At 73.0% G+C, this 230,686-nt stretch carries 200 protein-coding genes, 1 tRNA gene and 3 pseudogenes (2 of these 204 cut by a window edge); 124 read left to right on the top strand and 80 right to left on the bottom strand.

All coding sequences use genetic code 11. The features are described 5' to 3' along the window. Positions 1-376, bottom strand: partial view of a diacylglycerol kinase family protein gene (locus O7600_RS13700; protein ID WP_281593936.1) — the beginning only. 575 nt of this gene lie to the left of the window's left edge; only the first 376 of its 951 coding nucleotides appear in the window; the start codon lies at positions 374-376; its stop codon lies off the left edge, out of view. Positions 377-419: 43 nt separating this feature from the next. Between O7600_RS13700 and O7600_RS13695 the strand changes: the two genes are divergently transcribed. Continuing rightward, complete coding sequence (locus tag O7600_RS13695) at positions 420-821, top strand: hypothetical protein (protein ID WP_281593935.1); 402 nt, start codon at positions 420-422, stop codon at positions 819-821. A 29-nt stretch (positions 822-850) separates the two neighbouring features. Here the strand turns inward: O7600_RS13695 and O7600_RS13690 are convergent, their stop codons facing one another. Genes O7600_RS13690 through sodN form a run of 3 tightly spaced genes read right to left on the bottom strand, consistent with a single transcriptional unit; the run spans position 851 to position 2,216 of the window. Beyond that, positions 851-1,258, bottom strand: a complete 408-nt coding sequence (locus O7600_RS13690) for an ATP-binding protein (protein WP_091570942.1) — start codon at positions 1,256-1,258, stop codon at positions 851-853. Positions 1,259-1,290: 32 nt separating this feature from the next. After that, positions 1,291-1,815 carry a GNAT family N-acetyltransferase gene (locus O7600_RS13685; RefSeq protein WP_281593934.1) on the bottom strand — a complete coding sequence of 175 codons (525 nt, stop codon included), beginning with the start codon at positions 1,813-1,815 and terminating at the stop codon, positions 1,291-1,293. Then, positions 1,812-2,216 carry a superoxide dismutase, Ni gene (gene sodN / locus O7600_RS13680; RefSeq protein ID WP_089155059.1) on the bottom strand — a complete coding sequence of 135 codons (405 nt, stop codon included), beginning with the start codon at positions 2,214-2,216 and terminating at the stop codon, positions 1,812-1,814. The genes O7600_RS13685 and sodN overlap by 4 nt, the downstream gene beginning before the upstream one ends. An 84-nt stretch (positions 2,217-2,300) precedes the next feature. Here sodN and O7600_RS13675 point away from each other — a divergent pair, with 84 nt between their 5' ends. The 3 genes from O7600_RS13675 to O7600_RS13665 all read left to right on the top strand — a co-directional run bounded on the left by O7600_RS13675 (position 2,301) and on the right by O7600_RS13665 (position 5,019). Then, the gene (locus O7600_RS13675) at positions 2,301-2,651 is read left to right on the top strand and encodes a S26 family signal peptidase (protein ID WP_253866177.1); all 351 of its coding nucleotides are present in this window, start codon (positions 2,301-2,303) and stop codon (positions 2,649-2,651) included. 152 nt (positions 2,652-2,803) lie between these two features. Continuing rightward, positions 2,804-3,979, top strand: a complete 1,176-nt coding sequence (locus O7600_RS13670; protein WP_281593933.1) for an NADP-dependent malic enzyme — start codon at positions 2,804-2,806, stop codon at positions 3,977-3,979. A gap of 77 nt (positions 3,980-4,056) precedes the next feature. Then, positions 4,057-5,019 (top strand): zinc-binding dehydrogenase, encoded by a 963-nt coding sequence (locus O7600_RS13665; RefSeq protein WP_281593932.1) that lies wholly within the window; start codon positions 4,057-4,059, stop codon positions 5,017-5,019. Positions 5,020-5,103: 84 nt separating this feature from the next. Here the strand turns inward: O7600_RS13665 and O7600_RS13660 are convergent, their stop codons facing one another. The 3 genes from O7600_RS13660 to O7600_RS13650 form a co-directional block, all read right to left on the bottom strand. After that, positions 5,104-6,069: a chlorophyllase gene (locus O7600_RS13660; protein ID WP_281593931.1), complete on the bottom strand. Its 966-nt coding sequence runs from the start codon at positions 6,067-6,069 to the stop codon at positions 5,104-5,106. A gap of 41 nt (positions 6,070-6,110) precedes the next feature. After that, positions 6,111-6,644: an aminoglycoside adenylyltransferase gene (locus O7600_RS13655; protein ID WP_281593930.1), complete on the bottom strand. Its 534-nt coding sequence runs from the start codon at positions 6,642-6,644 to the stop codon at positions 6,111-6,113. 93 nt (positions 6,645-6,737) lie between these two features. Continuing rightward, positions 6,738-7,676, bottom strand: a complete 939-nt coding sequence (locus O7600_RS13650) for an alpha/beta hydrolase (protein ID WP_281593929.1) — start codon at positions 7,674-7,676, stop codon at positions 6,738-6,740. A gap of 181 nt (positions 7,677-7,857) precedes the next feature. Between O7600_RS13650 and O7600_RS13645 the strand changes: the two genes are divergently transcribed. After that, the gene (locus tag O7600_RS13645) at positions 7,858-8,031 is read left to right on the top strand and encodes a hypothetical protein (RefSeq protein WP_281593928.1); all 174 of its coding nucleotides are present in this window, start codon (positions 7,858-7,860) and stop codon (positions 8,029-8,031) included. Between the two features lie 36 nt (positions 8,032-8,067). Here the strand turns inward: O7600_RS13645 and O7600_RS13640 are convergent, their stop codons facing one another. The 7 genes from O7600_RS13640 to O7600_RS13610 all read right to left on the bottom strand — a co-directional run bounded on the left by O7600_RS13640 (position 8,068) and on the right by O7600_RS13610 (position 18,206). Further along, complete coding sequence (locus tag O7600_RS13640) at positions 8,068-9,180, bottom strand: acetate kinase (RefSeq protein WP_281593927.1); 1,113 nt, start codon at positions 9,178-9,180, stop codon at positions 8,068-8,070. Continuing rightward, a complete protein-coding gene (pta, locus tag O7600_RS13635; protein WP_281593926.1) occupies positions 9,177-11,243 on the bottom strand; it encodes a phosphate acetyltransferase in 2,067 nt (688 codons plus the stop codon). Before pta ends, O7600_RS13640 begins: the two co-directional genes overlap by 4 nt. Before the next feature lie 160 nt (positions 11,244-11,403). Continuing rightward, positions 11,404-11,583: a DUF6104 family protein gene (locus O7600_RS13630; RefSeq protein ID WP_181570103.1), complete on the bottom strand. Its 180-nt coding sequence runs from the start codon at positions 11,581-11,583 to the stop codon at positions 11,404-11,406. Between the two features lie 64 nt (positions 11,584-11,647). After that, positions 11,648-15,391, bottom strand: a complete 3,744-nt coding sequence (locus O7600_RS13625) for a multifunctional oxoglutarate decarboxylase/oxoglutarate dehydrogenase thiamine pyrophosphate-binding subunit/dihydrolipoyllysine-residue succinyltransferase subunit (protein ID WP_281593925.1) — start codon at positions 15,389-15,391, stop codon at positions 11,648-11,650. A gap of 258 nt (positions 15,392-15,649) precedes the next feature. Continuing rightward, positions 15,650-16,474 carry an ABC transporter permease gene (locus O7600_RS13620; protein ID WP_099163808.1) on the bottom strand — a complete coding sequence of 275 codons (825 nt, stop codon included), beginning with the start codon at positions 16,472-16,474 and terminating at the stop codon, positions 15,650-15,652. Continuing rightward, entirely contained in the window at positions 16,471-17,409 is a 939-nt protein-coding gene (locus O7600_RS13615) for an ABC transporter ATP-binding protein (RefSeq protein WP_281594152.1), read from the bottom strand. The genes O7600_RS13620 and O7600_RS13615 overlap by 4 nt, the downstream gene beginning before the upstream one ends. Positions 17,410-17,549: 140 nt before the next feature. Further along, a complete protein-coding gene (locus O7600_RS13610) occupies positions 17,550-18,206 on the bottom strand; it encodes a hypothetical protein (protein WP_281594151.1) in 657 nt (218 codons plus the stop codon). Between the two features lie 163 nt (positions 18,207-18,369). On the opposite strand from O7600_RS13610, the gene O7600_RS13605 reads away from it, so the two are divergent. The 9 genes from O7600_RS13605 to O7600_RS13565 all read left to right on the top strand — a co-directional run bounded on the left by O7600_RS13605 (position 18,370) and on the right by O7600_RS13565 (position 27,907). Further along, complete coding sequence (locus tag O7600_RS13605) at positions 18,370-19,149, top strand: GNAT family N-acyltransferase (protein ID WP_281593924.1); 780 nt, start codon at positions 18,370-18,372, stop codon at positions 19,147-19,149. Further along, positions 19,146-20,123, top strand: coding sequence for a lysophospholipid acyltransferase family protein (locus O7600_RS13600; protein WP_281593923.1), 978 nt, complete (start codon positions 19,146-19,148; stop codon positions 20,121-20,123). The genes O7600_RS13605 and O7600_RS13600 overlap by 4 nt, the downstream gene beginning before the upstream one ends. 317 nt (positions 20,124-20,440) lie before the next feature. Next, a complete protein-coding gene (locus O7600_RS13595; protein ID WP_281593922.1) occupies positions 20,441-21,280 on the top strand; it encodes a DUF4097 family beta strand repeat-containing protein in 840 nt (279 codons plus the stop codon). Continuing rightward, positions 21,277-21,900 (top strand): PadR family transcriptional regulator, encoded by a 624-nt coding sequence (locus O7600_RS13590; RefSeq protein WP_281593921.1) that lies wholly within the window; start codon positions 21,277-21,279, stop codon positions 21,898-21,900. Before O7600_RS13595 ends, O7600_RS13590 begins: the two co-directional genes overlap by 4 nt. Positions 21,901-21,964: 64 nt before the next feature. Next, a complete protein-coding gene (locus O7600_RS13585; protein WP_088646020.1) occupies positions 21,965-22,666 on the top strand; it encodes a response regulator transcription factor in 702 nt (233 codons plus the stop codon). Continuing rightward, the gene (locus O7600_RS13580) at positions 22,663-24,207 is read left to right on the top strand and encodes a HAMP domain-containing sensor histidine kinase (RefSeq protein ID WP_281593920.1); all 1,545 of its coding nucleotides are present in this window, start codon (positions 22,663-22,665) and stop codon (positions 24,205-24,207) included. Before O7600_RS13585 ends, O7600_RS13580 begins: the two co-directional genes overlap by 4 nt. Positions 24,208-24,269: 62 nt before the next feature. Then, a complete protein-coding gene (locus O7600_RS13575) occupies positions 24,270-25,871 on the top strand; it encodes a trypsin-like peptidase domain-containing protein (RefSeq protein ID WP_281593919.1) in 1,602 nt (533 codons plus the stop codon). A 136-nt stretch (positions 25,872-26,007) separates the two neighbouring features. Further along, positions 26,008-26,679 carry a BON domain-containing protein gene (locus O7600_RS13570; protein WP_281593918.1) on the top strand — a complete coding sequence of 224 codons (672 nt, stop codon included), beginning with the start codon at positions 26,008-26,010 and terminating at the stop codon, positions 26,677-26,679. A gap of 115 nt (positions 26,680-26,794) precedes the next feature. Continuing rightward, positions 26,795-27,907, top strand: a complete 1,113-nt coding sequence (locus O7600_RS13565; RefSeq protein ID WP_281593917.1) for a glycosyltransferase family 4 protein — start codon at positions 26,795-26,797, stop codon at positions 27,905-27,907. A gap of 4 nt (positions 27,908-27,911) precedes the next feature. Here the strand turns inward: O7600_RS13565 and O7600_RS13560 are convergent, their stop codons facing one another. After that, positions 27,912-29,339, bottom strand: coding sequence for a serine/threonine protein kinase (locus tag O7600_RS13560; protein ID WP_281593916.1), 1,428 nt, complete (start codon positions 29,337-29,339; stop codon positions 27,912-27,914). Positions 29,340-29,519: 180 nt separating this feature from the next. Here O7600_RS13560 and O7600_RS13555 point away from each other — a divergent pair, with 180 nt between their 5' ends. The 6 genes from O7600_RS13555 to O7600_RS13530 all read left to right on the top strand — a co-directional run bounded on the left by O7600_RS13555 (position 29,520) and on the right by O7600_RS13530 (position 37,837). After that, positions 29,520-30,353, top strand: coding sequence for a patatin-like phospholipase family protein (locus tag O7600_RS13555; protein ID WP_281593915.1), 834 nt, complete (start codon positions 29,520-29,522; stop codon positions 30,351-30,353). Then, on the top strand, positions 30,353-31,375 hold the full coding sequence (locus O7600_RS13550) for a 1-acyl-sn-glycerol-3-phosphate acyltransferase (protein ID WP_281593914.1): 1,023 nt from the start codon (positions 30,353-30,355) through the stop codon (positions 31,373-31,375). The genes O7600_RS13555 and O7600_RS13550 overlap by 1 nt, the downstream gene beginning before the upstream one ends. Positions 31,376-31,430: 55 nt before the next feature. Then, positions 31,431-31,751, top strand: coding sequence for a divalent-cation tolerance protein CutA (gene cutA / locus O7600_RS13545; protein ID WP_281593913.1), 321 nt, complete (start codon positions 31,431-31,433; stop codon positions 31,749-31,751). Positions 31,752-31,798: 47 nt separating this feature from the next. Next, the gene (locus O7600_RS13540) at positions 31,799-35,215 is read left to right on the top strand and encodes a hypothetical protein (RefSeq protein WP_281593912.1); all 3,417 of its coding nucleotides are present in this window, start codon (positions 31,799-31,801) and stop codon (positions 35,213-35,215) included. A gap of 212 nt (positions 35,216-35,427) precedes the next feature. After that, positions 35,428-36,480, top strand: a complete 1,053-nt coding sequence (locus tag O7600_RS13535) for an acyl-CoA desaturase (RefSeq protein WP_281593911.1) — start codon at positions 35,428-35,430, stop codon at positions 36,478-36,480. Between the two features lie 205 nt (positions 36,481-36,685). Beyond that, the gene (locus tag O7600_RS13530) at positions 36,686-37,837 is read left to right on the top strand and encodes an FHA domain-containing protein (RefSeq protein ID WP_281593910.1); all 1,152 of its coding nucleotides are present in this window, start codon (positions 36,686-36,688) and stop codon (positions 37,835-37,837) included. Between the two features lie 58 nt (positions 37,838-37,895). Here the strand turns inward: O7600_RS13530 and rocD are convergent, their stop codons facing one another. From rocD to O7600_RS13510, 4 genes are all read right to left on the bottom strand, one after another. Further along, positions 37,896-39,110: an ornithine--oxo-acid transaminase gene (rocD, locus tag O7600_RS13525; protein ID WP_281594150.1), complete on the bottom strand. Its 1,215-nt coding sequence runs from the start codon at positions 39,108-39,110 to the stop codon at positions 37,896-37,898. Further along, positions 39,110-39,925, bottom strand: coding sequence for a dimethylargininase (gene ddaH / locus O7600_RS13520; protein WP_281594149.1), 816 nt, complete (start codon positions 39,923-39,925; stop codon positions 39,110-39,112). The genes rocD and ddaH overlap by 1 nt, the downstream gene beginning before the upstream one ends. 471 nt (positions 39,926-40,396) lie before the next feature. Then, on the bottom strand, positions 40,397-41,194 hold the full coding sequence (locus O7600_RS13515) for a DMT family transporter (protein WP_281593909.1): 798 nt from the start codon (positions 41,192-41,194) through the stop codon (positions 40,397-40,399). Between the two features lie 146 nt (positions 41,195-41,340). Then, positions 41,341-42,072, bottom strand: a complete 732-nt coding sequence (locus tag O7600_RS13510) for a cellulose binding domain-containing protein (protein ID WP_281593908.1) — start codon at positions 42,070-42,072, stop codon at positions 41,341-41,343. Positions 42,073-42,365: 293 nt separating this feature from the next. Here O7600_RS13510 and O7600_RS13505 point away from each other — a divergent pair, with 293 nt between their 5' ends. Next, complete coding sequence (locus tag O7600_RS13505; RefSeq protein ID WP_281593907.1) at positions 42,366-43,175, top strand: DNA-formamidopyrimidine glycosylase family protein; 810 nt, start codon at positions 42,366-42,368, stop codon at positions 43,173-43,175. A 1-nt stretch (position 43,176) separates the two neighbouring features. On the opposite strand, the gene O7600_RS13500 is transcribed toward O7600_RS13505, so the two are convergent. From O7600_RS13500 to O7600_RS13490, 3 genes are all read right to left on the bottom strand, one after another. After that, complete coding sequence (locus O7600_RS13500; protein ID WP_281593906.1) at positions 43,177-44,049, bottom strand: aminoglycoside phosphotransferase family protein; 873 nt, start codon at positions 44,047-44,049, stop codon at positions 43,177-43,179. A 122-nt stretch (positions 44,050-44,171) separates the two neighbouring features. Beyond that, positions 44,172-45,551 (bottom strand): FAD-dependent oxidoreductase, encoded by a 1,380-nt coding sequence (locus O7600_RS13495; protein WP_281594148.1) that lies wholly within the window; start codon positions 45,549-45,551, stop codon positions 44,172-44,174. Positions 45,552-45,592: 41 nt separating this feature from the next. Continuing rightward, complete coding sequence (locus O7600_RS13490; RefSeq protein WP_281593905.1) at positions 45,593-46,741, bottom strand: glutamate--cysteine ligase; 1,149 nt, start codon at positions 46,739-46,741, stop codon at positions 45,593-45,595. A gap of 351 nt (positions 46,742-47,092) precedes the next feature. Here O7600_RS13490 and O7600_RS13485 point away from each other — a divergent pair, with 351 nt between their 5' ends. The 3 genes from O7600_RS13485 to O7600_RS13475 all read left to right on the top strand — a co-directional run bounded on the left by O7600_RS13485 (position 47,093) and on the right by O7600_RS13475 (position 49,833). Next, positions 47,093-47,368 (top strand): DUF6412 domain-containing protein, encoded by a 276-nt coding sequence (locus O7600_RS13485; protein WP_281594147.1) that lies wholly within the window; start codon positions 47,093-47,095, stop codon positions 47,366-47,368. A gap of 219 nt (positions 47,369-47,587) precedes the next feature. Beyond that, positions 47,588-48,331: a membrane protein insertase YidC gene (gene yidC / locus O7600_RS13480; protein ID WP_281593904.1), complete on the top strand. Its 744-nt coding sequence runs from the start codon at positions 47,588-47,590 to the stop codon at positions 48,329-48,331. 77 nt (positions 48,332-48,408) lie between these two features. Then, on the top strand, positions 48,409-49,833 hold the full coding sequence (locus O7600_RS13475) for a carbohydrate-binding protein (RefSeq protein ID WP_281593903.1): 1,425 nt from the start codon (positions 48,409-48,411) through the stop codon (positions 49,831-49,833). 9 nt (positions 49,834-49,842) lie between these two features. On the opposite strand, the gene O7600_RS13470 is transcribed toward O7600_RS13475, so the two are convergent. Then, a complete protein-coding gene (locus tag O7600_RS13470; RefSeq protein ID WP_281593902.1) occupies positions 49,843-50,508 on the bottom strand; it encodes a DedA family protein in 666 nt (221 codons plus the stop codon). A gap of 70 nt (positions 50,509-50,578) precedes the next feature. After that, complete coding sequence (locus tag O7600_RS13465; protein WP_281593901.1) at positions 50,579-51,172, bottom strand: DUF1349 domain-containing protein; 594 nt, start codon at positions 51,170-51,172, stop codon at positions 50,579-50,581. 53 nt (positions 51,173-51,225) lie between these two features. Between O7600_RS13465 and O7600_RS13460 the strand changes: the two genes are divergently transcribed. Together O7600_RS13460 and fabG are read left to right on the top strand one after the other, a co-directional pair. Further along, positions 51,226-52,878 carry an alpha-amylase family protein gene (locus tag O7600_RS13460; RefSeq protein WP_281593900.1) on the top strand — a complete coding sequence of 551 codons (1,653 nt, stop codon included), beginning with the start codon at positions 51,226-51,228 and terminating at the stop codon, positions 52,876-52,878. Positions 52,879-52,938: 60 nt separating this feature from the next. After that, entirely contained in the window at positions 52,939-53,697 is a 759-nt protein-coding gene (gene fabG / locus O7600_RS13455; RefSeq protein ID WP_281593899.1) for a 3-oxoacyl-ACP reductase FabG, read from the top strand. 22 nt (positions 53,698-53,719) lie between these two features. Here the strand turns inward: fabG and O7600_RS13450 are convergent, their stop codons facing one another. Continuing rightward, a complete protein-coding gene (locus O7600_RS13450) occupies positions 53,720-54,136 on the bottom strand; it encodes a hypothetical protein (protein ID WP_281593898.1) in 417 nt (138 codons plus the stop codon). After that, positions 54,129-54,524 carry a hypothetical protein gene (locus tag O7600_RS13445; RefSeq protein WP_281594146.1) on the bottom strand — a complete coding sequence of 132 codons (396 nt, stop codon included), beginning with the start codon at positions 54,522-54,524 and terminating at the stop codon, positions 54,129-54,131. The genes O7600_RS13450 and O7600_RS13445 overlap by 8 nt, the downstream gene beginning before the upstream one ends. 150 nt (positions 54,525-54,674) lie before the next feature. Between O7600_RS13445 and O7600_RS13440 the strand changes: the two genes are divergently transcribed. The 7 genes and pseudogenes from O7600_RS13440 (at position 54,675) to O7600_RS13410 (ending at position 60,738) form a co-directional block, all read left to right on the top strand. Next, complete coding sequence (locus tag O7600_RS13440; protein ID WP_281593897.1) at positions 54,675-55,571, top strand: Gfo/Idh/MocA family oxidoreductase; 897 nt, start codon at positions 54,675-54,677, stop codon at positions 55,569-55,571. A gap of 44 nt (positions 55,572-55,615) precedes the next feature. Continuing rightward, on the top strand, positions 55,616-55,738 hold the full coding sequence (locus O7600_RS13435) for a hypothetical protein (protein ID WP_281593896.1): 123 nt from the start codon (positions 55,616-55,618) through the stop codon (positions 55,736-55,738). Between the two features lie 357 nt (positions 55,739-56,095). Next, positions 56,096-56,881 (top strand): annotated as a pseudogene (gene erm, locus O7600_RS13430) (ErmE/ErmH/ErmO/ErmR family 23S rRNA (adenine(2058)-N(6))-methyltransferase); the annotation flags it as partial. 100 nt (positions 56,882-56,981) lie between these two features. Next, positions 56,982-57,611 carry an ECF RNA polymerase sigma factor SigK gene (sigK, locus tag O7600_RS13425; protein ID WP_281593895.1) on the top strand — a complete coding sequence of 210 codons (630 nt, stop codon included), beginning with the start codon at positions 56,982-56,984 and terminating at the stop codon, positions 57,609-57,611. Next, complete coding sequence (locus O7600_RS13420; RefSeq protein ID WP_281593894.1) at positions 57,608-58,345, top strand: anti-sigma factor; 738 nt, start codon at positions 57,608-57,610, stop codon at positions 58,343-58,345. The genes sigK and O7600_RS13420 overlap by 4 nt, the downstream gene beginning before the upstream one ends. 87 nt (positions 58,346-58,432) lie before the next feature. Next, a complete protein-coding gene (locus O7600_RS13415) occupies positions 58,433-59,068 on the top strand; it encodes a fasciclin domain-containing protein (protein WP_281593893.1) in 636 nt (211 codons plus the stop codon). Between the two features lie 29 nt (positions 59,069-59,097). Next, positions 59,098-60,738: a molybdopterin-dependent oxidoreductase gene (locus O7600_RS13410; protein WP_281593892.1), complete on the top strand. Its 1,641-nt coding sequence runs from the start codon at positions 59,098-59,100 to the stop codon at positions 60,736-60,738. Positions 60,739-60,753: 15 nt separating this feature from the next. On the opposite strand, the gene O7600_RS13405 is transcribed toward O7600_RS13410, so the two are convergent. Continuing rightward, entirely contained in the window at positions 60,754-60,948 is a 195-nt protein-coding gene (locus O7600_RS13405; RefSeq protein WP_091571113.1) for a DUF2795 domain-containing protein, read from the bottom strand. A 79-nt stretch (positions 60,949-61,027) separates the two neighbouring features. Here O7600_RS13405 and O7600_RS13400 point away from each other — a divergent pair, with 79 nt between their 5' ends. Continuing rightward, complete coding sequence (locus tag O7600_RS13400) at positions 61,028-62,284, top strand: erythromycin esterase family protein (RefSeq protein ID WP_281593891.1); 1,257 nt, start codon at positions 61,028-61,030, stop codon at positions 62,282-62,284. A gap of 75 nt (positions 62,285-62,359) precedes the next feature. On the opposite strand, the gene O7600_RS13395 is transcribed toward O7600_RS13400, so the two are convergent. From O7600_RS13395 to O7600_RS13385, 3 genes are all read right to left on the bottom strand, one after another. Continuing rightward, on the bottom strand, positions 62,360-64,543 hold the full coding sequence (locus O7600_RS13395; RefSeq protein ID WP_281593890.1) for an MMPL family transporter: 2,184 nt from the start codon (positions 64,541-64,543) through the stop codon (positions 62,360-62,362). Positions 64,544-64,577: 34 nt separating this feature from the next. Next, the gene (locus tag O7600_RS13390; protein ID WP_281593889.1) at positions 64,578-65,123 is read right to left on the bottom strand and encodes a TetR/AcrR family transcriptional regulator; all 546 of its coding nucleotides are present in this window, start codon (positions 65,121-65,123) and stop codon (positions 64,578-64,580) included. Positions 65,124-65,214: 91 nt separating this feature from the next. Further along, positions 65,215-65,808: a PadR family transcriptional regulator gene (locus O7600_RS13385; protein ID WP_281593888.1), complete on the bottom strand. Its 594-nt coding sequence runs from the start codon at positions 65,806-65,808 to the stop codon at positions 65,215-65,217. A gap of 55 nt (positions 65,809-65,863) precedes the next feature. Between O7600_RS13385 and O7600_RS13380 the strand changes: the two genes are divergently transcribed. Continuing rightward, the gene (locus tag O7600_RS13380) at positions 65,864-67,042 is read left to right on the top strand and encodes an NAD(P)/FAD-dependent oxidoreductase (RefSeq protein ID WP_281593887.1); all 1,179 of its coding nucleotides are present in this window, start codon (positions 65,864-65,866) and stop codon (positions 67,040-67,042) included. Between the two features lies 1 nt (position 67,043). On the opposite strand, the gene O7600_RS13375 is transcribed toward O7600_RS13380, so the two are convergent. Beyond that, positions 67,044-67,439: a helix-turn-helix domain-containing protein gene (locus tag O7600_RS13375; RefSeq protein WP_281593886.1), complete on the bottom strand. Its 396-nt coding sequence runs from the start codon at positions 67,437-67,439 to the stop codon at positions 67,044-67,046. Positions 67,440-67,545: 106 nt separating this feature from the next. Here O7600_RS13375 and O7600_RS13370 point away from each other — a divergent pair, with 106 nt between their 5' ends. Both O7600_RS13370 and ligD read left to right on the top strand, forming a co-directional pair. Continuing rightward, on the top strand, positions 67,546-68,025 hold the full coding sequence (locus O7600_RS13370; protein WP_281593885.1) for a cupin domain-containing protein: 480 nt from the start codon (positions 67,546-67,548) through the stop codon (positions 68,023-68,025). A 56-nt stretch (positions 68,026-68,081) separates the two neighbouring features. Further along, on the top strand, positions 68,082-69,041 hold the full coding sequence (gene ligD / locus O7600_RS13365) for a non-homologous end-joining DNA ligase (protein WP_281593884.1): 960 nt from the start codon (positions 68,082-68,084) through the stop codon (positions 69,039-69,041). 156 nt (positions 69,042-69,197) lie between these two features. Here ligD and O7600_RS13360 read toward each other — a convergent pair whose 3' ends face one another. Further along, complete coding sequence (locus O7600_RS13360) at positions 69,198-72,557, bottom strand: LamG domain-containing protein (protein ID WP_281593883.1); 3,360 nt, start codon at positions 72,555-72,557, stop codon at positions 69,198-69,200. Between the two features lie 936 nt (positions 72,558-73,493). On the opposite strand from O7600_RS13360, the gene O7600_RS13355 reads away from it, so the two are divergent. The 5 genes from O7600_RS13355 (at position 73,494) to O7600_RS13335 (ending at position 84,225) form a co-directional block, all read left to right on the top strand. Continuing rightward, complete coding sequence (locus O7600_RS13355; RefSeq protein ID WP_281593882.1) at positions 73,494-79,925, top strand: RHS repeat-associated core domain-containing protein; 6,432 nt, start codon at positions 73,494-73,496, stop codon at positions 79,923-79,925. 79 nt (positions 79,926-80,004) lie between these two features. Then, positions 80,005-80,337 (top strand): hypothetical protein, encoded by a 333-nt coding sequence (locus tag O7600_RS13350; RefSeq protein WP_281593881.1) that lies wholly within the window; start codon positions 80,005-80,007, stop codon positions 80,335-80,337. Between the two features lie 227 nt (positions 80,338-80,564). Beyond that, positions 80,565-81,344: a hypothetical protein gene (locus O7600_RS13345; protein ID WP_281593880.1), complete on the top strand. Its 780-nt coding sequence runs from the start codon at positions 80,565-80,567 to the stop codon at positions 81,342-81,344. A 435-nt stretch (positions 81,345-81,779) separates the two neighbouring features. Then, positions 81,780-82,832 (top strand): hypothetical protein, encoded by a 1,053-nt coding sequence (locus O7600_RS13340; RefSeq protein ID WP_281593879.1) that lies wholly within the window; start codon positions 81,780-81,782, stop codon positions 82,830-82,832. A gap of 184 nt (positions 82,833-83,016) precedes the next feature. Continuing rightward, positions 83,017-84,225, top strand: coding sequence for a pentapeptide repeat-containing protein (locus O7600_RS13335; protein WP_281593878.1), 1,209 nt, complete (start codon positions 83,017-83,019; stop codon positions 84,223-84,225). A gap of 70 nt (positions 84,226-84,295) precedes the next feature. Here the strand turns inward: O7600_RS13335 and O7600_RS13330 are convergent, their stop codons facing one another. From O7600_RS13330 to O7600_RS13320, 3 genes are all read right to left on the bottom strand, one after another. Further along, positions 84,296-85,237, bottom strand: coding sequence for an SDR family NAD(P)-dependent oxidoreductase (locus tag O7600_RS13330; RefSeq protein WP_281593877.1), 942 nt, complete (start codon positions 85,235-85,237; stop codon positions 84,296-84,298). A gap of 1 nt (position 85,238) precedes the next feature. Continuing rightward, positions 85,239-86,726 (bottom strand): helix-turn-helix transcriptional regulator, encoded by a 1,488-nt coding sequence (locus O7600_RS13325; protein ID WP_281593876.1) that lies wholly within the window; start codon positions 86,724-86,726, stop codon positions 85,239-85,241. A gap of 76 nt (positions 86,727-86,802) precedes the next feature. Then, positions 86,803-87,216 (bottom strand): helix-turn-helix transcriptional regulator, encoded by a 414-nt coding sequence (locus tag O7600_RS13320; RefSeq protein ID WP_281593875.1) that lies wholly within the window; start codon positions 87,214-87,216, stop codon positions 86,803-86,805. A 409-nt stretch (positions 87,217-87,625) separates the two neighbouring features. On the opposite strand from O7600_RS13320, the gene O7600_RS13315 reads away from it, so the two are divergent. The 10 genes from O7600_RS13315 (at position 87,626) to O7600_RS13270 (ending at position 97,600) form a co-directional block, all read left to right on the top strand. Next, positions 87,626-87,871 carry a DUF6284 family protein gene (locus O7600_RS13315; RefSeq protein WP_281593874.1) on the top strand — a complete coding sequence of 82 codons (246 nt, stop codon included), beginning with the start codon at positions 87,626-87,628 and terminating at the stop codon, positions 87,869-87,871. Further along, on the top strand, positions 87,871-88,245 hold the full coding sequence (locus O7600_RS13310; RefSeq protein ID WP_281593873.1) for an RRQRL motif-containing zinc-binding protein: 375 nt from the start codon (positions 87,871-87,873) through the stop codon (positions 88,243-88,245). The genes O7600_RS13315 and O7600_RS13310 overlap by 1 nt, the downstream gene beginning before the upstream one ends. Next, positions 88,242-89,033 (top strand): ABC transporter permease, encoded by a 792-nt coding sequence (locus O7600_RS13305; RefSeq protein WP_281593872.1) that lies wholly within the window; start codon positions 88,242-88,244, stop codon positions 89,031-89,033. Before O7600_RS13310 ends, O7600_RS13305 begins: the two co-directional genes overlap by 4 nt. A gap of 91 nt (positions 89,034-89,124) precedes the next feature. Next, positions 89,125-91,335: a cell division protein FtsK gene (locus O7600_RS13300; protein ID WP_281593871.1), complete on the top strand. Its 2,211-nt coding sequence runs from the start codon at positions 89,125-89,127 to the stop codon at positions 91,333-91,335. Positions 91,336-91,722: 387 nt separating this feature from the next. Continuing rightward, on the top strand, positions 91,723-92,007 hold the full coding sequence (locus tag O7600_RS13295; protein ID WP_281593870.1) for a hypothetical protein: 285 nt from the start codon (positions 91,723-91,725) through the stop codon (positions 92,005-92,007). 4 nt (positions 92,008-92,011) lie between these two features. After that, positions 92,012-93,172: a bifunctional DNA primase/polymerase gene (locus O7600_RS13290; RefSeq protein WP_281593869.1), complete on the top strand. Its 1,161-nt coding sequence runs from the start codon at positions 92,012-92,014 to the stop codon at positions 93,170-93,172. Continuing rightward, positions 93,169-93,879, top strand: a complete 711-nt coding sequence (locus O7600_RS13285) for a DNA cytosine methyltransferase (RefSeq protein ID WP_281593868.1) — start codon at positions 93,169-93,171, stop codon at positions 93,877-93,879. Before O7600_RS13290 ends, O7600_RS13285 begins: the two co-directional genes overlap by 4 nt. A gap of 4 nt (positions 93,880-93,883) precedes the next feature. Continuing rightward, positions 93,884-95,482 (top strand): YfjI family protein, encoded by a 1,599-nt coding sequence (locus O7600_RS13280; protein ID WP_281593867.1) that lies wholly within the window; start codon positions 93,884-93,886, stop codon positions 95,480-95,482. A 532-nt stretch (positions 95,483-96,014) separates the two neighbouring features. Then, positions 96,015-96,236, top strand: a complete 222-nt coding sequence (locus O7600_RS13275; protein ID WP_281593866.1) for a helix-turn-helix domain-containing protein — start codon at positions 96,015-96,017, stop codon at positions 96,234-96,236. Beyond that, positions 96,233-97,600, top strand: coding sequence for an integrase (locus O7600_RS13270; protein WP_281593865.1), 1,368 nt, complete (start codon positions 96,233-96,235; stop codon positions 97,598-97,600). The genes O7600_RS13275 and O7600_RS13270 overlap by 4 nt, the downstream gene beginning before the upstream one ends. A gap of 151 nt (positions 97,601-97,751) precedes the next feature. Here O7600_RS13270 and O7600_RS13265 read toward each other — a convergent pair. Next, positions 97,752-97,823 (bottom strand) — tRNA-Arg (locus O7600_RS13265). Positions 97,824-97,897: 74 nt separating this feature from the next. Continuing rightward, complete coding sequence (locus O7600_RS13260; protein ID WP_281594145.1) at positions 97,898-98,593, bottom strand: winged helix-turn-helix domain-containing protein; 696 nt, start codon at positions 98,591-98,593, stop codon at positions 97,898-97,900. Positions 98,594-99,366: 773 nt separating this feature from the next. On the opposite strand from O7600_RS13260, the gene O7600_RS13255 reads away from it, so the two are divergent. Then, positions 99,367-99,921, top strand: a complete 555-nt coding sequence (locus tag O7600_RS13255; protein WP_281593864.1) for a hypothetical protein — start codon at positions 99,367-99,369, stop codon at positions 99,919-99,921. Between the two features lie 53 nt (positions 99,922-99,974). On the opposite strand, the gene O7600_RS13250 is transcribed toward O7600_RS13255, so the two are convergent. Together O7600_RS13250 and O7600_RS13245 are read right to left on the bottom strand one after the other, a co-directional pair. Further along, on the bottom strand, positions 99,975-100,649 hold the full coding sequence (locus O7600_RS13250; protein WP_281593863.1) for a DUF305 domain-containing protein: 675 nt from the start codon (positions 100,647-100,649) through the stop codon (positions 99,975-99,977). Positions 100,650-100,659: 10 nt separating this feature from the next. Continuing rightward, positions 100,660-101,496 carry a DUF3105 domain-containing protein gene (locus O7600_RS13245; protein WP_281593862.1) on the bottom strand — a complete coding sequence of 279 codons (837 nt, stop codon included), beginning with the start codon at positions 101,494-101,496 and terminating at the stop codon, positions 100,660-100,662. A 99-nt stretch (positions 101,497-101,595) separates the two neighbouring features. On the opposite strand from O7600_RS13245, the gene argS reads away from it, so the two are divergent. The 12 genes from argS (at position 101,596) to prfA (ending at position 121,509) form a co-directional block, all read left to right on the top strand. After that, complete coding sequence (gene argS / locus O7600_RS13240; protein ID WP_281593861.1) at positions 101,596-103,260, top strand: arginine--tRNA ligase; 1,665 nt, start codon at positions 101,596-101,598, stop codon at positions 103,258-103,260. 6 nt (positions 103,261-103,266) lie between these two features. After that, positions 103,267-104,652 (top strand): diaminopimelate decarboxylase, encoded by a 1,386-nt coding sequence (gene lysA, locus O7600_RS13235; protein WP_281593860.1) that lies wholly within the window; start codon positions 103,267-103,269, stop codon positions 104,650-104,652. Continuing rightward, positions 104,649-105,953 carry a homoserine dehydrogenase gene (locus O7600_RS13230; RefSeq protein WP_281593859.1) on the top strand — a complete coding sequence of 435 codons (1,305 nt, stop codon included), beginning with the start codon at positions 104,649-104,651 and terminating at the stop codon, positions 105,951-105,953. The genes lysA and O7600_RS13230 overlap by 4 nt, the downstream gene beginning before the upstream one ends. A gap of 115 nt (positions 105,954-106,068) precedes the next feature. After that, on the top strand, positions 106,069-107,118 hold the full coding sequence (thrC, locus tag O7600_RS13225; RefSeq protein ID WP_281593858.1) for a threonine synthase: 1,050 nt from the start codon (positions 106,069-106,071) through the stop codon (positions 107,116-107,118). Positions 107,119-107,283: 165 nt separating this feature from the next. Then, positions 107,284-110,544, top strand: coding sequence for an efflux RND transporter permease subunit (locus O7600_RS13220; protein WP_281593857.1), 3,261 nt, complete (start codon positions 107,284-107,286; stop codon positions 110,542-110,544). A gap of 136 nt (positions 110,545-110,680) precedes the next feature. Further along, entirely contained in the window at positions 110,681-111,502 is an 822-nt protein-coding gene (locus O7600_RS13215; RefSeq protein ID WP_281594144.1) for a polysaccharide deacetylase family protein, read from the top strand. 9 nt (positions 111,503-111,511) lie between these two features. After that, positions 111,512-112,756 (top strand): MFS transporter, encoded by a 1,245-nt coding sequence (locus O7600_RS13210; protein WP_281593856.1) that lies wholly within the window; start codon positions 111,512-111,514, stop codon positions 112,754-112,756. Positions 112,757-112,819: 63 nt separating this feature from the next. After that, on the top strand, positions 112,820-113,722 hold the full coding sequence (gene thrB, locus O7600_RS13205) for a homoserine kinase (RefSeq protein WP_281593855.1): 903 nt from the start codon (positions 112,820-112,822) through the stop codon (positions 113,720-113,722). A gap of 340 nt (positions 113,723-114,062) precedes the next feature. Further along, complete coding sequence (gene rho, locus O7600_RS13200; RefSeq protein ID WP_281593854.1) at positions 114,063-116,186, top strand: transcription termination factor Rho; 2,124 nt, start codon at positions 114,063-114,065, stop codon at positions 116,184-116,186. Between the two features lie 140 nt (positions 116,187-116,326). After that, positions 116,327-119,764, top strand: coding sequence for a phosphodiester glycosidase family protein (locus O7600_RS13195; RefSeq protein WP_281593853.1), 3,438 nt, complete (start codon positions 116,327-116,329; stop codon positions 119,762-119,764). 341 nt (positions 119,765-120,105) lie between these two features. Further along, positions 120,106-120,330 (top strand): 50S ribosomal protein L31, encoded by a 225-nt coding sequence (rpmE, locus tag O7600_RS13190; protein ID WP_013288272.1) that lies wholly within the window; start codon positions 120,106-120,108, stop codon positions 120,328-120,330. Positions 120,331-120,420: 90 nt separating this feature from the next. Then, on the top strand, positions 120,421-121,509 hold the full coding sequence (prfA, locus tag O7600_RS13185) for a peptide chain release factor 1 (protein ID WP_281593852.1): 1,089 nt from the start codon (positions 120,421-120,423) through the stop codon (positions 121,507-121,509). Positions 121,510-121,576: 67 nt separating this feature from the next. Here the strand turns inward: prfA and O7600_RS13180 are convergent, their stop codons facing one another. Beyond that, positions 121,577-123,130, bottom strand: a complete 1,554-nt coding sequence (locus O7600_RS13180) for a GGDEF domain-containing protein (protein WP_281593851.1) — start codon at positions 123,128-123,130, stop codon at positions 121,577-121,579. A 73-nt stretch (positions 123,131-123,203) separates the two neighbouring features. Here O7600_RS13180 and prmC point away from each other — a divergent pair, with 73 nt between their 5' ends. The 4 genes and pseudogenes from prmC (at position 123,204) to O7600_RS13160 (ending at position 127,631) form a co-directional block, all read left to right on the top strand. After that, the gene (gene prmC, locus O7600_RS13175; RefSeq protein ID WP_281593850.1) at positions 123,204-124,151 is read left to right on the top strand and encodes a peptide chain release factor N(5)-glutamine methyltransferase; all 948 of its coding nucleotides are present in this window, start codon (positions 123,204-123,206) and stop codon (positions 124,149-124,151) included. Further along, a pseudogene (locus tag O7600_RS13170) lies at positions 124,142-124,795 on the top strand (L-threonylcarbamoyladenylate synthase); the annotation flags it as partial. The gene prmC and the pseudogene O7600_RS13170, both read left to right, overlap by 10 nt. Continuing rightward, positions 124,796-125,407 (top strand): phosphotyrosine protein phosphatase, encoded by a 612-nt coding sequence (locus O7600_RS13165; RefSeq protein ID WP_281593849.1) that lies wholly within the window; start codon positions 124,796-124,798, stop codon positions 125,405-125,407. A gap of 112 nt (positions 125,408-125,519) precedes the next feature. Next, a complete protein-coding gene (locus O7600_RS13160) occupies positions 125,520-127,631 on the top strand; it encodes a transglycosylase domain-containing protein (RefSeq protein WP_281593848.1) in 2,112 nt (703 codons plus the stop codon). Between the two features lie 105 nt (positions 127,632-127,736). Here O7600_RS13160 and O7600_RS13155 read toward each other — a convergent pair whose 3' ends face one another. Next, complete coding sequence (locus tag O7600_RS13155; RefSeq protein WP_281593847.1) at positions 127,737-129,203, bottom strand: SDR family oxidoreductase; 1,467 nt, start codon at positions 129,201-129,203, stop codon at positions 127,737-127,739. A gap of 35 nt (positions 129,204-129,238) precedes the next feature. Between O7600_RS13155 and glyA the strand changes: the two genes are divergently transcribed. The 14 genes from glyA to O7600_RS13085 all read left to right on the top strand — a co-directional run bounded on the left by glyA (position 129,239) and on the right by O7600_RS13085 (position 141,638). Beyond that, positions 129,239-130,528 (top strand): serine hydroxymethyltransferase, encoded by a 1,290-nt coding sequence (gene glyA, locus O7600_RS13150; RefSeq protein ID WP_281593846.1) that lies wholly within the window; start codon positions 129,239-129,241, stop codon positions 130,526-130,528. After that, a complete protein-coding gene (locus tag O7600_RS13145) occupies positions 130,521-130,952 on the top strand; it encodes a hypothetical protein (protein ID WP_281593845.1) in 432 nt (143 codons plus the stop codon). The genes glyA and O7600_RS13145 overlap by 8 nt, the downstream gene beginning before the upstream one ends. Positions 130,953-131,126: 174 nt before the next feature. After that, entirely contained in the window at positions 131,127-131,363 is a 237-nt protein-coding gene (locus tag O7600_RS13140; protein ID WP_089154997.1) for an AtpZ/AtpI family protein, read from the top strand. Between the two features lie 11 nt (positions 131,364-131,374). Next, positions 131,375-132,172 (top strand): F0F1 ATP synthase subunit A, encoded by a 798-nt coding sequence (gene atpB / locus O7600_RS13135; RefSeq protein WP_091571229.1) that lies wholly within the window; start codon positions 131,375-131,377, stop codon positions 132,170-132,172. Positions 132,173-132,242: 70 nt separating this feature from the next. Further along, on the top strand, positions 132,243-132,476 hold the full coding sequence (locus O7600_RS13130; RefSeq protein WP_091571232.1) for an ATP synthase F0 subunit C: 234 nt from the start codon (positions 132,243-132,245) through the stop codon (positions 132,474-132,476). A gap of 30 nt (positions 132,477-132,506) precedes the next feature. Then, the gene (locus O7600_RS13125; protein WP_281593844.1) at positions 132,507-133,046 is read left to right on the top strand and encodes a F0F1 ATP synthase subunit B; all 540 of its coding nucleotides are present in this window, start codon (positions 132,507-132,509) and stop codon (positions 133,044-133,046) included. Next, the gene (locus O7600_RS13120; protein ID WP_281593843.1) at positions 133,046-133,867 is read left to right on the top strand and encodes a F0F1 ATP synthase subunit delta; all 822 of its coding nucleotides are present in this window, start codon (positions 133,046-133,048) and stop codon (positions 133,865-133,867) included. Before O7600_RS13125 ends, O7600_RS13120 begins: the two co-directional genes overlap by 1 nt. Positions 133,868-133,952: 85 nt before the next feature. Beyond that, entirely contained in the window at positions 133,953-135,605 is a 1,653-nt protein-coding gene (gene atpA / locus O7600_RS13115; protein WP_281593842.1) for a F0F1 ATP synthase subunit alpha, read from the top strand. Between the two features lie 4 nt (positions 135,606-135,609). Further along, positions 135,610-136,539: a F0F1 ATP synthase subunit gamma gene (locus tag O7600_RS13110; RefSeq protein ID WP_091571246.1), complete on the top strand. Its 930-nt coding sequence runs from the start codon at positions 135,610-135,612 to the stop codon at positions 136,537-136,539. Then, positions 136,539-137,984: a F0F1 ATP synthase subunit beta gene (gene atpD, locus O7600_RS13105; RefSeq protein WP_281593841.1), complete on the top strand. Its 1,446-nt coding sequence runs from the start codon at positions 136,539-136,541 to the stop codon at positions 137,982-137,984. The genes O7600_RS13110 and atpD overlap by 1 nt, the downstream gene beginning before the upstream one ends. 213 nt (positions 137,985-138,197) lie before the next feature. Then, complete coding sequence (locus O7600_RS13100) at positions 138,198-139,340, top strand: LCP family protein (protein WP_281593840.1); 1,143 nt, start codon at positions 138,198-138,200, stop codon at positions 139,338-139,340. Between the two features lie 109 nt (positions 139,341-139,449). Further along, on the top strand, positions 139,450-139,728 hold the full coding sequence (locus O7600_RS13095; protein ID WP_047893558.1) for a F0F1 ATP synthase subunit epsilon: 279 nt from the start codon (positions 139,450-139,452) through the stop codon (positions 139,726-139,728). A 12-nt stretch (positions 139,729-139,740) separates the two neighbouring features. Beyond that, a complete protein-coding gene (locus tag O7600_RS13090) occupies positions 139,741-140,196 on the top strand; it encodes a DUF2550 domain-containing protein (protein ID WP_091571258.1) in 456 nt (151 codons plus the stop codon). An 890-nt stretch (positions 140,197-141,086) separates the two neighbouring features. Then, complete coding sequence (locus O7600_RS13085) at positions 141,087-141,638, top strand: hypothetical protein (RefSeq protein ID WP_281593839.1); 552 nt, start codon at positions 141,087-141,089, stop codon at positions 141,636-141,638. 46 nt (positions 141,639-141,684) lie between these two features. Here the strand turns inward: O7600_RS13085 and O7600_RS13080 are convergent, their stop codons facing one another. Beyond that, entirely contained in the window at positions 141,685-142,278 is a 594-nt protein-coding gene (locus O7600_RS13080; protein ID WP_281593838.1) for a methyltransferase domain-containing protein, read from the bottom strand. A gap of 129 nt (positions 142,279-142,407) precedes the next feature. Here O7600_RS13080 and O7600_RS13075 point away from each other — a divergent pair, with 129 nt between their 5' ends. The 3 genes from O7600_RS13075 (at position 142,408) to O7600_RS13065 (ending at position 145,082) form a co-directional block, all read left to right on the top strand. Beyond that, complete coding sequence (locus tag O7600_RS13075) at positions 142,408-143,583, top strand: histidine kinase (RefSeq protein ID WP_281593837.1); 1,176 nt, start codon at positions 142,408-142,410, stop codon at positions 143,581-143,583. Then, complete coding sequence (locus O7600_RS13070; protein ID WP_281593836.1) at positions 143,580-144,272, top strand: response regulator transcription factor; 693 nt, start codon at positions 143,580-143,582, stop codon at positions 144,270-144,272. Before O7600_RS13075 ends, O7600_RS13070 begins: the two co-directional genes overlap by 4 nt. Before the next feature lie 81 nt (positions 144,273-144,353). Next, entirely contained in the window at positions 144,354-145,082 is a 729-nt protein-coding gene (locus O7600_RS13065; protein ID WP_281593835.1) for a VTT domain-containing protein, read from the top strand. A gap of 46 nt (positions 145,083-145,128) precedes the next feature. On the opposite strand, the gene O7600_RS13060 is transcribed toward O7600_RS13065, so the two are convergent. Together O7600_RS13060 and O7600_RS13055 are read right to left on the bottom strand one after the other, a co-directional pair. Then, entirely contained in the window at positions 145,129-145,341 is a 213-nt protein-coding gene (locus tag O7600_RS13060; RefSeq protein ID WP_281593834.1) for a VOC family protein, read from the bottom strand. Further along, positions 145,317-145,889, bottom strand: a complete 573-nt coding sequence (locus tag O7600_RS13055; protein ID WP_047893386.1) for a cob(I)yrinic acid a,c-diamide adenosyltransferase — start codon at positions 145,887-145,889, stop codon at positions 145,317-145,319. Before O7600_RS13055 ends, O7600_RS13060 begins: the two co-directional genes overlap by 25 nt. On the opposite strand from O7600_RS13055, the gene murA reads away from it, so the two are divergent. Together murA and O7600_RS13045 are read left to right on the top strand one after the other, a co-directional pair. Further along, positions 145,888-147,318: a UDP-N-acetylglucosamine 1-carboxyvinyltransferase gene (murA, locus tag O7600_RS13050; RefSeq protein WP_281593833.1), complete on the top strand. Its 1,431-nt coding sequence runs from the start codon at positions 145,888-145,890 to the stop codon at positions 147,316-147,318. The genes O7600_RS13055 and murA overlap by 2 nt on opposite strands. A gap of 65 nt (positions 147,319-147,383) precedes the next feature. Further along, the gene (locus O7600_RS13045) at positions 147,384-148,232 is read left to right on the top strand and encodes a 3-hydroxyacyl-CoA dehydrogenase family protein (protein ID WP_174530777.1); all 849 of its coding nucleotides are present in this window, start codon (positions 147,384-147,386) and stop codon (positions 148,230-148,232) included. 28 nt (positions 148,233-148,260) lie between these two features. Here O7600_RS13045 and O7600_RS13040 read toward each other — a convergent pair whose 3' ends face one another. The 3 genes from O7600_RS13040 to O7600_RS13030 form a co-directional block, all read right to left on the bottom strand. After that, entirely contained in the window at positions 148,261-149,070 is an 810-nt protein-coding gene (locus tag O7600_RS13040) for an alpha/beta hydrolase-fold protein (protein WP_281593832.1), read from the bottom strand. A gap of 105 nt (positions 149,071-149,175) precedes the next feature. Then, a complete protein-coding gene (locus O7600_RS13035) occupies positions 149,176-150,021 on the bottom strand; it encodes an ABC transporter permease (RefSeq protein ID WP_281593831.1) in 846 nt (281 codons plus the stop codon). Next, the gene (locus O7600_RS13030) at positions 150,018-150,866 is read right to left on the bottom strand and encodes an ABC transporter ATP-binding protein (RefSeq protein WP_281593830.1); all 849 of its coding nucleotides are present in this window, start codon (positions 150,864-150,866) and stop codon (positions 150,018-150,020) included. The genes O7600_RS13035 and O7600_RS13030 overlap by 4 nt, the downstream gene beginning before the upstream one ends. A 151-nt stretch (positions 150,867-151,017) precedes the next feature. Between O7600_RS13030 and O7600_RS13025 the strand changes: the two genes are divergently transcribed. Both O7600_RS13025 and O7600_RS13020 read left to right on the top strand, forming a co-directional pair. Beyond that, positions 151,018-153,021 carry a protein meaA gene (locus O7600_RS13025; protein WP_281593829.1) on the top strand — a complete coding sequence of 668 codons (2,004 nt, stop codon included), beginning with the start codon at positions 151,018-151,020 and terminating at the stop codon, positions 153,019-153,021. Between the two features lie 57 nt (positions 153,022-153,078). Further along, on the top strand, positions 153,079-153,375 hold the full coding sequence (locus O7600_RS13020; RefSeq protein ID WP_281593828.1) for a DUF1540 domain-containing protein: 297 nt from the start codon (positions 153,079-153,081) through the stop codon (positions 153,373-153,375). A 4-nt stretch (positions 153,376-153,379) separates the two neighbouring features. Here O7600_RS13020 and O7600_RS13015 read toward each other — a convergent pair whose 3' ends face one another. Continuing rightward, on the bottom strand, positions 153,380-153,997 hold the full coding sequence (locus tag O7600_RS13015) for a DUF4126 domain-containing protein (protein ID WP_281593827.1): 618 nt from the start codon (positions 153,995-153,997) through the stop codon (positions 153,380-153,382). 71 nt (positions 153,998-154,068) lie between these two features. On the opposite strand from O7600_RS13015, the gene nucS reads away from it, so the two are divergent. Beyond that, positions 154,069-154,728, top strand: coding sequence for an endonuclease NucS (nucS, locus tag O7600_RS13010; RefSeq protein ID WP_091577023.1), 660 nt, complete (start codon positions 154,069-154,071; stop codon positions 154,726-154,728). 3 nt (positions 154,729-154,731) lie between these two features. On the opposite strand, the gene O7600_RS13005 is transcribed toward nucS, so the two are convergent. Then, the gene (locus O7600_RS13005; protein WP_281593826.1) at positions 154,732-156,234 is read right to left on the bottom strand and encodes an aldehyde dehydrogenase family protein; all 1,503 of its coding nucleotides are present in this window, start codon (positions 156,232-156,234) and stop codon (positions 154,732-154,734) included. Between the two features lie 240 nt (positions 156,235-156,474). Between O7600_RS13005 and O7600_RS13000 the strand changes: the two genes are divergently transcribed. The 7 genes from O7600_RS13000 to O7600_RS12970 all read left to right on the top strand — a co-directional run bounded on the left by O7600_RS13000 (position 156,475) and on the right by O7600_RS12970 (position 162,862). Beyond that, positions 156,475-156,921, top strand: coding sequence for an FHA domain-containing protein (locus O7600_RS13000; RefSeq protein WP_281593825.1), 447 nt, complete (start codon positions 156,475-156,477; stop codon positions 156,919-156,921). 86 nt (positions 156,922-157,007) lie between these two features. Continuing rightward, complete coding sequence (locus O7600_RS12995) at positions 157,008-158,072, top strand: alpha/beta hydrolase (RefSeq protein ID WP_281593824.1); 1,065 nt, start codon at positions 157,008-157,010, stop codon at positions 158,070-158,072. Positions 158,073-158,195: 123 nt separating this feature from the next. Further along, entirely contained in the window at positions 158,196-159,986 is a 1,791-nt protein-coding gene (locus O7600_RS12990) for a 3-hydroxybutyryl-CoA dehydrogenase (RefSeq protein WP_281593823.1), read from the top strand. Between the two features lie 41 nt (positions 159,987-160,027). Beyond that, positions 160,028-160,522, top strand: a complete 495-nt coding sequence (locus O7600_RS12985; RefSeq protein ID WP_281593822.1) for a SigE family RNA polymerase sigma factor — start codon at positions 160,028-160,030, stop codon at positions 160,520-160,522. After that, complete coding sequence (locus O7600_RS12980) at positions 160,519-161,595, top strand: hypothetical protein (protein ID WP_281593821.1); 1,077 nt, start codon at positions 160,519-160,521, stop codon at positions 161,593-161,595. Before O7600_RS12985 ends, O7600_RS12980 begins: the two co-directional genes overlap by 4 nt. A gap of 57 nt (positions 161,596-161,652) precedes the next feature. After that, on the top strand, positions 161,653-161,985 hold the full coding sequence (locus tag O7600_RS12975; protein WP_281593820.1) for a hypothetical protein: 333 nt from the start codon (positions 161,653-161,655) through the stop codon (positions 161,983-161,985). Between the two features lie 67 nt (positions 161,986-162,052). Beyond that, positions 162,053-162,862 (top strand): alpha/beta hydrolase, encoded by an 810-nt coding sequence (locus O7600_RS12970; RefSeq protein WP_281593819.1) that lies wholly within the window; start codon positions 162,053-162,055, stop codon positions 162,860-162,862. Between the two features lie 4 nt (positions 162,863-162,866). On the opposite strand, the gene O7600_RS12965 is transcribed toward O7600_RS12970, so the two are convergent. The 5 genes from O7600_RS12965 to mce form a co-directional block, all read right to left on the bottom strand. Continuing rightward, positions 162,867-164,045 (bottom strand): AI-2E family transporter, encoded by a 1,179-nt coding sequence (locus O7600_RS12965; protein ID WP_281593818.1) that lies wholly within the window; start codon positions 164,043-164,045, stop codon positions 162,867-162,869. A 658-nt stretch (positions 164,046-164,703) separates the two neighbouring features. Beyond that, positions 164,704-166,809: a hypothetical protein gene (locus tag O7600_RS12960; RefSeq protein ID WP_281593817.1), complete on the bottom strand. Its 2,106-nt coding sequence runs from the start codon at positions 166,807-166,809 to the stop codon at positions 164,704-164,706. A gap of 169 nt (positions 166,810-166,978) precedes the next feature. Next, entirely contained in the window at positions 166,979-168,235 is a 1,257-nt protein-coding gene (locus O7600_RS12955; RefSeq protein WP_281593816.1) for a DivIVA domain-containing protein, read from the bottom strand. 253 nt (positions 168,236-168,488) lie between these two features. Continuing rightward, positions 168,489-169,844: a crotonyl-CoA carboxylase/reductase gene (ccrA, locus tag O7600_RS12950; RefSeq protein WP_281593815.1), complete on the bottom strand. Its 1,356-nt coding sequence runs from the start codon at positions 169,842-169,844 to the stop codon at positions 168,489-168,491. 305 nt (positions 169,845-170,149) lie between these two features. Then, positions 170,150-170,614 (bottom strand): methylmalonyl-CoA epimerase, encoded by a 465-nt coding sequence (gene mce / locus O7600_RS12945; RefSeq protein ID WP_091571352.1) that lies wholly within the window; start codon positions 170,612-170,614, stop codon positions 170,150-170,152. Positions 170,615-170,677: 63 nt separating this feature from the next. Here mce and O7600_RS12940 point away from each other — a divergent pair, with 63 nt between their 5' ends. The 6 genes from O7600_RS12940 to O7600_RS12915 all read left to right on the top strand — a co-directional run bounded on the left by O7600_RS12940 (position 170,678) and on the right by O7600_RS12915 (position 177,490). Next, positions 170,678-171,877, top strand: coding sequence for an acetyl-CoA C-acetyltransferase (locus O7600_RS12940; RefSeq protein WP_281593814.1), 1,200 nt, complete (start codon positions 170,678-170,680; stop codon positions 171,875-171,877). Beyond that, entirely contained in the window at positions 171,874-172,866 is a 993-nt protein-coding gene (gene meaB, locus O7600_RS12935) for a methylmalonyl Co-A mutase-associated GTPase MeaB (RefSeq protein ID WP_281593813.1), read from the top strand. The genes O7600_RS12940 and meaB overlap by 4 nt, the downstream gene beginning before the upstream one ends. A gap of 93 nt (positions 172,867-172,959) precedes the next feature. Next, the gene (locus O7600_RS12930) at positions 172,960-173,373 is read left to right on the top strand and encodes an Asp23/Gls24 family envelope stress response protein (protein WP_281594142.1); all 414 of its coding nucleotides are present in this window, start codon (positions 172,960-172,962) and stop codon (positions 173,371-173,373) included. Positions 173,374-173,470: 97 nt separating this feature from the next. After that, complete coding sequence (locus O7600_RS12925; RefSeq protein ID WP_091571372.1) at positions 173,471-175,159, top strand: methylmalonyl-CoA mutase family protein; 1,689 nt, start codon at positions 173,471-173,473, stop codon at positions 175,157-175,159. Between the two features lie 137 nt (positions 175,160-175,296). Further along, entirely contained in the window at positions 175,297-176,214 is a 918-nt protein-coding gene (locus tag O7600_RS12920) for a tetratricopeptide repeat protein (RefSeq protein ID WP_281593812.1), read from the top strand. Between the two features lie 64 nt (positions 176,215-176,278). Further along, positions 176,279-177,490 carry an arginase family protein gene (locus O7600_RS12915; protein ID WP_281593811.1) on the top strand — a complete coding sequence of 404 codons (1,212 nt, stop codon included), beginning with the start codon at positions 176,279-176,281 and terminating at the stop codon, positions 177,488-177,490. 17 nt (positions 177,491-177,507) lie between these two features. Here O7600_RS12915 and O7600_RS12910 read toward each other — a convergent pair whose 3' ends face one another. Next, positions 177,508-179,472: a penicillin-binding transpeptidase domain-containing protein gene (locus O7600_RS12910; RefSeq protein WP_281593810.1), complete on the bottom strand. Its 1,965-nt coding sequence runs from the start codon at positions 179,470-179,472 to the stop codon at positions 177,508-177,510. A gap of 288 nt (positions 179,473-179,760) precedes the next feature. Here O7600_RS12910 and O7600_RS12905 point away from each other — a divergent pair, with 288 nt between their 5' ends. Beyond that, positions 179,761-184,830, top strand: coding sequence for an NAD-glutamate dehydrogenase (locus O7600_RS12905; protein ID WP_281593809.1), 5,070 nt, complete (start codon positions 179,761-179,763; stop codon positions 184,828-184,830). 64 nt (positions 184,831-184,894) lie between these two features. Here the strand turns inward: O7600_RS12905 and O7600_RS12900 are convergent, their stop codons facing one another. Further along, on the bottom strand, positions 184,895-185,716 hold the full coding sequence (locus O7600_RS12900) for a class F sortase (RefSeq protein ID WP_281593808.1): 822 nt from the start codon (positions 185,714-185,716) through the stop codon (positions 184,895-184,897). Next, the gene (locus tag O7600_RS12895) at positions 185,703-186,872 is read right to left on the bottom strand and encodes a hypothetical protein (protein ID WP_281593807.1); all 1,170 of its coding nucleotides are present in this window, start codon (positions 186,870-186,872) and stop codon (positions 185,703-185,705) included. The genes O7600_RS12900 and O7600_RS12895 overlap by 14 nt, the downstream gene beginning before the upstream one ends. A 723-nt stretch (positions 186,873-187,595) precedes the next feature. On the opposite strand from O7600_RS12895, the gene O7600_RS12890 reads away from it, so the two are divergent. After that, positions 187,596-189,398 (top strand): glycoside hydrolase family 6 protein, encoded by a 1,803-nt coding sequence (locus tag O7600_RS12890; RefSeq protein ID WP_281593806.1) that lies wholly within the window; start codon positions 187,596-187,598, stop codon positions 189,396-189,398. Positions 189,399-189,504: 106 nt separating this feature from the next. On the opposite strand, the gene O7600_RS12885 is transcribed toward O7600_RS12890, so the two are convergent. The 5 genes from O7600_RS12885 to O7600_RS12865 form a co-directional block, all read right to left on the bottom strand. After that, a complete protein-coding gene (locus O7600_RS12885) occupies positions 189,505-189,888 on the bottom strand; it encodes a hypothetical protein (RefSeq protein ID WP_281593805.1) in 384 nt (127 codons plus the stop codon). 86 nt (positions 189,889-189,974) lie between these two features. Next, positions 189,975-190,298 carry a hypothetical protein gene (locus O7600_RS12880; protein WP_281593804.1) on the bottom strand — a complete coding sequence of 108 codons (324 nt, stop codon included), beginning with the start codon at positions 190,296-190,298 and terminating at the stop codon, positions 189,975-189,977. 16 nt (positions 190,299-190,314) lie between these two features. Further along, positions 190,315-191,970 (bottom strand): sodium:solute symporter family protein, encoded by a 1,656-nt coding sequence (locus tag O7600_RS12875; protein ID WP_281593803.1) that lies wholly within the window; start codon positions 191,968-191,970, stop codon positions 190,315-190,317. A gap of 138 nt (positions 191,971-192,108) precedes the next feature. Next, positions 192,109-193,140 carry a hypothetical protein gene (locus tag O7600_RS12870; RefSeq protein ID WP_281593802.1) on the bottom strand — a complete coding sequence of 344 codons (1,032 nt, stop codon included), beginning with the start codon at positions 193,138-193,140 and terminating at the stop codon, positions 192,109-192,111. A 73-nt stretch (positions 193,141-193,213) separates the two neighbouring features. Continuing rightward, positions 193,214-193,807: a hypothetical protein gene (locus O7600_RS12865; RefSeq protein WP_281593801.1), complete on the bottom strand. Its 594-nt coding sequence runs from the start codon at positions 193,805-193,807 to the stop codon at positions 193,214-193,216. Positions 193,808-194,110: 303 nt separating this feature from the next. On the opposite strand from O7600_RS12865, the gene O7600_RS12860 reads away from it, so the two are divergent. The 7 genes from O7600_RS12860 to O7600_RS12830 all read left to right on the top strand — a co-directional run bounded on the left by O7600_RS12860 (position 194,111) and on the right by O7600_RS12830 (position 202,622). Beyond that, entirely contained in the window at positions 194,111-196,474 is a 2,364-nt protein-coding gene (locus O7600_RS12860) for a nitrate- and nitrite sensing domain-containing protein (protein ID WP_281593800.1), read from the top strand. Continuing rightward, positions 196,474-196,896 carry a roadblock/LC7 domain-containing protein gene (locus O7600_RS12855; RefSeq protein WP_281593799.1) on the top strand — a complete coding sequence of 141 codons (423 nt, stop codon included), beginning with the start codon at positions 196,474-196,476 and terminating at the stop codon, positions 196,894-196,896. The genes O7600_RS12860 and O7600_RS12855 overlap by 1 nt, the downstream gene beginning before the upstream one ends. Further along, on the top strand, positions 196,886-197,275 hold the full coding sequence (locus O7600_RS12850) for a DUF742 domain-containing protein (RefSeq protein ID WP_281593798.1): 390 nt from the start codon (positions 196,886-196,888) through the stop codon (positions 197,273-197,275). Before O7600_RS12855 ends, O7600_RS12850 begins: the two co-directional genes overlap by 11 nt. After that, complete coding sequence (locus tag O7600_RS12845; protein WP_091571424.1) at positions 197,256-197,858, top strand: ATP/GTP-binding protein; 603 nt, start codon at positions 197,256-197,258, stop codon at positions 197,856-197,858. Before O7600_RS12850 ends, O7600_RS12845 begins: the two co-directional genes overlap by 20 nt. 103 nt (positions 197,859-197,961) lie before the next feature. Beyond that, entirely contained in the window at positions 197,962-198,996 is a 1,035-nt protein-coding gene (locus O7600_RS12840; protein ID WP_281593797.1) for a lactonase family protein, read from the top strand. 178 nt (positions 198,997-199,174) lie between these two features. Then, positions 199,175-200,929 (top strand): substrate-binding domain-containing protein, encoded by a 1,755-nt coding sequence (locus tag O7600_RS12835; protein ID WP_281593796.1) that lies wholly within the window; start codon positions 199,175-199,177, stop codon positions 200,927-200,929. Between the two features lie 211 nt (positions 200,930-201,140). Beyond that, the gene (locus O7600_RS12830) at positions 201,141-202,622 is read left to right on the top strand and encodes a sugar transferase (protein ID WP_281593795.1); all 1,482 of its coding nucleotides are present in this window, start codon (positions 201,141-201,143) and stop codon (positions 202,620-202,622) included. Positions 202,623-202,631: 9 nt separating this feature from the next. Here O7600_RS12830 and O7600_RS12825 read toward each other — a convergent pair whose 3' ends face one another. Next, positions 202,632-203,762, bottom strand: a complete 1,131-nt coding sequence (locus O7600_RS12825) for a PP2C family protein-serine/threonine phosphatase (RefSeq protein WP_281593794.1) — start codon at positions 203,760-203,762, stop codon at positions 202,632-202,634. Between the two features lie 95 nt (positions 203,763-203,857). Here O7600_RS12825 and O7600_RS12820 point away from each other — a divergent pair, with 95 nt between their 5' ends. Continuing rightward, positions 203,858-204,436, top strand: coding sequence for a MarR family transcriptional regulator (locus O7600_RS12820; protein WP_281593793.1), 579 nt, complete (start codon positions 203,858-203,860; stop codon positions 204,434-204,436). Positions 204,437-204,466: 30 nt separating this feature from the next. Here the strand turns inward: O7600_RS12820 and O7600_RS12815 are convergent, their stop codons facing one another. The 3 genes from O7600_RS12815 to O7600_RS12805 all read right to left on the bottom strand — a co-directional run bounded on the left by O7600_RS12815 (position 204,467) and on the right by O7600_RS12805 (position 208,524). After that, positions 204,467-205,462: a cobalamin-dependent protein gene (locus tag O7600_RS12815; protein ID WP_281593792.1), complete on the bottom strand. Its 996-nt coding sequence runs from the start codon at positions 205,460-205,462 to the stop codon at positions 204,467-204,469. Continuing rightward, a complete protein-coding gene (locus tag O7600_RS12810; protein WP_281593791.1) occupies positions 205,459-207,132 on the bottom strand; it encodes a PP2C family protein-serine/threonine phosphatase in 1,674 nt (557 codons plus the stop codon). The genes O7600_RS12815 and O7600_RS12810 overlap by 4 nt, the downstream gene beginning before the upstream one ends. A 132-nt stretch (positions 207,133-207,264) precedes the next feature. Beyond that, positions 207,265-208,524, bottom strand: coding sequence for an ROK family protein (locus tag O7600_RS12805; RefSeq protein WP_281593790.1), 1,260 nt, complete (start codon positions 208,522-208,524; stop codon positions 207,265-207,267). A 52-nt stretch (positions 208,525-208,576) separates the two neighbouring features. On the opposite strand from O7600_RS12805, the gene xylA reads away from it, so the two are divergent. The 3 genes from xylA (at position 208,577) to O7600_RS12790 (ending at position 212,774) form a co-directional block, all read left to right on the top strand. Further along, on the top strand, positions 208,577-209,764 hold the full coding sequence (gene xylA / locus O7600_RS12800) for a xylose isomerase (RefSeq protein WP_091571451.1): 1,188 nt from the start codon (positions 208,577-208,579) through the stop codon (positions 209,762-209,764). Between the two features lie 11 nt (positions 209,765-209,775). After that, entirely contained in the window at positions 209,776-211,233 is a 1,458-nt protein-coding gene (xylB, locus tag O7600_RS12795; protein WP_281593789.1) for a xylulokinase, read from the top strand. A 110-nt stretch (positions 211,234-211,343) separates the two neighbouring features. Next, positions 211,344-212,774 (top strand): MFS transporter, encoded by a 1,431-nt coding sequence (locus O7600_RS12790; RefSeq protein WP_281593788.1) that lies wholly within the window; start codon positions 211,344-211,346, stop codon positions 212,772-212,774. A 59-nt stretch (positions 212,775-212,833) separates the two neighbouring features. Here the strand turns inward: O7600_RS12790 and O7600_RS12785 are convergent, their stop codons facing one another. From O7600_RS12785 to O7600_RS12765, 5 genes are all read right to left on the bottom strand, one after another. Beyond that, a complete protein-coding gene (locus O7600_RS12785; protein WP_281594141.1) occupies positions 212,834-214,474 on the bottom strand; it encodes an alpha-amylase family glycosyl hydrolase in 1,641 nt (546 codons plus the stop codon). A gap of 40 nt (positions 214,475-214,514) precedes the next feature. Beyond that, positions 214,515-215,585, bottom strand: coding sequence for a LacI family DNA-binding transcriptional regulator (locus O7600_RS12780; protein ID WP_281593787.1), 1,071 nt, complete (start codon positions 215,583-215,585; stop codon positions 214,515-214,517). Between the two features lie 65 nt (positions 215,586-215,650). Continuing rightward, the gene (locus O7600_RS12775) at positions 215,651-216,610 is read right to left on the bottom strand and encodes a carbohydrate ABC transporter permease (RefSeq protein WP_281593786.1); all 960 of its coding nucleotides are present in this window, start codon (positions 216,608-216,610) and stop codon (positions 215,651-215,653) included. 1 nt (position 216,611) lies between these two features. Next, on the bottom strand, positions 216,612-217,661 hold the full coding sequence (locus tag O7600_RS12770; protein WP_281593785.1) for a sugar ABC transporter permease: 1,050 nt from the start codon (positions 217,659-217,661) through the stop codon (positions 216,612-216,614). Positions 217,662-217,734: 73 nt separating this feature from the next. Continuing rightward, positions 217,735-219,075: an ABC transporter substrate-binding protein gene (locus tag O7600_RS12765; protein ID WP_281593784.1), complete on the bottom strand. Its 1,341-nt coding sequence runs from the start codon at positions 219,073-219,075 to the stop codon at positions 217,735-217,737. Between the two features lie 239 nt (positions 219,076-219,314). On the opposite strand from O7600_RS12765, the gene O7600_RS12760 reads away from it, so the two are divergent. Further along, entirely contained in the window at positions 219,315-220,094 is a 780-nt protein-coding gene (locus tag O7600_RS12760; protein WP_281593783.1) for a peptidoglycan DD-metalloendopeptidase family protein, read from the top strand. Positions 220,095-220,137: 43 nt separating this feature from the next. On the opposite strand, the gene O7600_RS12755 is transcribed toward O7600_RS12760, so the two are convergent. The 5 genes and pseudogenes from O7600_RS12755 to O7600_RS12735 form a co-directional block, all read right to left on the bottom strand. Then, positions 220,138-220,635 carry a TspO/MBR family protein gene (locus tag O7600_RS12755; protein WP_281593782.1) on the bottom strand — a complete coding sequence of 166 codons (498 nt, stop codon included), beginning with the start codon at positions 220,633-220,635 and terminating at the stop codon, positions 220,138-220,140. A gap of 146 nt (positions 220,636-220,781) precedes the next feature. After that, positions 220,782-220,925 carry a GPGG-motif small membrane protein gene (locus O7600_RS12750; protein ID WP_007464364.1) on the bottom strand — a complete coding sequence of 48 codons (144 nt, stop codon included), beginning with the start codon at positions 220,923-220,925 and terminating at the stop codon, positions 220,782-220,784. Continuing rightward, positions 220,916-221,693: pseudogene (locus O7600_RS12745) on the bottom strand (metallophosphoesterase). The gene O7600_RS12750 and the pseudogene O7600_RS12745 overlap by 10 nt, the downstream one beginning before the upstream one ends. A 10-nt stretch (positions 221,694-221,703) precedes the next feature. Further along, complete coding sequence (locus O7600_RS12740) at positions 221,704-221,913, bottom strand: hypothetical protein (protein ID WP_245666557.1); 210 nt, start codon at positions 221,911-221,913, stop codon at positions 221,704-221,706. A 56-nt stretch (positions 221,914-221,969) separates the two neighbouring features. Continuing rightward, entirely contained in the window at positions 221,970-222,551 is a 582-nt protein-coding gene (locus O7600_RS12735) for a nucleotidyltransferase (protein ID WP_091571492.1), read from the bottom strand. 149 nt (positions 222,552-222,700) lie between these two features. Between O7600_RS12735 and O7600_RS12730 the strand changes: the two genes are divergently transcribed. After that, positions 222,701-223,432, top strand: a complete 732-nt coding sequence (locus O7600_RS12730; protein WP_099163916.1) for a dTMP kinase — start codon at positions 222,701-222,703, stop codon at positions 223,430-223,432. On the opposite strand, the gene O7600_RS12725 is transcribed toward O7600_RS12730, so the two are convergent. Continuing rightward, positions 223,417-224,094 carry an SDR family NAD(P)-dependent oxidoreductase gene (locus O7600_RS12725; protein ID WP_281593781.1) on the bottom strand — a complete coding sequence of 226 codons (678 nt, stop codon included), beginning with the start codon at positions 224,092-224,094 and terminating at the stop codon, positions 223,417-223,419. The two genes, O7600_RS12730 and O7600_RS12725, sit on opposite strands and share 16 nt — an antisense overlap. A 246-nt stretch (positions 224,095-224,340) precedes the next feature. On the opposite strand from O7600_RS12725, the gene O7600_RS12720 reads away from it, so the two are divergent. From O7600_RS12720 to O7600_RS12710, 3 genes are all read left to right on the top strand, one after another. Continuing rightward, entirely contained in the window at positions 224,341-225,255 is a 915-nt protein-coding gene (locus O7600_RS12720; protein WP_099163918.1) for a MurR/RpiR family transcriptional regulator, read from the top strand. Further along, positions 225,252-226,199 (top strand): N-acetylmuramic acid 6-phosphate etherase, encoded by a 948-nt coding sequence (locus O7600_RS12715; protein ID WP_091571499.1) that lies wholly within the window; start codon positions 225,252-225,254, stop codon positions 226,197-226,199. The genes O7600_RS12720 and O7600_RS12715 overlap by 4 nt, the downstream gene beginning before the upstream one ends. A gap of 456 nt (positions 226,200-226,655) precedes the next feature. Beyond that, positions 226,656-227,645, top strand: coding sequence for a sigma-70 family RNA polymerase sigma factor (locus O7600_RS12710; protein ID WP_172968072.1), 990 nt, complete (start codon positions 226,656-226,658; stop codon positions 227,643-227,645). Positions 227,646-227,714: 69 nt separating this feature from the next. On the opposite strand, the gene O7600_RS12705 is transcribed toward O7600_RS12710, so the two are convergent. Further along, on the bottom strand, positions 227,715-228,680 hold the full coding sequence (locus tag O7600_RS12705; RefSeq protein ID WP_281593780.1) for a C40 family peptidase: 966 nt from the start codon (positions 228,678-228,680) through the stop codon (positions 227,715-227,717). 465 nt (positions 228,681-229,145) lie between these two features. Between O7600_RS12705 and O7600_RS12700 the strand changes: the two genes are divergently transcribed. Further along, positions 229,146-229,667 (top strand): DUF6232 family protein, encoded by a 522-nt coding sequence (locus O7600_RS12700; RefSeq protein ID WP_281593779.1) that lies wholly within the window; start codon positions 229,146-229,148, stop codon positions 229,665-229,667. Positions 229,668-229,685: 18 nt separating this feature from the next. On the opposite strand, the gene O7600_RS12695 is transcribed toward O7600_RS12700, so the two are convergent. Then, a complete protein-coding gene (locus tag O7600_RS12695) occupies positions 229,686-230,015 on the bottom strand; it encodes a DUF3817 domain-containing protein (protein ID WP_281593778.1) in 330 nt (109 codons plus the stop codon). Positions 230,016-230,040: 25 nt separating this feature from the next. Further along, positions 230,041-230,460, bottom strand: coding sequence for a hypothetical protein (locus tag O7600_RS12690; protein ID WP_281593777.1), 420 nt, complete (start codon positions 230,458-230,460; stop codon positions 230,041-230,043). A gap of 122 nt (positions 230,461-230,582) precedes the next feature. Between O7600_RS12690 and O7600_RS12685 the strand changes: the two genes are divergently transcribed. Then, a protein-coding gene (locus O7600_RS12685; protein ID WP_098747077.1) for a DUF6158 family protein crosses the window boundary here: on the top strand, positions 230,583-230,686 show its beginning. Its footprint extends 199 nt past the window's final position; only the first 104 of its 303 coding nucleotides appear in the window; it begins with the start codon at positions 230,583-230,585; the stop codon falls past the right edge of the window.

Here is a 230,686-nt window from a genome sequence, read left to right as displayed (position 1 = left end):
CCTCCAGGATCATGCTGGTGCCGTCCGGCCACTCGCGGGGCAGGCCGAGGGCGCGGGCGAAGACGTTGGTCGAGCCGCCGGGCACGGTCGCCAGGGCCGGCAACCGCTCGGCCGAGGTCTGCCCGGTGCGGAACGTCGGCGGCTCGGCCGCCATCAGCCCGTTGACCACCTCGTTGACCGTGCCGTCGCCACCGAGCGTGACCACCAGGTCGACGCCCTCCTGGGCGGCCTCCCGGGCCAGATTCATGGCGTGGCCCCGTCGGCGGGTGTACCGCACCGACAGGTCGACTTCACTGCGCAGCGCCCGGACGAGCACGTCCCGGCTGCGTTCGCTGGTGGTGGTGGCCTTCGGATTGACCACCAGGACGGCCCGCATGGGCGGCACTGTACCGCGACTACCCACCGGTATCGTGGCGCCCGTGACGATCGACTCCGACCCGGTCCCCGGCCCGCTCCGCGCGGCGGTGCTCCTGCTGCGCGCCGAGGCGGTGGCGCTCGGACTGGTCGCGGCGTGGCTGATCTGGTCCGACCTCACCGCGCCGACCACCGATCTGGCCTCGGCGCTGCTGGTGACCGCGTTCGCCGTCGGCGGCGCGGTCGCGCTCTGGGCGCTCGGCGGCGCGCTGTCCCGTCGGCGGGCCGGCGCCCGCGCGCCGGCCATCGTGCTCCAGCTCATGCTGCTGCCGGTCGGCTGGTTCATGATCGAGGGCGGCCTGGGCTGGCTCGGGCTGCCGCTGATCGCGCTCGGGATCGGCATGGTGGGCCTGCTGGTCAGCGGCCCGACCAACCGGGCGCTCGGCTTCGGCGACCCGACCCCCTGACGGCCGCCCCTGCGGCCGCCCGCGGTGGGTCAGTAGCCGCGGGCGCGTCGGGTCAGCAGCGAGATGGTGGCGCGGCCGTCGGCCGCGTGGGCACCGGCCGAGGTGGTCAGCGCGGTGAGCACCTTCCAGGCGAAGGACGACTCGGACGGGAGCGTGGCCCCCCGCACGGTCGGCACGGTCACCTCGACGGTGAGCGCGTCCTCGGTGACCGCGAAGCGGCACTCCAGCTCGGCGTCGCGGGTCGCGATGGCGAGCAGCATGGCGCACGCCTCGTCGACCGCGATGCGCAGGTCCTCGATCTCGTCGAGGGCGAACTGGAGCCGGGCCGCGAGGCCGGCCGTGGCGGTGCGGAGCACGCCGAGGTAACCACCGTCGGCGGGCACGGTGAGGTGCACGACGTCGTCGTCCGTCGTCGGCTGCCCGGTCAGTTGAGTCACGCCTCATCCCCCCGGTGCGGGACTCTACCCGGTCAGGCGGTCGGACGGGTGGGCGCGGGCGTCGTCCGCGCGGCGAGGTCGCGCAACGCGGCCCCGGTGAGCCGGTACGGGGTCCACTCGTCCATCGGCGTGGCCCCGATCGAGGCGTAGAAGCGGGCCGCCGGGTTCCAGTGCAGCATCCACCAGTCGAGGCGCTCGTAGCCGCGCTCGACGCAGATCGCGGCGAGGGTGGCCAGCAGCATCCGGCCCGCGCCGGTGCCCCGGGCCGCCGGCCGGACGTAGAGGTCCTCCAGGTAGATGCCGTGCACGCCGGCCCAGGTGGAGAAGTTGAGGAACCAGAGGGCGAAGCCGACCGGCTCGTCGGCCGCGTCCACCGCGACGTGGCCGAAGAGCGCCGGAGCGGCCGGGAAGAGCGCCGCGTGGAGCTGTTCGGCGGTCAGGTGGCACTGCTCCGGGGCGCGCTCGTACTCGGCGAGTTCGTGCACCATGGCGACGACGGCCGGTACGTCCTCGGGACGTACCGGCCGGATCGTCGGTGCCGCGACGGGCGACGTCACGCCTGCTTGGTCTCCCAGAAGATCTTCGAGATCTCGTCGATCTTCGAGAGCAGCTCGTCGGCCTTGGCCGGGTCGGTGCCGCCCTTGGCGCCGGCCGCGCCGGCCAGCTTGGTGGCCTCGTTGAAGAGCTGGTGCAGGTGCGGGTACTTCTCGAAGTGCTGCGGCTTGAAGTAGTCGGTCCAGAGCACCCACAGGTGGTGCTTGACCAGGTCCGCCCGCTGCTCCTTGATCAGGATGGCGCGGGTGCGGAACTCCGGGTCGGTGTTGGCCTGGTACTTCTCGCAGATCATTTTGACCGACTCGGCCTCGATCCGGGCCTGCGCCGGGTCGTAGACGCCGCACGGCAGGTCACAGTGGGCACTGGCGGTCACACGGGGCGTGAGGATGCGGGGAAGGCGCATCAGGGTCCTCCATGGGATGTTTGCGATGATCCAAGACGACACTACTCCTGGAGATGCTTTCCAGCGGGCGGGAGGTGAAACCCGGTGCCAGGTGTGGACGAACACGCCGTGCCCGCGCTGCGCGGCCCGCTGGTGCCGGTCCTGGTCACCGGCCCGTCCATGTCGCCCACGCTGCGCCACGGCGACGCGGTGCTGGTCCGCACCGGTGGCCGGCCGGTCCGCCCCGGCGACGTGGTGGTCGCCGTCTTCCGCACCCGCCCCGACCTGCTGGTGGTCAAGCGCGCGGTCGAACCGCGCGCCGGCGGCTGGTGGCTGCGCGGCGACAACGACCTGGTCGCCGACGACTCCCGGGCCTACGGCGTGGCCGACGTCCGCGGCCGGGTGGTGGCCCGCTGGTGGCCGCGTCCGGCCCGGATCAGGGGCCGGCAGGGGTAGCGGCGGATATGACCCCGCTCACATCCTGGGAGCCGGTGCGTGACTATGCTCGGAAAGTGCCCGGGTGACCCCCGCACCGCCGCCCCGCCGGTCGCTGACCACCGCTGACCACGCCGGCCGGTCCGTCTGCATCGACAGATCCTGGAGTCACCATGTCTTCGTCCACCCCGGACCCCGCTGATCCCGTCTTCCGGCTGCACGTCGGCGGCAAGATGGCCGTCACCTCGACGGTGCCGCTGACCAGTCGGGAGGACCTCTCCCTCGCGTACACCCCGGGTGTGGCCCGGGTGTGCGAGGCGATCGCCGCCGACCCCGACCTCGCCGACACCTACACCTGGGTGTCGCACACCGTCGCGGTGGTCACCGACGGCTCCGCCGTGCTCGGTCTGGGCAACATCGGCCCGCGCGCCGCGCTGCCCGTGATGGAGGGCAAGGCGGTGCTGTTCAAGCAGTTCGGCGGCGTGGACGCGGTGCCGGTCTGCCTGGACACCCAGGACGTCGACGAGATCGTCGCGGCGGTCCGGGCGATCGCGCCCTCGTTCGGCGGGATCAACCTGGAGGACATCAGCGCCCCCCGTTGCTTCGAGGTGGAGCGCCGGCTGGACGAGGCGCTGGACATCCCCGTCTTCCACGACGACCAGCACGGCACCGCGATCGTCGTGCTGGCCGCGCTGCGCAACGCGGCGACGCTGCTCAACCGCAAGCTCGGCGACCTGCGGGTCGCGGTCAGCGGCGCCGGGGCGGCGGGGGTGGCGGTGACGAAGATGCTGATCGCCGGCGGCGTCGACCCGGCGCGGGTGGTGGTCTGCGACTCCCGGGGCATCATCGGCCGGCACCGCGAGCTGACCGGCACCAAGGCCGAGCTGGCCGAACTCACCAACGCCGAGGGCCGCCAGGGTGACGTCACCGAGGCGCTGCGCGGCGCGGACGTGCTGGTCGGCGTCTCCGGCGGCCAGATCCCCGAGGCGGCGGTGGCCGGCATGGCCCCCGGCGGCATCGTCTTCGCGCTGGCCAACCCCACCCCGGAGGTCCACCCCGAGGTGGCCGCCCGGCACGTGGCGGTGGTCGCCACCGGGCGCAGCGACTACCCGAACCAGATCAACAACGTGCTCGCCTTCCCGGGCGTGTTCCGGGGCGCGCTGGACGCCGGCGCCACCCGGATCACCGACGCGATGAAGGTGGCCGCCGCCGACGCCATCGCGGGCGTGGTGGCCGAGTCGCTGACCGCGGACGCGATCGTGCCGTCCCCGCTCGACCCGCGGGTCGCCCCGGCGGTCGCGGACGCGGTCGCCGAGGCCGCCCGCCGCGACGGCGTCGCCCGCCGCTGAGGGTGTAAGGAGGGGCACCTTCTTAACGCCTCCGGTAGAGGAAGGGCCCCTTCTTAACGGCCGCTCAGCTTGTTACCGTGCCGATCATGCGTGCCGCCTATGCCTCGGCCTTCGACGCCGACAACCCGCTCGCCGCGCTCACCGTCGGCGACCGTCCCGAGCCGACCCACCCGCAGGACGACTGGGTCACCGTGCGGGTGCGGGCCAGCTCGCTCAACCACCACGACCTCTGGTCGCTGCGCGGCGTCGGGCTGACCGCCGACCAGCTCCCGATGATCCTCGGCTGTGACGCGGTCGGCACCGACCCGGACGGCAACGAGGTGGTCATCTACCCGGTGGTGCCCACCCCGGGCGACCCGCGCGGGGTCTCCATCCTCTCCGAGCACTACCAGGGCACGTTCGCCGAGCTGGTCGCCGTACCCCGGATGAACCTGCTGCCGCTGCCCGACGGCCTGTCGGCGACCGACGCGGCGTGCCTGCCCACGGCCTGGCTCACCGCCTGGCGGATGCTCACCACCAAGGGCCGGATCGCCGACGGCGAGTCGGTGCTGGTCCAGGGCGCCGGCGGTGGCGTGGCCACCGCGGCGGTCGCGCTCGGCGTCGCGCTCGGCAAGCGGGTGTACGCGACCAGCCGCGACGCCGCCAAGCGGGAGCGCATCACCGGGCTGGGGGCGACCGCGCTGGAGCCCGGCGCCCGCCTGCCCGAGCGGGTCGACGTGGTGATCGAGACGGTCGGCGCGGCCACCTTCGACCACTCGCTGAAGTCGGCCGCCCCGATGGCCCGGATCGTGGTGTCCGGCGCGACCGCCGGGCACGAACCCAAGGTCAACCTGCGTCGGGTGTTCGCCATGCAGCTGGAGATCCTCGGCACCTCCATGGGCACCCCGGACGAGCTGGCCGAACTGCTCGCGTTCTGCGCGGAGCACGAGGTCCGCCCGGTGGTGGACCGGGTGGTGCCGTTCAGCGGGATCGCCGAGGCGTTCGCCCGGCTGCACTCCGGCGACGTCTTCGGCAAGGTCGTCATCGACCACACCGCCTGACCCGCACGGCGCGCGCCGGCCGCGCGGACGGCATGTTAAGAAGGGGCCCCTTCTCTACCGGAGGCGTTAAGAAGGGGCCCTTCCTTACAAGCGGTCGTCGAGGGTGGCCAGGCCGCCCCTGGCGGCGTCGGCGGGCAGACGCTTCTTCGCCGCCGGGTCGCCGTAGAGCGTCCAGCGCAGGAACTCGACGGTGGTGTCGGCGACCACGCCCAGCGCCCTGCCGTCACCCAGCAACGCCCGACCGTGGTCACCCTTCGGCAGGCTGAGCATCGCCTTGGGCCACGGCACCGCGTCGTAGACGGCGCGGCCGGCCGCGTACGACACCACCTCGTCCGCCTCGCCGTGCACGAACAGCTGCGGCGCGGCGGCCCCGGCGAACGCGGTGCCGACGCCGAGCCCCGTGCCGGCGAAGACGATGCCGGCGTCGAGCCGCTCGTCCCGCCCCGCGGTGAACAGCCCGATGGTGGTCACCCCGCCGGCGCTGTGCCCGGTCGCCGCGACCCGCTCCGGATCCAGCCGGCCGCGCAGCGGGTCGCCCGCCTTCTCGCCGAGGGCGAGCACCCGGGTCAGCACGTACGACACGTCGGCCGGCTGGTTGAGCACGTCCAGCGGGTTGCCGTCGCCACCCCGGCCGGTGTGCGGGAAGCGCGGCGCGGCGACCACGAAACCGGCCGCCGCCCAGCGCGTGAGCAGCACCTGGTAGTCCTCCGGCCGGGCGCCGAGGCCGTGACTGAACAGCACCACCGGGAACCGCCCGTCCGCCGCCGGCGCGGACCGCTCGGCCGCGCCACCGGCCGCGCCCTCCGCCGGGTACCAGAGCGTCACCGGCAACGGCCGGTCGCCGTCGCGGTTCAGCTTCACCTGGCGTACGCCGACCGCGAAGCTCTCCGTGGGCGCCTTCCCGGCGGGTACGCGCGGCGTGGGCGCCGTGGTCGTCGGCGGGGTGTCGGGTGCGGGCCGCCCGGTCGGGGCGGTCGGCTCGGAACAGCCGGTCAGGCCGGCGCCGAACAGGGCGGCGGCGGTGGCCAGGGCGACGGGACGACGGCGCATGAACTCGATTGTGCCTCGCGATCGGGAGCGACCCGGTCGGGTCAGCGCAGCGGGTGGCCGCCGGTGGACGCCCGGAGACGGGCCAGGTCGGCGGCGTCCTTGGCGCGGCGCGGCCGGTCGGGCATCCAGACCGGGAACATCTCCTTGAACTCGATCTGCGCGGCCACGCTGATCACCGGCGCGGTGAGCGGGCCGATCCGGCCGGACGGACCGTTCAGCATCCCCTCCGGCAGGGGAGTGCCCGCCCACGGGCCGGCCCCGACCACCACCCGTCCGGCCTCGTCCCGGTCCAGGTACGCGAAGCTCAGCTCGACGTCGCCCCGGAGCACGTCGAGCTGCGTCGCCGCCGGCATCCGCGGGTCGGGCCGCCAGCCGAGCGCGGCCAGCCGGGCGGACAGTCCCTCGGCGTCGCGGCGCCAGCAGTACCAGTCGACGTCGACGTGCGGGCGGCTCACCGCGCCGAGATGGAAGTCCATCGCCCAGCCACCCCGCAGCCACACCTCGACCCCGGCCACCCCGGCCACCTCGACGACCTCCCGAATCGCGCCAAGTTGCCGCCCGGCCAGCCCGTCCACGCCCGCACCCTAACCGTCGATCATGAAGTTGGCGGGGTTCGGTGTCCGGTTTGTCGCCGTCAACTTCATGATCGACGAGGCGGGAACCGGGGGTCAGGAGGGGAAGGAGCGGGTGGTGAAGGCGGTCAGGGCGGGGGCGGTGGCGTCGGCGGGGAGGCGGCGCAGCGCGGCCCGGTCGGCGTAGAGCGTCCAGCGCAGGAAGTCCGTGGTGGTGGCGAGCACCTGGGGGAAGCCGGGCCGGCCGGGGTTCAGGTACTCGCCGTGGCCCTGACCGGGCAGGCTCAGGAACGCGGCCGGCCCGAGACAGCGGGCGTACGCGGCCCGGCCGATCGACTCCGGCACGACGCGGTCGGCGCCGCCGTGCACGAACAGCATCGGCGCGAGCGGCCGGGCGACGCCGGCGACCGGCCGGCCACCGGCGATCACGATCCCGGCCCGTACCGGGAACGGCTGTCCGGCGGCGAACATGCCGAGCGTGGTGTGACCGCCGGCGGAGTGCCCGGCGGCGGCGAACCGGTCCACGGCCAGGTGTGCGCCGAGCGGGTCACCGGGGCGGGCGCCCAGGCGGACCAGGTGTCGGACCAGCCGCCAGGCGTCGGCCGGCTGGTTGCGGACGTCGTCGCGGGTGAAGCTCCGGGCGCGCAGGTTGGTGCGGGGGTAGGTGGGCGCGGCCACCACGAAACCCGCGGCGGCCCAGCGGGTGGTCAGCTGCGCGTGCAGCCCGGGCAGGCTGCGCAGGCCGTGGCTGAACACGACCACCGGGAAGCGCCCGACGGCCACCCGGGCCCTCGCCCGGACACCCGGCGCGGCGGGAGGGGCGGTGACCGGGCCGGGGGAGGGGGACGGCTCCACCGGGTACCAGACGGTGACCGGCAGGGGGCGGATGCCGTCCGGGTCGACGGTGAACTGTCGCATCCCCACCGCGTACGGGCGCTCCGGCGCGGCCGGGACCGGACCGGTGGTGGCGACGGCCGACCCGCAGCCGGCCAGCAGCGCGGTCATCAGCACGGCCACCAGCCGCTGCCCCGTCATGCCTGCACGGTAGGCAGCCGAGCGGCCTGGCCGCGCCCGCCGTCCGGGCCGGCTGCCTCCGCCACCCGGCCGGGCCGTGCCTCCACCGCCCGGGCGGGTTTGCGCGCGCCGGCCGCCCGGGTCCGTCGACGCCGGCACGGCGGGGCACGCGGGGACGGCGGGCTTCGCTAGGGTCACCCGCATGGCTGAGAACTACACCGACCCGAGCGGCAACACCGCGCAGTTCCGCGCCTTCGTGGACGCGCCCGAGCCGGCCGCGGCCGCGGCCGCGCCGTCCCGGTTGCCGCTGATCGCCGGCCTCGCCGTCGCCGCCGTGGTGGTCGTCGGCCTCATCGCGTGGATCGCCCTGGGCTGAACCACGTCGTCGGCGAGGTGGGGTCGATCAGGGTGGTCAGGCGGCCAGCACCTCGCGGGTCTCGCGGGCGATCTCCCGCTCCTCGTCGGTGCCGACCACGAGCACGGTGACCTCGGCGCCGGCCGGGGAGATCACCCGGTCGCCGGTGCCGTCGTTGCGGCGCGGGTCCACGGCGACGCCGAGCCGGTCCAGCGCGGCCAGCGACGCCGCCCGGACCGGCGCGGCGTGCTCACCGACGCCGGCGGTGAACGCGATCGCGTCGACCCGCCCGAGCAACGCGTAGTACGCCCCCACGTAGCCGGTGATCCGGCGGCAGTAGACGTCGAACGCCAGCGCCGCGTGCGGGTCGCCGGCGTCCCGGCGGGCCAGCACCTCCCGCATGTCGTTGACGCCGGTCAGCCCGAGCAGGCCGCTGCGGTGGTTGAGCAGGTCGTCGATCTCGTCCACGCCCATCCCGCCCTCGCGGCGCAGGTGGAAGATGACGGTCGGGTCGAGGTCACCGCTGCGGGTGCCCATCACCAGGCCCTCCAGCGGCGACATGCCCATCGACGTGGCCACGCTCCGGCCGCCCCGCACCGCGCACGCGCTCGCCCCGTTGCCCAGGTGCAGCGTGATCGTGTTCAGCTCGGCGTACGGCCGGTCGAGCAGTTCCGCCGCCCGCCGCGAGACGTACGCGTGCGAGGTGCCGTGGAAGCCGTAGCGGCGCACGCCGTACCGCTCGGCGGTCTCCCGGTCGATCGCGTACGTGGCGGCGGCCTCCGGCAGCGTGTGGTGGAACGCGGTGTCGAAGACGGCGACCTGCGGGGTGTCCGGCAGCGCCTCCCGGGCCACCCGGATGCCGGCCAGGTTGGCCGGGTTGTGTAGCGGGGCGAGCGGGACCAGCTCCTCGATCCCGGTGACCACCGCCTCGTCGATCAGCACCGGAGCGCTGAACCGCCGTCCGCCGTGCACCACCCGGTGCCCGACGCCCGCCAGGCCGGTCAGGTCGAGCCGTTCGATGATCTCCCGGACCGCGCTCTCGTGGTCGGCCGGCCCGCCGCCGGGTTCGCCGATCCGCTCCACGGTGCCCTTGTCGCGCACCTCGTCGCCGTCGTACAGCCGGTACTTGACCGACGAGGAGCCGCTGTTGAGGACCAGGATGCGGCTCATTCCGACGCCTCCGCGGCGGCCTGGATGGCGGTGATCGCCACCGTGTTGACGATGTCGGACACGGTGGCGCCCCGGGACAGGTCGTTGACCGGCCGGCGCAGGCCCTGCATGACCGGGCCGACCGCGACCGCGCCGGCGGAGCGCTGCACCGCCTTGTACGTGTTGTTGCCGGTGTTCAGGTCCGGGAAGATGAACACCGTGGCGCGTCCCGCCACCGGGCTGTCCGGCAGCTTGGTCGCGGCGACCTGCGGGTCGATCGCCGCGTCGTACTGGATCGGGCCGTCGACCAGCAGTTCCGGCCGCCGCTCGCGGACCAGCTCGGTGGCCGCCGCGACCTTCTCCACGTCCGCGCCGGCGCCGGAGCTGCCGGTGGAGTACGACAGCATCGCCACCCGTGGCTCGATGCCGAACCGGGCCGCGGTGTCGGCGGAGGAGATGGCGATGTCGGCGAGTTGGGCGGCGTCCGGGTCCGGGTTGACCGCGCAGTCGCCGTAGACCAGCACCCGGTCGGCGAGCAGCATGAAGAACACGCTGGAGGCGACCGAGACGCCGGGCACGGTCCGAATGATCTCGAACGCCGGCCGGATGGTCGCGGCCGTGGTGTGCGTGGCCCCGGAGACCATCCCGTCGGCGTGGCCGGTCTGCACCATCATCGTGCCGAAGTAGTTGGGCTGCGCCACGATGTCGTGCGCCAGCTCCGGCGTCACGCCCCGGTGCGCGCGCAGCTTCGCGTACGTGGCGGCGAACTCGTCCCGCCACTCGCTGGTCGCCGGGTCGACGATCTGCGCGTCGCCGACGTCGACGCCCAGTTCCCGGGTCCGCCGGGCGATCTCGTCCGGGCGGCCGAGCAGGGTCAGCTCGGCGACGCCCCGGCGCAGCAGCACCTCCGCCGCGCGCAGGATCCGCTCCTCGGCGCCCTCGGGCAGCACCAGCCGGCGACGGCGGGCCCGGGCCCGGTCGATCAGGTCGTTCTCGAACATCAGCGGGGTGACCCGGGCGGAGCGGGTGACCCGCAGCCGCCGGGCCAGGTCGTCGGTGTCCACGCAGCGCTCGAACGCGCCCAGCGCCGCGTCGACCTTGCGCGGGTTGGCCGTGCTGGGGCGGCCCTCGATCCGGCTGGACGCCTCGACCGTGTCGTAGCTGTCGGTGGGCACCGACAGCACGGCCAGCCCGGTGTTCATCCGCTCGACCAGCCGCATCGCCCGGGGGTCGGGCTGCTCACCGAGCGTGAGCACCAGCCCGGCCAGCGACACCTGCCCCGCCACGTGCGCGGCGCCGGCCGCCACCAGCAGGTCGGCGCGGTCGCCCGGGGTGATCACCAGCGCGCCGTCGGTCAGGTGGTCCAGCAGCGTCGGCACGTGTGCGGCGCCCACGACGTAGTCGAGCACGTCGCGGTCCAGCGCGGCCTGGTCGCCGGCGAGCAGGGTGGCGCCGAGCGCCGCCGCCACCTCGGCCACCGTCGGCGCCGACACGGTCGGCACCTCCGGGATCGCGTACGCGGGGACCGGCAGCTCGGGCAGCGTCATCGGCCCGGGCACGCGGTTGGCGACCACCGCGACCACCGTCGCGCCGAGGTCGGCCAGATCGTGGTACGCGCCGCGCAGCGCCGCCGCGATCGCCTCGGGCGGCTGCCCGAAGCCGTCCACCACGGGCACCACGACGCTGCCGAACTCGGTCGCCAGCCGGGCGTTGAAGGCCAGCTCGCGCGGGCCGGCGCCGTCCCCGTCGGCGAAGTCGCTGCCCACCACCACGACGGCGGGGCAGCGTCGTTCCACGTCCCGGTAGCGGGCCACGATCGCCGAGATCAGCTCCTCCCGGCGGCCGTTCGCGACCAGCTCGGTGGCCTCGGCATAGGTGGCGCCGTGCAGCTCGCCGACCGGCAGCTCGACCCGGTAGCGCTCGGTGAGCAGGGCCAGGATCGGGTCGGCGCCGTCGCCGGCGACCAGCGGCCGGAACGCGCCGATCCGCCCGACCTGTCGGGACAGCAGCTCGGCCAGCCCGAGCGCCACCGTCGACTTGCCCCCGCCCGACCCCACACTGGTCAGGTACACGCTGCGCGCCACGACCTCACGCTACAAGATCGCGCGAACCCGCGCCCAGGTCCTTCGCCCCGTCCCGTCCCGCCCCGCCCCGCCCCGGCGATCTTGCACTTCCGGTCCACGAGATGCCCGATTCGTGGCCTTCGCCGGGGCCGTAACCGCAAGATCGCGAGAGGCGAGGGCGTTACTCGTCGTCGGGGTCGTCGAGGCGGGCCAGCCAGGTGGCGAAGCGTTCGATCGGGGTCTCGAACTCGGGGTTCAGGTCGACGAAGTCCCGCAGGCGCTCGCCGAGCCACTCCAGGCTGACCTGCTCGTCGCCCCGGCGCTCGACCAGCTCCTCGATGCCACGGTCGGTGAAGTACACGGTGTTCCTCTCGTCGTACGGCAGCGGCCCGCCCCGATGTCGGGGCGGGCCGCTGCGGGTGATGTCACGGGCGGGGGAGAGCCGCCTCGATCAGCGCGTTCTGCTCGACCTCGTGCATCTTCGCCGAGCCGACCGCCGGGGCGGCGGCGGACGGGCGGGAGATGCGGCGCAGCCGGACCTCGGGCAGGTGCTCCAGCAGGTTGAGCGCGACGAACGACCAGCCGCCCTGGTTGGCCGGCTCCTCCTGGACCCAGGCGAAGTCCTCGGCGTTCGGGTACTGCGCCAGCGCGGCCCGGACCTCCTCGACGGGCAGCGGGTAGAGCTGCTCCATCCGGAGGATCGCGGTGTCGGTGACGCCCCGCTCCTGCCGGGCCTGGAACAGGTCGTAGTAGACCTTGCCCGAGCAGAGCAGCACCCGCTTCACCTGCTCCGGTGCCGGAGCGGCGGTGTCGGCCAGCACCGGCTGGAACGTGCCGGTGGTGAAGTCCTCCACCGGCGACACGCAGAGCTTGTGCCGCAGCAGCGACTTCGGCGTGAACACCACCAGCGGCTTGCGCTTGGGCGACAGGGCCTGGCGACGCAGCAGGTGGAAGTAGTTCGCCGGGGTGGTCGGGATGGCCACCCGCATGTTGTCCTCGGCGCAGAGCTGGAGGAAGCGCTCCGGACGGCCGGAGGTGTGGTCCGGTCCCTGCCCCTCGTGGCCGTGCGGCAGCAGCAGGGTGACCGCCGAGCGCTGGCCCCACTTCACCTCGCCGGAGGAGATGAACTCGTCGATCACCGACTGGGCGCCGTTGACGAAGTCACCGAACTGGGCCTCCCAGGCCACCAGCGCGTTGACGTTCTCCACCGAGTAGCCGTACTCGAAGCCCATGGCGGCGTATTCGGAGAGCAGCGAGTCGTGGACGAAGAAGCGGGACCGCTCGCCGTCGGCGGTGAGCGACTTCAACGGCAGGTAGTCGTCGCCGGTCTTCGAGTCGACCACCGAGGCGTGCCGCTGGACGAACGTGCCCCGGCGCGAGTCCTGCCCGGCCAGCCGGACCGTCACGCCGTCGTGCAGCAGCGAGCCGAACGCGATGATCTCGCCGAAGCCCCAGTCGATGCCGCCCTCGACGGACATCTTCCGCCGCCGCTCCAGCAGCTGCTGGATCCGCTTGTGCGGGGTGAAGCCCTCCGGCAGGTTGACGTGCGCCTCGCCGATCGCCTTGACCACGGCGGCGTCGGTGGCGGTGTCGACCTGCGGCTCCGGCTCGTCCTCCCGCTTCGGGCGGCTGAGCTGGCGCGGGCTGGTGGCGGCGTCCCGGGTGGCCTTGAAGACCCGCTCCAACTGCCCCTGGTAGTCGCGCAGCAGCTCCTCGGCGTCCTCCACGGTGATGTCACCGCGCCCGATCAGCTCCTCGGTGTAGAGCTTCCGGACCGACCGCTTCGAGTCGATGATCTTGTACATCTCCGGGTTGGACATCGACGGGTCGTCGCCCTCGTTGTGCCCGCGCCGGCGGTAGCAGACCATGTCGATCACGACGTCCTTGTTGAACGCCTGCCGGTACTCGAAGGCGAGCCGGGCCACCCGGACCACGGCCTCCGGGTCGTCGCCGTTCACGTGGAAGATGGGCGCCTGGATCATCCGGGCCACGTCGGTGCTGTAGAGGCTGGACCGGCTGTACTCCGGGGCGGTGGTGAAACCGACCTGGTTGTTGACCACCACGTGCACGGTGCCGCCGGTGCGGTAGCCGCGCAGCTGGGACAGGTTGAGGGTCTCGGCGACCACGCCCTGGCCGGCGAAGGCGGCGTCGCCGTGCACCGCCAGCGGCAGCACGGTGTAGCCCTCCAGCTTGAGGTCGATCCGGTCCTGCTTGGCCCGGACGATGCCCTCCAGCACCGGGTCGACGGCCTCCAGGTGCGACGGGTTCGCCACCACCGAGACCTTGACCGCGTGCTCGCCGTCCGGGGTGGTGAACTTGCCGTTCTGGCCGAGGTGGTACTTCACGTCGCCCGAGCCCTGCGTGGAGCGCGGGTCGAGGTGCCCCTCGAACTCGGAGAAGATCTTCTCGTACGGCTTGCCGACGATGTTGGCCAGCACGTTGAGCCGGCCCCGGTGGGCCATGCCGATGACGACCTCGTCCAGCCCCGCCTCGGCGGAGGACTCCAGCACCTCGCCGAGCAGCGGGATCAGCGACTCGCCGCCCTCCAGCGAGAAGCGCTTCTGGCCGACGTACTTGGTCTGCAGGAAGGTCTCGAACGCCTCGGCGGCGTTGAGCCGGTTGAGCACGTGCTTCTGCTCGTCGGAGCTGGGCTTCTCGTACTTGCGCTCGACCCGCTCCTGGATCCAGCGGCGCTCCTCCGGGTCCTGGATGTGCATGTACTCGATGCCCACCCGGCGGCAGTAGGAGTCACGCAGCACGCCGAGGATCGAGCGCAGCTTCATCCGCTGCTGGCCGGCGAAGCCGTTGACCGGGAAGACCCGGTCGAGGTCCCACAGCGTCAGCCCGTGCTGGAGCACGTCCAGGTCGGGGTGCTTACGGATCTTGAACTCGAGCGGGTCGGTGTCGGCCATCAGGTGACCGCGCACCCGGTACGCGTGGATCAGCTCGTGCACCCGCGCGGTCTTGTTGATCTGGCCCTCGCTGTCGACGGCCACGTCGCGCATCCAGCGCACCGGCTCGTACGGGATCCGCAGCGAGGTGAAGATCTCGTCGTAGAAGCCGCGCTCGCCGAGCATCAGCTCGTGCATCACCTTGAGGAACTCGCCGGACTGCGCGCCCTGGATGATCCGGTGGTCGTAGGTGCTGGTCAGCGTGATGACCTTGCTGACCGCGTTCTCGGCCAGGGTGGCCTCGCTCATGCCCTGGTAGGGCGCCGGGTATTCCATCGCGCCGACGCCGATGATGGCGCTCTGGCCCTGCATCAGGCGCGGGATCGAGTGCACCGTGCCGATGCCGCCCGGGTTGGTCAGCGAGATGGTGGTGCCGGAGTAGTCCTCCATGGTCAGCTCGTTGCGGCGGGCGCGCCGGACCACGTCCTCGTACGCCTGCCAGAACTGCCGGAAGTCCATCTGCTCGCAGCCCTTGATGGACGGCACGACCAGGTTGCGGGAGCCGTCCGGCTTGACCAGGTCGATGGCGATGCCCAGGTTGACGTGCTCCGGGCGGACCATCGCCGGCTTGCCGTCGACCTCGGCGAAGGAGTTGTTCATCTCCGGGTGCTCGACGACCGCGCGGACGAGCGCGTACCCGATCAGGTGGGTGAAGCTGACCTTGCCACCCCGGCCGCGGGCCAGGTGGTTGTTGATCACGATGCGGTTGTCGACGAGCAGCTTGGCCGGGACCGCGCGCACGCTGGTGGCGGTGGGGACGGCGAGCGACGCGTCCATGTTCTGGACGATCTTGGCGGCCACGCCGCGCAGCGTGGTGGTGCCGGCGGCGCTCGCGGTCGGCGCCTTCGCGGCCGGCTTGGCCGGGGCGGCCTTCTTCGCCGGGGCCGGCTCGGGCGCCTTCGCCGCCGGCTTGGCGGCGGGCTTGGCGGTCGGCTTGGCCGGGGCGGGGGCGGCCTTGGCGGGGGCGGGCTGCTCGGTGACCGTGGCCACGGCCTCCTGCTGCTCCGCGGGCTCGGGCTTGGCGGCCGGCTTGGCCGGCGCCTCCGCACGCGGTGTGGCGGCGCCCGGCGCCGGCCGGTAGTCGGCGAAGAAGTCGTGCCAGGCCGAATCGACGCTCGAGGGGTCGGCGAGGTAGCGCTGGTACATCTCCTCGACGATCCACTCGTTCGGGCCGAAACCCGCCAGTGGGTTCTCCTGCGATGTCTGCTGGGTCGACACGGCCGCTAATCGCCTCTTTCACGCGGTTGTGAATGTCACGCGGTGGCTCCCGTGCCCGCTTCGCCGGGGCACGGAAGACGGATCCCAGGCTACGCCGTGCGATTGCCGCAGGCATTCTCGCCTCCGGCTGGTGGCCCGTTTCACAGAAGATGCCAGAAGTTCGGCAAACGCTGCGTGATCCGGCGACTCCTGCTAGACGACCGCGGCCCCGGCCGGTGACACGGGGTCACCGGCCGGGGCCACTCGTTGCGCGGCGACTCAGGAGATGTCGCGCCGGCGGATCGTCAGCACGCCGATCGCGCCGGTCACCACCGCGTACCCGATGAGCACCGCGGCGCCCGCCCACCGGGGCGGGTTGCCGGGGATCTCGGCGCCGCTGACCATCAGACCCGAGGCCAGCGACGGCACCAGCAGCTGGAGCTGGTTGATCCAGTCGCCGAACCGCTGCGCCAGCAGGCCGATGGCGATGGCCGCGCCGATGGTGCCACCCAGGTAGAGCAGGATGCCGGTCACGGTGGCGCCGATCTGGCTGCGGATCAGCACGCCGAGCCCGACGCCGAGCACCGACCAGAGCAGGTAGGCCAGCCCGTTGAGGGCCACCGCGCGCCAGACCGCCCCGCTGCCGAACTGCGCGCCGACGTCCGTGGCGTTCAGGATCAGCGGCGCGAAGATCAGGTTGAGCACCGTGGTGCCGATCCAGAACAGCAGCGCCAGCACGCCGGCGGCGGCCAGCTTGGCCAGCATCACCGCGGTGCGGTGCGGCGCGGTGAGGAACGTGGTGGTCACCGTCTGGTGGAAGAACTCGCTGGTCACCACCACGATGCCGAGCAGCATCACGATGAGCAGCCCGAAGAACTGCCCGTTGGTGTAAAGGTTGGCCGCGATGCTGTCGGCGCTGGAGACCGCCTGCACCTGGTCGGCCTGGTCGGCCGGCACGTCGCCGACGTTGCCGCTGGCCAGCGCGTCGGTCTGCAGCCAGTTGAAGAGCAGCGCGAGCCCCCACAGGGGAACGCTGATCAGCGCGAAGATCCACCAGGTGCTGGTGGTGCGGATCTTGAGCAGTTCGGATCGGACCAGCGTCATCGGATCTCCGCCTTTCCGGCCGTCAGCTCCAGGAAGACCCCTTCGAGGTCGGGTCGCTCGGTGGTCAGCTCGTGCAGCTCCACCTTGGCCGCCAGCGCGACGCGGCCCACGGTCGGCGCGTCCACGCCACCCACCAGGAGCGCGCCGTGCGGGTCGGCGTCGACCGTGGCGGACTGCTCGCGCAGCGCCGCGGCCAGCTCGTCCGCCTGCGGGGTACGCACCCGCACCCGGGCGCCGTGCGTCATCGAGCCCATCACCTGCTCGACCGGACCCTGCCGGACCAACTTGCCGGCGGCGATGATCACCACGTCGTCGGCGAGCAGCTGCATCTCGGAGAGCAGGTGGCTGGAGACCAGCACGGTACGACCCTCGGCGGCCAGCCCCTTGAGGAAGCCGCGCATCCAGCGGATGCCCTCCGGGTCCAGGCCGTTGGCCGGCTCGTCCAGGATCAGCACCTGCGGGTTGCCGAGCATCGCGGCGGCGATCCCGAGCCGCTGCTTCATGCCCAGCGAGTAGCCCTTGAACTTGCGCTTCGCCGCCGGGGAGAGCCCGACCAGGGCGAGCGCCTCGTCCGCCCGCTCCTTCGGCAGCCCGGCCGCCGCGCAGATCACCCGCAGGTGGTTGATGCCGGTGCGGCCCTTGTGCGCGCTGGACGCCTCCAGCACCGCGCCCACCGTGCGCAGCGGGTCGGTCAGGTCGGCGTACCGGTGGCCGCCGATGGTGGCCGTGCCGGCGGTCGGCGTGACCAGGTTGAGCAACATGCGCAGGGTGGTCGTCTTACCCGCGCCGTTCGGGCCGAGGAAGCCGGTGACCCGGCCCGGCTCGACGGTGAACGACAGGTTGTCGACCGCCCGGACGTTCTTGTATTGCTTGCTCAGGCCGGACACGATGATCTGGCCGGTCGCGGCACTGGGGCGTGGCTGCCCGTCGGACATCATTCTCCTCTCCTGCCCCGGCGCGCTGGACGCACGCCGGTGGGGGCGCCGTTGCGGGGGCGCCCCGCACAGCCTTCCAACCCGGCGCAAGGGGGTCAATCAGGCGGGATGCGTACGCGCCGTCCTCCTCAGGGAGGAGATCAGCTCGCCGGCACCGCGACCCAGGTGGCACGGGCCCGGCCGAGCAGGGTGCCGTCCGGCCCGTACAGGCTGGTGTGCACCTCCGCCTTCCGCCCCTCGCCGCCCACCGCGAGGCCGGTCACCACGCACTCGTCGCCGGGCCGCGGCAGCGCGGTGACCTGCGCGGCGATCCGGCCCAACACGTACGGGCGGCCGGGGGAGAGCACCGCCCAGCCGCCCGGGCAGTCCAGCGCCGCCCAGACCGTCGCCGGCACCACCTCGGCCGGCGCGCGGAACGGCGCGGCGGTCCGCCCGTCGGGCAACCGGCCGGGGAAGATCCGCAGCCCGTCCGGGCGTGTCGGCCCGCAGACGTAGCAGCCGGGGAACGGGTGGTCCACCAGACCGGGGTACGCCCGCGCGGCCTGCTCGGCCGTCGCCCGGTCCACCGGCGGCACGACCGCGTCGACCGGCTCGACCCGGCGTACCTCGGCGACCAGCCGGCCCTCCGGGTCGCGCACCTCGCCGTCGCCGCCGGTCAGCGGGGTGTCCAGCGGCGGCGGCCGGCGCAGCGTGACCTCCACCGGCCCCCGGTCGTCGAGCAGCGCGGCGAAGATCCCGGCGCTCCAGCCGCCGTTGCCGGAGCCGTCCGGTCCGTGGAAGCGGGCCTCGACGAGCATGTGCACCTCCGGGTCCGTGCGCCGCCGGCGCCGTCGTCGGCGGTCGCCCGGCAGCCTCGCACACCCGCCGGCACCGGTTCGCGCACGCCGCCGCCGACGGGCGTTCACCGGATCGACACCCCTCACCCCGGGGGCGGCAACCCGGGGCCCTTACACAGGACCCATGGCCGTTCTGCACGCCGCTGGCGCACCGCTCACGACCAGCGGTTACACCCTGCTGATCGCCGACGACCCGACCCTGGTCGCGGCCGCGCAACGCCTGCGCCACGAGGTGTTCGCCAGCGAACTCGGCGCCACCCTGCCGCCGGGGTCCGCCGGGCTCGACGCCGACGAGTTCGACGCCCACTGCGACCACCTGGTGGTGCTCCGCGAGGGCACCGAGGAGGTGGTCGGCACCTACCGGCTGCTGCCGCCCGGACGCACCGACCGGCGGTACGCCGACGGCGAGTTCGACCTGGCCCCGCTGGCCCCGCTCCGCGACGACCTGGTCGAGGCGGGGCGCTCCTGCGTGCACCCGGACCACCGCACCGGGGCGGTGATCAACCTGATGTGGGCCGGGATCTGCCGCTACCTGCACCTGCGTGGCTCGCGCTGGCTCGGCGGCTGCGCCTCGGTGCCGGTCGCCGACGGCGGGACCGCCGCCGCCGAGGTGTGGGCGCAGGTGCGGGCGCGGCATCTCGCTCCGCCGCCGCTGCGGGTCACCCCGCGCCGGCCCTGGCTCGCCGAGGCGCCGGCCGCCGTCGACCCCGTCACGCTGACCGCCGCCGAACGCCGGGCGCTCGTCCCGCCGCTGCTCCGCGGCTACCTGCGGCTCGGCGCGTGGGTCGGTGGCGAGCCCGCGTACGACCCGGACTTCGGCTGCGCCGACTTCTACGTGCTCTTCTCGCTGGACCGGATGAACCCGCGCTACCTGAAGCACTTCCTCGGCGAGGTCGGCTCGTGACCGCCGAGGGGCTCTGGCGGCCCGCCTCGGGCTGCGGGCCGGACTGCCTGCCGCCGCCCGCCGCGCCGGACGTGTCGTGGGCGCGACGGGCCGGGCGGCTGCTCGGCGTACTCGCGATGGTGTTGGCCGGGGTCGGCCTGGCCGCGGTGCTGCCGCTGCTGCCGGCGCCCGACCGGCGGGCGGCGCTGCGCCGCTGGGCCCGGGGGACGCTGCGCGCCCTCGGCGTCCGGCTGACGGTCCGGGGCCGGCCGCCGCGCCGCCGCGCGCTGCTGGTCGCCAACCACGTCTCCTGGTTGGACGTCCTCGCGGTGCTCGCCGTCACGCCGGCCCGGATGCTGGCCAAGCGCGAGGTCCGGGGCTGGCCGGTGGTCGGCGCGCTGGCCGCCGCGGCCGGCACGGTCTTCGTGGACCGCGCCCGACCGCACGAGCTGCCCGCCACGGTCGGCCGGGTGGCCGACGCGTTGCGTGCCGGGCACCCGGTGGCGGTGTTCCCGGAGGGCACCACCTGGTGCGGCGCGGTGACGGACTGCCGCCCCGCCCGGGGCTTCCGACCGGCGATGTTCGAGGCCGCGGTCGTCGCCGGGGCGCCAGTGGTACCGCTCGGCCTCGCCTACCGGCACGCCGGCGACCCGAGCACGCTGCCCGCGTTCCTCGGCGAGGAGACGCTCTGGGCGTCGGTGCGCCGGGTGCTGGCGGCCCGGGACCTGACCGTGGCGGTCACCGTGGCGGCCGCCCTGCACCCGGCCGACGGGGCGGACCGGCGGCTGCTGGCCCGAGCCGCCGAGTCCGCCGTCCACCCGGCGCCGCCCGCCCGGACCCGGGTGACCCGTTCCGTCCCGGTGCTCGGTGACCCGACCGGGTATCCGCTCGCGCCGGCACCCCGGTCCCGCTCCCGGAGCGCCCCGGCCGTGGCAGATGCGCCGCCGATCACCGGTACCCCTTCCCGCGGGCCGGATCTCGACCTGGCCGCCTGACCACTCCATCGCCCAGTCACCGCGCCCCACCCCTCAGGACGCCCACAGATCTTGGTACGAAGCGGCCCTCAGGGCGGGCCTCCACGTACCAAGATCTCGGGCGTTCATGAGGTGAGCGCAGGGACGCGCACTCGACTCGTCGATCAAGGAGTTTGCGTCGGCGGTCGGCCCGGAACTCGACGCGAACTCCTTGATCAACAAGCGGGAAGGCGACGCGATACGGTCGCGATAGCGACTTGTTCAGTCGCGATGTATCGCGTTATGGTTCTCTCGTCATCGGGCGTGCCCCTGGGCGGCGCGCGACGAGGGGAGAAACCATGGCCAGCTGGACGGTCGACAGCCCGCGGCGGCTCACCCTGGACGAGCCGGTCACCCGGCTGGAGGTCCGGCTGGTCAGCGGCCGGCTCAACGTGGTGGCCACCGACGGCCCGGCCCGGGTCGACGTCACCCGGATCAGCCGCCGGCCACTCGTGGTCGAGCTGCGCGACGGCCAATTGACCGTCCGGCACGAGCGGACCACCCGTTGGCCGGGCGTGCTCTGGTGGCTGGGTCAGCTCCGCCGCCGCTACCGCGCCGAGGTGTCCGTGGCCGTGCCGGCCGAGGCGCTGGCCGACCTGCACCTGGTCGACGGCGCGCTGGTCGCCTCCGGGCTGCGGCGCGACACCCGGGTCGACGTCACCTCCGGCCAGGTCACCCTGATGGGGCTGCGTGGCCGCACCACCGCCAAGGTCGTCTCCGGCCCCGTCGAGGCGCTCGGCATCGGCGGCGACCTCGACCTGGAGACCGTCTCCGGCGAGCTGATCCTGGCCGACAGCGCACCCGAGCGGGTCCGCGCCCACGCCGTGTCCGGCTCGATCACCTGCGACCTGGACAACCCGCGCGGCAGCGAGATCCGGCTCAGCGCCATCTCCGGCAGCATTACCGTGCGGGTCCGCGAGGACAGCGACCTCAGCGTGCACCTGCACACCACCTCCGGCCGGATCACCAGCGGCTTCCCGCAGATCTGCGGCGGCCAGCACGGCTTCGGCGCGGTCAAGGACAGTCACGGGGTGCTCGGCGGGGGCGCCGGTAAGCTCTGGGCGTCCGCGACGTCCGGCAGCATCGCGCTGCTGGCCCGCCCGGTCGCGGACGCCGACGACGTGGAGGACCTGCCGTGACCGCCGTGTTCAGTCACGGGCGGCTCCGGCTCTACCTGCTCAAGCTCCTCGACGACGGGCCCAAGCACGGCTACGAGCTGATCCGCCTGCTGGAGGAGCGCTTCCTCGGCCTCTACGCGCCCAGCGCCGGCACCATCTATCCCCGGCTCCAGCGGCTGGAGGTGGAGGGTCTGGTGACCCACACCGCCGTGGGCGGGCGCAAGGTCTACGAGATCACCGACGCCGGCCGGGCCGAGCTGCGGCAGCGGGCCGACGAGCTGGCCACCCTGGAGGCCGACATCAGCGCCTCCGTCGAGGACCTCGCGGCGCTCGCCGGCGAGATCCGCACCGAGGTACGCGGTTCGGTGCGCGACCTGAAGCGGGAGCTGCGCGAGGTGGCCCGGCAGACCCGGCAGGGCCGCTGGACGCCGCCGACCCCGCCGCCGCGGCCGGCCGGCAACGGCGGCCCGCCCGGCCCGGCCGAGTCGCCGTTGCTCGCCGAGTTCGACCAGCGGCTGGCCGCGTTCACGGTCGAGGTGGGCGCCCTGGTCCGGGCCGGGCGGCTCAGCGACAACCAGCTCCGCACCGCGATCCGGGTGCTCGACGGCGCGCTCGACGGGCTGCGGCGACTGCTCCGCTGAGCTCACAGGTTGTTTCCAGGTGGCGCCCAGCGCGACCGCAGCCGGAGCACGGATGATGGGAGCCATGGCGGCTACCCAGACCGAGGCCCGACTGCTCGTCGTCGAGGACGATCCCAACATCCTCGAACTGCTCTCCGCGAGCCTGCGCTTCGCCGGTTTCGACGTGGCGACGGCGACCAGCGGCAGCGCCGCGCTGCACGCCGCCAAGGACCACCGGCCCGACCTCGTCGTGCTCGATGTGATGCTGCCCGACCTGGACGGTTTCGAGGTCATCCGGATGCTCCGCGAGGGTGGCACGCGTACCCCGGTGGTGTTCCTGACCGCGCGGGACGCCACCGACGACAAGATCCGTGGGCTGACCCTGGGCGGCGACGACTACGTCACCAAGCCGTTCAGCCTGGAGGAGCTGACCGCCCGGATCCGGGCCGTGCTGCGGCGCACCGCGACCGGCGAGCACGCGCCGTCCCGGCTCACCTTCGCCGACCTGGAGCTGGACGAGGAGACGCACGAGGTGCACCGGGCCGGCCAGCGGGTGCAGCTGTCGCCGACCGAGTTCAAGCTGCTGCGCTACCTGATGCTCAACGCCAACCGGGTGCTCAGCAAGGCGCAGATCCTCGACCACGTCTGGAACTACGACTTCCGCGGTGACGACAACATCGTCGAGTCCTACATCTCCTACCTGCGGCGCAAGGTCGACAACACCCAGCCCCGGCTGATCCACACCCTGCGCGGGGTGGGCTACGTGCTCCGCAAGCCGGCGGCGTGAGCGCCGTCCACGACGCGAAGGGCTGGCTGCGCGGGGTCCCGCTGCGGCTCAAGCTGGTCACCGCCGTGTTGGCGCTGGTCGGCGGGGCCCTGCTGGTTATCAGCGTCTCCACCGCCTACTTCCTGCACAACTATCTGGTGGGGCGGATAGACGGCGAGCTGAACGACCAGCTCGACCGGGGCGTGACCGTCAGTCAGGAGAATCTGAGCACGCTGCCGACCGACTACCTGGTCGCGCAGTGGAACAGCACCGTCCGGCAGGGCAAGGTGGCACGCGACCGCGCGCTCAACGACCAGGACCTGCCAGCGGGCATCGGCAAGCAGAGCTGGTACGACGAGCACGCCAACGGGGAGGCGTTCACCGACGACGGCGCGGACAAGCGGGTGCGGTGGCGGTTGATGGTGCGGCAGGACGGCGAGGACTCGTACCGGGTCGTCGGGCAGAACCTGGACGACGTCGATCTCTCCGTCCGGCAGCTGCTCTGGATAGACCTCCTGGTCGGCGGTGCGGTGCTGATCATCCTGGCGTCGGTGGGCGCGGGCATCGTGCGTACCAGCCTCAAGCCCCTGGTGGAGATCGAGCGGACCGCGGCGGCCATCGCCGGCGGCGACCTGACCCGGCGGGTGCCCGACCCGGAGGAGGGGCGGGCCTGCCCGACCTCCGAGCTGGGCCGGCTCTCCCGGGCGCTGAACGCGATGCTGGCCCAGATCGAGGCCGCGTTCACCGCGCGGGCCGCTTCCGAGGCGGCGGCGCGCAGCGCCGAGATGGGCGCCCGGGACGCGGCCGCGTACGCGCAGGCGTCGGAGGCGCGGGCCCGCCGCTCGGAGGAGCGGATGCGGCAGTTCATCGCGGACGCCTCGCACGAGCTGCGTACCCCGCTGACCACCATCCGGGGCTTCGCCGAGCTGTACCGGCAGGGCGCGGCGCGGGCGCCGGAGCAGACCGCGGACCTGCTGCGCCGGATCGAGGACGAGGCGTCCCGGATGGGGCTGCTGGTCGAGGACCTGCTGCTGCTGGCCCGGATGGACCGGGAGCGGCCGATCGCGCTGGCCCCGGTGGAGCTGCCGGTGCTGGCCTCGGACGCGGTGGAGGCGGCCCGGGTGGTGGACCCGGATCGGCGGATCGAGCTGGAGCGGGAGCCGGGTTCCGGCCCGCTGGTGGTGCTCGGCGACGACGCCCGGCTGCGCCAGGTCATCGGCAACCTGATGACCAACGCGCTCACCCACACGCCGTCGGACGCCGCGGTGACGCTGCGGCTGCGGGCGGAGACCGGCAACGTCGCCGTGGTGGAGGTCGCGGACACCGGGCCCGGCCTGACCCCGGAGCAGGCCGAACGGGTCTTCGAGCGGTTCTACCGGGTGGACGCCGCCCGGACCCGGCGGGCCGGCGGGCCGACCAGCACCGGGCTCGGCCTGGCCATCGTGGCCGCGCTGGTGGCGGCGCACCACGGCACGGTCGAGGCGGCCGAGACGCCGGGCGGGGGCGCCACGTTCCGGGTGAAGCTGCCGCTGCTGCCGGAGTCGCCGGAGCCGGGCGAGTGACTTACAGAAAACATTCAGGCGGATTCCAGGCTGGTGACAGTGCCACGGGGAAAGCTGGTGTCATGACCGAGCACGAGACCGATCCGCAGCGGTCGCCGGCCCCCGCCGACGCCGAGCCGTCGCACCACACCGCCGAGCTGCCCCGCGTCGAGAGCGGGACGTCGGACTCCACCACCAACCCGGCCGCCGCGCCGGTTCCGGCCGACTCCCCGGCCGCCGGAACCGCCGCCCACGCCGGCTCTTCCCACACGCCGACTCCGTCGGGGTGGGCGACCCGGCCCGGCCCGGACGCGCCGGTCGCCTCAGGCGCCCAGGCCGACCCGTCCGCCCACGGCGGCCAGAGCACCCCCGCCGGCTCGCCGGGCAACCCGTACGGGCCGCCCGCCGCGACGCCGTCCGCCCCGCCCTACCCGGTCTCCGGGCCGTCGCAGCAGCCCTACCCGTGGTACGGGGGACAGCACCAGGGTGGTTGGGCGCAGCAGGGCGGCGCCGGCTACCCGTCGTCGCCGCACTCCGGTGGCCCGGTGCCGACCTACCAGGCCCAGCCGCACCAGCAGTACCCGCACCAGGCCGGGCAACCGGTCCCGCCGTGGGGCCCGCAGCAGCCGGCGCGGCCGAGCCGGGCCGGCAAGTTCGTCGGCGCGGGCGCGCTGGCGCTGGCCCTGATGCTCGGTTCGGGCGTGGCCGGCGGCGCGCTGGCCCTCGCACTCGACGACGGCGGCGGCGTCACCCGCACCTACTCCGCCGCCCCGGTGATCAACAGCGCCGACCTGCCCAAGATCGCGGCTGCGGTCCAGGACAGCATCGTCACGATCATGACGAGCAGCGGTGAGGGCTCCGGGGTGATCCTCAGCGCCGACGGGTACGTGCTGACCAACAACCACGTGGTCGCCTCCGCCGGCGGGGACACCGTCAAGGTGGTCTTCGCCGACGGCAAGACCGCCACGGCGAAGATCGTCGGGACCGACCCGAAGACCGACCTCGCGGTGGTCCAGGCCAGCGGCGTGAGCGGCCTGAAGGCGGCGAAGTTCGGCGACAGCGACGCCATGCAGGTCGGCGACCAGGTGCTCGCCCTGGGCAGCCCGCTCGGCCTCCAGGGCTCGGTGACCGCCGGCATCCTGAGCGCCCGCGACCGCACCATCGCCGCCGGCGAGGGCGGCCAGCAGCAGAACCCGCAGCAGGGCGCCAGCTCGATCTCCGGGCTGCTGCAGACCGACGCGCCGATCAACCCGGGCAACTCCGGCGGTGCGCTGGTCAACACCCGGGGCGAGGTGATCGGGATCAACACCGCGATCGCCACCGCCGGGCAGGGCAGCAACGGCAACATCGGTGTCGGCTTCGCCATCCCGAGCAACAAGGCCAAGGACGTGGCCGAGAAGCTCCAGCGGGGCGAGAAGGTCAGCCACCCGTCGCTCGGGGTCAGCGTGAACGCCGCCGAGGACGGCGGCGCCCTGGTCGCCGCCGTCACGCCGGGCAGCGCCGCCGAGAAGGCCGGGCTCCAGCGGGGCGACGTGATCACCAAGTTCGGCGACACGGTGATCAACGACTCCAACGATCTGGTCGGCGCCGTGCAGGCCGGCAAGGTCGGCGACCGGGTCGAGGTCCAGTACAAGCGAAACGGATCGGCCGAGACGGCAACCGTGACGCTCGCCGAGACGTCATAGTCCGCGAGACCTGCCTCCCTCCCGGGCGGCGGGTGACGGAGCCAAGGGGGTTGGCTCCGTCACCCGCCGCCCTTTTTCCGCGCCTCACCCGGTGGGGGTGAGCCGGGCTCACCCCCACCGGCGGCACCCTCGGGGCATGACCACCACCGTCGCCGCGCGCACCGACCAGGAGATCCAGCGGGACGTCCTCGCCGAGCTGGACTGGGACGCGCAGACCCGGCCCACCGAGATCGGCGTGACCGTCGCCGAGGGCGTGGTCACGCTCACCGGTCAGGTCGACAGCTACGCCCGGCGGTGGGCGGCCGAGCGCTGCGCGCACCGGGTACGCGGGGTGCGTGCCGTCGCCAGCGAACTCGACGTCGACCTGCCCGCCACCGACCGGCGTACCGACGCCGACATCGCGATCGCGGCCAGCCGGGCGCTGGAGTGGGACAGCTTCGTGCCGGCCGAGCGGCTGGACGTGACCGTCGCCGACGGCTGGGTCATGCTCCGCGGCGAGGTGGAGTACGGCTTCCAGCGTCGGACCGCCGAACGCGAGCTGCGCCGACTGCGGGGCGTACGCGGGGTGACCAACCTGGTCGAGGTGCGCCCGCCGACTCCGCCCAGCGACGAGCAGAACCGCCGTGACCTGCGCCGCCTGCTCATCCGGCGGACCGGGACCAAACGTGTCGACGCCCGGGTCGAGGGCGACACCGTGGTGCTCGCCGGCGTGGTGCGCGCCTGGTGGCAGCGGGAGGAGGCGGAACGGGCGGCCTGGGCCCTGCCCGGCGTACGGGAGGTGCACGTCGGGATCGTGGTGACCGACTGAGCGTCGACCGCCCGTCGTCGACGTCGGCCGATGGCCGGCGGCGCCGCCGTTTACCGCCGGTCGGGTCGGGAACCCGCCGCCGATCGGGTACGCCGGGGACCAACGGGGAGGGCTCGTGGCCGTGGACCAGCCGGACCGCGCGTGGACCGGACCTCTCCGGATCGCGATGGTGGTGCCGCCGTGGCTCTCGGTGCCGCCACCCGGGTACGGCGGGCTGGAGACGCTGGTGGCCGGGCTGGTCGACGCGCTGATCGACCGGGGGCACGCGGTGACGTTGTTCGGCGCGGGCACGGAGCACGGCACGAACGCCCGTTTCGTCTCCACCTGCGCGGAGTTGCAGTACGACCGGCTCGGCGAGTCACTGCCCGAGCTGGCCCACCTGGCCCACGTCGACCGCCTGGTGGACCCGGCCGACTTCGACCTGGTGCACGACCACACCACCATCGGCCCGATGGTGGCCGGCCGCCGCCGCGTCCCCACCGTGGCCACGGTGCACGGCAACCCCGTCGGCGAGTACGGCACGGTGCTCAGCAACACCGACCGGGGCGTGGGCCTGATCGCGATCTCGCACGCCCAGCGCCGGGCCAACCCGGGCCTGCCGTGGGTCGGCACGGTGCACAACGCGATGCCGCTGCGGGACGTCCCGCGCAAGCGGTCGCCCGGGGCCGGGCCGGTGCTCTGGCTCGCCCGGTTCAGCCCGGACAAGGGCCCGGACGTGGCGATCCGGGCCTGCCGCGCGGCCGGGCTGCCGCTCACCCTGGCCGGCAAGTGCCACGAGCCGGCCGAGCGCCGCTACCTGGAACAGGTGGTCGAGCCGATGCTGGACTCCGACGTCACGCTGGTGGTGAACGCGGACCGCGAGGCCACGCTCCGGCTGTTGCTCGACGCGCGCTGCCTGATCATGCCGATCCAGTGGGCGGAGCCGTTCGGCATGGTGATGGTGGAGGCGATGGCGACCGGTACGCCGGTGGTCGCGCTGGGCCGGGGCGCGGTGCCGGAACTGGTCCGACCGGGCGTCACCGGGCTGGTCTGCGACCACGCCGACGAGCTGCCGGCGGCCCTGCGGGCGGCGGCCGGCCTGGACCCGGCCGACTGCATCGCGCACGTCGCGGAGAACTTCTCGGTGGAACGGATGGCCGCCGACCACGAGGCGGTGTACCGGGGCTTCCTGGCCGCCCGGGCCACCACCGAACGCCCGCGCGCGGTCACCCCGGTCGTCGCCGGCTGACCGGTCAGGTCGGCCCGGCCAGCAGCCGCGCGGCGGCGGCGTCGAGCTGCCGCGCGTACCCGGGGCTGATGCTGCCCTCGCGCCGGCGCTCGGCGATCTTGCCGCGGAGCCGGTCCACGGCGGCGGTCACCTCGCCCTCGTCGGCGGCGACCGCGTTGCGCAGCAGGTTGCGTAGGTCGACGCCGACGTCGTCGCGGATCTGCCCCTCCGCCAACCCGGCCGCGATCAGCCCGTCGACCCGCTCGGCCGCGTCGGCCGGGTCGCCGGCCGGAGCGGTCGGCCCGACGGTGGCGGCCGGCGGCGCCGGCTCGGTGGACGGGGTTCCGGCCGCCTCCTGCGGCGCGCTGGACGGCACCCGCACCGGCGCGGTGGTCGGCAGCACCTCGGGGTGGCTCGGCCGGTCCGGCGTCAGCGCGGGCACCAGCAGCGCGGCGGCGGCGACCACCGCCACGCCGGCCCCCGCCCACGCGAGCGCCCGCCGCCGGTGCGGCGCGGGTCCTGTCGGCGCCGCAGCCACGGTCGCCGTCGTCGCGTGCGGGGGAGCGGGCACCGCGGGCAGGGTCATCGTCGGCGCCAGCATGGTGGCGGCCTGCGGGTCGGCGGGCAGCAGCTGGTCGCGGAGCACGGCCGCCACCCGGTGCGCGGTCGGCCGGCGGCGCGGGTCCCGGTCCAGGCAGCGCAGGCAGATCTCCGCGACCGGCCGGGGCAGCCCGGGTACGCCGTCCAACGTGGGCGGCGGGCTGTCCGCCAGCGCGGCGCTCAGCTGCTCCCAGGTGTCCGCCGGGTACGGCGGCTGGCCGGTCAGCGTCTCGAACAGCAGCACGCCCAGCGAGTAGACGTCGGTGGCCGGCTGGGCCGGGGCGCCGTCCAGCCGTTCCGGCGCCACGTACGCCGGGGTGCCGAACGTGCCGCCGTCCTCGTCCTCGTCCGGCGCGCCGATCCGGGTGGCGATGCCGAAGTCGAGCACCTTGGCGCCGTTGCCGGTCATCATCACGTTGGCCGGGGTCACGTCCCGGTGCACGATGCCGAGCCGGTGCGCCGCGGCGAGCGCCTCGGCCACCTGGGCGCCCGTCTCCACCGCCGCCGGCCAGGGCAACGGCCCCTCGGTCAGCCGGTGCTCCAGCTCCTCGCCGCTGAGCAGCTCCATCACCACGAACGAGGTGATCGAGCCGTCCGGGGCCACCGTCTCGCCGTAGTCGTGCACGGCGGTGACGTGCGGGTGGTCGAGCTGGGCGGCGGAGCGGGCCTCCTCGCGCACCATGTCCCGGAACCGGGCGTCCGCGGCGAGCGAGGGGGCGAGGACCTTGACCGCGACCACCCGGTCGAGCACCTCGTCACGGGCGCGCCAGATCACCGACATGCCGCCGGCGCCGATCCGGTCGATGAGCCGGTACCGCCGGGCCAGCAGACGGCCGGCCTGCAGTGTCGCCATCACCTCGCACCTGCCTGGGCTCGGGAGCGCTACCAGGTTGCGGGAATGTGTCCGACCTGTCAACGGCCGTCCGATCCCGGATCGCGCCCCGCGCGCCCCCGCTGACCGTCCGTGACGGCCGTGGTCGGCCCCGCCGCCACCGACGGGCCGGGCTGTGGGCCGCGTGCCAGGATGAACGGCATGGCAGGTGGTCCGGTGGCGTTCGTGCTCGGCGGCGGGGGAGTGCTCGGCGCCGTCGAGGTGGGCATGCTGCGGGCCCTGTTCCGCCACCGGATCCGACCCGACCTGGTGCTCGGCACGTCGATCGGCGCGGTCAACGGCGCGCTGGTGGCCGCCGACCCGACCGAGGCGGTCACCGACCGGCTGGTCCGCCTCTGGGCCTCCCCGGAGGCCAGCGAGGTGTACGGCGACTCGGTCGCCCGGCAGCTGCGCCGCTTCGCCGCGCGTACCCACCTGCACTCGCCCCGCCCGCTGCGGCGCCTGCTGGAGAGCGAGCTGGGCGAGGGCACCACGTTCGCCGACCTGGCCGTGCCGTTCCGCTGCTGCGCCGCGAACATCGAGCGCGCCGCCGAGCACTGGTTCAGTGAGGGCCCGCTGGTGCCGGCCGTGCTCGCGTCCGCCTCGGTGCCGGGGCTGCTGCCACCCACCCAGATCGCCGGGCAGCACTACATCGACGGCGGGGTGGTCAACTCGATCCCGGTCGGCGAGGCGGTGGCCGCCGGCGCGACGCAGATCTTCGTGCTCCAGGTGGGCCGGATCGAACGCGAGCTGAGCCCACCGCGCCGGCCCTGGGAGATCGCCCAGGTCGCGTTCGAGATCGCCCGCCGGCACCGGTTCGCCCGGGAGATGGCGGCGCTGCCGGACGGCGTCGCGGTGCACGTGCTGCCGACCGGCGGTCTGGACCCGCGCGACGACAGCCCGTGGGCGTACCGGGACATGGCGGCCGTGGGGCGGCGGATCAGCCGGGCGTACACCGCCTCGCGCCGCTACCTGGACACCGCGCTGGAGCGCTGATGCCGCTGCCACCCCGCTGGCTACGCCGCTTGCTGCTCGCGCCCGGCGTGGTGCTGCTCGCCGTCGCCGTGGTGACCACGCTCCCGGTCTGGGCGTTGCTGGCGCTGGCCGCGTCGCCCCTGGTGCCGGGGCGGTTGCGCCCGCTGCGTCTGCTCTGGATCGGCGCCGTCTACCTGGTCTGGGACGCCGCCGCGCTGCTCGCCCTCTTCCTGCTCTGGGTGGCCTCCGGCTTCGGCGCGTACAAGCGGTCGCCGGCGTTCCAGCGGGCCCACTACGTGGTCGCCGGCCGGTTCCTGCGGGTGCTGTTCTGGCAGGCCCGGTGGACGCTGCGGCTGAGCATCGACGTGGTCGGCACCGACCCGGACACCGCGCTGCCCGGCCGGCCCGAGCTGGTGCTCTGCCGGCACGCCGGGCCCGGCGACTCGTTCATCCTGATCCACGCGCTGGTGAACTGGTTCCACCGGGAGCCCCGGATCGTGCTCAAGGAGAGCCTCCAGTGGGATCCGGCCATCGACGTGCTGCTCAACCGGCTGCCCAACCGGTTCATCGCGCCCGGCGCGGACGGCCGGGACTCGGCGGTCCGGCAGATCGGCCACCTGGCCACCGGCCTGGACGACGACGACGCCTTTGTGATCTTCCCCGAGGGCGGCAACTTCACCCCGGCGCGCCGGCTGCGCGCCATCGCCCGGCTGCGGTCGCTCGGCCTGGAGCGGATGGCACTGCGCGCCGAGCGCATGCAGCACGTGCTCGCCCCGCAGCCGGGCGGGCTGCTCGCCGCGCTCGACGCCGCGCCGGACGCCGGGGTGATCTTCGTGGCGCACACCGGGCTCGACCAGATGCTCACCGTCGCGGACGTGTGGCGTGAGCTGCCGATGGACAAGCGGATCGTGATGCGGTTCTGGTCCGTCCCACCGGAGGAGATCCCGGCCGGCAAGCAGGAACGCGTCGACTGGCTGTTCGACTGGTGGGGCCGCATCGACAGGTGGGTCGCGGCCAACCGGGACGGCACAACCGACGCCTGACCGGATTACCGCGCGGTGCGCGGCGGCGGCGCGGTCGTCCGCGTAGGGTGCGCTGGTGGAGCAGATCTGCGTGGTGACGACCGTGGTGGACGCCCGCGGGGTGGCGGACGTCCTGGCGGCTGCCGCCGTCGCCGGCCGACTGGCGGCGTGTGCCCAGGTCGGCGGGCCGGTGGACAGCACCTACTGGTGGCAGTCGGCGATCCAGACCACCGCCGAGTGGTCGGTGCGGTTCAAGACCGCGCCGGACCGGGTGGACGCGCTCGTCGACCAGCTCCGCGTCAACCACCCGTACGAGGTGCCGGAGATCCTGGTCAGCCGCGAGGACAGCGGCAACCCCGACTACACCGCCTGGGTACGCGAGCACACCCGGCCCTAGGTACGCCTACTCTGTCGGCCCGCCCCGGGGGCGACGACGCTGGCGGGGTGGAGAACACCGGCTACCCCTGCCCCGGTTGCGGCGCCCCGGCCGACCTCGTCGCCGGATGCCGCGGCTGCGGCCGCCCGCCGTACCCGCCCGCCGCCGAGGTGGTCCGGCTGGACCGGGAGATCGCCGCGCTGACCCCGCGGGTCGAGGCGGCCCGGTCCGCGTACCAGGATCTCGCCGGCCGGCTCTCCACGGTCCGGCAGGCCCGGGCGGCGCTGGCCGCCCGGATCCGCCTGGAGATCCCCGCGCCGCGTCCGGTCGCCGCGCCGGCGCCGGCCGTCGCCGGGCCGCCGGCGGTACGGCCGCTGCCGCCCGTCGCGCCGGCCCGGCCCGGCGGCGCGGAGACCTCCACCCGGGCCGTGCAGGGCCTGCTCTTCGTCCTGGGTGGACTGTTGCTCGGCACCGCCGCGGTGGTCTTCACCGCGGTCGCGTGGGCCGCGTTCGGGGTGGCCGGTCGGGCGTTGATCCTGCTCGCGGTCACCGTGGTCGCCCTCGCCGCGCCGCTGGTGGCCCGGGCGCGCGGGCTGCGCGGCACCGCCGAGACGATCGCCGCGGTGGGTCTGCTCCTGGTGATCCTGGACGGGTACGCCGCCTGGTCGGTGAACCTGTTCGGGGTGGCCGGCTGGCCGGGCAGCCGGTACGCCGCGCTGGTGGCGGCGGCCGCCGCGCTGGTGGCCGCCGGGTACGGACGGCTCAGCCGCCTCACCGGGCCGTGGTTCGCGGCGTGGCTGGCCGCGCAGCCGGTGCTGCCGCTGGCCGTGGCGGCGGCCCGGCCGGGCCCGGCGGGTTGGGCGCTGGTCCTGACCGCGCTGGCGCTGGGCGACCTCGTGGTGGTGGTCGCCCTGCGTCGCCGGGCCCGCGCCGGTGGGGGGTCGGCCGCCGGGGCGGTGCTGGCCGGCGAGGTGCTCGGTTGGGTCGGGCACGGCGCGGCGCTGGCCCTGGCGGCCGGCTGCGCGCTGGTGCCGCTGGCGCTCGGCCGGGCCGCCGGCACGCCGCTGCTGGCCGGCGGCCCGCTGCTGGTGGTCGCGCTGGCCCTGGTCGCCGGCGCGGTCGCGGCCGGCGGGCGGCTCTGGCGGGCGGTGACCGCCGGCCTGCTGGCGCCGGTGCTCGCGGTCGCGCTGCTGCGGCCGGTGGCCGAGATGCGTCCCGGGCTGCTGCTGCTCGCGGCCGGGCTCACGGTGGCGGTGCTGGCCGGGGCGGTCCGGGCGGTGCCGGCGGGGCTGCGGACCGGCCCCCAGGTGGGCGCCCTCGCGGTGGCCGCCGGGCTGGGGCAGGTCACCGTCGTGCTCACCGGGCTGGTGGCGGCCGCGAGCGCGGCCGTCGCCTTCCCGGCCTGGCAGGGCGGCCGGACCGCGCCGGGCCCGTCCTGGGGCTGGCAGCTGCCGCCGGCGTTGCTGCTCACCGCCGGCGCGGTCGCGCTGCTGACGCCCCGGGCCGCCCGGCCGCTGGTGGGAGCGGTCGCCGCCGGGCTGACCGGCCTCGCCCTGCCGGCGACGGCCGCGACGCCGTGGCCGCTGGTGCTGGTCGTCGACCTGGTCGTGGCCGCCGCGCTGCTGCTGGCCGCCGTGGCCCGCCCGCGCCCGGGCCGGGTCGTCGTTCCGGTCGCCGCGTCGACCGGCGCGGTGCTGCTCGGGCACGCGCTGCTGGTGGGCTGCGCCGCGCCGGCCGGGGCGGGCACCGTGCTCGCCGTGTCGGCCGCGCTGGGCGTGACGGTGGCCGCGCTCGGTCGGCGCGGCCGGGGCGCGCAGCCGGTGGTCGGCGGCGTCGCGTTGGCCGTGGCGCTGGTCGCCGTACCGGCCGGGGTGGCGGTCGCGCTGCTCGGCCTGGGCGCGCCGCCCTGGTGGCAGTTGCGGGGCGCGACCGCCGCCGTCGTGGTGCCGGTGGTCGCCGTCCTGGTGGTCCGCCGCACCTGGCCCGACCTGAGCGGGTACGCCTCGGCGGGGCTGGCCGTCACGCTCGCCGGCGTCGGTCTCGGGCCGCTGGTCGGGCCGGGCGCGGAACCGGTGGGGCTCTACGCCGTGACGGGTGTGCTGCTGGCGCTGGCCGCCGGTGGCGGGGCCCGACCGGCACCCGCCCCGCGCGCGGTCGGCTTCGCGCTGGCCGGGCTCGCGCTGCTGGTCGCCCTGCCGGTGGCGCTGGCCGTGCTGGTGGACCTGCCGGTCCGGCCCTGGTCCGGGGTGCCCGCCGGTCCGGCGGCGCCGGGGGAGGCGGCCCGGGCCGGGCTGGTGCTGCTGCTCCTGGGCGTCGCCGCTGCGGCGTACACCCGGGTCGCTTCGCCGGGCGGGAGCCGGCGGCTGCCGGTGCTGGCCGCGTCGCCGTTCGCCGCGACGGCCCTGCCGGTGCTGCTGGCGGCGGCCGGCGCGCCCTGGCCGGTGGTGCCGGCGCTGGCGTTCGGGACCGGGCTCGTGGCGTTGCTGGCCGCCGCGTCGGCCGGCCCGCGTCCGGCGCTGCCGGCCGTGCTGACGCCACTGGGGACGGTCCTGGTGGTGACCGGTCTCGGTGGCCTGCTGGCCACCCGCGCCGGGACGCTCGCCGGGCTGGGCGCGCTCGTGGTGTCCGGTGCCGTGGCCGGGGTGACGGGCCGCCCGGCCGCGGTCCGGCTCGCCGGCTGGCTGGGTGCGGTGGCCTCGGCCACCGGCTTCGCGCTCACCGCGTCGCTGGCGGCCGGGCTGCCGCTGCGTACCGCCGGGTTCGCGGTTCTGGCCGTGGCGGCGGTGACCCTGCACGCGGTGCCGGCGCTGCGCGGCGGAGCGTTCGGGGTGCCGGCGCTGGAGGCGGCGGCCCAGGCGGTGGCGCTGCTCGCGCTGTTGCTCACCGTCGACTCGCTGCGCCACGCGGCGGCGGTGTGCGTGCTGTGGGGGGCGGCCGTCGCGCTGCGGGTGCTGCGTCGGGGCGAGACGCCGGCCGGGCGGCGGGCACTGGCGGGCGGCGCGGCGGCAAGTGAACTGTTCGGCGGCTGGCTGCTGCTCGGCGCCGGCGGGGTGACGGTGCTGGAGGCGTACACGGTGCCGGCGGCCGTGCTCGCGCTCGCCGCCGGTCTGGTGGCGCTGCGGCACCGGCCGGGGCTGACCAGTTGGCTGGCGCTCGGCCCGGGGCTCGGCGCGGCGTTGCTGCCCAGCCTCGTCTCGGTGCTGGCGTCCGGGGAGCCGCAGCCGTGGCGTCGCCTGGCGCTCGGGCTGGTGGCGCTCGGGGTGGTGCTCGGCGGGGCGGTCCGGCGCTGGCAGGCCCCGGTGGTGCTGGGCGCGGCCACGCTGGTGCCGTTGGCGCTGCACGAACTGGCCCGGGGCTGGGACCTGCTGCCCCGTTGGATCTTCCTCGGGCTGGGCGGCGTGCTGCTGATCGCCCTGGCCGCCACCTACGAGCGCCGCCGCCGCGACCTGGCCCGCCTGCGCACCCTGGTCGGCCGCCTGACCTGACCCCTCCGTCGATCTTGCACTTGTGGCCCAGGCCAAAGGGGTACTCCCGACTTAAGGCGGGCCGGAAGTGCAAGATCGACGGGACGGGTGGGGGTAGCACCACCGGGGATCGGGGGGTGTGCGGGATTAACTCCGGGTGGTCGGGTCGGGAGGATCGGTCACGGAGAGTCGCGCGGCGTGCGCGGCTCGCGGCACCGGGGGGCGACACACGCATGAGCACTTCGACGGTGGCGGGACCGGGGACGCGGCGGGGCAGCGACTACGCGCGCCTGTCCCGCCGGGTCGCCGAGGCGGGTCTGTTACACCGGCGGCCCGGCCGGTACGCCGTCCGCATCGTCCTCACCCTGGGCGCCTTCCTGGCCGGCTGGGCGCTGGTGGCGGCGGTCGGTGACTCCTGGTGGCAGCCGGCGCTGGCGGTCGGAATGGCGGTGGCCACCACCCAGGTGGCGTTCCTCGGCCACGACGCGGGGCACCGGCAGATGTTCCGCCGGCGCGGGCCGAGCGAGGTGGCCGGCCTGGTCGCCGGCAACCTGGCGGTCGGGCTCAGCTACGGCTGGTGGGTGGACAAGCACAACCGGCACCACGCCAACCCGAACCACACCGACGAGGATCCGGACGTCGGCGCCGGCGCGCTGGTCTGGACGCACGAGCAGGCGCGGGCCACCCGGGGCCTGAGCCGGTGGATGGCCCGCCGACAGGCATGGCTGTTCTTCCCGCTGCTGCTGCTGGAGGGGTTGGCGCTGCACGTGGCGAGCGTCCGGGCGCTGACCGGCCGGGAGCCGGACGGCCGGTGGCGCGTCCCGGTGCGGCACCGGGCGGTGGAGGGGCTGCTGCTGGCGGCGCACGGCGTCGGCTACGTCGGCCTGCTCCTGGCGGTGATGTCCCCGGGCAAGGCGCTGGTCTTCGCCGCCGTGCACCAGGGACTGTGGGGCCTCTACATGGGGTGCGCGTTCGCCCCCAACCACAAGGGCATGCCGATGCCGACCGCCGAGGACGACCTCGACTACCTGCGCAAGCAGGTGCTCACCTCACGCAACGTGCGCGGCGGCCGCGTCGTCGACCTGGCGCTGGGCGGCCTGAACTACCAGATCGAGCACCACCTGTTCCCGAACATGCCCCGCGCCAACCTGCGCCGGGCCCGGCCGCTCGTCCGGGCGTACTGCGCCGAACAGGGCGTCCCGTACGCGGAGACCGGGCTGGTCGAGTCGTACCGGCAGGCGTTGGCGCACCTGCACGACGCGGGCCGCCCGCTGCGGGCGGGCTGAGTCGGGGGGAGACACGGCAGGGGGCGTCGGGGGGACGTCCCCTGCCGTGGCGCGCGCCCCTTCCGGGCGGGCGGCACCGGGCCGCCGTCGGGAGCGGCCGGTAGGGTCGTCGCATGGTGGGACGACGCGCCACGGTGGTGGCGCGCGGCCCGGCGGGGCGGATCGCCCCGGGCGGGTCAGGCGACGACATCGTGCGGAGCGCGGCATGAGATTCGAGATCAGCAAGGTGCTGGACGCCATCGAGGGGCGGGTCTGCACCGACCCCTCGCTGGCCCGGGCCGTGGTCGACCTGGCCGAGGTCATCCGCTGGCAGAACCTGGACGGTGGCCGGCCGGCCAGCCTGCTGCGGCTCGGCATGGTGATCGACGCCCTGTCCCGGCAGATCGGCGAGGACAGCGTTCCGGTCTACGCGATCGTGCACCGGGCGCTGCTGTCCGACGCGGACCTGACCTCCAACGAGCGGATGGTGGTCCGCCGCTGGGCCGACGACGGCCTGGTGGAGGTGCTCGACCAGCCCGGTGACCGGATGTTGGAGGTGGCCGACCTGCTCGGTCTGCCGGTGCTCACCCGGGCCCGGTTGGACGGGCTCGTCGGCCGCTACCCGTGGCTCGGCCAGGCCGGACGGGTGCTCGCCCCGGTGCCCGGCGCCGGTGGTCCGGTCTTCATCGCGCACGTCGGCGGCGGGCAGGACCCGACCACGGGCAGCCGCTCGCCGGCCGGGGTCAAGGTCCTCTCCCGGCAGTGGCGCTGCCCCGAGCCGGGGTGCGCCCTGTTCGGCGGTGGCGGGGGCGGTGGCGCGTTCGCCGACCTGGCCGCGGTGGACCGTGCCCCGGCCGAGCAGCCGCCGCCCACGCTGCGCACCGGTGTGCCCACGTGTCCCCGGCACGGCGCCCGGCTCTCCGACGGCGGGCCGCGTCCGCGCAGCGAGGTGCTGGCGGTGCGGATCGGCGGGCTGGTGCGGCGGCGATTCGCGCTCACCGAGACCGAGCCGGTGGCGGTCGGGCGGGCACCGGACGGGCCGGGCGGGGTGACGCTCGGCCAGTGGCTCAACGACGAGGCCCGGCGCTGGATCAGCCGCAGCCACGTCCAGTTCACGCTGGGTCGGGGCGGCGAGGTGGTGGTCACCGACACCAGCACGAACGGCTCCGGCGTGCGGCCGGGCGGGTCCATGGTCGAGACGGAGCGGATCCCGCTGCCGCCACAGCAGTCCCGGGTGCTGAGCGAGGGCGACCTGATCGAGCTGTATCCGGGCGTGCAGGTCGGCCGCGCCGGCGAGATGGCCAGCGACGCGACCTACACCCCGAACTCGGTGATGGCCGAGGCGCCGACCATGGCGATGCGGCTGCCGCGCCCCTGACCGGCGCACGCGAGGGCGCCGGGACCGTCGTGGTCCCGGCGCCCTGTCGCGTACGGAATCAGCCGGCCAGCACGGCGGCGAGCTGCGCCACCGCGTGGTCGATCTCGTCCTCGGTGATCACCAGCGGCGGGGCGAGGCGGATGGTCGAGCCGTGGGTGTCCTTGGCCAGCACCCCCCGTTCCATCAGCCGCTCGCAGGCCTCCCGGCCGCTCATCAGCGCCGGGTCGATGTCGACGCCCGCCCAGAGGCCGCGGACGCGGACGGCGACGAGGCCCTTGCCGAGCAGCGCCTCCAGCCCGGTCCGCAGCCGCTCACCCAGCTCGGCCGAGCGGCGCTGGAACTCGCCGGTGGCGAGCAGCCGGACCACCTCGGTGGCGACGGCGCAGGCCAGCGGGTTGCCGCCGAAGGTCGAGCCGTGCTGGCCGGGCTTGAGCACGCCGAGCACGTCGGTGTTCGCGGCCACCGCGGAGACCGGCACGATGCCGCCGCCGAGGGCCTTGCCCAGCAGGTACATGTCCGGGACGACGCCCTCGTGGTCGCAGGCGAAGGTGTGGCCGGTGCGGCCCAGGCCGGACTGGATCTCGTCGGCGATGAAGAGCACGTTCCGGTCGGTGCAGAGCCGGCGCACGCCGGGCAGGTAACCCTCCGGCGGCACCACGACGCCCTGCTCGCCCTGGATCGGCTCCAGCAGCACGGCCACCGTGTTCTCGTCGATCGCCGCGGTGAGCGCGTCCAGGTCGCCGTAGGGGACCACGGTGAAGCCCGGCGTGTACGGCCCGAAGTCGGCCCGCGCGTCCTCGTCGGTGGAGAAGCTGACGATCGTCGTGGTGCGGCCGTGGAAGTTGCCCTCCGCCACCACGATGTTGGCCTGGCCCGGGGTCACACCCTTGACCTGGTAGCCCCACTTGCGGGCGACCTTGATGCCGGTCTCCACCGCCTCGGCGCCGGTGTTCATCGGCAGCACCAGCTCCTTGCCGCAGAGCGCGGCGAGTTCCCGGCAGAAGTCGGCGAACTGGTCGTGGATGAACGCCCGGCTGGTCAGCGTGAGCCGGTCGAGCTGCGCGTGCGCGGCCTCGATCAGCTTCGGGTGCCGGTGGCCGAAGTTCAGCGCGGAGTAGCCGGCCAGGCAGTCCAGGTAGCGGCGGCCGTCCACGTCGGTCAGCCAGGCACCCTCGGCCGACGAGATCACCACGGGCAGCGGGTGGTAGTTGTGCGCCGTGTGACGCTCCGCGTCCCGGACCGCGGACGGAGTCCGCAGCATGTCGTCGATGATCACTTGCTCGCCTTTCCCTGACGGAGTCGCAACGTGCAGCACTTCGGTCCGCCGCCGGCCTTGCGCAGCTCGGACAGGTCGATGCCGATGGTCTCGTAACCCCGGTCGCGCAGCTTCGCGGCCAGGTCGGTGGCCTGCGCGGGCAGCACCACGTGCCGACCGTCGCTGACCGCGTTCAGGCCCAGCACCTCGGCGTCGGCCATGGTGGCGTGGATCGCGTCCGGGAAGAGGCGGCGCAGCACCGCCCGGCTGCCCGGGGAGAACGCCTCCGGCAGGTACGCCACGGTCCGCTCGTCGAGCACGGTGAGCGCGGTGTCCAGGTGGTAGAAGCGCGGGTCCACCAGCTGCATGGTGACCACCGGGTAGCCGAAGACCTCCTGGAGCTGCGCGTGCGAGGCGTGCGCGGTGCGGAACCCGGTGCCGGCGAGCAGGTGGTCGCCGACCAGCAGGACGTCGCCTTCGCCCTCGTTGACGTGCTTCGGGTCGTGCATCTCGAAGCCGGCGGCCTCGAACCAGGCCCGGTAGGCGGGCGCCTCGTCGGCGCGCTGCGGGTCGCGGAACTGCACCGCCATCGCCTTGTCGTCGATCACGGTGCCGCCGTTGGCGGCGAAGACCATGTCCGGCAGCCCGGCGACCGGGTCGATCAGCTCGACCTCGTGCCCCAGGTCGAGGTACGTCCGGCGGAGCTGCTCCCACTGCCGGATCGCCAGGTCGGCGTCGACCGGGGCGGTGGGGTCCATCCACGGGTTGATCGCGTAGTCGACGGCGAAGTACGTCGGCCGGCACATGAGGAAGCGCTGGCGGGTGGCGTCCATCGTCATGTCGTGCTCCCAGGGTCGGGCGCGCCCGGCCACGGTCGGCCCACGGGCTGGCGCCGTGGTCCAACGTTATGCGCCCCGGTACGACGACATCCACCGTGAAAACGTGCGTGCGGCGTCGGATCGTTGCGTTGAACGGGTCGCTGACGAAAGATCGTTGCGCTGACGCTGAGTGGCGGTGCGGGGTGTGCCCGCGGGAGGCGGCGGGATCTCGTCCTGGCCCGCCGCGTGACTGTCCGTGACAGCGTGCTGGGACTACATGGCTCAGCAGGCATATACCGCTCGGTCATGATTATGACTCACCGGTATGTCGCTCTCAGGTGACCACCTGTCCGAGGCCCGCGAGGGCGGCCCAGGACACAACTTCGGGGGCGGCGAACCGCCGCCCCCGAAAGAGGTTGTGCCCGGCCGGTGAACCACCGGAGCTGGTCGGGCCGCCGGCGCCGCCGGCGATCGGAAATGTGCCCGTCAGAACCGATCGGCAAACTGTGAGTCGAGCCACTCGCGCAGCCGGCCCACCCACTCGCCGTCGGTGGTCGGCCAGTCGAACTGGCCGGTCATCGCCACGACGCCGAGCACCACGGCGGCGATGCCGACCGCCACGCCGATCAGCGCGTCGGTCTTCCCGGCCACGTGCCGGCGCCGGGTGGCGATCAGCCCCAGGACGGCCAGCACCGCGCCGACCGCGCCCAGCCCGATGCCGTAACCGGCCAGCGTGCCGGAGAGCACGAACAGCGCGCCGACCACGGAGACGATCAGGCCGAGCGTGGCGAGGAGACTGGCCCGCGGCTTCTTCGTCAGCGCCGGGTCGGGCTCGCGGTCGGGACGGCCGTCGCCGTCGGTGTCCACCGGACGGTCGGGACGGCCGTCGCCGTCGGCGTCGACGGGGCGAGCCGTGTGGCCGGCCACGGTCGGGTCGACGGGGCGGTCGGCACGCCCGTCGCCGTCCAGGTCGACGGTGCGCTCCTCGGCCGGGTGCGGGTCGACCGGCGTCGCGGTCGGGCCCGACGGGCGTCGGGTCACCGCGCGCGCCGCGGCGGCCCGCTGCGCCGCCCGCCGCTCCGGCTCGCCGGTCCGCTCCGCGACCTCGACCCGGTCGGCGTCCGTGACCCGGTCGGCCTCGGCGGCCCGCTCCGCCTCGGTGGCGGTCGCGCCGCTGCGGTACGTGGTTTGCGTGGCGTCCCGGTCGGTCACCACCGGCCGGTCGGCCGGCGCGTCCGCGGCGGTGTTCCCGTCGCGGGCGTCCACCACCCCGTCGCCGTTCACATCGGTATTCGACGCCGGAGGGTTCCGGCGGGACAGGATCTTCACGATGGCACCTCCTGATCCAGGCGCGGAGGCCGCGCATGACAGGTAAGAGGTACCCAGGCGCGCGGAAATCGACACCCGTCGCCCGCTCCGCGCGCCCCGGGTCACCCGCGGCAGTCCGGCGCGATGGTGCCGGGCGCCGCGCCGGTCGCCACGAGCAGGCCGAACGTCGTCGAGCCACCCGGCGCCAGCGTGCCGTTCCACGGCGCGTTGCGGACCGTGACGTCCTGACCGGCCGTCTCCGCGACCCCGCCCCAGACCGACTGGACGCGTTCGTCACCGGACCACCGCCAGGAGGTGAGCCAGCCCGACATCGGCGCGGTCCCGTTGTTGCGCACGGTGACCGTGGCGACGAAGCCGCCGCCCCAGCTGCTGTCGATCGTGGCCGTCGCGGCGCAGAACGACAGCGTCCACGCCGGCCCGCCGATCACGTACGGATCCCGGACGCCCTTGGTGTCGCCGAACCGGAACCAGTAGGCGGTGCCCGGCGTCAACCCGCCGACGGTCACCGACCCGGAACGGTCCGGGCCCGTGACGGCCTCGGCCACCGGATCGCGCCACTGCGTGGCGTCCTCCCGGCTGGCGAAGAGGCTGACGACCAGCGGGGGGTCGTAGCCGCAGGGTGGGCTGAGCACCATCCAGTAGGTGATGGTGAGACTGCTGGTGGTGGCCCCGGTGACCTGCCCGCTGACCGGCAGCGCGGGCGGGCAGGTCAGCGTCGGGGCGGGCGTGGGCGTCGCCGCCGTGGGGGCGGGTGAGCGGAGGGCGCCGGCCGGAGCGGCCGGGCCGGTCAGGGCGAGTGCGGCGGCCAGGGCCGCGCCGAACGTACGAACCATGGGGTTCTCCTGGGACTGCGGGCGCCGGGCCGGGCCGGCGCCGGACGGGAGACGGTCACGGCCCCGCCGCGCGACCTCCTCGGCGCGGCCCTGCGCCGTGGCGCGACCAGCGGGACGGCGTGGGGGAGAAGCTGCCCGGCGCCGGGTGGGCCCACCACCCCGCGCGTCCCTCCCCGGATCGAGCGGCTCGCACCGGCTCCCGGGCGCGAACGCGACCAGTCTGACATTCGACGGGCGTCGATTCAATGACGTCCCGTGGCGGGGCCCGACCCGGCTGGCTAACCTTGGCGGTCGTGCCAGAGGGACACACCATCCACCGCCTCGCCACCCGGCACGCCGAGCTGTTCGCCGGCGACAAGGTGCACGCCGACAGCCCGCAGGGGCGCTTCGCCGAGGGTGCCGCCCGCCTCAGCGGCACCGTCCTCGACGGCACCGAGGCGTACGGCAAGCACCTGCTGCACCACTACGCCGGCGAGCTGACGCTGCACGTGCACCTCGGGCTGTACGGGAAGTTCGCCGACGGGGCGGGGGAGCCACCGCCGCCGGTCGGGCAGGTGCGGCTGCGGCTGCGCAGCGACCGGCACTGGCTGGAACTGCGCGGACCCACCGCCTGCGAGCTGCTCACCCCGCCCGAGGTGGCGGCGCTGCGCGGGCGGCTCGGCCCCGATCCGCTGCGCGCCGACGCCGACCCGGACCGGGCGTACGCGCGGATCCGGCGCAGCCCCACCCCGCTGGCCGCGCTGCTGCTGGACCAGTCCGTGGTGGCCGGCACCGGCCTGATCTTCGTGACCGAGGCGCTGTTCCGCGCCGGGCTGCCTCCGCTGCTGCCCGGCCGGGACCTGACGCCGGCCGGGTGGGCGGACCTCTGGGTGGACCTGGTGACCCTGATGACCCGCGCGGTCGAGCGGGGCCGGATCGACACCGTGCGCGACGCGCACCTGCCGGAGGCGACGGGCCGGGCGCCCCGGGTCGACCGGCACGGTGGCGAGGTCTACGTCTACCGCCGTCCCGGCGCGCCCTGCCACGTCTGCGGCGCCGAGGTGCGCCGGGGCACGCTGGCGGGTCGCAACCTCTACTGGTGCCCCACCTGCCAGGCGGGCTGAGTCACCCGTCGTCCAGCAGCCAGCGGACCGTCTCGACCTGGCCGGGGAAGACCTGGTCGCCGCCGATGCTCCAGGCCAGCGTCTGGCCGACCGCCCACCCGCGCACCCGCTCCCGGTCCAGGCCCAGCTCGGCGCTGAGCCGGTCGAGCCGGTGCCGCACCAGCGCCGGGGAGTGACCCAGCTCGGCGCCGCGCACCAGCGGCACCACCGCGAACTCCCGCTCGCCGACCAGCGGCTTCGGGTCGATGACCAGCCACGGCTCACGACCGGCGGCCAGCACGTTGCCGGCGTGCAGGTCCTGGTTGACCAGCACCTGCTCACCCTGGTCCGGCGCCAGCTCGGCCAACAGCCCGAGCGCGGCGTCCAGCAGTCGTCGCTCGTACGGGCGGTTGGCCCGCCGCCAGTTCCCCGGCATCCGCTCCGCCCAGCCGGCCGCCTCCTCGGCGAGCGAGGTGAACGGCGGCCCGGCCGGCACCCCGAGCCGGGGCAGCAGGCCGACCGCGACGTCGAGCGCGGCGTCGACGGGCAGCGCGTGCAGCGGGGTGCCCGGGTCGCACCGCTCGACCAGCAGCGCCCGGTGCCGGGCGTCGTGGGCGAGCAGCCTGATCGCACCGTGCCCGGCCCAGTGTGCCAGCGCGGTGGCCTCGTGGACGCTGTCGTCGTCCGGGTACTGGAGCTTCAGCACCGCCCGCGTCCCGTCCGGCAGTTCGGCCGGCAGGGCCAGCGACGCGAACGCGTACGCGAACGGCGGGCCGAGCGTCAGCTCCCACCGTGCGACGCAGTCCGCCAGCCGACCCGGCAGCTCCGACAGCCAGGCCCGACCGACCTCGGTCCGTTCGACCCAGCGCAGCCCGTCCGGGATCTCCCACCGCATCCGGCCATCCTGATCGTGTCCGCCGTCGCGGACAACCCGGGCGACCGCCGTGCCGCCTGGAACATCGAATGTGGGCAGCTCGACCTGCCCGACGGTCAGATCCGGACGGGGCGGTGGCCCACCTACCGGCCGGTGCCGGCCAGGGCGTCGACGGCCTTGCGGGCGGCGATCAGCACCGGGTCCCAGACCGGGGCGTACGGCGGGGCGTAGCCCAGGTCGAGCGCGGTCATCTCGTCCACCGTCATGCCGTTCCAGAGCGCCACGGCGAGCGCGTCGATCCGCTTGGCCGCCTCGGAGCGGCCGACGATCTGCGCCCCGAGCAGCCGTCCGCTGGGTCGCTCGGCGATCAGCTTCACGGTCATCTTCTGCGCGCCCGGGTAGTAGCCGGCCCGGTTCGTCGACTCGGCCAGCACGGTGACGAACTCGAAGCCGGCCTTGGTCGCGTCCTGCTCGCGCAGCCCGGTGCGCCCGACCTCCAGGTCGCACACCTTCGTCACGGCGGTGCCGATCACGCCGGGGAAGGTGGCGTATCCGCCGCCGATGTTGATCCCGACCACCCGGCCCTGCTTGTTGGCGTGGGTGCCGAGGGGGACGTGCACCGGCATGCCGCTGACCCGGTGCAGGCTCTCCACGCAGTCGCCGGCCGCCCAGACGCCGGGCACGCCGGGCACCCGCATCCGGCGGTCCACCCGGATCCCGCCGGACGGACCGAGCGGCAGGCCGGCGGCCTCGGCGAGCGCGGTGTTCGGGCGTACGCCCAGACCCAGCACCACGACGTCGGCCGGGATCGGTCCCTCGGTGGTGACCACCGCGGCGATCCGCCCGTCCCGCTCCTGCAGGCCGGTGACCGCCAGCCCGGTGCGGATGCCGATGCCGGTGCCCCGCATCGCCTCGGCCACCAGCTCGCCCATGTCCGGGTCGACCGTCGACATCGGCTGCGGGGCCTGCTCGACCAGCTGCACGGAGAGCCCGCGCTGCACCAGCGCCTCGGCCATCTCCACGCCGACGTAGCCGCCGCCGACCACCACCGCGTGCCGGGGCCGGGGCTCGCGTTCGAGCCAGTCGAGCAGCGCGGCGCCGTCGTCGAGCGTCTGCACGCCGAACACCCCGGCCACGTCGTCGCGCGCCCACTCCGGCTGCACTGGTCGGGCGCCGGTGGCGTATACCAGGGTGTCGAAACCGACGCGGACCTCGCGGTCGCCGTCCAGGTCGCGCGCGACCACCTCGCGACGGTCGAGGTCGATGGCGGTGACCTCGTGCCGCATCCGGACGTCGATGTCGAAGTCGTCGCGGAAGGCCTCCGGGGCGCGGGCCACGAGCTGGTCGCGTTCCGGCACCAGGCCGCTGATCCAGTAGGGGATGCCGCAGGCCGAGTAGGACGTGAAGTGACCCCGCTCGAAGGCGACGATCTCCAGGTCCGTGCGGTCACGACGGCGGCGCGCCTGGGAGGCCGCCGACATGCCGGCGGCGTCCCCGCCGACGACGATCATCCGCTCCGCCACGCCGCTCATCCTGTCACGCCGGGCCCCGGCCGGCGGGCAGCTCAGCCACGGGTCTGCCGGGCCACGTCCGCGACCACGTCGACCAACCGGCCGGTACGCGCGAACACCGCCCGCTGCCGCGCCGCGCCGCTGCCGTGCCGGCGCAGCCCGCCGAGCAGGTCGGTCACCCGGTCGAGGTCGCCGTGCCGCTCCAGTTCCGGGCGGAGCCGGTCGACCAGCCGGTCCAGCAGCTCCCAGGCGGGGCGCAGCTCGCCGTCGGTGAGGTCGACGCCCTCGCCCTCCAGCCCGTCGTGGGCGGCCCGCCAGTGCGCCGCGACCAGCAGGTGGTGGTCGGTGTTGACCGCCGGGCGGCCGGCCGCGATGTCGGTCAGCGCGGTCGCCACGAGCCCTCGGACCAGCGCCGCGACCAGCACCGCGTCGTCCACGGAGGGGCAGACGTCGCCGATCCTGATCTCCACGGTCGGGTACTTCGCCGAGAGCCGGGCATACCAGTAGAGCATCCCCTCGTCCAGCATCACGCCGCTGGCGATGAGCTGGCGGATCAGGCGCTCGTAGTGCTCGTGCGACTCCAGGAAGGGGGTGGGCGCCACCGACGGCCAGCGTTCCCACTCGACCGAGCGCCAGCTCGCGTAGCCGGTGTCCTCGCCCCGGGAGAACGGGGAGTTGGCGGTTACCGCGTGCAGGATCGGCAGCCAGGGGCGGACGTGGTTGAGCACGTGGACACCGGTGTCCGGGTCCGGGATGCCGACGTGCACGTGCATGCCGTTGTTGCCGGGGCCGGGCACCAGCAGCCGGAACCGTTCGATCATCCGGTCGAAGCGGGGCTTGTCCACCACCGGCGGCACCGGGCCGTCGACCGGACCGGTGCCGATGGCGAGCAGGCGTACGCCGGCCCGCTCGGCGGCGTCGGCCAGCTCGGTGCGGAGCATCCCCAGCGAGTGCCGGATCGAGGACAGCTCCAGCCCGGGCGGGCTGCCGATCTCGATCTGGCTGGTCTGGAACTCGCGCTCCACCTGGCCCCGCAGCTCGGCCGGCACCTGCTCCATCACCAGGTCGACGGCGGGTACGGCGGCGCCGGTGTGCGGGTCGGCGAGCAGGAACTCCTCCTCGACACCGACCGTCAGCAGGTCCGTTCCGCCCGGCGCGGCGTTCCGTTCCCGCTCCGCCACTGAGCCGCTCATCGTCACCACCGCTTTCTCCCGACCCGCCACGGCACCGTGCCGCGTGGTCGAGGCCCTGTTACCCACCGTGTCGTCGCCCGGAAACGCCCCGGGCGGCGTGTCGGCCCTGGTTCCCCCGTTCGAGCCCCCGTGATCCCTCCAGGTCCGGGAGGTGGCGGTGTCGGGCCGGCTCTGGTGGAGGACCCCGCACCAGTTCGGGGAGGTGGGGGGATCAGGCGGGCTTCGACACGGCCACCTCGCCGTAGTGGCGGGTGCGGGCTGCGCGGGTCGGGCGGGAGGGGATTGCGCCAGCTCGGCGAGGTGGTGCGAACGGGCACTTCGGACGTGACACGGGAGGCTACGGTGGTGTTCGTGGCGGGGATGCTGGGGGTGCTGACGGGGCTCTGGGCCTATGGCCTCGCCCTGTCCGCGGACCGGCCGGTCGGGCTGCTCGCCGGTGCGGCGGTCGCCGCCGCGCTGTTGCTGGCCACCCTGCTCGCGCTGCGGGTGCGTGCGCTGCCCGCGCCGCCCGGCACGCGCTACGCCGCCGCCCTGCGGGCCCGCGCCCGCCGCCGCGGAGTGCCTCGGCAGGTCGACCCGGACGCGCCGGGCCGTCCGCGTCCGCGCGCACCCGGGCTCCGCCCCTCGGCCGCGTAGCCGGACCCGACGAGCACGTCACCGACGCCGGTCACCCCGCCGAGCAGCCGCCCGCACGAGGCGCCGCCCGGACGGGTGGCGCCGCCGCAGGGGCAGCCACTCGCGTGACGTCCGCCCGCTCCTCCGTCTCGGCTTTCGCGGCCGATTCCGTCGTCATCCGTCCCGCCGCGGCACGTCGCCGCCCCGGGACACCCGGAATCGCCACCGAGGGGTCTTCCCATGCTCGCCTTCGCACCGTTGCACTCCGCGGCCTCGGCCGCCGCGGTCGTCGTCACCTGGCTCGCCGACACGCTCACTCCGCTCGCCGGCGGCGCCGCGACGGCCGCCGCCATCGTCCTGTTCACTGCCGGGATCCGGCTGCTGATCTCACCGCTCACCGTGGCCCAGGTCCGTGGGGAGCGGCGCCGCGCGGTGCTCGCGCCCGAGGTCCGCGATCTCCAGCGCCGGTACGCCGACGACCCCACCCGCCTGCAGAGCGAGCTGTTCGCGCTCTACCGGCGGGCCGGCGCCAGCCCGGTCGCCGGTTGCCTGCCGGCGCTGTTGCAGGCGCCGTTCTTCCTGGTCATGTACCGCCTCTTCGCCACCGGTGACGGCGCGCCGGAGCTGCTGGGGGAGCGGTTGGCCGGCGTACCGCTGGGGTGGCACCTCGGCGACGGGCTGGCCGGGCCGGTGCCGGTCGTGTTCGGGGTGCTGCTGGCGGTCCTGCTGGCGTTGGCCTGGTGGTCCTCCCGGCGGGCGCGTCGGGCGGCCGCCGCCACCGGCACGGTGGCCGGCGCCCCGGCCGAGGGTCCCGGCGCGGCGGTGCTCGGCCGGCTGGTGCCGCTGCTGCCGTTCGGGACCGTGCTGGTGGCGCTGGTGGTGCCGCTCGCGGCCGTGCTCTACCTGGTCACCACCACCGCGTGGACCGCGGTGGAGCAGGTGGTGCTGCGCCGCCCGGTTCCGGAACCCATCGACAAGCGTTGACAAATGCGGGGACGGGCGCGTAGAAATCGCTCTCAGAGAGCGCTCTCCGCCCCGTCCCCGCAGAGAGGCACCCCGACATGGACCCGATCCCGGCGGCCCCGGCCGCCCCCACCACCGTGCCCCGGCCACGCCGCCGGCTCGCCCTGGCCGCCGCCGTGCTCGCCGCCACCACCGCGCTCGCCGGCGTCTCGATGACCGCGCAGGCGGCCGTGCCCGCCCCGCCCTCCGGGTGGAGCCTGGTCTGGAGCGACGACTTCACCGGCGCCGCCAACACGCTGCCCTCGTCCGCCAACTGGATCGTCGACACCGGCACCAGCTATCCGGGCGGGCCGGCCAACTGGGGCACCGGCGAGATCCAGACCTACACCTCCAGCACCGCCAACCTGGCCCACGACGGCTCGGGCAACCTGCGCATCACGCCGCTGCGGGACGCCGCCGGCCGCTGGACCTCGGCCCGGATCGAGACGGTACGGGCCAACTTCAAGCCGCCGTCCGGCGGCGTGCTGGCCCTGGAGGGCCGGATCCAGATGCCCAACGTCACCGGCGCGGCGGCGGCCGGCTACTGGCCGGCGTTCTGGGCGCTCGGTTTCCCCTACCGGGGCAACTACCAGAACTGGCCGGGCATCGGCGAGTTCGACGTGATGGAGAACGTCAACGGGATCAACTCGGTCTGGGGCGTGCTGCACTGCGGGATCGCGCCCGGCGGCCCGTGCGGCGAGTTCAACGGCATCGGCGCGTCCCGGGCCTGCCCCGGCAGCACCTGCCAGTCGGCGTTCCACACCTACCGGTTCGAGTGGGACGCCTCGGTGAGCCCGCAGCAACTGCGCTGGTACGTCGACGGCCAGCTCTTCCACACCGTCGGGCAGAACCAGGTCGGCGAGCCCTACTGGGGGCAGATGACCAACCACGCCGGCTACTTCCTGCTGCTCAACGTGGCCATGGGCGGCGGCTTCCCGGACGGGGTGGCCGGCTCGGCCACACCGACCGCGGCCACCGTGTCCGGCCGGTCCATGCTCGTCGACTACGTGGCGGTCTACACCCGCGGCGGCGGGGGCAACCCGTCGCCCACCCCGACCACACCGCCGCCCGGCGGGGTGCGGGACGCCTACGCCACCATCCAGGCCGAGTCGTTCAACGCGCAGAACGGCGTGCAGGTGGAGACGTGCGCCGAGGGCGGCCAGGACATCGGCTGGCTGGCCAACGGTGACTGGGCCCGCTACGACAACGTCGACTTCGGCTCGACCCCACCGCGCGACTTCGTGGCCCGGGTCGCGTCCGGCGCGGCGGCCGGGGTGAGCGGACTGGTCGAGGTCCGGGTGGACAGCCCGACCGCGCCGCCGATCGGCAGCTTCGCGGTCGGCAACACCGGTGGCTGGCAGAGTTGGCGCTCGGTGCCCGGCAACGTGGGCGCGGTGACCGGGCGGCACACGGTCTACCTGACGTTCAGCAGCGGCCAGCCGTCCGACTTCGTCAACGTCAACTGGTTCACGTTCCGCCGCTGAGGCGGGCGGTCAGCGCCCGGCGGTCACCGACTGCCGCCGGGCGCGCCGCCGGCGTACCTTCTTCACCGCCCAGCTGACGATCATGACGCCGAACACGGCGAAGATCGCGTAGTTGAACCACTGGCTGTACCGGTCGACGTCCTTCCACCGCGACCCGAGAGTGAAGCCGGCGCCGACGATCAACGCGTTCCACACCCCGCTGCCCAGCGTGGTGAGAAGGACGAACTCGCCCAACGGCATGCGGTTGGCGCCGGCCGGGATCGAGACCAGGCTGCGGACCACCGGCACCACCCGGCCGATCAGCACCGCCCAGCGGCCGTGTCGCTCGAACCACCGGTCGGCCTTCTCCAGGTCCTCCAGGTCGACCAGCGGGATGTGGTCCAGCCACCGCTTCAGGCGGTCCTCGCCGAGCGCCGCGCCGAGCCAGTAGAGCACCAGCGCGCCGAGCAGCGAACCGACCGTCGCGGCGAACACGATCAGCAGGACGTTGAACCGGCCCTCGGCGGAGAGATAGCCGGCCATCGCCAGCACGATCTCGCTCGGGATCGGCGGGATGATGCTCTCCAACGCCACCAGCAGGGCCACGCCGACCGCGCCGAACGAGTCGATCACGCTGGCCACCCAGCCGGTCAGCCCGGTGAACTGGTTCGGGTCGACGTCTTGGGCCAGGGCCATGGTGGTCCTTCCACAGGGTTGCCGGAGATCCGGGGGTAGTACCCGGCCCGGCCCCACCCACACCTGTGGCTCAGCTCTCCGGATGCAGCCCCGAGTCCGCCGGCCCCCGCCGCCACCCGGTGAAGCGGACCACCAGGCCGCCGCGGCTGGGGGAACAGCAGTACGGCCCGGCCGACGCCTCGGCAGCCGGGTCGAGCGGCGCGACCCGGACCAGTCGCCACGGCTCCTCGTCCACCCGGGCGCGCACGGTCAGCGCGTCCCCGGCCCGGCTCACCCGCACCGTCACGTCCCGCCCCGACCAGTCCGGCACCGGCGCCACCGACCAGTCGGAGAACTCGTCCGTCACCACCGCGCCGACCTGCGGGGCGCCGTCGCTCACCTCGACGCCGGCCTTGGTCCACCGCCGCTCGTCCACCCGGACCAGCACGCCGGCCTGGTCGAACTGCGCGCCGTAGTCCAGCCGGAAGGAGACCTCGACGGCGCTGTCCACCGGGAACGGCGCGAGCAGCGCCGAGCCGTCGTCGTGCACGAAGCCGTAGCTGGTGCGCCGCCAGAAGTCGCTGCCGCCACGCGGCTCCACCAACAGGCCACCGTCGGCCGGCTCGGCGCGCTCCGGCGGGTTCAGCCAGACACCGGCGGACCAGTCCGAGCCATCCTCGCTCATGGGGGCACCGTACCGGGTTTGCCGGATCGGCCGTTCGGAGAAGTAGTTGACGCATGGGTGACAGGTGGTATCAGGAGGCGGTCGTCTACTGCCTCGACGTGGACACGTACGCGGACTCCGACGGCGACGGGGTGGGTGACTTCCAGGGCCTGATCGGGCGACTGGACTACCTGGCCAGGCTGGGAGTGACCTGCCTCTGGCTGAACCCGATCCACCCCTCGCCGAACAAGGACGACGGGTACGACGCGACCGACTTCTACAACGTCGATCCGCGCCTCGGCACCCTGGGTGACTTCGCCGAGCTGCTGCACCAGGCGCAGAACCGCGGCATCCGGGTGATCATCGACCTGGTGGTCAACCACACCTCGGACCAGCACCCCTGGTTCCAGTCCGCCCGGTCCTCGCCGGACTCGCCCTACCGCGACTGGTACGTCTGGGCCGACCACGAGCCGGACGACCGGCACCAGGGCATGGTGTTCCCGGGCGAGCAGCACGAGACGTGGAGCTACGACCGCACCGCCAAGGCCTGGTACTACCACCGCTTCTACAAGTTCCAGCCGGACCTCAACATCGAGAACCCGAAGGTCCGCGCGGAGATCAAGAAGATCACCTCGTTCTGGCTCCAGCTCGGCGTCTCCGGCTTCCGGATGGACGCCGTGCCGTTCATCATCGAGCGGACCGAGCCGGGCAACCCGAACTCGCCCAAGGACTTCGACTTCCTCACCGACCTGCGCCAGCACGTGCAGTGGCGCCGGGGTGACGCGGCCCTGCTGGCCGAGGCGAACGTCGAGCCGGACCAGCTGCCGGTCTACTTCGGCGACGGCAGCGGCTCGGGCAACCGGATCCACATGCTCTTCGACTTCATGCTCAACGGCCGGCTGATGCTCGCCCTCGCCCGGGAGGACCCGGAGGCGATCATCGACGCGCTGCGCGACACCCCGAAGCTGCCCACCGGCGGCCAGTGGGCGACGTTCCTGCGCAACCACGACGAGATCGACCTGTCCCGCCTCACCGCCGACCAGCGCAAGGACGTGCTGGCCAGGTTCGGGCCGGACGAGAACATGCAGCTCTACGGCCGGGGCATCCGCCGCCGCCTCGCCCCGATGCTCGGCAACGACCGTCGGCACATCGAACTGGCGTACGCGCTCCAGTTCTCGCTGCGCGGCACGCCGGTGCTGCGCTACGGCGAGGAGATCGGGATGGGGGAGGACCTGGCGCTGGACGGCCGGGACGCGATCCGCACCCCGATGCAGTGGTCGTACAAGGAGAACGCCGGCTTCTCCACCGCCGAGCCGGAGAAGCTGGTCCGCCCGGTGATCGACAAGGGGGACTTCGGCTACCAGCAGGTCAACGTCACCGCCCAGCGCAAGGACCCGCGTTCGCTGCTGGGCTGGTTCGAGCGGATGATCCGCACGCTGCGGGAGGCGCCGGAGATCGGCTCCGGCAGCACCACCCACATCGACGTGCCGATGCCGCCCGGCGTGCTCGCGCACCGCGCCGACGGGCGTACCGGGACGATGGTCTTCCTGCACAACCTCGGCACCGAGGACGTGGAGGTCGACCTGAGCACGCTGGCCCCGGAGGCGGACCTGCCGATCGACGTGCTGACCGACCGCAACTACGAGGACGTCGGCAAGCTCGACCGGCTCAAGCTCGCCGGCCACGGCTACCGCTGGATCCGGCTCTGTCGGGGCCAGGGCCTCTGACGACGGCGGCGTGCGCGGGTTAGGCTCCTTCGATCGACCCCAAGTTACCGGGAGGTAATCATGTCGGAGGAGCCCCGCGTCGCCATCGTGACCGGAGCCGCGCGCGGCATCGGCGCGGCCACCGCCCGCCGGCTGGCGGCCGACGGCATGGCCGTCGCCGTGGTCGACATCGACGAGTCCGCCACCAAGGAGACCGTGGACGCCATCGGCTCGGCCGGTGGCCGGGCTCTCGGCGTCGGCGCCGACGTCTCCGACCGGGCCCAGGTCGAGGCCGCCGTGGAACGGATCGCCGCCGAACTGGGCGCCCCGACCGTGCTCGTCAACAACGCCGGCGTGCTCCGGGACAACCTGCTGTTCAAGATGACCGACGCCGACTGGGACACGGTCATGGGCGTGCACCTGCGCGGCGCCTTCCTGTTCAGCCAGGCCGCGCAGAAGCACATGGTCGAGCGCAAGTGGGGCCGGATCGTCAACCTCTCCAGCACCTCGGCGCTGGGCAACCGAGGGCAGGCGAACTACTCGGCCGCCAAGGCCGGCCTCCAGGGCTTCACCAAGACGCTGGCGATTGAGCTGGGCCCGTTCGGGGTGACCGTCAACGCGGTCGCGCCGGGCTTCATCGTCACCGACATGACCGCGGCGACGGCGGCGCGGATGAAGGTCGACTTCGAGGCGCTCCAGCAGCACGCCGCCGCCGAGATCCCGGTACGCCGTCCCGGCCGTCCGGAGGACGTCGCGCACACCATCTCGTTCCTGGCCAGCGAGGGCGCGTCGTTCGTCTCCGGCCAGGTCATCTACGTCGCCGGCGGCCCGAAGGACTGACCGCTCTCCGGCGCGGCCCCGCTCACGCGGGGTCGCGCCGGGTGCGCCAGAGCCAGAACAGGCCGAGCGCCGGCAGCACCAGCGGGATGTAGCCGTAGCCGCTGCCGAAGTCCGACCACACCGTCTCGTCCGGGAACAGCTCGGGGTCGGCGATGCTCAGCACGCCGACCGCGAGGACCCCGACCAGCTCGACCGAGCAGCAGGCCAACGCCACCCGGCGGCCGGCGTGCCCGGCGCGGGCCAGCCCGACCGCCGCCACGATGTAGATCAGCGCGGCCAGCGCGGAGAGCAGGTACGCCACCGGCGCCTCGTCGAACTTCGTGGCGATCTGCAGCCCGGCCCGCGAGGTCGCGGCGATGGCGAACAGGATGTAGACCGCGATCAACAGCCGGCCCGGCCCCCGGTTGGTGGCGCGTTCCGGCGTCCGGGTCTCAGCCACCGACGACCTCCCAGGTCTGCTGCAGCCGGACCACGACGACCGGCGTCACCAGGCAGATCGCGCAGACGATCGCGGAGCCCCACCGGGTCGGCTCCATCCGGGCCAGCACCCAGGCCAGCGGCGGCAGGCAGACCAGCGTCACCAGATAGCCGAAGAACGCACCCGGTTCGCCCGGCCGGTCGCCCCCGCCGAGCGCGACGAGCGCCACCACGGTGAGCGCGAGCAGCGCCACCTCCAGCACGGCCAGGCCGACGAACTGGATCCGGTCCGGCGGCTGCCGGCGCACGGCGGCCACCAGGGCCCAGACCGCGACCACCAGCGAGAGCACGATCGGGATCGTGGCGAGGATCCCGTCCACCGGCGAGGCGGAGGCCGCGGCGCTGGTCATCGACGCTGTGTCGTTCACCGGCCCAGTCTACTAATCCGTGTAGTAGCGGCTCTCCCGCCGGGTCGGGGCGCGCCGGACGGGTCGGGCGACTAGCGTGGATCACGGCCCCGGGCGTACGCCGGCGGCCGACGACGACGGCAGGGGGTCGGGGTGCGGTTCGGGTTGTTCGGCACCGGTCACTGGGCGGCGGAGACGCACGCCTCGGCCATCGACGCGCATCCGCGGGCGCGACTGGCCGGCGTGTGGGGGCGGAACCCGGCGAAGGCGGAGGAGCTGGCCACCCGGCACGGCGTGCCGGCCTTCACCGAGGTCGACGCGTTGCTCGACGCGTGCGACGCGGTCGCCGTGGCGCTCCCGCCCGACGTGCAGGCCGACATCGCCGTCCGGGCCGCCACCGCCGGGCGGCACCTGCTGCTGGACAAGCCGCTCGCGCTCGGCCTGGCCGACGCCGACCGCGTGGTCGCCGCCGCCCAGGGGGCCGGGGTGGCCTCGGTGGTCTTCTTCACCCAGCGCTTCCACCCGAACGTCACCGGCTTCCTCGCCTCGACCGCCGCCGCCGGCGGCTGGCAGCACGCGCGGGCCACCATGTTCGCCTCGATCTACCAGCCCGGGAACCCGTACGGCGACTCGCAGTGGCGGCGGGACCGGGGTGCGCTCTGGGACATCGGCCCGCACGCGCTGTCGCTGATCCTGCCGGTGCTCGGCCGGGTCACCCGGGTCGCCGCGATGGACGGGCCGAGTGGTCTGGTGCACCTCCTGCTCACCCACGACGGCGGCGCGACCAGCTCGCTCTCGCTCACCCTGGACGCGCCGGCCGAGGCGGTCGCCCGGGACTTCGTGTTCTTCGGCGAGAACGGCACCGAGAGCGTCCCGCCCGGCGACGGCAGCGTGCTCCAGGCGTTCGGCACCGCGCTGGACCAGCTGCTGGAGGAGGTCGACGCGGGCACCCGGGACCACCGCTGCGACGTGCGCTTCGGCCGCGAGGTGGTGGCGGTGCTCGACGCGGCGGAGACCGCCCGGGCCCAGGGCCGCACGGTCGAGCTGTAGAAATCCCGTCGCGGGTGCGACGGCCCGCCGCTAGCCTGGCCGGCATGTTCACGCATGCCCTGATCGATGTGGCCGCCGCGCCGGCCGCGCGCGGGCTCCTCCTGGTCGCCCGCCCGCGGGTCCGGCGCCCGGCCCTGGCCGGCCGGGACGCCCACCGCCGCGCCTGACCCGACCACCGGCCGCCGAGCCTCCCCGGCTCGGCCCCTGCCGGTCCGCCACCTCCCGGAGGTGGTGTCCTCGGGTCGGGCCCCGCCATCTCCCCGAGGTGGCGGCATCCGGCCTCCACCAACCACGCCACCTCGCCGAGGTGGCGGCGTCTGGCGCGGTGGTCCGGCCGGTCCGCGTCCCGACCGACTCTCCAGGGCCGTCCGAGTCCCGATCCGCTCGGACCGCCCGACCGATCCACGCCGGCTCGACCTAAGCCGTCGGCCTCCGGCATGCCCCGCGGGGCCCGCCGGCTCCGGTGTGGACACCCGCGCAGCGGTCCGTACCCGTCGCCGTCCGGCGACAGACAGGACGAACCCGTGGCGCCCCGCCGACCCACCGCACGCGACCGGTCCCGTCGCGTACTGTCCCAGAACTTCCTCGCCGACCCGGCCGCCGTCGCGCGGCTGGTCCGGGCGGTCCGGCCCGGACCGGACGACCTGCTGCTGGAGGTGGGCGCCGGGCGTGGACAGCTGACCCGGCCCCTCGCCGCGCGCTGCGGCCGGCTGGTCGCCTACGAGGTCGACCCGACCGTGCTGCCGGAACTGGCGGCGACCTGCGCGCCGCTGCCGCACGTCGAGATCCGGGCGGCCGACTTCCTGGCCGCGTCCCCGCCCGACGAACCGTTCTCGGTGGTCGGCAACATCCCCTGGTCGCTGACCGCGGCGGTGGTCCGGTGGTGTCTCGCCGCGCCCGGACTGCGCGCCGCGACGCTGCTCACCCAGCTCGACTACGCCCGCAAGCGCGCCGGTGACCACGGCCGGTGGAGCCGGCTGACGGTGTCCACCTGGCCGGAGCACCACTGGCGGCTGGTCGGGCGGGTGCGTCGGGACGCGTTCCGGCCGGTGCCGGCCGTGGACGGTGGCATCCTGCGGCTGGAGCGCCGCACCGTGCCGCTGCTCGCGCCGGACGCGCTGCCCGCGTACCGACGGATGGTGGAGCTGGGGTTCGGCGGCGTCGGCGGCTCGCTCGCGGCGTCGCTGCGCACCGCTCATCCCGGCCGTCGGGTGGACGGCGCGCTGCGCGCCGCCCGGGTCGCCCCGGACGCCCCGGTCGGGCTGGTCTGGCCCGAGCAGTGGCTGGTGCTGTTCCGGCTGCTGCACGCGAGTGACAGCGGCCGGAGCGGGAAACGGCGGCCATCCGGGACGGCCCCGGCTCCGAATGCCTACCGTGCTGGCAGACGGAGCGGACGGAAGGCGGGACCGGATGACCCACGGCGACAGCGCCGGTGACGTGCCGGGGCGGTCGAGGCTGCACGCGCTGTCCCCGGCCGCCCCGGACCCGGGGGTCGAGGCCGACGACCTGTTGCGGGCGGTGGCGCGCGGCGACGAGGCCGCGTTCGAACGGCTCTACGGCATCGTCTCGCCCCGGGTCTACGGCCTGGCCCGGCGGGTGCTGCGGGATCCGGCCCAGGCCGAGGAGGTGGCCCAGGAGGTGCTGGTGGAGGTGTGGCGCACCGCCGCGCGCTTCGACCCGGCCCGGGGCTCGGCGACCGCCTGGGTCTTCACCATCGCCCACCGCCGCGCGGTGGACCGGGTCCGGTCGGAACAGGCGGGCGCCGAACGCGCCCGTCGGGTCGCCGCCGGTTCCCGGGAGACGCCGTACGACGAGGTGGCCGAGGAGGCGGCGGCGCGGCTGGAGCGGCAGCAGGTGCGGCGCTGCCTGGACGTGCTGACCGAGGTGCAGCGCGAGGCGATCACGCTGGCCTACTACGGCGGACACAGCTACCGCGAGGTGGCCGGCCTGCTGGACGCCGCGCTGCCGACCGTCAAGACCCGCATGCGGGACGGGCTGATCCGTCTGCGCGACTGCCTGGGAGTGGAGCTGAGCCGATGACCGACATCCACGCGCTCGCCGGGGCGTACGTGCTCGACGCGGTGGACGACGTCGAGCGGGCCGCGTTCACCCGGCACCTGGACCACTGCGAGAGCTGCGCCCGGGAACTGGCCGAACTGCGCGAGACGGTCGCGCGGCTGGCCGACCCGACCTGGTCGGTGCCGCCGCCCGCGTTGCGCGCGGCGGTGCTCGCGGAGATCCGGCGCACCCCGCAGGAGCGGCCCGGCCGGGCGGGTCGCGCCGAGTCACCCCGAGCCGGGACCTGGCGGCGCCGGGTGGCTGTCGCGGCCGCCGCCGTGGTGCTGGCCGGCGGTGCGGGCGCGGCCACCTGGGTGGCCCAGGAGCAGCGGGTACGCGACGCGCGCACCGAGGCCGGCGCGGCCCGGGACGAGGTGGGCCGGATCCGGGCGGTGCTGGCCGCCCCGGACGCGGTCGTCCGCGGTGCCACCGCGCCGGCCGGTGGCCGGGTGACAGTGGTCGCGTCGGCGAGCCGGGACGAGGGGGTGGCGCTGCTGGAAGGACTGGCCGCGCCGGGGCCGGGGCGGGCCTACCAGCTCTGGCTGATCGAGGGCGGCACCGCCACCTCGGCCGGGGTGCTGCCGTCCGGGCAGGGTGCCGGCACCCGGCTGCTGGTGGGCGTACGCGGCAAGGGGTCCTTCGGGGTGACCGAGGAGCCGGCGGGCGGGTCGACGCGGCCGAGCACGACGCCGCTGGTGGCGGTCGCGCTCACCTGATCTTTTCCCGGGCCGGACCCATCCGCGCGGCGATCCGCGCCGAATCCCTTCCAGACCGACAGTTCACCACTTGAAGGGATTCACCCGATGCGCCCTGTGAAGCTCACCGCCGTCGCCCTCGCCGCCACGCTCAGCCTAGGACTCGCCGCCTGCGGCGGGGACGGCGAGGACAACGGCGCCGCCGCGCCGGCCGCCAGCGCCCCGATGAGTTCCGCGCCGGCCAGCAGCGCCCCGGCGATGGCCGACGGTCAGTTCGGACCCGGCTGTGCCGCGGTGCCGACCGACGCGTCGAACCCCGGCAGCTTCGCGGCCATGGCCAAGGTGCCGGTGGCGACCGCGGCGTCCGGCAACCCGGTGCTGAGCACGCTGGTCACCGCCGTCAAGCAGGCCGGACTGGTCGACTCGCTGAACAGCGCCCCCGGGGTGACGGTCTTCGCGCCGAGCAACGACGCCTTCGGCAAGCTGCCCAAGGCCGATCTGGACAAGGTCCTCGCCGACAAGAAGATGCTCACCGACGTGCTGACCTACCACGTGGTGGAGGGGCGACTCACCCCGGACCAGCTCGCCGGCACGCACAAGACCCTCCAGGGCGGCGAGGTGACGGTTGCCGGCAGCGGTACCGAGTTCACCGTGAACGGTTCCTCGACGGTCGTCTGCGGCAACGTGCAGACCGCCAACGCCACCGTCTACATCGTCGACTCCGTGCTGATGCCGAAGTCCTGACCCGGACCGGCCGGTGAGGGGAGGAACCGATGATCCGCCGTATCCCGGCGGCCGCCGGGACGGGGCTGCTCGCGGCGGCCGCCGGGGTGGCGGTCGCGGAACTGCTCGCCACCGCCGTCCGGCCACCGGCGGCACCCCTGGTCGCGGTCGGCGGCGCCGTCGTGGACGGCGCGCCGACCCCGGTCAAGGAGTGGGCGGTACGCACCTTCGGCACCTACGACAAGCCGCTGCTCCTGGGCGGGATCGCGGTGGCGGTGCTCGTGCTGGCCGCGCTGACCGGCGTCGCCGCCCGCCGTCGCCCGGCGCTGGGCCTGCTCGGTCCGGCGGTGCTCGGGGTCGCCGGCGCCGCCGCCGCCCTGAGCCGCCCCGACGCCCGCCCGGCCGACGCCCTGCCGGCCCTGGCCGGCGCCGCCGTGGCCGCCGCCCTCCTGCGCTGGCTGCCGCTGCCCGGCCGGTCCACCGCTCCGGACGCCGCCCCCGACCCGGTGGGGGTGGGCCGGGCGGCGTCCGGGGCCGACGCGGCCGGTCCGGGCGCAGCCGGTTCGGCCCCGGGCGGTGCGGGCGCAGCACGTTCGGACCCGACCGGTTTCGGCGCGGCCCGTTCCCGCCGTCCGGCGGCGACGCGGCGGGCGGTGCTGCGCAACGCCGCGCTGGTGGCGGTCGGGACCGCCCTGGCCGGGGCCGGCACGGTCGCGCTGCGCCGGCTGAACCTGGCCGACGCCACCCGCGCCCGGGACGCCGTCCGGCTGCCCGCCCCGGCCTCGCCGGCCCGTCCGCTGCCCGCCGGGGTGGGGCCCGGGTTCCGCACCCCGACCGCTGACTTCTACCGGGTGGACACCGCGCTGACCGTGCCGCGGCTGGACGTGGACGCCTGGCGGCTGCGGCTGCACGGGATGGTGGAGCGGCCGGTCGAGCTGACCTTCGCCGACCTGCTCGACCGAGGGCTGATCGAACGCGACGTCACGCTGAGCTGTGTGTCCAACGAGGTCGGTGGCCCGTACGTGGGGACCACTCGGTGGCTCGGCGCGCCGCTGGCCCCGCTGCTGCGCGCCGCCGGCATCCGGGCCGGCGCCGACCAGCTGGTGGCCCGCTCCGACGAGGGGATGACCATCGGCACGCCGATCGCCACCCTCCTCGACGGACGGGACGCCATGCTCGCGGTGGGCATGGACGGCGCCCCGCTGCCGTTCACGCACGGCTTCCCGGTCCGGATGCTCACCCCCGGCCTGTACGGCTACGCCGGGGCGTGCAAATGGGTCACCGAGCTGGAGGTGACCACCTTCGACGCGTTCGACGCGTACTGGGTGCGGCGGGGGTGGGCCCGGGAGGCGCCGGTGAAGACGGCGTCGCGGATCGACCGGCCCGCGCCGTTCGCCCGACTTCCCGCCGGTCCGGTGACCGTGGCCGGAGTGGCGTGGGCCCAGCACCGGGGCATCGCGGCGGTGGAGGTCTCGGTGGACGACGGCCCGTGGCGGACGGCGGAGCTGCTACCCACCGCCTCCGCCGACACCTGGGTCCAGTGGCGGTTCGCCTGGTCCGCCCCGGCCGGCCCGCACCGCCTGCGGGTACGCGCCACCGACGGCACCGGCGCGCCGCAGCCCGAGGACCGCCGCCCACCGTTCCCCGACGGCGCGACCGGCCACCACACCGTCGCGGTCACGGTGGGGTGAGCGGCGGGGCCTCGCTCAACGGGTCACGACGACGAGCGCCTCGCCCAGCTCCGCCGGGGTGCCGAACTCCTCGGCCGGCAGCGTCCGCAGCGTCTGGAGCGTCTCGGTGCTGGCACCGTTCTCCTGGGCCCACCGGACCAGGTCCTCCCGGGAGACCGGGTAGTCGAGCCCGGCCAGGAACTCCTGCAACTGCGCGCCGCTGACGGTCATGCCGCGCGGCTACCCGCTGGGCGGGGCGGCATGCCCCGCGGCGCCGGTTTGTCCCGACCGGTCCCGGGTAGCCGCGGGCATGCTGGTACAGCGGCTCGGCGCGCCGAGCGACTTCGACCCGTTGCTGGAACGCGTCCGGGACGCCCGCATCGTCATGATCGGCGAGGCGACGCACGGCACCTACGACTACTACCGGCTGCGGGAGCAGGTGACCCGGCGCCTCATCGCCGAGCAGGGGTTCGACTTCGTGGCGGTGGAGGGGGACTGGCCGGACTGCGACCGGGTGCACCGGTCCGTGGTGGGTGCGCCGGGCGGACCGGCCGACCCGCTGGTCGCGCTGGAACGGTTCGAACGCTGGCCCACCTGGATGTGGGCGAACGCCGAGGTGGCCCGCTTCTGCCGCTGGCTGCGCGCCTGGAACCTGGAGCGGTCGGAGGGGGAGCGGGCGGGATTCCACGGCCTCGACGTCTACTCCCTCTGGGAGTCGATGCAGGCCATCTTCGACTACCTGGGCGAGGAGGACCCGGCGTCGCTGGAGGCGGCCCAGGAGGCGTACCGCTGCTTCGAGCCGTACGGCAAGCGGGTCGAGGAGTACGGGATGGCCAGCCGGTTCGTCTCCGCCCGGTGCGAGGAGGAGGTGGTCCGGCTGCTCGCGCGTACCCGGGAACAGGCCGCCGCGGACGGCCCGGACCGCTTCTCGGCCTGGCAGAACGCGGAGGTGGTGGCCGGCGCGGAGCGCTACTACCGGGCCATGGTCGGCGGCGGGCCGGAGTCGTGGAACGTCCGGGACATCCACATGGCGGACACGCTGGACCGGCTGCTCGACCGCTACGGGCCGGACGCGCGCGGCATCGTCTGGGCCCACAACACGCACGTCGGGGACGCCCGGGCCACCGAGATGGCGGCGGACGGCATGGTCAACATCGGCCAGCTCGCCCGGGAACGGCACGGCCGGGACGCGGTGGCGCTGATCGGCTTCGGCAGCTACCGGGGCACCGTGGTCGCCGCCCCGCGCTGGGGCTCGCCGGCCGAGACGATGGTGGTGCCGCCGGCCCGCGAGGGGTCGGTCGAGCACCGGCTGCACGAGCTGATGCCGGACCGGGCGGTGCTGGTCTTCGGCGGGGAGGACCAGCCGGAGTGGGTGACCGGCGAGGCCGACCACCGGGCCATCGGTGTGGTGTACGACCCGAGCTTCGAGTCCTGGGGCAACTACGTGCCGACCCGGCTCGGTGAGCGGTACGACGCGTTCGTCTGGTGCGACGAGTCGACCGCGCTGCACCCGCTGCCGGCGCTGGTGACGCCCGGCGAGATGGAGACGTACCCGGCCGGTGTGTGAGGCGGGGCGTTAAGAGGGGCCCCCTGTTATGCGCCAGGCGTTAACAGGGGGCCCCTCCTTTCACCTCACCTCACCTCACCTCACCTCGGCGGGCTCGCGCTCGGCGAGGTGGGCGCGCAGGCCCTCGCCCTCGACGTCCACGTTGGGCAGGATCCGGTTCAGCCAGCGCGGCAGCCACCAGGCGGCGTTGTTCAGCAGCGACATCACCGCCGGAACGATGGTCATCCGGACCACGAACGCGTCGATGGCGACGCCGATCGCGAGCGCGAAGCCCATCGACTTGATGATCGGGTCCTCCAGGAAGACGAAGCCGCCGAACACCGAGATCATGATGAGCGCGGCGGCGGTGACCACCCGGGCGCCGTGCCCCATCCCGTTGATGGTGGCCTGGCGCGCGGTGTCGCCGTGCACGTAGTCCTCGCGCATCCGCGAGACCAGGAAGACCTCGTAGTCCATGGCCAGGCCGAACAGGATGCCGATGAGCAGGATCGGCAGGAAGCTGACCAGCGGGGCCGGGGTGTCCAGACCGACCAGGTCGGCCAGGTGGCCCTGCTGGAACACCGCGACCGTGATGCCGAACGTGGCCGCCACGGTGAGCAGGAAGCCCAGCGCCGCCTTCACCGGCACCAGGATCGACCGGAACACCAGCATCAGCAGCAGCACGGACAGGCCCACCACCAGCAGCAGATAGACCGGCAGCGCGTCGGAGAGCTTCTCCGACACGTCGATGCCGATCGCGGTCACGCCGGTGAGCAGCACCTCCGCGTTCTGGATGCCGCCGACCTGCTCGCGGATGTCGTGCACCACCGTCTCGGTCGCCTCGTCGGTCGGCCCGGTCTTCGGGATCACGCCCAGCAGCGCGGTACGGCCGGACGGGTCGAGCTGCGGCGGGGCCACCGCCAGCACCCCGTCGGTCTTCTGGATCAGCGCGGTGACCTGCGGCACCGCCGCCTGGGTGGCCTGCGGGGAGTCGGCCGTCACGACGACCGCGAGCCGGCCGGTGAAGCCGGGGCCGAAGCCCTCCTGGATCAGGTCGTTGCTGACCCGGGCCGGGGTGCCCTCGGCGGCGGCGGACGCGTCCGGCAGGGCCAGGCGCATGTCCTGGGCGGGGATCGCGAGCAGCCCGAGGCCGAGCAGGCCGACCAGGATCACCGGGACGCGGAACCGGGTCACCCAGTGCGCCCAGCGGAACCCGAAACCGGAACGGTCCTCCGAGCCGGTGCCCGGGTCCGCGACCGCCTCCCGGTTGCGCAGCTTGCGCGGCAGCGCCTTGCGGCCGGCGAAGCCGAGCAGCGCCGGGGCCAGGGTGATCGCCACCAGCACGGCCACGGTGACGGTGCCGGCGGCGGCCAGGCCCATCACGGTGAGGAACGGGATGCCCACCACGGCCAGGCCGGCCAGGGCCACCACGACGGTCGCGCCGGCGAAGACCACGGCGGAGCCGGCGGTGCCGACCGCCCGGCCGACGGCCTCCTCGGGGGAGAGCCCGTCGAGCAGGTTCTGCCGGTGCCGGGAGGTGATGAAGAGCGAGTAGTCGATGCCCACCGCGAGGCCGAGCATCAACGCCAGGATCGGAGCGGTGCTGGTCAGCTCGACCGCGCCGCTGAGCGCGAACAGGCCGGCCATGCCGACGCCGACGCCGATCAGCGCGTTCAGCATGGTCATCCCGGCCGCGACCAGCGAGCCGAACGTGATGATCAGGACGATCGCCGCGACCAGCACGCCGATGGCCTCGGTCGAGCCGACCTCCGGCTCGGCGTTGAGCACCTCGCCGCCGGGGGCGACCTGCCAGCCCTGCGCCTCGGCCTGTGCGCCGACCTTCTCGTACGCGTCGCGTTGCTCGGTCGTGACGTCGTCCGCCCGGCCGGCGAACTGCACCTGGATCAGCGCGTACCGGCCGTCGGGTGTGAGCGCCCGGGCCTGGTACGGGTCGACCACGCCGACCACGCCGGGCAGCGTGGCCGCCTCCTGGGTGAGCTGTCCGACCACCGCCTGGCCGGCCGGGGTGGTGAGCGCGCCGTCCTGGGGCGCCTTGACCGCGATGGTGCCGGTCGCGCCGCTCGCCGCCGGGAAGCGGTCGGCGAGCAGGTCGATCGCCTTCTGCGACTCGGTGCCCGGCATGGTGAAGTTGCTCGCCGTCGGGCCCTTCAGCGTGGCCGCGGCCAGGCCGAGACCGACGAGTACGACGAGCCAGACGACGGCGACGAGTCGCCGTCGGCGTAGGGATGCCCGGCCGAGCCGGTACAGCAGGGTCGCCATGGACCTTCCTTCGTCCTCGGGTTGGACAGTGCGATCAGGTGGTGGGTTCGAGCGCGCGGTGTGCCACGGCGAGCAGCGCGGGTCGCAGCTCCTCGTCGGGGATGTCCAGGAACTCCCCGCAGGTCTCGGCGATGCCGGCGAGGACGACCAGCGCGGCGACGCGGGCCGCCGGCCGGTCGGAGAAGCCGGCGAAGGCGGCGACCAGCCGTTCGGAGATCTGCTGGATGTGCGCGAACGCCGGCTGCTGCAGCAGGTCCGGGAACTCGCCCCGGAGCAGCGCGATCTCCCGGCGGAAGCGGACCGCCAGGTCGACGAAGCCCTCCGCGGCGACCCGCTGGGCGTCCGCCCCGGTGCGTCCGGCGAGGCGGGTGTCGAGTTCCTCCAGCATCGCGATGGCCGGGGCCATCAGCTCGCAGAGCAGGGCGTCCTTGCTGGCGAAGTGGTAGAGCACGGTGGCCTTGGAGCAGCCCACCTCGCGGGCGATGTCCTGCAACGAGGTGCCCTTGTAGCCGGTGACGGCGAACCGACGGGCCGCCGCGGTGAGCAGCTCGTCATGGGTGGCCGGGGTCGCGCGTGCCATGTCCTCCAGCATGCCTGACCGATCGGTCAGCACCTGACCGATCGGTCAGACGGAAGACGTGGTCTTCGCCACAGCGCCGCGTCGCCGCAGCTCAGGTGGCCGGCGCTCCGGTCCAGTCGGCGAGCCAGTCGCCCGACCAGGTGAGCGCGCCCGACCGCAGGTCGGCCACCAGGCCGCGGACCCAGTCCAGTTCGGTGCGGAGCAGGGCGAGCTGGTACTCGTCCTCGACCAGGAAGAGTCGGGGCAGGTCAAACGCGTCCAGCGCCGCCTCGCGTTCGCGCAGCCGCGCCTCGATCGCGTCGGCCCGCTGGTCGAGCCGCCGGGCCGCCTCCTCCGGCGGCAGGATGGGCAGGAAGGACAGTGCGGCGGGGAACTCGGGGAACTCGCGCGCGGGGGTGGCGAGCGCCTCGGTGAGCCAGGCGTCGAGGGCACGGCGACCGGCCGGGGTGAGCGCGTAGACGGTGCGTTCCGGTCGGCCCTGGGCGCGCGTCGTCTCCGCGACCTGGATCAGCTCGTCCCGGCGCAGCCGCTCGATGGCCTGGTAGATGCTGTTGCGCTGCGCGACGTTGACCACGTCCTGCTTCTCCCGCTCCCGGACGAGCTGCTGCATCCGGTACGCGTGCATCGGCTCCTCGACCAGGAGGGCCAGCACCATCATCGCCAGCGGCGAGCGACGAGCCGTCATGTGCCCACCCTAGGTGACCCTGTTGTCTTTTAGTCATTCTATGTATAGTCATCACATGACTAAAACTCTCGTCGTCGGTGCGGGACTGGCCGGTCCGGTCGCCGCCATGGCACTCCTCCGCGCGGGGATCGACGCGGTCGTCCACGAGGCGTACGAGCGCGACGCCGTCGGGGTGGGCGCGTTCCTCACGCTCTCGGTCAACGGGCTGGACGCGCTGCGCGCCGTCGGGCTCGACGACCTGGTCGCCGGGCTCGGGCATCCCACGCCGCGGATGGTCATGCACAACCACCGGGGGCGCCGGCTCGCCGAGTTCGACGCCGCGGGCAGCCGCACGGTCGGCCGCTCCGACCTCTACCGCGCGCTGCGGGACGAGGCGCTGAGCCGGGGCGTCGAGTTCGTCCACGGTTCCCGGCTGACCGACGCCACGCCGACGCAGGGCGGGGTGACCGCCCGGTTCGCCGACGGTCGCACCGACCACGGTGACCTGCTGGTCGGCGCCGACGGACTGCGGTCCCGGGTCCGCACGCTCATCGACCCGGCCGCCCCCGCGCCGCGCCGGGTGCCACTGCTCAACGCCGGCGGGTTCGCCCGCGGGCTACGCCTGCCCGACGAGCGCGGCACCATGCAGATGATGTTCGGTCGACGATGCTTCTTCTGCTGGATCGTGGTGGGGGAGGACGAGGTGTGGTGGTTCGCCAACCCGCCGCAGCCGGTCGAGCAGAGCCGCGAGCAGCTCGCCGCGGTCGGCCCGGTGGAGGCCCGGGCCCGGCTGCACGCGCTGCTCGCCGACGATCCCGGCCCGGCGGCGGCGATCCTCGACCACACCCCGCGGATCGAGTACGGCTGGCCCACGTACGACCTGCCCGCGGTGCCGGTCTGGCACCGGGACCGCATGGTCGTGATCGGCGACGCCGCGCACACCGCCGCGCCCTCCTCGGGGCAGGGCGCGGCGATGGCCTTCGAGGACGCCGTCCAGCTCGCCCGCTGCCTGCGCGACCTGCCGGACGTGCCGGCCGCGTTCTCGGCCTACGAGCGGCTGCGCCGCGATCGGGTGGAGCGGGTGGTCGCGCAGGGGCGGCGGACCAGCACCGCCAAGGTGGCCGGCCCGGTCGGACGCCTGGTCCGGGACCTGGGCATGCCGGTGTTCGCCCGCCTCCTGGCGCGCAACGGGGGCGCCGCGCAGGCCTGGCTCTTCGACCACCACATCGAGTGGGCCGAGCGGGTCCGGGCCTGACTCAGCCCGCCGACGTGCCGTGCTCCCGGTCGTACGCCGTCCGGGCCGCGCTGATCGCCTCCCGGTGCCGCTCGGCCCAGCGGGTGAGGGCGACCAGCGACTCGTACAGCTCCCGGGCCATCGGGGTGGCGGTGTACTCGACCCGCGGCGGCACGGTGGGGTGCGCGTGCCGGACGAGCAGGCCGTCGCGCTCCAGATTTCGCAGGGTCAGCGTGAGCATCCGCCGGCTGATGCCCTCCACCCGCCGCTCCAGCTCGGTGAAGCGGACCGGACCGGTCGAGGCGGCGATCAGGATGCCGATGCTCCACTTGCCGCCGACCCGGTCCAACGCCTCCCGCACGGTGCAGGCCCGGGCCGCCGCGCCGGGCCCACACCGGTTCGCCTGTTCCTCACGCACGCCCTCATCGTCACAGGCCGGGGGCCCGGTGACAAAGCGCGCGGACGGGGCGGCGGCCCGGGGGAAACGGACGTACGGTCGGGATTCCACCAGCAGAGGAGGGACCGTGACGTATCCACCGCCGCGCTACACCGGGGACCGGGGCGAGACGACCGCGACGTTCCGATCGGCCGGGCACCCGCCGGAACTGGTCCACACCGGCGGCGGCTCGGCCGGCTACCTCGCCACCGGGGCGACCACCAACGGCCAGTTCGGGCTCTACCGCTGGGAGATGGGTCCGCAACCGTCGGGCCCGGCCCCGCACTTCCACCGGTCCATCTCGGAGTCCTTCTTCATCCTCGCCGGCACCGTGTGCATCTACGACGGCCGCCGCTGGATCGACGCCGAGCCCGGCGACTTCGTGCACGTCCCCGAGGGCGGGGTGCACGCGTTCCGCAACGAGTCCGGCGAGCCCGCGTCGATGCTGCTGCACTTCGCCCCCGGCGCACCCCGGGAGGGCTACTTCGAGGGGCTGCGCGACCTCGCCGACCGCAGCGAGGAGGAGCGGGCCGAGTTCTTCCTGCGACACGACACGTTCTGGGTCTGACCGCCGGCGACCGTGTCGGGGTTGCCGAGACGGGGCCGGCCCGGGAAGGTGGGCGGATGGCCGCCGCTGACGAGACCCGGGCCGGGGTGTCGCTGACCAACCTGGACCAGCCGCTGTTCGACGGGGCGGGCGCGACCAAGCGGGACCTGGTCGACTACCTCGACGCGGTGCACGGGCGGATCCTGCCGGAGCTGCGGGACCGGCCGCTGTCGGTGCTGCGGGTGCGGCCGGGCCAGGAGCCGTTCATGCAGAAGAACCTGCCGAAGTACACGCCGGACTGGGTGCGCCGCACCGACGTTTGGGCGGAGGCGTCGCACCGGCGCATCGCGTACGCCCTCTGCGACGATCGGCGGACGCTGCTCTGGTTCGCCAACCAGCGGGCGGTGGAATACCACCCCACACTGGCCCACGCCGGGCAGCCCGAGCACCCCACCCATCTGGTGCTCGACCTGGACCCGCCGGAGGGCGACTCCTACCCGGCGGCGGTCCGGGTCGCGCTGCTGGTGCGGCAGGCGCTCGCCGACGCCGGGCTGGCGGGGGCGGTGAAGACCAGCGGAGCCAAGGGCCTGCACGTGATCGTGCCGGTGGAGCCGGCCACCACGGCCGAGGAGGCCGCCGCGGCGACCCGGGCGCTCGCCGCCCGCACCGAACGGCTCGACCCGGCGCTGGCCACCACCGCGTTCATCGTGGCCGACCGCGGCGGCCGCGTCTTCGTCGACTCCACCCGGGCGTACGGGGCGACGGTGGTCGCCGCCTACAGCCCCCGGATCCGGCCCGGTGCGCCGGTGTCGTACCCGGTCGGTTGGGCCGACCTGGAGTCGGCGACGCCGGCCGACTTCACCGTGCGGACCGTGCCCGGACTGTTGGGGGAGCGGGACCCGTGGGCGGAGGCGCTGCCCGACCCGCAGCGGCTGCCGGCCGACCTGGTCGCCGAGGGGCGCACCATCCCGGTGGCCCGGGTCCAGGCGATGCACGAGGGCAAGCGGCGGGCGAAGGCGCGGCGCGAGGCGGGCTGACCACACGCGGAGCCCGGGCACTTCGGCCCGGGCTTCGGAGGCTTGGTGGAGGGACGTGCGGAAACGCCCCGGCAACCGCCGGGGCGTTCCGCGAGAGTTCTACCGATGTCACCTCAACTGGCTCGGCGTACCGAGGTCAGCGGTGGACGGGAGTCGTCACGCCTCCTTCCACTGCGCGTCGACCTCCTGATCCGAGATGACCCCCTGCCACAGCCGGACCCGGTCGATGCCGCCGTTCCAGAAGTCGACCGGCGAGCCCCACTTGGCGCGACCGACGGTGAACGCTCCCGCGGCGTGCCAGCCGGTGGGCAAGGCGCCGCTGGCGATCAGTTTGCCGTTGACGTAGAGCCGTTGCTGGCCGGCGGTGGCGTCGTAGACACCCACCACGTGGGTCCACGTGTTGACGCTGCACGGCGCACCCCAGACCTGCTTGGTGGAGTAGTCGACCCCGGAGGCCTGCATGAAGGCCCACTGCGGCGTGGTGTTGGTGCGGCAGCCGAGGAAGAGCCCGGACACCACGTTGCCCTCCTGCGCGATCGCCGTTCGTGTGCCGTCGTTGGCGTCGGGTCGCAGCCACGCGGAGATCGTGTACGACTGGTCGCTGCGCAGCGCCGGTCCGACAGTGGTGGCCGAACCCGACGTGCCGTCGAAGCAGAGGCCACCGGACAGGTTGTATCCGTCGCACCACTGGACGGCCGGCGCGTCGGCCAGCGTCAGTGGACTGCGGTAGGTCGACTCGTCCAACACCTGTCGGGGTGCGTCCTCGTCCCAGTCCTCCATCTCCCAGGCGGCGGCGAGCACCGGTTCGACCTGGGGGGCGATGTCGACGTCCGGTACCAGTCCGCGGTCCCAGACGCGCACCTCGGACACCTCACCCCACCAGGGGTTGTTGACGGTGCCGTTGTACTTCGCCCGGCCGAGCAGCAGGCGCCCGCTCGCGTTGAAGTTGGTGTTCTGCTGGACGGTGCCCTGCTCCACGCCGTTGACGTACAGCCGGGCGGTCCTGGTGCCGGCGTCCCACTCCGCGGCGAGGTGCGTCCAGACGCCGATCGCCGGCGGAGCCTTCGAGGTCACCCGGATGACGGTAGGGGAGACGATGTCGCCGGAATACATGTCCAACACCCACCGGTCGATCGGTGCCGGAGCGTACTCGAGGGCGAAGCCGCAGTTCTGCGTGCTCTCCTGGCAGAGCACCGAACGGAAGTAGCTGGTCTTACCCGTCATCTTGGCCCACGCGGAGACCGCGAAGGTCTTGGAGGTGTCCAGGACCGGACCGGCCGTGGCGGCCTCGTCGTCGACCCCGTCGAACTTCAGAGCCGAGTCCTTGCCGTTGGTGACGTGCGTCCCGGGCAGGCGCCCCTCGGTCCAGGTCGTGCCGTTGGCGAGGGTGGCGGTCGGCCCGCCGGCCGGGGTGGTCAGCAGGTCCGACCCGGTGCCCTCGTCGAGGCGCCACACCGCCTTGGGCGCGGTGGGCTCGGCGACCAGGAACCGGTAGTCCTTCGGCGCCGACCTGTTCTGCGACCGGTCCCTCGCGCGAACGGTCAGCACGTTCTCACCGGAGTGCTGGGGTGTGATCAACACCGTGGCGTTACCGCCGAGGCCCGCCGCCGTGACGTAGGAGATCGCCCCTCCGTCGAGCTGGTACTCGTAGTCGTAGACGTCCGCCTGGCCGTTGGCGCCGAGGGTGAAACGACCGGTCAGGCCGACGCTTCCGAGGTGCACGTCGTTGGGTGGCGTCTCGGCATAGGTTCCGTCGGCCGGGGTGACCGTCGGCGTCAACGCCGGCGGCGTGACGTCGTAGTCGAACTCGCACCAGGGCGACCAGTTGGATGATCCGCCCAGCGTGTCCTTGGTCTGGACCTGCCAGCGGATCAGCCCGCCGGTCACCACACCGGACGGGATCTGCACCTCGGCCTTGGTGCCGGTGGGCACGCCGGAGTCCACCTTCGGCCAGCCGGTGACTCCGAGCCAGGCCGTTCCGTTCCACTTCTGCAGCGCGAACGTGCCGGACAGCAGACCGCCGTTCGTGCCGTCCGGGTCGGACAGCGTCGCCTTGAGCCACGGCGTGGTGGACCGGACGATCGGACGCCCGGTTCCGGTCGCGCAGGGCTGGGCGGGCGCGGTGTAGTCGGCGTGCGTGGTCAGCTGGGCCGCCGTGGCGGTGGCCGGAGCGGTGTTGTACTCCACGGAGAGCTTGGTCTGGGCGGCGTCGAACTTCTTCCAGCGGGACTCGGTCGACTCGTCCGTGCCGTCGCTGTCGCGGGTGGACAGCGCCAGCGTGTAGTTCGTGGTGCCCTGCCCGACGCTGATCAGGTCCGACTTCAGGGTGGCGGAGGCGAACTCCATGTACATGTCCGGTTGGGGGTCGTCGCCGCAACCCGCGCCACCGGACGGCTTGTGGGCGTGGCCGGACCTCTGCTCGATGTACTTCTCGAGGTTGGGACCGTCCCAGGACTGCTTGCCCGAGGTGGTCAGATCGGCGCTTCGCCACAGGTTGACCGGGCTGGAGGTGCACGACCAGGAGTGGGTCATCTCCGTGATGAACTTGACCGAGCGCACGGACTTCCCGGCGAGGCCGGAGAGGTTGAAGGCGAAGAACGAGCGGTAGTTGCCTGAGTTGTCCGGGTTGCTGCCGACCCGGACGATGCCGTCGTCCCGGGTGGCGTTCGAGGAGTTCGTGTAGCCCCAGCGGCTTTTCACGATCGTCGTCCACGGGTCGATGACCACCGGGAAGACCGTCGCGGGATCGGTCAGCATGGCCTTCTCCGGCACGATGACCAGGCCGCTGTCCTCGATGGTGGTCGGCAGCTCCGCCTTGCGGGACAGGTCCGGGGTGCGCTGCAGGACGGACTCGGTACCGGCAGCGCGTGCGCCGGCCGCCGTGCGGGCGCCGGCAGGCACGCCGGAGGCGTCCCACATGAGGGCGCGGCCGGCGGAGGCCGCCAACTCGCCGGCGGAGTTCCTGGCCTCGAAGCCGCCCTCGGCTCGTCCGTTCACGCTCCACCCGCTGGACTTCAGGCCGAGCCGGAGCCGGCTCAGCGCGGGATTGGCCGCGGCTTGCCGCGTCTTGACCACGAGGACGTAACCGAACCCGTCGGCGGTGGCGGTCACCCGCAGGTCGACGTCGGGAAGAACCGACGGGTACACGGCGGTGGGGCCTTCGACGCTCGGTACGGGCAGTGCCGTGGGCCACGACAGCTGCAGCGAGCCGTCCTCGCCGGCGAGGTCGACCAGCGGAGCCGACCCGCCGGAGGAGAAGCGCACGTCCGCCAGCGTCGCCACCGGCTTCACCACACCGCCGGCTGTGGTGAGCCGGGTGTCGATCTGGCGCCAGCGCTGGTCGGTGCCCTTGGTCCACCGAGGCATGGCGTACGACTCGTGCACCAGGGTGCCGGCCGGTGTGGCCACCACCCGGCTGCTCTCCGACTTGGAGCCGGCGACCTCCACCGCGCGTTTGGTGTCCACCGCGAGTCGGATCGCGTCCGCTTCCGCCGAACCGCTGCTGGGCGCGCTCACCGAATTCGGTTTCGCGGCCGGTCCCGTCGGCGTGGGAGCCGCCGTCGGTGGTGGCGTCGACGGCGTGCCGGCCATCGATGCGGTCGGTCGGAGCGTCAATGGCGCGGCCACTGCCAGCGCGGCTGTCATGGCGACAGACGCGAGGCAGCGGACCGCATTCTTCGATGCAGTCAAGGCAGCCCCCGTGTCCAGGATTGAGTAGAGCGCAAGGTAGGTGCCGTGTTCCGACGGTGTCAACCGGCTCGTGGAGCTGGGTCGAATGGGTGCCGGTCGGCGGATGAGCGGACAAAGTGGCAGGTGAAGGCTGCCTGTTTTGCCCATGTCCAATCCGGTTGAAAGATCTTTGATATTCAAATATTCCGATGTGCAAGATCGGTCCTTTACGGTGTCCGGCTCGCTCGCGTACCGTGTCGGCGCAACAGCGCAGCGGCGCAGCCGCATCACGGGGGAGGGATCCATGGAGCTGGACGGGCGATGTCACCACGCCGTCCTCGGTACGGCAGTACGGCCGTACCCCGCTGCCTGGCGAATCGGGTCTGCCGTCACGGAGTGAGCGTTCGCTGACGCCGCCCCTGCGGTGTCACAGCCGCTCGCGACCAGCCGCCAGCCTGCCATCCGTGTGATCGGTGCGCGGCCGTGAAGAGCCGTCGCCCGCGACGGCGCCACGGAACCACACCGTCCATTGTGCTCTCTGTCGTCGGCCGACGTCTGCCCGGACCGGGCGGCATGTCGGCCGGCTCCTGATGCCCGCCGCCTGACGTGCGGTGGAGCCCTCAGTCACCACCCACCATGCCGTGCGCCGTCGCGCGCCCGAAAGAAGGAGAGCAAGCGTTGTCCGAACGAGAAGCACACGGCGGGCGCCCGCCCTGGCAGCGGAGGCCACGACGCGTGGTCGCCCGGCTCCGACGAAGGGCCACGCAGGGCCTCGTCGTGGCGATGACCACGGTTCTCACCATCACGTCGGGCGCCTTCGTGCCGGAGCCCGCGGCTGCCGCCGCGGAGTTCAAGTCGGAGAAGGCCCAGCGCTACCGCTCGGTCGACGGGACGTCGGTGGCGGCCACCAAGCCGGCAGCCGATCCGGCCGAGGCTGCCGCGAGAGTCAAGCGCCCGCTCCCGGTCTGGCCCGCGGCCGGCGCCGCGGAAGTCGACCTCGGCGCCACCGCTCCGAGCCTCGCGGTCGGCGCCAAGGCTCGGCAACGTGCCGGGCTGCTGCCGCTGCGCGTCGATGCCTCCGCCCGAGGAGGCGCGCCCGGCAGGGTGAAGGTCGAGGTGCTGTCCCAGGACGCCGCTGCCGCCGCCGGCATCAAGGGCGTTCTCTACCGCGTCAGCAGCACGGCTCCCGCGAACAGCGGTAAGGCGGTGCGACTTTCGACCGACTTCTCCGGCTTCCGGCACGCGTTCGGTGCCGACTGGGCCGCCCGGCTGCGCCTGTCGGTCCTGCCGGAGTGCGCGCTGAGCCGACCGGGTGCGGCCACCTGCGCGTCGGTCCCGCTGACGTCGTCGGTGGACTCCGCCGCCGGCACCGTCACCGCCGACGTCCCGCTGGCGCCGACCGTGACCGACACCGCGGGCCGGATCGGCGCCAGCCGGGTATCCGCCCTGGTCGCGCTCTCGGCCGGGACCGGCGGTGGCGCGGGAGACCTGAGCGCGAGCAGTCTGGCACCGTCGGCCACCTGGGGGCACACCGGGGCCTCGGGTGGCTTCACCTGGGCGTACCCGATGCGGGTCCCGCCGTCGGTCGGCGGTCCCGCACCGCAGATCGCGCTCGCCTACTCCTCGCAGGCCGTCGACGGCCGCCACGCCGCCTCCAACAACCAGCCGGGGTGGATCGGCGAGGGCTTCAGCTACGAGCCGGGCTTCATCGAGCGCAGCTACAAGTCCTGCGCCGACGACATGGGCGGCAACGCCAACAACTCCACCAAGACCTGGGACCGCTGCTGGGGCACCGAGAACGCGGTCATCTCGCTCAACGGCAGCGCGAACGAACTGCTCAAGGGGGCGGACGGCCGCTGGCACCCGGTACGCGAGGACGGTTCCCGGGTCGAACTGCTGAAGAACTCCGCGTTCGCCAACGGCGACAACGACAACGAGTACTGGCGGGTCACCACCGCCGACGGCACCAGGTACTGGTTCGGCCGGCACCGGCTGCCCGGCTGGACCGACGGCAAGGCGGAGACGAACTCCGTCTTCACCGCGCCGGTGGCCGGTAACAACACCGACGAGCCCTGCAACGCGACCGCGTTCGCCGACTCGTTCTGCAAGCAGGCGTGGCGGTGGAACCTCGACTACATCGAGGACCGGTTCGGTAACACCACGTCGCTCTGGTACACGCGGGAGACGAACTACTACGCGCAGAACCAGACGCGTGACAAGACCGTCTCCTACCACCGCGGCGGGTACCCGACCCGGATCGACTACGGCACCAACAACCGGGGTGGTACCGACAGCGTCTTCACCACGAGCGCGACGCCCGCCCAGGTGCACTTCTCGGTGGCCGACCGCTGCCTGTCCAACTGCACGACGAAGAACGCGACGACCTGGCCGGACACTCCGTGGGACCAGGAGTGCACGTCGAACAGCACCGACTGCCAGATCGGCTCACCGACGTTCTGGAGCAGCAAGCGACTGACCGCGGTCACCACCAGGGTGTGGCGTGCCGACCTGGGCCGCCACCAGGACGTCGACCAGTGGAATCTGCGACAGACGTTCCCCGACCCCGGTGACACCACCCGCGCCGGTCTGTGGCTCGCCGGTATCACCCACAAGGGCCTCAACGGCACCGCCATCACGCTGCCCGAGGTGACCTTCGCCGGCATCCAGATGCCCAACCGGGTCGACGCCAGCGGCGCGGACTGGGCGCCGGCCATGAACTGGTGGCGCATCGGCTCCATCCGGTCCGAGAGCGGCGGCGAGATCTCCGTCAGCTACAGCGCGCCGCAGTGCGTCAAGGGCAGTGTGATGCCGAGCGCGCCGGACAACAACAAGCTGCTCTGCTACCCCGTGAAGTGGACGCCGCAGGGCTACACCGACGACATCACCGACTACTTCCACAAGTACGTCGTCACGCAGGTGCAGCAGATCGACCACACCGGAGGGGCGCCCGCCTCGAAGATCTTCTACTCCTACGAGAACCCGTCGAACCTGCCGCTGTGGCACTACGACAGCGACGACGGCCTGATCGACCCGAAGCGCAAGACCTGGTCGCAGTGGCGGGGCTACCCGTACGTCGTGACCAAGGTCGGTGAGGGCGCCGGGCAGCAGGTCACCAAGACGCTCTACTTCCGCGGCATGCACGGCGACAAGACGTCGACCGGCACCCGGAGCGTCAACGTCACCGGTCTGGAGGGCGGCCCGGCCGCCGACCTCGAGCAGTACGCGGGCATGCCCCGCGAGCAGGTCGGCTATCTGGACGGCCAGGTGCTGGCCGGCGTCGTCTCCACCCCCTGGCGGTCGACCACCCCCACCGCGACCCGGGACATCAACGGTTCCCGGGTCGAGTCCCGGTACGTCGCCGTGGAGAAGCGCGAGACCCGGACCCTGCTCGACGGCGGCGCCTGGCGTCGCAGCGCCACGGTCACCGAGTACGAGCAGGACGCCGCCCCGGCGAAGATCAAGAACCTGGGCGATCCGGCCGACCCGAACGACGACAGGTGCCTCAGTCACGAGTACCTGTCGAACACCGACCCGAACGTGTGGGTGCTCCGCACGTCGAAGCGAGTCCGCAGCTGGGCGGGTGACTGTGCCACCGGCCCGAGCAGCGCCGCGCAGGTCACCTCGGACATGCGGTTCTCCTACGACCAGCTCGCCTACGGGACGGTCCCGACCAAGGGGCTGGTGTCGAAGGTCGAGCGGATGGCGTCGTGGAACGGCGGTGACCCCACCTTCCAGACGGTCGGCACCTACAAGCACGACGCGCAGGGCCGCAGCATCGAGTCGACCGACATCGCCGGACGGGTCAGCAAGGCGGCCTTCACCCCGGCGTCGGGCGGACCGCTCACCTCGGTCACCACGACGAACAACGCGAACTGGACCAGCACGGTCAACCTCGACCCGGCGTGGGGCGTCGTGACCCGGGAGAGCGACGTCAACAGCCGGGTCACTGATGTCACCTACGACTCGCTGGGCAGACGGACGTCCGTGCGGCTGCCCGACCGGCCGGTGTCGATCCACCCGACCCCGAACGTCGAGTTCCAGTACGTCATCAGCAAGACCACGCCGAACGCGGTCATCACCAAGTCGGTCAACGCCAACAACGACCAACTCACCCGGTACGAGCTCTTCGACAGCCTGCTGCGTCCGCGGCAGACGCAGGCGCCCGCCGTCGGCGGCGGCCGGGTGATCACCGACACCTTCTACAACAGCGCCGGCGCCGTCTGGAAGTCGAACGCCGCGCACTACAACCAGAGCGCGCCAGGGACGTCGCTGTTCCTCGGCTACGACCTGGACATGCCGACGCAGACCCGGTACGAGTTCGACTCCGCCGGCCGGGTCACGGACACGATCTTCTACTCGGAGAACGTGGAGAAGTGGCGCACCAAGGTCGCCTACCACGGTGACCGCGTCGACACCACTCCGCCCGCGGGCGGCACCGCCACGACGGTCCACACCGACCTGGAGGGCCGTACCACCCGTCTGCTGGAGTACCACGGCCCGACGCCCACCGGTACGGCGGACGAGACCACCTACCGCTACCACCAGAACGGCCAGATCGAGGAGGTGAAGGACGCCTCCGGGAACAAGTGGACGTTCGAGTACGACGAGCTGGGTCGGCTGAAGCGGACGGTGGACCCGGACCGGGGTGCCACCAGTCGCACCTACACCAGCACCGACCAGTTGGAGACGGTTCGGGACGAGGCGCGGGGCATCACGCTCGCGCACACCTACGAGCCCTTGCTGGGCCGACCCTCCACGGTCCGGGACGACTCGGCCACCGGCGCCAAGCGGGTCGAGTGGACCTACGACCTGCCGGCCAAGGGCCTGACCAAGTCGGTGTCCCGGTGGATCGGCGCGGACGAGTACAAGTCCGAGCTGGTGACGGCGGACCCGCTGTACCGCCCGACCCAGACCAAGGTCACCGTTCCGGCGGCCGAGGGGCTGCTCGCGGGTTCGTACGCCTTCCGGACCACCTACAAGCCCGACGGCAGCACCAACACCGTCACCATGCCCGCCGCCGGCAACCTGACCGCGGAGACGCTCACCTACGGGTACGACTCCACGCTGGGCCTGCCGAAGTCGCTCGCCACGAACTACGGCGACGCGACGCACTACGTCATCGACGCCGGCTACACCAACTTCGGTGAGTCCAGCTTCATCAACCGGTCCACCGCGCTGACCGGCAGCTCCGTCCTGCAGTCGAAGCGGGAGTACGACGAGGCCACCCGCCGGGTGGAGCGCACGGCCGTGGTCAAGTCGAACGGCTCGGCCTACGTCACCGACACGCGGTACGAGTACGACGCCGCCGGCAACCTCGTCAAGGTCGACGACAACCCGCTCAACGGGCAGCGCGACACCCAGTGCTTCGAGTACGACCACCTGCGCCGCCTCACGGAGGCGTGGACCCCGGCGTCCTCGGACTGTGCCACCGCCCCGGAGAGCACCCCGATGGGTGGCGCGGCGCCGTACTGGCAGAGCTGGGACTTCGGCTCGCCGACCGACCCGGTCGGACGCACCGGCTCCCGACTCAAGGAGGTCGACCACCTCACCCCCTCCGGCGTGCTCACCACCGAGTACGCCAACCGGCAGCAGGGCCAGGCCGGCGTCCAGCCGCACCTGGTCGACGGGTACACCGTCAAGAACGCCGCGGGCGAGGTGGTCAAGACCGGTTCCTACACGTACGACAAGGCCGGAAACACGAAGACCCGCCCCGGCCCCAACGGCCAGCAGACCCTCGAGTGGGACGCCGAGGGACACCTGGCCTCGGTGACCGACACCAAGGGCAAGACCAGCTACGTCTACGACGGCCTCGGCAACCGGCTGCTGGCCAAGTCACCCAGTGGCAAGACCCTCTACCTGGGGGGCATGCAGCTGGAACTCAGTGGCACGGTCGTCTCCGCGACCCGCTACTACAACTTCAACGGTGAGGTCGTCGCCCAGCGGACCGGGGCCGGGATCAAGTGGCTCTGCTCCGACCTGCAGGGCACGGCCCAGGTCGCGGTCAGCGCCGACGCCGCGCAGACGGTCACCCGCCGCCGGCAGACGCCGTTCGGTGAGGACCGGGGTGGCGGCGCCCAGACCTGGGTCAACAAGAAGGGCTTCGTCGGCGGCGACGTCGACCCCAGCGGGCTGGTGCACCTCGGGGCCCGGGAGTACGACCCGGACCTCGGCCGGTTCATCTCCGTGGATCCGATCATCGACTTCGGCAACCCGCAGCAGATGCACGGGTACGCCTACGCCAACAACAGCCCGATCACCTTCTCGGACCCGAGTGGGCTGTTCTGGGGGGACTGCAAGTCGTTCCTCTGCGGCGTGATGGACGGCATCTTCGACGCCCTGAACCTGTGGGACATGCTCCAGGGCATCTGGAAGCTGGTCAACAACCTCGGCGACTCCTACAAGGCGATGAAGGGCGAAGCCGAGAAGTGGGAGGAGAAGACCGGCAGCGAGGTCCTCGGCTGGACCTGTGCGTTGAGTGGCATCTGCGACATGCTCGACTCCTGCGCGATCACGCCCGACCCGTACGAGTGCGGCAAGGTGATCGGCGGAGCGCTCGTCGACCTGCTCATCACCGCGCTCACCGCGGGGACCGGTGGGGCTGCGGCGATGGCCCGCAACGGCGTCAAGCGGGCGCACGAGCTGTCCAAGAAGCTGGGCATCCCCGACCCACATGCGAAGAAGGACATCACCCCGGATTCGCCGTCGGGCGACAAGAGCCCGACGGAGGCTCCGGACAGCGGCGGGAGCACACCTGCGCCTGATCCGGCTCCGTCACCGGGGGGAGGAAAGGAGCCCGCGCCTGGGAAGGAAGATGAACCCCGAGGCAAGAAGCCGGGCAAGAACAAGCCACAGGTGTCCGAGGGAGGGCGTAAGGATGGCGGACAGGTGGTCGCCGGCCACGGTTGGTACTTCTCTTCGAACGGTACGACCACGCTACCGAGCGGCACCTACCTGCACTTCTATGTGGAACACGGAGAGAAGCTTCTTGATACGGTAGGAAGGCGTATCGAGGGAGGAGCCAGGAGTGTCGCTCCTGTCGAGACCTTCGGGCCCGGGGACAGTGTTCCGAATTACACCATCGGGCAGCCGAACGGTCTCAGAATCCTGAACGGGTCCACCACCGTGCGGGGCGACCGGCTTCTCGGAGACATGTTGGCTGACGGTACGATTAAGGGAGTCTGCCATATGGCGGTATGTCGTGAGGTCTTCTTCTGACATGTACTATCCCGATCTTAGTCCATATGTTTACAGTCCGGCCCCGGACGGCTGTTCCCGTGCCGTCAACGTGGGATGGTTGGACCTTCCTCAAGCTTTCCCGTCGGGGCCGGTTTCCGGCGACCTCGTCGCTCGGCTTTCCGCCCTGGCCGAAAAGCCGGTCAACCTGACCCGCGGCTTTCACCTGTGTCCTTTCTGCCTCGCTCAGGCGAGATCGGAATTCAGCATGGACGATGGCGGTAAGGCCCTGCTGGATTCGCTGCGGGGCCTGGGCGCTATGGGGAACGGCGAGATTCTGGTGCGAGGGGAGGAGGGGGTCTGCTACCTGGCCCCGGTGCTGGTTTCGCACTACGTGGAGCTGCACGGCTACCAACCGCCACGCGAATTTGTCGTCGCGGTCGAGCGTGGGTGACGAATCAAGCGTCTCGCCTCCCTCCTGGTGAGTAGCGATGACGGACTCCTGGTTCGCAGAGGCGACCAGGAGTCCGTCATCTCGCATCACCACCGAGATAAGTGCACGGCACTTGTCTGGTCCGATCAGCATGGATTAGTTCCTGCGTCCGGATGCGGGCGTAATAGGAAACGAAGATGGTGAAGAAAATTTTCAAGGGCCGATATTCTCTTGTGGTAGTCGGATTCATGCTCCTCCTGGCCGGCTGCGCCAACGAGAGCGCGGATGCGGAGAAGCAGGCGGCGCCCGCCCCGTTCGCCGGCCGGCAGGCGGTCTGCGCTCCGGCGCAGCAGGCGGTGGAGGACACCGAACGACTGATGGGCCGTGCCGTCGGTGGGGTGGATGCGGCAGAGCGCGACCGCTTCACCGAAGAGGTGCGCGCGATGGCGGAGCGGCTGCGTACCGTGGCCACTGCCGACCCCGAGTTGGACGCGGTGCTGGACCGGCACGCCGACGAGATCCTCAAGGCCGCGCCCGTGCTGGCGAACGGTGGCCTCAGCGCTGTCGCCGACCTCGACACCGAGGCGTTGGCCGCCGCCGAGAAGCAGATCAAGCAGTTGTGTGCGGGCGAGGAGGCGCAAGCCGGCGGCTCGCCCGGTACGGAGGCTCAGGCGGCGCTCACCACCGCCTGCGCGGCTCTCGCCAAGGTCGACGCCGGCCCGGGGGCGCGAGCCGACAAGCTCTGGTCGTCGGTCCGCGCGACAGGTACGGCGGAGGGGCGGGCCGAGCGGGACCTGCGGTCCGTGTGGGAGGAGGTCGCGAGCGGGTACGGCGAGCAGTACGCCGAGATCTCCATCAACATCGACGAACTCCGGCAGTTCCGCAGCGCGGTGTTCCAGGTCTCGGCGAGTCGGGAGAACGCGGCAGCCATGCTGGCCGAACCGGACGGCGTCACGAAGGTGGCGGCGTACCTGGACCAGGCCGAGGTGCGGGCCTTCGAGCAGACCGTCCGGGACGGCTGCCGCTGATCGACCGCGTGGCTCGCCGCTCATCCGGACCGGGTGGGCGGCGGCCACGTGGAGGCTGGAGGAGCGAGAAGCCCGGACCTTTGGTCCGGGCTTCTCGTGTCTGGTGCCCCCGGCAGGATTCGAACCTGCGCCCCCGCCTCCGGAGGGCTGCGGCCTTCTCGATCGCATCTCTCCGGTGAGCTGGGTGAACGCGAGCCGAGGTGGGCGAGCGTGGTCAACTTTGGCACACATTTGGCACAGAAAGCCCGCAAACCTCGGCTGACAAGCAGCTCATGCCGGCCGACTCGCCTAGGCGCCGGCCCCGGTTGGCCCTTGCCCTCCCCAGTGCGAGGAGGCCACGATCGAACCTGAGAGTGTCGGGCGTGTGACCTGCTGTGGACATCCTTGCGTGCGCCCGCATCTGCTGGAGTCTCCATCGAACACTGGACGGTATGCATGAGCGGCGAGCACAGCTACGCATCCGGCGTCGAGAAGATGTTGTTCGTCCTGAGCCGCGGCTTCTGTTACGCGCCCACATGCAAGAACCCGGTGGTTCGATTCGAAGCCGGTGGGGAGCCGGAGGTTGCTGTATTCATAGCCCACATTCGAGCCGCCCGCCGTAACGGCCCTCGATGGGTTGAGGAGATGGACCCGGAGGACCGCAAGTCCTTTGAAAATCTCATCCTCCTGTGCAAGAAGCACCACGTCATGGTCGACAGCAAAAAGAACGAAAAGAAGTATCCAGTCGAAACGCTCCTGGAGTGGAAAAGGCTTCGCGAGAAGCAGCTCGGATCTCAAATTAAGGGACTTTCATTCTTGACGGAAGACGATCTGATCAGTGTCTTAGAGAAGGTTGCCACGGGTTCTCGTAATCAAATGATGGATGCAATCGAGCGAGTTCATGGCTTGAGCCGTGAGATGAAGGATATGCTGAAGTCGATTATTGACGAACCGTATCGGCGCGCGCTCGTTGACCCCGATGCAGTCACGTCACTAGAACATTCCGCCGGAATGCTCGCTTTTCTGCAGGATCACACTCCTGTATTGGCGCATTCCGCGCAAGCGATTTCGTCGTTGGCCGATCACGGCAGCGTTCTAGTCAAGTTCGCCGATGCCGTTAAAGGAATGCCAGATCTCACCTTGGCGATGGTCGCCAATTTGGAGTACGCGGCGGCTGATTTGGCAGAAAAGACCGAGCAGCTTAGGGGAACATCGGAGGTGGTCGGCGAATCAACGGGAAAACTCGTAGCCGCCGCCAGCATTCTAGCTGATAAATCAACTTCACAAGAACCGCCATATTGGAACGGCCAGTCTGTCCAGGCCGACGAGGCTGATTACACTGACGCCCCCATCGCTGAAGCAGAGTTGCGCCATTTAGATGACGCAGTGAGCGTCGAGCCGGGTTCGGACGGCAGGGTGACGAAGAGAAAGCTATTCTTTAGGGGGATGGCGGCGGGCGCGGCCTTGATCCTGCTGATTCAGCTAGCCGGGATTCTGTTTTTTAAATAGTGTAGGCAAATTCAATGCGGAATCTCCTCGTTGCCAATGCGGGCCTTCCAGCCTGCCGGGGCGGGGTCAAGGACGTCAGGCGCATGGTCTTGCGCCCGCAAGCCATGATGAGCATGTCCGCGCGTCTAACAGCCCGGGGTGAGCCATGACAGACCCTCGCCGCTTTCGCCCAATAAGCGGGGCGATGATCGCGGTGCTTGCCGGTTTCGTCGCCACGGCAGCCGGAGTGTCCGCTTATTTCCTACTGTCGCTGGTCAAGGGGGTGGGCAGTCAGGCAGAGGAAGCTCGACTCCAGATTGAGGCGATTAAAACGGGCCTAACTGTCGGCGCGGGCACCGGCGGAGCGCTGGCGCTACTTCTCACCGCTCGTAAGCAATGGCTAAGCGAGCGTGAGCATCTACTGCAAATTCGGACCTCACAAGTTGCCGAGCGCGATGCAGAGGAACGTCGAATAACTGACTTGTACGCCAAAGCCGCCGAATTGTTAGGGCACGACCGACCCTCCGCGCGCATCGCCGCCTTATACGCCTTATCCCGCTTGGGCGAGAACAACCCCACCCACAGGAACACTGTCGTTAACCTCATCTGCGGCTATTTGCGCCTTGCGCCTCCAGTTGATTTGGCCCAGGCAAGCCCTTGGTCGTTTCGGGACGAGTTGGAAGTTCGGTACACCGCTCAGCGGATACTGAAGCGCCATCTTGCCGGAGGCGACGATGCAGCACGATGGGAATCGGTCGAACTGGACCTTACGGGAGCGACGCTCTACGACTTCGATGTTGAAGGGTGCAGGCTAAAGCGTGGGGTGTTCCGCGGCTGCATCTTCCAAGGGCACTCGAAATTCTCGCGAGTGCGCATTGCAGAAGACACCCGGTTCGAGGGAGCCAACTTCGCTGGCCAAGTCGAGTTTGCGGGAGCCATCTTAGGCGGGCACGCCTACTTCGATGAATCCGAATTCCATGACGAAGCTGACTTTCGATCAGCTCGCTTCGAGGCAGGGGCGTCGTTCGACAATTCTCTCTTCGGCTCTGCCGCCGCATTCGTAAACACTCAGTTCGGGGAACATGTTGAGTTCTATAAGGCGACATTCAAAGGCGGAGCATTCTTTAACCGCGCATCCTTCAACGGCGGAGGGCTGTTCGATCACGCCCGCTTCTACGATTTCTTGGGGATGGTCGATACGAAGTGTCGTGGCAAAATCAGGTTCATTGGAGCAGACTTCTTCAGCTTCTTTGATCTCGGCGATAATAAATTCTACGAGCTGTACAACTCTCGCGTCTGGTTTAGCGAACCAGATTTGGGCGTCATGGCATTGTGTCCTCCTCCTGGGTGGGACTACGGCGAATGCACCGATGGCTATCATCCACTCGTTCCCGACAGAAGCGAGAACGTGTAATCACAAGGTTGGACCGGCATGGGTCGGAGCGGATCTGCCATCCGGCGTGACATGACGCGGATAATCTCGACTAGCTGCGAGACCATGCTTCCCATGCGTCTGTAACGATGTCGCTGAGCTTGGACTTCGCTGGGGTCCAGCCGAGGAGAGTCCGAGCGTGGCTGATGTCCGCGATCAGATTTGGGGGCTCGGGCTTGGGCGGCTGCCGGCGGACGGTCACCCGCTGGCCGGTGATCTGCTCGGCGGTGGCTACCACGGTGGCCATGCTCGTTCCAGCGCCGGAGCCAAGGTTGATGGTCGGGCAGACGCCGGGGGTGCAAGCAGCCAGGCCCTGCCGGATGGCAGTGGCGACGTCGGCGACGTGGACGAAGTCTCTAACTGCCGATCCGTCACCGTTGAGGGTGACATGGTCGAGCTGCCCGGTGATCGCACGGAAGATGTTCGGGATGATCCGCGAGCGGTCGGTGTCGGTGACCCCGTCAACTGCTCCGGCAATGTTGAAGGGCCGGACGGTGATCGCCCCGATTGCCCCAGTCGCCGCGTAGGCAGCGACCATGTTCTCGGCGGCGACCTTCGAAGCCGCGTATGGGCTCTCGGGGTGCGGAGGAAGGTCTTCGGAGAGCGCGCCCTGGTGCTGCGACCCGTAAACGATATTGGTGGAGGCGAAAACCAGGGCTGGTGGAGCGGCGGTCGTCCGCGCGGCGTCGAGAGCCATGAGTAGGTTCAGGGTGCCTGTCTCGTTGACGTCGAAGTAGCTCAGCGGGTCGGCGAACGAGTCCCGTCCGCTGGTCAACGCGGCCAGGTGAACGACGCCGTCATAGCCGCCTTCCTTGACGATCTGAGTGACCCGTTCGCGGTCTCGGATGTCTCCCGTCACGACCGCGACGTCTTGGGGCGGGTTGCGCTCACCGCGGCCCCGGCTCATGACCGCGACCCGGTGTCCGGCGGCGAGCAGGTCACGGGTGACGGCGCGGCCGAGGAATCCCAGACCACCGGTTACCAGTACGTGCACCTCAGCCTCTCCCCAGGATCGTGCGGCGGTGCTTCCACGCGAGCTGGATGCAGCCGGCCGCCGCCGGCGCCAGCCGCCCGCTGGCGGTCAGTTCGTCGATGGTGTGGCGGGTGAACGGCAGTGCCGAGGTGGGTCGCACCTGCCCCGTCTTCACCACGGTCCCTTCGTCGTTGGCACTGACCATGTTGGCGAACAGTTGGTCGTAGGTGGGGCCATCGAACACGGCCACGGTCAGGATCTCGCCCCAGAGGGTGAGCGCATCAAGCGCGGCGCCGAGGCAGAAGACTCGTATCCCGCCCGCCTTGTAGGCGCGTTCGAAGGATGCCAGCGGCTCGGCGCTGTAGTCCGCCGGCTCGCCGTCGCCGCCATGCTCGGCCGTGCCGAGAAACTCCTCGCTGTACTCCCGCATCATGTTGCGCCACAGATCAAAGTCCGCCGCCAGGGCGGCAGGCAGGACACTCGACGGCTGGAAGACCCCCGCCGGCATGATGTGCAGCATTCCCCCGGCCACGGCTACATTGCCGGCTGCCCGGTTGTGCAGCACGAAGGACACTCCATCGTCGTCCACCCGCAGGGTGAGCGTGTCGGTTGACGGTGCTGTCGGCCGCCGGCTTGGTGCGAACGGGTCACCGACAAGCCGCCGAAAGCTCAGGTTCCGCCAGGACGCCGGCAGGATGCCGCTCCCGTCGCCGGCAATGTGGTACATCGCCATCTCGTGCGCGAGCGCTTCCGAGACATCGACGCCCCCGAAGTACGTGCCGGTAGTGAAGGTGAGTGCCGCGTCGGGCTGGCTCCAATCGACTCCCGCGAGGTGCCAGGCGAGCCGGTTCTCAAAGAGCCGGGGCTGTTCGACGTCCCGCAGGGCGAGGCTGTAGCGCTGGTGGCGCCGTCCGTCCGACGCCAACGGCCGTACGCAGGCCGATGCGTCCTCGGTTCCGGTGACGACGGGGGCGGTTCCTTCCGGCGCCGGACCAATGCCGAACTGTGCCAACTCGATGGGGGTCGACGGCAGCCATTCCGGTGGCGCGATCAGGCCGGTGTCGCCTACGCGATCCTTCGCGTCGTAGAGCCGCGCTGCCTCCCGCGCGAGCTGCACCCGGTGGACGTTCAACTTCCGGCGGACAGCCCGCCACTCTTCCTGGCTTTCCTCGGCGTGCGGGTGAGACGCGGCTTCCTGATGGATCGCGAAACCTCCGGAGTCGTTCTCGGGACTGTCGCGTTGATGCGGCGTGACGCGCTGCCGCGTCAGGCCAAGATCCTGCACGGATACGCCGAAGTGCTCGGCAAGGAGTTGCCGGTAGAGCGCAGACGGGTACGTGATTCCCCGCTCCCACCTGCTGACCTGATTGGCAGTGATAGCCAGCCGCTTCCCGCGCCCCGCCCCAAGCTGATTCAGCCCGTCCGCCACGTCTTGCTGAGTCTCACCCGCAGCGTCGCGGAGGTTGTAGAGCGCGAGATTCGGGGTGGCATCTCTGGCGCGAGCAGGCATGGTCCGCCCTCCTTTGCTGGCGTAGGCATCGGAAGACGCGCACCCCCGTGCCTAGTTGATGCCTAGTGAACGGCGCTTACTCGCCTGTTGAACGGCGTTCGGATGCGCGTTCGGAACTGGTGTCCTTATTGCCATGACCGACATCGACCGCGATCCGCTCGACGACATCCGCGAGCCGCCGCACCTCGGCGTGGAGCTGGTCCAGCCGCGCGAGCACCAACGAGGAACTGTCCGTCTGTCCCGCCTTCCCGCTGCCGCTTGGCGGTGCGGCCCCGGTCAGTACGGCTCGGAGGTAGTCGTCCGGCCAGCCGAGAGCCTGAGAGATCGCAGCGAGCGTGCGAGCGGACCGCTTGCGAGTCGCGGTCGCGTATTGCAGCTCACGCAGGGTCGCAACCGACACCTTCGATCGCTCGGCCAACTCCTGCTGGGTCATCGGCAACTCGGTCATCCGGCTGTTCATGGCACTGGCTACCGCCTGCCAATCCTCCACCGACTGCCTCCCTGTCTGACTGCCTGATCCGCTGATCCTAGTTCCTCCACCCTCGTTGACACCGCACAACTTCAGCGCTAATTTTAGCGCTGAAATCAGCTACACCGCCGGTTGGTCCCGGGGAAGGCAGCGCTTCGCGGCGCTGCGCGCCTACGAGTCACCCGCGCACTTGCTCATTGAGAACTGAACAGCAGAAGCGCCGCGTGGATCCGTCTGCGGCATCCCTGCCTTGAGCCACACGTGGCCGACCTCGGTGACTTCCCGAGCGAGCGGGGCGAGCGGGCCGGATCTCGGCACGCGGCTTCGGCTTCTGCAACTTGCACAAAACGTCCCAGATGTGGCCGCCCGGCTGACGCACACACACGGCAACCACATCCCCCTACTTCAACAACTTCTCCGGAGGTTTCCTGTGAGGAAGCACTTTGCCGCCGTGGCCACCGCGCCGACCGCCGCCGACCTGGCCGCGATCGACACGGAGTGGCCGCTGATCGCCGCCGAGCTGGACGTGCTCGACGCCGAGATCACGATGCTCTACGCCGAGGACCACGGCGGACCCTCGCCGCTGGACTGGCGGCGGCTGCGCCGGGCCGAGGCCCGCGTCACCCGCGCCGCCGCCGACCTGAGCACCCGCACCGACCCGCACCGCGCAGCCTGATGTCCCGCATCCGCGCCACCTACTGGGATCCGGACGGGGCGCGGTACGGCATCCCCACCTACTGGTGGCGAGGTGCCCCGCCCGGCTACGCCACCCGCCGCCAACTGACCGCCGCCGGCCTACGCCCCGCCGGTCAGCCGATCGCCGCTCAGATCCTCTGGCGCGGCGTCGGCGGCACCCGCGCCGCCTACCTCTACCGGGTCGACCTGGCCCGCCCGAAGCGCACCGCAACCCCCGCCCAGCGCGCCGCCATCGGCAAGGCGCTGACCGCCCGCCGTACCTGCCCGACCTGCGCCACGGTGCGGCCCTACTTCATCCCGCGCTCGCTGGGCGAATGCCTCGCGTGCGCCTACCCGCTGGAGGACGCAGCATGACCGCCCCGACCATCAACGGCACCCGCTACCCGCAGCCCATCGAAGACCTGTTGCCCGCCGCCCGCGCCCTGCCCCTGCCCGACGGGGAGGCGTTCCCGTCGCGCAACCGGCTGATGCGCGAGTTCCGCATCGGCGCACCCAAGGCCGGGGAACTGCTCGCGCTGCTCAAGACCGAGCCCGCCGCGCCGCCGGCCGACACCACCGAGCCGGACGCCACGGACCCGGCCGACCCGCCGGCCGTACCCGAGCCCGCGCCACTGGCCGAGCCGGACCCGACGCCCGCCCCGGAGATCACGCCCGCCGAGCCGCCGGCCGAGGCCAGCGCGGTCAGTCGCCCGGACACGCCCGCACCGACCGCCCCGGCCCGGCGGGCGGTGGCGTGGCCGGTGGTGCTGCTGGCCCTGCCGGCGTTCGTGGCGATCTGGTCCGGGTGGGTTGGCCTCGGCGGACTCACCGGGTTCGGCATCGTGCACCCGCTGCCGGGCATCTGGGACCGCTTCTCCATCAACTCGGCGATCACCCTGCCGATCGGGGTGGAGACGTACGGCGCGTACGCGCTCTACGTGTGGCTCTCCGGCAGGGTGCCCGCCCCGGCGCTGCGCTTCGCGAAGTGGTCCGCCCTCGGCTCCCTCGCGGTCGGGGCGCTCGGCCAGGTCGCCTACCACCTGTTGGTGGCCGCCGGGGTCACCTCGGCCCCGTGGTGGATCACCACCGCCGTGGCCTGCCTGCCGGTCGCGGTGCTCGGCATGGGCGCCGCACTCGCGCACCTGGTCCGCACGCACGACTAGCCCCGCCCGGCGGCACGGCCCCAGGCCTAGGAAACCGATGCCGTGCCGCCGGCCCCCTACCGATCTCCCGACCGTTGGAGGAACCCCCATCATGACTGCCCCCAATGACGACCGCTTCGACTGGCAGGCCGCTGAAGCGGACCTGAGCGACCCGGCCGCCGGGCCGGACGCTGAGGTGGTCGACCTGGACGACGCCCGCGCCCGCCGCACGCCCCGCCCGCGCCCGCCGGCCGACAACGACGACGGCGAGCAGGGCGACGACGCCGAGAGCGTCGACGACGGCCCCGGCCGTGACGGCGGCCCGGTCGACACCGCCGAGGACATCCCCCGGGAGGTGCTGGCCCGGCAGGGCGACCGCCGGCCGATCCTGGCCGACTGGGCGCGTTCCTGGCGTGCGCTGCTGGCCGCGTTGCGCCACATGCTCAAGGACGCCGGCTATGTCACCGCCTACCACGGCGTCCGCCTGCCGAAGTACGCGGTGAAGACGGCGGTGTGGGCGCCGGTCGGGCTGTTCCGCGGCTTCGGCCGGGCGCTGCGCTGGGCCAGCGCTGAGGAAGGCAACTGGCACCTGCGGCAGGCCGCCGCGAGCCGGGGCGACGCGGACACGTGGATGAAGCTCGACGCCCGCCGCCAGCGCCAGACGGTGTGGCGGTGGTGGGTCCTCGCCGCCTCGGCCGCCGCCACGGTCGTCGGGGCGGTGGTGCTGGCGCTCGGCCCGTCCTGGTGGCGCTACGCCGCCCTGGTGGCCGTGGTGCCGCTGCTGGCCACGCTCGGCCGCCCGGCGGACAAGCCGCTGACCGACCGGGTGAGCGAGGGCAACCGCTACCGGAAGCTGACCGCCGACCTGGTGCGCCGGGCGCTCACGTCGCTGCAAATGGCCGGCATCAACTCGGCTGTGGCGAAGGACCCGAAGGCCATCTCGTTCCCGGTGGACATTCACCGCGACGGCCCCGGTCACCTGGCAGTGGTCGACCTGCCGTACGGGGTGGAGGCCGCCGAGGTGGTCGCCCGTCGCGGCCGTCTCGCCTCGGCGATGCGCCTCCCGCTGGATCAGGTGTGGCCGGAACCGGCCGCCGGGCACACGGGCCGGCTGGCGCTGTGGGTCGGCTACGAACCGGCGTCGCAGATGAAGCAACCGCCGTGGCCGCTGCTGTCCGCTGGCGCGAAGGTGGACGTGTTCAAGGCGTTTCCGTTCGCCACCACGCCCCGCCTCGACACCGTGGCGGTGGACCTGATGTTCCGCAACTTCCTGTTCGGCGGACAGCCCGGCAGCGGGAAGACGTTCGCGCTGCGGGATCTGATCCTGGCCGCCGCCCTCGACCCGCGCGCCGAGATCCGAGGCTACGAGTTGAAGGGTGTCGGGGACTTCGCCGTCCTGGAGCCGGTGATGGCCGAGTACGGCAACGGCTTCGACGACGACACCCTCGCCCGCTGCTACGCGTTCATCGAATGGCTCTACGAGGAGTGCCGCCGCCGCTCCAAGCGCATCGAGCACTACGCGAGGTTGGGCAAGGCCCCGGAGAACAAGGTCACGCCCGAACTGGCCAGCCTCAAAGGCTCAGGGCTGCACCCCCTCGTCGCGTGGTTCGACGAGCTGCAAGAGCTGATGACCAGCAAGTACGGCAAGGACGCCGGGGAACTGCTGGAGAAGGTCATCAAGCTGGGCCGGGCGCTTGGTGTGATCATCATGATCGGTACGCAAATCCCGGACAAGGACAGCCTGCCGACCGGCATCACCCGCAACGTCAACAGCCGCTTCTGCCTCTCAGTGGCCGACCAGACCGCGAACGACATGATCCTCGGGACCTCGGCCTACAAGAACGGCTACCGGGCGACCGTCTTCCAGCCGGTGATCGAGGCGGGGTGGGGCATCCTGCGCGGGTTCGGGCCGAAGGCGTCGGCGGTGCGCTCGTTCTACGTCGACACCACCGCCGCCGCCCGCATCGTCGCCCGCGCCGTCGCCCTGCGGACCACGGCCGGCACGCTGCCGAAGCCGGACGAGCAGACCCGCGACATCGCCCCGGTGGCGGACGTGATCGGCGACCTGGCGCGGGTGTGGCCGGGCGACGACAAGGCCGCGTGGAACGAGACACTGTGCGGTCTGCTCGCCGAGCTGCGACCCGAGACGTACGGCGGGTGGGAGGCCGCGCAGCTCACCACCGCGCTCAAGCCCCACCCCCTGATCAAGGTCGGCGACGTCGGGCGCCGCATCGACGGCAAGCCCGTCACCCGACGCGGCATCAAGCACACCGATGTGCTCGCCGCGATTGCGGAGCGTGACCGGAAGCGGTCCGCCGGCTAACCGCCTCCGAGGGTGCTAGCGCTAGCGGCCCGACCTGCTAGCGCTAGCACCCCCGCTAGCACCCCGCACGAATCATGAGCTGCCGCCTAGCAGATAGCAGCTCACGGCCCCGCGCACCCAAAAACCGGCCCGGGAGGCACTTGTGGACCCCCTGCTCACCCTCGCTAGCGTCACCGTCTCGTCCGCCCTGCTGGTCACGCTCGGTTACGCCGGGCTGTGCTGGGTCAGCCCGTTCAAGCGCTGCCAGCGGTGCGCCGGCACCGGCCACACCACCACGCGATTCCTGCGGCGCCCGCGTGCCTGCCGACGCTGCGACCGAGGACTACGGCTACGCACCGGGCGCCGCGTATTCAACGTCTTCCGGCGGCTGCGCGCCGAGGCCCACCGATGACCCGCCCCGCCAGCCACACCGACTGGTGTGGACGGGACCACCGCTGCGGCCTCGGCGAGCACCGCTCACCCGAAATCGTCGTCGACATCCCGGGTCACGCCCGCGCCGTGCTGGTCCGCGTGCGCACCGCCGCCGGCCGCGAGCACGCCGAGGTGCGCGTCAGGGTCGCGCTCGCCCCCGGTGAGGTGGCGGCCCGCCGGCAGTTGGTGGGGCTGCTCGGCGACGTGCGCCAGGCCGTCACCCGCGCCGCCATCGCCGCCCGCCCCCGGCCGAGGCGGTGACCCGATGCCCGGCCCGTGGCTCGCCGCGAGCGCGGTGCTCGGCCGCCCGGTGACCGACGCCGAGGCGTACCCGCACATCTGTGGCCGGCTACTTGCCGCCGACCGCGCCCTCCACGGGCGGCCCGTGCTGCTGCAACGCCGTGACTGCGCCGCGTGCGCCGAGGGCCGGTACGAACGCCGCCACTCCCGCCCGATTCCCGACACCCCGCCCGCTCCACCGGAGAGGACCCGCACCATGTCGGACAACCCGCTGTTGACCGCCGCCCTGGCTCACGCCGCGCGCGGCTGGCACGTCTTCCCGCTGCGCCCCGACGACAAGCGACCCGCGTTCCCCGATCACCCCGCCGACGACTGCGCCGGCCGCGACCCGCGCTGCCGCGCCGCCGGCCACCACCTCGGGTGGGAGCCCCGCGCCACCACCGACCCCGACCGCATCCACCGGGCATGGTCGGCCCGCTCCTACGGCATCGGCATCGCCTGCGGGCCGTCCCGGCTCGCGGTGGTCGACCTAGACGTGCGCAAGCCCGGACAGACCATGCCACCCGGCCACGAGGGATGCCCGCATGGGCTGCGCGTGCTCGCCGAGCTGGCCGCCGCGCACGCCGGCACCATCGACCCGACCTACACCGTGACCACCGGTCGGGGCGGCACCCACCTCTACTACCGGCACCCCGACGGCGGGCCGGCGCTGCGCAACACCGCCGGCACCCTCGGCCCGATGGTCGACACCCGCGCCCACGGCGGCTACGTCGTCGCCGCCGGCTCCACGGTCGCCGGACGGCCCTACACGGTCGACCTGGACACCGACCCCGCGCCGCTACCCGGATGGCTGGCCGGGCTGCTCGCCCCGGCGCCGTTGCCGCCGCAGCGGCCGGTGGTGGTCGACCTCGGCACCAGCCGCGCCAGCGGTTACGTGCGCGCCGCCGTCGCCCGAGAGGTCGACCGGGTCACCACCGCGCCCGCCGGGGAGCGCAACCGCGCGCTGTATATCGCCGCCGTGGCCCTCGGCCAGTTGGTAGCCGGTGGGGCGCTCAGCGAGGACGACGCCCAAGGCGTGCTGGAACAGGCGGGCGTTGACGCCGGGCTACGCACCGTCGAGGCGTTCCGCACCGTCCGGTCCGGGCTGACCGCCGGCGCCCGCCGGCCCCGAACGGTGGCCGCATGAACGCCGAGGCGCTGAACGTGTTGGAGCTGTTCGCCGGCATCGGTGGGCTGTCGCTCGGCCTGCAACGCGCCGGGATGCGGATCGTCGGTCACGTCGAGATCAACCCGTTCTGCCGAGCCGTCCTGCACAAGCACTGGCCGGAGGTCCCCTGCCATGACGACGTACGCACCGCCGCCGCCTGGTGGCGCTCCACCGTACGACCGCCCGTCGATGTCGTCGCCGGTGGCTACCCCTGCCAACCCGACTCGCTGGCCGGACCTCGGCGCGGCACCGACGACGACCGGTGGCTCTGGCCCGAGATGGCCCGCGTCATCCACGCCCTACGCCCCCGCTACGTCATTGGGGAGAACGTCCTCGGTCACCGCACCAGGGGACTTCGTTTCGTGCTCCGAGACCTCGAAGACCTCGGATACACCGCCCGCGCCGGCGTTGTCCGCGCTTGCGAGATGGGCGCCCCACACCCACGACCCCGCCTGTTCGTCCTGGCCCACACCAACAGCCCGGGACGGCCCGCGCGGCGCTGGATGGAACCGACCCGGACGGCCCCTGTCCGAGCGAGTCGGTGGCCCGCTGAACCCCGAGTGGGTCGAGTGGTTGATGGGCTTCCCCGCCGGGTGGACCGAGTTACCGCCCTCGGCAACGCCGTCGTGCCCGCCGTCGCCGAACACATCGGCCGCATCATCCTCGACCACCACGAAAGCAGGTGAACCCGTGACACCCGCACGTCTGCACCTGGTCACCGACCAGCCGCACACCACCGACGGGCACGCCGCGGGCGGCCCGCTGTGGGATGTTCCAGTGCCCCTGACCGGGCCGCACACCGCGCCGCCGCCGTTCCCGGTCGACGTGTTCCCCCGCTGGCTCGGCGACATGGTGGCCGGCGTCGCCCGGTTCACCCAGACCGATCCCGCGATGGCCGGCACCCTCGCCGTCGCCGTGCTGTCCGCATGCGCGGGCGGCCGGCTCGAAGTGGAGCCGGTGGCCGGGTGGCGGGAGCCGGTGAACATCTTCGCCGCCGTCATCGCCGGCCCCGGCGAACGCAAGTCACCCGTCCACCGGGCGATGACCGCGCCGCTGTTCGCCGCGCAGTCGACGCTGTCCGAGGCGATGCGGCCGAGGATCGCCGAGGCCGCCGCGCTGCGCGACATCGCCGACCGGCAGGCCGAACAGGCCAAAGCCGCCGCCGCCAAGGCCAGCGACCCGGGCAAGCGGGATGAGGCCGCCGCCGAGGCGGTGGCCGCCGCCATCGCGGCCGAGGCGATCACGGTTCCCGGCCTCCCGAGGCTGATCGTGGACGACGCCACCCCGGAAGCCTTGATCGGGTTGATGGCCGCCAACGGCGGACGGATGGCGATCATCTCGGATGAGGGCGGGATCTTCGACACCCTGGCCGGTCGGTACTCCGGAGCGCCGAACCTCGACCCGTACCTCAAGGGTCACGCGGGGCAGCCGATGAGCAACGAGCGGCAGACCCGCGAGGGTGCCTCGGTCGACAAGCCAGCGCTGACCGTGTGCGTGATGGCGCAACCGTCGGTGTTGCGCAAGTTCGGCGGTAACGCCGACCTCGCCGGCCGAGGGCTGCCGGCCCGGTTCCTGTTCGCGCTCCCGCGCTCCCTCGCCGGGTATCGGGCGGTGGACACGCCGCCGATCGCCGAGCCGGTCACCGGCGGCTACCGGCACCGGGTGCACGACCTGGCCGCCACCCTCGCCGAGTGGGAAGACCCCGCCGTCGTCGTCCTCACCCCCGAGGCCGACACCGTGCGCCGCGCCGCCGCCGAACAGGTGGAGGCCGAGCTACGCCCCGGCGGCAGCCTGTACGACATGCGGGAGTGGGGCAACAAGCTCTCCGGCGCGACGCTGCGACTGGCCGGACTGCTGCACGTCGCCCACCACCCCGCCGACGCCTGGCGACGCCCCATCGACGCCGACCGCATGGCCGACGCCGTACGCCTCGCCGAGTTCTTCGCCGCGCACTACCGGGCCGCCCTCACCACGATCGGCAGTGACACCGCGATCGAGAACGCCCGCTACGTGCTCGGCGTGCTCACCACCAAGGGCATGACCACCTTCACCCGCCGAGAACTGCACCGCCGTGTGTCGCGCCGGCTGCCGAAGTCCGACGAGGTGTCGGCGGTGCTCGGCGAGCTGGCCGCCCTCGGGTGGGTCCGCTCCGGGCCGGACGGCCGGTACGAGCTGCACCCCCGCGCCACGGCAGAGGACCCCGGAAGCGTTGACACGCTGACACCCGCCCCAACCGGCGACGTTTCCGCAGCTCAGGACACGCCCGAGGGTGTCAACGGCCCCCGTTGACAGCCGTTGACAGGCGTTGACAACCCGCCGCCGGCCCGCCCGGTGTCAACGGGTGTCAACGCCTGTCAACGCCCCCCGTTGACAACATCACACCCACTCCCGCCTGCGGAAACGGTCGCCCGACCGTCGATTGTCAACGTGTCAACGCCTCCCGGCCCCTCCCGGCAGCACCCGGACGCGCCGACCGGCCGCCGGCACTCCAGAAGCGACCCGTTGAGAGCCCCTGAGAGCGACAGGCCCTGCGCCTTACACCGGGGATGCCCGGATCTTGTCTCTACGGCGCTCTCAGCGGGCCACCCTCCGCCCTTCTGCCGCATCGCCTAACCGACCCTCCACACGCGACCCACGCCGACCGGAAGGCGCTCACCGTGCGAATCAGGCTGCACGGCACACCCGCTGAAACAGCCGCAGCGCTCGCCGCCATCGCCCGAGTGCTGCACATCCAGCAGGTCAGCCGCCCCTACCCCGACCGCCGATCCCCGCTGTTCCAGCGCATCTACCTCCACGCCACCCCGAGGGAGGACATCCGCCCATGACCGCCCCGAAGCGCCCGGAGCGGGGGACGACTCGCCCCGCCCGTCACCTCACCATCGCCGACGTCTGCGACGACCTCGGCATCAGCCGGTCGACCTTCTACGACTGGCGAGCAAAGCGGAAGGGGCCGCCGGCCCGCAAGCTGCCCAACGGCGAGATCCGGATCGAGCGCCGCGACTACGAATCCTGGCTTGAATCGCTTTATGAGGAGGCCGCTTGAACACCACCTACGAAGTGCGTATCTGGTCAATCGAAACGTACGAGGGGCAGCGGGGCCGCACTTATCGGGTCCGCTGGCGCGTGGCCGAGCGACGACAGAAGCAGGTCTTCAAGACAAAGGCTCTCGCGGAGGGTTTCCGCTCCGAGCTGGTCACCGCGTCACGAAAGGGCGAGGCGTTCGACATCGAGACGGGCTATCCGGTCTCGATGCGCCGCGATACCGCCGCCATGTCGTGGTACGAACTGGCCTGCGCATTCGCCGACATGAAATGGCCGCACGTGGCCGCCACGACCAGGCGCACGCACGCGGAAGCGCTGACGGCGCTGACCGTGCTTCTACTGACCAACGCGAGAGGGCGCCCGGACGGCAAGCTGCTCCGCCACGCCCTCGGCAGGTGGGCCTTCAACACCCCTCGCCGCACGGCCGACAACGTGCCCGAGCAGGTGCGGAAGACGCTCGATTGGGTGCAGCGGAACACCCGTGACGTGGCAAGCCTAAGCCGAGCCGAGGTGCTGCGCCCGGTGCTGGACGGCCTCACCGTCCGACTCGACGGAGCGCCGGCCGCGCCAAGCGTCATCAGTCGCCGCCGGAAGATATTCAACACCGCGATCGAATACGCGGTGGAGAGGCGGCTCTTGCCGGCAAACCCGCTTCCGCAGTTGAAATGGAAGCCGCCGAAAACCGTCGCCACGATCGACAGGCGATCGGTCGCCAACCCGGTGCAGGTGCGGACCCTGCTGGACGGGGTCCGAGGGCAGGGTCGTATCGGCCCGCGCATGGTGGCTTTCTACGCCTGCTTGTACTACGCCGCATTGCGACCGGAGGAAGCCGTACGCCTCGCCAAGCCGAACCTGCATCTGCCCGATAAGGGATGGGGGGAATTCACCCTTGACGGAGCCGATCCGCACGCCGGCCGCGAATGGACCGACAGCGGAAAGAACCGTGACAGCCGGCAACTCAAGCAGCGAGCACGAGGGGAGACGCGAACGGTTCCCTGTCCACCCGAGCTGACCGCGATCATTCACGCGCACGTCGAGCAGTTCGGCTACGGGCCGAACGGTCGCCTGTTCGTGGGGGAGCGCAACAAGGAGGAGTTGCCCAAGGGCACGATCAACCGCGTGTGGCGCTGGGCACGTGGCGCCGTGTTCACGCCTGAGGTGCACGCCTCGCCGCTGGCCCGCACCCCGTACGACCTGCGGCACGCTGCGGTATCGACGTGGCTCAACGGGGGAGTACCGCCCACGCAGGTAGCCGAGTGGGCAGGGCAGTCCGTGGAGGTGTTGCTCAGGATCTACGCCAAGTGCCTTGACGGCGGTGACGCGGCTCTCCGGCAGCGCATCGAGAGAGCGCTCGGGCACGGCTGAGGGCGCCCGCGTTCCGTGGCACGCATTTGGCACAGACGCCCGCCACGGGCCGGTGACGGCCGGACGTGGCCGGACACATGATGAAGGCCCCTGACCGGGTTTCGCCTGGTCAGGGGCCTTTTCGTGCTGGTCAAAGCCTTCTTAGCAAGTGTGCCCCCGGCAGGATTCGAACCTGCGCCCCCGCCTCCGGAGGGCGGTGCTCTATCCCCTGAGCTACGGGGGCTCAGCGACCCGAGAAGAGTAGCAAACCCCTCCCCGGATCACCGAATCGGTATCCGCGAGTCGATCTTCGCCGGCTCAGGCCGCGGCGACGGCGCGACCGCAGCTCGGCAGCGGGTGCAGCACGATCCGACGGGGCAATCGCCGGGGCCACTCGTTGCGCGGCCAGGAGCCGTCCACGATGAGGTGCACCGTACGCTCCTCGGCGCCGCTCAACCGCAGGACGAAGTCCCGGGGCAGCGGCGGGTCCACCGACGGCGTGGTGACCATGAACCGCACCCGCCCGCGCGACGACACCGCCGACACGACGTCCGCGGCCGGCATGGTGCCCCGCAGGCGCACCCGGCCGATCCAGTAGACCTCCGCGGCGTGCTCCTGGGCCGCCCGGGTGATCGCCGGGTACTCGCTGCGCACCCAGCGCTCCACCGCGCCGACGCAGAGGCCGCAGGCGCGCTCGCGCGGCTCGCGCGGCCCCAGCCCCCAGGCCCGCAGGTACGCCCCGACGAGGCCGGCGTCCATGCTCAGCCCGAACCGGCGCTCGATGAGAGTGGTCAGGCTCTGGCGCGTCCAGAGCTCTTCGTCGATGCCGAACTCGTCGGGGTGGACGCCCCGCAGCACGTCGATCAGTTCGAGTTCCTGTTCGCGGCTGAGCGTTCCCGGCTCGCCCTGCCGCAGTCCGCGACGGACGGCTGCCACCGCCCCGTCACCGCCGATGGTGTGGCGTCGGCACCAGCTGGTCACCGACCGCCCTGCGTCTCTGAGTGCAACCCCCACGTCCTGCGCAACGAGCCCGAATCGCAACTGGTCACGATATGTGCGGAGAAACTTCTCAGAGCACCACAATGACCCGTTAGCCCCAAAACGTTACAAAGCGGCATATCCGACATACCGTGCCCAGCCTTCCCGGGCATGCACGGCGCGCAGCGGGCAGAGGCAGCGGGTCGGCGGGCTGCCGGGTGGTCGCCGAGGGGTGGGGCGTGCGCGTCATCTGGCCGTGCTGGCTTGGGTTGGCTCGGGGTGGGTGGAACGTGGGTGGGTGCCTGCCGGATCGGCACACCCATGGCGTTCCACTCGCGGGGTTGGCGGGCGGTGGGTGGAACGTCATGGGTCTCTCCCGGGCCGGGAAACACCCATGGTGTTCCACTGACGGGCTCGGCGGTCGCTGGGTGGAACGTCATGGGTGCCTCCCAGGCCGGGATGCGCGCCTGATGTGCCGGCCGTTTGCGTGGATGGGGTGCGGGTGTCCGGTTCGGCGGTGGTGGGCGGCACCCTGGCGGCGGAATCGGCGATGGGCCGGCGGCGTTGTAGTCGGGTGAACGATCGAGCAGGCCCACGCCGCCGCCCCGCCCCCGGGGAATGACGGCAGGTCGCCGGTCGTTGCGCATCATCCCGGCGCCGCGTAGAGCCCGTGCCCCGCGAGCGTCGGCATTCGGCCCCCGTGACGCGGCCCCCCGAGGCCCCACGAGCCGGATCCCCTCAAGACTTCTTTGTGCGCCTGACGGTGCCACACCCCCCCCGGTGTGTTGACCCCCGAATGGAGCCCCCTCATGAACACGATCCTGCGTAAGAGCATCCTGGGTATCGCTGGTCTGGCCTTCACCGGTGGCGTGTTCGCCGGCCCCGTCGCCGCCCACGCCGACACCCCCGCCCACGCCGCCGCTGGTAAGGCCGTCGCGGTCGCGTCCGTGCAGGGTGAGCAGTCGACCATCACGCTGAACGACGAGCAGACCGCCAACGCCAAGGCGATCATCGCCGCGACGAAGAAGGCCGGCATGAACGAGCGGGCCGCGGTGATCTCGATCGCCACCAGCCTGCAGGAGTCGAAGCTGGAGAACCTCGGGCACCTCGGCGACCGCAACGACCACGACTCGCTGGGCCTGTTCCAGCAGCGCCCCTCCAGCGGTTGGGGCACGCCGGAGCAGATCACCGACCCCGAGTACTCCACCCTGGCCTTCCTCAAGGGTCTGAAGCAGGTCGACGGCTGGGACAAGATGCCCCTGACCGACGCCGCCCAGACCGTGCAGGTCTCCGCCTACCCCGACGCCTACGCGCAGTGGGAGAAGCAGGCCACCGACATCGTGGCCGAGCACTGGACCAAGTAAGACCAACGCGAAAGGCCGGCACCCCGAACCGGGGGTGCCGGCCTTTCGCGTCGTTACGGGGTGCCGCCCAGGCGCTTCAGCGCCGCGCTGAGGTTGGTCAGGTCGTTCTGCTGCGTGTTCTTCATGGTCTGGGCCACCGCGAGCACGTCGTCGTCGTGCCCCTCGGCCAGGATGCCGTCGATCATGTGCACGCCGCCGATGTGGTGCCGGATCATCATGTTCAGGAAGAGCAGGTCGAACTCACGGCCGCTCGCCGCGCGCAGTTTCGCCATCTCCTCGGGAGTGGCCATGCCGGGCATCAGCCCGTTCTTCACCAGCCCGGCCCCGTCCGGCATCCACGCCATCGGTGGCTGCTCGCCGGTCGGGTCCAGCTTCCAGGAGCGCAGCCACGTCTGCATGGTGCCGATCTCGCCCTGCTGGCCGGTGGCGATGTCGACGCCGACCTGGCGGACCTCCGCGTCCTGCCCCTGCCGGAACGCCAGCAGGCCCATGGCCACCGCCTGGTGGTGGTGCGCGGTCATGTCCCGGGCGAAACCGGCCTCGGCCGAGTTGTCACCCGGCCGGGTGAGCGTCGGCGTGAGCAGGCCGCCGGCGTACCCGAGCAGGAGCCCGACCACGATGGCGCCGGCCACGGCCAGCAGGCCGTAGCGGCGCACCGCCGGCCGGCCGCCCTCGTCGGTGGCCGGTGCCTCGTCGAGCTCGCTGTCGGTGGTCACCGGAGCGGTCATCGCGGCGTCCTTACTGGGTCGGCTGCTCGGGCATGTTGTTCTGCAGGTTGTCCCGCGGGGTGGTGCCGGTGGCGGTGACGCCCTGGTCGCAGAGGGCGTTCGGGCCCTCGATCGAGGCGTTCACCCGCAGCGTCTTGATGAAGTCGTCGATCCGGCTGTCGTCGGCGTTGTCGACCTTGAGCTGGAAGCCCCAGGCCTGCAGCGAGATCGGCTTGTCCAGCCCCTCGTACGGGCTGAGCATCAGCTTCTCCTTGCCCTGCACCTTGCTCTTGAGCTTCTCCACCTGGTCGGCGGGCAGGTCCGGGCGGTAGGTGATCCAGACGGTGCCGTGCTCCAGGCTGTGCACCGCGTGCTCGTTGGCGATCGGGGCGTCGTAGATGTCGCCCATGCAGTTCTGCCAGGCCTGGTTGTGCGGGCCGGCGACCGGCGGGGAGACGGCGTACTTGATCGTGCCGGGCTGGTGGTTGCCGCCCTTGACCAGGTCCTTGTCCTTCTTGCGGAAGTCGACCATGCCGTTGATGGCGTCCGCCCGCTTCTGCCACGGCTGGGCGCCCTGGTAGACGGCCCAGGCGCCGATGCCGATGATGCCGACGGCCAGCACGCCGACCGCGACGAACAGGGCGATCGGACCCCATGAGCGACCCTGGCTCACCTTCACCGGGGTGACCGGCTTGCGGCCCTTGCCCCCGGCGCCCGGCCGTGGCGTGCCCTTGCCGCCCCCGGCCTTGCCCGCGCCGGCCTTCGCGGCGGGCTTGTCGCCGGCCGCCGGACGGCCGGCGGCCGGCTTCTTGCCGGTGCTGACCACGGTGGGACGGCGCTCCGGGCCGCCCGGGGTGCTGATGCTCATCGTGCCTCGTCAGGTCGGTCGGTCAGGGGGACCGCGGGGCCGGTTCACATGCTGGGTCGCCGCCGCGGTGCCCGAGTCTACCCCCGATAACATGGTTCGGTGACTCCCGCAGAACTCGCCGAGGTCGTCCTCGCCGCAGCCCACGCCGTCTTCGACGAGCGGGGCCTGGACCGTGCCGCGCTGCCCGCGCAGACCACCGTCGAGCGACCCCGTAACCCCGATCACGGCGACTACGCCTCGACGCTGGCGTTGCAGCTCAGCAAGAAGGTGGGCGTCCCCCCGCGGGAGCTGGCCACGGCCCTGGCCGACCACCTGGGCCGGGCGCCGGGGGTCAAGTCGGTGGAGATCGCCGGCCCGGGCTTCCTGAACATCCGGCTCGACGCGGGCGCCGCCGGACAGCTGGCCAAGGTGATCGTCGAGGCCGGCCCGGCGTACGGGCGCTCCGACACCCTGGCCGGGCAGCGGATCAACCTGGAGTTCGTCTCGGCCAACCCGACCGGCCCGGTGCACATCGGCGGGGTCCGCTGGGCGGCCGTCGGTGACGCGCTCAGCCGCCTGCTCCGGGCCACCGGTGCCGACGTCGGCACCGAATACTATTTCAACGACGCCGGCTCGCAGATCGACCGGTTCGCCCGCTCGCTGCTGGCCGCGGCGAAGGGCGAGCCGGCGCCGGAGGACGGCTACGGCGGCGCGTACATCGCCGAGATCGCGGCGGAGGTCGTCAAGCGCCGGCCCGACGTGCTGGACCTGCCCGAGGACGCCGCCCAGGAGGTGTTCCGGGTCGAGGGCGTCCAGCTGATGTTCGGCGAGATCAAGTCCTCGCTGCGCGACTTCGGGGTGGAGTTCGACACCTACTTCAACGAGAAGGACCTGCACGACCGGGGCGAGTTGGAGAAGGCGCTGCTCCGGCTGCGCGAGCAGGGGCACGTCTTCGAGTCTGAGGGCGCCACCTGGCTGCGCACCACCGACTTCGGCGACGACAAGGACCGGGTGCTGCGCAAGTCCAACGGTGAGTGGACCTACTTCGCCGCCGACTGCGCCTACTACCTGGACAAGCGGGAGCGCGGCTTCGAGCGGGTCGTGATCATGTTGGGCGCCGACCACCACGGCTACATCGGCCGGATGAAGGCGATGGCCGCCTGCTTCGGCGACGACCCGGCGCGCAATCTCGAGATCCTCATCGGCCAGCTGGTCAACCTGCTCCGCGACGGCGCACCGGTGCGGATGAGCAAGCGGGCCGGCACCGTGGTCACCCTGGAGGACCTGGTCGACGCGATCGGCGTGGACGCCTCCCGCTACGCGTTGGCTCGGTACTCCAGCGACTCGCCGATCGACATCGACGTGGAACTGTGGACCCGGGCCACCCGCGACAACCCGGTCTACTACGTCCAGTACGTGGCCGCCCGGACCGCCAGCGTCGGCCGCAACGCGGCCGAGGCGGGGCTGACCCGGGGTGACGCCGCCGACTTCCGGGCCGAGCTGCTCGTGCACGACAAGGAGAACGACCTGCTCAAGGCGCTCGCCGAGTTTCCGGCAGTGGTCGCCTCGGCGGCCGAGCTGCGCGGGCCGCACCTGGTGGCCCGCTACCTGGAGCGGCTCGCCGGGGCCTACCACCGGTTCTACGACAACTGCCGGATCCTGCCGCGCGGCGACGAGGAGGTCACCGACCTGCACCGGGCCCGGCTCTGGCTCAACGACGCCACCCGGACGGTCATCGCCAACGGCCTCCACCTGCTCGGCGTCTCCGCCCCGGAGAGGATGTAATTCCCGATGCGCGCGCACGAAGCCGGTGCCCTGCACGGCGACATCGGCAACCGCAGTCCGGCCTGGTTGCGTACCCCGGTCGACGTCAACGCCCTGGTGCCGCAGCTCTGGCCGCGGCACGTGGCGCGCGGCCCGGCCGGCGCGCTGACCGTCGCGGGCCTGGACGTCCGTGACCTCGCCGCCGAGTTCGGCACGCCGGCGTACGTGCTGGACGAGGACGACCTGCGCGGGCGCTGCCGCGAGTTCCGCGCCGCGTTCCCGGACGCGGACGTCTACTACGCCGGCAAGGCGTTCCTCTGCCGCGCCGTGGTCCGGATGATCGCCGAGGAGGGCATGTTCCTCGACGTGTGCACCGGCGGCGAGCTGGCCACGGCGCTCTCGGCCGGGATGCCGGCGGAGCGGATCGGCTTCCACGGCAACAACAAGTCGGTGGCCGAACTGACCCGGGCGGTGGACGCGGGCGTGGGCCGGATCATCGTCGACTCGTTCGCCGAGATCGACCGGCTCTCGGAGCTGGCCCGCGAGCGCGGGGTACGCCCCCGGGTGCTGGTCCGGGTCACGGTCGGCGTGGAGGCGCACACCCACGAGTTCATCGCCACCGCGCACGAGGACCAGAAGTTCGGCTTCTCCCTCGCCGGCGGCGCGGCGGCCGCGGCCGCTTTCAAGATCCTCGACGAGGACGTGCTGGAGCTGCGGGGGCTGCACTCGCACATCGGCTCGCAGATCTTCGACGCCAGCGGCTTCGAGGTCTCCGCCCGCCGGGTGCTCGCCCTGCAGGCGCAGATCCGCGACGCCCGCGGTGTGGAGCTGCCGGAGCTGGACCTGGGCGGCGGCTTCGGCATCGCGTACACCACGCAGGACGACCCGGCGTCGCCGCACGACCTGGCCAAGCGGCTGCGCAAGATCGTCGACGGCGAGTGCGCGGCGGAGAACCTGGCCGTGCCGCACCTGTCGGTCGAGCCGGGCCGCGCCATCGTGGGGCCGGCCGTGTTCACCCTCTATCAGGTGGGCACGGTCAAGGACGTCGACGGCATCCGCACCTACGTGAGCGTCGACGGGGGGATGAGCGACAACATCCGCACGGCGCTCTACGACGCCTCCTACTCGGCGACGGTGGCCGGCCGGGCCTCGACCGCGGAGCCGATGCTCGCCCGCGTGGTGGGAAAGCACTGTGAGTCCGGGGACATCGTGGTGAAGGATGAATTCCTGCCCGCCGACGTGCAGCCCGGAGATCTTGTCGCGGTGCCCGGCACCGGGGCCTACTGCCGGAGCATGGCCAGCAACTACAACCATGTCCCGCGGCCCCCGGTCGTCGCGGTCCGCGACGGTCGGGCCCGGCTGATCGTCCGCCGGGAGACCGAAGACGACCTGCTCGCATTGGATGTGGGATGACCTCACCGGTTCGCTTGGCGCTGCTCGGCTGCGGCACGGTCGGCAGCGACGTCGTGCGGCTGCTGCACGAGCAGTCCGCCGATCTCGCCGCCCGGATCGGCGCCCCGCTGGAGATCGCCGGCATCGCCGTCCGCCGGCTCGGCCGGGACCGGGGCGACCTGCCGGTCGACCCGGCGCTGTTCACCACCGACCCGCTCGGGTTGATCAAGCAGGACGACGTGGACGTGGTGGTCGAGGTCGTCGGCGGCATCGAGCCGGCCCGGGGCTGGCTGGTCGAGGCGCTGCGCGCGGGCAAGAGCGTGGTGACCGCCAACAAGGCGCTGCTCGCCGAGGACGGCGCCACGCTGCACGACGCCGCCGCCGAGGGCGGCGCGGACCTCTACTACGAGGCCAGCGTCGCCGGGGCGATCCCGCTGCTGCGCCCGTTGCGCGAGTCGCTGCACGGCGACCGGATCACCCGGGTCACCGGCATCGTGAACGGCACCACCAACTTCATCCTCTCCGCCATGGACGCCACCGGCGCCGGCTTCACCGAGGCGCTGGAGGAGGCCACCGAGCTGGGGTACGCGGAAGCCGACCCGACGGCCGACGTGGAGGGCTTCGACGCCGCCGCCAAGGCCGCCATCCTCGCCTCGCTGGCGTTCCACACCCGGGTGACCGCCGCCGACGTGCACCGTGAGGGCATCACCGAGGTCACCGCCGCGGACGTCGCCAGCGCGAAGGCCATGGGCTGCACGATCAAGCTGCTCTGCATCGCCGCCCGGGGCGTCGACGAGGCAGGCCGGGAGACGGTGAACGTCCGGGTGCACCCGGCGATGATCCCGCTGACCCACCCGCTGGCCGGCGTCGGTGACGCGTTCAACGCGGTCTTCGTCGAGGCGGACGCGGCCGGTCAGCTCATGTTCTACGGTCGGGGCGCGGGCGGCGCGCCGACCGCCAGCGCGGTGCTCGGCGACGTGGTCGCGGTGGCCCGCAACCGCCTCGCCGGGGTGCACGCGGCCAGCGAGTCGGCGTACGCGGACCTGTCGGTGCGGCCGATGGGCGAGGCGCTCACCCGCTACCACATCAGCCTCGACGTGGCCGACCGGCCGGGTGTGCTGGCGGCGGTGGCCGGGGTGTTCGCCCGGCACGAGGTCTCCATCGCCACCGTGCGGCAGGGGCCCGCCGGGGGCGACGCCGAGCTGGTGATCGTCACCCACGTGGCGCCGGACGCGGCGCTCGCCGCCACCGTCCGCGAGCTGCGCGGGCTGGACATCGTCCGCTCGGTGGCCAGCGTGCTGCGGGTCGAGGGCGGCGCGTAACCCGGGCGTCCCGCCTGATGGTTAGGACGGGGTGTGCCGGTGACCGGCCGGGGAGGCTGGTCCACGCTGTTGGCGGGTCCCGGTCGGCCGGGGCCGGAGAGGCGAGGAGCGCGACATGTGGCGGGGACTCATCGAGGCGTACCGGGACCGTCTGCCGGTCACCGACGCCACTCCCGTCGTCACCCTGCACGAGGGGAACACGCCGCTGCTGCCGGCGCCGGTGCTCTCCGCCCGGGTCGGCGCGGACGTGTGGCTCAAGGTCGAGGGGGCGAACCCGACCGGCTCGTTCAAGGACCGGGGCATGACCCTCGCCGTCTCCAAGGCCGTCGAGGCGGGGGACAAGGCGATCATCTGCGCCTCCACCGGCAACACCAGCGCCTCGGCCGCCGCGTACGCGGCCCGGGCCGGGATCACCTGCGCGGTGCTGGTGCCCCAGGGCAAGATCGCGTTGGGCAAGCTGGCCCAGGCGCTGGTGCACGGCGCCAAGCTGCTCCAGGTGCAGGGCAACTTCGACGACTGCCTGGGCCTGGCCGGCAAGCTCGCGCAGGACTACCCGGTCGCGCTGGTCAACTCCGTCAACATCGACCGCCTGCACGGGCAGAAGACGGCCGCCTTCGAGATCGTGGAGGCGCTCGGCGACGCGCCGGACATCCACTGCCTGCCCGTCGGCAACGCGGGCAACATCACCGCGTACTGGATGGGCTACTCCGAGGACCTGCGCGACGGCAACGCCACGAAGGCACCCCGGATGTACGGGTTCCAGGCCGCCGGCGCGGCCCCGATCGTCACCGGCCAGGTGGTGCCCGAGCCGTCGACCATCGCCACCGCCATCCGGATCGGCAACCCGGCGAGCTGGACCAAGGCAATCGACGCGCGGGACGCCTCGGACGGTCTGATCTCGGCGGTCACCGACCGGGAGATCCTGTCCGCCTACCGGCTGCTGGCCCGTGAGGTCGGGGTCTTCGTCGAGCTGGGCAGCGCGGCCAGCGTGGCCGGGCTGCTCCAGCAGGCCGCCGCCGGGCGCGTGCCGGCCGGGTCGCGGGTGGTCTGCACGGTCACCGGCCACGGCCTGAAGGACCCGGAGTGGGCCATCTCGACGGCTCCCGCGCCGGTCACCATCGCCAACGACGCCCTCGCCGCCGCCCGCTCCCTCGACCTCGCCTGAGTCGTCCGTCGACCGGCCCGGCGGCGGCGCCGGGCCGGTGCCGACCGGCGGCGTCGAGGGCGGCGCCGGACCCCTCCGGCGCCCCGGGCCGGCTGCTGGGAGCGTGATCGCGTACGGCAGACTCAGGGCACCCCGTAGACCCCTCTTCAGGAGTGAGTAACGCCCATGTCGCTGCTCGCCAGATTCAGTCTCGCCAACCGGGGCCTGATCGCCCTCATCGCGTTGGTGACCACGGCGTTCGGGGCGTTCGCCGTGCCGTCGCTGAAGCAGCAGCTGCTGCCGTCGCTGGAGTTCCCCGCCGCGTTCATCGTGGCCCCCTACCCGGGCGCCGCCCCGGAGATCGTCGAGTCCCAGGTCGCCGAGCCGATCGAGAACAGCCTCCAGGGCATCCCGGGGCTGGAGAAGGTCACCTCGACCTCCCGGGAGGGCGCGGCCACCGTCCAGGTGCAGTACGAGTTCGGCACCGACCTGGACGACGTGGTCAACAAGATGGAGACCGCGCTCAACCGGATCGACGCCCAGCTCCCGGAGGGCGTCGACCCGCAGGTGATCGCCGGCAGCACGGACGACCTGCCCGCCGTGGTGGTCGCCGCGACCGGCGACGGCGACGAGCGGGCGCTGGCCGAGAAGCTGCGCACCACCGTCGTACCGGAGCTGGAAGGGCTGGACGGGGTCCGCTCGGTGGACGTCACCGGCGCCCGCGACCAGGTGGTCACCGTCACGCCGGATCCGGTGAAGCTGGCCGCCGCCAAGGTGGCGCCGACCGCGATCGCGCAGGCGCTCAGGACCAACGGCGTGGCCGTGCCGGCCGGCGCGCTGGCCGACGGCGACCGTTCGCTGCCGGTGCAGGTCGGCACGCCGATCCGCACCGTGGACGACCTGCGGGGCATCGTGCTCACCACGGCGCCGGCCGCGCCGGTCCGCCTCGGCGACGTGGCCCGGGTGGAGCAGCAGCTCGCCCCGGCGATGTCGTTCACCCGCACCAACGGCAAGCCGAGCCTCGGCATCGCGGTCACCGCCAGCCCGGACGGCAACGCGGTGGGCATCTCGCACGACATCCGGGACCGGCTGGACGAGCTGACGGCCGCCTCCGGCGCCGAGCTGACCGTGGTGTTCGACCAGGCCCCGTTCGTCGAGCGGTCCATCGAGAGCCTCACCACCGAGGGCCTGCTCGGCCTGCTGATGGCGGTGGTGGTGATCCTGGTCTTCCTGCTCTCGGTCCGCTCCACGGTGGTCACCGCGGTCTCCATCCCGCTCTCGGTCCTGGTCGCGCTGATCGTGCTCTGGGCCGGCGACTACTCGCTCAACCTGCTGACCCTCGGCGCGCTCACCATCGCGGTCGGTCGGGTGGTGGACGACTCGATCGTGGTGCTGGAGAACATCAAACGGCACCTGGAGTACGGCGAGGAGAAGCGGGACGCGATCCTGGTCGCGGTCCGCGAGGTGGCCGGCGCGGTGACCGCCTCCACGCTCACCACGGTCGCGGTGTTCGCGCCGATCGCCCTGGTCGGCGGCTTCGTCGGGCAGCTGTTCGCGCCGTTCGCGATCACCGTGACGGTGGCCCTGCTCGCCTCGCTGCTGGTGTCGCTGACGGTCATCCCGGTGCTGGCCTACTGGTTCCTGCGCCCGCGGCGCGGGGCCGACGACGCCGCCGCCCGGACGGCCGCCGAGGAGAAGGAGCTGCGCAGCCCGTTGCAGCGGGCGTACCTGCCGGTGATCGGCTTTGCCACCCGCTCCCGCAGGAGCCGGTGGGCCACCGTAGCGCTCGGCCTGCTGGTGCTGCTGGGCACGTTCGGCCTGGCGCAGAAGCTGGAGACCAACTTCCTGGACGACTCCGGCCAGGACACGCTGGCGATCCGCCAGGAGATGCCGGCCGGCACCGGACTCGCCGGCACCGACCGCGCCGCGGCCCGGGTCGAGGAGGTGCTGAAGCGCACGTCGGGGGTGGAGACCTACCAGGTCAGCGCCGGCGGCGGGGACAACCCGTGGGCCGGGGGCGGCGGCAGCGACAGCGCCTCCTGGTCGCTGGCGCTCGCCGACGACACCGATGCCAAGACGGTGCGGGAGACGCTGCGCAAGGAGTTCGACGCGCTCGGCCCGGAGGCCGGTGAGCTGACCTTCGGCGGTGGCCAGGACGCCTCCGCCAACCAGGTCGAGGTGGTGGTGCAGGCCGCCGACCAGGAGACGTTGACCCGGGCGGCGGAGGAGGTCCGGGCCGCGATGGCGGACACCCCGGGCGTGGAGGACGTCACCAGCGGCCTGGCCACCCGGGTGCCCCGGGTGGAGGTGGCGGTGGACCGGGCCGCCGCGGCGCGCGCCGGTCTCACCGAGGCGGCCGTGGGGCAGCTCGTCGCGCAGACGTACCGGGGCGCGCCGCTGGGCCAGGTCACGCTGGACGGCACCGCGCAGGACGTGGTGCTCAGCAGCGGGACGCGGCCGCCGGTGAGCGTGGCCGAGCTGCGGGCGCTGCGGGTGGGCCCGGTGACGCTGGACGCGATCGCCGACGTCAACCAGGTCGACGGCCCGCAGCAGGTCACCCGGATCGACGGTGAGCGCAGCGTCTCGGTCACCGGCACCGCCACCGGCTCGAACCTCGGCGCCACCACCCAGGAGCTGCAGAAGCGACTGGACGCGCTGGACGTGCCGGGCGCCACGTACGTGATCGGCGGGGTGAGCGCCGACCAGGCGGACGCGTTCGCGGACCTCGGCCTGGCCGTGCTGGCCGCCATTGCGATCGTGTTCCTGATCATGGTGGCGACGTTCCGGAGCCTGACCCAGGCGCTGATCCTGCTGATCTCGGTGCCGTTCGCGGCGACCGGGGCGATCGCGCTGCTGCTGGCCACCGGGACGCCGCTGGGCGTGCCGGCGCTGATCGGCGTGCTCATGCTGGTCGGCATCGTGGTGACCAACGCGATCGTGTTGCTCGACCTGATCAACCAGTACCGGGCGCAGGGCATGGGGGTCACCGAGGCCGTGGTCGAGGGCGGCCGCCGTCGGCTGCGGCCGATCCTGATGACCGCGGTGGCCACCATCTTCGCGCTGCTGCCGATGGCGTTCGGGCTGACCGGCGAGGGTGGCTTCATCTCGAAGCCGCTGGCCGTGGTGGTGATCGGCGGCCTGCTCAGCTCGACGCTGCTGACGCTGGTCCTGGTGCCGACGCTCTACACGATGGTGGAGCGGACCAAGGGTTCGCTGCGGGCCCGCCGGGACCGCCGCCGGGGCGCTCCGGAGCAGGTCGAGCCGGCCGAGCCGGCCGAGGCGCCCGCCCCGGAGCCGGTCCCGGTGGGCGTCGGCGGCGGGGAGCGCCCGGCCGAGGTGGCCGCGCCGCCGGCCCGGCCGTCGGGCGCGCTGATCGACGGTACGGACCAGTTCGAGGTGCTCCGCCTGCCCAAGAGCCGGCAGTCCCCGCTGCCCCCGACCGAGTGAGGGAAGGGGCCCCCGCCCGCCGTTCCCGGCGTGGGCGGGGGCCCCGCCCGATTCCCCGCCGCCGCGCGGGACATCCGCGAGCCACCCCGGACGGTACGCTCAGTGAGCTGGTGCCTACTCGGGGTGCGGGGGCGTGATGGTCGACGGCGGGGGCCGGTGGGGTCGGCGCACGCTGCTGCGCCGGTCCGCGCTGCTGCTCGGCGGGGCGGCGCTCGGCTCCGCCGCGACGCTGGAGAGCACCCGGGTGGCCGACCGTCGACTGCCGCTCGCGGGCGGCCCGGCCAGTGCCACCCTGGGCAACCGCCGGCAGGACGTCGGCTCGGGCGGGGTGCAGGTCGTCTGGGGCGTCCGCACCGACACACCGCTGGTCGCGCTGACGTTCGACGACGGCCCGAGCCCACAGTGGACGCCCATGGTGCTGGACACGTTGGCCGAGCACCGGGTGCCGGCCACGTTCTTCCTGGTCGGCGAGCGGACCCGGCGGCACGCCGCGCTGCTGCGGGGGCGGCTGGGCGGGCACGAGGTGGGCAACCACAGCTGGGCCCACCACGACCTCGCCCGGATGGACGCCGCCAGGGCCCACGACGACCTGAGCCGCAGCCACGACGCGATCACGGCGGTCACCGGGGCGGCCCCTCGGCTGCTCCGCCCGCCCTGGGGGCACCTGGGCGGGTCGGTGCTGCACGCGGCCGCGCGGCTGGACTACCGGCTGGTGCTCTGGACGCTCCAGATGGTCGAGAGCGAGTTCCCGCACGACCCGGCCGGGCACGCCCGGCGGATCGTCGCCGACGTCCGGCCTGGCACCATCCTGCTCGGCCACGACGTCGGTGACGAGCGGCGGCTGGTCGCCCTCCGCGGCCTGCCCGACATGATCACCGGGCTGAAGGCCCGGGGCTACACCTTCGTCACCGTCTCCGACCTGCTGCGTCGCGCTGCCGCCCCGGGAGCGGCCCGATAGGGTGCCGGCGTGTCGCCCACCCTCTCGGTCCTCGTCCGCAACCGCGACTTCCGCAACCTGTTCCTCGCCGAGCTGGTGGTGTTCGGCGCTGACTGGTTCGTCATGGTGCCGCTGCTGGTGCTGCTGCCGCAACTGACCGGCAGCGGCGTCTGGGGCGCGCTGGTGCTGGCGGTGGACACCGGCACGACCGCGCTGCTGCTCCCGTACGCCGGCACCGTGGCCGACCGGTTCGACCGCCGCAAGGTCATGATGGCGGCCAACCTGGCCGCGCTCGCCGGCATCCTGCTGCTGCTCGGCGTCCGCGACGCCGGGACGGCCTGGCTGGCGCTGGTGTCGATCGCGATCGTGGCGGTGGCCAAGGCGTTCTACTCGCCGGCCGCCCAGGCGGCCCTGCCCAACGTGCTCGATCCGGCGGACCTGGCGGCCGGCAACGCGGTCGCCGGCTCGGCCTGGGGCACGATGACGGTGGTCGGCGCCTCGCTCGGCGGCATCCTGAGCGCCGCCGCCGGCCCGTACGCCAGCTTCTGGGTGGCCGCCGCGGCCCTGGCCGGGGCGGCGGGCCTGGCGGCGTTGATCCGTCGGCCGCTCCAGGCGCCCCGCGACCCGGCGGCGACCGTGCCGCGCACCTGGGCGGCGATCCGGGAGGCGCTGGGCTACATCGCGCACCGGCCGCGCGTGCTCGCGCTGGTCACGGTGAAGTCGGCGGTCGGCCTGGGCAACGGCGTGCTGACCGTCTTCCCGCTGCTGGCCGGCGTCTACGGGGTCGGGGCGGTCGGCGCGGGCCTGCTCTTCGCCGCCCGGGGCGCCGGCGCGCTGGTCGGCCCGATCCTGATGCGGCGGGTGCTCAACAACCGGGCCTGGCTGCTCACCGGCCTGGCATTGTCGATGTCGCTGTACGGCCTGGCCTACCTGGGCGCCTCGGCGGTGTCCTGGTTCCCGCTGGTGCTGGTCCTGGTCTTCCTCGCCCACCTCGGCGGCGGCAGCAACTGGGTGCTGTCGAACTACGCCCTGCAGGGCGAGGTGCCGGACCGGCTGCGGGGCCGGGTCTTCGCCACCGACATGATGCTGGCGACGCTGGCCATCGCGGTCAGCCAGCTGGTGGTGGCGCTGGTCGTGGACCGGGTGGACGAGCGGACCGTGCTGGCCGGCTGCGGCCTGGTGACCGTCGTCTACGCGATCGGCTGGCGGTTCGCGACGCGTCGCCTCTCGCTCGCCGACCCGGTGCCGGCGCAGGCGCCGGGCGGCGCCGGGTGACCCGCGGGTCCCACGCTGCGGGCGATCCGGCCGGCTGTCGGTGGCACGCCCTAGCATGAGCCGGTGCCGACCACTCTCACCTCCGGCCCGGTCCGGGTCCGGGTGCCCGCGACCAGCGCCAATCTCGGCCCCGGGTTCGACACGCTCGGGCTGGCGCTCGGTCGCTACGACGACGTCACCGCCGAGGTGACCGACGGCGGCGTGCGGGTGGCGGTCACCGGCGAGGGCGCCGGGGAGTTGCCGGCGGACGAGCGGCACCTGGTGGTGACCGCCATGCGGGCCGCCTTCGACGTGCTCGGCGCGCAGCCGGCCGGCCTGGCGCTGGAGTGCGTCAACCGCATCCCGCAGGCCCGTGGCCTCGGCTCGTCCTCGGCCGCCATCGTGGCCGGGGTGCTGGCGGCCCGTGCGCTGGTGGCCGACGGCGGGCAGCGGCTCGGTGACGACGCGGCGCTGCGGTTGGCGGCGGAGTTGGAGGGGCACCCCGACAACGTCGCGCCGTGCCTGCTCGGTGGCTTCACCATCGCCTGGACGGAGTCGTCCGGGGCCCGGGCGGTCTCGCTGCCGGTGGCGTCGGCCGTCCGCCCGACCGTCTTCGTGCCCGCCGAGCGGGGGCTGACCGCGGAGGCCCGGGCCGCGCTGCCGACCACCGTGCCGCACGCCGACGCGGCGTCCAACGCGGGTCGGGCGGCCCTGCTGGTGCACGCGTTGACCGCCGATCCGGCCCTGCTGCTGCCGGCCACCGTCGACCGCCTGCACCAGGACCAGCGGGCGCCGGGGATGCCGGCCACCGCCGCGCTGGTGAGCGCGTTGCGTGGGGCCGGTGTGGCGGCCGTGGTCAGTGGGGCCGGTCCGACCGTGCTGGCGTTGTCCGAGGTCCCGGCGGGATTCGACCCGGGAACACAATGGCGCCGCTGGGAGTTGCCGATAGATGTCAGCGGGGCCCGGGTTTCCCGGGGTAGACTTTGACACGCCGAGCGGGACCCTGTTGCCGCAGGTCGGAAGAGTTGATTACGCTCTAGACCGAGCACAGCCGCGAAGCATGCGATCTTCCTGCGGTTCGGCGCACCCCCGAAGCTCTCGGCGGTCAGCCCGTCACCCCTGCCCAAGGCCCACGCCGCACCGCAGTTTCCACAGGTCGCCGCAGACGGCGAGACCTGCTCACCGATGGTTGGTGAGTCGGGAAACCGACCGGCTGCTGTGTTACAGACTCCCGCGACGCGTCCTTGCGAGGCGGGTGCACCGAGGCCGCCCGGCCACCTGGTTCCACGACTCCGGGCAGTCCCGGCCTATCGAGGGAAGGAATCCATTGAGCGACACCACCGACGTGACGTCGGATGTTTCCAACGTCGCTGGCGATGCCACCACCGCCGCCCCCACGCGTCGTCGGCGCAGCGGCACCGGCCTGTCGGCGATGCTGCTGCCGGAGCTCCAGAGCCTGGCCGCGTCGCTCGGCATCTCCGGTACGGCTCGCATGCGCAAGGGTGAGCTGATCAGTGCCATCACCGAGCGGCAGGGCGGCGCCGCCGCCGGAACCCCTCGACCGCGGGCCGAGGTCGCGGCCGCGGCCGCTCCCGCCCGCGAGGAGGTGCACGCCGAGGTCCGTGAGGAGCGGGCCGAGGCGCGTCCCACCGAGCAGGCGCCCGCCGCCGAGGCGACCGAGGGTCGTACCCGTGGCCGTCGCAGCCGGGCCACCGCCGCCACCGCCGAGACGCGGCCGGCCGAGACGCGCGCCGAGGAGGCTCCCGCCGTCGAGACCGGCGAGCGGGCCGAGCGCGCCGAGCGTGGTGACCGGGCCGAGCGTGGTGACCGGGCCGAGCGTGGTGACCGGGCCGAGCGTGGTGAGCGCAACGACGGCCGGGGCCGCGAGCGCAACGCCGAGCGGGCCGACCGCACCGAGCGGGCCGAGCGGGCCGACCGCGCCGAGCGGGCCGACCGCAACGAGCGGACCGACCGCGCCGACCGGGGCGAGCGGGCCGAGCGGGGCGACCGCAACGACCGGGGCGAGCGGGCCGAGCGGAGCGACCGCAACGACCGCAACGACCGGGGCGAGCGGGCCGAGCGGAGCGACCGCAACGACCGGAGCGAGCGGGGCGAGCGCGGCGAGCGCAACGACCGTGACCGCAACGACCGCGGTGACCGTAACGACCGGGGCCAGCGGGGCGACGACGGTGACGACGACGGCGAGGGCGGCGGCCGGCGGGGCCGGCGCAGCCGGTTCCGGGACCGTCGACGTGGCCGTGGCGAGCGGGGCGAGGTCGGCGACAACGGCGGCGGCCGCGAGCCGCAGGTCGGCGAGGACGACGTGCTCGTCCCGGTCGCCGGCATCATCGACGTGCTCGACAACTACGCCTTCGTCCGGACCACCGGCTACCTGGCCGGGCCGAACGACGTGTACGTCTCGATGTCCCAGATCAAGAAGTACGGCCTGCGCCGCGGTGACGCCATCACCGGCGCCGTGCGGGCCGCTCGGGACGGCGAGCAGCGGCGCGACAAGTACAACCCGCTGGTCCGGCTGGACACCATCAACGGCATGGAGCCGGACGAGGCGAAGCGCCGGCCGGAGTTCTACAAGCTCACCCCGCTCTACCCGCAGGAGCGACTGCGGCTGGAGACCGAGCCGCACATCCTGACCACCCGGGTGATCGACCTGGTGATGCCGATCGGCAAGGGTCAGCGGGCGCTGATCGTGTCGCCGCCGAAGGCCGGTAAGACGATGGTGCTGCAGGCGATCGCGAACGCGATCACCCGCAACAACCCGGAGTGCCACCTGATGGTGGTGCTGGTCGACGAGCGGCCGGAAGAGGTCACCGACATGCAGCGGTCGGTGAAGGGCGAGGTCATCGCGGCCACGTTCGACCGTCCGCCGCAGGACCACACCACGGTGGCGGAGCTGGCGATCGAGCGGGCGAAGCGTCTGGTCGAGCTGGGGCACGACGTGGTCGTGCTGCTCGACTCGGTGACCCGGCTCGGTCGGTCGTACAACCTGGCGGCGCCGGCCAGCGGCCGGATCATGTCGGGTGGTATCGACTCCACCGCGCTCTACCCGCCCAAGCGCTTCCTCGGCGCGGCGCGCAACATCGAGAACGGCGGCTCGCTGACCATTCTCGCCACCGCGCTGGTGGAGACCGGGTCCATGGCGGACACGGTCATCTTCGAAGAGTTCAAGGGCACCGGCAACGCCGAGCTGAAGCTGGACCGGAAGATCGCCGACAAGCGCGTCTTCCCGGCGATCGACATCAACCCCTCCGGTACGCGCAAGGAGGAGGTCCTGCTCGCGCCGGAGGAGCTGGCGATCATCCACAAGCTCCGCAAGGTGCTGCACTCGCTGGACTCGCAGGCGGCGCTCGACCTCCTGCTGGACCGGCTCAAGCAGTCCCGCACCAACATCGAGTTCCTGATGCAGATCGCGAAGTCCACGCCGGGCGAGTGACCTGACGGATCCGACGACGAGGGGCACGGCCGACGGCCGTGCCCCTCGTTCGCGTACCGGCCCCCGACGCCGTGAAGTTTTTCTACGGTTAAGCCGCCAGGTATTGAAACTTCTGTTCATGGTCGGGTTGACTGTCGTCCATGCGAATCCGCAGACGATCCGCCCGTTTCGCCGGCGTCCTGCTGCTGACGCCCCTGCTCACGCTCACCGCGCCGGTGTCACCGCCCGCCGCCGTGGCCGCGCCGCCGGTGTCCACTTCGGCCGAGGACGCACCTGCCGCGTCGTCCCGACCCGATGCCGCGGTCGCGTTGGCCGGTGTGGAACCGGCCGGCGGCCTGGAGACCACGAAGACCACCCGGCCGGTCGCGCCCGGCCTCGACCTGACCTCCTTCGACCGGTACGACGCGGCCGGCTGGTTGCGCGCCGACGCGCTCACCGCGGACCTGTCCGGCGGGCTGACCGTCGACTACGTGAACTCCGGCGCGGTGACCCGGGACGAGCCGCTGCGCGCCGCGGTGGACCGCTCCCGCGCGGTGGCGGCGGTGAACGGCGACTTCTTCGACATCAACAACTCGGGCGCGGCGCAGGGCGTCGGCATCCGCTCGGGTGAGCTGGTGCAGTCGCCGATCGCCGGGCACCCGAACGCCGTCGGGATCAGCGCCCAGGGCATCGGCCGGGTCGTCCAGGTCGGCTTCGAGGGCACCGCCGCGTTGCCCGCCGGGCCGGTGTCGCTGACCCAGTTCAACAACATGGTGCAGCGCGACGGCGTGGGCGTCTTCACCCCGCTCTGGGGCTCGTACCCCCGGCAGCGCGCGGTGGACGGCGCGGCGCGGGTGGTCGAGGTGACGCTGACCGGCGGGCGGGTGACCGCCGTGGCCACCACGGCGGGGGAGGGCCCGATCCCGGCCGGCAGCACCGTGCTGCTCGGGCGGGAGGCCGGCGCCGACGCGCTCGCCGCGCTGCGCCCCGGCGACGCGGTGGACCTGTCCTGGCGCCCGCGCTCCTCCGACGGCGGCGACCTGCGGGCCGCCGTGGGCGGCGGCAGCGTGTTGGTCCGCGACGGCGTGGTGCAGACCGTCGCCGACCAGTCGCTGGCCCCGCGTACCTCGGTGGGCTTCTCCGCCGACGGCCGAAAGATGATCATGTTGACGGTGGACGGGCGTCAGGTGGACAGCCGCGGCGTCACCCAGACCGAGATGGGCCGGATGATGGCCGAGCTGGGCGCGGCGAACGCGCTCAACCTCGACGGCGGCGGCTCCTCCACCCTGTTGGCCCGCGAGCCGGGCGCGCCGGCGGTCCAGGTGGAGAACAGCCCGTCCGACGGCAGCGAGCGCCCGGTGCCGAACGGCCTGGCCGTCTACGCGCCGAAGGGCAGCGGCCGGCTCACCGGCTACTGGCTGGAGACCGCCAGCGACCCGACCGCCGCGCCGGGCGTCGCCCCGGTGCGGGGTGGGCGGCCGGACCGCGTCTTCCCCGGCCTCACCCGCCGCCTCACCGCCGCCGGCTACGACGAGACGTACGGCCCGGCCGCCGGGGAGCCGCGCTGGCGCGCCACCCACGGCCGGGTCGACGGCGACGGCGTGTTCCGGGCCAGCGTTCCCGGCCGCAGCACCGTCACCGCCTCCCGGGGCCGGGCCCGGGGCACGATCGAGCTGACCGTGCTCGGCCCGCTGGAGCGGATCGACGGCACCGTCGACCGGGTCGGGCTGGACCGGGCCGGCGACACCGGCCTGTTCGGCGTGGTCGGCTACGACCCGGAGGGGAACACCGCGCCGATCGAGCCCGGCGACCTCACGTTGGAGTACGACCACGACCTGCTCTCGATCACCCCCACGGCCGACGGCAACCTGGCCGTGAAGGCGCTCGGCGGGTCCGGCTCGGCGCTGGTCACCGCCCGCGTCGGCGCGCGCAGCACGGTGCTGCCGGTGACCGTCGGGCTGACCGACGTGCCGGTGGCCGGCTTCGACGACGCCGCGTCGTGGAAGTTCAGCCAGGCCCGCGCCGCCGGATCGGTCGCACCGGCCGAGGGGCACACCGGCACCGGCCTGCGGATGTCGTACGACTTCAGCCAGTCGACCGGCACCCGGGCCGCGTACGCCGACCCGCCGGCCTGGATCGACGTGCCCGGTCAGCCGCAGGCGTTCGGGATGTGGATCAAGGCCAACGGCACCGGCGAGTGGCCGAGCCTGCACCTGCACGACGCGCAGGACACCCAGTTCGTGCTCCGCGGCCCCTACCTGGACTGGACCGGCTGGAAGTACGTCGAGTTCGCGGTGCCGCCCGGGGTGCAGTACCCGGTGCGGGTGCGCCGGTTCTACGTGGCCGAGACCGACCCGGCCGAGCAGTACCGCAGCGAGGTGGTCATCGACGACCTGGTGGCCCGGGTGCCGCCGGACGTGCAGGCGCCGCCGGAGCCGAACCGGACCGACCGGGTGGTGCTGCGCGACGGCACTGTGGACGGCGCGCCCTGGCGCTTCGCGGTGCTCTCCGACGCCCAGTTCGTCGCCGCCGACCCGGACAGCGAGCTGGTCGCCCAGGCCCGCCGCACGCTGCGTGAGGTCCGCGCCGCCCGGCCGGACTTCCTGATCATCGACGGCGACTTCGTGGACACCGCGTACCCGGCGGACTTCGCGTTGGCCAAGCGGATCCTGGACGAGGAACTGGGCGGCCAGGTGCCCTACTACTACGTGCCGGGCAACCACGAGATCATGGGCGCGCCGATCGACAACTTCCGGAACGTCTTCGGGGACACCTCGCGCGTCTTCGACCACGCCGGGACCCGTTTCGTCACCCTGTCCACGGCCACCGGTTCGCTGCGCGGGGGCGGGTTCGACCAGGTGGAGCTGCTGCGCCGGACGCTCGACGCGGCGGCCGCCGACCGGTCGGTCGGCTCGGTCGCGGTGTTCTTCCACCACCCGCCGCGCGATCCCAGCCCGGCCAAGGCCAGCCAGCTCGGCGACCGGAAGGAGGCCGCCCTGGTCGAGCAGTGGCTGGCCGACTTCCAGCACCGCACCGGCAAGGGCGCGCTGGTGGTGAACGGGCACGTCGGCACCTTCCACGCCGACCGGGTGGACGGGGTGCCGTACGTGATCAACGGCAACGCGGGCAAGGATCCCTCCACCCCGGCCGGGCTCGGCGGTTTCACCGGCTGGACCGAGTTCGGGGTGGACCCGGTGACGCCCCGGGAGGCCGAGCGGGCCCGCCGGGACCCGCTGGCGGAGGGGCCGCGGTGGGTGGCGGCGGAGACGCACGCCCACGTCGACCGGCTCGACCTGACCGCGCCCGCCGAGGTGCGGGTGGGGACCCCGGTGGCCGTCGCCGCCACGCTCACCCAGCCCGGCGGCCGGCAGGTGCCGGTGGCCGCGCCGGTCAGCGCCGACTGGGCCGGTTCGCCGAACCTGCACATCGGCGGCGCGGCGGGCGTCCGTCCCTGGCACGCCGCCCGCTTCGACCCGGTGACCGGCAAGCTGACCGCGCTGCGCCCCGGCGTCCAGGTCCGGCTGACGGTGACGGTGAACGGAGTGAAGGCCGAGGCGCAGGTGACCACCGTCGCCGCGGTCCGGGCCCCCGCGGCCTGACCCGAGGGCCGGGGCTCCTCGACCTGGGGGAGGAGCCCCGGCACCGGGGTCGTCGATCATGAAGTTGGCCGGGACAAAAGCGACAGGAAACGCGGCCAACTTCATGATCGACCGACTCGGCGCGGGTGGGTTGGGGTGGGTCGGGGGCGTGGGCGGAGTGGGGGTGGGAATGCGGTGGGGCGGGCGGGCGTTGTGGCAGCCGGACCTGCTGTGTCGAGTGGGCGACGCCCATGGCACACTGGTCAATCGGCCACCGGTTCCGGTTCACGCCCGAGCCCGTCGCGGACGACGGGGAGCACCGACGGCGACCCGGCGACCACCGACGAAAGGACCGAGGCGACATGAAGCCCAACATCCACCCGGAGTACGTGACCACCGAGGTCCGGTGCTCCTGCGGCAACACGTTCACGACCCGCAGCACCGCCAAGGGCGGCGCCATCAGCGTCGAGACCTGCAGCGCCTGCCACCCGTTCTACACCGGTAAGCAGCGCGTGCTGGACACCGCCGGTCGGGTCGCGAAGTTCCAGCAGAAGTACGCCAAGGTTCAGGCCAAGAAGGCCAAGTAGCTCCGTCGACGACGCCCGTGTCCGGCTCCGTGCCGGGCACGGGCGTTCGTCCGTTTTCCGCCCGGCGTCTTCCGAAGGAGCATCCGCAGCATGAGCAGTGAGCGCCTGGCCGCCCTCCTCGACGAGTACGCCGAGCTGGAGAAGCGGCTCGCCGACCCGGCCATCCACACCGACCAGGGCGCCGCCCGGCGGGTCGGCCGCCGGTACGCCGAACTGGTGCCGCTGCACAAGGCGGCCGGCGAGCTGGAGCAGGCCCGGGCCGACCTGGCCGCGGCCCGTGAGCTGGCCGCCGAGGACGCGACGTTCGCCGCCGAGGCGGAGACCATCGCGGCCTCGCTGCCGGCGCTGGAGGAGCGGCTGGCGGAGCTGCTCATCCCGCGCGACCCGCACGACGCCAAGGACGTGATCGTCGAGATCAAGGCCGGCGAGGGCGGCGAGGAGTCCGCGCTGTTCGCCGGCGACCTGCTGCGGATGTACACCCGCTACGCCGAGCGGCGCGGCTGGGTCACCGAGGTGATCGACGCCCAGGACTCCGACCTGGGCGGCGTCAAGGACGTCTCGCTGGCGATCAAGACCAAGGGCGTGCCGGACGGCGGCAACGGCGTCTGGTCCCGGCTCAAGTGGGAGGGCGGCGTGCACCGGGTGCAGCGGGTCCCGGTCACCGAGTCGCAGGGCCGGATCCACACCAGCGCCGCCGGTGTGCTGGTGCTGCCCGAGGCGGAGGACGTCGACGTCACCATCGACCCGAACGAGCTGCGGATCGACGTGTTCCGCTCGTCCGGCCCCGGTGGCCAGTCGGTCAACACCACCGACTCGGCGGTCCGGATCACCCACGTGCCGACCGGCATCGTGGTGTCCTGCCAGAACGAGAAGTCACAGCTGCAGAACCGGGAGCAGGCCATGCGGATCCTGCGCGCCCGGCTGCTCGCCGCGGCCCAGGAGCAGGCCGACGCGGCGGCCTCCGACGCGCGCAAGGCGCAGGTCCGCACCGTGGACCGGTCGGAGCGGATCCGCACCTACAACTTCCCGCAGAACCGGATCACCGACCACCGGATCGGCTACACCGCGTACAACCTCGACCTGGCGTTGGCCGGCGAGTTGGACGGGGTGCTCGACGCGCTGGCCGAGGCGGACCGCGCGGCCCGGCTGGCCGGCGAGACCGAGCTGTCCCGCCGCTGACCGCCGGGGTGTTAAGCGGGGGCCCCTCCTCTACCGGAGGCGTTAACAGGGGGCCCTTCCTTACCGCTCAGCTCGCGCGGAGCCGGTCCTTGGCGCGCAGCATCGCCCGGTCGGCCAGCTCGAACGCGGTGCCGAGCGCCTCCCGGACGCTGACCGTGGTGCTGCCGTCGACCTCGGCGAAGCCGATCGTCACGCCGACCGGGGTGCCGGGGACCAGCGACTCCCAGTCCTCGGTGCGGACGGCCGCCTCGATCCGCCGCGCCACCTCCACCGCCTCCGTCATGCCGGTGTCCGGGAGCACCACGACGAACTCGTCCCCGCCGTAGCGGGAGACGAAGTCGCCCCGCCGCATCACCCGGTTGATCACGCCGGCGATCCGTTGCAGCACCAGGTCGCCGGAGTGGTGGCCGTGCCGGGTGTTGACCGCCTTGAACCCGTCGAGGTCGCACACGCCGATCACCACCCGCTCGCCCCGGGACACCACCGCGCCGAGGTAGCGCTCCAACCGCCGCCGGTTGGGCAGGCCGGTGAGCGGGTCGGTGAGCGCCTCTCCCTCGTACCGGGCCGCCTCGCGGCGCATCTCCTCGTGGTCGATCCGGGCGGCGATGCCGTCGATGTAGACGTCCCGCAGGCGGTCGCTGCGCCGCGCGGCCAGCCGGAACGCGTGCCGGTCGGCCCGGTGCGCGCCGGCGTGGTCGCCGGCCCGGGCCAGCGCGACGCTGCGCAGCCGGGGCGCCTCGGCCGCGCCCAGCGTCTCGTCGGAGACCCGCAGCGCGTCCAGCCGGGTGACCGCCTCGATCGGCCGGCCGGCGGCGACCGCCAGGCAGACCTGGCCGAGCTGGCGCAGGTCGCGGGCGCGGGCGCTGTCCCCGCCGTGACCGAGCAGCCGGTTCGGGTCGGCGTCCCCGGCCGACTCCACCCGGTCGCCGAGCGCGGCCCGCCGGGCGGCGGCGTAGCCGTAGGCGGCGAGGCTGCTGGGGCGCAGGTTGCCGGCCCGCCCGCCGCGCAGGAACCGGGCCAGGTCGCCGGCCACGTCGCGGAGCACCCGCAGACAGCCGTCGCTGTCGCCGTTGTGGTCCAGGGCCACCGCGTTGCGCAGCCGGATCCCCGGGGCGGCGAACGTCTCCTCCGGGATGCCAGCGCTCAGCCCGACCTCGCGGGCCCGCTCGATCGCGCCGAGGGCGTGGCCGTGGAAGCTGAGGTACGAGTACGCCATCGCCAGGTCGTGCCAGCCCCAGGCGGTGTCCCGGTCCGGCGTGTCGTCGGCGCCCAGCGCCCGGGCGGCCCGGACCAGGTGCATGACGCACCGGTCGAGCGCGCCCTGGTGGTGGGCGGCGAGCGCGGCGAGCGCGTTGAGGTGCCCGTGCAGGTAGGGCTCGGCGAGGTCCCGCACGGCGGCGGAGGCGTCCTCGATGGCCCGGGTGAACTCGGCCGTCCGACCGAGATTGATCAGCGCGGAGAGGCGTTGCACCAGCGCGTCGGCGCGCGCGTACGGGTCGTCGGTGGTGCGGATCACCCGGTCGAGCAGGACGCAGGCCTCCGCCGAGCGGCTGACCTCCTGCAACGCCCGGGCACGTCGGAGGGCGTCAACCTGGTCCTCGACCTGGTCGAGCCAGCCCACTCGCGACCTCCCTGCCGTGTGCGCCCGGACGCACCCGCTCGTGAGGTGACCCGCGACGCTTCATGATTATTGCGTGAGCACACTCCCGCAACACCCGTCCGAAGGGACAGAACGCGAACGGGCCTCCCTGGTGGTGGCCCGGGTCGCCCGGGCGCTGGCCGCGGCCGGGGTGGAGGCGCCCCGCGCGGAGGCCGAGCAGTTGGCCGCGTACGTGCTGGCGGTGCCGCGTGGCCGGCTGGCGCTGGCCGACGGGTTCGGGCCGGCCCAGCGCGACCGCCTGGACGCGCTGGTCGCCCGGCGGGTGGCCCGGGAGCCGTTGCAGCACCTGCTCGGCGCGGCCGGGTTCCGGCACCTGGAGTTGGCGGTCGGCCCGGGGGTGTTCGTGCCCCGGCCGGAGACCGAACTGCTCGCCGGTTGGGGGATCGACCGCGCCCGCCGGATCGCCGCGCCGCTCGTGGTCGACCTGTGCAGCGGCTCCGGCGCGATCGCCCTCGCGCTGGCGCAGGAGGTGCCGTCGGCCCGGGTGGTGGCGGTGGAACGGTCCCCGGCCGCGCTGGCCTGGCTGCGCCGTAACGCCGCCGCCCGCGCCGGGGCGGGGGACCGGCCGGTCGAGGTGGTGGTCGCCGACGTCACCGACCCGGAGCTGCTGGCCGACCTGGCGGGCCGGGTCGACGTGCTGCTCTGCAACCCGCCGTACGTGCCCCGGTCGGTGGTGGTGCCGCCGGAGGTGGCCGGTCACGACCCGGACGAGGCGGTGTTCGGCGGCGCGGACGGGCTGGACGTGATCCGCCCGGTGGTGGCCCGCGCCGCGACGCTGCTGCGACCGGGTGGCGCGATCGGCGTCGAGCACGACGACACGCACGCCGCGGCGGTGCCGGCGCTGCTCGCCGGCGACGGCCGCTACGAGCGCGTGGCGGAGCACCGGGACCTGGCCGGGCGGCCCCGCTGGGCGACGGCGTCCCGCCGGGCGGACGGCCGACACGCCGACCCCGGCGCGGCGTGGCAGACTGACTCCTCGTGATGCTCTACGACTGTCGGTCGCCCGCCGACCGGGACCGCGGCATCGCCGCTGCCATCGAGGCGGTCAAGAACGGGGAACTGGTCGTCCTGCCGACCGACACGGTCTACGGGATCGGGGCGGACGCCTTCACCCCGTACGCGGTGAAGGCCCTGGCGGACACCAAGGGCGGCGCCCGGCAGGCGCCGCCGGTGCTGATCGGCTCCCGGCACACGCTCGACGGCCTGGTGTTCTCGCTGCCGCAGGCGGCCCGTGACCTGGTCGAGGCGTTCTGGCCGGGTGCGCTGACGATCGTGGTGGAGCACTCGCCGAGCCTGGCCTGGGACCTGGGCGACACCAGCGGCACGGTGGCGGTGCGGATGCCGCTGCACCCGGTCGCGCTGGAGGTGCTGCGGGAGACCGGGCCGATGGCGGTGGCCTCGGCCAACAAGATCGGCCAGCCCGCCGCGCTCACCGCGGAGGAGGCGCGCGACCAGCTCGGCTACGGCGTGCGGGCCTATCTGGAGGCCGGGCCGGCGGTGGATCCGGTGCCGAGCACCATCGTCGACCTCACCGGCGAGGTGCCGCGGGTGCTGCGGCAGGGCGCGGTGACGCTGGCGAAGCTGCGCGACGTGGTGCCGGACATGCGCGACGAGCGGGGGGTCTGAGTGCCGCCCTTCACCGTCCTGCACGTCTGCATGGGCAACATCTGCCGTTCCCCGATGGCCGAGCGGCTGCTGCTGCTCGCGGTCCGGGAGCGGCTGGGCCGGCTCGACGTCGACCCGGCCGGTTCGGACGCGCTGGTGCACAGCCACAGCGCCGGCACCGGTGGCTGGCACGCGGGCGAGGAGATGAACCCGCCCGCCGCCCGGCAGGTGACCGCGCGCGGCGGTGACGTGGCCGGGTTCGCCGCGCGCCGGCTCCGCTCGGACCTCATCGACGCCGCCGACCTGGTGCTCACCGCCACCGCCGACCAGCAGGAGTACGTGGTGGCGCTGCGTCCGGACGCCGCCGGGCGCACGTTCGTGCTGGGCGAGTTCGGCCGGCTGCTCGGCGGCCTCGACCGGTCCGCCCTGCTGCCCGCCGAGCCGACCCCGGACGCCGTGCACGCCCGTGGGGTAGCGCTGGTGGCGGCGGTCGACGCGCTGCGCCGGGGCGCGTCGGCGTTGGCCACCGACGACCTGGACGACCCGTGGGGTCGGGGCGACCAGTGCTTCAGCCGGGTGGCCGACGAGATCGAGGAGACGGTCCAGCCGCTGGCCGCCGCGCTGCTGCCCTGACGTTCATCCTTTCTCGCGAACTTCCTGCGCATTTCGCCGAAGATGGCGGTGAAAGCGGCGATTCCGGTCATTCTTGACGGGTCCGTACGGCCGGCTCCTGCGGGGAGAGCTGATGAACCGGGCCCATCTCGACAAGCTGTTCACCGTTCTGCTCGCCGGCGTGCTCGCCGGGCTGGCCCTGGCCGCTGCGGCGCTGCCGGCCGCGCTGGTCCTCGGGTTGGGCGTGAAGAACCTGATGCCGTACACCGCGCTGCCGGAGGCGCTCGAGGCGCCGCAGCCGGCGCAGCGGTCCAACCTCTACGCCAACGACGGCCAGACGCTGATCACCTCGTTCTATGTCGAGGACCGGGTGGACGTGCCGGTCGGCGAGGTGGCGCCGGTGATGCGGGACGCCATCGTGGCCGCCGAGGACGTGCGCTTCTACGAGCACCACGGCGTCGACGTGCGCGGCGTGGTGCGGGCGTTCACGGCCAACCGCCGGGAGGGCACCCGGCAGGGCGCCTCCACGCTGACCATGCAGTACGTGCGCAACGCGCTGGCCGGTGACCCCCGGCTGACCGAGGAGCAGCGGGCCGCGGCCACCGAGATCACCGTCGGCCGCAAGATCCGCGAGATGCGGTACGCGCTGACGCTGGAACGGCAGGTCGGCAAGGACGAGATCCTCGGGCGGTACCTGAACATCGCATACTTCGGCGCGGGCGCGTACGGCATCGCCGCCGCCAGCAAGCGCTACTTCTCCACCACCCCGGACCGGCTCACGCTGGCCCAGGCCGCGCTGCTCGCCGGGCTGGTCCGCTCGCCGGCGAGCGACGACCCGATCAACGGTGACGCCGACGCGGCGGTGGCCCGCCGGGCGTACGTGCTGGACCGGATGGTGGAGACCGGCCGGGTGAGCGCGGCGGACGCCGCCGCGGCGAAGGCGACGGAGCTGGCCCTCGACCCGAAGAGCACCCCGAACGACTGCGCCGCCGTGCCGGCCGGGCACAACGACTGGGGGTTCTTCTGCGACTGGTTCACCCAGTGGTGGAACGCCCAGCCGGCGTTCGGCAAGACCGTGGACGAGCGCCAGCGCACGCTGCGCCGGGGCGGCTGGTCGATCGTGTCCTCGCTCGACCCGGACGTGCAGGGCAAGACCACCGAGCAGGTACGCGCGATCTACCCGGACACGATCCAGCGCGCCGCGCCCACCGCGGTGGTGCAGCCGGGCACCGGGCGGGTCCTCGCCATGGCGGTCAACCGCACCTACGGCGTGGCCGCGAACCCGGCCGGGCAGCAGAACTACCCGAACACGGTCAACCAGCTGGTGGCCGGCGGCGGTGGCATCACCGGCTACCAGGCCGGCTCGACGTTCAAGCTGTTCGCGCTGCTGGCCGCGCTGGAGTCCGGGCTGCCGCTGGACACCGAGTTCGACGCCCCCCGGGTCTACGTCACGAAGTACCCGATCGACGGCGGGCCGGCCAGCTGCGGCGGCCGGTGGTGCCCGGAGAACGCCAACACCTACTGGATGGACGGCGACCGGGACATGTGGGACGCGTTCGGTCGCTCGGTGAACACCTACTTCGCCTGGCTGACCGAGCGGGTCGGCGCGGACCGGGTGGTCGAGATGGCCGAGCGGCTGGGCATCGTGTTCCGCGCCCCCGAGGACGCGCGGATGGCCCGCGACGGGGCGAAGAACTGGGGGCCGTTCACGCTCGGCGTCTCCGCCACCACGCCGCTGGACCTGGCCAACGCGTACGCCACGGTGGCCGCCGAGGGCACCTGGTGCCGGCCCACCCCGGTCACCTCCATCACCGACGCCTCCGGCCGCAAGGTGGCCGCCGGGAACACCGACTGCCGGCAGGTGCTGGACACCGAGGTGGCCCGCGCGGCCGCCGACGCCAGCCGTTGCCCGGTCGGCGACCAGTCGATGTACCGCAAGTGCGACGGCGGCACGGCCGAGGAACTGGCCCCCGGCCTGCGCCGCCCGCTCGCCGGCAAGACCGGCAGTTCGGAGCGGAACGCCACCGAGACGGTCGTCGCGTTCACCCCGCAGCTCTCCGTGGCGACCATCGCCGCCAACCCGGACGACCCTCGGGACGCGGTCGGTGGCGGCGTGCAGAAGCGGCAGATCGCCGCCGTCGGCCGCATCCTCGCCTGGGCCCTGCGCGACCAGCCGGTCGAGGACTTCGTCCCCCCGGGCCAGCCCGTCGCGTTCGACCACACCAGCCCCCGCACCGGCAACTGACCCCGCTGCGCGGCCCACCCCCACCCCGCCGATCTTGCACTTGCGGCCCGGACGAAAGCGGCACAGGCCGCGAAAGTCGGGCCGCAAGTGCAAGATCGCGCGGGCTCACGCGGGGTTCTGCTCGGCGCCTCGGGCTATGTTGCGGGCCATGCCGCCGAAGACGACGGCGTGGAACGGGGCGACCGAGGCCCAATAGAGGTGGCCGGGGAGGCCGTGCGGGAGGAAGACCGCGCGCTGGACGTAGCGGCTGCGGCCCTCGCCGGTCGGCTCGGCGCGCATCTCCAGCCAGGCCCGGCCGGGCAGCCGCATCTCGGCCCGCAGCCGCAGCAGCTCACCCGGGACGATCTCCTCGACCCGCCAGAAGTCCAGCGCCTCGCCGACCTGGAGCCGGTGCGGGTCGCGCCGGCCGCGGCGCAGCCCGACGCCGCCGACCAGCCGGTCCAGCCAGCCCCGCACCGACCAGGCCAGCGGGAACGAGTACCAGCCGTGCTCGCCGCCCACGCCCTCGATGACCCGCCACAGCGCCGCCGGCGGTGCCTCCACGGCCCGTTCCCGCAGGTCGGTGTAGGCGGTGCCACCGGACCAGTGTGGATCCGACGGCAACGGCTCGGCCGGCGCGTCCGGCCCGCTCGCGGTCGACCAGCGCGTCTCCACCTGCGCGTCGCGCACCTTCGCCAGCGCCAGCGCGACCGCCTGGTCGAAGCCGGTCAGCCCCTCCGGCGGGTCCGGCACGTAGCGGGCGATGTCGTGCTCGTGCGCCACCGCCTCGTGGATGAGGCTCTCCACCAGCGGCCGGGCGATCGCGTTCGGCACCGGGGTGATCAGGCCGACCCAGTGCGAGGAGAGCGACGGGGTGAGCGGCCGTACCGGCAGGATGATCCGCCGCCGCAGCCCGGCCACCCGGGCGTAGCGCTGCATCATCTGCGCGAACGTCAGCACGTCCGGGCCGCCGATGTCGAAGCCCCGGTTCACGTCCGGCGGCAGGGAGGCGCAGCCGACCAGGTAACGCAGCACGTCCCGGACCGCGATCGGCTGGATCCGGTTGCGCACCCAGCGCGGGGTGACCATCGCCGGCAGCCGCTCGGTCAGGTGGCGCAGCATCTCGAACGACGCCGAGCCAGACCCGATGATCACCGCGGCGCGCAGCACCGCGGTCGGCACACCGCTGTCCAGCAGGATCCGGCCGACCTCCGCCCGGGACCGCAGGTGCGCCGAGGGCAGCGCCTCCCGTTCCGCCGGCTCCGGCCCGCCCAGGTAGACGATCCGGCGTACGCCCGCGGCGCGCGCCGCCTCGGCGAAGTTCGTCGCCGCCTCCCGGTCGGCCGACTCGAAGCCGCGCTGCCCCAACGAGTGGACCAGGTAGTACGCCACCTCCACGCCCTCGAACGCGGCCGGCAGCGTCTCCGGCCGGCTCAGGTCGCCCTCGACGATCTCCGACTCGGCCGCCCAGGGCACGTCGCGCAGCCGCCCCGCCTTGCGGGCCAGGCAGCGTACGGTGTGTCCCTCGGCCAGCAGCCGGGGCGCCAGGCGCCCGCCGATGTAGCCGGTCGCACCGGTGACGAGGCATCTCACGGCATCCAGTGTGCGGCTCCGTAGACTCCTTCGCTGTGGAGAACGCGAGGGACACCTTCTGGGGACCGGACTTCCAGCAGCTCAGCACCGTCGACCCGGAGATCGCCGAGGTGGTGCTGGGAGAGCTGGACCGGCTGCGTGGCGGCCTGCAACTGATCGCCAGCGAGAACCTCACCTCGCCGGCGGTGCTGGCCGCGCTCGGCTCCACGCTGACCAACAAGTACGCCGAGGGCTACCCGGGCCGGCGCTACTACGGCGGCTGCGCCGAGGTGGACCGCGCCGAGGAGTTGGCAATCGCCCGGGCCAAGGAGCTGTTCGGCGCCGAGCACGCCAACCTCCAGCCGCACTCCGGGGCGAGCGCCAACCTGGCCGCGTACGCCGCCCTGGTGCAGCCGGGCGACACGGTGCTGGCGATGGACCTGCCGCACGGCGGCCACCTGACCCACGGCAGCCGGGTGAACTTCTCCGGCAAGTGGTTCCACCCGGTCGGCTACCCGGTCCGGCCGGACACCGAGACGATCGACTACGACGAGGTGCGCGACCTGGCCCGGGCGCACCGGCCGAAGCTGATCATCTGCGGCGCGACCGCGTACCCCCGCCTGATCGACTTCGCCCGCTTCCGGGAGATCGCCGACGAGGTCGACGCGTACCTGATGGTGGACGCCGCCCACTTCATCGGCCTGGTGGCCGGCGGCGCGATCCCGTCGCCGGTGCCGCACGCCGACGTGGTCACCGCGACCACCCACAAGGTGCTGCGCGGCCCGCGCGGCGGCATGATCCTGTGCCGGGAGTCGCTCGCCGCGCGGATCGACAAGGCGGTCTTCCCGTTCACCCAGGGCGGCCCGCTGATGCACGCGGTCGCCGCCAAGGCGGTCGCGCTGCGCGAGGCCGCGCAGCCGGAGTTCCGCACGTACGCCGCCCAGGTGGTCGGCAACGCCCGCGCGCTGGCCGACGGGCTGGCCGCCGAGGGCCTGCGCCCGGTCTCCGGCGGCACCGACACCCACCTGGCCCTGCTAGACCTGCGGGACGCCGGTGTGACCGGCGCCCAGGCCGAGGCGCGCTGCGACGCCGCCGGCATCACGCTCAACAAGAACGCGATCCCGTACGACCCGCAGTCGCCGATGGTCGCCTCGGGCATCCGGGTGGGCACGCCGAGCGTCACCACCCAGGGCATGCGCGATCCGGAGATGCGCCGGATCGCGGCGTTGGTCGGCCGGGCGGTGCGGACGGATCCGGAGTCTCCCGGGGGCGCCGACGAGCTGGCCCGGATCGCCGCCGACGTGACCGAGCTGGTCACCGCGTTCCCGGCGTACCCCCGTGGCTGAGCCGGGGACGCGCGCGGCGGAGGCGGCCGCGGACCGGGGCTGGCGACTGCGTCACCTGCCCGTGCTGCTGGCCGCGGTGGCGGTCGTGGCCGCGGTGGCGGCGGTGGCCGGCGGGGTGTGGCGCGGTGCGGACGGCGCGCTCGGCGCGGCGGCCGGGGTGGCCGTCACGGCGGCCAGCTACACGCTGACCACCGTCGTGCTGGCCTGGGCGGACGCCCGGGACCCGCAGCTCGTGCTGCCGTTCGGGCTGGGCCTCTACGTGGCCAAGATGACCGCGCTGGGCGGGGTGATGGTGCTTGTCGCCTCGACCGGCTGGCCGGGGCTGATCCCGTTCTGCGTCGGCGTCGCGGCGGGTGTCGTGGTCTGGACCGGAGTGCACATCTGGTGGTTGGCCACCGTCCACGCGCGACGGCACGCGCGCTGACTCGTCCCACCCTTCGGGCGACGCGCCGGTGTGTCCGCGATCGGTCATTCTCTCAGTGGCGGGGGAGGAGTACGGTGCCTCCAGACGACTTCGCCCGCCCGTGTCCCACACAACCAGGTTGTGCGGGGGGTGAGGCACAACCTCTTCTGCTCGACTGATATCGTTCGCCCCGTCATGGCCGGTGACCAGAAACCCCCCAACGCTGGCGGCTCGGGCGATGTTCCGTCCGGTGCCGGTCAGGGTTGGACCGCGCTCTCATACCTCATCGGGGGCATGCTCGTCTGGGGTTTCATCGGCTGGCTGGTCGACCGTTGGCTCGATACCGGCGGCATCGCCACCGGCATCGGGGTCGTGCTCGGCATGGCCGGGGGCATCATCCTGGTCGTCCGCCGGCTGGGCACGCCTACTTAGGAAGGGACGCGGTGTTCGGACAGGCGAACGTCCTGGCTCAGGGCCAGGCGGAATTCCCACCGAGCGTGGGGGACTTCTACCTGCCCAGCATCCTGCCCTGGGGTGCGGAGAACTCGTACTGGTTCACCAAGATCACGGCGATGGTGTGGGTCGCCGTCGGTATCTTGATCATCTTCTTCCTGGTCAGCTACCGGAACCCGCAGCTCGTTCCCACCAAGAAGCAGTGGTTCGCCGAGTCCATCTACGGCTTCGTGCGCAACAACATCGCGGTGGACATGATCGGGCACGCGGGGGTGCGGTTCGCGCCGTACTTCACCACGCTCTTCTGCTTCATCCTGCTGACGAACTTCTTCGCGATCGTGCCGTTCTTCCAGATCTCGCCGAACTCGCACATCGCCTTCCCGGCCTTCCTCGCCGTGATCAGCTACGTGATGTTCAACTACGTCGGCATCCGGCACCACGGCTTCGTGAAGTACTTCAAGAACTCTCTGGTTCCGCCGGCGCCCTGGTTCATCCTGCCGCTGCTGATCCCGATCGAGCTCTTCTCGACCTTCATCGTCCGGCCGTTCTCGCTCGCCGTTCGTCTCTTCGCGAACATGTTCGCCGGCCACATGCTCCTGCTGGTCTTCACGCTCGGCGGGTTCGCCATGATCAGCGCCAACGCCTGGCTGGCACCGGTCTCGGTGCTGTCCTGGACGATGACGATCGCGCTGACCTTCCTCGAGTTCCTGGTGATCTGTCTGCAGGCGTACGTCTTCACGGTGCTGACCGCCAGCTACGTGCAGGGCGCCCTCGCCGACGAGCACTGATCCGATCTTCCGCACCAACCGTTGTCGTCCCGCGTGAGAGTCACGCGTGATAACCAGGAGGAACCAACCAATGGACATCTACGCCGCGGTAGAGGGCAGCACCGCCGCCATCGGCTACGGTCTCGCGGCCATCGGCCCGGGCATCGGCGTTGGCCTGGTCTTCTCGGCCTACATCCAGTCGACCGCCCGCCAGCCGGAGTCGTCCCGGATGACCCTTCCCTACGTCTGGATCGGCTTCGCCGTCATCGAGGCGCTTGCGCTGCTGGGCATCGCGTTCGGCTTCATCTGGCAGGGCCAGCTCTAATCCAGCCCCCCTTCGACCGGGAGGTCTTCCATGTTCTTCCTCGCCGCTGAGGGTGGTGAGACGACCCACAACCCGATCATTCCCGTCTGGGAGGAGATCGTGGTCGGGCTGGTCGCCTTCGGTGTCCTCTGCTTCGTGCTGATGAAGTTCGTCTTCCCGCGCATGGAGCAGACGTTCCAGGCCCGGGTCGACGCGATCGAGGGTGGCATCAAGCGCGCCGAGGCCGCGCAGGCCGAGGCGAACCAGTTGCTCGAGCAGTACCGGGCGCAGCTCGCGGAGGCGCGTACCGACGCCGCCAAGATCCGCGACGACGCCCGGGCCGACGCCGAGGGCATCCGTCAGGACATCCTCGCCAAGGCGCGCGAGGAGTCCGACCGGGTCATCGCGGCCGGCAAGGAGCAGCTCCAGGCCGAGCGGGCCACCATCGTGCGCGAGCTGCGCACCGAGATGGGCACCATCGCGGTGGACCTGGCCAGCAAGATCGTCGGTGAGTCGCTGGCCGACGAGGCGCGTCGCAAGGGCACCGTGGACCGGTTCCTGAACGGTCTCGAGAGCACGGGGGCCCGCTGATGCAGGCCGCCAGCCGGGAGTCGTACTCCGCCGGGGTCGAGCGCCTCGACGCGTACGTCCGCGGCGCGGAGCCGTCGGCGGTGGCCACCACCGCCGACGACATCCTCTCCGTCGCCGCCCTGCTGCGGCGCGAGCCGCGGCTGCGCCGGGCGCTGTCCGACCCGGCCCGCTCCGGCGAGGACCGTGGCGCGCTGCTCACCGGGATCCTGAACGGCAAGGTCGGCGCGGAGGCGCTCGATCTGGTCGCCTCGCTGGTCTCCGGCCGCTGGTCGGCCCCGTCCGAGCTGCTCGACGGCGTCGAGCGCCTCGGCGTGGAGGCGCTCCTGGCGAGCGCCGACTCCGCCGGCGAACTGGGCGAGGTCGAGGACGAGCTGTTCCGCTTCGGGCAGGTCGTCTCCGGCTCCACCGAGCTGTCCAACGCGCTCTCCGACCCGATGGCCCCGGCCGAGCGGCGGGCCGGCCTGACCGGCCAGCTGCTCGACGGCAAGGCCCGTCCGGTCACCGTCCGCCTCGTCGAGGCCGCGCTGGCAGGCTTCGGGGGACGCTCCTTCATCGGGGCGCTCACCCGGCTGGTCGAGCTGGCCGCCGACCGGCGGGACCGGCAGGTCGCGTACGTGACCGTGGCGGCCCCGCTGACCGACGAGGAGGAGCGACGCCTCGGTGCCCGCCTGACCGAGATGTACGGTCGGGAGGTGTCCGTCAAGCAGACGGTCGACCCCGACGTGCTCGGCGGGGTGCGCGTACGGGTCGGCTCCGACCTGTACGACGGCACCGTCCTGCGCCGCCTCAACGAGACCCGCAACGCGCTCGCGAAGCGCTGATCAGCGTCTTAGCAGCCCTGATTCGACGCCATCGGACCGGTCGGTACTAGGTATCCCGGGCCCCTGAACTTTAAGGAAGCAGAGGATGGCCGAGCTGACCATCTCGACGGAGGAGATCCGCGGCGCCCTGGAGCGCTACGTCTCCTCCTACTCGACCGACGTCTCCCGCGAGGAGGTCGGCACCGTCGCCGACACCGGTGACGGCATCGCCCACGTCGAGGGCCTGCCCTCGACCATGACCAACGAGCTCCTGGAGTTTGAGGACGGCACGCTCGGCGTGGCGCTGAACCTCGACGTCCGGGAGATCGGTGTCGTCGTCCTGGGTGACTCCGCCAAGCTGGAGGAGGGGCAGCGCGTCAAGCGCACCGGCCGGGTGCTCTCGGTTCCGGTCGGCGACGCCTTCCTCGGCCGCGTGGTCAACGCCCTCGGCGACCCGATCGACGGCCTCGGCGACATCGCCAACGAGGGTTACCGCGAGCTGGAGCTCCAGGCCCCGAACGTGATGGCCCGGCAGTCGGTGTTCGAGCCGCTGCAGACGGGCATCAAGGCCGTCGACGCGATGACCCCGATCGGCCGTGGCCAGCGTCAGCTGATCATCGGCGACCGGAAGACCGGCAAGACCACGGTCGCCCTGGACGCGGTGCTCAACCAGCGCGACAACTGGCGCTCCGGCGACCCGACCAAGCAGGTCCGCTGCATCTACGTCGCGATCGGCCAGAAGGCCTCCACCATCGCCTCCATCAAGGGGACGCTGGAGGAGGCCGGCGCGATGGAATACACCACCATCGTCGCCTCCCCGGCCTCCGACCCGGCCGGCTTCAAGTACCTCGCGCCCTACACCGGCTCGTCCATCGGGCAGCACTGGATGTACGGCGGCAAGCACGTCCTGATCATTTTCGACGACCTGAGCAAGCAGGCCGAGGCGTACCGCGCCGTGTCGCTGCTGCTGCGCCGCCCGCCGGGCCGCGAGGCCTACCCGGGTGACGTCTTCTACCTGCACTCCCGCCTGCTGGAGCGCTGCGCCAAGCTCTCCGACGAGCTGGGCGGCGGCTCGATGACCGGCCTGCCGATCATCGAGACCAAGGCGAACGACATCTCGGCGTTCATCCCGACCAACGTCATCTCGATCACCGACGGCCAGATCTTCCTCGAGACCGACCTGTTCAACCAGGGCGTCCGACCGGCCATCAACGTCGGCACCTCGGTGTCCCGGGTCGGTGGCGCCGCGCAGGTGAAGCCGATGCGCAAGGTCGCCGGTTCACTCCGGCTGAACCTGGCCCAGTACCGGGAGCTGGAGGCGTTCGCCGCCTTCGCGTCCGACCTGGACCGGGCGTCGCAGAACCAGCTGAACCGTGGCGCCCGCCTGGTCGAGCTGCTCAAGCAGCCGAACTACTCGCCGTACCCGGTGCAGGAGCAGGTCGTCTCCGTCTGGGCCGGCGTCGAGGGCAAGCTGGACGACGTCCCGGTCGGCGAGATCCGCCGCTTCGAGTCGGAGTTCCTGCAGTACCTCCGGCACAAGCACGAGGGCGTGCTCGCGGCGATCGCGGACAACAAGTGGGACGACGACATCATCTCCTCGCTGGACTCGGCCATCACCGAGTTCAAGCAGGTTTTCCTGGGCAAGGAGGACGAGGTCCGGGTCAACGACGCGCCGGCGCAGCCGCTGGAGGGCGAGGAGACCCGCGAGACGGTGACCCGCTTCCGCGACGGCACCACCGACCGCCCGGCCGAGAGCTGATCCGATGGCCGCCCAGGTACGCGTTCTCCGACAGCGGATCCGTTCCGCCAAGGGGATGAAGAAGATCACCAAGGCGATGGAGCTCGTCGCGACGAGCCGCATCGCCAAGGCCCAGGCCAAGGTGGCGGCCTCGCTGCCGTACGCCGAGGCGATCACCGGCGTGCTGACGGCGCTGGCCTCGAACGCGCGGATCGACCACCCGCTGCTCACCCCGCGCGAGCGGGTGCGGCGGGCGGGCGTCCTGCTGGTCACGTCCGACCGGGGTCTGGCCGGCGGCTACAGCTCGAACGCGATCCGGACCGCCGAGTCGCTGATCGCCCGGCTGCGCGCCGACGGCAAGGAGCCGGTGCTCTACGTCATCGGTCGCAAGGGCGTGGCGTTCTACCGGTTCCGCAACCGAGAGATCGCCGCCAGCTGGACCGGTTTCTCGGAGCAGCCGTCGTTCGAGGACGCTCGTGAGGTCGGTGAGACGCTGATCAAGGCGTTCACCGCGGGCGCGGACGACACCGACGGCGACGCGGGCGCGGACGGGATCCTCGGGGTCGACGAGCTGCACATCGTCTACACCGAGTTCAAGTCCCTGATGACCCAGAACCCGGTGACCCGGATCGTCGGCCCGATGCAGGTCGAGGACCGCCCGCGGTCCGAGGGCCTGCTGCCGGCGTACGAGTTCGAGCCGGAGCCGGAGTCGCTGCTCGACGCCCTGCTGCCGAAGTACATCAACACGCGGATCTACGCGGCGTTGCTGGAGTCGGCGGCGAGCGAGTCGGCCGCCCGCCGGCGGGCGATGAAGAGCGCCACCGACAACGCCGAAGAGATGATCGAGAAGTACACGCGTGAGATGAACTCGGCCCGTCAGGCCGGGATCACCCAGGAGATCAGTGAGATCGTCGGCGGCGCGAACGCGCTGGCCGCGTCGGGAAGTGAAGTGTGATGACTGTATCCGCAGTGGAGACCAAGACGGCCACGGGTCGCGTGGTCCGGGTCATCGGCCCGGTCGTCGACGCCGAGTTCCCGCGCGACGCCATGCCGGGTCTGTTCAACGCCCTGCACGTCGACGTGACGCTCTCCGGCGGTGAGAAGACGCTGACCCTGGAGGTCGCCCAGCACCTGGGTGACAACCTCGTCCGCGCCATCTCGATGCAGCCGACCGACGGCCTCGTCCGGGGCGCCGACGTCCGCGACACCGGCGCGCCGATCAGCGTGCCGGTGGGCGACGCGGTCAAGGGCCACGTGTTCAACGCGATCGGCGAGTGCCTCAACCTCACCGAGGGCGAGACCATCCAGGCCGACGACCACTGGGGCATCCACCGCAAGGCTCCGGCCTTCGCGGACCTGGAGCCGAAGACCGAGATGCTGGAGACCGGCATCAAGGTCATCGACCTGCTCGCCCCGTACGTCAAGGGCGGCAAGATCGGCCTGTTCGGCGGCGCGGGTGTGGGCAAGACGGTGCTCATCCAGGAGATGATCACCCGGGTGGCCCGGAACTTCGGTGGTACCTCGGTCTTCGCCGGCGTGGGTGAGCGCACCCGCGAGGGCAACGACCTCATCGCCGAGATGACCGAGTCGGGCGTCATCGACAAGACCGCGCTGGTCTACGGCCAGATGGACGAGCCGCCGGGCACCCGCCTGCGGGTCGCGCTCTCCGCCCTGACCATGGCGGAGTACTTCCGTGACGTGAAGAAGCAGGAGGTGCTGCTCTTCATCGACAACATCTTCCGCTTCACCCAGGCCGGTTCCGAGGTCTCCACGCTGCTCGGCCGCATGCCGAGCGCCGTGGGTTACCAGCCGACCCTGGCCGACGAGATGGGCGAGCTCCAGGAGCGGATCACCTCCGTCCGGGGCCAGGCCATCACCTCGATGCAGGCGATCTACGTGCCCGCCGACGACTACACCGACCCGGCGCCGGCCACCACGTTCGCCCACCTCGACGCGACCACCAACCTGGAGCGGTCGATCTCCGACAAGGGCATCTACCCGGCCGTGGACCCGCTGGCGTCCTCGTCCCGGATCCTCGCCCCGGAGTTCGTCGGCGAGGAGCACTTCGCCGTCGCCACCGAGGTGAAGCGGATCCTGCAGCGCTACAAGGACCTGCAGGACATCATCGCCATCCTCGGCATCGAGGAGCTCTCCGAGGAGGACAAGCTCACCGTCGGCCGCGCCCGCCGGATCGAGCGGTTCCTCTCGCAGAACACCTACGCCGCCGAGCAGTTCACCGGCGTACCGGGCTCGACGGTTCCGATCGCGGAGACCATCGACGCCTTCCGCCGGATCAGCGAGGGGGAGTTCGACCACTTCCCGGAGCAGGCGTTCTTCATGTGCGGCGGCCTGGAGGACCTCAAGGCCAAGGCCAAGGAGCTGATGGGTGAGGAGGGCTGAGAGCCCGATCACATCCACGGAGGCCGCCCCGACGATTGTCGGGGCGGCCTTCGCCTGTTCAGGGCGCCTCCCTACCAGATGCCCGGTTCACCGGCAAGCGGTTCGCCGACGCGCGCGGTACCGTTCCTGACACGACTTCACATCCCGACCGTCGATCTCTGCAACGAAACGGACCCCCGCGCCCGTCTCCTCTTCGTGGCGCGACGATTGGAGATGCTCGTGGGTAAGGGCGGCACGGATCGCGGCAAGCGGTCCATGTGGCGTGGCGTGCCCCGGTGGGCCCGCGTCAGCACCATCCTCGGCATCGTCATGATGGTGCTCAGCGGCTCGGTGCTGGTGGGCTATCACGTCCTGGTCGCCCGCTACGAGGGCTCGGTCGGCAAGGGCGACCTCTTCGGCGACCAGGCGGCCGGCGCGACGGAGAAGAAGAGCGACATCAAGGGGCCGCTCAACATCCTCCTGGTCGGCGTGGACCCCCGCACCCCGACGGCCCGCCCGCTCTCCGACTCGATCATGATCTTGCACGTGCCGGCCGGCATGGACCGGGGCTACCTCTTCTCGCTCCCGCGCGACCTGCGGGTGGAGATCCCGGCCTTCCCCAAGGCCGACTACGCCGGCGGCACCGAGCGGATCAACGCCGCCATGTCCCACGGCAGCAACGTGCCGGGCAAGAACCCGAGCGCGGCGCAGGGCTTCGAACTGCTCGCGAAGACCGTCCAGCAGGTCACCGGCATCAAGCGCTTCGACGCCGGCGCCATCATCAACTTCAGCGGGTTCAAGAAGATCGTCGACGCCATGGGTGGCGTCGACATGTACATCGAGCGGGACGTCAAGTCCGAGCACCTCAAGCCGGACGGCTCGGCCCGCCAGCTCAAGCCCGGCGGCGGAGGCTACCTCGGCCCGCAGGCCAAGTACGAGAAGGGCAACGCCCACCTGAACGGCTGGCAGGCCCTGGACTACGTGCGGCAGCGCTACCCGAAGAACGGCGTGCCGGACGCGGACTACGGCCGGCAACGGCACCAGCAGCAGTTCGTCAAGGCAATGGTGAGCCAGGCGTTCAGCGCCGACGTGGTGGCCAACCCGATCAAGCTGGACCGGGTGCTGCGCGCGGCCGGGCAGTCGCTGATCTTCAACGGCCGAGGCAACAGCGTGGTCGACTTCGGAGTGGCACTGAAGGGCATCCGCCCCGACGCGATCGAGACGATCAAGCTGCCGGGCGGCCCGATCGGCAGCGGCAGCGCCTACCGAGGGGAGCAACTGCTGCCCCCGGCCGACGACTTCTTCGCGGCCCTGCGCGCCGAGCAGCTGGACGCGTTCCTGCTGGAGCACCCCGACTTCAAGCAGAAGACCAAGTAGCCTGAGCGGGTGCGGGGCCGTCGTGGCCCGGCTCTCACCACCCGCGTTGGGTGGGCGGCGGGGGCGCGACTAGACTTTCGGCAATCCGCCGCCGCAGCAAGGAGACAGCGTGGCACAGCAGCTTCACGTCGAGCTCGTAGCCGTCGAGGAGAAGGTCTGGACCGGCGAGGCCGAGATGGTCGTCGCCCGGACGACCGAGGGTGAGCTTGGTGTGCTGCCGGGGCACGCGCCCCTGCTCGGCCAGCTCGCGGAGCCCAGCCAGGTACGCATCAAGCAGGCCGGTGGCCAGCAGGTCGCGTACGACGTCGCCGGCGGCTTCCTGTCGGTGACCGGCGAGGGCGTGACCGTCCTGGCCGAGAGCGCCACCCCGGCCACCCCGGCCCGCTGAGCCGACCCGCCGATGGAGATCGTCGAAGGGATCGGAATCGGCGTCGCGGTCGTCGTCGTGGCGCTTCTGGTTCTCTTCGTCCGGCGGGCTCTGTTCACCCGTAGCGGGGGCATCATCCGGCTGAGCGTCCGGGTCACCACGGTGCTCGACGGTCGCGGGTGGTCCCCCGGCTTCGGCCGCTTCGTCGGCGACGAACTCCGCTGGTACCGCATGTTCAGCTTCGCGCTCCGCCCGAAGCGGGTGCTGTCCCGCAAGGGGCTCGCGGTGGAGCGGCGCCGGTTGCCCGAAGGGCAGGAGCGCTTCTCCATGCCGTCCGACTGGGTGATCCTCCGCTGTACCAGCCACCACGCTCCGGTCGAGATCGCCATGGCGCGCTCCACGGTCACCGGATTCCTCTCCTGGCTCGAGGCCGCCCCTCCGGGGGCGGTCTCGCCGCGTCTGGCCTCCCAGGACTGGCCCGCCGCCTGACCCGGCCGCCGTCCGAGCGGTCCGATCGACCCGCCGCGGCGAAGTGCCGGCATCACCCCCCGGCCGGACACGACCACCTCCTCGTCGTGGCGCTCCGACTCCGCACGCGGACGCCGCTTCCGTCCCGTTCCCGGCACCGAGCGAGGCGTCGCGAGATCTAGGAAGCTGAGCGCCCCTCCTCTAGGCCCCTACTCTCCAAGCTCTCGCCCTGTGGCCGCCCCCGCGCCCTCGCCCTGGCGTCCTCCTCGACCGACTGGTTGATCAAGGAGTTTGCGTAGTGCCGCCGAGGATTGTCGACACAAACTCCTTGATCGACGTGGCGTGGGGGTTGGTGGCTGGTGGGTGGAACGTGGTGGGGGTCTTCGGGGGGTTGTGAGGCACCCGTGGTGTTCCACTCGCGAAGTTGGCATGCGCTGGGTGGAACGCTGTGGGTGTCTGCGGGGCCGGGACACACCCATGGTGTTCCACCGACGGGGTTGGCACGCGCTGGGTGGAACGTCATGGGTGTCTGCGGGGTCGGGGTGCACCCGCCCGTGGGGTTCCGCCCGAGTGCGTGGGTGCGGGGTGGGTGTCCGGTTCGGTGGTGGTGGGCGGCACCCCGGGTGTGGAATCGCCGCAGGCTCGGCGGCGTTGTAGACGGGTGAACGACCGAGCAGGCGAACACCCCCGAGCCGCCACCCCGCCCCCGGCGGGAATGACGGCAGGCCGCCGGTCGTTACACATCATCCCGGCGCCGCGTGCGGGCCCCCCGCCCCGCGAGCCTGCCGGACACCCCGGCCCCCGTGAGCTGGCCCCCCGGCTCCACGAGCAGCCGGATCCCCCCAAGACTTCTTCGCGCGCCTGACGGTGCCCACACCCCCGGTGTGTTGACCCCCGAATGGAGCCCCCTCATGAACACGATCCTGCGTAAGAGCATCCTGGGTATCGCTGGTCTGGCCTTCACCGGTGGCGTGTTCGCCGGTCCGGTCGCCGCCCACGCCGACACCCCCGCCCACGCCGCTGGTAAGCCCGTCGCGGTCGCCTCCGTGCAGGGTGAGCAGTCGACCATCACGCTGAACGACGAGCAGACCGCCAACGCGAAGGCGATCATCGCCGCGACGAAGAAGGCCGGCATGAACGAGCGGGCCGCGGTGATCTCGATCGCCACCGCCCTGCAGGAGTCGAAGCTGGAGAACCTCGGGCACCTCGGCGACCGCAACGACCACGACTCGCTGGGCCTGTTCCAGCAGCGCCCCTCCAGCGGTTGGGGCACGCCGGAGCAGATCACCGACCCCGAGTACTCCACCCTGGCCTTCCTCAAGGGTCTGAAGCAGGTCGACGGCTGGGACAAGATGCCGCTGACCGACGCCGCCCAGACCGTGCAGGTCTCCGCCTACCCCGACGCGTACGCGCAGTGGGAGAAGCAGGCCACCGACATCGTGGCCGAGCACTGGACCAAGTGACACCGAAGGCCGGCACCCCGAAACCGGGGTGCCGGCCTTTCGCATGTCAGCGCGGCACGGGCCGGCGGCAGTGGTAGACCAGGGCCGGTGGCAGGTTCGACCAGACCGTCCGGCCGACGGTCACCTCCTCGAAGGCGCCGGTCAGCAGTCGCCGGAAGCGACGGGCCGGCCGGGTCGCGAGCGCGTGCCGGTACGCGAACGTGGTGAACGCGCCGCTCGGCCGGAGCGTTCGCAGCACCGCGTCGAGGACGGCGAGTTGACGCCCCACGCCGAACGCCGCCCACGGTAGCCCGCTCACCACCACGTCGGCGGCGGGCAGGTGCCGGTCGGACAGCACCCGGTCGAGGGTGGCGGCGTCCGCGCGGATGACCTGTACGGCCGGGTGACGTCGGGAGAGCGCGGCGGCGAAGCTGGGGTTCAGCTCGACCGCCAGGTGCTGGCCGCGTCCGGCCAGCCGCTGCTGGATGGTGCGGGTGAAGGCGCCGGTGCCGGGGCCGAGTTCGACCACCAGCGGCTGCCCGGTCCGGGGGACGGCGGCGGTGATGTCCCGGGCCAGCGCCGATCCGCTGGGCAGCACCGCGCCGGTGGCGAGCGGGTGCCGGGCGAACTGGCCGAGGAAGGCGGGGGCGTCGCTGATCACGTCCACCGACGCTAAGTGGGCGTACGCGGTCCGGGTCTCGTGCGGTGGGCCGGCACACCGGCCAGTCGGAGGAGGGGCACCGGCCGGTGGAAGGGCCGACCTGCCCTTCCCGCTCCGTATCGTGGCCGCATGAGAGGCGGGCGGTGGACCGGGTGGCCCGAGCTGCTGCTCGGGCTCGGCACGGCCGCCCTGGGTCTGATCAGTACCCGGATCGTGATACCCGGCATCCCGCGCGACGCGTGGGCCGGCGTCTTCGCGGTGCTCGCCGGGCTCCTCCTCATCGGGGTACGCCGCTGGCCGTGGCCGGTGCTGCTCGCCACGTCGGCGCTGCTGGTCGTCGCCGACACGGTGACGGTGACCGGTGCGGACACCGCCCAGTTCGCCGCCTCGGTGGCGTTGGGCTACGTCGCGTACCGCTCGGGATGGCCGGGCACCGCCGTCGCGTACGGGCTCTTCCTGGCGGTGACGCTGGTCAACGTGATCGACCCGGGGAACGCGGAGGTGCTCCGTGGTGGTGTCGGCGTGCTCCGGGTGCTGATGCTGGCCGGGTTCGCCGCCGCGCCGGTGGCGTTCGGCCGCTATCTGCGCGGGGTACGGCAGGCGGCGGAGGCGGCCGAGGAGCGGGCCCGGGAGGCCGAGGAGCGGCGGACGACCGAGGCGCGGATGGTCCGGCTGACCGAGCGGACGGCCATCGCCCGCGACCTGCACGACATCGTCGCCCACCACGTCGCGGCGATCGCGCTGCGGGCCGGGTCGGCGCGGTACGCCGTGCAGCACACCGGCCGGCCGGAGGAGGCGGTGACGGCGCTCGGCGAGTTGCGCGACACCGCCGGGCAGGTGCTGGACGAGTTGCGGGAACTGCTGGAGGTGCTCCGCGACCCGGACGCGGTGGAACCGGCGGAGTCGCAGGTCGAGCCGGTCCAGGTGATCCGCGACGCGGCCCGGCGGGTACGCGAGGCCGGCCTGGCGGTGCAGGTGCGGATGCCGGAGGTGCTGCACCGGGTGCCGTTGGTGGTCGGGACGACCGCGGCCCGGGTCGTGCAGGAGGCGTTGACCAACAGCCTGAAGCACGCCGGGCCGGGCGCGGTCGTCTCGGTCGACGTCAGGGTGACCGACGGGGCGCTCCTCCTGGAGGTGCTGGACAGCGGCCCGGCGCGCCCGCGTACCCGCCTGCCCGTGTCGGGCCACGGCCTGCGCGGCATGCGCGAGCGGGTCGGCCTGCTCGGTGGGACGCTCGTCGCGGGCGGCACCGACGGCGGCGGCTGGCGGCTCCGGGTCCGACTGCCGATCAGGGAGAACGAATGATCAGAGTGCTGGTGGTCGACGACCAGGCCCTCGTCCGCGCCGGCGTGGGCCTGGTGCTGCGGACGGCCGGCGGCTTCGAGGTGGTCGGCGAGGCGGGGGACGGGCACGAGGCGGTCCGGCTCGCCGAGCGGCTGCGGCCGGACGTCATCCTGATGGACCTGCGGATGCCCCGGCTCGACGGCATCGAGGCGACCCGGCGGATCCTGCGGCAGCAGCCGGCGGCCCGGGTGCTGGTGCTGACCACGTTCGCCGACGACGCGAACGTCTACGGTGCGCTCGGCGCGGGCGCGCAGGGCTATCTGGTGAAGGACGGCGCCCCCGAGGATCTGGTCGACGCGGTGCGGCGGGCGGCCTCCGGTGAGCCGCTGCTCGCCGCGCCGGTGTTGGCCCGGGTGCTGCGCCGGGCGCTCGCCGCGCACGACCGCGACCGCGCCCCGGACCCGGCCGCCGCCGGGCTCGGCCTGCTCACGCCCCGGGAGCGGGAGGTGCTGGCGCTGGTCGGCGCGGGGCTGTCCAACGCCGAGATCGGGGCGCGGCTGCACCTCGGGGTGACCACGGTGAAGACCCACGTCTCGGCCGCGATGGAGAAGCTGGAGCTGCGCAACCGGGTCCAGGCCGCGGTGGTGGCGCACCGGCTCGGCCTGGTCGACGACGGCTTCAACCCGGTGCCGGATCCGGGTGCACCCTAGGGCGACGACCGGCCACCCGGAGGACCCGGCCCGGCCGTGGGCAGGACGTCGTCGCCCGGCCCGGGCGCGACGCTGGTAGGCATGACCTTCCTGGATTCCCTGGTGGACCGGCTCGACGCGCTGCCGCCGGGCCTCCTGCTGCTGGTCGCGGCGGCGGTGCTCGCCGGCGAGGTGGGGCTGCTTGCCGGTGTGGTGCTGCCGGCCGCGACCACCATGCTGACGGTGGGGTTGCTGGCCCGCGCCGGTCGCGTCGACCTGGGCGTCGCGCTGGCGGTGACCACCGCCGCCGCGTTCGCCGGGGACCAGCTCGGCTATCTGGAGGGGCGGCTGCTCGGCCCGAGGCTGCGGCGCGGACCGCTGGGCCGTCGGGTGGGGGAGGAGCGGTGGCGGCGCGCCGAGGCGCTGGTCGCCGCCAAGGGTGGGAGCGCCGTGCTGCTCGGCCGCTGGACCGCGTTCGTCCGGACGCTGGTGCCCCGGGTGGCGGGGGCCGCCGGCCTTCCGTACCGCCGGTTCGTGCTCGCCGACGGCCTGGCGGTGGTCGTCTGGGTGCCCGGCACGGTGCTCGTCGGTTGGGCGGCGGGCGGCCTGCCGGCCGGTGTGCCGGCCGCCGCCGGGGTGACGGTGGTCGCGGTGGTCGCGGTCGCGGTGGGGCTGCGGCGCCTGCGGGTACGCCGACGGCGCACCGTGCATCGCGCCTGCTCCGGGCCGGTCCGTGGCCGGCGCGGCCCGACCCGCCGCCGGCCGGGCTCGCGGCGGCCGGGGGCCGGTCGGACCGCGCCCGTCCGCCGGGGCGCGATCGACCGGTGCTGAGGCCGGGCGGGGGCGCGGGTCGGGTGTCGACCGCGCGGCCCTCGGCTCAGTCCGTTCCGGCGACCAGCTCGACCTCGTAGCCCTGGCCGTCGGTCAGGTAGGCGGCGTAGCTGTCCGGGCCGCCCGCGTGCGGGTGCCGCTCCGGGAGCAGCTCGCCGAGAAGCCAGCCCCACGAACGACTGGCCGCCTCCAGGTCGGGTACCCAGACCTCCACGTGGTGCAGGCCGCCGACGGTCAGCGCTTCCCGCCCGGCACCCATAGCACGTCTCCGTCCGGATTTGCCGTTCTTGACAGGATAAAGAGCAGATCGGAGAGCCGGTTGAGATACTTTGCCGGGAGGGGGCTGGTCCGATCGGGGTCGTGTGCGACCAGCGCCCATGCCGCACGCTCGGCGCGCCGGGCGGTCGTCCGTGCCACGTGCAGCAGTGCCGCGCCCGCGGTGCCGCCGGGGAGGATGAAGGAGTCGAGCTTGCTCAAGCGCGCGTTGTACTCGTCGCACCAGCCTTCGAGGCGCTCGACGTACTCCTCGGTGACCCGCAGCGGCGGGTACTTCGGGTCCGGCTCGACCGGCGTGGCCAGGTCCGCGCCGACGTCGAACATGTCGTTCTGCACGGACTCCAGCACCGCCCGCAGCTCGTCCGGGAGCTGCCCCAGGGCGAGCGCGACGCCGATCGAGGCGTTGCACTCGTCCACGTCGGCGTACGCGGCGATCCGCGGATCGGTCTTCGGCACCTGCTCGTTGTTGCTCAGCCTGGTCATGCCGGCGTCGCCGGCCTTGGTGTAGATGCGCGTGAGGTGGACGGCCATGACGCACAGCCTACGGATACCGGACCTGACGATCCCGGTGCGGCCGGACCGGCCGACCGCGGTGGGGCCGGGTGACGCCGGCGACCCGGCGATCAGCGACGTCGACGTCATCCGGGTACGGGGGGACGCCCGGCTGGCCGGCACCGTGCACGTGGTGGGCGCGAAGAACTCGGCGTTGAAGCTGATGGCCGCCGCGCTGCTCGCGCCCGGCCGCAGCGTGATCACCAACGTGCCCCGGATCACCGACATCGCGATCATGGGCGAGGTGCTGCGCCGGCTCGGCTGCGGCGTACGCTTCGGGCCGGACGACCCGGTCGACCCGATGGTGGCTCGCGGCGGGGTGGAACGGTCCCGCTCGGTCGTCATCGACGTGCCGGAGCGACCCGGCGCGGAGGCCGACTACGACCTGGTCCGCCGGCTGCGCGCGTCGATCTGCGTGCTCGGCCCGCTGCTCGCCCGCCGGGGCTACGTCCGGGTGGCCCACCCCGGCGGCGACGCCATCGGCTCGCGCGGCCTGGACATGCACATCGCCGGCCTGGCCCGGATGGGCGCGGAGATCTCCGGCGAGCACGGCTTCGTCATCGCCGAGGCCCCGGACGGCCTGCACGGCGCGGACATCGTGCTGGACTTCCCGAGCGTGGGCGCCACCGAGAACCTGGTGATGGCGGCGGTGCTGGCCCGGGGCGGCACGACGATCGACAACGCGGCCCGGGAGCCGGAGATCGTCGACATCTGCACCATGCTCAACCGGATGGGCGCGCGGATCTCCGGCGCCGGCAGCTCGACGCTGCACATCGTCGGCGTACCCGACCTGCGCCCGGTCCGGCACGCCACGGTGGGGGACCGGATCGTCGCCGGCACCTGGGCGTTCGCGGCCGCGATGACCCGGGGGGACGTCACCGTGACCGGCCTGGACCCGGCCTACCTGGAGGTCGCGCTGGACAAGCTGGTCTCGGCCGGCGGCCTGGTGGAGACCCGGGGCGACGGCTTCCGGGTACGGATGGACGACCGTCCGAGGGCGGTCGACGTGGTCACGCTGCCGTATCCGGGTTTCGCCACCGACCTGCTGCCGATGGCGATCGGGTTGGCGGCGGTCAGCGACGGCGGCTCGCTGATCACCGAGAACATCTTCGACGGCCGGTTCATGTTCGCCAACGAGATGATGCGGTTGGGCGCGGAGATCCGGACCGACGGTCACCACGCCCTGGTCTGCGGCCGGGAGCGGCTCTCCGGCGCACCGGTGCGCGCCACCGACATCCGGGCCGGCGCCGGCCTGATCATCGCCGGGCTCTGCGCCGACGGCCTCACCGAGGTCTCGCACGTGCACCACGTCGACCGGGGCTACCCGGACTTCGTGGCGGACCTGCGGGCGCTCGGCGTCGAGGTGGAGCGCGGCACCGCGCCGGAGGAACCCGACCTGGCCATCTGACGGCCCTTATCCCTCGTTAAGTAGGGTTCTGGAGGACATTCCAGAACACGGCGAGGGAGAAGCAGATGGCGGGTCGACTCGCGGTCGTCGGTGCCGGGCTGATGGGCTCGGGCATCGCCCAGGTGGCGGCGCAGGCGGGCTGGCAGGTGACGCTGCGCGACGTGGACGACGCGGCCACGAAGCGGGGCGTCGACGGCATCCGGAAGTCGCTGACGAAGTTCGCCGAGAAGGGCAAGATCGAGGCGTCCGACGTCGAGGCGACGCTGGGCCGGATCACGCCGACCACCGAGCTGGAGGCGGCGGCCGACGCGGACATCGTGGTCGAGGCGGTGTTCGAGAAGATCGAGATCAAGCACGAGGTGTTCCGCGCGCTGGACAAGATCTGCAAGGCGGACGCGGTGCTGGCCACCAACACCTCGGCCATCCCGGTCACCCAGATCGCCACCGCCACCGAGCGACCGGAGTCGGTGGTGGGCACCCACTTCTTCTCGCCGGTGCCGATGATGAAGCTCTGCGAGCTGGTCCGCGGCTACAAGACCAGCGACGCGACCATGGACACCGCCCGGTCGTTCGCCGAGGAGATCGGCAAGACGGTCGTGGTGGTCAACCGGGACATCGCCGGTTTCGTCACCACCCGGCTGATCTGCGCGCTGGCGATGGAGGCGGTCAAGCTGGTCGAGTCCGGCGTGATCTCCGCCGAGGACCTGGACACCGCCTGCAAGCTGGGCTTCGGGCACGCCATGGGCCCGCTGGCCACCGTCGACCTGACCGGCGTGGACGTGCTGCTCAACGCCACCCGCAACATCTACACCGACACCGCGGACGAGAAGTTCTTCCCGCCGGAGCTGCTCCAGCGCATGGCCACCGCCGGCGACCTGGGCCGCAAGACCGGCCAGGGCTTCTACTCGTACTGAGCGTGTCGACCGCCCCGCCCTGGACGACTCACGTCCGGGGCGGGGTGAGCGCGGCGCCGAGCAGCGCGAACGCGTCCGGGATGACGGTGCCCCAGTAGCCGAAGTTGTGCCGCCCGTCGGCCCAGGCCGCCCGTGCCGGGCGCTCGGGCAGCACCCGGGCCAGCGCGCGGACGTCCTTGAGGAAGTTGTCCTGCCGGCCGCACCAGAGCCCGACCGGGGTGCCGCGCAGCTTGTCGACGCCGGTGAAGACCGCGTCGCCGGGGCGCACCGCCGGGGAGAAGGCCGCCGCCATCCTCAGCCAGCCCGGGTACGTCTCGGCCAGCAGCAGCGCCCCGAAGCCTCCCATCGACCAGCCCCAGACGGCCGTCCGGCTGATGTCGAAGCCGCGCCGGGCGCACCAGGCCGGCACCTCCTCGCGCACCATCCGTCGCGGGTCGTCGTCGCCGGCGGGACGCCAGGAGAGCCGGCCGCCGGTCGCGCCGGCGAGCGCGAACGGCGGGGCGCCGCGCCGCACCGCGTCGGTGAGGAAGCGGGCCAGCCCGAACCGGCCGTAGTCGCGCGGGGTGGCCGAGGCGCCGTGCAGGACCAGGCAGACGGGCAGGCCGCGGCCGTCGCCGTACCCCTCGGGCACGGCGGTCCAGAAGTCGACCTCGCGCCCGCGGGCGCCGGAGGCGATCCGGATCAGCCGCTCGTCCCCGGCCGGGGCGTCCGGCACGTCGGGTGCCGGGCCGGGCCGGGGAGCGGAGAGCTGCCGGGCGGCCAGGCCACCGACCAGGCCGACCCCGGCGATCCCGGCACCGGCGGTCAGCAAAGTGCGCCGGCTCAGCGTGCGTGCCATGCCGGCGAGTGTGCCACCTCGGGCGAGACGCGTGCGGTCGTGTGCGTGGTTAAGAAGGGGCCCTTCCTCTACCGCAGGCGTTAAGAGGGGGCCCTTCCTTACACCTCAGCCGTCGCGGCGGCTGGTCCACCGGAAGGTGGTCAGGCAGAGCACCAGCCCGATCACGCACCAGGCTGCCAGCACCAGCGCCACCTTGCCCAGCTCGAACGACCCGCCCGGCTCCTGGCCGCCGAAGCTGTCCGGCAGGAAGACCGAGCGCAGCCCCTGGCACATCCACTTGAGCGGGAAGATCGCGGCGACCTGCTGCATCCAGGTGGGCAGGCTGGTGAAGACGAAGAACACGCCGGAGATGAACTGGAGGACCAGCGCGACCGGGGTGACCACCGCGGAGCCGCTGCGGGCGGTGCGGGCCAGCGACGAGATGGCGATGCCGCAGAGCGTGCAGGCGGTGACACCGAGGACGGCGACCCAACCGAAGGTGAGCCACTTGGCGGCGGTCTGCGGCAGGTCCAGGTCGAACAGCGCGACCGAGACGGCGAGCAGGAGCGCGGTCTCGGCGATGCCGATGACCACCACCATGATCACCTTGCCGGCGAACCAGACCCACTTCGGCATCGGCGTGCCCCGGTAGCGCTTGAGCACGCCCCGGTCCCGCTCGATCGGGATCCAGATGCCGAGGTTCTGGAAGCTCACCGTCATCAGCCCGGTCGCGATCATGCCGGTGATGAAGTACTGCGTGTAGCTGACGCCCGGGGCGATCTCGTCGCTGAAGATCGCCGCGAAGATCAGGATCATGATGATCGGGAAGCCCATCGTGAACACGACGGACTCCCGGCTGCGCAGGAACTGGGTGATCTCCAGCCGGCCCTGGCGTAGCGCCAGCGCGCCCGCGCCGAGCCGCCGGGCCGGTGCCGCGGCGACCGGGGCCGCCGGCTTCGTCGTGGTGGTCATGAGTGTCCGATCATCCGCAGGTAGACGTCTTCCAGGGTCGGCCGGGTCACGGTCAGGCCGGGCACCTCGCCGCCGAAGCGCGCGGCCAGTTCGGCCACCAGCGCCGTCGGCGTCGGGGTCTCCGCCGAGCCCGGCGTTCCCTCCGGGGTACGCCAGGAGACGGTCGCCAGCGACTCCTGCCGGTTGCCCAGCGCGTTCGGCGGCGCGACCTCGATCACCCGCCCGGCGGCGATCACACCGACCCGGTCGGCGAGGGCCTCGGCCTCGTCCAGGTAGTGGGTGGTGAGCACGATGGTGGTGCCGGCGGCGGAGAGGTCCCGGATCAGCTCCCAGAACTCGCGCCGGGCCTCCGGGTCGAAACCGGTGGTCGGCTCGTCGAGGAAGAGCAGCTCGGGCCGGCCGATGATGCCCAGCGCCACGTCGAGGCGGCGCTTCTGTCCGCCGGAGAGCGTGTGCGTACGCGCCTTCGCCTTGGCGCCCAGCCCCACCCGCTCGACCACCTTGTCCGGGTCGTCGGCGTCGGGGTAGAAGCCGGAGAAGTGCCGGACCACCTCGCCGACGGTCAGCTCGTCGAACTCGCCGGTGCCCTGGAGCACGATGCCCACCCGGGAGCGCCAGTCGGCGTCGGGGGAGGCCGGGTCGACGCCGAGCACCCGCACCTCGCCGGCGTCGCGGTGCCGGTAGCCCTCCAGGATCTCCACCGTGGTGGTCTTGCCCGCGCCGTTCGGGCCGAGCAGGGCGAACACCTCGCCCCGGTGGACGTCCAGGTCCACCCCGGCCACCGCGACGTTGTCGCCGTACGTCTTGCGCAGTCCCCGTACGGAGATCGCGAGCTCGTCTTCCATGACGTCCAGTGTGCGACTGCCGCGTGCCCGGCCGCGGGCCGGGGTGTGGTGGTGTCGCCCATCTGTCGCCGTCCGTGCCCGTCGGTCCGCTCCATGGACCTGTGTGGTTTTCCACAGCCCGTTTTACTGAACGGTAACTTAAACTCCGGCCATGGATGACGCGACGCCGGGACGCCTGCCGGAGCGGGACCGCCCGTGGGTGATGCGCACGTACGCCGGGCACTCCTCCGCCGCGGCCACCAACGCGCTCTTCCGCCGCAACCTGGCGAAGGGGCAGACCGGGCTGTCGGTCGCGTTCGACCTGCCGACCCAGACCGGATACGACCCGGACCACGAGCTGGCCACCGGCGAGGTGGGCCGGGTCGGCGTGCCGGTCGCGCACCTCGGCGACATGCGGGCGCTCTTCGAGGGCATCCCGATCGCCGAGATGAACACCTCGATGACGATCAACGCGCCGGCCATGTGGCTGCTCGGCCTCTACGGCACGGTCGCCGCCGAGCAGGGCGCGGAGCTGAGCCGCTGCGCCGGCACCACGCAGAACGACATCATCAAGGAGTACCTGTCCCGGGGCACGTACATCTTCCCGCCGGCCGCCTCGCTGCGGCTGACCGCCGACGTGATCGCGTACACGCTGCGGGAGATGCCGCGGTGGAACCCGGTCAACATCTGCTCGTACCACCTCCAGGAGGCCGGCGCCACGCCGGTGCAGGAGGTCGGCTTCGCGCTCGCCACCGCCGTCGCCGTGCTGGACACCGTGCGCGACTCCGGCCAGGTGCCGGCCGAGCGGATGGGCGACGTGGTCCAGCGGATCTCGTTCTTCGTCAATGCCGGGGTGCGCTTCGTCGAGGAGATCGCCAAGATGCGCGCGTTCGGCGCGCTCTGGGACGAGATCACCCGCGACCGTTACGGCGTGGAGAACCCGAAGCAGCGCCGGTTCCGCTACGGCGTGCAGGTCAACTCGCTGGGCCTGACCGAGGCGCAGCCGGAGAACAACATCCAGCGGATCGTGCTGGAGATGCTCGGCGTCACCTTCTCCCGGGACGCCCGGGCCCGGGCGGTGCAGCTGCCCGCCTGGAACGAGGCGCTCGGCCTGCCCCGCCCCTGGGACCAGCAGTGGTCGCTGCGCATGCAGCAGGTGCTGGCGTACGAGTCGGACCTGCTGGAGTATCCGGACCTGTTCGAGGGCTCGCACGTGATGACCGCGCTGGTCGACGACATCGTGACCGGCGCGCGGGTCGAGTTGGAGAAGGTGCTGGAGATGGGCGGCGTGGTGACCGCCGTGGAGTCCGGCTACCTGAAGAGCGCGCTGGTCGCCTCGCTGGCCGACCGGCGTCGGCGGATGGAGTCCGGCGCGGACGTGGTGGTCGGCGTCAACCGGTTCACCGAGACCGAGCCGTCCCCGCTGACCGCGGCCGGGGCCGAGGCGGTCGAGCAGGTCGACCCGGCGGTGGAGGCGGCCGCCGCGACCGGCGTACGCGAGTGGCGGGCCGGCCGGGACGCGGCGGCCGTGGACGCCGCGCTCGAGCGGCTGCGGGCGGACGCCGCGACCACCACGAACCTGATGGACGCGACGCTGGCGTGCGTGCGGGCCGGGGTGACCACCGGCGAGTGGGCGGGCGCGCTGCGGCAGGTCTTCGGCGAGTACCGGGCGCCGACCGGGCTTTCCGGCGCGGCCGGGGTCGGCGGCGACGCCGGGCTCGCGTCGGTCCGTGAGCGGGTCGCCGCCACGGCCCGGGAGCTGGGCAGCGGCCGGCTGCGGCTGCTGGTCGGCAAGCCGGGGCTGGACGGGCACTCCAACGGCGCCGAGCAGATCGCGGTACGCGCCCGCGACGCCGGCTTCGAGGTGGTCTACCAGGGCATCCGGCTGACCGCCGGGCAGATCGTGGCCGCCGCCGTGGAGGAGGACGTCGACCTGGTCGGTCTCTCCGTGCTCTCCGGCTCGCACCTGGCGGCCGTGCCGGCCGTGCTGGACGGGCTGCGCGCGGCCGGGCGGGGCGACCTGCCGGTGGTGGTGGGCGGCATCATCCCGGCCGGTGACGCCGACGCGCTGCGGGCCGCCGGCGTGGCCCGCGTGTTCACGCCGAAGGACTTCGCGCTCACCGGCATCATCGACCAGCTGGTCACCGTCATCCGCGAGGCCAACGGGTTGAGCTGACGCGGAAGGCGCAAAAGCCTAAAATTGGGGCAAGACACCCACGGAAGGGCGGGAATGATGACCGCGTCGATGGAGATGCCCCGGGTCCAGGAGTGCGCCGTCCGGTCCTGCGCCTACAACCACACGAACGACTGCCACGCGTTCGCCATCACGATCGGCAGCAGCGACCACGCCCACTGCCACACCTTCGTGGAGATGCCGGTGCGCGGCGGCATCGACCAGTTGGTCGCCCAGGTCGGCGCCTGCTCACGCTCCGACTGCCAGCACAACTCCGACCTGGAGTGCCACGCCCCGGCCATCACGGTGGGCCCGGACATGGACATGGCCGACTGCATGACCTACCGGAGCCGCTGAGCGGTCAGACGCGGAAGCCGGCCGCGCGGGCGGCGGCGCGTTCCCGGTGTCGGTGCCGGCGGCGGCGGACCAGCCAGACCGCGAACACCACCAGGGCGACCGCGAACACCAGCACCAGCACCGGCAGCAGGATCGCCACCACGGACATGACGACGCTCGTCGCGTCCTCGGCGGTGCTCGCCACCGGCGCGCCGAAGCCGGCCGTGGTCGCGTTGACCACCGGCCGGGCGGCGGCCTTGAGCAGGTGCACCCCGAGCGCGATCAGCACGCCGACCACCACCGGCACCCACTGGTGGGTGGAGAAGAACGTGTCCGGGTCGCTGACCGTGACCGTCTCCGAGCCGGAACCGGCGCCGAAGGCCAGGCCGCCCGCGGTCGGCCGGACCACCGTCTGCACCATGTCGTTGACGTGGTCGACCACCGGCACCTTGTCGGCCACCACCTCGACCGCGAGCAGCACGGCGAGGATCGCCAGCACCCAGCCGTTGCCGAGCCACTGCCAACCGCCGGGCAGCTCGATCAGGTCGGTGTAGCGGGCCAGCAGGCCCATCAGCATCAGCGGGATGTAGGCGTTCAGACCCGCCGAGGCGGCGAGTCCGGAACCGGTGAGGACTTCGAGCACGATCTCAATATGGCACCGGTGCGCCAGTGGCGCTCGTCGGCGGCGGCCGGGGGCTCCGCTACCCTCGTCGGGTGCGGTTGGTCATTGCGAAGTGCTCGGTGGACTATGTCGGACGGCTCTCGGCCCACCTGCCGCCGGCCACCCGGTTGCTCATGGTGAAGGCGGACGGCTCGGTGTCGATCCACGCGGACGACCGGGCGTACAAGCCGTTGAACTGGATGAGCCCGCCGTGTCGCCTGGAGGAGGCGCCCGGCGTGTGGCGGGTGGTCAACAAGGCCGGCGAGGAGCTGCGGATCACCCTGGAGGAGATCTTCCAGGACACCTCGTACGAGCTGGGGGTCGACCCGGGCCTGCGCAAGGACGGCGTCGAGGCGCACCTGCAGGAACTGCTCGCCGCCAACCCGGAGACGCTGGGGGAGGGCTTCACCCTGGTCCGCCGGGAGTACATGACCGCGATCGGCCCGGTCGACCTGCTCTGCCGGGACGCGAACGCCCGCGCGGTGGCGGTCGAGGTGAAGCGGCGCGGCGAGATCGACGGGGTGGAGCAGCTCACCCGCTACCTGGAGCTGATGAACCGCGACCCGCTGCTCGCGCCGGTGACCGGCGTGTTCGCCGCGCAGGAGATCAAGCCGCAGGCCCGGGTGCTCGCCACCGACCGGGGCATCCGGTGCGTGGTGGTCGACTACGACAAGCTGCGCGGCATCGAGCGCGACGAGCTGACGCTGTTCTGAGGCTCAGCGCCCCCGGCCGTACATCAGCTTGGCGACCTTGACCAGGCGGGCGACGTCAGCCGGGGTGCGCTCGAACGTCATGGCCGGCAGCAGCGAGCGGGCCCGGCGGCGGGTGACCGCCTTGGGGCGGCCGAACTCGCGCAGCCCGTCCTCGCCGTGGATCCGGCCGAAGCCGGACTCGCCGGTGCCGCCGAACGGAAGCGTGGACATGCCGGCGAAGGTCAGCGCCGAGTTGACCGAGGCCATCCCGGAGCGCAGCCGCCGCGCCACGGCCACCGCCCGCGCCCGGCCGAAGACCGAACCCCCGAGGCCGTACGGGAGGGCGTTGGCGCGCTCCACGGCCTCGTCGACGTCGCGGACCCGGTTGACGGTGAGCGTCGGGCCGAACGTCTCCTCGCGGACGGCCGCCGAGTCCTCCGGCACGTCGACCAGCACGGTCGGGTGCACGTACGGCGGTTGGACCGCCTCCGGGCCACCGAGCACCGCACGGCCGCCCCGGGCGACCGCGTCGTCGATGTGGCGGCGGATGACGTCGATCTGGGACGGCATGGTGATCGGGCCGAGGTCGGTGCCGTCCGCGCCCACGGTGAGCCGGCCGGCCCTCGTCACCACCTTGTCGACGAAGGCGTCGAAGACCTGGTCGACCGCGTAGACCCGTTCGATGCCGATGCAGGTCTGGCCGGCGTTGGTGAGCCCGCCCCAGACGGCGGCCTCGGCCGCGGCGTCCAGGTCGGCGTCGGCGTCGACGATCATCGCGTCCTTGCCGCCGGCCTCCAGCAGCACCGGGGTGAGCGTCTCGGCGCAGGCGGCCATCACCTTCTTCGCGGTGGCGGTCGAGCCGGTGAAGGCCAGCTTCGCCACCCCGGAGCGGCACAGCGCCGCGCCGACGTCGCCGAGCCCGTGCACCGCCTGGAACACCTGCTGCTCCGGCACCACCTCGGCGAAGCGGTCGACCAGCCACTGGCCCACGGCGGGGGTGTACTCGCTGGGCTTGAACACCACCGCGTTGCCGGCGGCCAGCGCGTACGCGGCGGAGCCGATCGGGGTGAAGACCGGATAGTTCCACGGGCCGATCACGCCGACCACGCCGTAGGGCTGGTATTCCAGGTGACCGGTGAACTCGGCCAGGATCAGCCGGGAGCGAACCCGCCGGGGGCCGAGCACCCGGCGGGCGTTGCGGGCCGCCCAGTCGATGTGCTCCAACGCGGTGAGGATCTCCACCACGGCGTCGCCGACCGGCTTGCCGCCCTCGGTGTGCATCAGCTCGGCCAGCTCCTCGATCCGCCGGGCGAGCACGCCGCGCCAGCGCTGGAGCCGGTCCCGCCGGCCGGCGAAGCCGAGCCCGGCCCACCAGTCGGCCGCCGGGCGGGCCCGGTCGACGGCGGCGCGCACGTCCGCCTCGGTCGCCACCGGGAGTCGCCCGGCCTCCGCGCCGGTCGCCGGGCTCGTCGACACCAGTCGACCGGCCTCGATGAGCGGGGTTCCGGGGACATGCACAGCGGTCATGGCCGCAGTCTAGACCCGAACATTACTCACCGGTAGGTGTCGTGCACCCCGTACGCTGCCCGGACCGACCCGCGTCGCATCGACGCCGGTGCCACCCGATCGCGCCGCGGCCGACTGCCCGAACGGCGAACGGGAGATGGCCGGCCGGGGTCACGGGGGTGACCGCGCGGTGGTGGGAGCCACTACGGTGAGGTGGCAGGCTGACGCCGCGGGGCGATGTGGGGTGGAGGTCGACGGTCCATGGAGGATCATCCGGAGCTGATGCCGCTGCTGACGGTGTCCGGTGGGGCGATGCGCGGGCTCAGTTTCCGGGTCGGACGGGGCATCCAGGTGATCGGTCGGGCGCCGAGCGCCGACATCGTGCTCGCCGACCCCCACCTGAGCCGGCGGCACGCCACCGTCCAGGCCACCACCGACGGGGTGCTGCTCACCGACCTCGGCTCGACCAACGGCACCTGGCTCAACGACCGGCGGATCAGCGGCAGCGTGCCGCTCGCCGACGGCGACGTGGTCCGCCTCGGCCGCACCGACCTGCGCCTCTACGACCCGGGCGTGGCCCGCACCGACCCGGTCGGAATGAGCTTCGGCGCGCCGCGGCGCGACCAGCGCCCGACCCTGCCGCTGCCGGTCCCGGCGCCGCGCCAGCCGATCGAGTCGCGCGAGGCGCTGCCGGCCGACGCCCGCTGAAATATCCCGGGCCAGACAGGGCCGGGCGGCCCACTGTGGCGGTCGGCCACATGGCTCCGGCCCGAACGGTGTGCCAGCATGCGCTGATGCGGAGCGCGCGGCACACGGTCCAGGCCAACGGCATCACCCAGGCGGTCCGGGTGGCCGGCCCGCCGGACGGCGTGCCGGTGCTGCTGGTGCACGGCAACGTCTCCTCCTCCGCGTTCTGGGAGCCACTGCTGCCCCGGCTGCCGGAGACGCTCCGGGTGGTCGCCCCCGACCTGCGCGGCTACGGCGAGACCGACACCGCGCCGGTCGACGCCACCCGGGGCCTCGGCGACTTCGCCGACGACGTGGCCGCCCTGCTGGACGCGCCCGGGCTGTTCGCGCCCGGGGCCCGGCCGGTGGTGGTCGGGCACTCGCTCGGCGGCGGCGTGGCGATGCGGCTGCTGGTCGACCACCCGGAACGGGTGGCCGGGCTGCTGCTGGAGGCGCCGGTCTCCCCGTACGGCTTCGGCGGCACCCGGGACCTCGACGGCACCCCCACCACGCCCGACTTCGCCGGCACCGGCGCGGGCGGCGCGAACCCCGACTTCGTGGCCCGGCTTGCCGCCGGCGACCGGGGCGCGGACGGCCCGACCAGCCCGCGCAACGTGCTGCGGGCCGCGTACGTGGCCGACCCGGCGTCGCTCGGTGACGACGAGGACCTGCTGCTGGAGAGCATGCTCACCACCGCCACCGGGGACGACAACTACCCGGGCACCGCGGTCGCCTCGGCCCACTGGCCGGGGACCGCCGCCGGGCGGCGCGGCGTGCTCAACACGCTGGCCCCGGCCCACTTCCGGCTCGCCGACGAGCTGGTCGCCGTGCCGGTCAAGCCGCCGGTGACCTGGGTACGCGGCGAGGCCGACGTGATCGTCTCGGACACCTCGCTGTTCGACCTGGCCTACCTCGGTCAGCTCGGCATGGTGCCCGGCTGGCCCGGCGCGGAGCAGTGCCCGCCGCAGCCGATGCTCGGGCAGACCCGGGCGGTGCTGGAGCGGTACGCGGCGGCCGGCGGGACGTACCGGGAGGTGGCGTTGCCCGGCTGCGGGCACAGCCCGCACCTGGAGCGGCCGGCCGAGTTCGTCGCCGAGCTGCTGGCGCTCGCCGGGGTGGCCGCACCCGCCTGAGACGCGGTGCGTGAAATATCCCACGGCGTCTCGACAACGCAGCGTCACGTGGCAGACTCCGGCGCATAACCTTAGCGGCCGTTCATGTCGACAACGGCGGAGTCAACCAAGGGGAGGCCGGTCGTGGCGCGCGAGTTCACCAGGGTGGGTGTGGTGGGTCTGGGCACCATGGGTGCCGGCATCGTCGAGGTGTTCGCCCGCAACGGCCTCGACGTGACCGCCGTGGAGATCTCCGACGCCGCGCTGGAGCGGGGTCGGGTGACGCTGACCGGCTCCACCGACCGGGCCGTCGCCAAGGGCAAGCTCGCCGAGGCCGACCGGGACGCCCTGCTGGCGCGGGTCGACTTCCGGGTCGGGCTGGACGCGCTGCACGACGTGGACCTGGTGATCGAGGCGGTGCCCGAGCACCTGGACCTCAAGCAGCGGATCTTCGCCGAGCTGGACCGGGTGTGCAAGCCCGAGGCCATCCTGGCCACCAACACGTCGTCGCTGAGCGTCACCGAGATCTCCGTCGCCACGACCCGGCCCAACCAGGTCATCGGCATCCACTTCTTCAACCCGGCCCCGGTGATGAAGCTGGTCGAGGTGGTTCGCACGGTGGTCACCTCGGCCGACGTGGTGGCCGACGTGGAGGCGCTCTGTGAGCGGCTCGGCAAGGTCGACGTGACGATCAGCGACCGGGCCGGCTTCATCGCCAACGCGCTGCTGTTCGGCTACCTGAACCACGCGGTCGGCATGTTCGAGGCCCGCTACGCCACCCGCGAGGACATCGACGCCGCCATGAAGCTCGGCTGCGGTCTGCCGATGGGCCCGCTGGCGCTGATGGACCTGATCGGCCTGGACACCGCGTACGAGATCCTCGACACCATGTACCGGCGCGGCGGCCGGGACCGCCGGCACGCCCCGGCCCCGCTGCTCAAGCAGATGGTCACCGCCGGGCTGCTCGGTCGGAAGTCCGGCCGCGGCTTCTACACCTACGAGCGGCCGGGCTCGCCGAGGGTGGTCGCCGACGAGCACACGCCGCCGGCCGGCGACGCCGCGCTCGCCGACGGCGCCCGGGTGGTCGCCAAGGTCGGCGTGGTCGGCTCCGGGACCATGGCCACCGGCATCATCGAGGTCTTCGCGAAGGCGGGCTACGAGGTCATCTCGGTGACCCGCGGCGCGGAGAAGTCCGCCAAGGTCTGCGAGGCGGTCAAGACCTCGCTCAACAAGGGCGTGGTGCGGGGCAAGCTCAGCGAGACCGACCGGGACGCCGCGCTGGGCCGGGTCACCTGGTCCGCCACGCTGGAGCACCTCGCCGACGTCGACCTGGTGGTCGAGGCCGTGGTCGAGGAGCTGAGCGTCAAGAAGGCGCTGTTCGCCAGCCTCGACGAGATCTGCAAGCCGGGCGTCGTGCTCGCCACCACCACCTCGTCGCTGCCGGTGATCGACGTGGCGATGGCCACCCAGCGGCCGGCCGACGTGGTCGGCCTGCACTTCTTCAACCCGGCGCCGATCATGCCGCTGGTGGAGATCGTGCAGACCATTCGCACCTCGACCGAGACGTCGGCCACCGCGCGCGCGGTCTGCGCGAAGCTGGGCAAGACCGGCGTGGTCTGCGGCGACCGCTCCGGCTTCATCGTCAACGCGCTGCTCTTCCCGTATCTGAACGACGCGGTGAAGATGCTGGAGGCCAGCTACTCCACCGCGGACGACATCGACTACGCGATGAAGCTGGGCTGCGGCTACCCGATGGGCCCGTTTGAGCTGCTCGACGTGGTCGGCCTGGACGTCTCGCTGGCCATCCAGCGGGAGCTGTACCTGGAGCTGCGCGAGCCCGGGTTCGCGCCGGCGCCGCTGCTGGAGCACCTGGTCACCGCCGGCTACCTGGGCCGCAAGAGCGGCCGGGGCTTCCGCGACCACACCCGGCGCTGAGCCGGGTCAACAACCGGCGCGGTTGACGGCGTCATGAGGGTGTGACCTTCGAGGAGTACGCCGGCAGCCGCGGCCCGGCCCTGTTGCGTCTGGCCCGGCTGCTGACCGGCGACGCGCACCGTGCCGAGGACCTGACCCAGGACGTGCTGGCCCGCGCGTACGTGCACTGGCGGCGGATCGCCCGCGCCGACCGGCCCGACGTGTACGTGCGCCGGATGCTGGTCAACGCCCACAACTCCTGGTGGCGCCGGCGGGTCAACCGGGAGCTGGCGGTGGACACGTTCGCCGAGCGGCCCGAGCGGGGCGACCTCGACGGCGAGGCGGCCGACCGGGACGCGATGTGGCGACTGATCCGCGCCCTGCCCGACCGCCAGCGCGCCGTGCTGGTGCTGCGCTACTACGAGGACCTGGACGACGCGACGATCGCCCAGATCCTCGACTGCTCCCCGGTCACCGTCCGCACCCACGCGATGCGGGCGCTCGCCCACCTCCGGGAACGCTGCGGCGTCCCGACGACCAAGGGGAGCTGGCTGTGACCGACCTCGACCAGCGGATCACCTCGGCGCTGCGGGAGCGTGCCGAGGGGGAGATCGACACCGGCCGTCTGCTGCGGGACGCCCGCACGCTCGGCCGCCGCCGGCAGGTGCGTCGCCGGCTCACCGCCGGAACCGCGCTCGCCCTGGTCGGCGTGCTCGGCCTCGCCGGCGCGGTCCGCACCGACGTGGGCGGGCTGGCCGGGCGGATGCCCTGGACGGCGACGAAACCGACGGCCGAAGCGCCGGTCCCACCGAAGGCGGACGGGGCGCCCGGTGCCGCCCAGCGCCCCGAGCTGGTCGGCAGCGACCCACTGGTGCTGCACCTGGGGCTGGACACCCGCCGGGCCCGCTACCTGGGCTGGGCGGCCTACACCGCGAACCGGACCGAGTCGATCCAGTACCGCGTCGGCGGCGGGCGGCCGGTGCTGGTCGAGGTGAGCCCGGACCGCCGGGCGGTGTCCGAACTCCTGCTCAACGGCCTTCCCGGCGCCGAGGGCGCGATCCCGGTGACGTTCGACGGCAAGGTCCGCGAGTTCCGGGTCGGGGGCGGCGGCGCGGTCCGGGCCTGGCAGCCGGCCCCCGGCCTGTACGCCCGGGCGAGCATGCTCGGTGGCGACCGGAGCGCCCTGACCGAGGCGGTGGAGGCCATCCGCTGGAACGAGGCACGCCGGTGCGACGCGCCCCTGCGGTTGGGTGCGGTGCCGTCGAACGCCCAGGTGGCGACCTGCGCGGTCGACGCCGACGGCTTCCCCGGCGGGCTCACCGTCGAGCTCACGATCGTGCGGGCGCCGACCGCGACGATGAACGTGCGACTGGTCCACGGGGCGCAGATCGCACGGGACGTCACCAGCGGCAACCGGACGGTGGACGGGCGTCCCGCCCACCTCTCCGCCGAGGGGCACCAGCTCGAACTGCTCGGCATCCCGAAGGCGCACCTGACCGCCACGTTCGGCTGGATGTGGCAGAACCCGCCGCCCGCCGGACAGGTCGACTTCACCGAGGCCGAGGCGGCGAGCGTGTTGGCCGGGACCCGGGTGGCGCCGGACCTGACCGATCCGGAGACCTGGGACTGACCTCCGCCGGCCGGGCCGCCCGACCCGGGCCGGTCCGGCCGGCGGCCCGTACGCTTGGTGACCGTGAGCCCCCGTCGCAACCGCCCCCGTCGGGACGAGACCACCGGCCTGGACGCCGAGCGCGCGCGCCACGGCGTGCCGACCGTGCAGCAGTGGCGCGACGGCGACTGGCAGGTGCGCGCGATCAGCGGCGGGGCGTCCGTCAAGACGTACCGCTGTCCCGGCTGCGACCAGGAGATCCGCCCGGGCGTGGCGCACCTGGTGGCCTGGCCGGCCGACGACCGGGGTGACCTCACCGACCGCCGGCACTGGCACGGCGGCTGCTGGCGGGCCCGGGACCGGCGCGGCCCCAACCTCCAGCGCGGCCGCGGCGCACCCCGCTACGGCTGAGCGATCTGGATCACCAGGTTCCCACCCCGGCGGGCGGCGGGGCCGCTGGCGCGGGAGACTGGCAGGCGTGAGCACTCCGATTCGCGCGTCGTCGATCCTGCCCGGCCGCCGGGAGGACATCGAGCTGCACACCGCCGACGGCCTCACGCTGGTCGGTGAGCTGGCCCGGCCGCTGGAGCGCCAGCCGGTCGCCACCCTGGTCTGCCTGCACCCGCTGCCCACCCACGGCGGGATGATGGACAGCCACGTGTTCCGCAAGGCGGCCTGGCGGCTGCCCGCGCTGGCCGACGTGGCCGTGCTCCGGTTCAACACCCGGGGCACCAGCAGCGTCCGCGGCACCAGCGAGGGGGCGTTCGACAACGCCGTCGGCGAGCGGTTCGACGTGGCCGCCGCGATCGAGTACGCCGAGTTCCACGAGTTGCCGAACATCTGGCTGGTCGGCTGGTCGTTCGGCACCGACCTGGCGCTCAAGTACGGCTGCGACCCGGCCGTGACCGGCGCGATCCTGCTCTCCCCGCCGCTGCGCTTCTCCGCACCGGAGGACCTCGCGGTGTGGGCCGAGTCCGGCCGGCCGCTCACCGCGGTGGTGCCGGAGTTCGACGACTACCTGCGCCCGGAGGAGGCCCGGGAGCGCTTCGCCGCGATCCCGCAGGCCCAGGTCGTCGGCGTGGACGGCGCCAAGCACCTCTGGGTCGGCGACGCGGAGAAGGCGCTCGACGAGATCGTCCGGCGGGTCGCCCCCGACGTGTCCCTGCCGCTCCCGACCACCTGGGACGGCCCGATGGAGACCGGCGACGTCAGCGCGTACGCGGACCGCACCGTGGCCGCCTTCGCCGACACCCCGGTCCCCGGCCCGGCCCAGCGGCGCGCGGAGTAACGGCTCAGCGGGCGTCCTGCCGGGGCAGCACCACCTCGCGCAGGATCAGCTGCAACGCGGCCACCATGGGAATCGCGATGAGCGCGCCCACCACGCCCAGCAGCGACACCCCGAGCAGCGCGGCGAGCAGGGCGGCCACCTCGTTCACCGACACCGCCCGGCGCATGATCTTCGGATAGATCAGGTAGTTCTCCACCTGCTGGTAGACCAGGAAGAACACCAGGCAGGCGATGCCCACCGGCAGGTCGGTGGCGAGCCCGACGAGGGTCACCACCACCGCGCCGAGGGTCGCTCCGATCTGCGGGATCAGGTCGGTCACCGCGACCACCACGGCCAGCGCGAACGGGTACGGCAGACCGACCACCAGCGCGAACACGAACGTGCTCGCCCCGGCCAGCACCGCGATGGCCAACGCGCCGACCATGTACGCCCCGACCCGGGTCAGGATCTCGTCGCCGATCAACCGGACCCGCTCCCGGCGGGAGCGCGGCACCAGCGCGTACCCGAGGTCGCGCAGCCGGTCGAAGTAGGCCAGGAAGTAGATCGTCAGCACCAGCACGGTCAGCACCCGGAAGATCGTGCCGAAGATCAGCTGCGCGCCGCCCAGCACGCCGCCGAGCGCCCGGCCGATGGTGTCCGCGTCCGCCGCCGACCGGACCCGGTCCATCACGTCGTAGCGGACCACGAGGTCGTTGACGGTGGGATTGCGGCGCAGGTCCTCGACGTAGCCGGGAAGCTGCTGCACGAACTGACCGGACTGGGTCACCACCGGCGGCACCAGCGCCAGCAGCCCGCCGATGATCAGCAGCACGACGGTCAGCGTCACCACCGCCACGGCCAGCCCGTGCGGCAACCCCCACCGGCGCAGCCGGACCACCGCCGGGTGCAGGCCGACCGCGAGGAAGAGCGCGATCACCACCAGCACCAGGATGCCGGCCGCGTTGCGCACGCCCAGGAAGACCGCGTACGCCAGCAGCACCCCGAGCGCCCCGGTGAACCCGACCAGGAAGCTGCTGCGCCGCAGCGGCCGGCCGGGAACGCCGAACCGTCCGCTCGGCTCGAACTCGCCCGGTTCGACGAGCACGTCGGCGTCGCCCGCTTCCGTTGCGGTGTCCGCGGCACGGCTCGGCCGACCCCGGTTGACCGGGCCCGTGCGGTGCCCGGGCTGGCCGGCGTCAGGCATGGTCTCGGTGCGGTCGCCGGGGCGGTCCGTGGGTCGGTCCGTGGGTGGGTCCGTTGGTCGGTCCGTGGGTCGGTCCGTGGGTCGGTCCGTGGGTCGGTCCGTGGGGTCCGGTTCCGGACGCAACGCCTCGAACGGGTCGTCGTCCGGGGTGGCCGATCCCTCCTGCGACACCCGTGCCTCCCGGCTCCCGCTGCTCCGGCCGACCCGAGGAGCGACCTCCTGGCAAGCCGCGTTACGGACGCCGCGACCCCTGCCCGCAGGTTAGCCGCCACCGCCCGGGCGGACCATCCTTCCGAGGCTTCCCGCCGCATCGAGGCAGACCCCTGTTGCCGATTCGAGACGGTGGGAGCGCCCCGGGCACGTCAGTTTCAAGCGATATACCGCTGAGTCATAAATATGACCCAGCGGTATATTGCCTTCGACGGGTGCCATGGGCCGACGGCGTCACCGTCCGTCACGCGCGGACGACGCAGGTTGGCGACTGACCTGCGGGCGGAACGTGGTAGGTGTCGACGTGGTGCGCACGGGACACGGGGATGCCGCCCTCGGGGCGACCTGGTGTGGATCTTGCGGGGTCGGAGCGCGAGGCGCGGGCTCGGGGAGGTCGAGCGACGGCGGGTCCGGCGAGCGGCCGAACCCGCCAGAACGGCGGGTCGGGTCAGTCCTTGTCGACGGTGACCGTGCTCGGCTTGGCGCTGCGCTCGTCGGTGGTGGGCTTCGTCGGGCGCTTGCCGTTCTCCCCGGTGCTGGTGATCTTCGTCGGGGTGGCGCCGCGGCCGCCCTCGCCCGGCACGGCGGCCACGGTCGGTTCGCCGTCGACGCCGGCGCCGCCGGGAGAGTCCATCGTGGTCACCGGCTCGGCGACCGGCTTGGTATTGCCCGCCTCCACCGGCTCACCCGTTGACTTGACCGGCGCCGACCCGTTGGCCGGAGCCGTACCGGCGCCCATGCCCGCCGCCGGCGCGCCACTGCCCACCGGCGCGCCACTGCCCACCGGCGCGCCACTGCCCACCGGCGTGCCACTGCCCACCGGCGTGCCGTCACTCGTCGGGCGGCCGGTGTCGCCGCCCGCGGCGGCCGCGAGGTCGCCCGGGTCGACCGGGGTGGCGGCGATGCCCGCCGAGTCGGCGTCGCGCCGCAGCTCGGTGAGCCGGTGCTCCAGGTCGTCGGACTCCTGCCGCGACTTCCACGTCTCGGTACGCAGATCGGCCAGCTCCTGCTGCGCCTTGGCGATCTCCAGCATCACCTGGGCGAGCTGCTGCCGGCCTGCGGCCACCTCCTGCTGGGTGGCGGCCAGGTGCTGCTGGGTGGTGGCGAGGTGCTGCTGGGTCGTGGCCGCGTACTCCTCGAACTGCCGCCGCGAGGCCGCGACGTGCTCGTCGGCCTTGCGGCGCTGGGCGGTGGCGTCCGCCTCGGCCCGGCGCAGCAGCTCGGCGGCCTCCAGCTCGGCCTGCTGCCGCATGCCGAGCGCGTCGGCCTCGGCGGCCTGCCGGACGCTCGCGGCGCTCCGTTCGATCTCGTCGCGGCGGGTGGCGTACGCCTTCTCCAGCTCCTCGTGCCGCTTGGTGTGCTGGTTGTCCAGCTCGTCGCGGCGCTTGGCGAACTCCTGCTCGGCGGTGGCCCGGCGCTGGGCCAGCTCCTTCTCCGCCTTCTCCCGCCGCTCCGCGACCTCCTTCTCCACCCCGGCCCGCCAGGCGCCCAGCTCCTGCTGGGTCTGCGCGCGGGCCTGCTGCACGTACGCCTCGGTCTCGGTGCGCATGCGCTGCACGTACGCCTCGACCTCGGAGCGATTGCGCTTGCCCGCCTCGACGGCCTCGGTGGTCAGCCGGTTGGCCTCGGTCCGGGCGCGGCCGCGGGTGACCTTGGCGGCCTCCTCCGCGTCGTCCACGATCTTCTTGGCCTCGGCCAGCGCCTTGGCGTGGGTGGCCCGTCCGGCCTCGGCGGCGGCGTCGGTGAGCCGCTTGGCCTCCTGCTGGCCCGTTGCGTGCACCTCCTTGGCCGCCTCGCGGAGCTGGTTGGCCTCCTGCTGGGCCTTGGCCAGCGCCTCCTTGGCCGACTCGCGCAGCCGGGCCGCCTCCTGCTGGGCCCGGGAGTGAATCTCCTTGGCGGTGTCCCGCAGCTGGGTGGCCTCCTGCTGGGCCTTGGCCAGCGCGTCCTGGGCGGTCCGGCGCAGCTTCTCGGCCTCGTCCCGGGCGGCCGTGCGCAGCCGGTCCGACTCGTCCTTGGCGGTGGTCCGCAGCTTCGCCGACTCGTCCTTGGCGGCCTTCAGCGTGGCCTCGGCCTCGGCCTTGCGGGCGGCGGTGTGCCGCTCCTCCTCGGCCCGGCGGGCGGCGAGCGCGATCTCGAAGTCCTTGAGCGCCTGGGCGGCCTGCTCCCGGGCCTCCTCGACGATGTGCTCGGCGGCGGCCCGGCGGGCCTCGATCTCCTCGTTGGCGGCGGCGAGGATGTCGTCGGCCTGCTCCTCGGCCATGGTGAGGATCTGCTCGACCCGCGGACCGAGGTGGCGGAACGAGGCCCGGTCCACCACACCGATCTGCTTGCGCACCTGGGCGAGGTCGCGTTGCAGCACCTCGACCTGGCCGGCCAGCTTGTGGATCTGGGTGTACGCCTGTTCCCGCTCGGTGGTCAGCGCCGCGATCTCGTGTTCCGCGCGGGCGACGTAGCGGTCGACCTGTCGTTTCTCGTATCCCCGCAGCGCGGACTCGAAGCTGGGCTCCGTGGTCACGTCCCCGCCGAGCGCGAACAGTTCCTCGCCGTGCGACATGCCCCCATCCTCACACGCATCCGGCTCTGCTGGGGCGATACGGACGCCCCTTCTGGGACCTACTTCACCCTCGTGGCGAAACGGGCCGGACAGCATGACGGCGCGGGGCGGCACCGGTCACCCGGTGTCACCCCGCGCCGTGGCTCATGCCCCGTCAGCGGGTGGTCGATCAGCTGGCCGACTCGGCCGTCACCTTCTGCCCGGAGGCGTCGGCCTTCGGCGCCTCGGCCTTGTTGGCGCCGCCGGCCGGCACGCCCGGCACGATGCCGGCCAGGCCGGAGAGCATCTGCCCGAGCTGCGAGGTGACCGCGTCCTTCTGGCGGGTGAGGTCCTCGACCTCACGGCGGGCGGCCTGCGTGGTCAGCTCGGCCTCGGTGCGGGCCTCGTTGAGCACCCGCTGCGCCTCGGCGCGCGCCTCGTTGAGCGTCTTGTCGGCCAGCGCCTTGGCCTTGTCGACCGTGTCGTTGGCGGTGCGCTCGGACTCGACCCGGCGGGCCTCGGCCCGCTGCTCGATCTCCTTCGCCCGCTCCTGGGCGGCGCGGGCCCGCTGCTCGGCCTCGTTCACCAGCTTCTGGGTCTGCGAGACCTGGGCGGCGTGCCGCTCCGACTCCTCGCGCTCGGCCTTCTCGCGCCGCTCGGCGAGCTGGAGCTCCAGGGCCTGGAGGTCCTTGTCGCGCTTGTCGCGCGCGTCGGTGAGCAGCTTGGTCGCCTCGGCCCGCTTCTCCTCGGCCTCCCGCGCGGCCTTGGCCCGCTGCTGGGTGATCTCCCGCTCGGCGGTCGCGCGCAGGGTGGCGACCTCCCGCTCGACGGTCGACTTCAGCTCGGCCACCTCGTGCGCGGTGACCGTACGCAGCTGCTTGGTCTCCCGGTCGGCGTCGGCGCGGAGGGTGTCCGCCTCGCGGCGGGCCTGCACGCGCACCTCGGCGGCCTCCCGCTCGGCGGCGGTGCGGACACTGCCGGCCTCGCGCTCGGCGGTGGCCTTCATGGCCGCCGCCTCGGCGCGGGCCTTGTCGGTGATCTCCCGCGCCTCGAGGCGGGCGGCGGAGAGGATGCCCTCCGACTCGCGCTTGGCCTCGTTGCGGTGGTCGTTGGCCTGCTCCTCGGCCAACCGGAGGATCTGCTCGACGCGAGTGCCCAGGCCGCTGAGCGTCGGTCGGCTGTTCTCCTCGAGCTGCTTGTTGGTCTCGGTCAGCTTCTGCTCGAGCGCGCCCTGACGCTGCTCGGCCTGGCGGAGGCGGCGCTGCGCGTCGTTCATCCGCTGCTCGGCCTCGGCGCGGGCCTGCTCGGACTGACTCAGTGCGGCGCTCAGCCGGCCGATGAAGTCGTCGACCTGGTTGGTGTTGTAACCACGCAGGCCAACGGTGAAATCGGGCTGTGAGTTCGCGTTATCGAAGAACGCAAGAGGGGAGGACTGCTGCTGGGGCATTGGGACATACTCGCAGACGCCCCAGGGTGGTTCGCAAGAGTGGTCGGCAGCTTTCGCGTCCTGTTTACATGGTCAACTCCGCCCGGCGGCGGGACCGGACCAACCGGCGATCTTGGCAGGTCCCGGGCGGGTCGGACCGGGCCTGGACCGGGGCGTGAAAAGGGCCGCGGGTCGGTACCCGCGGCCCTTTGTCATCACGACAGTCGAATGGTGCCCCGGTCGTCCGGAAAGGCAATCCGGGACAACCGTACGGTCAGTGCCCGCGGAACCGGTTGATCGCGCTTTCGTGGCGGGAGCGCAGCTCGGTGTCGCGGACGCCGAGCCCGTCGGTGGGGGCCAGGCAGCGCACGCCGACCTTGCCCTGGTGCGCGTTGCGGTGCACCTCGTACGCGGCCTGACCGGTCTGCTCCAGCGCGTAGGTCTTCGACACGGTCGGGTGCACCTTGCCGAGCGCGACCAGGCGGTTGGCCTGCCACGCCTCGTGGTAGTTGGCGAAGTGGCTGCCGACGATGCGCTTGAGGTGCATCCAGAGGTAGCGGTTGTCGTACTGGTGCAGGAAGCCGCTGGTGGACGCGCAGGTGACGATCGTGCCGCCCTTCTTGGCGACGTAGACGCTGGCGCCGAACGTCTCCCGGCCCGGGTGCTCGAAGACGATGTCCGGGTCCTCGCCGCCGGTCAGCTCGCGGATGCGCTCGCCGAAGCGACGCCACTCGTCCTGGTCCTGGGTCTCCTCGTCCTTCCAGAACCGGAAGCCCTCGGCGCTGCGGTCGATGACCAGCTCGGCGCCCATCTTCCGGCACAGCTCGGCCTTCTCCGGCGAGGAGACCACGCAGACCGGGATCGCGCCGCCGTTGAGCGCCATCTGGGTGGCGTAGCCGCCGAGGCCGCCGGAGGCGCCCCAGATCAGCACCACGTCACCCTGCTTCATGTTCGCGCCGTGGTGTGAGACGAGCTGCCGGTAGGCGGTGGAGTTGACCAGGCCCGGGCTGGCCGCCTCCTCCCAGCTCAGGTGGCGCGGCTTCGGCATCAGCTGGTTGGCCTTGACCACGCACAGCTCGGCCAGGCCGCCGAAGTTGGTCTCGAAGCCCCAGATCCGCTGCTGCGGGTCGAGCATGGTGTCGTCGTGGCCGGCGGCGTCCTCCAGCTCGACCGACAGGCAGTGCGCGACCACCTCGTCGCCGGCCTTCCACCGGGTCACCCCGGGCCCGGTGCGCAGCACCACGCCGGCCGCGTCCGACCCGACCACGTGGTACGGCAGGTCGTGCCGCCGGGTCAGCTCGGAGAGCCGGCCGTAGCGCTGGAGGAACTTGAAGGTGGGCAGCGGCTCGAAGATGCTGGTCCACACCGTGTTGTAGTTGATCGCGCTGGCCATCACCGCGACCAGCGCCTCGCCCGGGGCCAACTCGGGGGTGGGCACCTCCTGGACGTGCAACGCCTTGCGCGGGTCCTTGTCGCGGGTGGCCATGCCGTCGAACATCCGGGTGTCCTCGGCGCGCACCACCACGCCCCGGTAGCTCTCCGGCACCGGCAGGCCGGCGAGGCCGGCAAGGTCCCGCTCCGGCTGCGCCGAGCCTTCCGCCGCCATGATCGCTTCGAGGATGTCCTGCACGGTGACCTCCCGTTCGTCCGCACCCACACCGGGGGCAGGGGTGCTGCCATCGTCGGCGCCGGTGCGACGGGACCGCCATGTCGGCAATCGACACATCCGGCACCGGTCGCGTTCCTGTGGAGCCGGACGTTACTGAACGGTAGCTAGGGCGGGAACCCCTCTGTGAAAAACTGCATCGACCGATGCGTGGAGGTGTCCGTGGGAACGTGCAAGCGCGCACTGCCGCGCGCGTTCCCACGTGTTAGGACGCAAGGAAGGGCCCCTTGTTAACAGACGTCTGTTAACAAGGGGCCCTTCCTTGCGTCTCAGGCGGGCTGGACCAGCTCGATCAGCACGCCGCCGGCGTCCTTCGGGTGCACGAAGTTGACCCGGGAGTTCGACGTGCCCCGCCGCGGGGCCTCGTAGAGCAGCCGGACGCCGCGCTCGCGCAGCGCCGCGCAGGCCGCGTCGATGTCCGCCACCGTGTACGCGACCTGCTGGATGCCCGGCCCGCGCTTGTCCAGGAACTTGCCGATCGTGGTGTCGGGCGAGAGCGGGGCGAGCAGTTGCACCATGCCGCCGGAGGCGTCCGGCCCGACCGCCAGCATCGCCTCGCGTACGCCCTGCTCGGTGTTCGTCTCGGTGTGCACGCAGCGCATCCCGAACGTGCGCTGGTAGAAGTCGATCGCGGCGTCCAGGTCGGCCACGGCGATCCCGACGTGGTCGATGCGGCGCAGGCCGATGTCTGTGACAAACTCGGCAGCGGGCTCGACGGGGGAGTTCTCAGCCATGGCGCTAGTCTGACCGAACAATCGTTAAGGCGTACAGGTCGGCACCCCCCCTCGGAGGCAGGCATGGCTTCGGTGATCGTCAGCGGCGCGCGAACCCCGATGGGGCGCCTGCTGGGCAACCTCAAGGACCTCCCCGCGACCAGACTCGGTGGCATCGCGATCAAGGCCGCGCTGGAGCGCGCCGGCGTGGCGCCCGAGCAGGTGCAATACGTGATCATGGGGCAGGTGCTCCAGGCCGGCGCCGGTCAGATCCCGGCCCGGCAGGCGGCCGTCGAGGCCGGCATCCCGATGTCCACCCCCGCGCTGACCATCAACAAGGTCTGCCTCTCCGGGCTGGACGCGATCGCGCTGGCCGACCAGCTCATCCGGGCCGGCGAGTTCGACGTCGTGGTGGCCGGCGGCATGGAGTCCATGACCAACGCCCCGCACCTGCTGCTCGGGCAGCGCTCCGGCTACAAGTACGGCGACGTGACGGTCAAGGACCACATGGCCCTGGACGGCCTCACCGACGCCTGGGACTGCTGCTCGATGGGTGAGTCCACCGAGCGGCACGGGGCGAAGCACGGCATCAGCCGGGAGGAGCAGGACGCCTTCTCGGCGGCCAGCCACCAGCGCGCCGCCGCCGCGCAGAAGAACGGCCACTTCGCCGACGAGATCACCCCCGTGATCATCCCGCAGCGCAAGGGCGACCCGCTGGTGATCAGCGAGGACGAGGGCATCCGGCCGGACACCACCGCCGAGTCGCTGGGCAAGCTGCGTCCCGCCTTCACCAAGGACGGGACCATCACCGCCGGCAGCTCCTCGCCGATCTCCGACGGCGCCGCCGCGGTGGTCGTGATGAGCAAGGCCAAGGCGAAGGAGCTGGGGCTCACCTGGCTGGCCGAGATCGGCGCGCACGGCAACGTGGCCGGGCCGGACAACTCCCTGCACTCGCAGCCGTCCAACGCCATCAACCACGCCCTGAAGAAGGGCGGCCTGAGCATCGACGACCTCGACCTGATCGAGATCAACGAGGCGTTCGCGGCGGTCGGCATCCAGTCCTCCCGGGACCTGGGGATCGACGCGGACAGGGTGAACGTCAACGGCGGCGCGATCGCGCTCGGCCACCCGATCGGCATGTCCGGCGCCCGCCTCGTCCTCACGCTCGCGATGGAGCTGAAGCGGCGCGGCGGCGGCACCGGCGCGGCCGCGCTCTGCGGCGGTGGTGGGCAGGGCGACGCGCTGATCATCCACGTGCCGACGGGTGGCGAGACCCAGGCGTGAGCGACGTGAACAGCCGGGCCACCGGTCCGGTGCGCCGCAGCCGGGACGTACCCCTGCTGGTGGAACGGGCCCGCGCGGGTGACCCCCGCGCGGTGGCCCGGCTGATCACCCTGGTCGAGTCCGGCGACGAGGTGCTGCCGCAGGTCGCGGCCGCGTTGGCGCCGTACGCCGGGCAGGCCCAGGTGGTCGGCCTCACCGGCTCGCCCGGGGTGGGCAAGTCGACCACCACCAACGAGCTGGTGCGGGCGCTGCGGGCGCGCGGTCACCGGGTCGGGGTGCTGGCCATCGACCCGTCCAGCCCGTTCACCGGCGGGGCGATCCTCGGCGACCGGGTGCGGATGCAGGACCACGCGACCGACCCCGGTGTCTACATCCGCTCGATGTCCAGCCGGGGCCACCTGGGCGGGCTCTCCGCGGCCACGCCCCAGGCGGTACGGGTGCTGGAGGGCGCCGGCTGCGACGTGGTGCTGGTCGAGACGGTCGGGGTCGGGCAGGCCGAGGTGGAGGTGGCCTCGCTGGCCGACACCACGCTGGTGCTGCTCGCCCCGGGCATGGGTGACGCGATCCAGGCGGTCAAGGCCGGCATCCTGGAGATCGCCGACGTCTTCGTGGTCAACAAGGCCGACCGGGACGGCGCCGACGCCACCGTCCGCGACATCCAGGGCATGATCGCGCTGGGTGAGCGCGGCCCGGGGGAGTGGCGCCCGCAGGTGGTACGCGCGATCGCCGCCCGGGCCGAGGGCATCGACGACATCGCCGCCGCGATCGACAAGCACCGCGACTGGCTGGAGCGGCACGGCGAGCTGCGCCGCCGGCGGGAGGCGCGGGCCGCCGCCGAGATCGAGGCGATCGCGCTGGGCGCGCTCCGCGCCCGGATCGGTTCGCTGCGCGACGGTACGCAACTGCCGACGCTCGCGGCGAAGGTGGCCGAGGGCGCGATCGACCCGTACGCCGCCGCCGACGACCTCCTGGCCCAGCTCGCCACCTGACGCCGCCGGTCCACCCTCGACGGTGGGTCGGGCGGGCGGTGGCGCGGCTTGTACGCTCCCGGGGTCGGTAGGAGCGAGGGTGTGGGGGAGAGCGTGGAGCACGAGGCGACGCAGGAGCTGTCCGTGACGCCGGCCGCCACCGCGGGCGGGACGACGCACGTCTCCGACGAGGTGGTGGAGAAGATCGCGGTGGCCGCCGCCAGGTCGGTGCCCGGCGTGGCCGAGCTGGGCGGCGACGTGGCCCGGTTCTTCAACTCCGTGCTCGACCGGATCGGGCTGGACCAGGTCGGCGACGCCCGGCGCGGCTGCTCGGCGCACGTGACGAACGGCGCGGCGGTGGTCAACCTGGTCATCGTGATCGACGGCGGCCGGCCGGTGCCCGAGGTGACCGAGGCGGTCCGCGCGGCCGTGACCTCGGCCGTCGAGGCGTACGGGCTGCGGGTCGACGAGATCAACATCAAGGTGGACGACGTGGCGCTGGGTGGCCCGGCGGCGCCCTCCGCCTGAGTGGGGTTACCGGCCGGTACGCCCGTCCTTAGCGATCGTTCAGGCCGGCGTTCTACACTCGGTCTTCGGCACGAGGACTCGAGGAGGAGCTCCGCGCATGGACGCTGACGAGATCGCCGCCGGCCGGGCCCGCTGGCAGGCCCGCTACGACGCCGCCCGCAAGCGCGACGCGGACTTCACCACGCTCTCCGGGCTGCCCGTGGAGCCGGTCTACGGCCCGCCCGAGGGCACCGCCTACCCGGGCTTCGAGCGGATCGGCTGGCCGGGCGAGTTCCCGTACACCCGGGGTCTGCACCCGACCGGTTACCGCGGGCGGACCTGGACCATCCGGCAGTTCGCCGGGTTCGGCAACGCCCGGCAGACCAACGAGCGCTACAAGATGATCCTCGGCGCCGGTGGCGGCGGGCTCTCCGTCGCCTTCGACATGCCGACGCTGATGGGCCGCGACTCGGACGACCCGCAGTCGCTCGGCGAGGTCGGCCACTGCGGCGTCGCGGTCGACACGGCCGCCGACATGGAGGTGCTCTTCGACGGCATCGACCTGGCCGCCGTGACCACCTCGATGACCATCTCCGGCCCGGCCGTGCCGGTCTTCTGCATGTATCTGGTCGCCGCCGAGCGGCAGGGCGCCGACCTGTCCACGCTGGACGGCACGCTCCAGACGGACATCTTCAAGGAGTACATCGCGCAGAAGGAGTGGCTGTTCGACCCCGAGCCGCACCTGCGCCTGATCGGCGACCTGATGGAGTACTGCGCCCGGGAGATCCCGCGCTACAAGCCGCTGTCGGTCTCCGGCTACCACATCCGCGAGGCCGGCTCGACCGCCGCGCAGGAGCTGGCGTACACGCTGGCCGACGGCTTCGGCTACGTCGAACTGGGCCTCTCCCGCGGGCTGGACGTCAACGTGTTCGCCCCCGGCCTGAGCTTCTTCTTCGACTCCCACGTGGACTTCTTCGAGGAGATCGCCAAGTTCCGCGCCGCCCGCCGGATCTGGGCCCGCTGGCTGCGCGACGTCTACGGCGCGACCAGCGAGAAGGCGCTCTGGCTGCGGTTCCACACGCAGACCGCCGGGGTGTCGCTGACCGCCCAGCAGCCGGTCAACAACGTGGTCCGGACCGCCGTGGAGGCGCTGGCCGCGGTGCTCGGCGGCACCAACTCGCTGCACACCAACGCGCTGGACGAGACGCTCGCCCTGCCCACCGACGAGTCGGCCGAGATCGCCCTGCGGACCCAGCAGGTGCTGATGGAGGAGACCGGGGTGGTCAACGTGGCCGACCCGCTCGGCGGCTCCTGGTACGTCGAGGCGCTCACCGACCGGATCGAGGCCGAGGCGGAGGAGATCTTCGCCCGGATCCGTCAGCTCGGCGGCGAGGGCCCGCACACCATCGGCCCGATGACCTCCGGCATCCTGCGGGGCATCGAGGACGGCTGGTTCACCGGGCACATCGCCGAGTCGGCGTTCGTCTACCAGCAGGCGCTGGAGAAGGGCGACAAGAAGATCGTCGGCGTCAACTGCCACACCGGCACCGTCGCCAAGGACCTGGAGATCCTGCGCATCTCGCACGAGGTGGAGCTGGAGCAGCGCCGGGTGCTCGCCGAGCGCAAGTCGGCCCGCGACGAGGCCGCGGTCACCGCCGCCGTCCGCCGGATGGTGGAGGTCAGCCGGACCGGGGAGAACATGATCCCGGCGATGCTGGACGCGGTCCGCGCCGAGGCCACCCTGGGCGAGATCTGCGACGCCCTGCGCGCCGAGTGGGGCGTCTACCGCGAGCCCGCCCGCTTCTAGTGCAAGGAAGGGCCCCTTCTTAACAGACGTCTGTTAAGAAGGGGCCCTTCCTTGCACCTCTGAGCAGGGGTGAGAGTCGCAACGTCGCCGTTGCGGGTGAGCGGCGTTCGGTGTGACACGTGCGAGACTAGACAACCATGAGCGACCCACGGATCACCTCGTCGATCTTCACCCGCGGCGCGGTCGACCTCAGCGCGCTGCGCACCCCCGCACCGGCCGACACCCCCTCCGCCACACCGTCACCGGGCGGTCCGCCCGCCGGGCTGCCGGGCAGCCCCGCCGGCTCCGCCGCCGTGATCGACGTGACCGAGGCGAACATCCAGTCCGAGGTGCTCGAACGCTCGCTCTCCACACCGGTAGTGGTCTTCTTCGGCGCCGCCGGCTACCCGGAGAGCGACCAGTTCGCCCCGGTGCTGGAGCGGCTGGCCGCCGAGGGCGCAGGAGCGTGGCTCCTGGCCCGGGTCGACGTGCAGCAGCAGCCGCGGCTCGCGCAGATGTTCCAGCTCCAGACGTTGCCGACCACGTACGCCATCGTCGGCGGTCGCCCGGTCGACGCCTTCCCCGGCGTGGTGCCCGAGTCCCAGCTGCGCCAGTGGCTCCAGGCCGTGCTCAAGGCCGCCGGGGTCACCATGGCCGAGCCCGAGGACCCGCGGCTCGACGCGGCCGACGACGCGCTGATGAGCGGTGACCTCGACGCCGCCGAGGCGGCGTACCGGAAGATCCTGGCCGAGTCCCCGGCGGACGCGGCGGCGGAGGCGGGCCTGGCGCAGGTCGGGCTGGCCCGCCGGGTGGCCGGCGCGGACCCGCAGGGCGCGCTCGACGCGGCCGCGGCCGCCCCCGACGACGTGGCGGCGCAGCTGCTGGCCGCGGACATCGAGGTGCTCAGCGGCCTGGCCGACCAGGCCTACCAGCGGCTGGTCGGCCTGGTCCGCCGGACCGCCGGGGACGAGCGGGACACGGTACGCCAGCACCTGCTCAGCCTGTTCACGATCGCCGGCCCGGACGATCCCGCCGTGGCCTCCGCCCGACGCGCACTGGCCAGCGCGCTGTTCTGAGTTCGTCGCACACCGTGCGGGCCGGCGCACCGCCGGCCCGCCCGACCACCGAGGACGGGAGCCCATGATGCGCCGGATCGCCGTCCTCGACGCGCCGACCAACCTCGGCCTGCGGCCGCCCACGCCCAGCTCCGTCCCGGGCTGCGGCAAGGCCCCCGGGGCGTTGCGCGACCACGGGCTGCTCGCCCGGCTGCGAGCCCGGGACGCCGGCTGTCTGACCCCGCCCCGCTACGACCCCGGTGACTGGCGACCCGGCGACGGCGTCTGCCACGCGCCGGAGATCTCCGGATACTCCGTGGCGCTGGCCGACCGGATCGGCGCGATCATCGACCGCGGCGAGTTCCCGCTGGTGCTCGGCGGGGACTGCTCGGTGCTGCTCGGCTCGGCGCTGGCCATGCACCGGCTCGGTGAGGCGGTCGGCGGACGGATCGGGCTGGTCTTCGTCGACGGCCACTCCGACTTCCGGCACCCCGGCAACGCCTCGTACGTGGGCGCCGCCGCCGGGGAGGACCTGGCGCTGGTCACCGGGCGGGGGCAGCCCGACCTGGCGGCCATCGAGGGGCGACGCCCCTACTTCCGCGACATCGACGTGGTGGTGCTCGGCATCCGCGCACAGGACGAGTACCGCCTCGACCTCCAGGCCGCCGGTATCACCACCCGTCCGGTGCCGGCGCTGCGCGCCGAGGGCGCGGCCCGCACCGCCCAGTGGGCGCACGAACAGCTCGTCGACTGCGCCGGCTACTGGGTGCACATCGACGTGGACGTGCTCGACCCGGCCGTGATGCCGGCCGTGGACGCGCCCGACCCCGGCGGCATCGCCTTCGCCGAGCTGGAGATCCTGCTCGCCGGGCTGGTCGACACCCCGCACTGCCTCGGCGTCGAGCTGACCGTCTTCGACCCCGACTACGACCAGGACGGCGCGTACGCGGCGGAGATCGTGAACACGGTGGTGGCCGGGCTCGCCCCGGTGGTGGCCCCGGGCGCGGTACCGCCCCGGCTGCTGCCGGCCACCCCGCCGGCGCCGGCGCCCCGGGCGGGCAACGGCCGGCCGGAGCGGGACCGGCTACCCGCCCCCGTTGCCGTACCGGCCCCCGCCGTGGCCGTGGAGCCGATCGGCCCGGTTCCCACCGCCGACGGCGACGGGCCGAACGCCGTCGACGACCGTGCGCCGAGCGAGCCCGTCGGTGATGACCCGTTGGGGCCGGGCCGCCTTCGGCGCCCGCCCGTCGAGGACGACGAACCGGCCGTGAACCGGCCGGGCATCGACGTCACCTGAGGACGCCGGCGCGCTGCTCAGCGGGCGAGGCCGCGCAGGAAGCGCTCGGCGATCGGCACCGCGCTCGTCGTGCTCGACCCGCCCTGCTCGACGAAGACGGCGAACGCCACGTCGCCCTGCCAGCCGACGAACCACGCGTGGGTGTGCGCCGGGTTGTTGTCGTACTCGGCGGTGCCGGTCTTGCCGTGCACCGGCTCACCGGGCACCTTCGCCAGCGCCGTGCCGGTGCCGGACGTGACCACGCCGCGCATCATCGTCTTCAGCGCCGCGACGGACTCCGGCTTGAGCGCCGGCCCGGCCGGTGCGGGCTTCGCCGGCGCCGGGTCCAGCAGCAGCTTCGGCTGCTCCCAACGCCCCCGCGCCACCGCGGCGGTGGCGCCGGCCATCGCCAGCGGACTCACCACGGTGGTGCCCTGGCCGATCGCGGCGGCGGCCTGCTCGGTGGGCCCACCGTTCGCGGAGACCTTGCCGGTGAACACGTCCGCGCCGAGGTCCCAGCCGGCCTCCAGGCCGAGCGTGCGGCCGGCCTGCGCGAGCCCGTCCGGGCCGAGCTTCGGCGCGAGCGCGGTGAAGGCGGTGTTGCAGGACTTGGCGAAGTCGGTGGCGAAGGGCACCGGGCCCAGCTCGAAGTTGTCGGAGTTCTTGAAGATCCGGCCGTCGACCTCGGAGGTCTTCGGGCAGTCCACGGTCGTCTGCGGGGTCACCGCGCCCCGGTCGAGCAGGCCGAGCGCGCTGACCATCTTGAACGTCGAGCCGGGCGGGACCTGGGCGGTGAAGGCGAGGTTCTCGCCGGCCGCGCCGGGCCCGTTCGCGGTGGCCAGCACGGCGCCGTCGCTGATCCGCACGGCGACCAGCGCCGAGCGCCGGGTCTGGCCGCGCAACGCGGCGTCGGCGGCGTTCTGGGTGGCCACGTCGAGCGTGGTCTTCACCGGCTGCCCGGCCTTCGGGTCGCTGCGGAACAGTTCGGCGCCGGTCGGTTCGGTGGCGCCCTCCGGGGTGAGCCGCTCGGTGATCACGGTGATCCCGGGGACGCCGCGCAGGCGCTCGTCGTACCGGCCCTGCAGGCCGCCGTGGCCGACCAGGTCGCCGCGGGCGTACCGGTCGGGGTGGGCCTGGAGGTCGTCGGCCTGGGCCGGGTCGACCGAGCCGAGCAGCGCCCGGGCGAACTCCCGGGTCGGGGCGAGCATCAGCTTGTCGGTGGGGAACCGGGTGCCGGGCAGCTCGTAGATCCGGGGCTTGATCTGCCGGTAGGCCTCGTCCCGCAGCGTCACCACCTCGACCACCGCGTCCCGGTCCGCCTCCTTGAGGCGTTTGGGCAGGTCGCTCAGGTCGACCGGCGGGGTGAGCGCGGGCCGCACCGCCTTGAACGCGGCGTCCAGCCGGCGCACCAGGCCCGGCACGTCGGTGACCTCGCCGGGGGCGATCTGCACCCGGACGACCGGGCGCGGCGTGACGATCGGCTGGCCGGCGGCGTCCAGCACGCCGGCCCGTTGTGCCGCCTCCCGGCGCAGGGCGAGGCGGTCGCCCTCCTCCAGCTTCTCGTGCACCACGGCCGGCTCCCAGATCACCTGCCACCGGTCGTCGCCGCCGCGCTTGAGGCGCAGCTTGTTGTCGTAGGACCAGCGGACGCCACCGGGCAGCGGCCAGGTCAGCCGGACCCGGGCGGTCGCGATGTCGCCCTTGGTGGTGATCTCGCCGGTGCGCTCCAGGGCCGGTGGGGCGGCGGCCAGCTCGCCGGAGAGCGCCTTGAGTCGCTTCGTCACCTCGGCGGCCGGCACCCGCGCGCCGGTCGGCTCGACGAAGCCGACCGGTTGCAGGTCACCGGAGCGCCAGCCGGTCAGGAACGCGTCGACGGCCTGCTCCGGCCCATCCTCGCCGGAGCAGGCGGTCACCGCCCCGGCCGCCATCAGGACGGCGGCCGCCGTCGCGGCCAGGCGGTGACGGGTGTGACGGCGGGGGCGGACGGGGTACGACACGGGCATGAAGCGGTCCCTCCGGTGCTCAACTGCCCTGCACGCTAGTACGACGCGCGGCTCTCCACCGTCCCGCCGCCTCGTCCGCCGGGGTGACACGCGGCGCGTGGCAGTGTGATGAACATCGCCAGTCGGGGTACTCCGCGACCGGCCGACCACGAACCCGCAACGGGTGAAAGGACAGAGTCCCGATCCGGACGTCCGGCCGGTGGTCCGCCGACGAAGGCACACAGCGGCAGGGCCTAGGCTGGGCGGCAGAGTGACCCACAACGCGGTGGGTCGAGGGGAGTGGCACCGATGGACCGGCGTCCGGCGATCAAACCGGGACCCGACCTCCGGCAGGCTGACACCAGCCGGGACGATGACAGCTTCGATTCGGCGACCGACGGGGACGGTTACGGCCGTCTCGACACAGGAGTGACCGGGATGACCGGTTCCAGCATCGACACCCTCTACGACCTGGGCCTGCCTGCGCAGGCGCTGGCCGACGAGTCCGAGGACGCCGAGCTGGACGAGCCCGTACCCAACGCGGAGCGCCTGGTCGCCCAGGCGGTGGCGCTGGCCGGCGACGACCACGACGCGGCCACCCTGGTGGACCGGTTCTGGCGGTTCGCGCCGGACGAGGAGTTGATCGGCTTCACCGCCGAGGAGATGCTGGAGGCGGCCCGGGCCCACCGGGACCTGGCCCAGCAGCGGGTGCCGGGCGAGCTGAAGCTGCGCATCCACGAGCCGGACGCCGAGCAGCACCACACGGTCGTCGAGATCGTCACCGACGACATGCCGTTCCTGGTCGACTCGGTCACCGCGCTGCTGAACTCCCGTCACCTCGACGTGCACCTGCTGGTGCACCCGCTGGTCGTGGTCCGGCGCGAGCCGTTGGGCCGGCTCACCGAGGTCTCCGCCGACGTGGAGCCGGACGACGCGATCGCCGGTGACCTGGTCGAGAGCTGGATGCGGATCGAGATCGACCCGGTCCGCGACCCGGCCGAGCGGGAGGCGCTGCGCCGCGAGTTGCAGCGGGTGCTGACCGACGTGCGGGAGGCCGTCGAGGACTGGCCCAAGATGCGGCAGCGGGCGCTGGCGCTCGCCGACGAGTTGGCCGCCGCCCGCACGTCGGACAACCGGCCGCCGGTGCCGGAGAAGGACATCACCGACTCGGTGGAGCTGCTGCGGTGGCTCGCCCACGACCACTTCACGTTCCTCGGCTACCGGGAATACCGGCTGGTCGACACCGACGGTACGGGCGGCGGCGGGCAGGCCCTCGAAGCCGTCCTCGGCACCGGGCTGGGCATCCTGCGCTCGGACTCGCCGGAGGCCCGGTCGCTCAACTCGATGACGCCCGAGGCGCACGAGAAGGTGCTGGAGAAGCGCCTGCTCATCATCACCAAGGCCAACTCGCGGGCCACCGTGCACCGGTCGGCCTACCTGGACTACATCGGCTTCAAGATCTTCAACGAGGCCGGCGAGGTGGTCGGGGAGCGCCGCTTCCTCGGCCTGTTCTCCACCGCCGCGTACCGGACCAGCGTGCAGGAACTGCCGGTGGTGCGCCGCAAGGTCGCCGAGGTGCTGGACCGCTCGGGCCTGAGCCTGCGCAGCCACTCCGGCAAGGACCTGCTGCAGATCCTGGAGACCTACCCGCGCGACGAGCTGTTCCAGATCAAGACCGACGACCTCTACCACGCGGTGATCGGCGTGCTGCGGATGGCCGGCCGCCGGCAGCTGCGGGTCTTCCTGCGCCGCGACGCGTACGGGCGGTTCATCTCCTGCCTGATCTACCTGCCGCGGGACCGGTTCACCACGCAGAACCGGTTGCGCATGCAGGACATCCTGCTGCGCGAGCTGAACGGCGTCGGCGTCGACTACACCACCCGAGTGACCGAGTCGATGCTGGCCCGGGTGCACTTCATCGTCCGCACCGACCCGAACAACCCGCCCGGCGAGATCGACGCCGACCTGCTCGCCGAGGAGCTGGCCGACGCGACCCGCCTCTGGGACGACGACTACCGGCTGGTGCTGGAACGCAAGCTCGGCGACGAGCAGGCCAAGCACCTGTTCGCCCGGTACGCCGACGCGTTCCCGGAGGGCTACAAGGACGGGCACACGCCGTACGAGGCGATGAAGGACCTGGCCAAGCTGGAGCTGCTGGAGGAGCCCGGCCAGCTGGAGATGCACCTGTTCCGCAAGCAGTTGGCGCCCCGCCCGTACGCCGCCGGCCGCGCCGCCGAGGCCGACGAGGCCCTGGACGTGCGGTTCAAGGTCTACCGGTACGGCGAGCCGATGATGCTCTCCGCCGTGCTGCCGGTGCTGCACTCGCTCGGCGTGAAGGTGGTCGACGAGCACCCGTACGAGGTGGAGCGCGTCGACGGCCGGATCTGGCTCTACGACTTCGGTCTGGAGCTGCCCGAGCGGCACCAGGACCTGGCCGAGGTGCGACCGCACGTGGAGAACGCGTTCGCCGCCGCGTGGCGGGGCGAGGCCGAGGTGGACGGCTTCAACGAGCTGGTGCTGCGGGCCGGGCTCACCTGGCGGCAGGTGGTCGTGCTGCGGGCGTACGCGAAGTACCTGCGGCAGGCCGGCACCGTGTTCTCCCAGGAGTACATGGAACAGACGTTCATCGCGTACCCGCGGATCGCCGGGCTGCTGGTGGAGCTGTTCGAGACCCGGTTCGCGCCGGGCGCGAACACGCTGGACGAGCGCCGGCAGCGCAGCGGCGAGCTGGTCGAGGCGATCGGCGAGGCGCTGGACGAGGTGGCCAGCCTGGACCAGGACCGGATCCTGCGCGCCTACCTGACGCTGATGCAGGCCACGCTGCGCACCAGCTTCTACCAGAAGCCGGTGGGCGGGCGGCCGAAGGCGTACGTGGCGTTCAAGCTGGACCCGCAGGCGATCCCGGACCTGCCGGCGCCCCGGCCCAAGTTCGAGATCTTCGTCTACTCGCCCCGTTTCGAGGGCGTGCACCTGCGGTTCGGGCCGGTGGCCCGGGGCGGCCTGCGCTGGTCCGACCGGCGCGAGGACTTCCGCACCGAGGTGCTCGGCCTGGTCAAGGCGCAGATGGTCAAGAACGCGGTGATCGTGCCGGTGGGCGCCAAGGGCGGCTTCGTGCTCAAGCAGAAGCCGGGCGACCGGGACGAGGCGGTGGTCTGCTACAAGGAGTTCATCTCCGCGCTGCTCGACGTCACGGACAACATCGTCAGCGGCGAGATCGTGCCGCCGGTCGACGTGGTCCGGCACGACGGCGACGACCCCTACCTCGTGGTGGCGGCGGACAAGGGCACGGCCACGTTCTCCGACATCGCCAACGAGATCTCCACCGCGCACAGCTTCTGGCTGGGCGACGCGTTCGCCTCCGGCGGCTCCGCCGGCTACGACCACAAGAAGATGGGCATCACCGCCCGGGGCGCCTGGGAGTCGGTGAAGCGGCACTTCCGCGAGCTGGGCCACGACACCCAGACCCAGGACTTCACCGTGGTCGGCGTCGGCGACATGTCCGGCGACGTGTTCGGCAACGGGATGCTGCTGTCGAAGCACATCCGGCTGCTCGCCGCCTTCGACCACCGGCACATCTTCCTGGACCCGGACCCGGACGCGGCCCGCTCCTGGGACGAGCGCAAGCGGTTGTTCGACCTGCCCCGGTCGTCGTGGGAGGACTACGACCCGCAGCTGATCTCGGCCGGCGGCGGCATCTACCCGCGTACCGCGAAGTCGGTGCCGATCACGCCGCAGGTGCGCGCGGTGCTCGGCCTCGACGACGACGTCACGCAGCTCAGCCCGCAGGAGCTGATGAAGGCGATCGTCACCGCGCCGGTGGACCTGTTCTGGAACGGCGGCATCGGCACCTACGTGAAGGCGTCGACGCAGACCAACGCCGAGGTCGGGGACAAGTCCAACGACGCCATCCGGGTGGACGGCAAGAGCCTGCGCTGCCGGGTGGTCGGCGAGGGCGGCAACCTGGGCTTCACCCAGCAGGGCCGGATCGAGTACGCCGCGGGCGGCGGCCGCATCTACACCGACTTCATCGACAACGCGGCCGGGGTCGACTGCTCCGACCACGAGGTGAACATCAAGATCCTGCTCAACACGGCGGTCGCCGACGGTGAGCTGGACCGGCCGGAGCGCGACGAGCTGCTGGCCCAGATGACCGACGAGGTCGCCGAGCTGGTGCTGCGGGACAACTACGACCAGGCCCGGGCCGTCAACAACGCCCAGGCGCAGGCCGCCTCGTTGCTCCCGGTGCACCGGCGCATGATCAACGAGCTGGAGCGCTCCGGTGCGCTGGACCGGGCGTTGGAGGCGCTGCCGCCGGACGAGGAACTGGCGGTCCGCGCCGAGAACGGGCTGACCGCGCCGGAGTTCGCGGTGCTGCTCGCGTACGTGAAGATCGTGCTGGAGCGCGAGATCGTCGGCGAGGGACTGGCGGACGAGGAGTGGACGACCGACGTCCTGGTCAACTACTTCCCGACCCCGCTGCGGCAGCGCTTCGCCGATCGGATGGGCCGGCACCGGCTGCGCCGGGACATCGTCACCACGGTCCTGGTCAACGAGGCGATCAACCGGGGCGGCATCTCGTTCGTCTTCCGGGTGGTCGAGGAGACGGCCGCCTCCGCGGCCGACGTGCTGCGGGCGTACGTGGTGGTCCGTGAGGTGTTCGGGCTGGGCGAGCTGTGGAACGCGGTCGAGGCGCTGGACAACAAGGTCTCGCCCGAGCTGCAGACCGCCGTCTACCTGGACACCCGGCGGCTGCTCGACCGCGCGGTGCGCTGGCTGGTGACCAACCGGCGCTCGCCGATCGACGTGCCGGCGGAGATCGCCCGGCTGCGCGACGGGGTGACCCGGCTCCTGCCCGACCTGGAGCACCTGTTCTGGGGCACCGAGCGGGAGGCGATCGCGGCGCACATCGAGTCGCTGGTCGGCAAGGGGCTGCCGCGTGACCTGGCCGAGCAGGCGACCCGCCTGATGTACAGCTTCGGCCTGCTCGACATCGTCGAGACCGCGCAGACGACCGGGCGGGACGTGAGCGAGGTGGCCTCGGTCTACTTCGTGCTCAGCGACCGGTTCCGGGTGGACGCCCTGCTGTCGAAGATCTCCCTGCTGCCCCGGGAGGACCGGTGGCAGACCCTGGCCCGGATGGCGCTGCGCTACGACCTGTACGCCGCGCTGGCCGCGCTCACCGCGGAGGTGCTCGGGTCCACCCCGGACAGCCTCCCGCCGGCGGAACGGGTGCAGGAGTGGGAGCAGGCGAACGCGACCTCGATCCACCGGGCCCACCGGGCGATGGGGGAGTTCGACGAGTCCCGCGCCGACCTGTCCGCGCTGTCCGTGCTGCTGCGTCAGATCCGTACCCTGGTCCGGACCTCGGCGGCGGCCTGACGGCTTCCGTCCGCGCGTGGCCCGGTGGTCGGGGAACCGACCGCCGGGCCACGGCCGTTCGCGGCTACGCGGTCATCCGGGCGTAGACGACGATGTTGTTCAGGTAGCTGCCGGCGGTCCGGTCGAACACCCCGCCGCAGGTGACCACCCGCAGGCCCGGCACGTCGGACGGGCCGTAGACCTGCTCCGCCGGGAACGCGGTCTTCGGGTACGACCGGACCTCGTCCACGGTGAACGTGGCGGTCGAGCCGTCCTGCCGGACGACGGCGATGGCGTCGCCCGGCACCAGCGCGCCCAGGTTGAAGAAGACCGCCGGGCCGAGCTGGGCGGAGTCGACGTGCCCGACGACGACGGCGTTGCCGACCTCGCCGGGACTGGCGCCGGGGGAGTACCAGCCGGCCTTCATCGCCTGGTCCAACGGGGGCACCTGGACCGTGCCGTCCGGGTTGGTGCCGAGCGTCATGATCTCGGCGGACACCCCGATCCGGGGGATCGAGATGGTGGTCGGCGCCGACCGGGGCAGCGCGACCGGCGCGGCCGGCGAACCCGGATCGGCCGGTGTGCCCGAGACGGCCGGCGCCGGCGGGGTGGCGGCCGCCGGGGTGGGGGAGCCGACGGCGGCGCCGGGCGGCGTGACCGGCGCGTCGGGGGAGGACGTCTCCTCCACTGTCGGGTCGAGGTCGACGTCGGGTGCCGGGTCGGTGGCGACCGGCCCGGCCTGCGCGATCGGCTGCGGCGGGGTGGGCGCTGGGACGGTCCGCACGGACGCGCCGATCAGCCCGGCGCCCACCATGGCGAGCAGGACGACGACGGCCGCGCCGGCGGCACGCCACGGTCTCCCGTGACGGCCGCCGGCCCGGGTCGTCGTCCGGTCAGACCAGGCCACCGGCCCGCCGCCGACGCAGCAGCACCAGGCCGCCCAGCGCCGCGGCGCCGATCATGCCCGCGCCACCGGTGGCGAGACCGCGGTCCACGCCGGTGGTGGCCATCCCGCCGTCACCGCCGTCGACGCCACCGCGGGGCAGGACCACCAGTTCGCCCTCGCCGCAGGAGCCCCTGAGCTCGTAGCGGCCGGGGCGGGCGTGCTCGGAGACGGTGGCCTCGCCGTAGTAGACGAAGTCCTTCCCGTGCTCCCAGCCGGCCTCGTCGCCGCCACGGTCGTACTCGTCGCCGCCGTGGCCGTACTCGCCGCCGGACTGCCAGTCCTTGCCGTGGTCGTCCTTGGCGTCCTTGCCGTAGTCGTCCTTGGCGTAGTCGTCCTTGCCGTAGTCGTCCTTGGCGTAGTCGTCCTTGCTGTAGTCGTCCTTGCTGTAGTCGTCCTTGCCGTCCTGCCAGGCGCCGTGCTCGTCCTTGGCGTCCCGGCCGTGGCCGTCCTTGCCGTCCTTGCCGTGCTCGTCCATCGCCCAGTCGGCGGCGTCCCGGCCCGGCTGCTCCTTCTCCCAGCCCGGTTCGGCGTCCTGGCCGTACTCCTCGTGGCCCTGCCAGTCGGCCTGGTCGCCGTGGTCGGCGGCCACCCCGCCGCCCATGCCGCCCGGCTGCTCGCCGCCCGGCTGCGGAACGTCGGCCGGCGGCTGCGGCATGCCGTTGCCACCCGGGCCGTGGTCGTCCTTGCCCTGCTCGTTCCGACCCTCCGGGGCCTTGCCGTGGTCGTCTTTGCCGTCGGGGCCCTTGCCGTGGTCGTCGCGACCGTGCTCGTCCTTGCCGTCGGGGCCCTGGTCGGCGTTCCAACCTCCGTCGGACCAGTCACCGCCCTTGTCGGACCAGTCGCCACCCTTGTCCGACCAGTCGCCGTGCTCGCCGTCACGGGCCGGGTGGAGGTCGACCTTGCCGGTCACCTTCGACCAGACGGTGGCGTGCTCCTGGGGCTCGGAGCAGATCTCGAGCAGTTCGACGGTGTCACCCGCCTTGACCACGTGCGGCTTGGCGATGACCTTCCCCTCGTCGTGTCCGCCCGCGTAGGCCATCCCGGGGGTGAACACGAGAAGGCCCGCGCCGCCCAGAGCGGCACCTGCGACGACCTTCCCGAGCATCTTCTTAGCCATGACCAGCGTCACTCCATCCCTGTTCGTCCTGAGCCCGACGTCAGTCGAGCTACCGCCGACGTTAGACCTTTTCGCGACTTATTCGGGGAAAGATTCGTTTTTAGGAGTTTGCCGATGATGTGCCCATGATGGTGTTAAGTCGGCCGGAGGTCCGGTGTGCGCCCCTCCGGGACCACGTCGCCCTGCTGCCCCGTTCGCTCCGCTTCTCCGGCCACCCCCGGTGCGTCCTGCTCGCTGGGACAACCGGTCCGCATGACGGACAGGCTGGAGATCTTGGTATGGCGAGGCCCCTCTGGGGGCCGTTTCGTGCCAAGATCGCGAGCCGCGCGAGCCGCGCGAGCCGCGCGAGCCGCGCGAGCCGCGCGAGCCGCGCGAGCCGCGCGAGCCGCGCGAGCCAGCGTAGGGCGGGATGTTGGGAGGTAGGGTCGGGGAGGCGTATCGAGGCATTGCCATGGAAGCGCTCCCATGCAAGAATCGCTGCACGCGGTTCGGGGAGCCACACCGCGAGCTGAGGCGTCGAGGGCAACCGGTCTCACCGGGCGACGTCGGGCTCCCATCGGCCGGTCCTGCGGACCGGTCGGCACCACCACCACCTCACGCCCGTCCGGGTCGGGCGTCCCCCGAAGAAACCCGTGGCGCGCACGGCCGTTCCCGCAGGACGACCGCCGCCGCCATTCCGCCGGGCCGTACGCGGATCCGGTCTCGCCCAAGGAGATCAGTGGCATGAATCTGTGGAGAAGGCTGTCCGGCCGGAGCCGGACGCTCGCGCTCACCGGCGCCGGCGTCCTCGTGGCCGGCGGGCTGGTGACCCTCCCGGTCACCGCGGCTCAGGCCGCGACCCAGTGCAGCGTGGACTACACCACCAGCGACTGGCCCGGTGGCTTCACCGCCACCGTCGTCATCAAGAACCTCGGTGACCCGGTCAGTTCGTGGAACCTCGGCTTCACCTTCCCGAACAGCTCGCAGCGCGTCCAGCAGGGCTGGTCGGCGAAGTGGTCGCAGACCGGCCAGAACGTGACCGCGCAGAACGAGTCCTACAACGGCTCGCTGGCCACCGGCGCCAGCACCAGCATCGGGTTCAACGGCGCGTGGAGCGGCAGCAACCCGAAGCCGACCCAGTTCACCCTGAACGGCACGGTCTGCAACGGCGGCACGCCGCCCACCACGACCCCGCCGACGACCACCCCGCCGACGACGACGCCGCCCACCACGACGCCGCCAACCACCACCCCGCCCACCACGACCCCGCCGACCACGACCCCGCCGGGGCAGAAGGTCGACAACCCGTACGCCGGGGTGAAGGGGTACGTGAACCCGGAGTGGAAGGCCAAGGCCGAGTCGGTGGCCGGTGGCAACCGGGTGTCGAACAACCCGACCGCGGTCTGGCTGGACCGGATCGCCGCCATCAACGGCACCACCGACAGCAGCTCCAACGGTGCGATGGGCGTGCGTGACCACCTGGACGCCGCGCTCGCCCAGGGCGCCGGCTACATCCAGTTCGTCATCTACAACCTGCCCGGCCGGGACTGCGCCGCGCTGGCCTCCAACGGCGAGCTGGGCCCGGACGAACTGCCCCGCTACAAGTCCGAGTACATCGACCCGATCGCCGCGATCCAGAGCGACGCGAAGTACAAGAACCTGCGCATCGTCAACATCATCGAGATCGACTCGCTGCCCAACCTGGTGACCAACACCTCGGGCAACCCGGGCGGCACCGCGATGTGCGACACGGTCAAGGCCAACGGCGCCTACGTCAATGGCGTGGGTTACGCCCTGGCCAAGCTCGGCGCGATCGGCAACGTCTACAACTACATCGACGCCGCCCACCACGGCTGGATCGGCTGGGACAGCAACTTCGGCCCGGTCGCCGACCAGCTCAAGGCCGCCGCCGTCGCGTCCGGCAGCACGGTGCGCAACGTGACGGGCTTCATCGTCAACACGGCCAACTACTCCGCGCTCAAGGAGCCGTACGTCAAGATCACCGACTCGGTGAACGGCCAGACCGTGCGGCAGTCCAAGTGGATCGACTGGAACCAGTACGTCGACGAGCTGTCCTTCGCCCAGGCGTTCCGGCAGAAGCTGGTCTCGGTGGGCTTCGACAGCAACATCGGCATGCTGATCGACACCTCCCGCAACGGCTGGGGCGGCACCGCCCGGCCCACCGGGCCGGGCCCGCTGACCAGCGTGGACGCGTACGTCAACGGTGGTCGGGTCGACCGCCGCATCCACCTCGGCAACTGGTGCAACCAGGCCGGCGCGGGTCTCGGCGAGCGGCCGAAGGCCAACCCGGAGCCCGGCATCGACGCCTACGTGTGGGTGAAGCCCCCGGGTGAGTCGGACGGCTCCAGCAAGGAGATCCCGAACAACGAGGGCAAGGGCTTCGACCGGATGTGCGACCCGACGTACACCGGCAACGCCCGCAACGGGAACAACCTCTCCGGCGCCCTGCCGGACGCGCCGATCTCCGGCGCGTGGTTCCCGGCCCAGTTCGCGCAGCTGATGCAGAACGCCTACCCGGCGCTCTGAGTCACCGCCGGACCACCCGCGGCGGCGGGAGTGAGGCACCGCCGCGCGGGTTCCCCGGGCCCCTGGTCGACGCCCACGTCGGCCAGGGGCCCCCGGCCGTCCGGGGTCAGGGGACCGTACGCTCGATCGCCGCCCGGCCCAGCTCGGCCAGGTCGTGGCGGGCCCGCTCCAGGTTCTCCGGGGTCATGTCCTGACCCCGGGCCCGCACCAGGTCCTCCGGTTCCCACGGCTGCTCCGCGCCGGTGCGGATGTTGTCCCCGCCGGCGCCCGTGCCGGTGCCGGTCGCACCGGTGCCGGCCGCGTAGGGGTCGCCGATGAGGTCCGGCGCGCCGGTGTCGGCCACCGCGCCGTCCGGCTCGGTGAAGGTCGGGTTGTCCGGGTCGGTGCCGCCGGCACGCAGCTGCGGCACCGTGCTGTCGTCGTCCACCGCCGCCGCCACCTCGGGGGTCTCCTCCAGCGGCCGTTCGCCACCGCGGTCACGATCGGTCATGCTGCTGCCCTCCTGTCCCACTGCGTGATCCCCGGCGTACCCGGTGCGGGCCCGGCCATGCCGACCGGGCCCGACAGCCCGCCGGATCAGGAGTCGTCCGGCCCGGGCTCCGGCGCCTCGGTCGGGCTCAGCCGCTGCCACAGCAGCATGAGCAGCCCGAAGACCAGCATCACCGCGCCGGCCCACAGGTTGATCCGGACGCCCTGCGCCTTGTCGATCTCGGCCGAGGAGTCGAAGAGTCCCATCAGCCCGACGATCAGGCCGTACACGACGAACAGCCCGCCGATCACCCGGCGGATGTCGAACAGCCGGGCCGCCGCCGAACGCGCCTCCCGGGCGTCCTCGGTCTCGTCGACCAGCGGGTCGTGGGCCTCGCCGCCCTGGTAGTGGCGGTCCTCGTTGTCTGCCATGGCGTGGGTCCCTTCCTCAGAAGACCGGGATGTAGAAGAGGGCGGCCAGGATCACGGCGACGACGCCGAGCAGCACCGGCGAGCGGTACCAGGCCGCGTCGCCGGCCAGCGAGTCGTCGGCCAGCGTGGTGTCGCTGCGGCCGTACACCAGCCCGGTCAGCTCGCTGTCGGTCTTCGGCCGGGTCAGCGGCGTGACGATCGCGGCCACCACCGCGACGGTCACGAAGGCCAGGCCCGCGCCCCAGAAGCTCTCCTCCAGGTCCGAGTTGAAGCTGATCACGCCGGTCTTGTAGAGCACGTAGGTGGCGATCGCCACCACCGTGCCGGACAGCAGCGACCAGAAGCCGGCCAGCGCGCTCATCCGCCGCCAGAACATGCCGATGATGAACGTGCCGAAGAGCGGGGCGTTGAAGACCGAGAAGAGCGCCTGGATGTAGTTCATGATGTTGCTGAAGCCGGCCGCGATGAACGCGGTGCCGATGCCGACCACCACGGCCACGACCGTGGCGATCCGGCCCACCCGCACGTAGTACCCGTCCGGCCGGTCCGGCCGGAAGTACGCCTGCCAGATGTCGTACGTGAAGACGGTGTTGAAGCCGCTGACGTTGGCCGCCATGCCGGCCATGAACGAGGCCACCAGGCCGGTGACCGCGATGCCGAGCACGCCGTTGGGCAGCAGGTCGCGCATGAGCAGCGGGATGGCGTTGTTGTAGACCAGGTCACCCTGGTCGGCGCCGAGCCCCTTGACCGTGATCAGGGCGATCAGGCCGGGGATCACGGTGACCACCGGAATCAGCAGCTTCGGGTACGCCGCGATGATCGGGGTCCGCCGGGCGGCGCTCATGTTGCGTGCCGACAGCGCGCGCTGCACCTCCGCGAAGTTGGTGGTCCAGTAGCCGAAGGAGAGCACGAAACCGAGGCCGAAGACGATGCCCAGCCAGTGCGCGCCGAGCGGGTTGTCGGTGCTGCCGGTGCCCTGCCAGGCGTGCAGGCCGGCCTCGCCGAGCCGGGACTCCCGTACCGCGTCCATCAGCCCGTTCACGCCGCCGACCTTGACCAGGCCGATCACCGTGATCGGCACCAGACCGGCGATGATCACGAAGAACTGGAGCACCTCGTTGTAGATCGCGCCGGAGAGGCCGCCGACGGTGATGTACGCCAGCACGATCGCCGCGCCGACCACGATCGCGACCCAGAGCGGCCAACCCAGCAGCGCCTGCATGATCAGCGCCAACGCGTAGAGGTTCACGCCCGCGATCAGCACCTGGGCGACCGCGAAGCTGATCGCGTTGAGCAGGTGGGTCGGGCGGTTGAAGCGCAGCCGCAGGTACTCCGGGACGCTGCGGACCTTCGAGCCGTAGTAGAAGGGCATCATCACGATGCCGAGGAAGACCATCGCCGGCACGGCGCCGATCCAGTAGTAGTGGACCGTCATGATGCCGTACTGGGCGCCGTTGGCGGCCATGCCGATGATCTCCAGCGCGCCCAGGTTCGCCGAGACGAACGCCAGGCCGGTGACCCAGGCGGGCAACGACCGCCCGGACAGGAAGAAGTCCACGCTGGTCTTGATGGCGCGGCGGGCGGCGAAGCCGACCCCCAGCACCGTGACGAAGTAGAGCGCCAGGATCAGGTAGTCCAGGGCGTTCATGTTCAACCGTAGGCCGCTACCCATGCCCGTTGCTCCCCTCGTGTGGGTGCGTGCTGCGCCGGCAGGTACCCCGATTGCGAAATTTCATGCCTCCTGCGTGGTCCGTCGGGCACGACGGAGCCCCGGCCGTCGGCGGCCGGGGCTCCGGGGCAGGCCAGGGCCTCAGCGGCCCAGCACGCGGTCCAGGAAGTCGCGGTAGCCGCGCACGGCCACCCGGAGCTGCTCGGTGTCGGTCGAGCCGGACTCCTGCCAGGCGCCGAGCCGGGTGCGCTGCTCCCGCAACGCCGTGGCCAGCGCCTCGATCGCCTCCTCGACCAGTGACTCGGCCTCGCCGACCGCGGCGCGCGGGTCGTCCACGAAGCGCAGCTGGACGTCGCGCCAGCGGTCCCGGAAGCCCTGCGCGGCCTCCGGGGCGAACAGCGTCGCCGCGTCCGCCGGCACCGCGCCCGGCGTGGGCCGGTCCGCGCCGGCCAGCGCCGTGCCCGAGCCGGCCGCGCCGACCGCCGCCGCGCCCGCCGCCGCCGTGGCGGTGTCCGGGTCGACGGTGTGGTGCCGGCCGCCGTCCGCGTCCGCGGGCACCGGCTCGCTGTCCGGATCGACCAGACCGGGCTCGGCGCTGCCGTACCCGACCGCGCCGTCCGCCGGCGCGTCGTCCCGGACCACCCCGTCGGTGGACCTGTCGTCGCGGACCGCGTCGGCGCCCGGGCCGGCGTCGGAGTGCTCCGCCTCCCAGCGGTCCCGGTCGTGCAGTCGGTCGCCGGCGGTCGGGTCGGCCCGCTCGTCGTCCAGCGGCTCGGTGCGGCCCGGCGCGCCGTCACCCGGGACGGCGGTGTCCTCGTCGCGCGCGTCCCGCTCGTCCTGCGGCCGGCCGCTCGCCAACGCCGACGCGGCCACCGCGTCGCCCACCGTGGCCGCCCCGAACGTGGTCGGCAGCGGCGCCGGCTCGTGGAACTCCGGCCGGCCGTCGGCGTCGCGTGTGTCGTCCGCGTCGTCCGTCCGGTCGGCCGCGTCCCGCAGTTCGCCGGCGTCGTACCCGCGGGTCTCGTCGAGGTCCGCGTCCCGTCGGTCGGTCACGGCCGGGTCGTCGAAGGTGCCCCGGTCGTCCAGCGCGTCCTCGGGCACCTCGGCCCGGTCCGCGCGATCGGCCTCCGGCCGGTCGGCGTCGGTGTGGTCACCCGGCGGGGGGACCGGCACCGGCGCGGACCGTACGGCCTCGGGGTGGTCCTGTGTGACCTGCTGCTCTTCCTGGCGCATGGCGGCGGCCTCCTCAGCGGCTCGTGGCGTCGTGCTCGTGGTCGGGGTGGCGCTGCTCCGGCGGCTGCTGGCCGACCGGGTCCTCGCCGAGCAGGTCGGCGAAGAGGGCCCGGTAGTGCACCAGCGCCTGCCGGAGGTCCTCGGTGCCGGCCTCGCCGCGCTCGTTGCGCTGCCGGATCTCGTGGGCGTCGCGGTAGTGGGTCAGGGTGCGGGCGTGCTCGACGGAGAGATGGGCGATCTGGTCCGAGAAGTCCCCGGTGGGGTATCCGCGCTCGGCGATCAGGCGGCCGACCAGTTCGTCGGCGTCGCCGACGGTCTCCGCCGGCGAGTCGACGAAGCGCACCTGGAGGTCCTCCCAGGCGGCGGCGTACCGGGCCCGGGACTCCGGGCTCAGCGGGGTCAGCTCCAGCTCGGCGTGCCGGCGCTCGCGCTCGCGCAGCTCACGCTCGGCGGCGCCCCGGCTGTCCTGCTCGGCGACGGCCCGGTCGTACTCCGGGCCGAAGCGCTGCTTGAGGGCCCGCCGGCGGCTGGCGACCACGGCGAGCGCGACCAGCGCGGCGATGACGGCGACGACGATGACTATGACGACTACCTGGGTGGGCGACATGGCTCCTCCTTCGCCCGCAGGTATTCCCTCCTGCGGGTGATCGCCAATCCCGTTCCGGAGCACTTTCCGCCGCGGTCCGCGAGAGCCGGCGGTTCGGCGACGCCCTAACGGCCCGCGACCGGAGTCCATCGGTGTCCGGCGTGACCGTTCCGGACCGTAGTGAGCGGCGAGACGGCCGGTAGTGCATCCGTCCGGGATTACGTATCCTGCCCAAGGCGTCCGGGTCGGGGCCCGGCGTCGTGGCCGGCGATCTGGCGGCCGCTGCCGGCGCCACCCAGCGACACCTTCCCGGGCGAGGTCTGATTGAACACCCGCGACTGGCCGATCCGCGCCAAGCTGACCGCGCTGGTCATCGGCCCGGTGACCGGGCTGCTGGCGCTGTGGATCTTCGCCACCACGCTCACCTTCGGCCCCGCCCTCGACCTGCTCGCCGCGCGTACCCTCCTCTACGACCTCGGCCGCCCGGGCGAGACCGTGGTCGCCGAGCTGCAACGGGAACGGCGGCTCTCGGTGGTCCAGCTGGCCGGTGACGCCGCCCTGCCGGAGCTGGGCGAGCAGCGGGCCCGCACCGACCGGGCGGTGGCCGAGCTGCGCCGCCGGATCGACGGCGAGGACCTGCGCGACGCGGCCGACGACCAGCTCGACGCCCGGCTCGACCAGCTGGGCTCGGCGCTGGAGGCGCTGCCCGCGGGGCGGGCCTTCATCGACGACCGGAAGGTGGACCGGGCCGGCGCGGTCGGCCTCTACAGCGGGATGGTCGGTTCCGCCTTCCAGGCGTTCTCCGCCATGGCCGCGCTGCCCGACGTGCAGCTCAACCGGGAGGCGTCGGCGCTCACCGCGCTGGGCCGCTCCCGCGAGCTGCTGGGCCAGGCCGACGCGCTGCTCGCCGGCGCGGTCACGGCCGGCCGGTACGCCGAGGGCGAGCACGAGCAGCTCGTACGCACCGTCGAGAACCAGCGCTTCCTGGCCGAGAACGCGGTCGCCGACCTGCCGCCCGACGAGCGCGCCGGCTACCAGCGGCTGACCGAGGGCCCGGGCTTCCTCCGGCTGCGCGCCCTGCAGGACACCCTGATCCGCTCCACCGAGCTGCCCGCCCGGTTCGACGTCCGGGCCTGGGAGAGCAGCCACACCGAGGTCTGGCAGGGACTGCGGGACTTCGAGCTGCGCGGCGCGGACAGCCTGGCCGAACGGTCGGTGCCGATGGCCGTGCGCATCCTGGTCCAGCTCGCCGCCGCCGGGGTGCTGGGCCTGGTGGCCGTCGTGGTCTGCGTCCTGGTGGTGCTGCGGGTCGGCCGGTCGCTGGCGCACCGGCTGACCGGCGTGCGGAGCGCCGCGACCGACATGGCCGAGCGGCGGCTGCCCGACGTGGTCGCCCGACTGCGCCGGGGCGAGGAGGTCGACGTCGACCGGGAGGCCCCCGAACTCGACCACGGCGGCGACGAGATCGGCCAGGTGGCGCGCGCCTTCAACGAGGTGCGGCGGACCGCGGTGCGGGCCGCCGTGGACGAGGTCACCCTGCGCCGCGGGTTCAACGAGGTCATCCTCAACCTGGCCCGCCGCAGCCAGGGCCTGGTGCACCGGCAGTTGGCGCTGCTGGACCGGCTGGAGCGCCGCACCGAGGACCCGGACGAGCTGGCCGGGCTGTTCCAGGTCGACCACCTGGCCACCCGGCTGCGCCGGCACGCCGAGGACCTGGTCATCCTCGCCGGCGCCGCGCCCGGGCGCGGCTGGCGCCGCCCGGTCGCCGCGGTGGACGTGATGCGCGGGGCGATCTCCGAGGTCGAGGCGTACGACCGGGTCGACGTGGGCGAGGTGCAGTCCGCCGGGGTCCTCGGCCGGGCCGTCGGTGACGTGATCCACCTGCTCGCCGAGCTGATCGAGAACGCCACCGCGTTCTCCCCGCCGGGCACCCGGGTGGACGTCACCGGCCGGACCGTCCCGGGCGGTTACGCCATCGAGATCACCGACCGGGGCCTGGGCATGTCACCACCGGCACTGGCGGCGGCCAACCGCAAGCTGGCCGCGCCACCGGAGTTCGACCCGGCCGACAGCGCCCGGCTGGGCCTGTTCGTGGTGGCCCGGCTGGCCGCCCGGCACGGGGTCCGGGTGGAGCTGCGACCGGCCGGGCCGGCCGGCACGACCGCCTCGGTGCTCGTCCCCTCCGACCTGATCACCGAGGAGCCGCCGGTCGGCGCGGAGGCCACGCCGGCCGGGCCGGAGCGGCGGCGGATGGCGAAGGTGACCCGGCTGACCACGGTGCCGCGGGGGCGGCCGGGCCGGCCGAACCGGGACCGCTCCGAGCCGACCGTGGTGCCGTTGCCGACGGCTCGCGCGTCGACCGTGGAACCGCCGGCCGACGGTGACGGGCTGCCCCGCCGGGTGCGTCGGCGCGGGCCGACGGCGCGTCCCCGGGCGGCCGTCGCCGACGTGCCGGCCCACCGGACGCCGGAGGAGGCCCGCCGGGCCATGTCCGCGTTGCAGGCGGGCACCGCCCGGGGGCGTCGGGACGGCTCCCGCGCCACCGGCGGCCCGTCCGCCGCCCGGCTGCGGGACGCGTCCGCCGCCGAGCCGGCCGAGACCGGTACGCCGTCCACCGCGCCGGCGCCGGCGACGGAGCCCTCTTCGCCGGCGCCGGACCATCGAACCGCGACTGAGAGGGACGCCTAGTGGTGCACACGACGCGGCAGAACGCCGATCTCGACTGGCTGCTCGACGACCTGGTGGAACGGGTCCCCGCCGCCCGCCAGGCGGTGGTCCTCTCCGCGGACGGGCTGCTGCTCGGCGCCTCCGCCGACCAGGACCGCGCCGACGCGGAGCACCTCTGCGCGCTGGCGTCCGGCTTCTCCGGCCTGGCCAAGGGTGCCACCCGGCACCTGGGCGGCGGCGCGGTCCGCCAGACGGTGGTGGAGATGGAGTCGGCGTACCTGTTCGTCACGGCCGCCGGGCAGGGCGCCTGCCTCGCCGTGGCCAGCGACGCCGACGCCGACATCGGCCTGGTGGCGTACGAGATGGCGATGCTGGTGATCCGCGTCGGGGAGAATCTGGCCGCACCGGCCCGGGCCGTGGGGGAGCCGAGCGATGCGCGCTGAGTCCCCGGGCCCCCAGCACGAGTGGCTGGACGCCGACGCGGGCCCGGTGGTCCGCCCGTACACGCTCACCGGTGGGCGGGTGCGCCCCCCGGTCGACGGCTTCGACCTGCTGGCCTTCGTGCTGACCACGCCGGCGGCCGAGTCCGCCGGCGCGCCCGGTCTCCAGCCGGAGCACCGCCGCCTGGTCGAGCTGGCCCGGCGGCCGAAGGCCGTCGCCGACCTCGCCGCCGACCTGGACCTCGCCGTCGGCGTGGTCCGGGTGCTGCTCGGCGACCTCCTCGCCCACGGGTTCGTCGCGGTGCACCGTCCCCCGGCCACCGCGTACCTGCCCGACGACAACATCCTCAAGGCGGTGGTCAGTGGACTCCGTGCGCTTTGACCGGGAGCCGGCCGCGTCGCGGTTGCCGCTGGCCCTGAAGATCCTCATCGCCGGCGGCTTCGGCGCCGGCAAGACGACGCTGGTCAGCGCGTTGAGCGAGGTGCGGCCGCTGCAGACCGAGGAGGTGCTGACCGGGGCGGGTCTCGGCACCGACGACGTCTCCGGGGTGGAGCAGAAGTCCACCACCACCGTGGCCATGGACTTCGGCCGGATCACCATCAACGACGACCTCCAGGTCTATCTGTTCGGCACCCCGGGCCAGGACCGGTTCTGGTTCCTCTGGGACGAGCTGGCCTTCGGGGCGTTGGGCGCGGTGGTGCTCGCCGACACCCGCCGGCTGGCCGACTGCTTTCCCTCGATCGACTACTTCGAGCAGCGGGGCGTCCCCTTCGTGGTGGGGGTGAACTGCTTCGAGGGCTCCCGGCGGTTCGGGCTGGAGGCGGTGCGGGACGCCCTGGACCTCGATCCGGACGTTCCGCTGGTGCTCTGCGACGCCCGGGACCGGCAGTCCGGCAAGCTGGTGCTGATCTCGCTGGTCGAGCACGTCGCGCGGCAGCGCGGCGAGCCGGTGCCGGTGGGCTGAGCGCCGCCCCGTCCTGGATCCGGTCGGCGAATCACGAGTGACCGGGCGGTTCTCCGGGAAGCCTCTGGTGGGATCGCGGCAGGATCGGCGGAAGGTGGGAGCGGTGACCGGCACGGGCGAGGTCGTCCACATCGGCGGCTACACGGCGGAGGCGGGGGGACGGGCGGAGGGGATCGTCGCGGCGCGGCGGGACCCGGCGACCGGGGCGCTGACCCCGCTCGGCACGGCGGCGGTCACCCCGTCGCCGTCGTTCCTCGTCCGGCATCCGGCGCTTCCGGTGCTCTACGCGGTCAACGAGTTGTCCGAGGGGCGGCTGAGCGCCTTCCGGGTGGCGCCGGACGGCGACCTCGCGCCGCTGGGCGTTCTCCCGACCGGCGGTGGCGAGCCGTGCCACCTCGCGGTGGCGCCGGACGGCCGGCACGTGTTCGTGGCCAACTACGGCGGCGGCAGTGTGGCGGTGTTCCCGGTGGACGCCGAGGGCGTGCCGGGGGAGCGCACCGACCTGGTCCGGCACGAGGGGCACGGCGCCGACCCGGAGCGGCAGGAGAAGGCCCACTGCCACATGGTCTCGCCCGACCCGGGGGACGGGCCCCTGCTCGCCGTCGACCTGGGCACCGACTCGGTCTACCGGTACGACCTCGACGTCGCCTCCGGGCGGCTGGTGCCCCGGGCGCCCCGGTTGCGGACGCCGGCCGGCACCGGTCCCCGGCACCTGGCCCGGCACCCGGACGGCCGGCGGGCCTGGCTGGTCGGTGAGCTGGACGCCACGGTGACCGCGTACGACCTGACGGCGGAGGGGTTGCACCAGCGGGTCCGGGTCGACGCCAGCGGCCGGACCGGGCACGTGCAGCCCTCGGAGGTGGCCGTCGGAGCGGACGGCCGGTTCCTCTACGTGGGCAACCGCGGCGTGGGCACGGTCTCCGTCTTCGCGCTGGACGGCGCCGCGCCGGAGCTGGTGGCCGAGGTCGACACCGGCGGTGGGTGGCCCCGGCACTTCGCGCTGGCCGGGGAGCACCTCTACGTCGCCGACGAGCGGGCCGACCTGATCGGCGTCTTCCGGGTGGACCCGGGCAGCGGTGTGCCGGAGCGGGTCGGTGAGCCGGTGCCGGTGGCGAGTCCGACGTGCGTTCTGGTGTGACGGAACGGTGACGGACAGCACTGTCCGGAGTGGACCGGGATCACCTGGGATCACTGGTTCGTGACTCAGCGTATCGATTAGGTGATCAACTGTTTCTCCTGCGTAACTTTCGTCCGAACGGTTGTGGCAGTAACCCCACGAGATACGCAAGATGGTCACCGTGTCTGGCCGCCATCGCATGCGTACTAACCTTCGTGGGGCAGGTGCCGCCGCGGCGGCGACCGCCCTCGTCGCCGTCGTAGCCGGCTCCTGGTTCGGATACCAGCAGCTGGCCGGCCCGAACTGCTCGGGTCGGATCGAGCTGTCGGTGTCGGCCGCCCCGGAGATCGCCCCGGCGGTGCGCGGCGCCGCCGACGACTGGGTCGCCAACGGCGCCCGGGTCGGTGACACCTGCATCGCCGTCGCCGTCACCTCGGCCGAGCCGGTAGACGTGGCCGCCGCCGTGGCGAGCAAGCACGGCGCCACCCTGGCCGGCGTCGGGCAGGCCAGTGGCACCGCGGTGACGCCCGACGTCTGGGTGCCCGACTCCTCCACCTGGCTGGTCCGGCTCAAGGCCGGCGGGGCCAGCGCCTTCGCCCCGGGCAACGGCGCCTCGATCGCGCGCAGCCCGGTGGTGGTCGCGCTGCCCGAGCCGGTGGCCTCGCGGATCGGCTGGCCGGACAAGGACCTCCGCTGGTCCGACCTGCTCAAGCAGGTGACGGCCAGCAAGCCGCTGCGGGCCGGGATCGTCGAGCCGACGCAGGACGCGGCCGGCCTGTCCGGTCTGCTGTCGCTGACCGCCGCGGCCAGCTCCACCGGTGAGGCCGGTTCCCCGCAGGCCCAGGAGGCCATGGTCGGGGCGCTGCGGGCGCTGGCCACCAACCGGTCCTCGCTGCGGCAGGACCTCCTCGCGCGGTTCCCGCGCTCGTCCGACCCCACGGCCATCGCCAACGGGCTGGGCGCGGCGGCGCTGTCCGAGGAGGACGTGATCGCCTACAACAACACCAAGCCGCCGCTCAAGCTGGCCGCGCTCTACCTCGACCCGCCGCCGATCTCGCTGGACTACCCGTTCGCGGTGCTGCCGGGGATCGAGCCGAGCAAGGCGTCGGCCGCGCGGGTGCTCTACGAGGCGCTGCGCTCCGGTGACTTCAAGGACCGGCTCGCCGCCCAGTCGCTGCGCGCGCCGGACGGCAACTGGGGTCGCGGTTTCCAGGCGCCGACGGGCGCGCCGAGCCCGGCCAACGGTGGGGAGAAGCAGGTTCCGCCGTCCGGTCAGGGCGGCGCGGCCGAGCTGGACCCGGTCGCCATCGCGACGGCCACCACCACCTGGTCGGTGGCCACCCAGTCCGGCCGGATGCTCTGCGTCATCGACGTCTCCGGCTCGATGAAGGAGCCGGTGGCCACGGCGAACGGCGCCAGCCGGGAACAGGTCACGGTGGCGGCCGCGAGCCAGGGCCTGGGGCTGTTCGACGACTCCTGGTCGATCGGCCTGTGGACGTTCTCCACCAACCTGCAGGGCTCGCAGGACTGGAACGAGCTGGTCGGGATCGGCCCGCTGTCGGGCAACCGGGGCTCGCTGCAGCGCGGTCTGGCCTCGATCCGGCCGTCGAAGGGCAACACCGGCCTGTACGACACCATGCTCGCGGCCTACCAGAAGGTCCAGCAGGACTGGGAGCCCGGCAAGGTCAACTCGATCGTGCTCTTCACCGACGGTCAGAACGACGACGACAACGGCATCTCGCAGAAGGCGCTGCTCGACAAGCTGAAGAAGCTGCGGGACGACGAGCAGCCGGTCCAGGTGATCATCATCGGCATCGGCACCGAGGTGAACCGCAAGGAGCTGAAGTCGATCACGGACGTCACCGGCGGCGGCGCATTCGTGACCACCGACCCGAGCAAGATCGGTGAGATCTTCCTGCAGGCGATCGCGTTGCGGCCGCCCGCTCCGCGCTGACCCGACACTCAGCGATAGCCTTCCGCCGTACCGGATTTCCGGTACGGCGGAAGGCTTCCCGGGTCAAGCACGGGAAAGTGAACTGACGGTAATGCGTCCGAATCAATCGGTAACCATAATTGTCTTGGCATGATGACCGGGTGCCCCGACCGCAGGCTCCCTCCGGAGCCGGGCGGGGGCGGGGCGGTCCTGAGCAGAGTGGGGAGGACCCGTGACCTCGGCGACGCTGTTGACCCCCGCCAGGACGTCGCGACCCGGTGGTGACCGCCCCGGTGCGACGACGCGAGCCGCGGAGCGGGCCTACATCCGGGTCCTGGTGGTGCTCGACACCGCCGTGCTCGCCGTGGCCATCCTGGTGGGTTACCTGGCCCGGTTCGGTGACGAGCAGCCGACCGGATCCGAGATCCCCTACGTGGTGGTCGCCCCGGTGCTCCTGCTGGTCTGGCTGGTCTCGCTCAAGGCCATGCGCTGCTACGACGACCAGGTGCTCGGCTACGGCGCGGACGAGTACCGACGGGTCAGCGCGGCGAGCCTGCGGCTCGCCGGCGGCATCGCCATCGCCGGCTACATCGCCGACGTCGGGGTCTCCCGCGGCTTCCTGGCCATCTCCTTCGCGGTCGGCACGCTCGGGCTGGAGGCGGCCCGGTTCGCGGCCCGCAAACGGCTGCACAAGGCCCGCTACCGGGGCGGCGGCTGGTCGCGCAAGGTGCTCGTGGTCGGCGACACCGCGCACGTGCTGGAGTTGGTGCACACGCTGCGCCGGGAGCCGTACGCGGGCTACCAGGTGGTCGGCGCGTGCATCCCGGACGCCCTGCTCGCCCCGGTGCCGCAGCGGCTGGGTGACGTGCCGGTGGTCGGGTCGTTCCGGGGCATCCCGGAGGCGGCCACCGCGATCGGCGCGGACACCGTGGCGGTCACCGCCTCGGGCGAGCTGACCGCGACCCGACTGCGCCGTCTGGGCTGGCAGCTGGAGGGCACCGGGGTGGACCTGGTGGTGGCCCCGGCGCTGACCGACGTGGCCGGACCCCGCATCCACACCCGCCCGGTCGCCGGCCTCCCGCTGATCCACGTCGAGGCACCCGAGTTCCGCGGCGCCCGCAAGCTGGTCAAGGGCTTCGTCGACCGGTCGATCTCGCTGATCGCCCTGCTCCTGCTCTCGCCGCTGCTGGCGGTGATCGCGCTGGCCATCAAGATCGACAGTCGAGGCCCGGTGCTGTTCCGCCAGACCCGGGTCGGCCAGGGCGGCGAGGAGTTCGGCGTCTTCAAGTTCCGCACCATGGTGGTCAACGCCGACGCCCTGCTCGCCGAGCTGGCCGCCCGCAACGAGACCGACGGCCTGATGTTCAAGATGCGCGACGACCCCCGGGTCACCCGGATGGGCCGGCTGCTGCGCAAGTGGTCGCTGGACGAGCTGCCCCAGCTCGCCAACGTGCTGCTCGGTCAGATGAGCCTCGTCGGCCCGCGCCCGCCGCTGCCCTCCGAGGTGGCCCGCTACGACGGCGACGTTGCCCGCCGGCTGCTGGTCAAGCCCGGCATGACCGGCCTCTGGCAGGTCAGCGGCCGGTCCGACCTGAGCTGGGAGGACGGCATCCGGCTCGACCTCTACTACGTGGAGAACTGGTCGCTCGCCGCGGACCTGACCATTCTTTGGAAGACGTTCGGCGCTGTGCTCAACAGCCGCGGCGCCTACTGAGGCGGACCGTCAGGGCTGCGGGCCCAGCCAGTCCAGGCAGACCACCACCGCGTCGTCGACCAGGTCGCCGGCCACGAACGCGCGCAGGTCGCCGATCAGCGAGCGGACGGCGTCCAGCGCCTCCATCGGTCCGGTGCGGCGCAGGAACCGGTCCAGCGCCGCCTCGCCGTACCGGACCTGCTCGGCGGTCGCGTCGATCACCCCGTCGCTGACCACGAAGAGCCGGTCGCCGCGCTCCAGCTGGAACCGCTGCTCCCGGTAGTCGGTGGCCTCGAACATGCCGAGCGGGAACTGCTTGTCCAGCACCTGCTCGGCCACCACGCCGTCGCGCAGCCGGATCAGGCGGGGCGAGCCGGCGTCGACCGCGGTCAGCGCGCCGGTGGCCAGGTCCAGCTCCAGCAGGAGCACGGAGAGGTGCTGCGCGCCCCGATGCTGCGCGAAGATCGCCTGGTCGGCCAGGGCGGCCTGGTCGGCGAGGGAGATACCGGCCCGGCGGGCGTTGCGCAGAGCGTACGTGGCCAGCGAGGTGAGCAGCGCCGCCGCCACGCCCTCGCCGAAGCCGTTGAGCACCGCGAGCCAGAGCCGGTGGCCGTCGTCGGACCAGTCGAAACTGTCCCCGCGCACCGCGTACGCCGGCTCAAGCTGCCCGGCGAGGCTGAACGAGGGCCGGATCCGGCTGCGCCCGGGCAGCAGCTCCCACTGCATCTCGGCGGCCAGGGTGAGCCGTCGGCTGCGGCGGGCGCCCAGGTAGATGTCGGTGGTCGAGGTGACGGCGGCCAGCTCGTGCCCGACCACGGTGGCGATGGTGTCCAGCTCCCGCAGGGCGTCCGGGTCGTCGGGCGCAGGGGAGACCCGCAGCACGCCCCGGCGCTCACCCCGCATCCCCACCGGGAACCAGCCGGTCCCGTCGACGACCACCGGCTCCTGGTGGTCGAAGGCGCGCCAGGCCGGGTGACCGGGGCCGGTGATCGGCTCACCGCCGCCCAACGGCAGCAGTTCGGCGAGCCGGTAGTCGACCTGGTAGAGCTCGGTGCGGGTGACCCCGTACCGGCGGGCCAGCTCGGCGGCGAGCCGGTCCACGATGAGATCTGTCGGCGCATCCGTCACGATCTGACGCGCGCGAACCTCCGCTCCGCTCATCTTTGCTCCTTTGCACAGGTCGCCGGGCTGGTCCGGGGAGTAGTCTCGGGCCCACCATGACCGAAGAGCGCGGTCCCCGGGGACCTGAAGCGAGTATGTCCGCCGCCCTGGACGAGGCGGCGGGCACCCTGCTGGCCGTCTGGGAGGCGGCGCGGGAGCGCACCACCAGCCGGCTCTCCGGAGCCCAGCTCCGCGCGGTCATGGTCATCGAGCAGTATGACGGGATCAACCTCCGCCGGCTCGCCACCCTGACCGACATGCTGCTCTCCTCCGCCAGCCGACTCTGTGACCGGTTGGTGGCGGCCGGGATGCTGGAGCGCGAGCCGGGCCGCTACGACCGGCGGGAGATCTCGCTGCACCTCACCCCGGCGGCCCGACGGCTCCTCGCCGAGCTGCGCACCGACCGGCGGCACCGGCTGGCGCGGATCCTGGCCGGGATGAGCGTGGACGGCCGGGCGGCCCTGCTGCGCGGGATGCGCGAGTTCGACGAGGTCGGCCGGCGCGGTGAGGCCACCGTGGCCGAGGGCTGGCCGGTCCTGCAACCCTCCGGGGAGCGCATCGGGGACCCGTTGGCCGAGCCGACGCCGTCGGCGCCGGCCGTCGAACCCACCCCGCCCCACCCGGCCGGCGAACCGCACCCGCCCGGTGAACCCCCGGTGGCCCGCACCGCCTGACCCGGCCAGGCCGACCACCGGGACCCGCTCTCAGCCGGAGGCGACCGCGGCCCGGGCCGTGCGCAACCGCTCGACCACCCGGGGATGCTCGGTCAGAGCCCGTTCCAGGGCGGCGAGGACGTCGTCGAGCAGCCCTCGCCCGCCCCGGGCGGTGAGCGCCTCCCCCTGCCACCGGACGAAGTCCAGCAACAGCTCGTCGTCGTCCACCCGGACGGCCGCGACCAGCGCGTCCACCAGGTGCGCGAGGCCCGAGGCGACGTCCTCGGCGGTCTCCTCCGGCGGATCGACCACGCTCAGCGCGAGCCGGACCAGATCGCGCCTGCGGTGCAGCACCGCGACGTACGCGTCGTCCGGCGGGGGCGGCGGGGAGCCGGTGTGCGCGCCGGCCGACAGCGGCCCGGACAGCAGCCGGACCGCGTCCCGGGCGCTGGCGCCCCAGGCCGCCGCGCCGATCGTCGTCGCCCACCGACCCTGCGGACCGAAGCCGGGACCGCCGGCCAGCACCGGCACCCCGGCCGTCCGGCTGGCCTCCACCATCCGCGCCGCCCGGACCAGCCGGTTGGGCTGCACACAGCTCAGCAGCACCGCGTCCGGGCCGGTCTGGTGCAGGTAGGAGACCAGGTGCCGGGCCGGCACGCTGGCGCCCAGGAAGGTGACCCGCCACCCGGCCGCCCGGACCACCTCGCTGACGATCCGCGCGGCCAGCGCGTGCCACTCGCCCTCGACGCAGGCCACCACCACGTGCCCGCGGCGCGGCGGACCGACCGCCGCGCCCAGCGCGTCAACCACCAGTTCGCTGACGTGGGTCGCGGCGTGTTCCTGGGCGACGCTCCAGGAACCGGTGAGCCACCGCCGGCCGATCTCCCGCTGGGCGACCGCGACCAGGTCGACCAGGACGTCCGCGACCGAGCAGCCCTCGGCCAGCAGGCCCTGGGCGAGCGCCACCGCGCCGGCCCGGTCGGCCCGCTCCAAATGGTTGAGGTACGCGGCGAGCGACTCCGGCCCGATCCGGCAGGCCGCACTCACGCGGCGGCCACGGCCAGCATGGCGATGTCGTCGTGCGGCTGCCCGTCGAGCCACTCGTCGACGAGCTGGAGGACCCGGTCGACCAGGGCCGCAGGCGGCAGCCCGGCGCCGGAGGCCAACGCCTGGCGCAGCCGGGCCTCACCGAACATGGCCAGCTCGGTGGGGCCGCCCCGGGCCTCGGTCACCCCGTCGGTGTACGCCAGGAGCAGGTCGCCCGGGGCCAGCCGGATCTCCGCCTCGACGAACCGCGCGTCGGTCAGCGCCCCCACCGGCATGCCGCCGACGGGGACCGCCTCGATCCCGCCGCCGGCCCGGACGACCAACGGCGCCGGATGCCCGCCGCCGGCCACCCGCACCAGCAGCCCGCCGTCCGGCTCCCGGGTCAGCGTCCCCAGCAGGAGCGTGGTGAACTGGGCCCGGCGGGCCGCGCCCGGCGCGTCCAGCAGGGCCCGGTTGAGCAGCTCCATCAGCTCCCGGGGCCGCTGTTCGACCAGGCGCAGCGTCTGCAACGACTGGCGGACCCGGCCGGTCAGCACGGCCGCGCCGACGCCCTTGCCGCAGACGTCGCCGAGCGCGAACAGGCCACCCCCGGGGGTGGGGAAGAGATCGTAGAAGTCGCCGCCGATGCGCAGGCTGTCCCCGGCCGCCCGGTAACCGCCGGCCAGCGACGTCCCGGCCAGTCGGGGCAGCTCCGGCGGAAGCAGGCTGTTCTGCAGCACACGGGCCAGGTGGGCCTGCTCGCCGTAGAGTTCGGCGGCGGCCACCGCGGCGCCCGCTCGGGCGGCGAACTCCCGGGCCAGCGAGATCTCCCGCTGGTCGAAGCCGGGCCGCTCGGGGCGCCGGGCCAGGACGAGCGCGCCGGCCGGACCGCCGGCGCTGGGCATCGGGCTGATCAGCACGGTGCCCGGCCGTCCGAAGCCCGCCGGCAGCACCTCGGCCAGGTCGGCCAGCTCCGCGTCCAGCCAGGGGCTGGGCTCGGTGAGGTCGCCCTCCAGCGCCTCGACCAGCCCGGGGACCGACTCCACCGTCCGCCAGCCGGCCACGCCGGTGACCGGGCCGGGGTCGCCGGTCGCGTACCGGATCCAGTGCGGCTCGTCCTCGGCCGGGGGTGGCGGGCGGTGCACCACCACGGCGACGTCGGCCAGGTAGGGCACCGGCAGGTCGACGGCGGCGCGCAGCGTCTGGTCACGGTGCAGGGAGAGCCCGAGGCGGCTGCCGGCCTGGGCGAGGAAGGCGGTCCGGGAGCGCTCGGTGAGCAGCGCGTCGGTGCGCGCCCGCTCCTCGGTGACGTCCCGCACATACCAGGCGCGGCGTTCCCCGGCGAGCCCGCGTCGCACGCCCCGCAGCCGCCGGCCGTGGTGTTCGGTCTCGAACGAGTCGGCGCCGTCGCGGGTCGCCTCGGCCAGCCCGGGCACCGCGCAGCCGGCCAGGTCCACGCCCGGCGTCAGCTCGGGGAGGAGTTCCGCCGCCATGGCGTTGACCAGGGTCACCTCGCCGGCGGCGTCGACGGTCACGACGGCCTCGGCCAGCCCGTCCAGCAGTTCCCGGGCGAGCTGGTCGTCGCCCGGCAGCGCGGCGCCGACCCCGGCCACCCGCCGGGGTCGCTTCCTCCGGGCGTGTCCACCGCCGCTGACCGGCCCGGCGACACCGCCCCGGTGCGCGGCGGTCACCGCCGGTGGCCGGGCGCTTCGGTCGGTCGACCCGTGCGCATGCTGTCGGTGCACCCCTCACTCGCCGGACAGGTTGCCTGGCGGCAAGCGTACCGAGCGGGGGCCGGGAACGCCCGTCGAGGACGCCGCCGGTCAGCCGCTCCGGGCCAGCCAGCCCACCGGTCGGTCGACGATCCGGCGGACCACCGAGGTGGCTCCGCCGACCGCGGCGGACTGGGCGCCGAGCACCGCGGGTCGCACCGTGACCGGGGACCAGGCGGCGGTGAGCACCCGACGGGAGACCTCCGCCGCCACCGGGGGACGCAGCCAGGGGGAGAGCGGGGCGTATCCGCCCCCGAGCACCACGGTGTCCAGGTCCAGCAGGTTCACCACGCCCGCCACCGCCACCCCGAGGGCGGTGCCGGCGTCGGCCAGCGCGGCCAGCGTGGCCGCGTCACCGGCCCCGGCCAGGTCGGCGAGGCGGGTGGCGGCGGTGTCCGCCGGCAGTTCGGCGCCGGGCAGCCCGGCGGCGGCCAGGATCGCCTCCTGGCCGGCGTACCGCTCCAGGCAGCCCCGGCCACCGCAGCGGCAGGGCCGCCCCTGCGGCTGCACCGGGAAGTGACCGATCTCTCCGCTCCAGCCGCGCGCCCCCCGGTAGAGCGCCCCGTCCAGCACGATGCCGGCGCCGATGCCGATCTCACCGGTGACGTGCAGGAAGCTGCGCGGGCCGGCGGGGCCGGCGTACAGCTCGCCGAGCGCGGCGAGGTTGGCCTCGTTGTCGACCACCAGCGGCGGGACGCCGTCGACCGGCTCGGCGAGGGGCTGCCCGGCGAGCAGCGCCGGCACGTCCACGTCCCGCCAGCCCAGGTTCGGCGCCAGCCGGACCAGGCCGCCGTCGCCCACCAGGCCCGGCACGGCGAGCGCCGCGCCGGCCAGGGTCAACCCGTCGCGTACGGCGGCGGCACGCGCCTCGGCGGCCAGCGCGGCCAGCCGGGTGAGCGTGTCGGCGGGGGAGACCGGGCGCAGGTCGGCGCGGCGGACCAGGTGGTGCCGGACCGTGCCGGTCAGGTCGACCACGCAGGCCGCCAGGTAGTCGACGTTCACCTCCAGGCCCAGGCCGGCCGGGCCGTCGGCGGCGAGCACCAGGCCCCGGGCCGGCCGGCCCGCCCCGGTGCGCGGTGGTGGCTCGGCCTCGGCGACCAGCCGCCCGGCGATCAGGTCGTCGACGACGGCGGAGACGGTGGCCCGGGTCAGCCCGGTCCCGGCGGCGAGGCCGGCCCGCGAGGGCGGTCGGTCGGCGGCGGCGATCCGCCGGAGCACCACCGCGAGATTCAGCTCACGCAGGCTGCCCTGCCGGACCGCTCCGGCGGTGCTGGCGCTGGTCACCACTTGACACTGCCACATCCCCGCCATTTAATTCAACCGCTGAACAAATCGCGGACGCCACCACCACCCGGAGGTTCCCATGGCACCCCGTCCCACCCCCGCGGACAAGTTCTCCTTCGGCCTCTGGACCGTGGGCTGGCCCGCCCGCGACCCGTTCGGCGACGCCACCCGGCCCGAGCTGGACGCCGTCGAGGCCGTGCACAAGCTCGCCGAGCTCGGCGCGTACGGCATCACGTTCCACGACGACGACCTGGTCCCGTTCGGCGCGGACGCGGCCACCCGCGACGCCCGGCTGAGCCGGTTCCGCAAGGCGCTCGACGAGACCGGCCTGGTCGTGCCGATGGTCACCACCAACCTGTTCAACCACCCGGTGTTCAAGGACGGCGGCTTCACCAGCAACGACCGCGACGTGCGCCGCTACGCGCTGCGCAAGGTGCTGCGCAACGTCGACCTCGCCGCCGAGCTGGGCGCGAAGACGTTCGTCATGTGGGGCGGCCGGGAAGGCGCCGAGTACGACGTGGCCAAGGACGTCCAGGCCGCGCTCGAGCGCTACCGGGAGGCCGTCGACCTGCTCTGCCAGTACGTCGTCGACAACGGCTACGACCTGCGCTTCGCGCTCGAACCCAAGCCGAACGAGCCGCGGGGCGACATCCTGCTCCCCACCGTCGGCCACGCGCTCGGCTTCATCTCCACCCTGGCCCGCCCGGAGATGGTCGGGCTCAACCCGGAGGTCGGCCACGAGCAGATGGCCGGGCTCAACTTCGCCCACGGCATCGCCCAGGCGCTCTGGCAGGGCAAGCTGTTCCACATCGACCTCAACGGCCAGCGCGGCATCAAGTACGACCAGGACCTCGTCTTCGGCCACGGCGACCTGCTCAACGCGTTCGCCCTGGTCGACCTGCTGGAGCACGGCGGCCCGAACGGCGGCCCGGCCTACGACGGCCCGCGCCACTTCGACTACAAGCCCTCCCGCACCGAGGACATGACCGGCGTGTGGGCCTCCGCCGAGGCGAACATGCGGACCTACCTGCTGCTCAAGGAGCGGGCCGCGGCGTTCCGCGCCGACCCGGAGGTGGCCGAGGCGCTCGCCGCCGCCCGGGTGGCCGAGCTGGCCACCCCGACGCTGAACCCGGGTGAGGGCTACGCCGAGCTGCTCGCCGACCGGACCGCGTTCGAGGAGTTCGACCCGGAGGCGGCCGGGGCGAAGGGCTTCGGCTTCGTCCGGCTCAACCAGCTCGCCGTCGAGCACGTGCTCGGCGCGCGCTGAGGCGGGCCGCCATGCCGCTCGTCGCGGGGATCGACTCGTCGACCCAGTCCTGCAAGGTGGTGGTCCGGGACGCGGAGACCGGGGCGCTGGTCCGGCAGGGCCGGTCGCCCCACCCGGCCGGCACCGAGGTCGACCCCGCCGCCTGGTGGGACGCCCTGCGGGCGGCCGTCGCCGAGGCCGGCGGCCTGGCCGACGTGGCCGCCGTCTCGGTCGGCGGCCAGCAGCACGGCATGGTCTGCCTGGACGAGGCGGGCGAAGTGGTCCGCCCGGCGCTGCTGTGGAACGACACCCGCTCCGCCGACGCCGCCCGGGACCTCGTCGAGGAGGCCGGCGGCGGGGAGACCGGCCGCCGGTTCTGGGCCGAGGCCACCGGCGCCGTGCCGGTGGCCAGCTTCACCGCCACCAAGCTGCGCTGGCTGGCCCGGCACGAGCCGGCCAACGCCGACCGGGTGGCCGCGGTATGCCTGCCGCACGACTGGCTCACCTGGCGGCTGGCCGGCGCTCCCGGCCTGGACGCGCTGCGCACCGACCGGGGCGACGCCAGCGGCACCGGCTACTGGTCGCCGCGCACCGGCGAATACCGGCTCGACCTGCTGGAACAGGCCTTCGGCCGGCGCCCGCGGGTCCCGGTCGTGCTCGGTCCGGCCGAGGCGGCCGGACAGCTCGACCCGGCGGCGCTCGGCGACGGGCCGACCGCCGCCGGTCCGGTCGGCGGCGCAGGGTCCGGCGCCGCCGGCCGGGTCCTCCTCGGGCCGGGCACCGGGGACAACGCGGCGGCGGCGCTCGGCGTCGGCGCCGGCCCGGGCGACGTGGTCGTCTCGATCGGCACCTCCGGCACGGTATTCGCGGTGGCCGACGCGCCGGCCGCCGACGCCGCCGGCGCGGTGGCCGGGTTCGCCGACGCCACCGGGCGGTTCCTGCCGCTGGTCTGCACGCTGAACGCGGCCCGGGTGCTCGACGCCGCCGCGACGCTGCTCGGCGTCGACCTCGACACGCTCGGCGAGTTGGCGCTGGCCGCCCCGCCGGGCGCGGACGGCCTGGTCCTGGTGCCGTACCTGGAGGGGGAACGGACGCCGGACCGCCCGCACGCCACCGGCGAGCTGCGCGGCCTGACGCTGGGCACCTCGACCCCGGCGCACCTGGCCCGGGCCGCCGTCGAGGGCATGCTCTGCGGGCTCGCCGACGGCCTCGACGCGCTGCTCGCCCAGGGCGCCCGCGCCGACCGGATCATCCTGGTCGGCGGCGGCGCCCGGTCCGCCGCGGTCCGCGCGATCGCGCCGCAGGTCTTCGGCCGCCCGGTGGTGGTCCCGCCGCCCGGTGAGTACGTGGCCGACGGCGCGGCCCGCCAGGCCGCGTGGGTCGCGCTCGGCGGCGACGCCCCGCCGGCCTGGTCGATCGGCGCCACCGAGGAGTACACGGCCGAGCCGGTGCCCGCGATCCGCGAGCGCTACGCCCGCGCCCGGGGGTAAGGAAGGGACCCTTCTTAACGCCTCCGGTAGAGGAGGGGCCCCTTTTTAACACGCGCGTCAGGCCGGGGGCGGTGTCCCGGATCCGGCCCGTACCTGGTTGGCTGCCCTGCATGAGGGGCACCAGGATCTCCCGGCGCGGGAACGCGACACACCGGTACTACAGCGTCGTCGTCTTCGTGGTGCTCGCCTCGCTGGACAACGTGGCGATCGGCCTCGTCCCGCCGCTGTACAAGCCGATCGCCGAGGCGTTCGACGTGCCCCAGCGGATGCTCGGCCTGGTCACCGCGGTCAGCTTCCTGGTCAGCGCGATGGCCGCGGTGGGCTGGGCGTACGTCGGCGACCGGAGCAACCGGAAGCCGTTGCTGATGGTCGGCACGCTGGTCTGGGCGGCCGGCACCGGCGGCAGCGCGCTGGCCGGGCAGTACCCGACGTTCCTGGCCGCACAGCTCGTCGCCGCGGTCGGGCTGGGCGCGGTCGGCTCGGTCGGCTTCTCCGTGGTCACCGACCTGATCTCGCCGCGTCGCCGCGGCCTGGTGATGAGCTTCTGGGGCCTGTCCCAGGGCGTCGGCACGCTGGCCGGCACGCTCACCGGCGGCCTGCTCGGGGCGACCGACTGGCGGCGGCCGTTCCTGCTGCTGACCGTCGTCGGCCTGGCCGCCACCGCGGCGTACCTGTTCACCTACGACATCCCGCGCGGGCAGAGCGAGCCGGAACTGGCCGAGGCGCTCGACGCCGGCGGCGAGTACGACTACCGGATCAGCCGCGCCGACCTGCCCCGGATCCTGGCCCGGCGGACCAACCGCTGGCTGATCCTGCAGGGGCTGACCGCCCAGGCCGCGTTCGGCTCGCTGGTCTGGTTGCCGAACCTGTTCCGCGAGCGAGCCGAGGCGCAGGGCTACTCGGAGGCCACCGCGGTGGTGGTGGGCAGCGTCTTCGCCACCCTGTTCCAGCTCGGCGGCGCGCTGTCGATCGTGGGCGGGCTGGTCGGCGATGCGCTGCAACGGCGTACGCCGAGCGGCCGGGCGACGGTCGCGGCCGTGGGCGTCCTCGCGGCCGTGCCGTTCTACCTGGTGCTCTTCTTCGTGCCGATGCACATCGACGTGCCCGACGGCGGCAGCTCCGGCGCGGTGGTGGCGGCGGTGCTGTCCAGCGTGCTGACCGAGCCGACGGTCGGGCTGAGCCTGCTCACCGCCGTGGTGGCGCTGGCGCTCACCTCGGCGAACTCGCCCAACTGGTTCGCGCTGATCGCCGACGTGAACCCGCCCGAGCACCGTGGCACGGTCTACAGCCTGGGCAACCTGGTCAACGGCGTGGGACGGGCGGCCGGCAACGGGGTGGTCGGGCTGGTGTTCGGCGGGCTGCGGCTGGTGTTTCCGCCGCCGCTGAACTACGCCGTCGGGCTGGCCGCGTTCCAGCTCTTCTTCATCCCCACCGGGATCATGTACTGGCTGGCCGCCCGCACCTCGCCCCGGGACATCGCGCAGGTCGACGCGCTCCTGCACACCCGCGCCGACCGCCTGGAAGGAAGGGCCCCTTCTTAACGGGTGAGTGTTAAGAAGGGGCCCTTCCTATACCGGAGGCGTTAACAGGGGGCCCTTCCTTACATCCACCACACGGTGACGTCGGTGGGGACCGCGTCGCCGTCCAGCGGGGCGCTGGACGCCAGCACCGAGGCGCCGGCCGGCAGCGGCACCGCCGTCGCGCCGAAGTTGGTCAGCACGGTGAGGTCGCCGTTGGTGAACGTCAGCACCTCGTCACCGGAGGACATGAACCGCAGCGGGCCCCGCGCCAACGCGTGCTCGCGGCGCAACCGCAGCGCCGTGCGGTACAGCTCGTACGTCGAGCCGGGCACCCCGCGCTGCCGGTCCAGCGCGTACTCGGCCCACATCGGCGGCTGGGGCAGCCAGCTCGCGTCCGTCGGCCCGAAGCCGTACGACGGGGCGTCGGCCTCCCACGGGATCGGCACCCGGCAGCCGTCCCGGCCGCGCTGGGTGTGCCCGCTGCGGGCCCAGGTCGGGTCCTGCCGGGCCTCGTCGGGCAGCGTGGTGTGCTCCGGCAGCCCCAGCTCCTCGCCCTGGTAGAGGTAGGCCGAGCCGGGCAGCGCGAGCATGAGCAGGCTGGCCGCCCGGGCCCGGCGCAGGCCGAGTGCCACGTCGGGCTGCGGGTCGTCGACGCCGATGCCGTTCATCCGGCCGCCGGCGGTGGTCAGCCCGAGCCGGGACGCGTGCCGGACCACGTCGTGGTTGGACAGCACCCACGTGGTCGGCGCGCCCACCGTGTCGGTGGCCTCCAGGGAGCGGGTGATCACCGCGTACTGGGCCGGGGCGGTCCAGGCGGCCATCAGGTATTCGAAGTTGAACGCCTGGTGCATCTCGTCCGGCCGGACGTAGCGGGCCAGCCGCTCGGCCGGCTCCACCCACGCCTCGGCGACCAGGACCCGCTCCCCGGGGTACGAGTCGAGCAGCCGCCGCCACTCCCGGTAGATCTCGTGCACGCCGTCCTGGTCCCACATCGGCGGCCGGGGCTTGTCCACCTCGCTGCCGGAGAGGATCTCCTGCGGTTCCTGCCAGTCGGCCAGGTCGGCCTGCTTGATCAGGCCGTGCGCGACGTCTACCCGGAACCCGTCCACGCCCCGGTCGAGCCAGAAGCGCAGGACGCCGAGGAACTCCTCGCGCACCTCCGGGTTGTCCCAGTTGAGGTCGGGCTGGCCGGGGTCGAACAGGTGCAGGTACCACTGCCCGTCCGGCAGCCGGGTCCAGGCCGGTCCGCCGAACACGCTCTCCCAGTCGTTCGGGGCCTCGGCGCCGTCCGGGCCCTTGCCGTCCCGGATGACGTAGCGCTGCCGCTCCGGGCTGCCCGGCGCGGCCGCCACGGCGGCGGTGAACCAGCGGTGTGCGGACGAGGTGTGGTTGGGCACCAGGTCGACGATCACCCGCAGGCCGCGCGTCTTGGCCTCGGCGATCAGCTTGTCGGCGTCGGCGAGCGTGCCGAAGAGCGGGTCCACGTCCCGGTAGTCGGCCACGTCGTAGCCGGCGTCGGCCTGCGGGGACGGATAGAACGGGGACAGCCAGAGCGCGTCGACGCCCAGCTCGGCGAGGTGGTCGAGGCGGGCCGTGATGCCCGGCAGGTCGCCGATGCCGTCGCCGTCGGAGTCGGCGAACGAGCGCGGGTAGACCTGGTAGATGACCGCCTCGGTCCACCAGCCGGTGGCCGGGCTCTGCTGCGTCGCGTCGGTGTTCAGCGCCTTCTCCCTGTCGTTGGTGCGGGACGAACGGGTCGGTTCAGTGTGCCCGCGGCGGCGCGGTCGAGTCCCGCACCACCAGGCGAGTGGGGAGGATCACCGAGGCCGGTGTCTCCTCGTCGCTCGCGGCGCCGCGCGGGGTCGGCACCAGATTGGCGTGCGGCTCCGTGCAGCGCGTGCCCAGCGGGTCGAGCAGGATGCGCGCGGCGAGCAGCCCCTGCTCGGCGGCGGGCTGGGCGATCGTGCTCAGGCCGAGCACCCCGGCCAGGTCGTGGTCGTCGATGCCGATCACGCTGACGTCCTGCGGGACCCGGAGCCCGGCGTCGCGCAGCGCGCTCATGGCGCCCATCGCCATCTCGTCGCAGGCGGCGAAGATGGCGGTCGGCGGCTCGCCCCGGGCGAGCAGCTCGGCGGTGGCCCGGGTGCCGCCGTCGATGGTGAACCGGGACTCGACGTCGAGGCTCGGGTCGGGCCGGATGCCCGCGCCGCGCAGCGCCTCCTGGTAGCCGCGCCGGCGGTCGAGGTGGGTGGTGAAGGCCAGCTCGTCGTCGGGGTCGCCGGAGATGTGCGCGATCCGGGTGTGGCCGAGGTCGAGCAGGTGGCGGGTGGCGGTCCGGGCGGCGGCCACGTCGTCGATGCGGACGCAGGGCCAGCCGGGCACACCGCTGCCGGAGCTGATCGTCACCCCGGGCAGGTCCAGGTTGGTCAGCGCGTGCACGTCGGCCGCGCGGAGCGGGGTGGCGACCAGCATGATCGCGTCCACCCGCTTGTGCAGGCCGGCCGGGCGGAGCACCCGCTGGCGGGTCTGCTCCCGGCCGCCGAGGTTGTAGAGCAGCAGGTCGTAGCCGTTCTGCTGGAGGTAGTCCTCGACCGCCTCGACCACGGTGCCGAAGAACCAGCGAGTGATCCGGGGGACCACCACCGCGACGGTGCCGGTCCGGCCGCCGGCCAGTCGGGAGGCGCTCGGCGAGACCGCGTACTGGAGCTGCTCGGCGGCGGCGAGCACCCGGCGGCGGGTGGCGGCGGAGACCGTCGGCAGCCCACGCAGCGCCCGGGAGACGGTGGCCGTGGAGACCCCGGCAAGGCGGGCGACGTCGTCAATCTTGGTCATCGTGGCTCCCCGCTGCGACCCGTGTCCCGCCGCCGCCGGCAGGCCGGCGGCGGCGGGACGACGGATCAACCCTTGACGCTGCCGGCGAGCAGGCCCCGCACGAAGTAGCGCTGGAGGGACAGGAACACCAGCAGCGGTACGACGATCGAGACGAACGCGCCGGCGGTGAGCCGTTGCCACTCGTTGCCCCGCGTGCCGGCCAGCTCGGCGAGCCGGACCGTCAGCGGGGCGGTCTCGTCGCCGCCCCCGGCGAAGATCAGCGCGACCAGCAGGTCGTTCCAGACCCAGAGGAACTGGAAGATGCCGATCGCCGCGAGCGCGGGCGTGATCAGCGGCAGCACGATGGTCCGGAAGATCTTCGGGTGGGTGGCGCCGTCGACCCGGGCCGCCTCCATCAGGTCGCCGGGGAGCTGCGAGATGAAGTTGTGCAGCAGGTAGACGGCGAACGGGAGCGCGAAGCAGGTGTGTGCGAACCACACCTGCGCGAACTTCTGCTCGTCGACCAGGTCCCACGCGGGGAGGATCTGGACCCCGCCGAGGGTGACGCCGGTGGAGAAGAACCTCAGCAGCGGCACGAGGGCCATCTGCAGCGGCACGATCTGCAGCGCGAAGATCCCGATGTAGAGCCAGTCCCGGCCCTTGAAGTTGATCCAGGCCAGCGCGTACGCGGCCAGCGAGGCGAACGCGATCGGGAAGAGCACCGACGGGATGGTGATCGCCAGTGAGTTGATGAAGTAGCTGGCGAGCTGCCCCGACGAGCCGGTGCTGAACAGCACGTCCTGGTAGTTCTGCAGGGTGAACTGCGGGTCGCTGAAGAACGTCCACCAGCCGGTGGTCTTGATCTGGTCCTCCGGCCGGAACGAGGAGATGAACAGGCCGAAGGTCGGGATCGTCCAGAGCAGCGCGAGCACGATCGAGACCAGCGTGGCGGTGCGGCTGTTGAGCCGCTTGCGGACCCGGGCGGCCCGGGTGAGCGGCGCCGGGGGTTGGACGCCGGCTCCGACGGTGGGCGTGGCGGTGGTCATCTCAGCCCTCCCGCTGCTTGCGCAGGTTGCGGATCTGGTAGATCACGAGCGGCAGGACCAGGACGAACAGGAAGACCGCGAGCGCCGAGCCCTGCCCGTTCTCGCCGTACCGGAACGCCTGGTTGTACATCTCGGTCGCGATCACGTTGGTGTCGTAGTTGCCGTTGGTGGCGGTCCGGACGATGTCGAAGACCTTGAGCGTGGCGATGGAGATCGTCACCACCACCACGATCAGCGCCGGCCGGATGCTCGGCATGGTGATCCGCCAGAACATCTGCCACGCGGTGGTCCCGTCCAGCCGGGCCGCCTCTATGATGTCCGCCGGGATGGCCTTGATGGCCGCGGAGAGCACCACCATGGCGAAGCCGGCCTGGATCCACACCATGATCACGATCAGCAGCAACGTGTTCAGCGGCGAGTCGAGCAGCCACTGCTTCGGCTGTCCACCCAGGCTGACCACGATCTGGTTGAGCAGGCCGATCTGTTCCTGCCCGTCGCCCCGGAAGGCGTAGATGAACCGCCAGATGATGGCGGCGCCGACGAACGAGATCGCCATCGGCAGGAAGATCAGCGACTTGGCCGCCGACTCGAACCGGGCCTTGTCCACCAGGACGGCGTAGACCAGGCCGAACGCGCTGGCCACCAGCGGGACCAGCAGCACCCAGACCAGGGTGTTGAGCAGGACCCGGAAGATCGAGTCCTCGGAGAACATCCAGCCGTAGTTGTCCAGCCCCACCCAGTCGGTGCTGCGCGCGTCCATGAAGGAGAGCAGCGTGGTGCGGATGGCCGGCACCACCAGACCGATGGTCAGGAACAGCAGCGTCGGCAGCAGGAAGAAGAACGCGAACAGGCCCTCGCGCGGCTTGCGCCGGCGCGGCGGCGGGCCGCCGGCCGTCGAGGCCGCGACCAGTTGCGCCTCCCGGCGCCGGGCGAACCAGCTAGGCACCACGTCGAGGAGCAGGAGCAGGCCGCCCACCACCGCGACGAAAGCGATCAGCCCGTACATCAGCATGAGGAACTTCGGCTGTTCCGCCGCGAAGTCGAACTCCATCAACCCTCCCTCAAGGGTTCGGATGCTTCGGGGGTGGCCCGGCCCGCGTCGCGGACCGGGCCACCCCGTCAGATCACTTCCAGCTGCCCTCGATGTCGTTCAGGACGGTGGTGGTGTCCTTGCCGTTGATCCAGGCGACCATGCCCTTCCAGAAGGTGCCCGCGCCGACCGCGGCCGGCATCAGGTCCGAGCCGTCGAAGCGGAAGACGGTCTTCTCGTCCTGCAGGATGCCCACGGAGAGCTTGTCCACCGGGTTCGGGACGTTGTTGAGGTCCAGCTTCTTGTTCGCGGACACCCAGTCGCCGATCTTGGCCCGGCTGTTGGCGTACTCGCCGGAGGCCAGGTAGGTCTGCACCGCCTGGACCTCGGGACGGTCGGCGAAGGCCGCGACGAACTCGCCGCCGCCGAGCACCGGCTTGCCCTTGGCCGGGTCGATGGCCGGGAAGTAGAACGCGAAGACGTCGCCGTCCTCGGCCACCTTGGTGCCCTCGGGCCACTGGTTGGCGTAGAAGGACGCCTGGCGGTGCAGCGCGCACTTGCCGGTGGTGATCGGCGTGCCGGCCTCCTGGAACGCGGTGGTGGCGATGCTCTTCACGCCGCCGAAGCCACCGTTGACGTACTTCTCGTTCTTCAGGATGGTGCCGGCCTGGTTGACGGCCGTGGCGACCTGCGGGTCGTTGAACGGGATGCCGTGGGTGGTCCACTGGTCGTAGACCTCGGGGCCCGCGGTACGCAGCAGGACGTCCTCGATCCAGTCGGTGGCCGGCCAGCCGGTGGCGTCACCGGACTCGATGCCGGCGCACCACGGCTTGGTGCCGCTCGCCGCGATCTTGTCGCTGAGGTCGATCAGCTCCTGCCAGGTGGTCGGGACCGACCAGCCCTTCTCCTTGAAGGTCTTCGGCGAGTACCACACGAAGGACTTCACGTTGGAGCCCAGCGGGGCGCCGTAGAACTGGCCGTTGACGGTGCTGTACTTCAGCCAGTCGGGGGAGTAGTTCTGCTCGGCCATGGCCTTGGTGTCGGCGCCGGCCGGCTTGAGCTTGCCCGAGTCGACGAAGCGCTTCAGCAGACCCGGCTGCGGGATGAAGGCGATGTCGGGGGCGTTGCCGCCGTCCACCCGGACGGGGAGCTGGGCCTCGAACTCGCCCGAGCCCTCGTGGTCGATCTCGATGCCGGTGCAGTCCTCGAACTGCTTCCAGGACTGGTCCAGCCGGTCGGCCTCGATGTCACGGATCGAGGAGTAGATCGTGACCTTCTTGCCGTCGTTGCCCTGGTACTTCTCGTATGCCGCGCACTCGGGCGAGCTCGCGTTGTCGCTCTTCTTGTCGTTGCCGGTGCCGCAGGCGGCGACGCCGAGCGCCAGCCCCAGCACGCCGGTGACCGCGAGAGCCTGGCGTGATCTGGCAAACGCCATGCCGATCTCCTTCCTTGCCGGCGCGTGGGGGGAAATCGAATCCGCGCCGGTCCGATGGTCGTCCCCACATGTAAGCGCTTGCATCCCGTCCGGTCCACCCCCTGCCGGACACGGCCCGGTAACAATCCCGAAACCCCTACCACCGGCCGTGGGTGCGCTCCCACGAATCTTCCGTTCGATGGAACTTTCTGTCACGCTGTCCGCATCGGATTGAAGACTTTCAACATAGGAGGCAGTGGATGCGTAAGCGGTGGCTCAGTCTCGCGTCCGGGGCGGCGGTCCTGGCGGCGGCGGTCCTGGTCCCGGCGGCGCCCGCCCTGGCCGCGCCGACCTTCAAGGTCCCGTTCCCGTGCAACCAGTCCTGGTCCGGCCAGACGCGGACCAACCACAGTCCGGCGAACGCGATCGACTTCAACCGCACCGACGACCTCGGCGACCCGGTGGTGGCCAGCGCGCCCGGCACGGTCGACGTGGTGACGAACCTCGGCGACACGAGCTACGGCAAGTACGTCCGGATCAACCACGGCGGCGGCTGGACGACCTACTACGCGCACCTGAACGCCTTCAACGTCTCGGTCGGGCAGACCGTCGGGTACGGCCGGGTGATCGGCTACGTCGGCACCACCGGCGGGTCCACCGGCCCGCACCTGCACTACGAGCAGCGCTCGAGCGGCAGCGCCGTAAAGATCAAGTTCAACGGCGCCCAGGCCCTCTACTGGGGCACGAAGACCTACACCAGCGACAACGGCTGCGCCGGGGCGGACACCGGCGCGGGCACGGTCAACACCGCGGGCGCCGCGCTGACGGTCCGGTCCGGTCCGGGCACCGGCTACAGCGCGGTCGGCACGGTGGCCGACGGCGCCGGGGTGACGATCTACTGCCAGACCAGCGGCACCAGCGTCACCGGCACCTACGGCACCAGCTCGATCTGGGACCGGATCGGCTCCGGGCGGTTCATCTCCGACGCCTACGTCTACACCGGCTACGACGGCTACATCACCGGCGTGCCCCGCTGCTGACCCCGGCGGGCGCGGGGACGGCCGGTCCCCGCGCCCGCGCCGGTCAGGAGTTCAGCCGCCAGACGGCGAAGTTGAGCGCGGCGGCGAACGTGACCCAGGCCCAGTAGGGCAGCATCAGCAGCGTCGCCGGCCGGGAGACGCGCCGGAACAGGGCCACGGTCACGCCGATGGCCAGCCACATCACCACGATCTCGGCGAAGGCCAGCCCGTACCGGCCGGCGCCGAAGAACAGCGGCGTCCAGATCGCGTTGAGCACGAGCTGCGCGACCCAGGCTCCGAGCGCGGGGCCGAACCCGACCCGGCGCCAGACCAGCCAGCCGGCGATCGCGATCAACGCGTACAGCACCGTCCAGACCGGGCCGAACAGCCAGGAGGGCGGCGCCCAGGCGGGCTGCTCCAGGCTCTGGTATTCCGCGGAGGTGCCCCGGACGCCCAGCCCGCCGATGGCGGCGGCGGCGAACGTGGCGGCGCCGAAGCCGAGCAGGGCCCACCACTTCCGGACCCCGGCGGTGCGCCGCCCGGCGCTCTGAGTTGTCTCCATGGTCGAGATGATTGCCGTTCCGCGCCGGGGACAAACCCCTCCGGACGCGAAAGCGCCGGGATCGCCGGGTCCGGACGCTCCGGTCTGGGAGGACAGAGCGCCGGACCCGACGACCCCGGCGGGTCAGGGGTGAAGGACAGGGGTCGCTAATTGAAGATGCTGACGCCACCCGGGCCGACCAGCAGGCCGACGACGATGAGGACGATGCCCCAGAGGATCTGCCGGCGGAACAGCGCGAGAATTCCGGCGACCACGAGTACGACTGCGAGAATCCAGAGAATCAGCTCCATGACGGCTGGATACCCGGCGCGCCGATCCCGGAAACCTCCCGGTCAGTCGACCTGGTCGCCCAGGTGGAACACGCTGTAGGCCTGTTTGATCACGGGGTGCGCGACGTTGCGGACGCGGACCCCGCCCGGCGTGGTGCCACGCTCGGTGCCGTGGTGGGCGTGGCCGTGCAGCGCCAGCGCGGTCGGCGCCGAGTCGATCGCCTGCCCGAGCTGGTAGCAGCCCAGGAACGGGTAGATCTCCAGCGGCTCGCCGGCCAGCGTGTCCGGCACGGGGGAGTAGTGGGTGAGCGCGACCAGCGAGTCGCACTCCAGCGACAACAGCGCGGCGGCCAGCGCGTCGGCGCTCTCCCGGGTGGTCCGGACGAAGGCCTTCATCTCCGGCTCGCCGAAGTCGCTGGCACACCGCCCGGCGAACCCGCCGCCGAACCCCTTGACCCCGGCCACCCCGAGTCGCCCGCCGGCGCACTCCAGCACGGTGCCGGTGCCCTCCAGCACGGTGATCCCCGCGTCCTCCAGCACCTTGACCACCTGCGGCACCTGGTCGCACTGGTGGTCGTGGTTGCCGAGCACGGTGATCACCGGTACGCCGAGGTCGCCGAACTCCCGCGCCACGCACCGGGCCTCGGCCTCGGTGCCGTGGCGGGTCAGGTCGCCGGCGAGCAGCAGCACGTCGGCGCAGTCGGGCAGCTCCTCCAACGCAGGACGGAACCGGCCCACCACGTCCTCGTCCACGTGCACGTCGCCGACGGCGGCGATCCGGATCACCATCGAACCTCCCTCACGGCAGCTCCTCGACCTGGGTGGGCGCCTGGGTGCGGATCACCCCGATGTCGCTGGTCACCGGCGTGTCCGGGAAGCGCTCGGCCACCCGGCGGAGGATCTCCTCCCGCCGGTGCGGGCTCTCCACCTCGCCGTAGAGCACCAGCCCGCGCTCGCGGCGCACCACCGTGATGCCCTGCTCGGCCACGGACGGGTCCTCGGCCAGCATGCTCTGGATCTCCGCCTCCACGTACTCGTCGGGGGGCACGTCGCCGGACCGTCCGGTCACGGGGTCTCCCTTCCGCCGGGCGCGCCGCCGGGCAGCACGTCCAGCCGGTCGAGCAGCACCAGGAACGCCTCCGCGTACGGCGAGTGCTGCGTTTCCTTCCGTACCCGTTCCCAGTCGATCTGTTCCCGCAGCGAACGGGCGAGCGGCAGGGCGCGGGCGAAGTCGCAGTAGTGCTGGGAGAAGCTGAGCAGCTTGTGCACCATGAGCTGGCTGGCTGAGAGCACCGGCATGTGGATCGCGTCGACCGGGCGCACGATGGTGTCGGCGAACGTCTCCTCGGTCACCGGGGTCTCGATCGGCCGGTGGATGAGGTCCACCATGCGTCCCTCGTCGTAGACCTTGACCAGCCAGTCCTCCGGCGGGCGCTCGGCGGTGAAGCCGGCCTCGACCAGCGCCTCCAGGGCCCGGTCGACGTCGGCCTCGCGGAGCAGGAAGTCCACGTCGTGGTCGCTGGAGTGGCCGCCGTGCGCGTACACGGCGAAGCTGCCGCCCAGGGCGAAGGGGATCTCGGACTGCTTGAGCACGGCGGCGACCTTCTTCAGCGTGTGCACCAGGGTCTCGTCCCCGCGCTCGGCCATCTGGGTCTCCCGTCGTCGTCATGGGCGGTGGGATCAACAGGCGTACCCGGCGGAAGCTCCGGTCACACCTGATCGGGCGCGGTGCGTCCGCTCGGGGAGGAAAGCGACAAATCGCCGATGGTGAGCGTCGGTCGGATAACCTCGGCAAGGTGGCCAGCTCACTGCGAACGCGGCGCGGCAGGGCCCGACTGCGCGCCGTCGCCCTGATCGGCATCGACGGCTCGGGCAAGACCACCCAGGCCCACCGGCTCGCCGAGGCGCTCACCGCCGCCGGCCACCCCGCCACATACCACCGCAACGCCGGCGGTCGCCGCTGGCTCGGCCGCCTCGCCCAGCGGGTCGGCCGGCCGGACGCGCAGCGGCTCGTCGGCCGCGACGGGCTGCTCGCGGTCGAGTCCGCGCTGCGCTGGCTCGCGATCGCGCTGGCCCTGGTCAGTTGCCTGGTGACCGGCCGGACGGCGGTGATGGACCGCTGGTCGGCCTGCCAGTACGCCAGCATCCGGGCGCACGGCGGGCAGCGCTGGGAGCGGCTGGCCCGGGCCGGGTACCGGATCTTCCCGTCGCCCCGGGTCACGTTCCTGCTCACCCTCGACCCCGCCGAGGCGTACCGGCGGATCGAGCGGCGCGGCACCGACCACGAGAGCATGCGGTGGCTCACCGCGGCGGACGCCGCCTACCGGTCGCTGCCGGAGTACGCCGGGTTCGTGGTGGTGGACGGCAGCGGCACACCGGAGGAGGTCGCCCGCCGGATCCGGGCGCACCTGAGCGAGTGGCTGCCGGACGACCCGCCGGCCCTGGCCGTACCGGGCCCGGAGGGCACGCCTCGGCCCTCCGGCGGCGCGGGGCGGGACGGACCGGTGCCGGCTCAGGCCCGGCCGTAGACCGGGACGCTCGCGCCGCTGGTCGGCGCGGACTCGTCGGAGGCGAGGAAGCGGATCACGGCGGCGATCTCGGCCGGCGGCACCCACCGCCGGTGGTCGGCCTCGGGCTGGGCGGCCCGGTTGGCCGGGGTGTCGACGACGCTCGGCAGCACCGTGTTGCACCGCACTCCGTGCGGCCGGTACTCGACCGCGACCGCGTCGGCGAACGCCCGTACCGCGGCCTTGGCGGTGACGTAGCCGGCCGCGCCGGGGAACGGCGCCACCGCCGCCCGGGCCGACACGCAGACCACCGCGCCGCCGCCGGCCTCGACCAGGTGCGGCAGCGCCGCGTGGGTGACCAGGTAGGTCGGACGCAGGTTGATCCGCAGCATCCGCTCGAACTCCTCGACCGGGGTCTCGTGCACGAGCCCGCCGCTGGCGTACCCGCCGACGAGGTTGACCACCGCGCGCAACGGCGCGGCCGGCTCGTCGGTCGCCGCCTCGACCGCCCGCGCCGCCCCCTCGGGGGTCAGCAGGTCGGCCACGACCCGGACCGGACCGTCGTCCGTCCCGGGCTCCCGCTGGGGTACGACCACCCGCCAGCCGCTCCGGAGGAAGGCGGCGGTGACCGCGCCCCCCAGCCCGCCCGTGCCTCCGGTCACCAGCACCGTGCGATCCGCCATGCCCACACGCTAACCGGCCGCCCGGAGGGCCGACCGGTGACCCGGCGACGGCCGTCCGGCCGGTCCGGGAGCGCATGACGGTGGACGGTCCGGTCGGCCGGCGGCACCGACTCGACCGGACCGGATGAGGCGGCCGGGCTGCGACGATGGGACCCTGGGCGAGGGGGCCGGGCGCGGAAGGCGGTAAATTTCCCGATACGCGGCGTCATGGTTGACGCTCACGGCCTGTGAAAGTAAGTTTCATCCGTGGCGAAGAGTCCGAAGATTTCTGCGAGTCACGAGCCCGGTGGACTGATCGTCCACATCAGCGGCCTCCTTCCCTCGCTGTCCCCGGCCGAGCAGCGGGTGGCCCGGCTGGTCGTCGCCGATCCGGCCGACGCGGCCCGGCGCACCATCACCGACCTCGCCACCGCCGCCGAGACATCCGAGGCGACCGTGATCCGGTTCTGCCGGTCGGTCGGCATGGACGGCTATCCCCAGCTGCGGATCCGGCTCGCCGCCGAGGCCGCGCGCCGGGTCGAGCCGCCGGACGCCCGGGTGGTCGGCGGCGACATCCCGCCGGGCGCGGACCTGGCGCAGATCATCGCCACCATCGCGTTCAACGACGCGCGGGCCGTCGAGGAGACCGCCGAGCAGCTCGACCCGGCGGTCTGCGAGCGGGTCGTCGAGGCGATCGGCGCGGCCGGCCGGATCGACGTCTACGGCGCGGGCGCCAGCGGCTTCGTCGCCTCCGACTTCCAGCAGAAGCTGCACCGCATCGGCCGCATCGCGTTCTACTTCCCGGACGTGCACACCGCGCTCACCTCGGCGGCGCTGCTGGGCCGGGGCGACGTCGCGGTCGGCATCTCGCACACCGGCACCACCTCCGACGTGATCGAGGTGCTGGAGCAGGCCCGGGCGCGCGGGGCCACCACGGTGGCGCTGACCAACTTCCCCCGCTCGCCGATCGCCGACGTCGCGGACCACGTGCTCACCACCGCCGCCCGGGAGACGACCTACCGGTCCGGCGCGACGGCCAGTCGGCTGGCCCAGCTCACCGTGGTCGACTGCCTCTTCGTCGGAGTGGCCGCCCGGAGCCGGACCCGGACCAAGAAGGCCCTGGAGGCCACCGCCGAGGCCGTCCTGTCGCACCGGGTGGGTCCCGGGCGGAGGCGGGGATGACGGCGGGCCGGGTGGAACGGGACGAGGTGGCCGTGGTGCGTCCGGTGGTGCGGGTCGGTGCGCCGACCGAGCGACGCAACCCGCAGAGCGTCGACCTCGACCTGATGTCGACCCGGGACGTGCTCACCGTCATCAACGAGGCCGACCGTCGGGTGCCGGCCGCGGTGGCCGCCGTGCTCGACGAGATCGCCGAGACCGTCGACCTGGCCGTCGCCGCGCTGCGCGGCGGGCACCGGGTGCACTACTTCGGCGCCGGCACCTCCGGCCGCCTCGGCGTGCTGGACGCGGCCGAGCTGGCCCCCACGTTCAACTCGCCCCGGCACTGGTTCTGCGCGCACCTCGCCGGCGGCCCGGAGGCCATGTGGCGGGCCGTCGAGGACGCCGAGGACGACGAACGGGGCGGCGCCGCCGAGGCGGGCGAGTGCGTGCACCCCGGCGACCTGGTGGTCGGCCTGGCGGCCAGCGGGCGCACCCCGTACGTCCTCGGGGCGCTCGCCGCGTCCCGGGCCCAGGGGGCCGGGACCGTGCTGCTGTGCGCCAACCCGGAGGCCGAGGCCGCCCCGTCGGTGGACGTGTTCATCGGGGTGGACACCGGACCCGAGGTGGTCACGGGGTCGACCCGGATGAAGGCGGGCACCGCGCAGAAGCTGGTGCTGAACACGTTCTCCACGGCCGTCATGGTGCGCCTGGGCCGGGTCTACTCGAACCTGATGATCGACATGGTGGCCACCAACGCCAAGCTGCGCGGCCGGATGATCTCGATCCTGGTGGAGGCGACCGGGTGCGCCGAGGAGGTCTGCCGGGTTGCCCTGCGGGAGGCCGACGGCGACCTCAAGACCGCCCTGGTGGCGCTGGTCTCCGGCGCGGAGGTGCCCGCCGCCCGGGCCGCGCTGGCCCGCTCCGCCGACCAGGTACGCGGCGCCCTGGCCCTGCTCGCCTCCTGACCCCGAGCGCGAAACCACCCGCCCGGCGCATCCGCCCGGCGGGTGCGACGCGTATCACGTGGCGGGAGGGGACGTCTCTCCCCGAGCGGATTGTTCAACGAGGCGGAGGGTAATCCTCAGCGTGGCTGAACCGGTGGGTCCACGGGCGCGTATCAGGCAGTGACCAGGATCGCAATGACGCGGTGACGCGGCTCGCTGTGTTCATGGAACAGGCAATGGTGCCATTCCATGGGCGGACGGCGATTCCGCTGCTCCCGCGCCCACCGACCAGGGCGGCCGCGAGCCGCCCGAGCAGGGGTCCTGACAGGAAACATGGACCGGGCTCTCAGCTACTACTCAGGCATTCGTGACAGTTTCGACTCACGACATGGAATCCCCGACGCGTCACATCTGTTGTGTAGGTGTCAGCACCTACGGGCACAGCGGAGGTTACGGGGAGGGCTGATGAACGTGGGGATGGCAAGGAACCGGGCAACCGGCGCGAGCGAGGGGACCGTGGCAATCGTGGACAAGAACATCGGCATGCGTACCGACGAGGTCGCCGAGGAGCGGGACCTGGTCGGCGTCTACCTGCACGAGATCTCCCGGACGCCGCTGCTGGACGCCGCCCGCGAGGTGGATCTCTCCAAGGCGATCGAGGCGGGTCTCTACGCCGAGCACCTGCTCGACACCGACCGGCTCCCCGACGGGGCCACCCGGGAGGAACTGGAGCGCGTGGTGGTCGAGGGGGAGCGGGCGAAGGACCTGTTCATCCGCGCCAACCTGCGGCTGGTCGTCTCCATCGCCCGGCGCTACGTGCGCTCCGGCATGCCCATGCTGGACCTGATCCAGGAGGGCAACACCGGCCTGGTCCGCGCGGTCGAGAAGTTCGACTACGAGCGCGGCTTCAAGTTCTCCACCTACGCGACCTGGTGGATCCGGCAGGCGATCAGCCGGGCCATCGCCCAGCAGGAGCGCACCGTCCGGCTGCCCGTGCACCTGGTGGAGGACGTCAACCGGATGCGCAACGTGGCCCGGCAGCTCACCCGCGAGCTGGGCAGCGACCCGGAGCCGGAGCAGATCGCGACCGCGCTCGGCGTCACCGTCGAGCGGGTCAACGAGCTGCGCCGCTGGTCGCAGGACACCGTCTCGCTGGACACCCCGGTGGGCGACGACGGCGACACCAACCTCGGTGACCTGGTCGCCGACAGCGACGCGCCGTCGCCGGAGGAGATCGTGCTGACCGGCCTGGAGCGGCAGCGGATCGAGGGTCTGCTCAACCACCTCGACGACCGGTCGGCCGGCATCATGCGGGCCCGCTACGGCCTGGAGGACGGGCGCGAGCACTCGCTGACCGAGGTCGCGTCGCGGTTCTCGCTCTCCCGGGAGCGGATCCGCCAGCTGGAGATCCAGGCCCTCGGCCGGCTGCGTGAGCTGGCCCGCGCCGAGGGACTGCAGGCGGCCTGACCTGGTAGTAATGGAAACGACGAACGGCCGGCGTCCGACAGGGGGACGCCGGCCGTTCGTCGTTACGGGTCAGACCCGGCCGTAGCCGGCGATGCTCATGATGTTCATGCCCCGCTTGCTGACGTTGCGGCCCGCGCTCGGCGCGTCGATGATCTGACCGCCGCCGACGTAGAGCGCCACGTGTCCGAGGCCGGAGTAGAACACCAGGTCGCCCGGTTGCAGTTGGCTGCGACTGATCCGCGTCACCGCGTTCCACTGTTGCGCCGCGCTGTGCGGCAGCGACTTCCCGGCGGCCCGCCAAGCGGCCAGGGTGAGCCCCGAGCAGTCGTAGCTGCCGGGGCCGTCGTCGCCGTAGCCGTAGGGCTTGCCGACCGCGCCGTAGGCGTACCGCACCGCGACGCCGGCCTTGCCGGAGACGGCCGGGGGCGTGCCCGCCGAACTCGCCTTGACCGGGGCCTCGGTGGCCCGCCCGTACGCCTTGCGACGCATCTCGTAGAGGCCGGCCAGGTCCGCCTCGATCCGCTTCTTGGCGGCGGTCAGCTGCTTGGCCTGCGCCGCCTCCTTCGCCAGCGTGACGTCGAGCCGGGTCTTCTGGTCGATCAGCCGGCGCTGGTCGCCGGTGAAGCTGTCGATGGTGCGCTGCCGCTGGCGGGTGAGCTGGTCGAGCGTGCCCAGCCGGTCCGGCAGCGACGCCGGGCCGCCCGGCTCCAGCAGGGCCGCCGCGGTGCGCATGCCACCGGTCTTGTACGCCGTCGCGGCGATCGCGCCCACGTCGGCGCGACTCCGCTCGGCCTGGTCCTGCAACGGGCCGATCCGGGCCTCCAACGTGGCCGCGGTGGCCTTGTTGGCCTTGATCTCCTCGTTGAGCTTGTTGTACGACTCGACGATTCGCTCCAGCTCAGTCGAGGACTTCTCGATCTGCTTCGTCAGCTCGGCGGGGGTGGGCTCGGCCCGAGCCACCGACGCCGGAGCGAGCAGCGCGGCCGAGAGGCCGGCCACCGCCAGCGAGCGGAGCAGCATCCGTAAGGACGACAAGAGCGGAAAGCTCCTCTCCACGGTCGACGGGAGGCGTGGCACGCCCCGTCGACACCGACCCGGCGCCGTCCGGGCGGACGGCGGTCGACCGGACCGACCTGGACAACCTAACCCGTGATCGGAGTGGACGGGAGTTCAAGCAGGGGCGAAAGTTGGCAAAGTGTCGGAAAGTGACAATGGGGCAGCTGACCGTCCGTGACCGTTTCGCGGACCTCACGTCGCGGGCTTCGGCGCTCCTGGGCGGAAGGCGCGACTCGCCCGATTCGTCGTTCTGGACGGATGTCGCCAGGCCACGCCAGGCAAAGTCATGACAAAGACGGAAATCGTTCTCTGTTTCCGGCGGGCCGGTCCGGCGACGTACCGGCCGGGCGGGCGAAAACCCGAGGTCGGGTGGCGTGTCCGCCACACAATGAAGCGCGGAACCGGGAATCCCCACCACGGGATCCGCGACCCCGGGAGGCCGCCGTGCAGACCGATCGCTCCTCCGCCCGCCCGCCCCGGTCGCCGCACGCGACCGCGCCCACGCTGCTCTACGCCCGACCCGGCATCGTCGTCACCGCCGAGCGCTTCACCGTCGGCCGCAACAGCTGGGCGGTGACCGAGATCACCCAGCTCTGGACCACCCGCGGCCCGCACGACCGGCTCGCCGTACGGGCGGTCGCCGTCTCCGCCGCGCTGATCGCCGCGGTCGGTCTGCTGCTCGGCTTCACCGGCGGCCTGGAGCGGCTCACCGCCGGGGCGTACCTGACGCTCGGCGCGGTGGGACTGCTGCCGCTGCTGCTGGTGCTGCTCGGCGACCGCTGGCGCCCGCCCGCACACGAGCTGTGGGGGCGGATCCGGGGTGCCGAGGTGCTGCTGTTCAGCAGCGACGACGAGCGGCAGTTCGGCCAGGTGACCCGCGCGCTGCGCCGGGCCCGCGAGGGCGCGCGACTCGGCGGCGGCTGGACCGACCCGCCCGCCGCCGCGCCGTGGCGGCCGGCACGCTGAGCGGCCGCGGCGGCCGGGTCAGCCGGCGACCGGCTCCGGGGTACGGGGCCGGTTCCCGGCGGCCACCCAGTGGCTCACCCGCCGTTCCGCGTAGAACGAGACGAACGGCACGGTGCCGGCGAGCATCACCAGCAGCATCCGCTTCAGCGGCCAGTTCGCCCGGCGGGACAGGTCGAAGGTGAGCGCCAGGTAGAGCATGTAGAGCCAGCCGTGCGCGACACCGACCACGGCCACCACGCTCGGGTTGTCGAAGCCGTACTTCAGCGGCATGCCGATCAGGACCAGCACCACCAGCGCCACGCCCACGATCCAGGCGATCACGCGGTACCGGGTAAGGGCTCCGCCCACCGTCGTCCGTCCTTCCGCACCGGCCTCAGCCGGGATAGTCGCCGGGCCGGGCGCCCGGATTCGCGTTCAACCAGGAAAGGTAGCGGTTGTAGGCGGCCAGCTCGCCGTCGTCCGCCCCGTCGAGCGGCGCCGCCGGCACCCGGACGGCGCGCACCGGCCGGCGTACCGCCGGGGTGGTGGTGACCGGCTCCGGGTCGGCGGCCGCCGACGGCGGCGGCGCGGTCGACGGCCCGGGCGCGGCGCGCAGCGCGTGCCGCACCTCACGCCACCAGACGAAGACCACGAAACCGGCGAAGACCGGCCACTCGATCGCGTAGCCGAAGCTCAGCGCGTTGCCCTGGGCGGCCCGGGTCACCTGCCACCAGCCCAGCCCGAGGAAGCCCACCACCAGCACGACCATGGCCACGTGGCGGACGATCCACGCCGGTGTCCAGAGCCGCTGCATGACATCGAGGGTACCGGGGCCGCCGGCCGTCTCCGACGCGGCGTCGTAGGTGGCCCGGGTTTGGTGGCAGCCGCGCTGGGCATCCGTCTAGTCGCCAGCCCGAACGAGACGAGGGGGCGACGATGACCGAATCGGTACGCCGGGACGCCAGCCCGGAGCAGCGGGTCACCGAGTGGGACGGCGACCACGCCCGCACCACCGGCGCCGGCGACGGTGAGCTGCTCGG

It is taken from the genome of Micromonospora sp. WMMA1998 (genome assembly GCF_027497375.1).
GTDB lineage: Bacteria > Actinomycetota > Actinomycetes > Mycobacteriales > Micromonosporaceae > Micromonospora > Micromonospora sediminicola.
This window is presented reverse-complemented; position numbering and strand designations above follow the sequence as displayed.

Coding starts and splice junctions, on each gene's coding strand:
- sodN (WP_089155059.1), bottom strand. CDS start 2,216: ATGCGCCTTCCCCGCATCCTCACGCCCCGTGTGACCGCCAGTGCCCAC.
- O7600_RS13670 (WP_281593933.1), top strand. CDS start 2,804: ATGTCTTCGTCCACCCCGGACCCCGCTGATCCCGTCTTCCGGCTGCAC.
- O7600_RS13660 (WP_281593931.1), bottom strand. CDS start 6,069: ATGCGCCGTCGTCCCGTCGCCCTGGCCACCGCCGCCGCCCTGTTCGGC.
- O7600_RS13650 (WP_281593929.1), bottom strand. CDS start 7,676: ATGACGGGGCAGCGGCTGGTGGCCGTGCTGATGACCGCGCTGCTGGCC.
- O7600_RS13645 (WP_281593928.1), top strand. CDS start 7,858: ATGGCTGAGAACTACACCGACCCGAGCGGCAACACCGCGCAGTTCCGC.
- O7600_RS13640 (WP_281593927.1), bottom strand. CDS start 9,180: ATGAGCCGCATCCTGGTCCTCAACAGCGGCTCCTCGTCGGTCAAGTAC.
- O7600_RS13620 (WP_099163808.1), bottom strand. CDS start 16,474: ATGACGCTGGTCCGATCCGAACTGCTCAAGATCCGCACCACCAGCACC.
- O7600_RS13615 (WP_281594152.1), bottom strand. CDS start 17,409: ATGTCCGACGGGCAGCCACGCCCCAGTGCCGCGACCGGCCAGATCATC.
- O7600_RS13610 (WP_281594151.1), bottom strand. CDS start 18,206: ATGCTCGTCGAGGCCCGCTTCCACGGACCGGACGGCTCCGGCAACGGC.
- O7600_RS13605 (WP_281593924.1), top strand. CDS start 18,370: ATGGCCGTTCTGCACGCCGCTGGCGCACCGCTCACGACCAGCGGTTAC.
- O7600_RS13595 (WP_281593922.1), top strand. CDS start 20,441: ATGGCCAGCTGGACGGTCGACAGCCCGCGGCGGCTCACCCTGGACGAG.
- O7600_RS13585 (WP_088646020.1), top strand. CDS start 21,965: ATGGCGGCTACCCAGACCGAGGCCCGACTGCTCGTCGTCGAGGACGAT.
- O7600_RS13575 (WP_281593919.1), top strand. CDS start 24,270: ATGACCGAGCACGAGACCGATCCGCAGCGGTCGCCGGCCCCCGCCGAC.
- O7600_RS13570 (WP_281593918.1), top strand. CDS start 26,008: ATGACCACCACCGTCGCCGCGCGCACCGACCAGGAGATCCAGCGGGAC.
- O7600_RS13560 (WP_281593916.1), bottom strand. CDS start 29,339: ATGGCGACACTGCAGGCCGGCCGTCTGCTGGCCCGGCGGTACCGGCTC.
- O7600_RS13555 (WP_281593915.1), top strand. CDS start 29,520: ATGGCAGGTGGTCCGGTGGCGTTCGTGCTCGGCGGCGGGGGAGTGCTC.
- O7600_RS13550 (WP_281593914.1), top strand. CDS start 30,353: ATGCCGCTGCCACCCCGCTGGCTACGCCGCTTGCTGCTCGCGCCCGGC.
- O7600_RS13535 (WP_281593911.1), top strand. CDS start 35,428: ATGAGCACTTCGACGGTGGCGGGACCGGGGACGCGGCGGGGCAGCGAC.
- O7600_RS13530 (WP_281593910.1), top strand. CDS start 36,686: ATGAGATTCGAGATCAGCAAGGTGCTGGACGCCATCGAGGGGCGGGTC.
- ddaH (WP_281594149.1), bottom strand. CDS start 39,925: ATGGACGCCACCCGCCAGCGCTTCCTCATGTGCCGGCCGACGTACTTC.
- O7600_RS13510 (WP_281593908.1), bottom strand. CDS start 42,072: ATGGTTCGTACGTTCGGCGCGGCCCTGGCCGCCGCACTCGCCCTGACC.
- O7600_RS13500 (WP_281593906.1), bottom strand. CDS start 44,049: ATGCGGTGGGAGATCCCGGACGGGCTGCGCTGGGTCGAACGGACCGAG.
- O7600_RS13485 (WP_281594147.1), top strand. CDS start 47,093: ATGCTGGGGGTGCTGACGGGGCTCTGGGCCTATGGCCTCGCCCTGTCC.
- yidC (WP_281593904.1), top strand. CDS start 47,588: ATGCTCGCCTTCGCACCGTTGCACTCCGCGGCCTCGGCCGCCGCGGTC.
- O7600_RS13475 (WP_281593903.1), top strand. CDS start 48,409: ATGGACCCGATCCCGGCGGCCCCGGCCGCCCCCACCACCGTGCCCCGG.
- O7600_RS13470 (WP_281593902.1), bottom strand. CDS start 50,508: ATGGCCCTGGCCCAAGACGTCGACCCGAACCAGTTCACCGGGCTGACC.
- O7600_RS13465 (WP_281593901.1), bottom strand. CDS start 51,172: ATGAGCGAGGATGGCTCGGACTGGTCCGCCGGTGTCTGGCTGAACCCG.
- O7600_RS13460 (WP_281593900.1), top strand. CDS start 51,226: ATGGGTGACAGGTGGTATCAGGAGGCGGTCGTCTACTGCCTCGACGTG.
- fabG (WP_281593899.1), top strand. CDS start 52,939: ATGTCGGAGGAGCCCCGCGTCGCCATCGTGACCGGAGCCGCGCGCGGC.
- O7600_RS13445 (WP_281594146.1), bottom strand. CDS start 54,524: ATGACCAGCGCCGCGGCCTCCGCCTCGCCGGTGGACGGGATCCTCGCC.
- O7600_RS13435 (WP_281593896.1), top strand. CDS start 55,616: ATGTTCACGCATGCCCTGATCGATGTGGCCGCCGCGCCGGCCGCGCGC.
- sigK (WP_281593895.1), top strand. CDS start 56,982: ATGACCCACGGCGACAGCGCCGGTGACGTGCCGGGGCGGTCGAGGCTG.
- O7600_RS13420 (WP_281593894.1), top strand. CDS start 57,608: ATGACCGACATCCACGCGCTCGCCGGGGCGTACGTGCTCGACGCGGTG.
- O7600_RS13415 (WP_281593893.1), top strand. CDS start 58,433: ATGCGCCCTGTGAAGCTCACCGCCGTCGCCCTCGCCGCCACGCTCAGC.
- O7600_RS13410 (WP_281593892.1), top strand. CDS start 59,098: ATGATCCGCCGTATCCCGGCGGCCGCCGGGACGGGGCTGCTCGCGGCG.
- O7600_RS13405 (WP_091571113.1), bottom strand. CDS start 60,948: ATGACCGTCAGCGGCGCGCAGTTGCAGGAGTTCCTGGCCGGGCTCGAC.
- O7600_RS13400 (WP_281593891.1), top strand. CDS start 61,028: ATGCTGGTACAGCGGCTCGGCGCGCCGAGCGACTTCGACCCGTTGCTG.
- O7600_RS13395 (WP_281593890.1), bottom strand. CDS start 64,543: ATGGCGACCCTGCTGTACCGGCTCGGCCGGGCATCCCTACGCCGACGG.
- O7600_RS13390 (WP_281593889.1), bottom strand. CDS start 65,123: ATGGCACGCGCGACCCCGGCCACCCATGACGAGCTGCTCACCGCGGCG.
- O7600_RS13385 (WP_281593888.1), bottom strand. CDS start 65,808: ATGACGGCTCGTCGCTCGCCGCTGGCGATGATGGTGCTGGCCCTCCTG.
- O7600_RS13380 (WP_281593887.1), top strand. CDS start 65,864: ATGACTAAAACTCTCGTCGTCGGTGCGGGACTGGCCGGTCCGGTCGCC.
- ligD (WP_281593884.1), top strand. CDS start 68,082: ATGGCCGCCGCTGACGAGACCCGGGCCGGGGTGTCGCTGACCAACCTG.
- O7600_RS13355 (WP_281593882.1), top strand. CDS start 73,494: ATGACCACGGTTCTCACCATCACGTCGGGCGCCTTCGTGCCGGAGCCC.
- O7600_RS13345 (WP_281593880.1), top strand. CDS start 80,565: ATGCTCCTCCTGGCCGGCTGCGCCAACGAGAGCGCGGATGCGGAGAAG.
- O7600_RS13340 (WP_281593879.1), top strand. CDS start 81,780: ATGAGCGGCGAGCACAGCTACGCATCCGGCGTCGAGAAGATGTTGTTC.
- O7600_RS13335 (WP_281593878.1), top strand. CDS start 83,017: ATGATCGCGGTGCTTGCCGGTTTCGTCGCCACGGCAGCCGGAGTGTCC.
- O7600_RS13325 (WP_281593876.1), bottom strand. CDS start 86,726: ATGCCTGCTCGCGCCAGAGATGCCACCCCGAATCTCGCGCTCTACAAC.
- O7600_RS13310 (WP_281593873.1), top strand. CDS start 87,871: ATGTCCCGCATCCGCGCCACCTACTGGGATCCGGACGGGGCGCGGTAC.
- O7600_RS13305 (WP_281593872.1), top strand. CDS start 88,242: ATGACCGCCCCGACCATCAACGGCACCCGCTACCCGCAGCCCATCGAA.
- O7600_RS13300 (WP_281593871.1), top strand. CDS start 89,125: ATGACTGCCCCCAATGACGACCGCTTCGACTGGCAGGCCGCTGAAGCG.
- O7600_RS13295 (WP_281593870.1), top strand. CDS start 91,723: ATGACCCGCCCCGCCAGCCACACCGACTGGTGTGGACGGGACCACCGC.
- O7600_RS13290 (WP_281593869.1), top strand. CDS start 92,012: ATGCCCGGCCCGTGGCTCGCCGCGAGCGCGGTGCTCGGCCGCCCGGTG.
- O7600_RS13285 (WP_281593868.1), top strand. CDS start 93,169: ATGAACGCCGAGGCGCTGAACGTGTTGGAGCTGTTCGCCGGCATCGGT.
- O7600_RS13275 (WP_281593866.1), top strand. CDS start 96,015: ATGACCGCCCCGAAGCGCCCGGAGCGGGGGACGACTCGCCCCGCCCGT.
- O7600_RS13255 (WP_281593864.1), top strand. CDS start 99,367: ATGAACACGATCCTGCGTAAGAGCATCCTGGGTATCGCTGGTCTGGCC.
- O7600_RS13250 (WP_281593863.1), bottom strand. CDS start 100,649: ATGACCGCTCCGGTGACCACCGACAGCGAGCTCGACGAGGCACCGGCC.
- O7600_RS13245 (WP_281593862.1), bottom strand. CDS start 101,496: ATGAGCATCAGCACCCCGGGCGGCCCGGAGCGCCGTCCCACCGTGGTC.
- lysA (WP_281593860.1), top strand. CDS start 103,267: ATGCGCGCGCACGAAGCCGGTGCCCTGCACGGCGACATCGGCAACCGC.
- O7600_RS13230 (WP_281593859.1), top strand. CDS start 104,649: ATGACCTCACCGGTTCGCTTGGCGCTGCTCGGCTGCGGCACGGTCGGC.
- thrC (WP_281593858.1), top strand. CDS start 106,069: ATGTGGCGGGGACTCATCGAGGCGTACCGGGACCGTCTGCCGGTCACC.
- O7600_RS13220 (WP_281593857.1), top strand. CDS start 107,284: ATGTCGCTGCTCGCCAGATTCAGTCTCGCCAACCGGGGCCTGATCGCC.
- O7600_RS13215 (WP_281594144.1), top strand. CDS start 110,681: ATGGTCGACGGCGGGGGCCGGTGGGGTCGGCGCACGCTGCTGCGCCGG.
- O7600_RS13195 (WP_281593853.1), top strand. CDS start 116,327: ATGCGAATCCGCAGACGATCCGCCCGTTTCGCCGGCGTCCTGCTGCTG.
- rpmE (WP_013288272.1), top strand. CDS start 120,106: ATGAAGCCCAACATCCACCCGGAGTACGTGACCACCGAGGTCCGGTGC.
- prfA (WP_281593852.1), top strand. CDS start 120,421: ATGAGCAGTGAGCGCCTGGCCGCCCTCCTCGACGAGTACGCCGAGCTG.
- O7600_RS13160 (WP_281593848.1), top strand. CDS start 125,520: ATGAACCGGGCCCATCTCGACAAGCTGTTCACCGTTCTGCTCGCCGGC.
- O7600_RS13140 (WP_089154997.1), top strand. CDS start 131,127: ATGGCCGGTGACCAGAAACCCCCCAACGCTGGCGGCTCGGGCGATGTT.
- O7600_RS13130 (WP_091571232.1), top strand. CDS start 132,243: ATGGACATCTACGCCGCGGTAGAGGGCAGCACCGCCGCCATCGGCTAC.
- O7600_RS13125 (WP_281593844.1), top strand. CDS start 132,507: ATGTTCTTCCTCGCCGCTGAGGGTGGTGAGACGACCCACAACCCGATC.
- O7600_RS13120 (WP_281593843.1), top strand. CDS start 133,046: ATGCAGGCCGCCAGCCGGGAGTCGTACTCCGCCGGGGTCGAGCGCCTC.
- atpA (WP_281593842.1), top strand. CDS start 133,953: ATGGCCGAGCTGACCATCTCGACGGAGGAGATCCGCGGCGCCCTGGAG.
- O7600_RS13110 (WP_091571246.1), top strand. CDS start 135,610: ATGGCCGCCCAGGTACGCGTTCTCCGACAGCGGATCCGTTCCGCCAAG.
- atpD (WP_281593841.1), top strand. CDS start 136,539: ATGACTGTATCCGCAGTGGAGACCAAGACGGCCACGGGTCGCGTGGTC.
- O7600_RS13100 (WP_281593840.1), top strand. CDS start 138,198: ATGCTCGTGGGTAAGGGCGGCACGGATCGCGGCAAGCGGTCCATGTGG.
- O7600_RS13090 (WP_091571258.1), top strand. CDS start 139,741: ATGGAGATCGTCGAAGGGATCGGAATCGGCGTCGCGGTCGTCGTCGTG.
- O7600_RS13085 (WP_281593839.1), top strand. CDS start 141,087: ATGAACACGATCCTGCGTAAGAGCATCCTGGGTATCGCTGGTCTGGCC.
- O7600_RS13075 (WP_281593837.1), top strand. CDS start 142,408: ATGAGAGGCGGGCGGTGGACCGGGTGGCCCGAGCTGCTGCTCGGGCTC.
- O7600_RS13070 (WP_281593836.1), top strand. CDS start 143,580: ATGATCAGAGTGCTGGTGGTCGACGACCAGGCCCTCGTCCGCGCCGGC.
- O7600_RS13065 (WP_281593835.1), top strand. CDS start 144,354: ATGACCTTCCTGGATTCCCTGGTGGACCGGCTCGACGCGCTGCCGCCG.
- O7600_RS13060 (WP_281593834.1), bottom strand. CDS start 145,341: ATGGGTGCCGGGCGGGAAGCGCTGACCGTCGGCGGCCTGCACCACGTG.
- murA (WP_281593833.1), top strand. CDS start 145,888: ATGACGCACAGCCTACGGATACCGGACCTGACGATCCCGGTGCGGCCG.
- O7600_RS13055 (WP_047893386.1), bottom strand. CDS start 145,889: ATGGCCGTCCACCTCACGCGCATCTACACCAAGGCCGGCGACGCCGGC.
- O7600_RS13045 (WP_174530777.1), top strand. CDS start 147,384: ATGGCGGGTCGACTCGCGGTCGTCGGTGCCGGGCTGATGGGCTCGGGC.
- O7600_RS13040 (WP_281593832.1), bottom strand. CDS start 149,070: ATGGCACGCACGCTGAGCCGGCGCACTTTGCTGACCGCCGGTGCCGGG.
- O7600_RS13035 (WP_281593831.1), bottom strand. CDS start 150,021: ATGACCACCACGACGAAGCCGGCGGCCCCGGTCGCCGCGGCACCGGCC.
- O7600_RS13030 (WP_281593830.1), bottom strand. CDS start 150,866: ATGGAAGACGAGCTCGCGATCTCCGTACGGGGACTGCGCAAGACGTAC.
- O7600_RS13025 (WP_281593829.1), top strand. CDS start 151,018: ATGGATGACGCGACGCCGGGACGCCTGCCGGAGCGGGACCGCCCGTGG.
- O7600_RS13020 (WP_281593828.1), top strand. CDS start 153,079: ATGACCGCGTCGATGGAGATGCCCCGGGTCCAGGAGTGCGCCGTCCGG.
- O7600_RS13005 (WP_281593826.1), bottom strand. CDS start 156,234: ATGACCGCTGTGCATGTCCCCGGAACCCCGCTCATCGAGGCCGGTCGA.
- O7600_RS13000 (WP_281593825.1), top strand. CDS start 156,475: ATGGAGGATCATCCGGAGCTGATGCCGCTGCTGACGGTGTCCGGTGGG.
- O7600_RS12995 (WP_281593824.1), top strand. CDS start 157,008: ATGCGGAGCGCGCGGCACACGGTCCAGGCCAACGGCATCACCCAGGCG.
- O7600_RS12965 (WP_281593818.1), bottom strand. CDS start 164,045: ATGCCTGACGCCGGCCAGCCCGGGCACCGCACGGGCCCGGTCAACCGG.
- O7600_RS12960 (WP_281593817.1), bottom strand. CDS start 166,809: ATGTCGCACGGCGAGGAACTGTTCGCGCTCGGCGGGGACGTGACCACG.
- O7600_RS12955 (WP_281593816.1), bottom strand. CDS start 168,235: ATGCCCCAGCAGCAGTCCTCCCCTCTTGCGTTCTTCGATAACGCGAAC.
- mce (WP_091571352.1), bottom strand. CDS start 170,614: ATGGCTGAGAACTCCCCCGTCGAGCCCGCTGCCGAGTTTGTCACAGAC.
- O7600_RS12940 (WP_281593814.1), top strand. CDS start 170,678: ATGGCTTCGGTGATCGTCAGCGGCGCGCGAACCCCGATGGGGCGCCTG.
- O7600_RS12925 (WP_091571372.1), top strand. CDS start 173,471: ATGGACGCTGACGAGATCGCCGCCGGCCGGGCCCGCTGGCAGGCCCGC.
- O7600_RS12920 (WP_281593812.1), top strand. CDS start 175,297: ATGAGCGACCCACGGATCACCTCGTCGATCTTCACCCGCGGCGCGGTC.
- O7600_RS12915 (WP_281593811.1), top strand. CDS start 176,279: ATGATGCGCCGGATCGCCGTCCTCGACGCGCCGACCAACCTCGGCCTG.
- O7600_RS12910 (WP_281593810.1), bottom strand. CDS start 179,472: ATGCCCGTGTCGTACCCCGTCCGCCCCCGCCGTCACACCCGTCACCGC.
- O7600_RS12905 (WP_281593809.1), top strand. CDS start 179,761: ATGGACCGGCGTCCGGCGATCAAACCGGGACCCGACCTCCGGCAGGCT.
- O7600_RS12895 (WP_281593807.1), bottom strand. CDS start 186,872: ATGGCTAAGAAGATGCTCGGGAAGGTCGTCGCAGGTGCCGCTCTGGGC.
- O7600_RS12890 (WP_281593806.1), top strand. CDS start 187,596: ATGAATCTGTGGAGAAGGCTGTCCGGCCGGAGCCGGACGCTCGCGCTC.
- O7600_RS12885 (WP_281593805.1), bottom strand. CDS start 189,888: ATGACCGATCGTGACCGCGGTGGCGAACGGCCGCTGGAGGAGACCCCC.
- O7600_RS12880 (WP_281593804.1), bottom strand. CDS start 190,298: ATGGCAGACAACGAGGACCGCCACTACCAGGGCGGCGAGGCCCACGAC.
- O7600_RS12875 (WP_281593803.1), bottom strand. CDS start 191,970: ATGGGTAGCGGCCTACGGTTGAACATGAACGCCCTGGACTACCTGATC.
- O7600_RS12865 (WP_281593801.1), bottom strand. CDS start 193,807: ATGTCGCCCACCCAGGTAGTCGTCATAGTCATCGTCGTCGCCGTCATC.
- O7600_RS12850 (WP_281593798.1), top strand. CDS start 196,886: ATGCGCGCTGAGTCCCCGGGCCCCCAGCACGAGTGGCTGGACGCCGAC.
- O7600_RS12835 (WP_281593796.1), top strand. CDS start 199,175: ATGCGTACTAACCTTCGTGGGGCAGGTGCCGCCGCGGCGGCGACCGCC.
- O7600_RS12825 (WP_281593794.1), bottom strand. CDS start 203,762: ATGAGCGGAGCGGAGGTTCGCGCGCGTCAGATCGTGACGGATGCGCCG.
- O7600_RS12820 (WP_281593793.1), top strand. CDS start 203,858: ATGTCCGCCGCCCTGGACGAGGCGGCGGGCACCCTGCTGGCCGTCTGG.
- O7600_RS12805 (WP_281593790.1), bottom strand. CDS start 208,524: ATGGCGGGGATGTGGCAGTGTCAAGTGGTGACCAGCGCCAGCACCGCC.
- xylA (WP_091571451.1), top strand. CDS start 208,577: ATGGCACCCCGTCCCACCCCCGCGGACAAGTTCTCCTTCGGCCTCTGG.
- xylB (WP_281593789.1), top strand. CDS start 209,776: ATGCCGCTCGTCGCGGGGATCGACTCGTCGACCCAGTCCTGCAAGGTG.
- O7600_RS12790 (WP_281593788.1), top strand. CDS start 211,344: ATGAGGGGCACCAGGATCTCCCGGCGCGGGAACGCGACACACCGGTAC.
- O7600_RS12780 (WP_281593787.1), bottom strand. CDS start 215,585: ATGACCAAGATTGACGACGTCGCCCGCCTTGCCGGGGTCTCCACGGCC.
- O7600_RS12775 (WP_281593786.1), bottom strand. CDS start 216,610: ATGACCACCGCCACGCCCACCGTCGGAGCCGGCGTCCAACCCCCGGCG.
- O7600_RS12770 (WP_281593785.1), bottom strand. CDS start 217,661: ATGGAGTTCGACTTCGCGGCGGAACAGCCGAAGTTCCTCATGCTGATG.
- O7600_RS12765 (WP_281593784.1), bottom strand. CDS start 219,075: ATGGCGTTTGCCAGATCACGCCAGGCTCTCGCGGTCACCGGCGTGCTG.
- O7600_RS12760 (WP_281593783.1), top strand. CDS start 219,315: ATGCGTAAGCGGTGGCTCAGTCTCGCGTCCGGGGCGGCGGTCCTGGCG.
- O7600_RS12755 (WP_281593782.1), bottom strand. CDS start 220,635: ATGGAGACAACTCAGAGCGCCGGGCGGCGCACCGCCGGGGTCCGGAAG.
- O7600_RS12750 (WP_007464364.1), bottom strand. CDS start 220,925: ATGGAGCTGATTCTCTGGATTCTCGCAGTCGTACTCGTGGTCGCCGGA.
- O7600_RS12740 (WP_245666557.1), bottom strand. CDS start 221,913: ATGCTGGCCGAGGACCCGTCCGTGGCCGAGCAGGGCATCACGGTGGTG.
- O7600_RS12735 (WP_091571492.1), bottom strand. CDS start 222,551: ATGGCCGAGCGCGGGGACGAGACCCTGGTGCACACGCTGAAGAAGGTC.
- O7600_RS12725 (WP_281593781.1), bottom strand. CDS start 224,094: ATGGCGGATCGCACGGTGCTGGTGACCGGAGGCACGGGCGGGCTGGGG.
- O7600_RS12715 (WP_091571499.1), top strand. CDS start 225,252: ATGACGGCGGGCCGGGTGGAACGGGACGAGGTGGCCGTGGTGCGTCCG.
- O7600_RS12710 (WP_172968072.1), top strand. CDS start 226,656: ATGGCAAGGAACCGGGCAACCGGCGCGAGCGAGGGGACCGTGGCAATC.
- O7600_RS12690 (WP_281593777.1), bottom strand. CDS start 230,460: ATGCAGCGGCTCTGGACACCGGCGTGGATCGTCCGCCACGTGGCCATG.